This window comes from Mesorhizobium sp. USDA 4775 (assembly GCF_054062655.1).
Genome location: NZ_JBSSFM010000001.1, coordinates 5,807,981 through 6,030,677, shown reverse-complemented (window position 1 = coordinate 6,030,677; position 222,697 = coordinate 5,807,981). Strand labels below are relative to the sequence as shown.

At 63.0% G+C, this 222,697-nt stretch carries 221 protein-coding genes, 1 tRNA gene and 9 pseudogenes (2 of these 231 cut by a window edge); 102 read left to right on the top strand and 129 right to left on the bottom strand.

Features of this window, described 5'->3' with window-relative positions; all coding sequences use genetic code 11:
- From ACVILI_RS29675 to ACVILI_RS29655, 5 genes and pseudogenes are all read left to right on the top strand, one after another.
- Positions 1-3,897: the 3' portion of a beta strand repeat-containing protein gene (locus ACVILI_RS29675; protein WP_457102710.1), read on the top strand. Its footprint begins 969 nt before the window's first position; the window shows 3,897 of its 4,866 coding nt (coding positions 970-4,866); its start codon lies beyond the left edge, outside the window; it ends in the stop codon at positions 3,895-3,897.
- A gap of 12 nt (positions 3,898-3,909) precedes the next feature.
- Entirely contained in the window at positions 3,910-4,470 is a 561-nt protein-coding gene (locus tag ACVILI_RS29670; protein WP_019860888.1) for an invasion associated locus B family protein, read from the top strand.
- Positions 4,471-4,483: 13 nt separating this feature from the next.
- Complete coding sequence (locus ACVILI_RS29665; protein WP_240564794.1) at positions 4,484-5,152, top strand: hypothetical protein; 669 nt, start codon at positions 4,484-4,486, stop codon at positions 5,150-5,152.
- 36 nt (positions 5,153-5,188) lie between these two features.
- Positions 5,189-5,650, top strand: a complete 462-nt coding sequence (locus ACVILI_RS29660) for a DUF4189 domain-containing protein (RefSeq protein ID WP_027047348.1) — start codon at positions 5,189-5,191, stop codon at positions 5,648-5,650.
- A pseudogene (locus tag ACVILI_RS29655) lies at positions 5,635-6,181 on the top strand (invasion associated locus B family protein). The gene ACVILI_RS29660 and the pseudogene ACVILI_RS29655 overlap by 16 nt, the downstream one beginning before the upstream one ends.
- A gap of 341 nt (positions 6,182-6,522) precedes the next feature.
- Here the strand turns inward: ACVILI_RS29655 and ACVILI_RS29650 are convergent.
- The 3 genes from ACVILI_RS29650 to ACVILI_RS29640 all read right to left on the bottom strand — a co-directional run bounded on the left by ACVILI_RS29650 (position 6,523) and on the right by ACVILI_RS29640 (position 9,966).
- Entirely contained in the window at positions 6,523-7,791 is a 1,269-nt protein-coding gene (locus tag ACVILI_RS29650; RefSeq protein WP_457102496.1) for an IS256 family transposase, read from the bottom strand.
- 400 nt (positions 7,792-8,191) lie between these two features.
- Positions 8,192-8,383: a hypothetical protein gene (locus tag ACVILI_RS29645; protein WP_038653297.1), complete on the bottom strand. Its 192-nt coding sequence runs from the start codon at positions 8,381-8,383 to the stop codon at positions 8,192-8,194.
- A 1,061-nt stretch (positions 8,384-9,444) separates the two neighbouring features.
- Entirely contained in the window at positions 9,445-9,966 is a 522-nt protein-coding gene (locus ACVILI_RS29640) for a hypothetical protein (RefSeq protein WP_457102709.1), read from the bottom strand.
- 846 nt (positions 9,967-10,812) lie between these two features.
- Between ACVILI_RS29640 and istA the strand changes: the two are divergent.
- From istA to ACVILI_RS29620, 4 genes and pseudogenes are all read left to right on the top strand, one after another.
- Positions 10,813-12,325, top strand: a pseudogene (gene istA, locus ACVILI_RS29635) (IS21 family transposase).
- A 12-nt stretch (positions 12,326-12,337) separates the two neighbouring features.
- Entirely contained in the window at positions 12,338-13,093 is a 756-nt protein-coding gene (gene istB, locus ACVILI_RS29630; RefSeq protein WP_038646815.1) for an IS21-like element helper ATPase IstB, read from the top strand.
- A 96-nt stretch (positions 13,094-13,189) separates the two neighbouring features.
- Positions 13,190-14,161 carry a hypothetical protein gene (locus tag ACVILI_RS29625; protein WP_457102708.1) on the top strand — a complete coding sequence of 324 codons (972 nt, stop codon included), beginning with the start codon at positions 13,190-13,192 and terminating at the stop codon, positions 14,159-14,161.
- On the top strand, positions 14,148-15,116 hold the full coding sequence (locus ACVILI_RS29620; RefSeq protein WP_457102707.1) for a site-specific integrase: 969 nt from the start codon (positions 14,148-14,150) through the stop codon (positions 15,114-15,116). Before ACVILI_RS29625 ends, ACVILI_RS29620 begins: the two co-directional genes overlap by 14 nt.
- Before the next feature lie 5 nt (positions 15,117-15,121).
- Here ACVILI_RS29620 and ACVILI_RS29615 read toward each other — a convergent pair whose 3' ends face one another.
- The 3 genes from ACVILI_RS29615 to ACVILI_RS29605 form a co-directional block, all read right to left on the bottom strand.
- Positions 15,122-16,468, bottom strand: coding sequence for an SIR2 family protein (locus ACVILI_RS29615; protein ID WP_457102706.1), 1,347 nt, complete (start codon positions 16,466-16,468; stop codon positions 15,122-15,124).
- 95 nt (positions 16,469-16,563) lie between these two features.
- Positions 16,564-17,010 carry a TIR domain-containing protein gene (locus ACVILI_RS29610; RefSeq protein WP_457102705.1) on the bottom strand — a complete coding sequence of 149 codons (447 nt, stop codon included), beginning with the start codon at positions 17,008-17,010 and terminating at the stop codon, positions 16,564-16,566.
- 314 nt (positions 17,011-17,324) lie between these two features.
- Complete coding sequence (locus ACVILI_RS29605) at positions 17,325-17,999, bottom strand: DUF2726 domain-containing protein (protein ID WP_457102704.1); 675 nt, start codon at positions 17,997-17,999, stop codon at positions 17,325-17,327.
- Positions 18,000-18,108: 109 nt separating this feature from the next.
- Here ACVILI_RS29605 and ACVILI_RS29600 point away from each other — a divergent pair, with 109 nt between their 5' ends.
- The 4 genes from ACVILI_RS29600 (at position 18,109) to ACVILI_RS29585 (ending at position 22,709) form a co-directional block, all read left to right on the top strand.
- Positions 18,109-19,062: a hypothetical protein gene (locus ACVILI_RS29600; RefSeq protein ID WP_457102703.1), complete on the top strand. Its 954-nt coding sequence runs from the start codon at positions 18,109-18,111 to the stop codon at positions 19,060-19,062.
- Positions 19,063-19,288: 226 nt separating this feature from the next.
- Positions 19,289-20,116, top strand: coding sequence for a hypothetical protein (locus tag ACVILI_RS29595; RefSeq protein WP_457102702.1), 828 nt, complete (start codon positions 19,289-19,291; stop codon positions 20,114-20,116).
- Positions 20,117-20,157: 41 nt separating this feature from the next.
- The gene (locus tag ACVILI_RS29590) at positions 20,158-21,768 is read left to right on the top strand and encodes a hypothetical protein (RefSeq protein ID WP_457102701.1); all 1,611 of its coding nucleotides are present in this window, start codon (positions 20,158-20,160) and stop codon (positions 21,766-21,768) included.
- A gap of 17 nt (positions 21,769-21,785) precedes the next feature.
- Entirely contained in the window at positions 21,786-22,709 is a 924-nt protein-coding gene (locus ACVILI_RS29585; protein ID WP_457102700.1) for an HNH endonuclease, read from the top strand.
- Positions 22,710-23,275: 566 nt separating this feature from the next.
- On the opposite strand, the gene ACVILI_RS29580 is transcribed toward ACVILI_RS29585, so the two are convergent.
- On the bottom strand, positions 23,276-23,512 hold the full coding sequence (locus tag ACVILI_RS29580; RefSeq protein WP_457102699.1) for a helix-turn-helix domain-containing protein: 237 nt from the start codon (positions 23,510-23,512) through the stop codon (positions 23,276-23,278).
- A 103-nt stretch (positions 23,513-23,615) separates the two neighbouring features.
- Between ACVILI_RS29580 and ACVILI_RS29575 the strand changes: the two genes are divergently transcribed.
- The 4 genes from ACVILI_RS29575 to ACVILI_RS29560 all read left to right on the top strand — a co-directional run bounded on the left by ACVILI_RS29575 (position 23,616) and on the right by ACVILI_RS29560 (position 27,783).
- Positions 23,616-24,113, top strand: a complete 498-nt coding sequence (locus ACVILI_RS29575) for a hypothetical protein (protein WP_457102698.1) — start codon at positions 23,616-23,618, stop codon at positions 24,111-24,113.
- Between the two features lie 493 nt (positions 24,114-24,606).
- Positions 24,607-24,888, top strand: coding sequence for a hypothetical protein (locus ACVILI_RS29570; RefSeq protein WP_457102697.1), 282 nt, complete (start codon positions 24,607-24,609; stop codon positions 24,886-24,888).
- 180 nt (positions 24,889-25,068) lie between these two features.
- On the top strand, positions 25,069-25,497 hold the full coding sequence (locus ACVILI_RS29565; protein WP_457102696.1) for a hypothetical protein: 429 nt from the start codon (positions 25,069-25,071) through the stop codon (positions 25,495-25,497).
- A 630-nt stretch (positions 25,498-26,127) separates the two neighbouring features.
- Complete coding sequence (locus ACVILI_RS29560; RefSeq protein ID WP_457102695.1) at positions 26,128-27,783, top strand: recombinase family protein; 1,656 nt, start codon at positions 26,128-26,130, stop codon at positions 27,781-27,783.
- Here the strand turns inward: ACVILI_RS29560 and ACVILI_RS29555 are convergent.
- Positions 27,762-27,838: transfer RNA gene (locus ACVILI_RS29555), tRNA-Met, on the bottom strand. The two genes, ACVILI_RS29560 and ACVILI_RS29555, sit on opposite strands and share 22 nt — an antisense overlap.
- Before the next feature lie 241 nt (positions 27,839-28,079).
- Here ACVILI_RS29555 and ACVILI_RS29550 point away from each other — a divergent pair.
- Entirely contained in the window at positions 28,080-29,039 is a 960-nt protein-coding gene (locus tag ACVILI_RS29550; protein WP_019860760.1) for a Gfo/Idh/MocA family protein, read from the top strand.
- A 184-nt stretch (positions 29,040-29,223) separates the two neighbouring features.
- On the opposite strand, the gene ACVILI_RS29545 is transcribed toward ACVILI_RS29550, so the two are convergent.
- A complete protein-coding gene (locus ACVILI_RS29545; RefSeq protein ID WP_091586684.1) occupies positions 29,224-30,600 on the bottom strand; it encodes an IS701 family transposase in 1,377 nt (458 codons plus the stop codon).
- Positions 30,601-30,698: 98 nt separating this feature from the next.
- On the opposite strand from ACVILI_RS29545, the gene ACVILI_RS29540 reads away from it, so the two are divergent.
- Positions 30,699-30,983 (top strand): hypothetical protein, encoded by a 285-nt coding sequence (locus ACVILI_RS29540; protein ID WP_038645292.1) that lies wholly within the window; start codon positions 30,699-30,701, stop codon positions 30,981-30,983.
- Between the two features lie 36 nt (positions 30,984-31,019).
- Here ACVILI_RS29540 and mnmA read toward each other — a convergent pair whose 3' ends face one another.
- Entirely contained in the window at positions 31,020-32,210 is a 1,191-nt protein-coding gene (gene mnmA / locus ACVILI_RS29535; RefSeq protein ID WP_038649213.1) for a tRNA 2-thiouridine(34) synthase MnmA, read from the bottom strand.
- A 287-nt stretch (positions 32,211-32,497) separates the two neighbouring features.
- On the opposite strand from mnmA, the gene sciP reads away from it, so the two are divergent.
- Positions 32,498-32,773 carry a CtrA inhibitor SciP gene (gene sciP / locus ACVILI_RS29530; RefSeq protein ID WP_006203587.1) on the top strand — a complete coding sequence of 92 codons (276 nt, stop codon included), beginning with the start codon at positions 32,498-32,500 and terminating at the stop codon, positions 32,771-32,773.
- A gap of 70 nt (positions 32,774-32,843) precedes the next feature.
- Here the strand turns inward: sciP and ACVILI_RS29525 are convergent, their stop codons facing one another.
- Positions 32,844-33,770 carry an NADP-dependent oxidoreductase gene (locus tag ACVILI_RS29525; RefSeq protein ID WP_457102694.1) on the bottom strand — a complete coding sequence of 309 codons (927 nt, stop codon included), beginning with the start codon at positions 33,768-33,770 and terminating at the stop codon, positions 32,844-32,846.
- 89 nt (positions 33,771-33,859) lie between these two features.
- Here ACVILI_RS29525 and ACVILI_RS29520 point away from each other — a divergent pair, with 89 nt between their 5' ends.
- Entirely contained in the window at positions 33,860-34,258 is a 399-nt protein-coding gene (locus ACVILI_RS29520) for a winged helix-turn-helix transcriptional regulator (protein ID WP_038649207.1), read from the top strand.
- Positions 34,259-34,340: 82 nt separating this feature from the next.
- Here the strand turns inward: ACVILI_RS29520 and ACVILI_RS29515 are convergent, their stop codons facing one another.
- Entirely contained in the window at positions 34,341-34,718 is a 378-nt protein-coding gene (locus tag ACVILI_RS29515) for a flagellar export protein FliJ (protein ID WP_027047321.1), read from the bottom strand.
- 451 nt (positions 34,719-35,169) lie between these two features.
- On the opposite strand from ACVILI_RS29515, the gene ctrA reads away from it, so the two are divergent.
- Positions 35,170-35,865, top strand: a complete 696-nt coding sequence (gene ctrA / locus ACVILI_RS29510) for a response regulator transcription factor CtrA (protein WP_006203583.1) — start codon at positions 35,170-35,172, stop codon at positions 35,863-35,865.
- A 100-nt stretch (positions 35,866-35,965) separates the two neighbouring features.
- On the opposite strand, the gene ACVILI_RS29505 is transcribed toward ctrA, so the two are convergent.
- Complete coding sequence (locus ACVILI_RS29505; RefSeq protein WP_019860755.1) at positions 35,966-36,334, bottom strand: response regulator; 369 nt, start codon at positions 36,332-36,334, stop codon at positions 35,966-35,968.
- A gap of 225 nt (positions 36,335-36,559) precedes the next feature.
- Positions 36,560-37,189, bottom strand: a complete 630-nt coding sequence (gene chpT / locus ACVILI_RS29500) for a histidine phosphotransferase ChpT (RefSeq protein WP_019860754.1) — start codon at positions 37,187-37,189, stop codon at positions 36,560-36,562.
- 414 nt (positions 37,190-37,603) lie between these two features.
- Here chpT and ACVILI_RS29495 point away from each other — a divergent pair.
- Together ACVILI_RS29495 and ACVILI_RS29490 are read left to right on the top strand one after the other, a co-directional pair.
- Positions 37,604-38,141 (top strand): annotated as a pseudogene (locus ACVILI_RS29495) (DUF1134 domain-containing protein).
- 159 nt (positions 38,142-38,300) lie between these two features.
- Positions 38,301-39,453 (top strand): annotated as a pseudogene (locus tag ACVILI_RS29490) (hypothetical protein).
- Between the two features lie 28 nt (positions 39,454-39,481).
- On the opposite strand, the pseudogene ACVILI_RS29485 reads toward ACVILI_RS29490, so the two are convergent.
- The 5 genes and pseudogenes from ACVILI_RS29485 to ACVILI_RS29465 all read right to left on the bottom strand — a co-directional run bounded on the left by ACVILI_RS29485 (position 39,482) and on the right by ACVILI_RS29465 (position 43,190).
- Positions 39,482-40,278: pseudogene (locus ACVILI_RS29485) on the bottom strand (TrmH family RNA methyltransferase).
- Positions 40,279-40,381: 103 nt separating this feature from the next.
- Entirely contained in the window at positions 40,382-40,726 is a 345-nt protein-coding gene (locus ACVILI_RS29480) for an ArsR/SmtB family transcription factor (protein ID WP_027047319.1), read from the bottom strand.
- Between the two features lie 155 nt (positions 40,727-40,881).
- Positions 40,882-41,661 (bottom strand): HugZ family pyridoxamine 5'-phosphate oxidase, encoded by a 780-nt coding sequence (locus ACVILI_RS29475; RefSeq protein WP_038649203.1) that lies wholly within the window; start codon positions 41,659-41,661, stop codon positions 40,882-40,884.
- A 113-nt stretch (positions 41,662-41,774) separates the two neighbouring features.
- A complete protein-coding gene (locus ACVILI_RS29470) occupies positions 41,775-42,536 on the bottom strand; it encodes a 3-hydroxyacyl-CoA dehydrogenase (protein WP_019860749.1) in 762 nt (253 codons plus the stop codon).
- Positions 42,537-42,665: 129 nt separating this feature from the next.
- Positions 42,666-43,190 carry a GNAT family N-acetyltransferase gene (locus ACVILI_RS29465; RefSeq protein ID WP_038653290.1) on the bottom strand — a complete coding sequence of 175 codons (525 nt, stop codon included), beginning with the start codon at positions 43,188-43,190 and terminating at the stop codon, positions 42,666-42,668.
- Positions 43,191-43,463: 273 nt separating this feature from the next.
- On the opposite strand from ACVILI_RS29465, the gene ACVILI_RS29460 reads away from it, so the two are divergent.
- The gene (locus ACVILI_RS29460; RefSeq protein ID WP_038649200.1) at positions 43,464-44,447 is read left to right on the top strand and encodes a glutathione S-transferase family protein; all 984 of its coding nucleotides are present in this window, start codon (positions 43,464-43,466) and stop codon (positions 44,445-44,447) included.
- Between the two features lie 95 nt (positions 44,448-44,542).
- Here the strand turns inward: ACVILI_RS29460 and ACVILI_RS29455 are convergent, their stop codons facing one another.
- Positions 44,543-45,037, bottom strand: coding sequence for an NUDIX domain-containing protein (locus ACVILI_RS29455; RefSeq protein ID WP_019860745.1), 495 nt, complete (start codon positions 45,035-45,037; stop codon positions 44,543-44,545).
- Between the two features lie 71 nt (positions 45,038-45,108).
- On the opposite strand from ACVILI_RS29455, the gene ACVILI_RS29450 reads away from it, so the two are divergent.
- Positions 45,109-46,038, top strand: coding sequence for a metallophosphoesterase family protein (locus ACVILI_RS29450; RefSeq protein ID WP_027047316.1), 930 nt, complete (start codon positions 45,109-45,111; stop codon positions 46,036-46,038).
- Here ACVILI_RS29450 and ACVILI_RS29445 read toward each other — a convergent pair.
- From ACVILI_RS29445 to leuA, 4 genes are all read right to left on the bottom strand, one after another.
- On the bottom strand, positions 46,022-46,636 hold the full coding sequence (locus ACVILI_RS29445) for a hypothetical protein (protein ID WP_027047315.1): 615 nt from the start codon (positions 46,634-46,636) through the stop codon (positions 46,022-46,024). The two genes, ACVILI_RS29450 and ACVILI_RS29445, sit on opposite strands and share 17 nt — an antisense overlap.
- 200 nt (positions 46,637-46,836) lie before the next feature.
- Positions 46,837-47,640: an alpha/beta fold hydrolase gene (locus ACVILI_RS29440; protein WP_038649197.1), complete on the bottom strand. Its 804-nt coding sequence runs from the start codon at positions 47,638-47,640 to the stop codon at positions 46,837-46,839.
- A gap of 239 nt (positions 47,641-47,879) precedes the next feature.
- Entirely contained in the window at positions 47,880-49,655 is a 1,776-nt protein-coding gene (locus ACVILI_RS29435; RefSeq protein WP_019860741.1) for a tetratricopeptide repeat protein, read from the bottom strand.
- Between the two features lie 253 nt (positions 49,656-49,908).
- On the bottom strand, positions 49,909-51,654 hold the full coding sequence (leuA, locus tag ACVILI_RS29430; protein WP_081295866.1) for a 2-isopropylmalate synthase: 1,746 nt from the start codon (positions 51,652-51,654) through the stop codon (positions 49,909-49,911).
- 430 nt (positions 51,655-52,084) lie between these two features.
- On the opposite strand from leuA, the gene ACVILI_RS29425 reads away from it, so the two are divergent.
- Genes ACVILI_RS29425 through ACVILI_RS29415 form a run of 3 tightly spaced genes read left to right on the top strand, consistent with a single transcriptional unit; the run spans position 52,085 to position 54,346 of the window.
- The gene (locus ACVILI_RS29425) at positions 52,085-53,251 is read left to right on the top strand and encodes an ATP-grasp domain-containing protein (protein ID WP_038649188.1); all 1,167 of its coding nucleotides are present in this window, start codon (positions 52,085-52,087) and stop codon (positions 53,249-53,251) included.
- Between the two features lie 4 nt (positions 53,252-53,255).
- The gene (locus tag ACVILI_RS29420; RefSeq protein WP_027047313.1) at positions 53,256-54,032 is read left to right on the top strand and encodes an esterase family protein; all 777 of its coding nucleotides are present in this window, start codon (positions 53,256-53,258) and stop codon (positions 54,030-54,032) included.
- Positions 54,032-54,346 carry a nuclear transport factor 2 family protein gene (locus tag ACVILI_RS29415; RefSeq protein WP_038649185.1) on the top strand — a complete coding sequence of 105 codons (315 nt, stop codon included), beginning with the start codon at positions 54,032-54,034 and terminating at the stop codon, positions 54,344-54,346. Before ACVILI_RS29420 ends, ACVILI_RS29415 begins: the two co-directional genes overlap by 1 nt.
- 16 nt (positions 54,347-54,362) lie before the next feature.
- On the opposite strand, the gene ACVILI_RS29410 is transcribed toward ACVILI_RS29415, so the two are convergent.
- On the bottom strand, positions 54,363-55,895 hold the full coding sequence (locus tag ACVILI_RS29410; protein ID WP_038653284.1) for an MFS transporter: 1,533 nt from the start codon (positions 55,893-55,895) through the stop codon (positions 54,363-54,365).
- Positions 55,896-56,042: 147 nt separating this feature from the next.
- Between ACVILI_RS29410 and ACVILI_RS29405 the strand changes: the two genes are divergently transcribed.
- Positions 56,043-56,942 carry a LysR family transcriptional regulator gene (locus ACVILI_RS29405; protein ID WP_027047312.1) on the top strand — a complete coding sequence of 300 codons (900 nt, stop codon included), beginning with the start codon at positions 56,043-56,045 and terminating at the stop codon, positions 56,940-56,942.
- 29 nt (positions 56,943-56,971) lie between these two features.
- Here ACVILI_RS29405 and ACVILI_RS29400 read toward each other — a convergent pair whose 3' ends face one another.
- The 4 genes from ACVILI_RS29400 to ACVILI_RS29385 all read right to left on the bottom strand — a co-directional run bounded on the left by ACVILI_RS29400 (position 56,972) and on the right by ACVILI_RS29385 (position 59,791).
- Positions 56,972-58,069, bottom strand: a complete 1,098-nt coding sequence (locus ACVILI_RS29400; RefSeq protein ID WP_038649181.1) for an AbrB family transcriptional regulator — start codon at positions 58,067-58,069, stop codon at positions 56,972-56,974.
- 67 nt (positions 58,070-58,136) lie between these two features.
- Positions 58,137-58,445, bottom strand: coding sequence for a putative quinol monooxygenase (locus tag ACVILI_RS29395; RefSeq protein ID WP_038649178.1), 309 nt, complete (start codon positions 58,443-58,445; stop codon positions 58,137-58,139).
- Positions 58,446-58,509: 64 nt separating this feature from the next.
- Complete coding sequence (locus ACVILI_RS29390) at positions 58,510-59,292, bottom strand: SDR family NAD(P)-dependent oxidoreductase (RefSeq protein ID WP_038649175.1); 783 nt, start codon at positions 59,290-59,292, stop codon at positions 58,510-58,512.
- Between the two features lie 61 nt (positions 59,293-59,353).
- Positions 59,354-59,791 carry a DsrE family protein gene (locus ACVILI_RS29385; protein WP_240564792.1) on the bottom strand — a complete coding sequence of 146 codons (438 nt, stop codon included), beginning with the start codon at positions 59,789-59,791 and terminating at the stop codon, positions 59,354-59,356.
- 95 nt (positions 59,792-59,886) lie between these two features.
- Between ACVILI_RS29385 and ACVILI_RS29380 the strand changes: the two genes are divergently transcribed.
- Positions 59,887-60,990, top strand: coding sequence for a hypothetical protein (locus ACVILI_RS29380; protein ID WP_038649172.1), 1,104 nt, complete (start codon positions 59,887-59,889; stop codon positions 60,988-60,990).
- 245 nt (positions 60,991-61,235) lie between these two features.
- Here ACVILI_RS29380 and ACVILI_RS29375 read toward each other — a convergent pair whose 3' ends face one another.
- Both ACVILI_RS29375 and ACVILI_RS29370 read right to left on the bottom strand, forming a co-directional pair.
- On the bottom strand, positions 61,236-62,183 hold the full coding sequence (locus ACVILI_RS29375) for a cation diffusion facilitator family transporter (RefSeq protein WP_051726864.1): 948 nt from the start codon (positions 62,181-62,183) through the stop codon (positions 61,236-61,238).
- A 5-nt stretch (positions 62,184-62,188) separates the two neighbouring features.
- Positions 62,189-64,378 (bottom strand): anthranilate synthase, encoded by a 2,190-nt coding sequence (locus tag ACVILI_RS29370; RefSeq protein WP_038653278.1) that lies wholly within the window; start codon positions 64,376-64,378, stop codon positions 62,189-62,191.
- 318 nt (positions 64,379-64,696) lie between these two features.
- Here ACVILI_RS29370 and ACVILI_RS29365 point away from each other — a divergent pair, with 318 nt between their 5' ends.
- On the top strand, positions 64,697-65,467 hold the full coding sequence (locus ACVILI_RS29365; RefSeq protein ID WP_038649170.1) for an isocitrate lyase/PEP mutase family protein: 771 nt from the start codon (positions 64,697-64,699) through the stop codon (positions 65,465-65,467).
- Between the two features lies 1 nt (position 65,468).
- Here ACVILI_RS29365 and ACVILI_RS29360 read toward each other — a convergent pair whose 3' ends face one another.
- From ACVILI_RS29360 to ACVILI_RS29345, 4 genes are all read right to left on the bottom strand, one after another.
- On the bottom strand, positions 65,469-66,524 hold the full coding sequence (locus ACVILI_RS29360; RefSeq protein ID WP_240564791.1) for a succinylglutamate desuccinylase/aspartoacylase family protein: 1,056 nt from the start codon (positions 66,522-66,524) through the stop codon (positions 65,469-65,471).
- A 111-nt stretch (positions 66,525-66,635) separates the two neighbouring features.
- Complete coding sequence (locus ACVILI_RS29355) at positions 66,636-67,811, bottom strand: MFS transporter (protein WP_038649164.1); 1,176 nt, start codon at positions 67,809-67,811, stop codon at positions 66,636-66,638.
- A 111-nt stretch (positions 67,812-67,922) separates the two neighbouring features.
- The gene (locus ACVILI_RS29350; protein WP_038649161.1) at positions 67,923-69,299 is read right to left on the bottom strand and encodes an FAD-containing oxidoreductase; all 1,377 of its coding nucleotides are present in this window, start codon (positions 69,297-69,299) and stop codon (positions 67,923-67,925) included.
- Positions 69,296-69,757, bottom strand: coding sequence for a membrane protein (locus ACVILI_RS29345; protein ID WP_038653275.1), 462 nt, complete (start codon positions 69,755-69,757; stop codon positions 69,296-69,298). Before ACVILI_RS29345 ends, ACVILI_RS29350 begins: the two co-directional genes overlap by 4 nt.
- Positions 69,758-69,896: 139 nt before the next feature.
- On the opposite strand from ACVILI_RS29345, the pseudogene ACVILI_RS29340 reads away from it, so the two are divergent.
- Positions 69,897-70,455, top strand: a pseudogene (locus ACVILI_RS29340) (sugar O-acetyltransferase).
- 18 nt (positions 70,456-70,473) lie between these two features.
- On the opposite strand, the gene ACVILI_RS29335 reads toward ACVILI_RS29340, so the two are convergent.
- Positions 70,474-71,460, bottom strand: a complete 987-nt coding sequence (locus ACVILI_RS29335) for a helix-turn-helix domain-containing protein (protein ID WP_038649158.1) — start codon at positions 71,458-71,460, stop codon at positions 70,474-70,476.
- A gap of 125 nt (positions 71,461-71,585) precedes the next feature.
- Here ACVILI_RS29335 and ACVILI_RS29330 point away from each other — a divergent pair, with 125 nt between their 5' ends.
- Positions 71,586-72,230: a cysteine hydrolase family protein gene (locus ACVILI_RS29330; protein ID WP_019860717.1), complete on the top strand. Its 645-nt coding sequence runs from the start codon at positions 71,586-71,588 to the stop codon at positions 72,228-72,230.
- Between the two features lie 69 nt (positions 72,231-72,299).
- Here ACVILI_RS29330 and ACVILI_RS29325 read toward each other — a convergent pair.
- The 8 genes and pseudogenes from ACVILI_RS29325 to ACVILI_RS29290 all read right to left on the bottom strand — a co-directional run bounded on the left by ACVILI_RS29325 (position 72,300) and on the right by ACVILI_RS29290 (position 82,757).
- A pseudogene (locus ACVILI_RS29325) lies at positions 72,300-73,980 on the bottom strand (formate--tetrahydrofolate ligase).
- Positions 73,981-74,295: 315 nt separating this feature from the next.
- Positions 74,296-75,420 carry a DUF2333 family protein gene (locus ACVILI_RS29320; RefSeq protein WP_019860715.1) on the bottom strand — a complete coding sequence of 375 codons (1,125 nt, stop codon included), beginning with the start codon at positions 75,418-75,420 and terminating at the stop codon, positions 74,296-74,298.
- A gap of 105 nt (positions 75,421-75,525) precedes the next feature.
- Positions 75,526-76,833 (bottom strand): DUF6638 family protein, encoded by a 1,308-nt coding sequence (locus ACVILI_RS29315; RefSeq protein WP_457102693.1) that lies wholly within the window; start codon positions 76,831-76,833, stop codon positions 75,526-75,528.
- A gap of 45 nt (positions 76,834-76,878) precedes the next feature.
- Positions 76,879-78,789, bottom strand: a complete 1,911-nt coding sequence (locus ACVILI_RS29310; protein WP_038649152.1) for an AAA family ATPase — start codon at positions 78,787-78,789, stop codon at positions 76,879-76,881.
- A gap of 24 nt (positions 78,790-78,813) precedes the next feature.
- Positions 78,814-79,884, bottom strand: coding sequence for a hypothetical protein (locus ACVILI_RS29305; protein WP_457102692.1), 1,071 nt, complete (start codon positions 79,882-79,884; stop codon positions 78,814-78,816).
- 116 nt (positions 79,885-80,000) lie between these two features.
- Entirely contained in the window at positions 80,001-81,089 is a 1,089-nt protein-coding gene (locus ACVILI_RS29300; protein WP_027047308.1) for a hypothetical protein, read from the bottom strand.
- A gap of 309 nt (positions 81,090-81,398) precedes the next feature.
- Positions 81,399-81,788, bottom strand: a complete 390-nt coding sequence (locus ACVILI_RS29295) for a c-type cytochrome (protein WP_038649146.1) — start codon at positions 81,786-81,788, stop codon at positions 81,399-81,401.
- Between the two features lie 111 nt (positions 81,789-81,899).
- On the bottom strand, positions 81,900-82,757 hold the full coding sequence (locus tag ACVILI_RS29290; protein ID WP_457102691.1) for a LysR substrate-binding domain-containing protein: 858 nt from the start codon (positions 82,755-82,757) through the stop codon (positions 81,900-81,902).
- A 108-nt stretch (positions 82,758-82,865) separates the two neighbouring features.
- Here ACVILI_RS29290 and ACVILI_RS29285 point away from each other — a divergent pair, with 108 nt between their 5' ends.
- Positions 82,866-83,753 (top strand): DMT family transporter, encoded by an 888-nt coding sequence (locus ACVILI_RS29285; RefSeq protein WP_240564789.1) that lies wholly within the window; start codon positions 82,866-82,868, stop codon positions 83,751-83,753.
- Positions 83,754-83,775: 22 nt separating this feature from the next.
- On the opposite strand, the gene ACVILI_RS29280 is transcribed toward ACVILI_RS29285, so the two are convergent.
- Complete coding sequence (locus tag ACVILI_RS29280; protein WP_038649140.1) at positions 83,776-84,387, bottom strand: thymidine kinase; 612 nt, start codon at positions 84,385-84,387, stop codon at positions 83,776-83,778.
- A 257-nt stretch (positions 84,388-84,644) separates the two neighbouring features.
- Here ACVILI_RS29280 and ACVILI_RS29275 point away from each other — a divergent pair, with 257 nt between their 5' ends.
- The 3 genes from ACVILI_RS29275 (at position 84,645) to choV (ending at position 87,750) form a co-directional block, all read left to right on the top strand.
- Positions 84,645-85,580 (top strand): choline ABC transporter substrate-binding protein, encoded by a 936-nt coding sequence (locus tag ACVILI_RS29275; RefSeq protein ID WP_020629012.1) that lies wholly within the window; start codon positions 84,645-84,647, stop codon positions 85,578-85,580.
- Between the two features lie 137 nt (positions 85,581-85,717).
- Entirely contained in the window at positions 85,718-86,572 is an 855-nt protein-coding gene (gene choW, locus ACVILI_RS29270) for a choline ABC transporter permease subunit (RefSeq protein ID WP_019860705.1), read from the top strand.
- Entirely contained in the window at positions 86,569-87,750 is a 1,182-nt protein-coding gene (gene choV, locus ACVILI_RS29265) for a choline ABC transporter ATP-binding protein (RefSeq protein WP_019860704.1), read from the top strand. Before choW ends, choV begins: the two co-directional genes overlap by 4 nt.
- A 6-nt stretch (positions 87,751-87,756) precedes the next feature.
- On the opposite strand, the gene ACVILI_RS29260 is transcribed toward choV, so the two are convergent.
- Together ACVILI_RS29260 and ACVILI_RS29255 are read right to left on the bottom strand one after the other, a co-directional pair.
- Positions 87,757-89,166 carry an ATP-binding protein gene (locus ACVILI_RS29260; protein WP_019860702.1) on the bottom strand — a complete coding sequence of 470 codons (1,410 nt, stop codon included), beginning with the start codon at positions 89,164-89,166 and terminating at the stop codon, positions 87,757-87,759.
- Positions 89,163-89,879 carry a response regulator gene (locus ACVILI_RS29255; protein WP_027047307.1) on the bottom strand — a complete coding sequence of 239 codons (717 nt, stop codon included), beginning with the start codon at positions 89,877-89,879 and terminating at the stop codon, positions 89,163-89,165. The genes ACVILI_RS29260 and ACVILI_RS29255 overlap by 4 nt, the downstream gene beginning before the upstream one ends.
- A gap of 344 nt (positions 89,880-90,223) precedes the next feature.
- Here ACVILI_RS29255 and ACVILI_RS29250 point away from each other — a divergent pair, with 344 nt between their 5' ends.
- From ACVILI_RS29250 to clpS, 4 genes are all read left to right on the top strand, one after another.
- On the top strand, positions 90,224-90,523 hold the full coding sequence (locus ACVILI_RS29250; RefSeq protein WP_019860700.1) for a hypothetical protein: 300 nt from the start codon (positions 90,224-90,226) through the stop codon (positions 90,521-90,523).
- Between the two features lie 35 nt (positions 90,524-90,558).
- Positions 90,559-90,813: a hypothetical protein gene (locus ACVILI_RS29245; protein ID WP_019860699.1), complete on the top strand. Its 255-nt coding sequence runs from the start codon at positions 90,559-90,561 to the stop codon at positions 90,811-90,813.
- 162 nt (positions 90,814-90,975) lie between these two features.
- Positions 90,976-91,290: a hypothetical protein gene (locus ACVILI_RS29240; protein ID WP_032920723.1), complete on the top strand. Its 315-nt coding sequence runs from the start codon at positions 90,976-90,978 to the stop codon at positions 91,288-91,290.
- Between the two features lie 138 nt (positions 91,291-91,428).
- Positions 91,429-91,734: an ATP-dependent Clp protease adapter ClpS gene (gene clpS, locus ACVILI_RS29235; protein ID WP_010911143.1), complete on the top strand. Its 306-nt coding sequence runs from the start codon at positions 91,429-91,431 to the stop codon at positions 91,732-91,734.
- Positions 91,735-91,911: 177 nt separating this feature from the next.
- Here the strand turns inward: clpS and ACVILI_RS29230 are convergent, their stop codons facing one another.
- Genes ACVILI_RS29230 through ACVILI_RS29215 form a run of 4 tightly spaced genes read right to left on the bottom strand, consistent with a single transcriptional unit; the run spans position 91,912 to position 98,791 of the window.
- Positions 91,912-93,990, bottom strand: coding sequence for a membrane protein (locus tag ACVILI_RS29230; RefSeq protein WP_038649135.1), 2,079 nt, complete (start codon positions 93,988-93,990; stop codon positions 91,912-91,914).
- 3 nt (positions 93,991-93,993) lie between these two features.
- Positions 93,994-96,813 carry a DUF4159 domain-containing protein gene (locus ACVILI_RS29225; protein ID WP_240564788.1) on the bottom strand — a complete coding sequence of 940 codons (2,820 nt, stop codon included), beginning with the start codon at positions 96,811-96,813 and terminating at the stop codon, positions 93,994-93,996.
- Positions 96,810-97,787, bottom strand: coding sequence for a DUF58 domain-containing protein (locus ACVILI_RS29220; RefSeq protein ID WP_457102690.1), 978 nt, complete (start codon positions 97,785-97,787; stop codon positions 96,810-96,812). The genes ACVILI_RS29225 and ACVILI_RS29220 overlap by 4 nt, the downstream gene beginning before the upstream one ends.
- Complete coding sequence (locus ACVILI_RS29215) at positions 97,787-98,791, bottom strand: AAA family ATPase (RefSeq protein ID WP_038649127.1); 1,005 nt, start codon at positions 98,789-98,791, stop codon at positions 97,787-97,789. The genes ACVILI_RS29220 and ACVILI_RS29215 overlap by 1 nt, the downstream gene beginning before the upstream one ends.
- A gap of 141 nt (positions 98,792-98,932) precedes the next feature.
- Between ACVILI_RS29215 and ACVILI_RS29210 the strand changes: the two genes are divergently transcribed.
- Genes ACVILI_RS29210 through ACVILI_RS29200 form a run of 3 tightly spaced genes read left to right on the top strand, consistent with a single transcriptional unit; the run spans position 98,933 to position 101,453 of the window.
- Complete coding sequence (locus ACVILI_RS29210; protein WP_019860693.1) at positions 98,933-99,562, top strand: DUF1285 domain-containing protein; 630 nt, start codon at positions 98,933-98,935, stop codon at positions 99,560-99,562.
- Entirely contained in the window at positions 99,562-100,194 is a 633-nt protein-coding gene (locus ACVILI_RS29205; protein ID WP_038653270.1) for a CoA pyrophosphatase, read from the top strand. The genes ACVILI_RS29210 and ACVILI_RS29205 overlap by 1 nt, the downstream gene beginning before the upstream one ends.
- Complete coding sequence (locus ACVILI_RS29200; RefSeq protein WP_240564787.1) at positions 100,191-101,453, top strand: CCA tRNA nucleotidyltransferase; 1,263 nt, start codon at positions 100,191-100,193, stop codon at positions 101,451-101,453. Before ACVILI_RS29205 ends, ACVILI_RS29200 begins: the two co-directional genes overlap by 4 nt.
- A gap of 80 nt (positions 101,454-101,533) precedes the next feature.
- On the opposite strand, the gene ACVILI_RS29195 is transcribed toward ACVILI_RS29200, so the two are convergent.
- The 4 genes from ACVILI_RS29195 to hemF form a co-directional block, all read right to left on the bottom strand.
- The gene (locus ACVILI_RS29195) at positions 101,534-102,514 is read right to left on the bottom strand and encodes a S8 family serine peptidase (RefSeq protein ID WP_084791668.1); all 981 of its coding nucleotides are present in this window, start codon (positions 102,512-102,514) and stop codon (positions 101,534-101,536) included.
- Between the two features lie 86 nt (positions 102,515-102,600).
- Positions 102,601-103,179, bottom strand: coding sequence for a hypothetical protein (locus ACVILI_RS29190; protein WP_038649121.1), 579 nt, complete (start codon positions 103,177-103,179; stop codon positions 102,601-102,603).
- Between the two features lie 260 nt (positions 103,180-103,439).
- Positions 103,440-103,625: a DUF1059 domain-containing protein gene (locus ACVILI_RS29185; RefSeq protein WP_027047304.1), complete on the bottom strand. Its 186-nt coding sequence runs from the start codon at positions 103,623-103,625 to the stop codon at positions 103,440-103,442.
- Positions 103,626-103,817: 192 nt separating this feature from the next.
- Positions 103,818-104,732 (bottom strand): oxygen-dependent coproporphyrinogen oxidase, encoded by a 915-nt coding sequence (gene hemF, locus ACVILI_RS29180; protein WP_019860687.1) that lies wholly within the window; start codon positions 104,730-104,732, stop codon positions 103,818-103,820.
- 171 nt (positions 104,733-104,903) lie between these two features.
- Here hemF and ACVILI_RS29175 point away from each other — a divergent pair, with 171 nt between their 5' ends.
- Complete coding sequence (locus tag ACVILI_RS29175) at positions 104,904-105,161, top strand: hypothetical protein (RefSeq protein ID WP_023770299.1); 258 nt, start codon at positions 104,904-104,906, stop codon at positions 105,159-105,161.
- A 6-nt stretch (positions 105,162-105,167) separates the two neighbouring features.
- Here ACVILI_RS29175 and ACVILI_RS29170 read toward each other — a convergent pair whose 3' ends face one another.
- The 3 genes from ACVILI_RS29170 to ACVILI_RS29160 all read right to left on the bottom strand — a co-directional run bounded on the left by ACVILI_RS29170 (position 105,168) and on the right by ACVILI_RS29160 (position 106,468).
- Positions 105,168-105,368 (bottom strand): hypothetical protein, encoded by a 201-nt coding sequence (locus ACVILI_RS29170; RefSeq protein ID WP_038649117.1) that lies wholly within the window; start codon positions 105,366-105,368, stop codon positions 105,168-105,170.
- A 43-nt stretch (positions 105,369-105,411) separates the two neighbouring features.
- A complete protein-coding gene (soxR, locus tag ACVILI_RS29165) occupies positions 105,412-105,855 on the bottom strand; it encodes a redox-sensitive transcriptional activator SoxR (protein WP_019860684.1) in 444 nt (147 codons plus the stop codon).
- A 154-nt stretch (positions 105,856-106,009) separates the two neighbouring features.
- Positions 106,010-106,468 (bottom strand): tRNA (cytidine(34)-2'-O)-methyltransferase, encoded by a 459-nt coding sequence (locus tag ACVILI_RS29160; protein ID WP_038649114.1) that lies wholly within the window; start codon positions 106,466-106,468, stop codon positions 106,010-106,012.
- Between the two features lie 491 nt (positions 106,469-106,959).
- Between ACVILI_RS29160 and ACVILI_RS29155 the strand changes: the two genes are divergently transcribed.
- The 5 genes from ACVILI_RS29155 to ACVILI_RS29135 are packed head-to-tail and all read left to right on the top strand — an operon-like array spanning position 106,960 to position 111,951.
- Positions 106,960-107,355 carry a hypothetical protein gene (locus ACVILI_RS29155; protein WP_084791787.1) on the top strand — a complete coding sequence of 132 codons (396 nt, stop codon included), beginning with the start codon at positions 106,960-106,962 and terminating at the stop codon, positions 107,353-107,355.
- A 30-nt stretch (positions 107,356-107,385) separates the two neighbouring features.
- Entirely contained in the window at positions 107,386-109,272 is a 1,887-nt protein-coding gene (locus ACVILI_RS29150) for an ABC transporter ATP-binding protein (protein ID WP_069092989.1), read from the top strand.
- A 10-nt stretch (positions 109,273-109,282) separates the two neighbouring features.
- Positions 109,283-111,166, top strand: coding sequence for an ABC transporter ATP-binding protein (locus ACVILI_RS29145; protein ID WP_457102689.1), 1,884 nt, complete (start codon positions 109,283-109,285; stop codon positions 111,164-111,166).
- Positions 111,167-111,170: 4 nt separating this feature from the next.
- Positions 111,171-111,638, top strand: coding sequence for a GNAT family N-acetyltransferase (locus ACVILI_RS29140; protein WP_051726863.1), 468 nt, complete (start codon positions 111,171-111,173; stop codon positions 111,636-111,638).
- Position 111,639: 1 nt separating this feature from the next.
- Positions 111,640-111,951, top strand: coding sequence for a DUF6665 family protein (locus ACVILI_RS29135; protein ID WP_019860676.1), 312 nt, complete (start codon positions 111,640-111,642; stop codon positions 111,949-111,951).
- On the opposite strand, the gene ACVILI_RS29130 is transcribed toward ACVILI_RS29135, so the two are convergent.
- From ACVILI_RS29130 to ACVILI_RS29120, 3 genes are all read right to left on the bottom strand, one after another.
- Complete coding sequence (locus ACVILI_RS29130) at positions 111,932-112,354, bottom strand: alpha/beta fold hydrolase (protein ID WP_457102688.1); 423 nt, start codon at positions 112,352-112,354, stop codon at positions 111,932-111,934. The two genes, ACVILI_RS29135 and ACVILI_RS29130, sit on opposite strands and share 20 nt — an antisense overlap.
- A complete protein-coding gene (locus tag ACVILI_RS29125; protein WP_457102687.1) occupies positions 112,281-112,817 on the bottom strand; it encodes an alpha/beta fold hydrolase in 537 nt (178 codons plus the stop codon). The genes ACVILI_RS29130 and ACVILI_RS29125 overlap by 74 nt, the downstream gene beginning before the upstream one ends.
- A gap of 71 nt (positions 112,818-112,888) precedes the next feature.
- Positions 112,889-113,233 carry a cupin domain-containing protein gene (locus ACVILI_RS29120; protein ID WP_019860674.1) on the bottom strand — a complete coding sequence of 115 codons (345 nt, stop codon included), beginning with the start codon at positions 113,231-113,233 and terminating at the stop codon, positions 112,889-112,891.
- Positions 113,234-113,548: 315 nt separating this feature from the next.
- On the opposite strand from ACVILI_RS29120, the gene petA reads away from it, so the two are divergent.
- From petA to ACVILI_RS29090, 6 genes are all read left to right on the top strand, one after another.
- A complete protein-coding gene (petA, locus tag ACVILI_RS29115; RefSeq protein ID WP_010911121.1) occupies positions 113,549-114,109 on the top strand; it encodes a ubiquinol-cytochrome c reductase iron-sulfur subunit in 561 nt (186 codons plus the stop codon).
- 16 nt (positions 114,110-114,125) lie between these two features.
- Entirely contained in the window at positions 114,126-115,427 is a 1,302-nt protein-coding gene (locus ACVILI_RS29110) for a cytochrome b (RefSeq protein WP_019860673.1), read from the top strand.
- Positions 115,428-115,454: 27 nt separating this feature from the next.
- A complete protein-coding gene (locus ACVILI_RS29105) occupies positions 115,455-116,312 on the top strand; it encodes a cytochrome c1 (protein WP_038649099.1) in 858 nt (285 codons plus the stop codon).
- A 126-nt stretch (positions 116,313-116,438) separates the two neighbouring features.
- Positions 116,439-117,134: an acid phosphatase gene (locus ACVILI_RS29100; RefSeq protein WP_240564785.1), complete on the top strand. Its 696-nt coding sequence runs from the start codon at positions 116,439-116,441 to the stop codon at positions 117,132-117,134.
- Positions 117,135-117,307: 173 nt separating this feature from the next.
- A complete protein-coding gene (locus ACVILI_RS29095; RefSeq protein WP_027047300.1) occupies positions 117,308-118,453 on the top strand; it encodes an alpha-hydroxy acid oxidase in 1,146 nt (381 codons plus the stop codon).
- Between the two features lie 167 nt (positions 118,454-118,620).
- Positions 118,621-119,166, top strand: coding sequence for an adenine phosphoribosyltransferase (locus ACVILI_RS29090; RefSeq protein WP_038653259.1), 546 nt, complete (start codon positions 118,621-118,623; stop codon positions 119,164-119,166).
- A gap of 143 nt (positions 119,167-119,309) precedes the next feature.
- On the opposite strand, the gene ACVILI_RS29085 is transcribed toward ACVILI_RS29090, so the two are convergent.
- From ACVILI_RS29085 to ACVILI_RS29050, 8 genes are all read right to left on the bottom strand, one after another.
- Positions 119,310-119,783, bottom strand: a complete 474-nt coding sequence (locus ACVILI_RS29085; RefSeq protein WP_019860667.1) for a MaoC family dehydratase — start codon at positions 119,781-119,783, stop codon at positions 119,310-119,312.
- The gene (locus ACVILI_RS29080; RefSeq protein WP_038649094.1) at positions 119,780-120,250 is read right to left on the bottom strand and encodes a MaoC family dehydratase; all 471 of its coding nucleotides are present in this window, start codon (positions 120,248-120,250) and stop codon (positions 119,780-119,782) included. The genes ACVILI_RS29085 and ACVILI_RS29080 overlap by 4 nt, the downstream gene beginning before the upstream one ends.
- 114 nt (positions 120,251-120,364) lie before the next feature.
- Positions 120,365-121,339, bottom strand: coding sequence for a magnesium/cobalt transporter CorA (corA, locus tag ACVILI_RS29075; RefSeq protein WP_038649092.1), 975 nt, complete (start codon positions 121,337-121,339; stop codon positions 120,365-120,367).
- 305 nt (positions 121,340-121,644) lie between these two features.
- Positions 121,645-122,748, bottom strand: a complete 1,104-nt coding sequence (gene ychF, locus ACVILI_RS29070; protein WP_019860664.1) for a redox-regulated ATPase YchF — start codon at positions 122,746-122,748, stop codon at positions 121,645-121,647.
- Between the two features lie 95 nt (positions 122,749-122,843).
- A complete protein-coding gene (pth, locus tag ACVILI_RS29065) occupies positions 122,844-123,566 on the bottom strand; it encodes an aminoacyl-tRNA hydrolase (protein WP_038649090.1) in 723 nt (240 codons plus the stop codon).
- Between the two features lie 22 nt (positions 123,567-123,588).
- Positions 123,589-124,230 (bottom strand): 50S ribosomal protein L25/general stress protein Ctc, encoded by a 642-nt coding sequence (locus tag ACVILI_RS29060; RefSeq protein WP_019860662.1) that lies wholly within the window; start codon positions 124,228-124,230, stop codon positions 123,589-123,591.
- Positions 124,231-124,551: 321 nt separating this feature from the next.
- Complete coding sequence (locus ACVILI_RS29055; protein ID WP_038649087.1) at positions 124,552-125,463, bottom strand: hypothetical protein; 912 nt, start codon at positions 125,461-125,463, stop codon at positions 124,552-124,554.
- Positions 125,464-125,751: 288 nt separating this feature from the next.
- Positions 125,752-126,180: a MarR family winged helix-turn-helix transcriptional regulator gene (locus ACVILI_RS29050; protein ID WP_038649084.1), complete on the bottom strand. Its 429-nt coding sequence runs from the start codon at positions 126,178-126,180 to the stop codon at positions 125,752-125,754.
- A gap of 149 nt (positions 126,181-126,329) precedes the next feature.
- On the opposite strand from ACVILI_RS29050, the gene ACVILI_RS29045 reads away from it, so the two are divergent.
- Positions 126,330-127,187, top strand: a complete 858-nt coding sequence (locus ACVILI_RS29045) for an alpha/beta fold hydrolase (protein WP_069092984.1) — start codon at positions 126,330-126,332, stop codon at positions 127,185-127,187.
- A gap of 239 nt (positions 127,188-127,426) precedes the next feature.
- The gene (locus tag ACVILI_RS29040) at positions 127,427-127,804 is read left to right on the top strand and encodes a nuclear transport factor 2 family protein (protein WP_019860654.1); all 378 of its coding nucleotides are present in this window, start codon (positions 127,427-127,429) and stop codon (positions 127,802-127,804) included.
- A gap of 133 nt (positions 127,805-127,937) precedes the next feature.
- Here the strand turns inward: ACVILI_RS29040 and ACVILI_RS29035 are convergent, their stop codons facing one another.
- Positions 127,938-129,167 carry an MFS transporter gene (locus ACVILI_RS29035; RefSeq protein ID WP_027047298.1) on the bottom strand — a complete coding sequence of 410 codons (1,230 nt, stop codon included), beginning with the start codon at positions 129,165-129,167 and terminating at the stop codon, positions 127,938-127,940.
- A 151-nt stretch (positions 129,168-129,318) separates the two neighbouring features.
- Here ACVILI_RS29035 and ACVILI_RS29030 point away from each other — a divergent pair, with 151 nt between their 5' ends.
- Entirely contained in the window at positions 129,319-130,197 is an 879-nt protein-coding gene (locus ACVILI_RS29030) for an AraC family transcriptional regulator (protein ID WP_019860652.1), read from the top strand.
- A gap of 25 nt (positions 130,198-130,222) precedes the next feature.
- Here the strand turns inward: ACVILI_RS29030 and ACVILI_RS29025 are convergent, their stop codons facing one another.
- The 10 genes from ACVILI_RS29025 to ACVILI_RS28980 all read right to left on the bottom strand — a co-directional run bounded on the left by ACVILI_RS29025 (position 130,223) and on the right by ACVILI_RS28980 (position 138,138).
- Positions 130,223-131,200, bottom strand: coding sequence for a Bug family tripartite tricarboxylate transporter substrate binding protein (locus tag ACVILI_RS29025; RefSeq protein ID WP_038649081.1), 978 nt, complete (start codon positions 131,198-131,200; stop codon positions 130,223-130,225).
- A gap of 143 nt (positions 131,201-131,343) precedes the next feature.
- Complete coding sequence (locus ACVILI_RS29020) at positions 131,344-132,279, bottom strand: ribose-phosphate pyrophosphokinase (RefSeq protein WP_019860650.1); 936 nt, start codon at positions 132,277-132,279, stop codon at positions 131,344-131,346.
- Between the two features lie 168 nt (positions 132,280-132,447).
- A complete protein-coding gene (locus tag ACVILI_RS29015) occupies positions 132,448-133,062 on the bottom strand; it encodes a hypothetical protein (RefSeq protein WP_019860649.1) in 615 nt (204 codons plus the stop codon).
- Positions 133,063-133,105: 43 nt separating this feature from the next.
- Complete coding sequence (locus ACVILI_RS29010) at positions 133,106-134,257, bottom strand: M24 family metallopeptidase (protein ID WP_019860648.1); 1,152 nt, start codon at positions 134,255-134,257, stop codon at positions 133,106-133,108.
- The gene (gene pgeF, locus ACVILI_RS29005) at positions 134,257-135,051 is read right to left on the bottom strand and encodes a peptidoglycan editing factor PgeF (RefSeq protein WP_038649079.1); all 795 of its coding nucleotides are present in this window, start codon (positions 135,049-135,051) and stop codon (positions 134,257-134,259) included. Before pgeF ends, ACVILI_RS29010 begins: the two co-directional genes overlap by 1 nt.
- A 116-nt stretch (positions 135,052-135,167) precedes the next feature.
- Positions 135,168-136,256 carry a class I SAM-dependent methyltransferase gene (locus ACVILI_RS29000; protein WP_027047296.1) on the bottom strand — a complete coding sequence of 363 codons (1,089 nt, stop codon included), beginning with the start codon at positions 136,254-136,256 and terminating at the stop codon, positions 135,168-135,170.
- Positions 136,253-137,113, bottom strand: coding sequence for a prolipoprotein diacylglyceryl transferase (gene lgt / locus ACVILI_RS28995; RefSeq protein WP_019860644.1), 861 nt, complete (start codon positions 137,111-137,113; stop codon positions 136,253-136,255). The genes ACVILI_RS29000 and lgt overlap by 4 nt, the downstream gene beginning before the upstream one ends.
- Before the next feature lie 136 nt (positions 137,114-137,249).
- Positions 137,250-137,483 carry a BrnA antitoxin family protein gene (locus ACVILI_RS28990; protein ID WP_019860643.1) on the bottom strand — a complete coding sequence of 78 codons (234 nt, stop codon included), beginning with the start codon at positions 137,481-137,483 and terminating at the stop codon, positions 137,250-137,252.
- Positions 137,484-137,716: 233 nt separating this feature from the next.
- Entirely contained in the window at positions 137,717-137,881 is a 165-nt protein-coding gene (locus ACVILI_RS28985) for a type II toxin-antitoxin system RelE/ParE family toxin (protein ID WP_457102686.1), read from the bottom strand.
- The gene (locus tag ACVILI_RS28980; protein WP_019860642.1) at positions 137,878-138,138 is read right to left on the bottom strand and encodes a type II toxin-antitoxin system ParD family antitoxin; all 261 of its coding nucleotides are present in this window, start codon (positions 138,136-138,138) and stop codon (positions 137,878-137,880) included. The genes ACVILI_RS28985 and ACVILI_RS28980 overlap by 4 nt, the downstream gene beginning before the upstream one ends.
- Before the next feature lie 170 nt (positions 138,139-138,308).
- On the opposite strand from ACVILI_RS28980, the gene ACVILI_RS28975 reads away from it, so the two are divergent.
- The 3 genes from ACVILI_RS28975 (at position 138,309) to ACVILI_RS28965 (ending at position 139,841) form a co-directional block, all read left to right on the top strand.
- Complete coding sequence (locus ACVILI_RS28975) at positions 138,309-138,611, top strand: accessory factor UbiK family protein (protein WP_019860641.1); 303 nt, start codon at positions 138,309-138,311, stop codon at positions 138,609-138,611.
- 344 nt (positions 138,612-138,955) lie between these two features.
- Positions 138,956-139,456 carry a type III secretion system chaperone family protein gene (locus ACVILI_RS28970; protein ID WP_013893499.1) on the top strand — a complete coding sequence of 167 codons (501 nt, stop codon included), beginning with the start codon at positions 138,956-138,958 and terminating at the stop codon, positions 139,454-139,456.
- A 25-nt stretch (positions 139,457-139,481) separates the two neighbouring features.
- Entirely contained in the window at positions 139,482-139,841 is a 360-nt protein-coding gene (locus ACVILI_RS28965) for a tRNA-binding protein (protein WP_038649074.1), read from the top strand.
- 181 nt (positions 139,842-140,022) lie between these two features.
- Here ACVILI_RS28965 and ACVILI_RS28960 read toward each other — a convergent pair whose 3' ends face one another.
- The 4 genes from ACVILI_RS28960 to ACVILI_RS28945 form a co-directional block, all read right to left on the bottom strand.
- A complete protein-coding gene (locus ACVILI_RS28960) occupies positions 140,023-141,045 on the bottom strand; it encodes a glycosyltransferase family 4 protein (protein WP_038649071.1) in 1,023 nt (340 codons plus the stop codon).
- A gap of 255 nt (positions 141,046-141,300) precedes the next feature.
- Complete coding sequence (locus ACVILI_RS28955) at positions 141,301-142,716, bottom strand: ATP-binding protein (RefSeq protein WP_019860635.1); 1,416 nt, start codon at positions 142,714-142,716, stop codon at positions 141,301-141,303.
- A gap of 148 nt (positions 142,717-142,864) precedes the next feature.
- On the bottom strand, positions 142,865-143,584 hold the full coding sequence (locus tag ACVILI_RS28950; protein ID WP_019860633.1) for a response regulator: 720 nt from the start codon (positions 143,582-143,584) through the stop codon (positions 142,865-142,867).
- Positions 143,571-144,104: a MarR family winged helix-turn-helix transcriptional regulator gene (locus ACVILI_RS28945; protein ID WP_027047295.1), complete on the bottom strand. Its 534-nt coding sequence runs from the start codon at positions 144,102-144,104 to the stop codon at positions 143,571-143,573. Before ACVILI_RS28945 ends, ACVILI_RS28950 begins: the two co-directional genes overlap by 14 nt.
- 261 nt (positions 144,105-144,365) lie before the next feature.
- Between ACVILI_RS28945 and ACVILI_RS28940 the strand changes: the two genes are divergently transcribed.
- From ACVILI_RS28940 to ACVILI_RS28930, 3 genes are all read left to right on the top strand, one after another.
- Positions 144,366-145,259 (top strand): branched-chain amino acid aminotransferase, encoded by an 894-nt coding sequence (locus ACVILI_RS28940; protein WP_038649069.1) that lies wholly within the window; start codon positions 144,366-144,368, stop codon positions 145,257-145,259.
- A gap of 145 nt (positions 145,260-145,404) precedes the next feature.
- Complete coding sequence (locus ACVILI_RS28935) at positions 145,405-145,716, top strand: hypothetical protein (RefSeq protein WP_019860630.1); 312 nt, start codon at positions 145,405-145,407, stop codon at positions 145,714-145,716.
- 141 nt (positions 145,717-145,857) lie between these two features.
- Positions 145,858-146,496 (top strand): MBL fold metallo-hydrolase, encoded by a 639-nt coding sequence (locus ACVILI_RS28930; RefSeq protein ID WP_027047294.1) that lies wholly within the window; start codon positions 145,858-145,860, stop codon positions 146,494-146,496.
- Between the two features lie 88 nt (positions 146,497-146,584).
- Here the strand turns inward: ACVILI_RS28930 and ACVILI_RS28925 are convergent, their stop codons facing one another.
- From ACVILI_RS28925 to ACVILI_RS28915, 3 genes are all read right to left on the bottom strand, one after another.
- On the bottom strand, positions 146,585-147,028 hold the full coding sequence (locus tag ACVILI_RS28925) for a BA14K family protein (RefSeq protein ID WP_019860628.1): 444 nt from the start codon (positions 147,026-147,028) through the stop codon (positions 146,585-146,587).
- Positions 147,029-147,205: 177 nt separating this feature from the next.
- Positions 147,206-147,418: a cold-shock protein gene (locus ACVILI_RS28920; protein ID WP_008877668.1), complete on the bottom strand. Its 213-nt coding sequence runs from the start codon at positions 147,416-147,418 to the stop codon at positions 147,206-147,208.
- A gap of 325 nt (positions 147,419-147,743) precedes the next feature.
- Positions 147,744-147,956: a cold-shock protein gene (locus ACVILI_RS28915; RefSeq protein ID WP_006202520.1), complete on the bottom strand. Its 213-nt coding sequence runs from the start codon at positions 147,954-147,956 to the stop codon at positions 147,744-147,746.
- A gap of 504 nt (positions 147,957-148,460) precedes the next feature.
- Between ACVILI_RS28915 and ACVILI_RS28910 the strand changes: the two genes are divergently transcribed.
- A complete protein-coding gene (locus ACVILI_RS28910) occupies positions 148,461-148,871 on the top strand; it encodes a Kazal-type serine protease inhibitor family protein (protein ID WP_038653253.1) in 411 nt (136 codons plus the stop codon).
- A 52-nt stretch (positions 148,872-148,923) separates the two neighbouring features.
- Here the strand turns inward: ACVILI_RS28910 and ACVILI_RS28905 are convergent, their stop codons facing one another.
- From ACVILI_RS28905 to ACVILI_RS28880, 6 genes are all read right to left on the bottom strand, one after another.
- Positions 148,924-150,486, bottom strand: coding sequence for an EAL domain-containing protein (locus ACVILI_RS28905; protein WP_038649066.1), 1,563 nt, complete (start codon positions 150,484-150,486; stop codon positions 148,924-148,926).
- A 146-nt stretch (positions 150,487-150,632) separates the two neighbouring features.
- Positions 150,633-150,851: a hypothetical protein gene (locus ACVILI_RS28900; RefSeq protein ID WP_019860622.1), complete on the bottom strand. Its 219-nt coding sequence runs from the start codon at positions 150,849-150,851 to the stop codon at positions 150,633-150,635.
- A gap of 94 nt (positions 150,852-150,945) precedes the next feature.
- Positions 150,946-151,083, bottom strand: coding sequence for a hypothetical protein (locus ACVILI_RS28895; protein WP_019860621.1), 138 nt, complete (start codon positions 151,081-151,083; stop codon positions 150,946-150,948).
- Between the two features lie 39 nt (positions 151,084-151,122).
- The gene (locus ACVILI_RS28890) at positions 151,123-151,389 is read right to left on the bottom strand and encodes a hypothetical protein (RefSeq protein ID WP_019860620.1); all 267 of its coding nucleotides are present in this window, start codon (positions 151,387-151,389) and stop codon (positions 151,123-151,125) included.
- Positions 151,386-151,655: a hypothetical protein gene (locus ACVILI_RS28885; protein ID WP_038649063.1), complete on the bottom strand. Its 270-nt coding sequence runs from the start codon at positions 151,653-151,655 to the stop codon at positions 151,386-151,388. The genes ACVILI_RS28890 and ACVILI_RS28885 overlap by 4 nt, the downstream gene beginning before the upstream one ends.
- 169 nt (positions 151,656-151,824) lie before the next feature.
- Positions 151,825-152,031, bottom strand: a complete 207-nt coding sequence (locus ACVILI_RS28880) for a cold-shock protein (RefSeq protein WP_010911078.1) — start codon at positions 152,029-152,031, stop codon at positions 151,825-151,827.
- Between the two features lie 323 nt (positions 152,032-152,354).
- Between ACVILI_RS28880 and ACVILI_RS28875 the strand changes: the two genes are divergently transcribed.
- Positions 152,355-152,576: a hypothetical protein gene (locus ACVILI_RS28875; protein WP_038649060.1), complete on the top strand. Its 222-nt coding sequence runs from the start codon at positions 152,355-152,357 to the stop codon at positions 152,574-152,576.
- A gap of 186 nt (positions 152,577-152,762) precedes the next feature.
- Positions 152,763-154,397, top strand: a complete 1,635-nt coding sequence (locus tag ACVILI_RS28870; protein ID WP_038649057.1) for a tetratricopeptide repeat-containing sulfotransferase family protein — start codon at positions 152,763-152,765, stop codon at positions 154,395-154,397.
- Positions 154,398-154,541: 144 nt separating this feature from the next.
- Here the strand turns inward: ACVILI_RS28870 and ACVILI_RS28865 are convergent, their stop codons facing one another.
- The 10 genes from ACVILI_RS28865 to ACVILI_RS28820 form a co-directional block, all read right to left on the bottom strand.
- The gene (locus ACVILI_RS28865) at positions 154,542-154,895 is read right to left on the bottom strand and encodes a DUF1428 domain-containing protein (RefSeq protein ID WP_038649055.1); all 354 of its coding nucleotides are present in this window, start codon (positions 154,893-154,895) and stop codon (positions 154,542-154,544) included.
- Between the two features lie 92 nt (positions 154,896-154,987).
- Positions 154,988-155,410, bottom strand: coding sequence for a VOC family protein (locus ACVILI_RS28860; protein WP_019860613.1), 423 nt, complete (start codon positions 155,408-155,410; stop codon positions 154,988-154,990).
- A gap of 159 nt (positions 155,411-155,569) precedes the next feature.
- Positions 155,570-155,752, bottom strand: a complete 183-nt coding sequence (locus ACVILI_RS28855) for a hypothetical protein (protein ID WP_032920719.1) — start codon at positions 155,750-155,752, stop codon at positions 155,570-155,572.
- A gap of 133 nt (positions 155,753-155,885) precedes the next feature.
- Complete coding sequence (locus tag ACVILI_RS28850) at positions 155,886-156,185, bottom strand: HigA family addiction module antitoxin (protein WP_019860611.1); 300 nt, start codon at positions 156,183-156,185, stop codon at positions 155,886-155,888.
- 12 nt (positions 156,186-156,197) lie between these two features.
- Positions 156,198-156,479 (bottom strand): type II toxin-antitoxin system RelE/ParE family toxin, encoded by a 282-nt coding sequence (locus ACVILI_RS28845; protein WP_038649052.1) that lies wholly within the window; start codon positions 156,477-156,479, stop codon positions 156,198-156,200.
- Between the two features lie 117 nt (positions 156,480-156,596).
- Positions 156,597-158,123 carry an ABC-F family ATP-binding cassette domain-containing protein gene (locus ACVILI_RS28840; protein WP_038649050.1) on the bottom strand — a complete coding sequence of 509 codons (1,527 nt, stop codon included), beginning with the start codon at positions 158,121-158,123 and terminating at the stop codon, positions 156,597-156,599.
- A gap of 248 nt (positions 158,124-158,371) precedes the next feature.
- The gene (locus ACVILI_RS28835) at positions 158,372-159,277 is read right to left on the bottom strand and encodes a DMT family transporter (protein ID WP_038649047.1); all 906 of its coding nucleotides are present in this window, start codon (positions 159,275-159,277) and stop codon (positions 158,372-158,374) included.
- 293 nt (positions 159,278-159,570) lie between these two features.
- Positions 159,571-162,729 (bottom strand): excinuclease ABC subunit UvrB, encoded by a 3,159-nt coding sequence (gene uvrB / locus ACVILI_RS28830; RefSeq protein WP_038649045.1) that lies wholly within the window; start codon positions 162,727-162,729, stop codon positions 159,571-159,573.
- A gap of 126 nt (positions 162,730-162,855) precedes the next feature.
- The gene (locus ACVILI_RS28825) at positions 162,856-164,484 is read right to left on the bottom strand and encodes a DUF2778 domain-containing protein (RefSeq protein WP_019860606.1); all 1,629 of its coding nucleotides are present in this window, start codon (positions 164,482-164,484) and stop codon (positions 162,856-162,858) included.
- Positions 164,485-164,697: 213 nt separating this feature from the next.
- Positions 164,698-165,003, bottom strand: a complete 306-nt coding sequence (locus ACVILI_RS28820; protein ID WP_148307422.1) for a hypothetical protein — start codon at positions 165,001-165,003, stop codon at positions 164,698-164,700.
- Here ACVILI_RS28820 and ACVILI_RS28815 point away from each other — a divergent pair.
- Genes ACVILI_RS28815 through ACVILI_RS28800 form a run of 4 tightly spaced genes read left to right on the top strand, consistent with a single transcriptional unit; the run spans position 165,002 to position 169,893 of the window.
- Positions 165,002-165,871 (top strand): protein-L-isoaspartate O-methyltransferase family protein, encoded by an 870-nt coding sequence (locus tag ACVILI_RS28815; RefSeq protein WP_038649039.1) that lies wholly within the window; start codon positions 165,002-165,004, stop codon positions 165,869-165,871. The genes ACVILI_RS28820 and ACVILI_RS28815 overlap by 2 nt on opposite strands.
- A gap of 54 nt (positions 165,872-165,925) precedes the next feature.
- Positions 165,926-168,634: a polyamine aminopropyltransferase gene (locus tag ACVILI_RS28810; RefSeq protein ID WP_038649036.1), complete on the top strand. Its 2,709-nt coding sequence runs from the start codon at positions 165,926-165,928 to the stop codon at positions 168,632-168,634.
- Positions 168,634-169,569: a hypothetical protein gene (locus ACVILI_RS28805; RefSeq protein WP_038649033.1), complete on the top strand. Its 936-nt coding sequence runs from the start codon at positions 168,634-168,636 to the stop codon at positions 169,567-169,569. Before ACVILI_RS28810 ends, ACVILI_RS28805 begins: the two co-directional genes overlap by 1 nt.
- 33 nt (positions 169,570-169,602) lie before the next feature.
- Positions 169,603-169,893 carry a hypothetical protein gene (locus ACVILI_RS28800; RefSeq protein ID WP_038649030.1) on the top strand — a complete coding sequence of 97 codons (291 nt, stop codon included), beginning with the start codon at positions 169,603-169,605 and terminating at the stop codon, positions 169,891-169,893.
- A gap of 107 nt (positions 169,894-170,000) precedes the next feature.
- Here the strand turns inward: ACVILI_RS28800 and ACVILI_RS28795 are convergent, their stop codons facing one another.
- A complete protein-coding gene (locus tag ACVILI_RS28795) occupies positions 170,001-171,257 on the bottom strand; it encodes a hypothetical protein (protein WP_038649028.1) in 1,257 nt (418 codons plus the stop codon).
- 170 nt (positions 171,258-171,427) lie between these two features.
- Here ACVILI_RS28795 and ACVILI_RS28790 point away from each other — a divergent pair, with 170 nt between their 5' ends.
- A complete protein-coding gene (locus ACVILI_RS28790; RefSeq protein ID WP_038649026.1) occupies positions 171,428-172,453 on the top strand; it encodes a CapA family protein in 1,026 nt (341 codons plus the stop codon).
- Between the two features lie 292 nt (positions 172,454-172,745).
- On the top strand, positions 172,746-173,714 hold the full coding sequence (locus tag ACVILI_RS28785) for a DUF3137 domain-containing protein (RefSeq protein ID WP_038653247.1): 969 nt from the start codon (positions 172,746-172,748) through the stop codon (positions 173,712-173,714).
- A 17-nt stretch (positions 173,715-173,731) separates the two neighbouring features.
- Here ACVILI_RS28785 and ACVILI_RS28780 read toward each other — a convergent pair whose 3' ends face one another.
- Positions 173,732-174,226, bottom strand: coding sequence for a YegJ family protein (locus ACVILI_RS28780; RefSeq protein ID WP_038649023.1), 495 nt, complete (start codon positions 174,224-174,226; stop codon positions 173,732-173,734).
- Positions 174,227-174,670: 444 nt separating this feature from the next.
- On the opposite strand from ACVILI_RS28780, the gene ACVILI_RS28775 reads away from it, so the two are divergent.
- The 4 genes from ACVILI_RS28775 to ACVILI_RS28760 all read left to right on the top strand — a co-directional run bounded on the left by ACVILI_RS28775 (position 174,671) and on the right by ACVILI_RS28760 (position 178,702).
- Positions 174,671-174,913 carry a DUF1344 domain-containing protein gene (locus ACVILI_RS28775; RefSeq protein ID WP_027047290.1) on the top strand — a complete coding sequence of 81 codons (243 nt, stop codon included), beginning with the start codon at positions 174,671-174,673 and terminating at the stop codon, positions 174,911-174,913.
- Positions 174,914-175,117: 204 nt separating this feature from the next.
- On the top strand, positions 175,118-176,740 hold the full coding sequence (locus tag ACVILI_RS28770) for an FAD-binding oxidoreductase (RefSeq protein WP_038649021.1): 1,623 nt from the start codon (positions 175,118-175,120) through the stop codon (positions 176,738-176,740).
- 127 nt (positions 176,741-176,867) lie between these two features.
- Positions 176,868-178,088 (top strand): ISAzo13 family transposase, encoded by a 1,221-nt coding sequence (locus ACVILI_RS28765; protein ID WP_038650363.1) that lies wholly within the window; start codon positions 176,868-176,870, stop codon positions 178,086-178,088.
- A complete protein-coding gene (locus ACVILI_RS28760; protein ID WP_457102685.1) occupies positions 178,043-178,702 on the top strand; it encodes a hypothetical protein in 660 nt (219 codons plus the stop codon). The genes ACVILI_RS28765 and ACVILI_RS28760 overlap by 46 nt, the downstream gene beginning before the upstream one ends.
- Before the next feature lie 5 nt (positions 178,703-178,707).
- Here the strand turns inward: ACVILI_RS28760 and ACVILI_RS28755 are convergent, their stop codons facing one another.
- From ACVILI_RS28755 to ACVILI_RS28745, 3 genes are all read right to left on the bottom strand, one after another.
- Entirely contained in the window at positions 178,708-179,229 is a 522-nt protein-coding gene (locus ACVILI_RS28755) for a hypothetical protein (RefSeq protein ID WP_027047289.1), read from the bottom strand.
- 163 nt (positions 179,230-179,392) lie between these two features.
- Entirely contained in the window at positions 179,393-180,523 is a 1,131-nt protein-coding gene (locus tag ACVILI_RS28750; protein WP_038649019.1) for a hypothetical protein, read from the bottom strand.
- Positions 180,524-180,529: 6 nt separating this feature from the next.
- Positions 180,530-180,964 (bottom strand): membrane protein, encoded by a 435-nt coding sequence (locus ACVILI_RS28745; RefSeq protein WP_032931388.1) that lies wholly within the window; start codon positions 180,962-180,964, stop codon positions 180,530-180,532.
- A gap of 738 nt (positions 180,965-181,702) precedes the next feature.
- Between ACVILI_RS28745 and ACVILI_RS28740 the strand changes: the two genes are divergently transcribed.
- Positions 181,703-182,641: a diacylglycerol/lipid kinase family protein gene (locus tag ACVILI_RS28740; RefSeq protein ID WP_457102684.1), complete on the top strand. Its 939-nt coding sequence runs from the start codon at positions 181,703-181,705 to the stop codon at positions 182,639-182,641.
- 93 nt (positions 182,642-182,734) lie between these two features.
- Here the strand turns inward: ACVILI_RS28740 and ACVILI_RS28735 are convergent, their stop codons facing one another.
- From ACVILI_RS28735 to ACVILI_RS28725, 3 genes are read right to left on the bottom strand one after another with little or no spacing between them, the layout of a single operon-like run.
- Positions 182,735-183,652, bottom strand: a complete 918-nt coding sequence (locus ACVILI_RS28735; RefSeq protein ID WP_038649014.1) for an NAD(P)-dependent oxidoreductase — start codon at positions 183,650-183,652, stop codon at positions 182,735-182,737.
- The gene (locus ACVILI_RS28730) at positions 183,649-184,863 is read right to left on the bottom strand and encodes a mandelate racemase/muconate lactonizing enzyme family protein (protein WP_019860584.1); all 1,215 of its coding nucleotides are present in this window, start codon (positions 184,861-184,863) and stop codon (positions 183,649-183,651) included. The genes ACVILI_RS28735 and ACVILI_RS28730 overlap by 4 nt, the downstream gene beginning before the upstream one ends.
- On the bottom strand, positions 184,860-186,476 hold the full coding sequence (locus ACVILI_RS28725) for a GMC family oxidoreductase (RefSeq protein ID WP_038649012.1): 1,617 nt from the start codon (positions 186,474-186,476) through the stop codon (positions 184,860-184,862). The genes ACVILI_RS28730 and ACVILI_RS28725 overlap by 4 nt, the downstream gene beginning before the upstream one ends.
- A gap of 215 nt (positions 186,477-186,691) precedes the next feature.
- Between ACVILI_RS28725 and ACVILI_RS28720 the strand changes: the two genes are divergently transcribed.
- The 3 genes from ACVILI_RS28720 (at position 186,692) to ACVILI_RS28710 (ending at position 188,426) form a co-directional block, all read left to right on the top strand.
- Positions 186,692-187,633 carry a phosphoribosylaminoimidazolesuccinocarboxamide synthase gene (locus tag ACVILI_RS28720; protein WP_038649009.1) on the top strand — a complete coding sequence of 314 codons (942 nt, stop codon included), beginning with the start codon at positions 186,692-186,694 and terminating at the stop codon, positions 187,631-187,633.
- 105 nt (positions 187,634-187,738) lie between these two features.
- On the top strand, positions 187,739-188,134 hold the full coding sequence (locus ACVILI_RS28715; protein WP_010911043.1) for an acyl-CoA thioesterase: 396 nt from the start codon (positions 187,739-187,741) through the stop codon (positions 188,132-188,134).
- Positions 188,135-188,261: 127 nt separating this feature from the next.
- Positions 188,262-188,426 carry a hypothetical protein gene (locus ACVILI_RS28710; RefSeq protein WP_019860580.1) on the top strand — a complete coding sequence of 55 codons (165 nt, stop codon included), beginning with the start codon at positions 188,262-188,264 and terminating at the stop codon, positions 188,424-188,426.
- Between the two features lie 208 nt (positions 188,427-188,634).
- On the opposite strand, the gene ACVILI_RS28705 is transcribed toward ACVILI_RS28710, so the two are convergent.
- Positions 188,635-189,003 carry a winged helix-turn-helix transcriptional regulator gene (locus ACVILI_RS28705; protein WP_038653238.1) on the bottom strand — a complete coding sequence of 123 codons (369 nt, stop codon included), beginning with the start codon at positions 189,001-189,003 and terminating at the stop codon, positions 188,635-188,637.
- A 92-nt stretch (positions 189,004-189,095) separates the two neighbouring features.
- On the opposite strand from ACVILI_RS28705, the gene ACVILI_RS28700 reads away from it, so the two are divergent.
- Both ACVILI_RS28700 and ACVILI_RS28695 read left to right on the top strand, forming a co-directional pair.
- Positions 189,096-189,701, top strand: coding sequence for an NADPH-dependent FMN reductase (locus tag ACVILI_RS28700; protein ID WP_019860578.1), 606 nt, complete (start codon positions 189,096-189,098; stop codon positions 189,699-189,701).
- A gap of 491 nt (positions 189,702-190,192) precedes the next feature.
- Positions 190,193-191,347 (top strand): sulfite oxidase, encoded by a 1,155-nt coding sequence (locus tag ACVILI_RS28695; protein ID WP_019860577.1) that lies wholly within the window; start codon positions 190,193-190,195, stop codon positions 191,345-191,347.
- Positions 191,348-191,549: 202 nt separating this feature from the next.
- On the opposite strand, the gene ACVILI_RS28690 is transcribed toward ACVILI_RS28695, so the two are convergent.
- Positions 191,550-192,359 carry an MBL fold metallo-hydrolase gene (locus ACVILI_RS28690; RefSeq protein ID WP_038649006.1) on the bottom strand — a complete coding sequence of 270 codons (810 nt, stop codon included), beginning with the start codon at positions 192,357-192,359 and terminating at the stop codon, positions 191,550-191,552.
- A 70-nt stretch (positions 192,360-192,429) separates the two neighbouring features.
- Positions 192,430-192,837, bottom strand: coding sequence for a winged helix-turn-helix transcriptional regulator (locus ACVILI_RS28685; protein ID WP_019860574.1), 408 nt, complete (start codon positions 192,835-192,837; stop codon positions 192,430-192,432).
- Positions 192,838-192,934: 97 nt separating this feature from the next.
- Between ACVILI_RS28685 and ACVILI_RS28680 the strand changes: the two genes are divergently transcribed.
- The 4 genes from ACVILI_RS28680 to ACVILI_RS28665 all read left to right on the top strand — a co-directional run bounded on the left by ACVILI_RS28680 (position 192,935) and on the right by ACVILI_RS28665 (position 197,372).
- On the top strand, positions 192,935-193,915 hold the full coding sequence (locus tag ACVILI_RS28680) for a quinone oxidoreductase family protein (RefSeq protein ID WP_240564811.1): 981 nt from the start codon (positions 192,935-192,937) through the stop codon (positions 193,913-193,915).
- 244 nt (positions 193,916-194,159) lie between these two features.
- On the top strand, positions 194,160-194,708 hold the full coding sequence (locus tag ACVILI_RS28675; RefSeq protein ID WP_027047284.1) for a winged helix-turn-helix transcriptional regulator: 549 nt from the start codon (positions 194,160-194,162) through the stop codon (positions 194,706-194,708).
- Positions 194,705-195,808 (top strand): HlyD family secretion protein, encoded by a 1,104-nt coding sequence (locus ACVILI_RS28670; RefSeq protein ID WP_038649003.1) that lies wholly within the window; start codon positions 194,705-194,707, stop codon positions 195,806-195,808. Before ACVILI_RS28675 ends, ACVILI_RS28670 begins: the two co-directional genes overlap by 4 nt.
- A 7-nt stretch (positions 195,809-195,815) precedes the next feature.
- Positions 195,816-197,372, top strand: coding sequence for a DHA2 family efflux MFS transporter permease subunit (locus ACVILI_RS28665; RefSeq protein ID WP_019860569.1), 1,557 nt, complete (start codon positions 195,816-195,818; stop codon positions 197,370-197,372).
- 43 nt (positions 197,373-197,415) lie between these two features.
- Here ACVILI_RS28665 and ACVILI_RS28660 read toward each other — a convergent pair whose 3' ends face one another.
- The 4 genes from ACVILI_RS28660 to ACVILI_RS28645 form a co-directional block, all read right to left on the bottom strand.
- Complete coding sequence (locus tag ACVILI_RS28660) at positions 197,416-198,657, bottom strand: RNA polymerase sigma factor (RefSeq protein WP_038649002.1); 1,242 nt, start codon at positions 198,655-198,657, stop codon at positions 197,416-197,418.
- Positions 198,654-199,058 carry a YciI family protein gene (locus ACVILI_RS28655; RefSeq protein WP_038649000.1) on the bottom strand — a complete coding sequence of 135 codons (405 nt, stop codon included), beginning with the start codon at positions 199,056-199,058 and terminating at the stop codon, positions 198,654-198,656. The genes ACVILI_RS28660 and ACVILI_RS28655 overlap by 4 nt, the downstream gene beginning before the upstream one ends.
- A 150-nt stretch (positions 199,059-199,208) precedes the next feature.
- Complete coding sequence (locus ACVILI_RS28650; RefSeq protein WP_457102683.1) at positions 199,209-199,574, bottom strand: DUF1048 domain-containing protein; 366 nt, start codon at positions 199,572-199,574, stop codon at positions 199,209-199,211.
- A gap of 2 nt (positions 199,575-199,576) precedes the next feature.
- Positions 199,577-199,906 carry a PadR family transcriptional regulator gene (locus tag ACVILI_RS28645; protein ID WP_019860564.1) on the bottom strand — a complete coding sequence of 110 codons (330 nt, stop codon included), beginning with the start codon at positions 199,904-199,906 and terminating at the stop codon, positions 199,577-199,579.
- A gap of 234 nt (positions 199,907-200,140) precedes the next feature.
- On the opposite strand from ACVILI_RS28645, the gene ACVILI_RS28640 reads away from it, so the two are divergent.
- The 3 genes from ACVILI_RS28640 to ACVILI_RS28630 all read left to right on the top strand — a co-directional run bounded on the left by ACVILI_RS28640 (position 200,141) and on the right by ACVILI_RS28630 (position 204,689).
- Entirely contained in the window at positions 200,141-201,088 is a 948-nt protein-coding gene (locus ACVILI_RS28640; protein ID WP_019860563.1) for a DMT family transporter, read from the top strand.
- A 332-nt stretch (positions 201,089-201,420) separates the two neighbouring features.
- Positions 201,421-202,908, top strand: coding sequence for an endo-1,3-1,4-beta-glycanase EglC (gene eglC / locus ACVILI_RS28635; protein ID WP_038648997.1), 1,488 nt, complete (start codon positions 201,421-201,423; stop codon positions 202,906-202,908).
- A 35-nt stretch (positions 202,909-202,943) separates the two neighbouring features.
- Positions 202,944-204,689, top strand: a complete 1,746-nt coding sequence (locus ACVILI_RS28630) for a type I secretion system permease/ATPase (protein ID WP_038648993.1) — start codon at positions 202,944-202,946, stop codon at positions 204,687-204,689.
- On the opposite strand, the gene ACVILI_RS28625 is transcribed toward ACVILI_RS28630, so the two are convergent.
- A complete protein-coding gene (locus ACVILI_RS28625) occupies positions 204,642-205,457 on the bottom strand; it encodes a hypothetical protein (protein ID WP_457102682.1) in 816 nt (271 codons plus the stop codon). The two genes, ACVILI_RS28630 and ACVILI_RS28625, sit on opposite strands and share 48 nt — an antisense overlap.
- Before the next feature lie 7 nt (positions 205,458-205,464).
- On the opposite strand from ACVILI_RS28625, the gene ACVILI_RS28620 reads away from it, so the two are divergent.
- Positions 205,465-206,013 (top strand): HlyD family efflux transporter periplasmic adaptor subunit, encoded by a 549-nt coding sequence (locus ACVILI_RS28620; protein WP_457102681.1) that lies wholly within the window; start codon positions 205,465-205,467, stop codon positions 206,011-206,013.
- 71 nt (positions 206,014-206,084) lie between these two features.
- Here ACVILI_RS28620 and ACVILI_RS28615 read toward each other — a convergent pair whose 3' ends face one another.
- Both ACVILI_RS28615 and ACVILI_RS28610 read right to left on the bottom strand, forming a co-directional pair.
- Positions 206,085-207,395 (bottom strand): hemolysin family protein, encoded by a 1,311-nt coding sequence (locus tag ACVILI_RS28615; protein WP_019860558.1) that lies wholly within the window; start codon positions 207,393-207,395, stop codon positions 206,085-206,087.
- 158 nt (positions 207,396-207,553) lie between these two features.
- Positions 207,554-208,261, bottom strand: a complete 708-nt coding sequence (locus ACVILI_RS28610; RefSeq protein WP_038648990.1) for an LssY C-terminal domain-containing protein — start codon at positions 208,259-208,261, stop codon at positions 207,554-207,556.
- Positions 208,262-208,371: 110 nt separating this feature from the next.
- On the opposite strand from ACVILI_RS28610, the gene ACVILI_RS28605 reads away from it, so the two are divergent.
- Positions 208,372-209,091: a gamma-glutamylcyclotransferase gene (locus tag ACVILI_RS28605; protein WP_020629006.1), complete on the top strand. Its 720-nt coding sequence runs from the start codon at positions 208,372-208,374 to the stop codon at positions 209,089-209,091.
- Positions 209,092-209,098: 7 nt separating this feature from the next.
- Here the strand turns inward: ACVILI_RS28605 and ACVILI_RS28600 are convergent, their stop codons facing one another.
- The 3 genes from ACVILI_RS28600 to ACVILI_RS28590 form a co-directional block, all read right to left on the bottom strand.
- Positions 209,099-209,905, bottom strand: a complete 807-nt coding sequence (locus ACVILI_RS28600; protein WP_064980543.1) for an extensin-like domain-containing protein — start codon at positions 209,903-209,905, stop codon at positions 209,099-209,101.
- A gap of 193 nt (positions 209,906-210,098) precedes the next feature.
- Complete coding sequence (locus tag ACVILI_RS28595; RefSeq protein ID WP_038648987.1) at positions 210,099-211,154, bottom strand: extensin-like domain-containing protein; 1,056 nt, start codon at positions 211,152-211,154, stop codon at positions 210,099-210,101.
- Between the two features lie 199 nt (positions 211,155-211,353).
- Positions 211,354-211,779 carry a DUF3775 domain-containing protein gene (locus tag ACVILI_RS28590; RefSeq protein WP_019860553.1) on the bottom strand — a complete coding sequence of 142 codons (426 nt, stop codon included), beginning with the start codon at positions 211,777-211,779 and terminating at the stop codon, positions 211,354-211,356.
- 142 nt (positions 211,780-211,921) lie between these two features.
- On the opposite strand from ACVILI_RS28590, the gene ACVILI_RS28585 reads away from it, so the two are divergent.
- Positions 211,922-212,461, top strand: coding sequence for a tetratricopeptide repeat protein (locus ACVILI_RS28585; protein ID WP_038648984.1), 540 nt, complete (start codon positions 211,922-211,924; stop codon positions 212,459-212,461).
- A gap of 270 nt (positions 212,462-212,731) precedes the next feature.
- Positions 212,732-213,206: pseudogene (gene greA, locus ACVILI_RS28580) on the top strand (transcription elongation factor GreA).
- 140 nt (positions 213,207-213,346) lie between these two features.
- On the opposite strand, the gene waaC reads toward greA, so the two are convergent.
- From waaC to rfaD, 3 genes are read right to left on the bottom strand one after another with little or no spacing between them, the layout of a single operon-like run.
- Complete coding sequence (waaC, locus tag ACVILI_RS28575) at positions 213,347-214,321, bottom strand: lipopolysaccharide heptosyltransferase I (RefSeq protein WP_038648980.1); 975 nt, start codon at positions 214,319-214,321, stop codon at positions 213,347-213,349.
- Complete coding sequence (waaF, locus tag ACVILI_RS28570; protein WP_038653233.1) at positions 214,318-215,325, bottom strand: lipopolysaccharide heptosyltransferase II; 1,008 nt, start codon at positions 215,323-215,325, stop codon at positions 214,318-214,320. The genes waaC and waaF overlap by 4 nt, the downstream gene beginning before the upstream one ends.
- On the bottom strand, positions 215,298-216,248 hold the full coding sequence (rfaD, locus tag ACVILI_RS28565) for an ADP-glyceromanno-heptose 6-epimerase (RefSeq protein ID WP_038648977.1): 951 nt from the start codon (positions 216,246-216,248) through the stop codon (positions 215,298-215,300). Before rfaD ends, waaF begins: the two co-directional genes overlap by 28 nt.
- Positions 216,249-216,379: 131 nt before the next feature.
- On the opposite strand from rfaD, the gene ACVILI_RS28560 reads away from it, so the two are divergent.
- The 4 genes from ACVILI_RS28560 to gmhB all read left to right on the top strand — a co-directional run bounded on the left by ACVILI_RS28560 (position 216,380) and on the right by gmhB (position 219,843).
- Positions 216,380-217,012: a LysE family translocator gene (locus ACVILI_RS28560; protein WP_038648973.1), complete on the top strand. Its 633-nt coding sequence runs from the start codon at positions 216,380-216,382 to the stop codon at positions 217,010-217,012.
- Positions 217,013-217,126: 114 nt separating this feature from the next.
- Positions 217,127-218,617, top strand: a complete 1,491-nt coding sequence (gene rfaE1 / locus ACVILI_RS28555; protein WP_019860548.1) for a D-glycero-beta-D-manno-heptose-7-phosphate kinase — start codon at positions 217,127-217,129, stop codon at positions 218,615-218,617.
- Between the two features lie 7 nt (positions 218,618-218,624).
- Positions 218,625-219,197, top strand: coding sequence for a D-sedoheptulose-7-phosphate isomerase (locus ACVILI_RS28550; protein ID WP_019860547.1), 573 nt, complete (start codon positions 218,625-218,627; stop codon positions 219,195-219,197).
- Positions 219,190-219,843 carry a D-glycero-beta-D-manno-heptose 1,7-bisphosphate 7-phosphatase gene (gmhB, locus tag ACVILI_RS28545; protein ID WP_038648970.1) on the top strand — a complete coding sequence of 218 codons (654 nt, stop codon included), beginning with the start codon at positions 219,190-219,192 and terminating at the stop codon, positions 219,841-219,843. The genes ACVILI_RS28550 and gmhB overlap by 8 nt, the downstream gene beginning before the upstream one ends.
- A 15-nt stretch (positions 219,844-219,858) precedes the next feature.
- Here the strand turns inward: gmhB and ACVILI_RS28540 are convergent, their stop codons facing one another.
- Both ACVILI_RS28540 and ACVILI_RS28535 read right to left on the bottom strand, forming a co-directional pair.
- Positions 219,859-220,653: a glycosyltransferase family 2 protein gene (locus tag ACVILI_RS28540; protein ID WP_019860545.1), complete on the bottom strand. Its 795-nt coding sequence runs from the start codon at positions 220,651-220,653 to the stop codon at positions 219,859-219,861.
- 247 nt (positions 220,654-220,900) lie between these two features.
- Positions 220,901-221,381: pseudogene (locus ACVILI_RS28535) on the bottom strand (Lrp/AsnC family transcriptional regulator).
- A 247-nt stretch (positions 221,382-221,628) separates the two neighbouring features.
- Between ACVILI_RS28535 and trxB the strand changes: the two are divergent.
- Positions 221,629-222,603 (top strand): thioredoxin-disulfide reductase, encoded by a 975-nt coding sequence (gene trxB / locus ACVILI_RS28530; RefSeq protein WP_019860543.1) that lies wholly within the window; start codon positions 221,629-221,631, stop codon positions 222,601-222,603.
- A gap of 89 nt (positions 222,604-222,692) precedes the next feature.
- Positions 222,693-222,697 carry the 5' end (the start) of a LysR family transcriptional regulator gene (locus tag ACVILI_RS28525; RefSeq protein WP_010911008.1) on the top strand. It continues 892 nt past the right edge of the window, so only the first 5 of its 897 coding nucleotides appear in the window; the start codon lies at positions 222,693-222,695; its stop codon lies beyond the right edge, outside the window.

The following is a 222,697-nucleotide window of genomic DNA, read 5'->3' as shown; positions in this document are numbered from 1 at the left end:
TCCGGTGTCGGGACCACGGCGATGGGTTACCTGGCCAAAGCCGCCGGGACGAATGCCGTTTCGGTTGGCAACCAGGCCAGCGCCGGAGGGTTGAACTCGCAAGCTCTCGGCAACGTCGCCAATGCTTCGGGCAACTTCGCGCTGGCGCTCGGCAATTCGGCCGTGTCGAGCGGAGTAGGCTCCGTCGCGGCGGGCTCAGGAGCCCAGGCCACGGGCGTGTCCGCCACCGCACTCGGCAACAACGCCGCGGCGACCGCTGCGAACGCAAGTGCGCTGGGATTGGGCGCCACTGCGGGCGGTGTAGACGGCACGGCGATCGGCAAGCAGGCCAATGCGAGCGCGCAAGACGCCATCGCCATGGGCACCACCTCAATTGCGAGTGGCACCGCCAGCACAGCGGTTGGCAACGTCGCCGTCGCCAGCGGCGCGAACGCCTCCTCGTTCGGGTCCGGCGCGAATGCCACAGGAGACAATTCCCTCGCTGCCGGCGTCAGCGCCAACGCCGGCGGACTCGACAGCACCGCTCTCGGCATCGGAACCGTAGCCAGCGCCGACAATTCCACTGCCGTCGGACGTGAAGCCCGCGCCACCGGACTCAACAGTACCGCACTCGGCCGCGGCGCCCAAAGCAGCGCCGTGAACTCCATCTCTCTCGGCGCTGGGACGAGGGCGACCGGGATAGGCGCCGTCTATGTCGGCTCAAGCACTTTTGCAACGAGCGCCAGTGGAGACAACGCCATCGGCATCGGCACGGACGTGACGGCGTCTGAGGACGACGCCATTGCAATGGGGCGCGACAGCCAGGCGACGGCAACCAACGCCATCGCTGTCGGTCTACAGTCCGCCGCGCTCTCCGCCGACTCCGTCGCCATCGGCACGGGCGCGACTACCGATGGCGGCAAGGCCGTGGCCATCGGCGCCGGCAACACAGCCTTTGGCGACGGCGCAGTCGCAATCGGCGATCCGAGTTATGCCAGCGGTACCGGCGCCTTTACCGGCGGCGCCAACAACATCGCCAACAGCGATGGCACGGCGAGCGCCACCGCGGCCAATATGGCGGCGGGCGCTGTCGCCATCGGCAACAACAACAAGGCGATCGGGCAGGGCTCCGTTGCCCTGGGCAATGGCTCGACTGCTGGTGCTGCCGGCCTTGCGGGCAGTGTCGCGCTGGGCAATGGCGCGACGGCGGCTGCGAGCTCCGGCGATGTGGCGCTTGGCTCTGGCTCGGTGACCGTCGCAGCGGTGGGCACGCCCAATGCCGTGATCAACGGCACGACCTATGCCTTCCAGGGCATCAATCCGACCTCGACGGTCAGCATCGGCGCGCCGGGTGCGGAGCGCACGCTCACCAATCTGGCGGCGGGGCGGATCAGCGGGTCCTCGACCGATGCGGTCAACGGCTCGCAGCTCTTCGCCACCAACCAGGCGGTCGATGCCATCGGCACCACGCTCAACAACATCGATGTCGGCGGCGGCATCAAGTATTTCCACGCCAATTCGGCCCTGCCGGATTCCCAGGCCCTTGGAACGAATTCCGTCGCTGTCGGACCCAACGCCGTGGCCAACAATGCTGGTGACGTCGCGATCGGCCTGAATTCGACGTCAGGAGCAACGACCAATGTCGGCGGAGCCACGATCGGCGGCGTGAACTACACCTTCGCCGGCGGCACGCCGGCGGGCGCCTTCTCGGTCGGGTCGGCCGGCGCCGAGCGTCAGATCCAGAACGTCGCGGCCGGACAGTTGAATGGCGGCTCGACCGACGCGGTCAACGGCTCGCAGCTCTTCGCCACCAACCAGCAGGTGACCGCCAACACCACAGCCATCGCCAATATCGGCAGTGGTGTCACCAATCTTGGCAACACGATCAACAACATCGCCGGCGACACCTCGACCGCCTATACCGACGCCAATGGCATAGGCATCCGCTACGCCCGCACCAACGAGGCCGGGCTGGCGCAAACCGATTCCTTCGCGCAAGGGGTAGGCTCCACCGCCGTCGGCTACCAGGCGACCGCGACCGGCGTCAGCGGGCTGGCGCTCGGCCGCGACACACTGGCCAGCATTGACGGCAGCGTGGCGCTTGGTTCGGGTTCCGTGTCCGACCGGGCGGTGGCGCCCGCAACCGGCCAGATCGCGGCCGGTCCTTCCAACTTCATCCAGTACAACACCACCGACAAGACGCTGCTCGGCGCCGTGTCGGTCGGCACCGCCACGTCCTACCGCCAGATCACCAATGTGGCTGACGGCACGCAGGCGCAGGATGCCGTCACCGTGCGCCAGCTGCAGGGTGTGATCGCCTCTGTCTCGGCGACGTCGACCAAGTATTTCCACGCCAATTCGGCGGCCGGCGACTCGCTCGCGGTGGGTGCCGAGTCGGTCGCTGTCGGCCCGACGACGGTCGTCAACGGCGACAATGGCGTCGGCATCGGCAACGGCGCCATTGTCGACCAGACCGCTCCGGGCGGCACGGCCATCGGCCAGAACGCCCATGTCATGCTGGCCGACGGACTGGCCCTCGGCACCAATTCGCTGGCGTCCGGCATCCAGTCGGTGGCGCTTGGCGCCGGCGCCCAAAGCACCTTCATCAACAGCGTCGCGCTGGGCTCGCAGTCCATCACCACGGTCGGCGCCCAGGCCGGCTACACGGCCTTTGCACTCACCGCCCCACAGACCTCGTTCGGCGAAGTGTCGATCGGCGCCGCGGGAGCCGAACGCAAGCTCACCAATGTCGCGGCGGGCTCGGCCAATACCGATGCGGTCAACGTCTCCCAGCTTAAGGGCGTGTCGCAAAACGTCGCCAATCTGTTCGGCGGCAGCACCACGGTCAATCCCGACGGGTCTATCACCGGACCGACCTATACCATCCAGGGCAACACTTACTCGACCGTCTATGACGGGTTCACGGCCGTCAACAACGCGCTGACCAACATCAGCAATGGCGGCGGCATCAAGTATTTCCACGCCAATTCGACGCTGGCCGACTCCACCGCCAGCGGCACAGACAGCGTGGCGATAGGGCCGGCCAGCGTGGCCAGCGGCACCAACAGCCTTGCCGCCGGCAATGGCTCGACGGCCACGGGCCAAGGCGCGGTGGCGCTCGGCCAGGGCGCCAAAGCCAACAACGCCAATGACGTGGCGTTGGGTTCGGGCTCGGTGACGCAGACCGCGGTCGGCACCTCCAGCACCGTCATCAACGGCAAGACCTACGCCTTCGCTGGCACCACCCCGATCGGGACCGTCAGCGTCGGCCACGCAGGCGCCGAGCGCACGATCACCAATGTCGCCGCCGGACGGGTCAACGCCGGCAGCACCGACGCGATAAACGGCTCGCAGCTCTACGCCACCAACACGGCGGTCGAGGATTTGAAATCGGGCCTTGGATCGCTCACCCAGAATGCCGTCACCTATGACACCAATCCGGACGGCAGCAAGAAGAACAGCATCACGCTGCAGGGTGGCGACGTCAACGCGCCGGTGGTCATCTCCAATGTCGGCCCGGGTGTTGCCGGCACCGATGCGGTCAACGTCACCCAGATGAACAACCGTGTCGATTACGCCATCAACACGTCCAACAGCTACACAGACAAGGTGGCCGCCACGACCTTGCAGCAGGCCAACAACTATACCGACCAGAAGCTCAGCCAGCTCAACAGCGACTTGGGCGGCATACGCGACGAAGCCCGCCAGGCGGCGGCGATCGGCCTTGCGGCTGCCTCGCTGCGCTACGACGACCGTCCCGGCAAGCTGAGCGTCGCGGCCGGCGGCGGCTTCTGGCGGGATTCGAGCGCCTTGGCCTTCGGTGCGGGCTACACGAGCGAGGACGGCCGCATCCGCGGCAACGTGTCGGGCACGGCCGCTGGCGGTCATGTCGGCGTCGGCGCCGGCATCACACCTTGAACTGAGGCAGGAATGAAAGGACTTGTCGTACTGACTTGCCTGGCGCTCTGCGGCGGCCTCGCGCCGGCCGCGGGGCAGGTTGCGTCGCCCTACAGGATCAAGCCTTCGGATGTGGTGCTGCCGCCCGACGTGAAACTGGGAACCTATCAGCGCACGATCCGTCCCTTCGAAAACTGGACGCTGATCTGCGACGAGAACCTCAAGGCGCGCAAGAAGGTCTGCAATGTCTCGCAGGTGATCGAGGACTCCTCGGGCAACATGGCCTTCAGCTGGTCGCTGGCCGCTACGCAGGACGGCAAGCCCTACATGATCGTCCGCACCGCGCCGAACGCCAGGAGCGACGGCCTGGTGTCGCTGAAGTTCGACGGGCGGGACCAGGCGATCGACGTCCACCTGAACGGCTGCAATGAAGTGGTCTGCGTCGGCATGCTGCCGGTCGGCCCCGTCATGCGCCAGCAGATCTCGCAGAACGCCACGCCGGCGATTTCCTATCCGACCGTCGACGGCAAGACGATCACCGTGACCGCAGCAACACTCAAGGGGCTGACGGCAGCCCTTTCGCCACTCAAATGACCGGGGCAGCACAATGAGCCAGCAGGACCAGTTCATGTCCGCAAAACGCAGCAGCCCGGCCGTCGAGGCGGATCGGCAGCGGATCGTCGAACCCAGGCGGCGGCGATGGCCGCGCGTCGTCGGATTTTCATTGTTGGGGCTCGTCGTGGCGGGCCTTGGTTTCGCCGCCGGGAACTATGCCGCGATCGCCAATCTGGTCGGCAGCGCGACCGCCGCACAGGCCGAGAGAGCCAACCCCGCACTTCCGGACACGCCTTTCCTCGAGCACGTCAAGCAGGCCGGGGTGCAGGCCTGTTCGACCATCTATCCGGTGCTCGGGCAGATCTTGACGACAGGCACGAAATACAGCGTCAAATCCTTGTGGAACGACCAGGCCGCCGACAAGCATGCGGTCCAGGCCTTCGTCGGCATGGACTATGCGACGGAACGCTATAGCGGGCCTGCCGCCGGCGTCGTTTTCGCATCGCCCACCGCTTCGGGCTGCGAGGGGACGATGGTGCGGGTGGCGCCGTTCGCCAGCCCGTGCGCCGACCTCCCGTCCATTCTTCCACAAGGCAGCAAGATCACCGACCATCTCGGGCAGGTGGAGGTGTACGAGCTCGGCGGCAATGCCGGTGAGGCCCTTCTCTTGCCGACAGGCAAAAGCTGCGTGGTGATCTCCGTCGCTTCAGCGGCGAAGTAGGCGAAGCGACCAGGATCAAGGAAAGGGGTGCCGACCATGAGATTGCGGGCTTTGGCAGTTTTGGGCTTGACCTTGTTGTGGAGCGGACACGTCGTCTCGGCCGACCTGGTGGCGCCTTCGGAGCCGCAGCAGGAGGAAAAAGGCATCTGGGCGGCCATCGCCTATTCGCAGTCCGACAGCAAATACGGCTTCTTCTGGGGGGCGGACAAGCGGCAGGAGGCGAAGGACATCGCGCAGAAACATTGCGAGAACGCCGGCGGCAAGGCGTGCAACGTCGTCTCCGTCTTCCGCAACCATCGCCATTGGACTGACGACGACGAAACCGGCTTTCCCTACAAGCACTGCGGCGCGCTGGCCATGGCCGACAAGGTCGAGAACCGTTTCACGCCCTGGGGCGTGAACTCGGCAGAGACCCGCCGGGAGGCCGAAGACCTCGCCTTGCAGGCCTGCGAGGCGTCAGGGGCCAAATGCAAGATCCGTGAATGGGTCTGCACATGAAGCGTGGCCTCAAGGCCGCCTGCGCATACGGGGCAATCGCATTCTCGTTGATGCCGCCAGCGTCGGCTGAACAGCAGACTGCGACTGCTCCAAATGGGCCGTCATCGCTGCGCGAAGTCTATCAGGACTGGAGCGTGGCTTGCTCTGTCCAGGAGAATGCGAGGGTCTGTACGCTTTCGCAGGACCAGGTCCAGCAGAACGGCCAAAGGCTGCTTGCCATGGATACAAAGGCGCGCGGACGGGTCGACGATGGCCACCCTGCTTCTGCCCTTCGGCATCTTGCTCGATCCGGGGGTGACGCCCCAGATCGACGATCAGCCGCCATTGTCCCCGCAGCGCTTCAGGACCTGCTTGCCGACAGGCTGCATCGCGGTGTTTTCCATTGACCGATCCGTGCTCGGAAAGCTGAGGGTAGGCGAGGTGCTGAAGCTCAATGTCACGACAGATGCACAGACGCCGCTGACATTCCCAGTGTCGCTGCACGGCCTGACCGCGGCGCTCGACCGCATGGTCGCATTGAGCGCACGGTAGGGACAAGGGCGGCGGCCTGTGATGCCAACTGGCCTTCGCCGGGTTCCGTGGAACGTTGGCGTGCCGAGGCCGTCCCCGGTGCCACACGGGCGCCCGCATGGCAGCAGGTCGGAATCGTCGTCGCGGCGAGAGCCTTTGAGCACACTCCGATGCATCAGGATCTTTGAGGATCCTCGGGTGCTCGGACTCAAAGGCCGCAGGCCGTGATCGTCGGCAACGGCCCAGCGCCTGGGGTTGCTAGGGGGACTGGCAGCGGAAGGCCGCTGGGCCTGACCGACAGGGGCCTTGAGGACGGGCGGCGCCGGCTGGGAGCTATGCTGGAATTTGGGTGACGAGGCTGATCAAGCGGCGCTCTGCGGCTTCAATTCGATGACCTCGATTCCATCTTGGAATCTGGCACCTGCGATGAGTTTCGGCAACTGATTTTGTCCTTTCAATCGTCGCCATGTCCTGGCGGCGGCCATGACCAGTTTGAAGACCATCAGCCTTGCGGTCTTCGATGATAGGGAGCCTTTCGTGCGCACCGTGCGATGGCGAACGGTGGCAAAAACGCTCTCGATGGGATTCGATGTCCGCAGATGATCCCAATGTTCGGCGGGGAAATCGTAGAACGCCAGCAAGGCATTCTGATCTTTGGTCAGGCAGTCGACCGCCTTGCCGTATTTCGCATCATATTTCTCGACAAAGACGGCAATCGCCGTCTCGGCTGAGGCTCGGTTCGGGGCGGAAAAGATTTCGCGCAGATCTGTCTTCATGCCGGCCTGCATTGAGTTCGGCACCTTGTTGAGCACGTTGGCTGTCTTGTGCACCCAGCACCGCTGGTGCTTGGTGCCGGGAAGGACCTCATCGAGCGCGCTCCAGAAGCCAAGCGCGCCGTCGCCGACGGCAAGATCGGGCGCGATTTGCAGGCCACGACGCTTCACGTCGACCAGCAGCTCGCGCCAGCTCTGCGCACTCTCACGAATCCCTGTCTGGAAGCCGACGAGTTCTTTTTTGCCCTCAGGCGTGGCGCCGATCAGCACCAGCATGCATTCGGCATGGTCTTCCATGCGCGCCTGGAGATAGACCCCGTCCGCCCACACATAGACATAATGGCGCGCCGAAAGATCGCGCTTTTGCCAACGCTCGTATTCGGTGGTCCACTCTGCCGTCAGCCGCGTGATCACCGAGGGTGAGAGGTTCGCTGCCTCCTTGCCGAGCAGGGCTGCCAGAGCTTCCTGAAAGTCGCCCGTCGAAACGCCGCGCAGGTAAAGAACGGGAAGCAGCGCGTCCAGACTTCGCGTCCGACGCGCCCATTTGGGTAGGATCGATGAGGAAAACCGGACCCGGTCCGCTTCGCCGGTCGCGCCGCGGTCCCGGACCTTCACCCGGCTGACGGGCACCGGCCCGATCCCCGTCTGGATGCTCCGCTCCGGGCCGCGACCGTGCCGGACCAGCCGCTCACGTCCGTCCGGCAGCTTCAGATCCCGCATCTCGGCAAGAAACGCTTCGGCCTCCATCTCGATCGCCTGCGCCAGCAATTTGCGCGCGCCGGTGCGGAGCACATCCGTCAGGGGATCATCGATCTCGTCGGGCTGACGAAGGCGAACAATGTTGATAGTCTCGTTCATGGCGTATCGCTCTCCTTGAGAGGTTCTGGCAGGCTTCAATCACCCGCCTCGATACGCCGCCCTTCTCAAACCGTCATCACCCATTTTCCGCCATAGCTCGCCGGCTGGCGGGAATATGCACTCCTATTGATATCCGCGAAACATGCGAATGAAGGAAGTCAAAGCCGGCTGAAGGCCGTGCGACATGTCACCGGCAAGGAAGTCGAGTTTATCGGATGAAGCGCCCCGCGGCCGGTACAGCCTCCTACTGCTGGGTAGCCCAACAGGCTTAGTTGCAAATTTGCTAATATACGGACAAACTCATTGGAGCGGGGAGGAACCCGAAAACTCACCGCAATGGCCGGTGCGGCGTCCGTCGCGCCCCAAAGCCCACCCGCACCGGCCATTCCCCACGGTTAGCCTACAGCCGATCGAAATCAGCGAGCCCGAGACGTCTTCGCTGACCCTCTGCATATGCCAGGGCAAACGACTCCTGTTCGAATGCTCGGGTTAGTTCTTCGTCGCCATCGACCACACGGACGAACCACTCCCCGCAGGCTTCGATCACTTCAACGCAAGGATTGACCTCGCTGTCACGCGCCACGCTATCCATCGCAAGCTCCTTAGAAAGCAATGGTGAACGTCGATTTTATAACGGTCGTCCGAATCCGTTTTCAATATCAAATGTGTATCGGGACATTCGTTGTCTCTAGGAATTTATCCGCGCGGCAGGACGGTGCCCTCCATCCTCAGCCGAAGATCAGGCCCCCCGATCGGCACGCACGCCTCTGTCTGAGAGCGCGGGCTTTAAACCGCCTCTTCAGCGACATCAGGAGGCGTTGGCTCCGGACGCGACTTGAAATCATCCACCCGGATGCAGTTGAGGGGATCCAGGTAGCTGATTCTTATTTGAAGAATTTGGTAGCGGGAGACCGTTCTCTCCGCTAACAACACTTCCTTCAATCCGTTTCGACCTGTGGGCGGTTGCATAGCCTTGCTACGTGAGCGCTCACGATTTCGAGGTGCTCGTCGGACCATTTCGCCCATCCTGTAAATCTCGGAGGCGCTAGGCTCGGTATGACAATCACCGTCATGGTGCCGACCGCGAGTGTGACCAGCTCGCTTGGGTGTTGTGGTGGCTTCGGTAAGCTACATTTCAAAACTCGCGCTAGTTGCTTCGCGGTTCCGCTCCCGTGCGCGATTAGAATTTGTGGCCGGATCAGGCGGAGCAGCGTTTCGAAAATCTCTTGTCCTAGTTTGGCCCCCCGAGCATGGATGGGGTTTTTCAGTGCAGCACTGGTTGGAGTGGAGTAGCAGGTCACATTTGTTTCGAGCACGTCCGTAACACCATTCTTGGCGAGCAACTGCACGAGACGATCTGTGTTGCGTCGCGTGGGCGTAGGGCTTCCGGTCAGGCGATCATAAAGCCCCCTGCATGTTTCAGAACCGCGATTGAAAAGTGTGTCTATGTAGTGGTCGAGTGACCCAACATGCTCCGCCCTGTAGCCTGTGTGTTGGTTTCTGCCGACGGTGAAAACAGTTGCCGAGCTGGGAGAAGAGAGAGATGTCATCCAAGGGCGTAGATACCAACCGTCGAGAGGACCTGTTAGCCTCCTTATAGCGTCCTCCAACTGATCTGGGGTTGCGACCACCGCTCACCTACTGGCTTCGTTGCTAAGCTGGCCACCGATCCAGCGGTTTCCATCCAAGTTCAGCTTCAATCTGTCTTCGGTAAGCCGTATCGATCTGCCTTGGAGCAAGTCGAATGTATCTCTCGGCGTTGTCGCGCGTGGCCCCTTTTAGTTCGCGCAGGTGGGCCAGTACATCGTCGATTGTGGGCACCTTCCCCTCTCTGCCTTCGAACTTGGGTGGCAGGGCGGTCCAGATGGCGCTTTGCACCCCATGGGCTTGCGCCCACTCTGCGATCTGAGGGATAGCAGGAGGCGACAGTTCTCCTACGGTCCAATGAGCTATGTGTTCACTCCGGCTGCCCTCTCGTCTGCGCAGGGCTGTTTTGGCCGCTTCTAGATCAGGAGTATCCATCACTGCCCAAAGAGTACGAACCGGGGTAGCGTTGTCGTCGATCACCAACGTGATCCGGTCGTCGTTGGACTGCCGCGTGAACTCGATCTTGATGAATGGGCCATCCCCAAACCACTGCCGTTGGATGGGCAGCTCTCTTGGGTCCCAGATCAATGACCCCCATCCTAGACAAGCGATTGCCATAGAGTTCCTCCCCGAGTTTCTCTAGCCATCCCGAGAGCTAACGTGCTGGACTTCATACAACAAGAAACCTGTCGAAGGGATAGGTGGCGATCTCTTTAGCGGGACATGAAAGGACGTTCCAAAGAGACCGACCATCAAGGTCGCCGTCAGCGTCCGAGTGATCGTCAAAAGCATATGCAAGACAAGCGTTTGTACGCAGTCGGAACCAAGAAAAGTTGATGTCTCGCCAAGTGGCAATGCCGGGTCGAACCCTTCTTGGGACAGGGTGCAGGTCCCCGAGCTGTCCCTCGTCAAAGTTGTGATGTCCCTGATTGACAGCAGCACATCGCAAAACGAAAAAGAAGCCGCAAATTTACGGTCGATTTAGTTCGCATGCTTGGCATTGGTCTGACATGCCTTGATAGCGGGGCATTGGTTTTGGCCTCCCTCGAAATGGGAGATCAGAACATGCAATTCCAGCCTTTACCTCATAGCTCTAACCCGACCTTGCAAGCGCTCGCGACGACAGGGACAGCCCCTCCCTGTGAGCCTTTACCCATTTCGCCGTGGGTTGCCATGTCTACGATGCAAAAGGGCATCCGCCGGGGCGATATCGATCTTGCAACCCGCGCCGCCGCTACCTGCGGATTCCGACGTGAAGCCGGCCGCCATTCCGATCAAACACCGGCCACCATTCCGGTATGAAGCCGGCCACCATTCCAACCAAAGACCGGCCGGTTTTCGGCACTGAAGATTACCTCCTGGGTCAGCAACTTTGGCATCAATTACCTCGCGATGAACGAGGACATTTTGATGCCGGCAAAGAGAAGGCTGACCATGAGACAGTTGAGACAAATGCTTCGGCTTGCCGGAAGCGGGACCAGCTCCCGCGAGATTGCGGTCGTGCTGGGAATAGCACGCAGTACGGTGCAGGATAATCTGCGGCGCGCAGCGGGCAATCGGGTTGAGCTGGCCCCTGCCAGGCGAGCTGACCGATGACGCGCTTGAGAACAAACTCTTCGCTCGCAATGGCGTCAAGCAGGGCACGCGGCGGCGCACAGAGCCGAACTGGGCCCATCTTGCCGTCGAGCTCAAGAAGCCGGGCGTCACGCTCCTCATCTTGTGGGAGGAGTATCGAGGAAGTCATCCCGACGGATATGGCTACAGCCGGTTCTGCGAGCTCTTTCGCAGCTTCGAACAGCGGCTTTCGCCGACGATGCGCCAGGAACACGCCGCCGGCGACAAGGTCTTCGTCGACTATTCCGGCAAGAAGATCCCGATCGTTGATCGAGACACCGGCGAGATCCGTGAGGCGGAGATCTTCGTGGCAGTGCTGGGTGCGTCCAGCTTGACCTATGCCGAAGCGACCTGGACCCAGACACTGCCGGATTGGATTGGTTCACACGTCAGGATGTTTCGTTTCTTTGATGGCGTTCCCCGCCTGATCGTCCCCGACAATCTGAAGTCGGGCGTCAGCCGCGCCAGCTTCTACGATCCCGAGATCAATCGCAGCTACGGCATGATGGCATCCCATTATGGCGTCGGCGTTCTTCCGGCACGGCCGCGACGGCCGAAGGACAAATCGAAAGTCGAGAACGGCGTGCGTTTCGCCCAGTCATGCATTCTGGGGCGGCTGCGCAACCAGACCTTCTTCTCGCTGGCCGAGGCCAATGCCGCAATTCGCCAGGCACTCAATCGCATCAATGATCACGTCATGCGTCGGCTGGGCGTCAGTCGCCGGCAACTGTTTGAGAGCGTCGAGCGTGCTGCGCTGGCAAGCCTTCCGAGCGAAGACTACGAATTCGCCGAGTGGCGTTTGGCCCGCGTCTCGACGGATTACCACGTCGAGTTCAAGACCTTCTTCTATTCCGTACCGCACAACCTCATTCGTCAGCAAGTCGATCTGAGGGCAACGGCACGCACCATCGAGATCTTCCACCGCGGCAAGCGCATTGCCGTCCATCAGCGCCGCTATGGCGGCCCTCGTCATGGGACGGATCCGGATCATATGCCCAGCTCCCACCGGCGATATGCCGAGTGGACGCCGGATCGTTTCCGTCGCTGGGCCGCATCCGTCGGGCCCGAGACGGAAGGCTTGGTTGTCGCAATCCTCGCCAGCCGCCCACATCCTGAACAAGGCTTTCGAACATGCCTGGGTGTCCTTCGCCTGTTTCGCGATGTCACACGCGATCGCGCCGAAGCCGTCTCAGCCCGCGCTGTCGAGATCGGTGGGCTGAACTGCAAGAGCATCGCCTCGCTCATCGCCAATCACAAGGCCGCAAGGCATTCCACCGAACCGACCGCCATCGTCGATCACGCCAATCTGCGTGGCCCTGATTACTTCCATTGAGGAGACATACCAATGCTCATCCATCCGACCATCAACATGCTGCGCGAACTCGGCCTTCATGGCATGGCCACTGCCTTCCAGGAACTCGACGCACAATCCGAAGCACGCGGCCTCGAGCATGGCGAATGGCTTGCCATGCTGCTCGAGCGCGAGGCTACCATGCGCCGCCAGAAGCGTTTCGAAGCCCGCGCCAGAGCTGCAAAACTTCGCCATGACGCACAGATCGAGAATGCCGACTTTCGTGCCGCACGCGGTCTTGATCGCAATCTGTTCATGGCGCTCGCCGGCTGCGACTGGATCAGAAAGCATCACAGTCTTCTCATCACCGGGCCGGCCGGCGTCGGCAAGAGCTGGCTGGCCTGTGCGCTTGGCCACAAAGCTTGCCGAGAGGATTTCTCCGTCGCCTATCACCGCGTTCCCCGGCTGTTTGCAACGCTTGCCCTCGCGAGAGGCGACGGACGTTATGGCCGGATCCTCAAGCAACTCGCCAAAACCGACCTTCTCATTCTCGATGACTGGGGACCGGAAAAACTCAATGATGACCAGCGGCGTGATGTGCTTGAGATCATTGAAGACCGCTACGAACGCCGATCGACAATCGTCACCAGTCAGCTGCCCCTGGATCGCTGGTACGAGATCATTGCAAACCCAACCCTGGCCGATGCCATCCTGGACCGCCTCGTTCACAACGCCTATCGCATCGATCTCACCGGTGAAAGCATGCGAAAACAGCGCTCGCCGAGAGCGTCCGAAACAGCGCACGCTTGACCTGAAACGAAACCCAATCCAAACATCAACGAGACCCAGGATCAGTCCGAAAAATGGCCGGCTTCAAATCGGAACACCGGCCGGAATGAAATCGGAATGACTGGCCGGCTTCAAATCGGAATCGATGGCCGGCTTCGTCGGAATACGCACGCTACCCTCTTGAAGGCCGATCCGACGAAGCTCTGGCGTCGTCTCTTGGGGATTGTGTTCGAGGATGTGGGTCTGGCGTCTGTCGAGACGATCCACCTCGTCATAACGGCAACCTCTGGAAAGACAGTTCGCCAGCAGTTTGGCGGCGGGGAATGGGCTGTAGCGTCGCTGTTGGTAAAACAAATGTGCGAGGCAAGGAAATGCAGAGCCGCCGATGATCTCCTGATAGCCATCTCCCATCACCATGAGCTGGAAGCTCTCCGGGACGATCTGACGCGTGAAACTGTCACGGAGCATCTTTCCCGCGTCGAAGGCCGTGGAGCGCTTCTTGGGGCTTCCTTGGCGGCATTACACGGCAGTGGCGTCCGGTGGAATGGACAAGTCGCCGGAAAGGCAACCGACGCTAAGGCGGTGTTCGCCGCGCTGCGGTCCGCTGGGATAGACCATGACGACATTGCACTGCTGGCCGAGCAGGGGTTTCGCAGGACCAGAGAAGCGTTGCCGGTGCTCCTGCCGCTCCTGACCCGCGCCCTTCCGTCTGGCGATCTTCCTGCCGCAGATGACGACCTCCCTCCAGTTGTGATCGGGCGCAACGGGATACCTACCTATTGCCTCGATAGCTTTTCTTGGGAAGGCAAGTCGGCGCTTGCCCGGTTCCTCCGCCGTGACACAGCGAGCAGCCGCTGGCTTCGCAGGCACGTCCCCGCTGAGCGCCGCGTGGCGGTTTTGCATGGCGCGATCTTTCGTGTTGACGGCGGACTGGTTCGACAGCGCATCCAGTGGCCATGCGCCGCCACGCTAAGGCGGCTGGCTGACCATGGCTACCACGGCATGACGCTACCCGACCCGGCTGCGTTTCTCGACATGGTTCGCGCCGACCTTTCCACTCTTGACGAGGTCCGTCATGATGTTCGTTGAGCGCCACACTGACGCCGGAAACCTCACGCGTGTCCCGATGAGCCAAAACGCGTTGCCGGACGTGCTGCCTGCCGATGTGCAGCGCCTGGTCACCGCATCGCTGGCCGATGCGACGAAGAGGGCCTATCGGCTGGACATCGCTCATTTCGAGGCAACTGGCAGGCGGTTCCCCGCGACCCCGGAAACGGTAGCGGCATATCTGGCCGAGGGTGCACAGACGTATGCTGTGGCGACCTTGCAGCGGCGGCTGGCCTCGATCAGCAAAGCCCATCGTGCGATCAGTGCAGAGGACCCGACCAAGAGCGAGTTGGTGCGCGCGACATTGCGCGGCGTCCGCCGAACCCTCGGTGTCAAGCAACGGCAGGCGCAGGCCCTTCTCACGGACGATTTGTTCGCCATCCTCGACCGCCTCGGAGACCGCACAAAGGATGTCAGGGACCGCGCCATGCTGTTGTTGGGTTGGGCCTGCGCCCTGCGCCGCTCCGAATTGGTTGCGCTGGATGTGGAGGACATCGCCTTCACGAGCCAAGGCGCGTTGGTGATGATCCGCAAGAGCAAGACCGACCAAGAAGGTATCGGGCGTGAAATTGCTATGCCGTTCGGGCGCACGCGCCATTGTCCTATCACTGCCCTGAAACGCTGGCTGGAGGTCGCGGGCATCGAGACCGGCCCGATCTTCCTCAGCATGGACAAGCACGGCCGTATTCTCTGCGAGCGCATATCCGGGGAGGCTTTCAGCGATGTCGTCAAGGCCCGGGTTGGAGCCGCCGGGTTTGATCCCGCTGCCTTCTCCGCTCACTCCCTGCGCAGCGGCTTCGCGACCTCTGCAGCGATGGCAGGCGCGACAAGCTATAAGATCAGGCAAGTGACGGGGCACCGCAGCGAGGCCGGTCTTGCGCCCTACCTGCGTACCGTCGATTTGTTTGAGGACAGCGCAGCGGCTCGACTGATATAAAGGAACTACCCCTTAATTGGCCCGACGCGTTTAAGGATTTCACTGACGATGCGCGCCAGCTCTTTCGGACTGGCTGTCGGCTCCGAAAGTGCGGCAAGCTCTTGATCAGTGGGCCGAATAGCATGTGCACCCTTGGCGACAAGTGTTGAGCCAAGAAGTCCTGCTGAAATTTGAGCAGCCGCGCCTCCGGTGGCTCCGACCGGGAGCAAGAAGCATCCCGCGTTTTCGGCGAGCTTAGCTTCTTCCAGAACACCATCTGCTACGCCGTCCGGCTTTTGACCTCCTACAAAGACCACGGCACCGGACAGGCGAGAAAGTTCCTGTCTCAAACTGGTCCACTGGTCGTTGTCGGCCTTTGCCTTGCCGAACGGTTGGGGAAACGGCCTGGCGATCAGCCGTCTCTCAACATCCCAAGTTCCCGCTTCTCTCATCTGATCTAGAAAACCTGCGATTGATGCCGGTCCCACAAGAAAACCTGACCCGCTGACCAGCGTCCGCCCTAGCTTTGCGATTTCACGCCCGATCCTGCTCGCAGTCTCGTATGAGCGCGCTGCCTCTGTGCCAGCGTCATTTAGCGGCCAGCTTCCGCTGACCCATACTCGGTGGGCGGCCACCTCACGTTCAATGTCTTGGAGCAAATCTGGCACTTCGTCATAGCTGTCGATTTCGACCGCCACTAATCCGTATCGCCTCAGGTCCTTGGCCCAAAGCCTGTGTTGCGCGAGCCGTGCGGCGTGTTCCGCTTCGGTATCGAAGTCTTCTCTTTGTGGCGGCCTCACAATCGCGAAATGCTCGGGTGGGGCTTCTGTGAAGCTCTCCCGCATTAACGACAGCACGTGACGGATGTTAGGGTCTGTTAGGCTCAAACCAACGAAAAGCATCGACATGCTCGTCAGGTGAGCCTGTAGAAGCGGCAGGAACGCGCCACGACGCTTTCGGAAGAGTTCGTAGTCGTCTGTCGAAATAACTACGTCGTCCAGACGATCAATCGAGCCGTGCATCTTGTAGAGGCGTGTTGCCCCCGGCGTAATCCTGAGAGCTAAGTCACTGGCAGCAGAAACGACGTCCAGGGGACGCCGAATTGATGCGAATGCTCGCTCAATAAGCCTATCGTAATTTGTTGTCCAAATATGCCGCGTGGGTAGACGCGCAATAGTTTCCAAAACTGATGGGACCGGATGGTCAACGCCAATTTGCTCCTTAATCACGGAACGAACCCGTGTTGCGCCGCCGCTCTCTTGGATACTCCATTGAGCAAGCGCCGAAAGATCATGCACGTCTGTGGAACGCACCCCTAGCTCATCCCCAATTTCACGCAACAGTGTTGCCCAAGAGGGGTAGCCTGCACCCATAGAGACGCCTGCGCCGATGAAGACACAGCCCGCATCGTCTATGAGTGCTGAGGGAAACTCTCTTAGGAGCCGCCTCTTGGCGCTGACGGCCATCTCTATCGGCCAGCAGCGCGAGCTGCCTGCTCGATCCAAGCGCCAAGACTTGCGTGATCTCGATAGTCGTAAACAAGCGCCCCCGCACTCGCCAGAAGTGGCGGTACCGTGCCGCGCACATCGGTCAGTCCCTGGCGGTCCTTCAAGCCGTGTATGTGAACGCCCAGTATGCCGTTGCGTCGTGCAAGGGACTGCCTGATTTCATAGTTGATGAACTTGCGGCCTGCGGTTGCGCCGCCGATGCAGATGACGGTGACGCTGGTGTTCTCCAGTGCATTGTCGATCATCCGCTGGATAGCGGCGTCCCCCTTCTTTTTTGCTTCCTCCCAGAGCGACGCGTCGTGGAAGCCAGCAGCGGCGCTGCCAACTACTTCGCCGATGTTTCGTATTTGATTCACACGCCAAACGTCGCGTTGGTAGTGAAAACTAAAAAAGACCCGTCTCGCCATTTTCTACCCCTGTCTTGCGAACGTATAATTTTGCTTGCAATCATTGTCTCGTACAACCCTGCCGGTTCGTCTTCCCCAAGGTTTTCAACCGGGATAATCTCAATTATCGAGAGCCATTTTTGAGCATCGGCAGGTGTATAGCGTGGCGGATTTTGGAAGCCTCAGGCGATGCCCTTATTGATCCCGTGGTCAGTAGCCGGGGAAATTTTTAGGAATTGGTCGCTGGCCCAAAGATGGGCAGCTACAGCCCCGATTTGCTAATAGTGGCAGAGGCCGCCTACTGCTGGCTTGTGAAATCAATTTCACAGATCGCCTCAGGCGGTTGGTTCGCTCGTAGGCGGCACGGGGCCTCGCACGAGTTTCTCGACCAAGCGCCTAAGTTCGGAAGGTGTTGTGTGACCGCCTACGATCTCATGATAACTTATGCCAGCCCGCCGCAGCGCCTCCTTTTTAACGGCGTCCCGCGCTGCTGCGGTACCCTGATGATGCGCATGACCTTGGTATTCGAGGGCATGTCTAGGCAGACAGTTCTCGTCCACAAGCAGAAGGTCCACCCGTTTCGAGTTGATGCAGCTGTAGGCGTCGGCGTTGGCGCTGCGCAAAATTTCGCCCAGTGATACTTGGGCCATCACCTGCCACCCCGGATTGCAGCTGATCACCATGCGATCAAGTTCCTTGAAGACGCGCACCTCGCTCCTGTTGAGGAGCGGTTGAATAGTGAAGTTCGCACCCATGACGATCCGCAACTGATCAGCAGGGTCAGTTAATTTCGGTGGCGGGGAAACTGGCTTCGGGGCGGTCCACAAGCCGCTAAGGATATCGCCCTCACTGCGCTCTTTCGCCCAGCGCCAGCGGTTCTTTTGCCTCCATGCCTGCCTCCGCTTTCTCGAAAGGAAGCGCTCCAAGGCCATACCAGCGAAGACGCCAGCCAGCAGAATGCTAAATGGCGGAAAGATTTGCTGCGCTTGCTCGCTAAATTCGGGTGACATGCAAGTAAGATACCTCGTTGGCATCGAACCTGACTATAACAGTAAAGAGACCCACCGTCAGCAATGCCAGTTTTGCTATCAGTGTGCCGAACAGCAGGAGCACCTCGCCGTGGAAAACAGAACTCCTTTGCACATAGGCTTTCGGGAGCAATATCGAGCAAATCGTTACGCCCGTCACTTGTCGCGAGACGAACTAGGCACCCGTTTTCGTGACATTATGCGCAATCTCCTGATGGTTACGCCAAATGCCAAGATCGGCGTACACCCGGTGGACGAGCAACACGGCCCGATGTGGGAAAAATTCACGCACGTGGCCGAAGAAATTCAGCTTAGATATGGGCCTTGGCCCGCAGGCATGGGACGGGATATTCTGCGGCGCGACCAATTACCTAGCTATGCGTCCAATCTGGCCAAACAAGCTGTCGAACGCATCTCGGTACTGGGCCTCCGGCGGGGCGACGTATTCATCAAACTGGGTAAGCGCGTCCACATGGAGCAGCTGTACCGTCGCGGCCAACTACGCATCCAGCCTGCCAGCTTCTTTTCCGAACCGAGCCACAATCAGGCAATCCGCGACGACGAGCTTTCCCTGTCCTTTTCCGTAGCGATTGTGCACGATGACAATGGAAAGCTCGTTCCGTACTCGCCGCGAGCCGATGGCGCTATCGAGCACCGCCTTGATGTCAGGTTCGATGCGCAATCAGACTACTACCTCTACTGCATCACCTCCTCAATTGAACCGCGATTGGTGGTAGACTTCAATGCGGAAGCATGTGTCGTCATCCGCAACAGGGATGCTTTTCGCGACCGCCTGAGGCGGGCAATGGTTGCTTATGATCCAAAGCTGGAAATGCAGGAAGGGCCTGCGATCTACGTCGATCCCCTTGCTCCTACCTCAGCGCGCCCGTTTGTTCCGCTCAGCAAATACTTTGGCTATGCCTATCACGATGAATATCGCTTTTGCTGGCTCCCTCAGTTCCGTGTGTCCCGGCTGAGCCACATCGACCTGGAGATTGGCAGCCTTGAGGACATTTCGGAATTGATCTTTATGGAGACGGAATAGCTCTTTCGGGCATGACAGGTCCTAAGACGAAGCGCTGGCGGATTTTGAAGGCTCGTGGCGATGCCGTGTCGATCCTTGGGCAGGTAGCTGACCCGGCAGTAACAAATTGTCCTTGGACCAGAGCCAAGCCGTCTACGGCACTCCCTCCAAACGGCCCCGCAGACGTGGTTATGGCGAAATCGCCATTTCGACTATACGATAGGTGATGTGTGCAGGGTGGGTGGCGATGGCTGCAAATGGCTTCTGGAAGTTCAGCTCTGAGAATTGGGAACGCATCGTCTTCTCTGTAGTAGGCCTTATCCTAATCGCCTACTCGCTGCGCCTGGTGTACGCCGATCAAATAGCAAACGGCGGCATCGTCTTTGGCCTAGGATTTTTGAGCTTCATTTACGCGAATGTTTCCCGCTTCAAGCGGTTCAAGGGGTTGGGCTTCGAGGCTGAGCTTTGGGAGGACAAGCAGAAAGAGGCGGCTGACCTAATCGAACGGCTTAAGAACGTCGTTGCCATTTACACACGAGAAGTGATCCTCGGCAGAGTAAAGGCAGGTCGCATGGCTAATGGCGTCGATTGGAGATCACATTGGCAGCTGTATGATGATCTTGTTACTCAGCATAGTGTCCTCGGCCAGAAGATCGACTTCTCCGGCGTGAAAAAGGTAATGGACGACTATTTCCTGTTCGACATGTCCATGCCTCTCGTCAACCACATTCGCAAGCAGGTGGACGGTGGGAGAGCGAAGGCCATGCGCAAGATTGACGAGGAGTTTGGTAGCCCTGTGAAGGATGTGGAAGGCTATAATAAGAGGATAGCTGCCTATCATGAAATTGTGGGAAAGATAGACGACCCGTTCAAAATCTCTGCAAGCAGCAATCTCGGAGGTCATCTGCTCACGATCTGGCACGATGCAAAGGCTCGATTAGGGCGCGAATTCGATGTGGAGATCGAGCTTGAACCCGATAAGCTGGGGCGCTTGCAAAGGATTTCGGCCCTCTATGAGAGCCGACCAGTGGAGATCACCGACGAACTGATTGGTTGGACCGCCCTGCGAGATTAGCGGGGCGTAGCACCACAGCGTATGAATACGGCCAGAATGAAATGACCCAGAGACTGACTTCTGAAGAGCTAGGGCGTCATGGTGAAAATCTCTTCCCGCCTCTGTGCCCAGGGCTGGCAGTTAATAAGGCCCATCAAGACCTTACCGGCTGGGACTATCGTGTAGAACTCACAAACAAGTATCTCGACACCTCAACCTACGCCGATAAGAGGCCTCCCCTCCCTGCGTTCAATTTTCAAATCAAATCGATGTGGGCACCCGCCAAAAAGTTCTCAGCCCCGCTTGTGTCAATGGAGCGGCTGGCAAAGGCGACCGACCCGTCGTTCGTATTCGTGATGCGATTTAATCCCGATCTCTCCATTCGCGACACATTTGTGGTGCATCTCGCAGGTGCCCCGCTAGATCATGTCCTGAAAAGGTTGACGAAGGAAGGTAGCAGCGGACGGCCCGTTACCAACAAGCAGACGATCACGTTTACGAAGAACGCCGATTGGCAGTCCGTCCCGTATGAACCCAACACCGATAAACTGCTACAATGCATTCAAAGAATGTGCCGCGAATATGCTGTAAGTCATGACTACTACGAGACTAAGCGTCTACAACGTGAAACGTCGGGTTATGATGGAAGGCGCATTTCTCTAAAGATATCTATCCAGGCCAAGACGGAAGAGGAGATGGTCGAGGGTTTCCTTGGCCTCAGGCCGCTTCGGGTAACCAAATTTGCGAGTTTTGAAAAGCGGTTCGGTATCGAGAGGCCGCACCATTTTCAGTTCTCTGGGATCGGTGAGATGTCAATCATGCCGACGGGCAAGCCGGATTGCAAAATCATCTTTCGTCGCGGCAGAAATGGCTTTCCAGTCGTGAGGTTCGGAACCGCAGTTGCTCCTCCATTCTTACCCTCTGCGCCTCAAAAGATGCGGTTTGTCATCTCGTCACCGCCGGTCTCGCTTGACGTTAATTTTGCTGGCACCTTTACACTAACGGTCGCAGATTTGCAGGCCGAGAAGAGGCCGGTAGGTTGGTGGATAGAGGTCTATCAAATTCTCAATATGATGGCATCCGAGGAGTTCTTCCTCGAATTGTATTCGCCGGATGGCAAGAAGGTATTCAACTCCAATCTGGGTACCGGTGCCCAAATTGATCGGGACGATGCCAAGCACTTTGCAGCAGTTTTGCGGGCGCTGGAGGGAATAGAGCGTATCACTGAGAGGATCGGCGTTACCAACTCCCAGCTTAGCCTTGGGGACATAGAGGCGGCTGATATAGGCGTGCAGGCGGTACTGTCGCTGGTCGATGAGATCGGAAAGCCCTTCCACGCCCGGCTCGACGCCAAGAAGGCGTCCGTCGAGGAACTGATTGGGGTGCCTCAACCGGGCATCATGGTTCAGGCCATCCAGGTCGGTGACACAAGCATCATGTACTGTGCAGTCGCTGAGATGACTTTGACCCATGAGGAGCCGGACGAAACCGTACTGCGCGCCGTCACCACCCAAAATGGCTATCTCGAAGCGGGCAACAGCATGACTTTGAGTGAGTTCGCCCAGCAATGCAGCAAGGAAGTTACCCCGGTCTATCGGATCATCGGTGGAGATCAAGCAACTCAAGGGCCTGTGGCCGAACCCTCGACCCTAAGTGCGCGACAGGCATCGTGACCTGAATTGGGATTTTTATGGGCATCAAGCTTGTGGTCGCAGTGACAGATGGTGACTGGTTCAACCAGTTGCGCCGTCAGCCACAACTGATGGAAGTGAATTTCTGGTCGCCGTCGCCGAAGTCCTTCCGCGCTTTGGAACCCGGCGAGCTATTCTTGTTCAAGCTCCACGCCCCAATCAACATGATTGTCGGCGGCGGCGTCTTTGCCTCATCGACGATCATGCCTTTGTCCCTTGCATGGGAAGCATTCGGGATCGCGAACGGCGTCACTAGCCTCACAGAGATGCGGTCTCGCATCTTGCGATACCGCAAGGTCGATCCCGCGACAGCAGGACCGATAGAGATCGGATGCCGCATCCTTACGCAGCCCTTCTTCCTACCTGAAAGTCAGTGGTTTTCACCACCAGCATCGTGGTCACCGAACATCGTTAGCCTTCGTGGCTACGATACCGCGGACCCAGAAGGGAAAGCGCTGTGGGAGGCCGTACAAGCCGCTATGGCCCCTTCGGTTGGTCCACATTCGCTCGCGGAGGAGCAGGCACGTTACGGGGAACCGACGTTGATCCGTCCGCGTCTCGGTCAGGGGGCCTTTCGGTTAGTCGTCACCGATCTCTATGGTAGGCGCTGCGCGATCACTAAGGAGCGCACCTTACCGGCCTTGGAAGCCGCCCATATACGGCCATACGCAGACGGCGGAGAGCACTCCCCAACCAACGGCATCCTGATGCGGCGGGACATCCACAGTCTCTTTGACCAAGGCTACGTGACCGTGACGCCCGATCATCGTTTTAAGGTCAGCAGCCGCATCCGGGAAGAGTTCGAGAACGGGCGGCACTACTACGAACTGGATGGTTCAGCTATCACGCTGCCAGCGATCCAGAATGCGAAACCGGATGTGGAAGCGCTGAGGTGGCACAATGAGGTCCGGTATCTTGGCTAGACGTCGCCGGATTCTTCGACGGGTTTTCTGTTGCCTTGCTAAGCAACGGACGAATAGCTCGGGGCCTGCGAACCGTTTGTCTCCGGTTGCCCGAGGGGCGTTTTCGAAGAAACGCCTTGCCGCCATGTGCGCAAGCGCGGCGGTTGTCATTGTCCTGCTTGCAAGTCCGAAAGCTATTGCGAAAGAATGCCCTCCCGGACACGCTGCAAACGAGCAAGAGGACTGGAAGTGGCTTGCGAATAACGCGCGTCGGAACGCCGACTGGTATGTTGTGGACCGGGGTTCGCCCGAGCTTGTGCCAGCACTAGGCGTCGTTTCTGTTGTTTATCAGAATGGTGGAGAATACGAGGGTCAATACCTAGTAATTATTAGGGAGGCACCCAAAGCCAAAACCCTGTTTATCGTTCTTAGGCCACGCTTTGATTTTTGCGGCGACATATCGTCACTTGACGATGGGAGGCCCGATCTATTCGAGGTGATGTTCGCCAATATCGATGGTCGAAAGTTCTGATTGGCATTGGCTCGACGCGGGCGTGGGCCGCGCGGCTCAGACGCAGATTTTGAGACTACAAGGCTTCAAGGTCTCGCAAAATCTCGTGCGGGTCGAAGCCGATGATTTTTGCCAAAGTAAGAAATTCAACAACGTCAAGTCGCCGTTCACCGTTCTCGATATTCGCGATGAATGGCTGGTGACGGCCTAGCTTCTCGGCCACATCTGCCTGCGTCAACCCAGCCGCCTTCCGCTTCTCGGCGAGCAATTCCGCCAGCCTCCGATGACGTACTGAATGCAGAGTTTTGGCCATCCGCCCGTCGAGCAATTGCGCTTCGACACGCGGTTAATTCGGATTTCAGATTATCCAAAAATCAGATATCTTAGGAGTTGGGGATCAAGTTAGGGGTGGAAAGATGCAATCGTTCCCTCGCGCTTTTGGAAAGGTTCTTCTGATAGGGGCAATTGGCTCTGCCGGACCGATATCCTTTGCAGCGGTCAATTTCATCGCGAAGCTATTGCCCACTAGCCAACCCGTTTCGGACACTGGCATCGCGTCTGCTTCAACCGATGCTTCAGTTCCCGCTTCAGGAACGACCGATCCGGTTTCGGTAGACGAACCCGCCCCTCCAAAACCCGCTCCTCCACGCCCATCCAATCCGTTCGCGAAGGTTGCTAAGGAAGACGCTCCGGGATGCGTATTGCCGGGCGACGTTGATAAGTTCGATAGCCTAAGATGGGCCAATCGCGACGATCTGGCGGTCAAGCTCGATTGCGTCATCATCCCGCAAGGCACAGAAGTCATACCCCTCGCCAGTTTTGCGAACCTACAGCAAGTTATCTGGGAAAAGGATGGAAAGACCATCGAGCTTTGGTCTCGCAAGTACAACTTCAAATACAACTTCAAAAAATGAGTGGGCTTAAACGTGCAACGATCACGCAAGCGCGCGCGCCTTGAATGCGCACCCGCATATTGGAGCCTGTGAAATCAATTTCACTTCAGACTGAAGCAGGCGGTTCGATACCAAGCGTGGCGGTGACGCGGGTGGCGAACCTTTCAAACATCATGGCGCGTTCGTTCAACATCCCGCCATGCTCGTACGGGTCCGCATACGGCTATAGGTAAGTTCCATCCGGGGTTGGTGGTCTTCCATTCTCTCACGTGTCCCATGGTCTCAGGCCGATTTGACTTAGCGGGTGATCTGAATATCGTCTTTGGACGCAAGATCATGGACGTAGCTCAACAGCAACACGATCTTCCGAACGCCGCCCGATTTGAAGCAATGGGTGGTTGGTCCGGCAGAACGAACGGACGATCCATTACGGCCCGCACTTATCCAAACACTGAAAGGCGCGAGGCTGGTCGAAAAGTGCAGCCAACAATGTTCAAGCAAGGGAGGCGTGGGAATGAAAATTTTAACAGAGCGGCCAGCGTGGGACTACCCCGAGCTATGGGCGTCAGTTGTCAACGGTGCACCGATCAGCGAAAACACCATCCGTCGCCGAGCCGCAAAGCTGGGATTTCGCGTAAAAAAGTCCCGTCGCGCGAACCTCACGCCCCTAGATCAGGGCGGATACATGCTGAAGAACCATAAGACCAATGCCATCGTGATTGGGCCTCGGTTTGATGCCGATCTGGCGGACATTTTGATCTACCTGCGGGATGCGAATGACGATGGGGAACCTTAATATCGTCGTACGTGGCCGAGGTTCAGAATGAGGGCACTAAATGATGTCGGGGTCGATTTGACTTCCCGGCCATTCTGAGTAGCGTTTAGTCATGCCCACATCACGGAGGATAAGTGGCAGCTTGTGCTGTTGAGCCTCCGCAACCTCCTCAGCACCTGTTTGGTAGCGAGGACAACCATGATGAAAAAGAACAAGTCAACGTTTGGAGTGCCTGGGATGCTTGCGCAACTCCGAAATTCTGTCGATGGCCAATTGCCTGCTGCGCTTTTGCTTTACCGGGTGGTTTACCGTTGGGCCAATGTCGCCAACAAGCTTGAGCGATTGGGGCGTGAATGGATCGCAATGTCCCGCGAGAACTGGGCGCGAGAGGCCGGGTTATCCGTTAGCGAGATGAAGAACAGGGCGCTACCACATCTGCGCAAATATCAATTCATCAAAATCCGAGCGATGAAGCTTGGCGACGTAAAGCTGCTCTGGATCAGTCTCGATGTTGATGAGCTGGAGAAATGCCAAACACCGTGGGATATGTATGAGCCTCAGCTCAATGGAGCTAAAATTATTGGCGCGAAGAAGGTGCCTGCCTATCCATACAAGAAGAAACCGAAGTGAGGTGTGAACGTCGATTTCGGGGGAGAGTAGACGAATTGCATTCGTCTCGCCACAAGCCGATGTCGGGACCGTCTCGATGGGTTGACAATCTTCTTCTGAGAAGAGTGCAACATATCAGAGTGGAACGAGATGATCTCCCACTGTGGAGGTCTGTCAAACGACCTCTACAGTCTCTCCCGAAAACTTCGTATTTCGGGAAAGTTGGGTGCTCCGCTTCGCTCCGTAAAAGGAAATCGGGAGAAGGAAGAAAGTCATGAAACACATTCCCGGATAAAGAAAAAGCGCCGCGAGTTTGACTTCCAGGCTCGTGAGTGCTGGCATTGAACCGCTTGTGGAGTAAGTGCTCGACCGTCAATTGCGGTGAGCCGTCGGACCGGGAGGACACCCGGCAAGCACCTAGCAACTGCATGCTCGCATGCATCTTTAGGTGAGCCGACAAGTGCCCCTTATTCTCAACAAGCGACGGAAGGCGATCGGCCAACCGGATTTCCAATTTGCGGGCCGTGGCCCCGACAAGGTGGTGCATCTTCCGAATACTAGGCCAATGCTGGACCCGCTGGACCACCTGATAGTTTTCCTGGCCAAGCGATTGGCAGCAGAGGATCACAGGATTGCACAAGGGAAGGACCAATGATGCGAGCGGTGATCTATAGTCGCTATAGCACTGATTTGCAGAATGACCGCTCGATTGAGGATCAGGTCGCACTTTGCACGGACTATGCGGATCGCCATGGCTACCAGATCGTTGGCCGCTATGAGGATCGTGCTGTGTCCGGCGCTTCTTTGCACGGTCGAAAGGTCTTTGACCTGCTCGCGGGTGCGGAACAACGACAGTTCGATGTCGTCCTGACCGAGGCTTTTGATAGACTGGCACGCGATACAGCTGACAGTCTTTTCATACTCAAGCGCCTCGAATTTCTCGGGGTAAAGCTTGTGTCGGTGAACCAAGGTCAGGCGGAGACCGTCAATCTGGTGATCCACGGGTTGATGGGTCAACTCCAGCGGGAGGAAGGAGCGAGAAAGGTTCGCCGAGGCATGGCTGGGGTCGTGCGGGAAGGGCGAAACCCCGGTGGCCGACCCTATGCCTACCGCCCGGTTGTCGGGCAGGTGGGACGTTTGGAAATCGTGGAGGAGGAAGCCGCTGTCGTTCGTCGCATCTACGCCGAGTTCCTTGCCGGGAAATCCTCCCGGACCATTGCGCACGGCCTCAACCGCGACAGCGTGCCGCCGCCGCGCCGCAGCCTGTGGAATGCGTCCACTATTCACGGCAACGCCAAGCGCGGCATCGGTATCTTGAACAACACCATCTATGACGGTCGCCTGACATGGAACAAGCTCAGGATGGAAAAGAACCCTGACACGGGCAAGCGTGTATCACGTGAGAACCCATCTGATCAGCGCCAAGAGGTTGAGGTCGCTGAACTCCGCATTCTGGATGCGGGCGTATTTGAAGCGGCCAGAGCGCGCCGCGAGGCTACAAGGAAGCCGCGACCCGAGATGCACCGCCGACCCAAGCGACTGTTGTCGGGCCTGCTTCGCTGCGGCGTCTGCGGGTCAGGTATGTCCACCGCAGGAAAGGACAAGTCCTCTCGTGTTCGTATTCGTTGCTCCGCGCACAGGGAGAGCGGCAACTGCCCCGATGCCAAGACCTGCTATCTCGACAGCGTAGAAGAGTTGGTAGTGAGTGCCCTGATTGACGAGCTTCGGGAGCCTCGGAAGGTCACTCTCTTCATTGAGACCTATGTGGCCGAACGCAAGCGTCTGGTCGCCTCATCACAGCGCAACCGTTCCGTGCTGGGAGCCAAGCTCGCACGGGTTCAGCGGGAAACCGACCGCTTGGTAGACTTCGTAGCGAAGGGCCTCTTTTCAGAGGAGGAGGTTCAGAAACAGCTTCCCGCGCTACGGGCAGAGAAACAGCTTTTGCAGCAGGAACTGGAGAGCGTTCCACACGAGGTCGAGACAGTCGTTCTACATCAACGGGCGTTGTCCCAGTTTGATGTGAAGCTCGCTCGCCTGCGGAACGAACTCCAGCGAGGGATCGACGACGGCAACAGCGAGGGAGCAGCCGCTATCCGGGAACTTGTGGATAGCGTCACAGTGTACCCAAACCGAAAGGGCGGCGTGAGCGTCAGTATTCGGGGGAAACTGGATGCTTTGGTGGGAGCAAGAGGCTTCGGAAACCTCGGTGTTGTTAATGGTGGTAGCGGAGGACCGTTCTCTCCGCTTTCATCATTTAGCACCGTCCCATCTGTCGGGGGGAACGGTGGTAGCGGGAGAGGGACTTGAACCCCCGACCCCAGGATTATGATTCCCGTGCTCTAACCAACTGAGCTACCCCGCCAGGGCGGCGAAAGGCCCGAAATCCGCCTTAAATCGAAAGGCATTTCGAGGCGTTCGCCAAGGTCGCGCGGATATAAGGTTGGGAGGGCGAGCCTGTCAAGCTTCGAAGCATTCCATATCGCCGCATATTCTCATTGCCGAAAAAAGCTTTGCCGCATGGACATTTGGTTGCAACCGCCGGGGTTGAGTTCGAAGGGGCACGTCGCTATGTCTCGGCCACGAGTTTTTAGAGTTTGAAACAGATGAAGCCGCGCATTGCAGTCCTCGGTTGCGGATACTGGGGCAGCAACCATATCCGCACCCTCAAGGCGCTTGGCGCGCTGCACGCGGTTTCCGACGCCAACCGGGCGCGTGCCGAAGGCTTTGCCAGCGAACAGGATTGCCTGGCGATCGAGCCGGACCAGCTGTTCGGCCGGGACGACATCGACGCCATCGTCATGGCCTTGCCGCCACAATATCATGCCGACCTCTCCGTGCGCGCCGTCGAGAGCGGCAAGGACGTGCTGGTGGAAAAGCCGATCGCACTGACCGTGCCGGATGCCGAGCGCTCGGTGCAGGCGGCCAAGGACAATGGCCGCGTCTTCATGGTCGGCCATGTCCTGCGTTTTCATCCCGCCTTCGAGACGCTGAAGGGGCTGATCGACAATGGCGAGCTTGGCGAGGTCCGCTACATCCACTCGCACCGGCTTGGCCTTGGCAAGTTCCATACCGAGAATGATGCGCTGTGGGACCTGGCGCCGCACGATCTGTCGATGATCCTGGCCATCACCGGTACCGAGCCGATCGAGGTGCGCGGCGAGGGTGCGGCACTCCTCGACAATCTCAGCGACTTCGCGCATCTGCACATGCGCTTTCCCAACGGCCTGCGCAGCCATCTTTTCACGTCGCGGCTCAACCCCTATCGCGAAAGGCGGCTGACCGTGGTCGGCACCAAGGCGATGGCGGTGTTCGACGATGTCGAGCCGTGGGAGCGCAAGCTTGCCGTCTACCGACATGCGGTCTGGCAGGACAGCGGCCAATGGGCCTTCACCACGAACGAGCCGTCCTATGTCGCGGTTGCGCAAGGCATGCCGCTGACGCGCGAGCTTGAGCATTTCATCCACTGCATCGAGACACGGGCCGAGCCGCGCACCAGCGGCGAGGAAGCAATCAGGGTGCTGCGCATCCTGACGGCGGGGACGGTCACCCACACCAAGTCCTGAGACCGTTTGGAGATTCTACTCTGGCGGCCATCTGATGGCGTTTTCTGCGCTTCCCCGTTCTACTGCGTGCAGTAGACCTGAGCTCACGGACGCGAATGTCCGCTGCGCTCCGGTTCTCGAAACCACCACCATATGACTCGCCAGAGCGAATTTCGAAACGGTCTCTGAGCTCGACTTTGTACGTTTAGGTGGCGAAGCATAGTGCTTGCGCCATTCGCAGGATGCGTTGTGGCGGGATATTTTGTCGTTCCCGGTTTGGCGGGGAGTGTTGATTAATATCGCCGATCCAGATTTCGAGGCGGACTGCGCCGATGGCATCGCTGAACGTCAGGCTGGTTTTTCGGTACCACGCTGCGGCGTATGGGGTGGTGGTGCTGGTGAGCAGATCGCAGGCCCATAGCGATACGAGGGTGTAGAGACCGAGCAATGTTGGGGTGGTTCGTGCAATGGCCTTGTCGGACCATTGCCGTTGGGTCTCAACGCCAAGGTGGGCGCGGGTCTCGGCGAACGTGACCTCGATCTGCCAGCGGCGGACGAACAGGGCGATGATGTCGGCGGGCTCGAGGGCGATGTCTGTGCTGAAGAAGGCTTGGGGCGCGCGTTTACCATCGGGATCCCGGACCAGCACCCAGCGGATCGGCATTACCGGGGTACCGGGCCTGTACCACAAGGCGGTATCAGACGTGATCTCGAGCGTCTTGCCGTCGACATGGCCATACCAGGCGGACACGATGATCCTGGCCCAAGTCGTGGCGGGGTTGGACAGGAGGGTCTTGAGCTTTGGTAGTGCTGGACCTTTTTGCGCTGGCCGGCCGAGGGTGCGCGTGGTCCGCTTTGGCGGTGGCGCAAACAGGCTGGCATCCAGTCGCAGCCGGCTGATGAGCGTTGCCCTGGCAGTGATGGCATGGGCCAGTTCATGGACGGCAAAGCTGCTGTCGCCTACGAAGATGACGCGGCGCCCTGGCAGCCAGCGACAGAGTTGCAGTGCGCCCTGCCGCGCCCAGTCGGTCAGCAGCTTATGGCGCCGCCCACGTTGATGGTCGGATCGCTCGGATGGGGCAAGCAAGGTCAGGACCGGCAAGGCCTTTACCAGGCTCGTCCATGGCACCGGGGTCAGCACCATGAAGCTCAACCAGCGCAGGCCACTGGCTTTGACGAAATGGCCATGGCTGGAGCGCACTGGATCCCGGTAGATGCCCCGTGCGCTGATCCGGCGTCCCCATCGGCGTTCGATGGTGTCGTCCATGCCAATGACGATGGGGCCATCGGGCACGAGCCGTTCGACCACGAGGCCCAGCAATCGCCTGGCAACGGCACGGGGGCTCCAGCAGGCTCGGTTGAAGATTTGGTGGTAGCTTGCAAAGTTGGCGGCCTCGGCCCTGCCGGTCATGCGCAAGCAGGAGCTGACGGTCCGCTTGCCCGGCGCCAGCAAAGCTCCCATGACCAGAACAAGGACATGTTCCCAACTGGGCGCTGTGAAACAGGTGCGCAACTCTTGGAGCCACTGGCGCAGGATCTGAGGAACGGCATCGCTGACGGCGGCGTTGGGATGGTGCAGCATCCCATGCTTCGAATCCCGGCCAGCACATGTTGCAAGGCAATGACCGTGCGGCGAAGTGAATCAGACCTGACTAGGGCTGCGGCAGCTATGACTGCACAATGGAAAAGGACGACATAGCCCTGCGCATCGAAGCGTTCGACCAGGCCAATGGCGGCGGCGTTGGCTGGTACAAGGACAAAGGTGCCTACCACCTGTACCTGCTGGCAACCGAGGTGCCGATCGCCCGTCTCAAGCCGATCGGCAGAGGCGATGAGGTCAAAATCGCCTACTGGTCACACCGGCGAAAATGGGAAGACATCGACGATATGGGAGGCTGCAGCCTGCCCCTCGATCAGGCGCTCAGCCACATCGCAACCAACAGCCTCTTCTGGACATGGACCTGACCAAAAACGTACAAAGTCGAGCTGAGCGGGTAGTGTTTATTCGGCGGGAATTTGCGCCGGCCTTGCTGCAAGCTTCGTCAGCATGGCTTCGGCCTCGGCGCCGCGCTCGGAGCGCTCGATGAAGCCGCCGCCGAAGACGCGCGCTTCGTTACCGTCGTCGGAATAGAGCACGCAGGCCTGGCCGGGCGCGATGCCGGACTCACCGTCGGCCAGTTCGACGGACGTCACGCCCGCGACGTGGCGCAGCACCGCCGGACGCGGCGGCCTGGTCGAGCGCACCTTGGCGAACAGTTCGAGGCCGCCTTCGGGAATATCGTCGAGCGGTCCGTCGCCAAGCCAGTTCATGTTGCGCAGATAGATCTTGTGCGTCTCCAGCGCCTCGCGCGGGCCGACGATGACGCGGGCCCGTTCGGCATCGAGATGGACGACATAGAGCGGCTCGCCCGACGCGATGCCGATGCCGCGGCGCTGGCCGATCGTGTAGCGCAATATGCCCTCGTGGCGGCCGAGCACGCGGCCGTCGATATGGACGATGTCGCCCGGATTGGCGGCGGCCGGCTTCAGCTTGGCGATGATGTCGGAATATTTGCCCTGCGGCACGAAGCAGATGTCCTGGCTGTCCTGCTTGGCCGCCACGGTCAGCCCCATCTCCTCGGCCATGGCGCGAACTTGCGGCTTCGACAGGCCGCCCAGGGGAAAGCGCAGATAGTCGATCTGCGCCTGCGTGGTGGCGAACAGGAAATAGCTCTGGTCGCGATCGGCATCGACCGGCCGGTAGAGCGCGCGGTGGGCGCCATTGGCACCGGAGCGAATGTAGTGGCCGGTGGCGAGCGCATCGGCGCCCAGTTCCTTGGCGGTGGCCAGCAGATCGGCGAACTTCACAGTCTGGTTGCAGGAGACGCAAGGAATGGGGGTCTCGCCGGCGACATAGCTCTCGGCGAAGGGGTCGATAACCGCCTTGCGGAAGCGCTCCTCATAATCGAGCACGTAGTGGGGAATGCCAAGCGTCTCGGAAACGCGGCGGGCATCGTCAATGTCCTGTCCGGCGCAGCATGAACCGGCCCGGTGCGTGGCCGCGCCGTGATCGTAAAGCTGCAGGGTGACGCCGACGACATCATAACCTTCGCGCTTCAACAGGCCGGCGACCACGGACGAATCCACGCCGCCCGACATGGCGACGACGATGCGGGTGTTTTCGGGACGTCCGGGAAGGTCGAGACTGTTCATGATGCTTTCATTCTGAGCGGCGTCTGAATGCCAATGTCGAGAATATAGGTCAAGCTTTCCGCCGGCGCCAGCTTGCAAGGCGATCGACGGTTTGCGGGCGATCCGCGATCGGCCGGATTTTTTCCAACCAATTCAAGGCTTCCAGCCGGATGTTTCAAATGCCTGCGAAAAGACTAACGCGGCGTTCACGATCCTTACCTAGTCATTAGGGTCTGCTTAGGCAATTTTTAAAGCTGTGGCGGTAACGTGGCGGGGATTGGGTCTTTGAGTTTTTTGTAGAGAGTACGATGACCGATCTGGTTAGACCTAGAGTTAAGTATGTTATCGGGCCTGACGGCAGCCCTCTCACGATTGCCGATCTGCCGCCGACCAACACGCGTCGCTGGGTTATCCGGCGCAAGGCGGAAGTGGTCGCGGCGGTGCGCGGCGGGCTTTTGAGCCTCGAAGAGGCATGCCAGCGCTACAAGCTGACCACCGAGGAATTCCTGTCCTGGCAGGCGTCGATCGACGAATATGGCCTTGCCGGGCTGCGCACCACGCGCATCCAGCAATACCGGCACTAGGGCCGGGCTGAAGAGACAAAAGGGCGCGGCATTCCGCGCCCTTTTGCTTTTAGGTCGTGTCTTTCGTTGTTCAAACCGTCAGCGCCACCTTGCCGATCGGCTTGGTGGCGAGAAAGGCGTGGGCGGCCCCGGCCTCTTCGAGCGGGAAGCTCTTGGCCACATGGACGGTGAGCTTGTTCGCGTCGATCAACCGGCCAAGTTCCACCAGGCCATCGCGGTCAGGCACGACGGACATGCGCTCGACGCGGATGTCGCGCGTGCTGGCCTGCGCCCTGGTGGTGTCGTTCAGGTTCAGCAAGGACACCAGCACGCCGCCGTTCCTGATGACCTTCAGCGAGCGTTCGGCATGATCGCCGCCGATTGGGTCCAGCACCAGATCGATGTCGCTGACCCGGCCGGCAAAATCGCCTTGGGTATAGTCGATGACCTCGTCGGCGCCGAGCTCGCGGACGAAATCGAGCTTGTTGGGGCTGGCGGTGGCGATGACGTAAGCGCCGCGCGCTTTGGCGATCTGCACCGCCAGGTGGCCGACGCCGCCGGCCGCCGCATGCACCAGCACGCGCTGGCCCGATTTCAAGGCGCCATGGCGGACAAGGCCCTGCCAGGCGGTCAGGCCGGCCAGCGGCAGCGCGCCTGCCTGGACATAGTCCGCCGCCTTCGGCTTCGGCGCGATCTCGTCGGCCGGCACTGCTGTAAGCTCGGCGTAAGCCGCCGCCTGCTTGGGGAAGCGTGGCATGCCGAACACCTCGTCGCAGACCTTGAGGCCGATGACGCCGGCGCCGAGCGCCTCGACGGTTCCCGAAATATCCCAGCCGAGGATGAAGCGCGGCTCTCCGAGAAGCTTATAGTGACCAGAGCGGACGGCGCCGTCGACCGGGTTGATGCCGGCTGCCTTGACGCGGACCAGCACTTCGCCGGCCTTGGGAGAGGGATCGATCTGGTTGGCGATGACAAGGACTTCGGGTCCGCCGAAGGAATTCTGGATAACGGCACGCATGGTATCTCTCCTGCTTGGTTGGTGTCGCTATCATTTGGATAGTAATATTCCCTTGTCCAGTATGTACCTTTTTGATATATACGCACCTCATGGATAGTAATGACGACTCCCCCTTCGGCTATGATGCGTTCCGGCGGACGTGTCCTTCCCACACCGTGCTCGAGATGCTGGCCAGCAAATGGGTCTATCTGGTGGTTTGCGCGCTGCGCAAAGGCCGGCTGCGCAATGGAGAGCTTGCCCGCAAGCTCGAAGGCATCACGCCCAAGATGCTGGCGCAGACATTGCGCGTGCTCGAGCGCGATGGCCTGGTGCGGCGTGAGATCTTTCCGGTCATTCCGCCGCGCGTCGAATATGAATTGACCGAGCTCGGCCATAATCTAGGGGAGCTGCTTACCCAGATCAGGGGATGGGCGGAGCAGCACGCGCCTGACATCAAGGATGCCCGTGCCAGGGCGATCGCCGTCAATGAAGGGGATTGGGCCGCCTAGAGCGGGGATCTCGCGGCAAGTGGGTGGCTCGGGCCGATGGCCCGATGAGCTCCCCGCCCGCGCCGGTGCCGATCTCGCCGGGTCAGCCGATCATGGCGCTGCGGCCGCCGGTTTCGGCTTCGCGGACCTTGGTGTCGCGCGATTCCAGCATTTCAGCTTTGGAAAGCTCCGCTTCAGCTTCGCCGAGTAATGATTCGGCAGTGCTTCGCTGTTGGGCGAGGTCGCTTTGCGAATTTCTGAGGTTGTCGCGGCGCAAGCGCGCCGCCTTGGCGAAGGTCGGATAGGCGAAATGATTGATGTCGGTGATGCCGGCTTTCTTTTCCTCGGCGGTGATCTGAAGCTCCAGTTCGACGGCCATGCGTTCGAACTCGGCGATCATCATGTCGAGCTGCAGCAGCTGCCGCCGCTTCTCATTCACCTGAAACTGTTTCAGCCGAACGAGGTTTTCACGTGACTTCATGATTCGGTACTCCCGGAAACGCACACCCGCACATATCGTCCAAACCACCTGGAAAGGCCCAGGCATTGCCCGTGTCCACCGGCATCTCCCGAACTATGGGAAACAAAACCCTAAAGTTTTTTGCCGGCGGTAACCATTCGTTTACGGGCATTGTTAATCATACGGGTCAGGACTTAAGGCCGGGTAAAAATTCCGGTCGCCGAAGCGAAGGCGCGTCGATGAGTCCCTGGAGTCGCTTAGTCCAGGTTGTTAATGTGTTGCATTAGGAATTTGGGTATGAGATTCGTTATTAGATTCAAGAGGGTGTAGATAGGGGTTAAAAAATCTGATACCGTCATGGACGGGAAATTAGGTTTTGTTAACCATTCAATGGCAGCCTCTGCACAAGGCAACCACTGCTCCGGGGCAGGACGGGTCGTGAAATGGTCCGGCAGCAGAAAAGGGGAATGAAATGCGTGTTCTGCTGATAGAAGATGACAGTGCAACCGCACAAAGCATCGAACTGATGCTGAAATCGGAAAGTTTCAATGTCTATACGACGGACCTCGGCGAAGAGGGTGTCGATCTGGGCAAACTCTACGACTACGATATCATCCTTCTCGATCTCAACCTGCCCGACATGTCCGGCTACGAGGTCTTGAGAACGCTTCGCCTGTCCAAGGTAAAGACGCCGATCCTGATCCTGTCCGGCATGGCCGGTATCGAGGACAAGGTGCGCGGCCTCGGTTTCGGCGCTGACGACTACATGACCAAGCCGTTCCACAAGGACGAGCTGGTGGCGCGCATCCATGCCATCGTGCGGCGCTCCAAGGGCCACGCCCAGTCGGTCATCACCACCGGTGACCTGGTGGTCAACCTCGACGCCAAGACCGTCGAGGTCGGCGGCCAGCGCGTGCACCTCACCGGCAAGGAATACCAGATGCTGGAGCTGCTCTCGCTGCGCAAGGGCACCACGCTGACCAAGGAAATGTTCCTCAACCACCTCTATGGCGGCATGGATGAGCCGGAATTGAAGATCATCGACGTCTTCATCTGCAAGCTGCGCAAGAAGCTCGACGCGGCATCCGGTGGCCAGAACTACATCGAGACGGTCTGGGGCCGCGGCTACGTGCTGCGCGAACCCGAAGACATCCGCGTCAGCGCCTGAGCGGTAAGCGCCGCCCGAATCATTTTTCATCTTCAACAAAAAACCCGGCTTCGGCCGGGCTTTTTGCGTCATGGATCAGCGATGAGCGGCCTGTGCCGCCTCAAGCGGCGATTTTCAGGTTGCGAAAGCGCTCGAGCAATTGCGGGCGATTGAACGGCTTCAGGAGATAGCCCTGGGCGCCGGCGCGCTTGGCCCGCATGATCGAGGCGATGTCGAGCTCGACCAGCGAGATCAGGATCTGCGGCCTTATCGGGCTTTCCATGGCGCGCACGCGGCGGATGAGGTCAACCGCCTGCACGTCCGGCAGGGCACCGTCGACGACGATGATGTCGGGCATGTCGGCGGCGCACATCTCCAGTGCGTCAAGCCCGCTGGCTGCTTCGATGACCACCATGTCGGAGCCACCCAGGATGCGTTTTGCAACCTTCCTGATGACGCTTGAATCGTCGACGAACATGCAGCGTTTCATTTCCGGGTCCTCTTTGCCTTGGGGCAATCCGGTCGTGCGGGGCATCTGGCGACCACCCTAGGCCGATCTGGTAAAGAACCCGAAAAGTCTTTAGGTAAAATTTTTGGAAAGATGCCGCCCGAGAGGCTTTTCTTCACGAATGCTTCGCTGCCGCTGCGGATTGAGCCGTCACGGCAATATTACGCCGTTGAAATACTTTGTTCTCCCGGCAAGCCGGCCGGACGCTCAGGCTGCCGAAAGCACGATTTCTTCCGCCGTCGCATGGATCGATATCGTCATCCCGGCCTCGCGGGCCAGCAGCAGCGTGTAGTAGGGCTGCACCGAATGCGCATCGATCGGCTCTTCCGGCTTGTGACCGGAATGCAGTTCGAGGAATTTCGGTGGCACGCGCAGCATCGGACCGCTTGCCGAAAGGGAAATGCGCGGCTCGGTTTCGAGATTCTCGAGGGTGACGACCAGCTTGCCGCCACGTGGAATGGCGGCGTTGGCGACGAGGATCAGGTTGAGCAGCAACTTGACCTTGTTCTTGGGCAGCAGCGCGCGCGCCCCGTTCCAGGTCAGTTCCGGCTTTTCGTTCTTGAGGAAGGCGATCGCCACCGCTTCGGCGTCGCCGGTGTCTATAAGCATGCCAGCGGAGCCTGCCGCGCCGAAGGCGATGCGGGCGAACTGCAACCGGGCCGAGGCGTTCTTGGCGCTCTGGCGGATGAGCCGCATGGCGTCTTCGTCGGCGCCGCCCTCGTCAAGCAGTTCAAGCCCATTGTTGATCGCGCCGACCGGCGAGATAATGTCGTGACAGACGCGGCTGCACAGAAGCGCCGCGAGGTCAGGCGCGGAAAGGGTGAACAGATCGGCCATCGGTGAAAATCCCTGCAAAATTCCACAATTCCTGGCCGAGCGATTGATCGTCGCGCCTGCCCACACGAATCACGCCTCAACCCGAGGCTTTCTGAATACACAGCACCCGTACGTACAGCAACAAATCCAAAATTGTCGTCGGCAAATGGCGCGTTTGCGCAGACTTTCAGCGCCGCGCGACCCCAAAAGCTAGCCTTCGAACCGCCATCTTCCTGTGGGAGTTAATGGTTGAAAAAGGATTACGGCATAGTTTGCCCCTAACAGTCATCCTTAACGGCCGCCTAAAGAGCCGGACCGGATGCGAGGCGTCGGCGAAAGTGCTCCATGACGGAGATTGGAAGCATGTTTTCCCGATTCTACGACCGGAGTTTCCTCCGTGTCATCTCAGGCCGGAAGTTTCTCCGTGTCTGCTCAATGGCGATCACGCTCATGGGCGTCCTCGTCTTCTCGACTTCAGCCCTGAGGGCCCAGGAGTACACCGCTCAGGAGATTGTCGATTCCGGTCACAAGTTCTTCGGCGCGACATCGGGTGGGCTCGCCACCGTCGTCGAGAAGATCTTCGCCTCCTACGGCCTGCCCAATGGCTATCTGCTCGGTGAAGAGGGGTCGGGCGCGCTGATCGGCGGCCTGACCTACGGCGAAGGCACACTCTACACCAAGAATGCCGGCGACCACAAAGTGTTCTGGCAAGGCCCGTCGCTGGGTTGGGATTTCGGCGGCGAGGGGTCCCGGGTGATGATAGCTGGTCTACAATCTCGACGATGTCAGCAACCTCTACAACCGCTATGGCGGCGTCGCCGGTTCGGCCTATGTGGTGGCGGGCGTCGGCTTCAATGTGCTGAAGAACAACAATGTGCTCCTGGTGCCGATCCGCACCGGCGTCGGCGCCCGGCTCGGCGTCAATCTCGGCTATCTAAAACTGACCGAGCGGGCAACCTGGAATCCGTTCTAAAGTCCACCCGTCATGACCGCAATGCCAAGTTTTCGATGGGAATTGTAGCCCTTTGACCCTCCACACGCTGTGGCAAGCTCTTGCCGCAGCGCCGGATTTCCGCCATGCCAGTGTGATGCGGTCCAGTTCCGGCGGTTGCCGCCGATAGCGGGTAGTCCTTTGGTTCAGTCGGTCCTGTTCTTTGCCCTCGGCTTTCTCTGCGCCGGCTTCCTGGCGCTGATGGTGGCTCCGGCTGTCTGGCGCCGTGCCGTCGCGTTGACCCGCAGGCGCATCGAGGCCTCTATCCCGCCTCACGCAGACCGAAATCCAGGCAGACAAGGACCGCATCCGGGCGGAATACGCCATGGCAAACCGCCGCCTCGAAATGAACGTCAAGGCGCTGCGCGAGAAAGCGGCCGAACAGCTCGTCGAGATCAGTCGTGGCCACGAGGCGTTGAAGGGGTTGGCGATCGAGCGCACGGACAAGAACCACGCACTTGCCGAACTCGGCGCCAAGAACGAGGCGCTGCGGCAGCGCGAAGAGGAACTGCACCGGCTTTCGGAGCTGCTCAAGGAAACCGAACGCAAGCTGGAGAAGCGGGCGCTTGAGCTCGAAAAGCTGGAGCACATGTATGACGATGCCAGTTTTTCCTCCTCCAGCCGCCAGATCGAGCTCGTGGCGCGGGAGTCCGAATTGCAGAAGCTGGCCAGCGATATCGCGCTGCTGCGCGGCCAGCGCAAGGAAGCGGACCGGCGCCAGCAGGAGATCGCGGCCGAAAGCAAGGCCGCGCGCGACGCGCTGAAGGCGGAGAAGAAAAGGGTGGCCGAACTCGACAAGAAGGTCGAACGGCTGCTGGCGACGCTCGCCGATCGCGAGGACAAGCTCGACCGCCGCGAAAAGGAGCTGGCGCGGCTGCGCGAAAAGGCGAAGGCCGAGGATGGCGCACCGGCCTTGCGGCTGGTCGGCAAGCCGGATGAAGCGGGCAGGCATGACGATGCCAAACAGCGCGATGATCTGGACCAGGCGATCGCCAAGCTCGATAGCGACCGCGAGCGGCTGGAGGCCAGGCTGACGGCACTGGCGCGCGAGAACAAGCGGCTCAAGGCGGATCTCGGCGCCGCGGCATCGTCCGGCACGGCGAATGCCAGTGCCGCGCTGCGCGAGCAGATGAACGAGCTGGCGGCTGAAGTCGTCCACCTGACGGCCAAGCTCGAGGGGCCCGATTCCCCGATCGCCAAGGCGCTGGCGGCGCCGCAGGACAGCCGATCCAGCGGCGGCGACCGCAGCCTCGCCGATCGCGTGCGGGCCTTGCAGAAGGCGGACGCGAACTGAAACGGCGGTGCCCCGCCGCCGCCCTTGCTCAACGATTCGAGAAGTGATGCAGGGCAATGGCTGACGCGGCGGCGACATTCAGGCTGTCGAAGCCTTTCGACATGGTGATCCGCACGGTTTGCAGGCGCGCCAGCAGGCTTTCTGGCAGGCCTTCGCCCTCGGTGCCGAGATAGAGCGCCAGGCGCTGGGCCGGCCTTGCGTCGCGTATGTCGGTATTTCCGCGCGGCGATAGGGCGAATTGTTCAAAACCCCGTTCGGCGAGCGTCGCCGTAAAGCCTGACGTGTCGGTGAAGGACGCAAACGGGATCTTGAGCGCGGCGCCGACGGATCACGGATCGCCTTGCGGTAAAGCGGATCGCAGCATGTCGCATCCATCAGCACCGCATCGGCGCCGAAGGCGGCGGCGTTGCGGAAGATCGACCCCATATTGTCGTGGTTGGCGATGCCGACGAGCACCACCACCAGGGCCTGGCCGGACAGGGCATCCAGCAACGGTCCGGCCGCTTGCGGCGTCTCCTTGCGGCCGATGGCCAGGATGCCGCGATGCATGTGGAAGCCGGCGATCGCATCCATCACCGCGCTGGTGACGATGTAGACCGGCAGGTCCGCCGGCGCCTTGTGCAGGATGTCCTCCAGGCCGTCGAGCCGGTTTTCCAGGACAAGAATGGATTCGGCGCCGAAGCGGCCGGACGACAGAAGCAGGTCGAGGACCACTTTGCCTTCGGCGACGAAACGGCCTTGCCGGCCGGCAAGATCGCGCTCGCGGATATCGAGATAGGCGGCGACGCGCGAATCCCGTGGGTCGTCGATGCGAATTGGGTCCATGTCCTGCGCTCAAATATCGAGAGCGTGGTCCGCGCGTCGGGAGAGACGCACAAGCCACGCTCCGGAAATCGTCAGCGAGGTAAGCGGGCGCAGGAGCGTCCGGTCAAGTCCCGGCGCGGCGCAATCTCTGCGCCATCTGGGACAGGTCCTCCTTGCCGGTGCCGAAAATACCATCCAGCACGACAAGCAGTTCGCGCACCGCGTCGGATTTGCAGGAGTAGTAGATCATCTGACGGTCGCGGCGGGTTTCCACGAGGTCAAGCGCCCGCAGCTTGGCCAGATGCTGCGAGAGCGCGGATTGGCTGAGCATCACCTTGTCGGCGATGGCGCCGACCGACATTTCACCGTCGATCAGATAGCTCATAATCAACAGCCGCTTTTCGTTGCCCATGAGCATCAAAAATTCGGCAGCAGATTCGGCGTTTGCGATTAGCTTTGTCGAGACCATGAATGCCCCATGCTGTTTGCTCATCGAGGCGCCATGGGGGCAATGGTGCCTGAATCCATAAATTCACTTGCGAAAGGCCACCGACGAGTCAGCGCCCTCTCTGGAGGGTAGAACATTTCTTTCAAATCTCAAGTGTTGCTTTTGATCAAATGCAATTAAGTTTCATTATTTGCCTGCCCGGCCGCCCGGCCGCCCCTGGCCATTTCGACCAGAACGGGTCGCAATTCCCGCGCTGATACCAGCGGTTGTGGGAAGAATACGCGGCAAACATTGTCTCCCGACACCAGATCCATGCCATCAACGTCCAAACCGGCAATGCTCCAGCCGTCGCCAGATGCCCCGGCGTAATGATGCGCGTAAACGGCGACCGCGTCCAGATGGTCCGCGTTCATGTGCTCGACGGCGGATTGTTCGCCCGCCGCAAGCTCTTGGACGATGGGTCCGACGGTGACGAGATCGGAGCGATCGAGCAGATAGGCCTTGCCGAAACCGCCATTGAGGCTGGCGCGCTGGGGCTCGAGGCGAAAGATCGAGAAGTCGCCGAGCCCGGCATAGAGGCTCGCCTTGGGATTGCGGTTGAGATAGCGGCGCTCGGCGCGGGCGTGCGTGTCAGAGCCACGCTCGAGCCGCGACGCCTGGCAGATCAGCGTCAGCCGCGGATATGCCAGCGGGTCGCCCTTGCCGGGCTCGCCGAGCAGCAGGGAACAGCGTGGATCGGCAAGCATGGCGGGCGTGTGCGCCGAGAGCATCGAGACCAGGATCAGCGGCGCGCCGTCGATATCGGTGGCAACACCAACCCGGCTCGCCAGCGGCGACCCGGTCTGCGGCTCCAGCACCGCCAGGGCGCCGAAGCGGGCGCTGCGCAGAAGCGTCTTCGCCAAGCGGATCGCCTCGGCGTCGGTCTCGCGGATCACGTCCTTCTTTTGATCGTCCAAGGGTCTCGTCCTGCTAAGTTGATTTTCATATTCCACTTATCAGACGATGATGCCGGTTTTGGCAAGCGTTCTATGCAAGCCGCCCAAAACCGCATCGCACTTCTGGACTTATACTACTTCGGCGCCATGCGGATGGCGCCGTCGAGGCGGATGGTTTCGCCGTTCAGCATCTGGTTTTCGATGACGTGCAGGGCAAGTGCGGCATATTCGGACGGTTCGCCGAGGCGGGACGGGAAGGGCACGGCGGCGCCGAGCGAATCCTGCACCTCCTGCGGCATGCCGGCCATCATTGGTGTCTTGAAGATGCCGGGTGCGATGGTGCAGACGCGGATGCCGGAACGGGCGAGGTCGCGCGCCACCGGCAGGGTCATGCCGACCACGCCGCCCTTCGAAGCGGAATAGGCGGCCTGGCCGATCTGGCCGTCATAGGCGGCGACCGAAGCGGTGTTGACGATGACGCCACGTTCGCCGCCCTGCAGCGGCTCGAGCCTGGCGGCGCGGTCGGCGACCAGGCGGATCATGTTGAATGTGCCGATCAGATTGACCTCGATCACCTTGCGGTATTGATCGAGCGGGTGCGGCCCGTCCTTGCCGATGGTCTTCATACCAATGGCGATGCCGGCGCAATTGACCAGGAGGCGCGGCTCGCCAAGCTTGCTCGCCGTCTCGGCGACGGCGGCGGCGCCACTGTCGGCGCTGCTGACGTCGCATTGCACGGCAATGCCGCCGATTTCGGCCGCGACCTTGGCGGCGCGGTCGATGCCGACATCGAAGATGGCGACGCGGGCACCCTTGGCGGCAAGGGCACGCGCCGTTGCCTCGCCAAGCCCGGAGCCGCCGCCGGTGACGATTGCGATCTGGCCGTTCGGGTTCATGGCGTCATCCTCTCCCGGAGCATTTCATTATTTCACGAAAGCGCCGAACCGTTTCACATCTTCCTAGAATTGCTCCAAGAAAACAGGGATGGATCAGGCCCGGATCGACGGTCAAGGTCAAGCCATCGCCTAGACGTGCTCGGCGACCCTGGCCTGGGTGGCATGGCCGACCTCGCCCGTGAGCCTGGCCACCGCGCCCGGCGTGATCTCGTGCGACAAAAGGCGGTCGAGATCGACAGGGCGCGGCATCGAGATCTGGCCGCGCGGGATGCGCTTGAAGCCGAGCGGCCCATAATAGGGCTCGTCGCCGACCAGTATGACGGCGGGCGCGCCGGCCTTTGCAGCCGCTTCGAGTGCGATCGCCACCAGCCGACGGCCGATGCCGAGATTCTTGAAGGCCGGCCGCACCGCGAGCGGCCCGAGCATCAGCGCGCGGCCGGCGCCGGCGGCGATGCGGGTCATGCGCACCGAGGCGACGACGAGATCGCCATCGACCGCCACAAAGGACAGCGCACGCTCGTGGCCGCCGGCTTCGCGGATCTTGTAGGCGGCCAGCACGAAGCGGCCGGGCCCGAAGGCCTCGTCATTGATGGCTTCGATTTCGGGGTCGTGCGCCGGAGTTTCCGGCAGGTATTTCACGTCGGCAAGGCTCATGGTCTTTGCGTTCCGGTAGAGGAGGAAAGGTTGCTGCAAACGGCAGCGTTCGCCAGTCAGCGCTTCATCAAGCGCGGGCGCCCTTTCGTCGTCGGTCAAACCGGATCAAAGCAAAGTCGAACATGCGGAGTGTCCGCTAGCATCAATTTTCGGCCGCCGCAATTGGCCTGATGTGTTCGCCGGCTCCGTCAAGTGACGGTCTGTTCAGCGCCTGATGTCTTCGGCGGGGCAAGCTTGCGCCTAGATAATGTGAAAGGACGCAAGGAGATTCGCATGGGATTGCTGGTCGAGGGCAGGTGGCAGGATCGTTGGTACGATACGGCGGACAATGGCGGCAGGTTCGTGCGGACGCAGTCGCAATGGCGTGACTGGATCACCGTCGACGGGGTGCCGGCCGAAGGCCGGAGGCGCGGCTTCAAGGCCGAGCCGGGCCGCTACCATCTCTATGTCTCGCTCGCTTGCCCGTGGGCGCATCGGACGCTGATTTTTCGCGCGCTGAAGAGGCTCGAAGGCATCATCTCCGTCTCGGTCGTGCATCATTTCATGGGCGCCAACGGCTGGACATTCCTGGCCGAGGACGGCGCCACGGGCGACACGCTTTACGGCTTGGATTTCCTGCACCAGATCTATGCCAAGGCCGATCCCGCCTATTCCGGCCGGGTGACCGTGCCGGTGCTTTGGGACAAGAAGGAGCAGACCATCGTCTCCAACGAGTCTTCAGAGATCATCCGCATGCTCAATTCGGCGTTCGACGCATGGGGCGATGCAAGCCTTGATTTCTATCCCGAGGATCTGCGCAATGAGATCGACCGCGTCAACGCGCTGGTCTATCCCGCGGTCAACAACGGCGTCTACCGCGCCGGCTTCGCCACCACGCAGCGTGCCTATGAGGAGGCGTTCGGCGAATTGTTCGCGGCGCTGGATACGTTGGAGGAACGGCTGTCAAAACAGCGCTATCTCGTCGGCGACCGCATCACCGAGGCCGACTGGCGGCTGTTCACCACGCTGGTGCGCTTCGATCCGGTCTATGTCGGCCATTTCAAATGCAATTTGCGGCGCATCGCCGACTATCCGAACCTGTCGAACTATTTGCGCGATCTCTACCAGGTGCCAGGTGTCGCCGCGACCGTGAACCTCCATCATATCAAGGCGCATTATTACGGCAGCCACGAAACAATCAATCCGACACGGATCGTGCCGGTGGGGCCGGAACTGGACTATGGCGCGCCGCATGACCGGGCAAGGTTCGCGACCTGAGATCTGCAGTCCCCGCGGCGGGGATGGTCGCTATCGGAAGGTTTCCGTGTTGATGCGAGCCTGTCTGTCAAGCTCGGCCTTCAGGAAAGGCATGCTTACCAATAGGGCGACGCGGGTTCCTCCTCAAAAACCTCGGCGATACGTCGCAGCGTTGCCGGCGTCGTTCCCTCCGGCAAACCATCGAGCGGGAAGAAGCCGGCCTCGGCGATCTCGTGGTCCGGCAGCTTCGGTATCGTCTGACTGAATTGCTCGATGACGTAAAAGCCGACATGGTCGCGGCGGCTGGAGCGGCGGTTGAAGTGCATCGACTTCAGCACCGCCGGCGCGTTCAGCGCGATGTTGCCTTCCTCGGCGAGTTCGCGCACCAGCGCCTCGGCCAGCGTTTCTCCGACCTCGACGCCCCCACCGGGAAGCTGCCAGCCGGGCACATAGGTATGGCGGATCAGGAAAACGGAATTCGTCGCGGTATCATGGACGAGGCCGCGCACGCCGAGTGTCATTGGCCGCCGCAGTACGAAATAGAGATGGAACAACCTGGCCCGCAAACCCGACCAGCCGGTCTGGCGGAAGATGTCGTCCGGATTTGCCATCAGGTGCGAAACCGTGGGTGATAAGGAAACCTTGAGTGGAAAGCGGGGCGCTGGTCGCCTATGAGGGATGGATGTTCAGGCTCGCGCATATTTCAGATGTCCATCTGGGGCCGCTCCCCGATGTATCCTATCGCGATCTCGCCTCCAAGCGCGTGCTCGGCTACGTCAACTGGCAACGCAATCGCCGGCGCCATATGCATGACGCCGTCATCGACGCCATCACCGCCGACATCAAGGCGCAGAACCCCGACCACCTCGCCGTCACCGGCGACCTCGTCAATTTGGCGCTCGACGGCGAGATCGAGATGGCCAAGCACTGGCTGGAGACGCTGGGATCGCCGAACGACGTTTCCGTGGTTCCGGGAAACCACGACGCCTATGTGCCCGGCGCCTTCGACAAGGTCTGCCGCTCATGGGCGGCCTGGATGAGCGGCGACGGCGTCAACACGCCGGTCGACCGCAACGCGTTCCCCTATCTGCGCGTGCGCGGCAATGTCGCGCTGATCGGCGTCTCGACGGCGCGCGCCACGGCCCCCTTCATGGCCAATGGCTTCTTCATGGAAGGGCAGGCGGACCGGCTCGGCAAGATCCTGCGCGATACGGCCGGGCAAGGCCTGTTTCGCGCGATCATGATCCACCATCCGCCGGTGCGCGGCGCCGTTTCGCAGCACAAGCGGCTGTTCGGCATCGCCCGCTTCCACAAGGTCATTCGCAAGAACGGTGCCGAGCTCGTCCTGCACGGTCATTCGCATCTGCCGTCGTTGTTCCAGATCGGGCTGCGCAGCACCAAGGTTCCAGTGGTCGGTGTCGCCGCCGCTGGCCAGGCGCCGGGTGGCAAGCATCCGGCCGCACAGTACAATCTGTTCGATATCGATGGCGAAAAGGGCAATTGGCGCATCCGCCTGACGCGGCGCGGCCTGACCGGGCCGGCGATACCGCCCGCCGATCTGCAGACCTTGGAACTGGGTGTGGAGGCCAGCGCTTCTATGGCCGCAGGCTGAAAACCATCGCCACGAGGCGGTCCCAGAACAAGGCGACCGACACCGCCAGGCCGACCAGCGCGCCGGCGGCGACCAGGCCAAGGCCTGACAGGAAGGCCGACCAGCCCTTGCCGCGTTGCGGCGACCGCAGCGGCGGCTCGGCCTCAGCCACCTCGGCGCGCCTCATGGCGGCGACGGCCGGCTCGACCCCGCCCTCCATCATCCTCTGGCGCTCGACGATGCGCTCGGCGACATAGCGGGTCACGGAATCGGCAACTGGCTTCATCTCGGTCGATTCGGCAAGCACCACACGGCCGATGCGGGTGTCCTTGAGGAAGCGATAAGTGCGGCGGTCGCGCCCCATGGCGACATGGCTAACGGCATCGATCCACAGGCGCGGCTGCAGCCCTGACGAAACGACGAAGTCGAAATTGTCCATGTCGGCGGGCACATCGGCAAAGACGGGTGCGAGTTCGGCGGCCAGGAGATCGAGGCGCATGCGATGCGCCTCGCGCATGTCGACGACGACATCGTCGCGGTCGGCGAAGGCGTTCTTCACATCACGGATGGCATCGGACAGTTTTCTCGACGGATCGATCTTTTCGCCTGCGTCCTTCATCGGCGTCTGCCTCGCGGGTTTGGTTAACACGGGGTTAACACAGACGCCGGCAAAATGCACTGGCGAGATGAAGCGGACAGAGGCGGTCTGGGATGTTGCGCTGAAGCGCGTCGCGTTGCGCGACGCGCTTCAGATCTTTGTTTCATGCACGTCGTTCTCCCAAAACCGAGGTCACTTTTGGGCGACATGCATTAAGCAACTCAACTGGCCGCCGCGGCGAGTTTGGGGCGAACGGGCCTGGCGCGACGGTTCATATTGCGCCGGATGATGCTGGCGATCAGATCGGGCGCTTCCTCGATCAGCATATGGCCGGCCTCCAGCACGTGATGCACATGAAAGCGCGCCGGCAGGTCGTCGGCCTGGGTGAAGGGCAGCACCGCGTCATCACTGCCCCATACCACCATCACCGGTATGGCCAGCCTGTCCAACAGTTCACGCGGGATGACGCCTTGGCGGTCGTCCCTGGTCATGGCGGCGGCGATCTCGACGAGTTTTTCCGATTGTCGGGGCCGCTTGCGCATCTCGCAGAGCATATCGGCGATGTGATCAAAAGGTCGCGCCAGTGGACCCGACATAGCGGCAAGACAGGCGAGGATCTCGGATGGGCTCCGTGCGGCGGCATAGCGGCGCAACAGCGGCCCGTTGATCTCCGGGCCGAAGCCGCCAGGCGCCAGAAGCGTCAGCGAGGCCACCTTCTCTGGCTCGGCCAGAGCCATCAAGGTCGCCACCGCTCCGCCCATCGAATGACCAACGAGATGGATGCGTTTGACCTTGCGTGCCGCAAGGTCGGCAAGAACCGCCCTTGCTGCCACCTTTGCGGGCCCGGCACCGGCAAAGTCGAACGACAGGCCATGTCCCGGCAGGTCATAGGCAAGCGTGCACGCGGAAGGGGCGAGCGAGGCGATCACGTCGCGCCAGACGTTGTGGCTACCGCCAAAACCGTGCAGCAGGACGATGGTCTTCGAACCAGATCCTTGTTCGGCGGCATAGAGCGATGAAATCATGAAGGTGGGAGCTTGTTGCAGATTGTGAAAAGCGCGGACCTGACACCAAATGCGGCTGGATTGCGCTTCACCCAGCGTCATAGCCAGTAAAATTTTCGCGATTGTTCGCGAAGGCGAGCCTGTAATTCAATGGGGTTTGTCCAGCGGAAGCCGGCAAATCAGCCCGATTGGGGGCCCTTGTTCTCCGTGCGCGACCGCCCGGCAATTCCATTGGTCCAACGGCCGGTGTTTGTTCAACTTCAGCTGGCGTCGCCGAGCCCGGCGGCGCGCAAGGCGCCGACCAGCCGCTCGGTCAGGTCGGCCGGATATTTTCGGTCGATGAAGGTCGCGCGCGGATTGGCGGCGAATTTGGGGAATTTGGCGGTGAGTTCATCGAGCAGCTTGCGTGCCAGGCTGTCCTGACCGGAGATCCTGGCGCCGATCAGCCGGGCGGCAAGATAGTGCGATTTCGTTGCCGTGGTTCTCAGTGCGGAGCTGGCGATCGCGGCCTTGCTCGTGTCGCCGAGCATCAACTCGCCGGCGAAAAGCCCGAAATCCCACCATGTCGGATGGCCGCTGGAGGCATCCACCGCATGAGCCAGAAGGGGTGTTCCCTCGGCGTAGCGGCCGGCGAAGACCAACCCATAACCATAGGCGGCCGCCATGGAGACGTCATAGGGGTTGAGATCATGGGCCTTGCGCATCCAACGCAGCGCCTCGTCGGCATTGCCAAGACGCGAATTGATGTAGCCGTAGGAACGATGCGCATAGGGACTGGTCGGGCCCATCTGCACGGCGCGATGGGCGAATGTCATCGCCTTCTCGATCGTCGCATCCGGCGGATAGGCGTAATGGTCGTTCACGGCCTCGAGGTGCAGCGAGGCGAGCTCGGAGTAAACAAGCGACGATTTTGCGCCGTTCTCGGCAAGGGTTTCGAGGCAGCGATAGGCGGCCTCGTGGGTTCTGGCGTTCTGATCGAGATAGTATTTGCCGTTGAGCAGCAGGCACTGCGTCAGGCCGTTCTGAATGCCGCTCTGCTCGATATAGTTGTAGATCGTGCCGGACGCGGGCAGTGCCGAACTCAGGATGCCGGCGATACGGTCCTCGACGGCCGATGGCGCGCTGTCGGCGGCTGTCAGGTTGCGCGACAAAAGCACACGTCCGGTCGCCACGCTCTGCAGCTCGATGGTGATCTCGCCCGCGCCCGGTCCAGGCAGGACATCGAACATGAAGCTCGTTGCACTGGCGACCGGGTCGGTCTTGTCGACCGTGTCGCGGCCGATAAAGTCGATGGTATCGAAGCCGCTCAGGCCGGCACGCAACGACGCGGCGACGCGGCTGGCGTCCGCGCCGCTGGCCTTGACGGCGATGTAGACGAGCGGCAGGGCCTCGCTGGCCGGGGACGGTGCGATGCTGCTGGTCAGGCCGGCGCTCTCGAACGTCGCCGGCAGATCGCCGCCGGCGAGCAGCGCGCCGCCGCCCTGGCGCAGGATCAGGACGCCGAGCATGGCGATGACCACAACGATCGCCATCCAGAAGAACGTGAGATGGCGCGCCACAGAGGGCGCGGGTGCCGCCGCCGGCGCCAGCAACGCGGCGGGCGCAACGGCCTCGTCGGCAGTATTGGGGTGCTCGGCTGGAGCTGCTGCCGCTGGCGCCTGCTCGGCGGGTTTGGCCACTTCCGGCAGACGGATCGCGTTGAGCTCATAGGCCGGAACGTAGCCGCCGCGTGGGATGGCGATGCGGACGGGCTCGGCGATGCCTTCATTGGCGAAATACTGCTGCAGCAATTCGCGCAGCCGGCCTGCCTGCACCCGCACCACGGCATCGGTCGACGGATCGAAATCGCCGTCCTTGCCGAAGACGTCCATGGCGATGGAAAAGCCCTTGAGCCTGTCGGCTTCGCCGGCCTGCTCGCGTTCGACGAGATAACGGATCAGCTTGCGCGCGCGCTCGGACCGTCCGAACGTTTCGCTGGCAAGCAGTCGCTCCAGTGTCTCGCGCACTGCGGGGGCGGCAGGCGTGGCATGCTGCAAGTGTCGATCCTCTCGAAGTCGGCACAGGTTGAGGCGCGATCATATAGGGCTCGCACCACCACACAAGTATACACCCGTTATGCGATCGCGTACCTCACCGGATAATTTTCCGGTGGTTAATGACGCTGCCGATGCCGGCTACAGGATTGGTGTGCCGCCGGTGTCAGCCGTTTGAGGCCAAGGCCTTGTTCGGCTTGAAAAAATGGCTGGCGCGAGAGTGGCTGTGATCTCTCGCGCCAATCGTCGGTAGATGCTACCGCGGCTTGCGGCCGACGATGCGGTTGGCTGCCGACGTCACCGCTTCCAGCGAGGCGGCGACGATGTTGGTGTTGATGCCGGCGCCGAACAGCTTGCCGCCGGGATATTCCATTTCGACATAGGAAATGGCGGATGCATTGGAGCCACGCTGCATCGAGTGTTCGGAATAATCGAGCACCGACATCTCGACGCCGACATGGCGTGACAGTGCATCGACGAAGCCGTCGATCGGGCCTGTGCCGGTGCCTGATATGGTCACTTCCTTGCCCTTGTCGAGGATCACTGCCTCGACCACGCGCCGGCCCTTGACCACTGTATCGGGATAGGTGTGGTGGTCGAGGAATTTCAGGCGCGCGCCCGGCTGGTCGACATAGGTTTCGAGAAAGCGCTCATAGATGCGCTTGGCCGGCACTTCCTTGCCCTCGGCATCGGTGATCGCCTGGATCGCCTGGCTGAATTCGATCTGCAGGTTGCGCGGCAGATTGAGGCCGTAATCGGCCTGCAGCACATAGGCGATGCCGCCCTTGCCGGACTGCGAGTTGATGCGGATGATCGCCTCGTAGCTGCGGCCGACATCGGCCGGGTCGATCGGCAGATACGGCACTTCCCAGAGGCTGGTGTTGGCCTTTTTCAGCGCCTTCATGCCCTTGTTGATGGCGTCCTGGTGCGAGCCGGAAAAGGCGGTGTAGACGAGTTCGCCGACATAGGGGTGACGCTCGGGGATCTTCAACTGGTTCGAATATTCATAGACGTCCTTCATCCGGTTGATGTCGGAGCAGTCGATGCCCGGATCGACGCCTTGTGTGTACATGTTGAGCGCCAGCGTGACGATGTCGACATTGCCGGTGCGCTCGCCATTGCCGAACAGCGTGCCTTCGACGCGGTCCGCGCCCGCCATCAAGCCGAGTTCGGTGGTGGCGATGCCGGTGCCGCGGTCATTGTGCGGATGCAGCGAGATGATCAGGTTCTCTCTGGCGTCCAGATTGCGGCACATCCATTCGATGCGGTCGGCATAGATGTTGGGCGTCGACATCTCGACCGTCGACGGCAGGTTGATGATCAGCTTGTTGTCCGGCGTCGGCCTGACGATCTCGGTGACGGCGTTGCAGATCTCCAGCGCGACTTCGAGCTCGGTGCCGGTAAAGCTTTCCGGCGAGTATTCGAAGCGATAGCCGCCGCCGGCCTTGGCCGCCATGTCGGTGATCATCTTGGCCGCGTCGGTGGCGATGCGCTTGATGCCGCCGACATCCTTTTCGAAGACGACGCGGCGCTGCAATTCGCTGGTCGAATTGTAGAAATGCACGATCGGGTTGGTGGCGCCCTTCAGCGCCTCGAAGGTGCGCGTGATCAGCTCGGGCCGGCACTGCACCAGCACCTGCAGCGACACATCGGCGGGCACGTTGCCTTCCTCGATGCACCAGCGGGCGAAGTCGAAATCGGTCTGCGAGGCCGAGGGGAAGCCGATCTCGATCTCCTTGAATCCCATGTCGAGCAGCAGGCCGAACATGCGCGCCTTGCGCTCATGGCCCATCGGGTCGATCAGTGCCTGGTTGCCGTCGCGCAGGTCGACCGAACACCAGATCGGCGCCTTGTCGATGACCTTCGAGGGCCAGGTCCGGTCGGTGAGGCCAACGGTCGGATAGGGTTGATATTTGCGGGCCGCGTCGGGCATGCCGCGGGCTGGTTCGACATGCTTGCCTGCTACAGCGGCATCAGGGCGGATCTGTTCTCGTGCGTTCATCGTCTTGTTCTCCCGGCGGCCCTCGGATCCGTCTCGGACGGATGGCTGGCGAGTGGCGCCTTTACCAGATTTTTTCGTTCGCTTGATGTGACTGCCAATTTTGAGACTGGCTAAGGAGCATGCGCTTGCGCGGCGGTTCGACCGCCGGGCGCTCCTTCAGCGAACCCGGCGATCGCCGATAAGGCCGAGAAGAAGCAGGGTCGAGGCAAGCGCGCGCACGGTCTCGCCGGCAAAGCCGGTCTGACGGGAAGCGATGGTGGCGCGCGTGTTCATGCCGGTTCTCATACAGGAGCGCCCCGGCAGAGGCAAGCGGGGGCTGAATCCGTTGAACATTATCCCAAATGCCGGTGCTCTTCCCCAGGCGCCGCAAATGCGCCAGACTTGGATGCCGACGGGGCTGCGGTGCCCTGTCACCGGGAGGTGGTTGTCGATGAATTTCGTGTTCTTCTCGCCGCATTTTCCGACCAACGGCGCCGATTTCTGCGACCGGCTGAAGAAGGCCGGAGCCACCGTGCTCGGCATTGGCGATGCGCCCTATGACGCGCTTGACGGGAGGCTGAAGGCAGCGCTTTCGGAATATTACCGCGTCGCCGACATGGAGGACTACGATCCGGTGTTCCGGGCGATGGGGCATTTCATCCACAAATGGGGCCGCGTCGACCGGTTCGAATCGCTCAACGAACACTGGCTGGAGCTGGAAGCCAACATCCGCACCGACTTCAACATCTACGGCACCAAGCTCGATTTCGTGAAGAACCTGAAGCGCAAGAGCCGCATGCGCGCCTTTTTCCGCAAGAGCGGCGTCGAGACCATCGCGCAGCGCAAATGCTCCGACCGTGCCGGCGCCATGACTTTCATCCGCCGCGTCGGCTATCCCGTGGTGGTGAAGCCCGACAGCGGCTCTGGCGCTTCCAACACTTTTAAGATCTCCAACACAGGGGAGCTCGACCAGTTCTTCCGGGACAAGCCCGAGGACGTGACCTTCGTCATGGAGCAATTCATCGAGGGGCTGGTGGTGACCTATGACGGGCTGGTCAACCGCGACGGCGAGGTGGTGCTGGCGGCCAGCCACCGCTACGACCAGAGCGTCATGGAGGTGGTCAACAAGGACCGCCATATGAGCTACACCTGCTTTCCCCATATCAGGCCAGCGGTCGAGGAGGCCGGCCGCAAGATCCTGAAGGCGTTCGACGTGCGCGAGCGCTTCTTCCACATCGAGCTGTTCGAGACCAGGGACGACCGGATCATCGCGCTGGAGGTCAACATGCGGCCGCCCGGCGCCTGGATGACCGACGCCATCAACTACACGTTCGACATCGACGTCTACGCGGCATGGGCCGACATGGTGGTCAAGGACGCCGCCGGCGGGCCATATGAGGGCAAGTATTTCACCGCCTATGCCAGTCGCAAGCTGCACCTCCACTATTTGCACAGCCATGAGGACGTGCTAGCGGCGCACCGCGACAAGATCGTCCACCATCAGGCCATCGAAGAGGTTTTCAGCCGCGCCATGGGAAATTACGCCTATCAGATGCGCTCGAAGGATCAGGCGGCGCTGCGCGAGGCGGTCGCCTATATCCATGCGGAAAAGGCCTGAGGCGATGGACATCTCCTATCACAAGCATTTCTCCGGCAAGCTCGGCCGCGACATGGAATACAAGCGCTACGGTCATGCCGGCCGGCCCGTGGTGGTGTTCCCGACCTCGCAGGGGCGGTTCTACCAGTTCGAGGATTCCGGCGGGGTGGGCGCATTGGCCGAGTTCATCGATACCGGCCGCATCCAGCTGTTCACGGTCGACGGCATCGATTCGGAATCCTTCTTCGACAAGCATGCCGACGCCGCGCATCGCATCGGCCGCCACGAGGCCTATTTCCGCTATATGCGCGAGGAGGCGCTGCCGGAAATCCTGTCCGCCGCATCGGCTGCCAATGGCGGGCGCAGACTGAAGCCGTTGTTTTCAGGCTGTTCGATGGGCGGCTACCATTCCTCGAATTTCGTCTTCCGCTTTCCCGAACTCGCCAGTGGCGTCATCTCGCTGTCGGGGGTCTATTCGGCTCGCGACTTCTTCGGCAAGGCGCTGGAGGGCGACATCTTCTACAACTCGCCGCTCGATTACCTGCCCGGCATCGTCGATCCGAAGCTTTTGGCGCGGCTGAAGGCGCTGCGGCTGATCTTCTGCTGCGGGCAGGGCGCCTGGGAAGAGCGCATGCTGGTCGAGACGCGCCAGCTGGAACAGATCCTGCGCGACAAATCCATTCCCGCCTGGGTCGACTATTGGGGCGGCGACGTCAGCCATGACTGGCCATGGTGGCACAAGCAGCTGGTTTATTTCTTCGGCCGCTGGCTGGATGATGATCTGATGCACAGGCTCGATTGATGACGACCCCCGACCCCATCCGTCGCTTTGTCGAGGCCACCAATGAAGGTGATACCGAAGCCTTTCTCAACACCTTTGCCGACGACGCATTCTTGAGCGACTGGGGACGATCGTTCCAGGGGCGCGAGCAGATCGCCCGCTGGAACCAGGCCGACAATATCGGCGTGAAGTCGAACCTGAGCGTCGTCGGCATCACGCCGGCGGAAGGCGTCTATCGCGTTCGCATCGCCGTCGAGGGCAAGGGCTTCAACGGCGAGGGCGATATGACCTTCACGCTGGATGGCGACCGCATAGCGAGCCTTGTCATCACCTGACAGAAGGCTGAGCCAGCTATCCTTCCTGGCAAACCGGCACAGAAACAGGCTCGTGCTGCGCCGCCGATCCGCGACGCAGGCCGAGGAAGACGACGAGGGCGGTGACGATGGTGATTGCCGCCAGCACGATCAGCAGCCTGTCGAAAGCTGTCTCATAGGCCTGGACCAGGGTTGCGGCGTTGGCCGTTGGCAGATGCTGCGCCGTTTCACCGACATTGCCGGTCACCAGCAGCTGCGCCGCGGCGGCCGCATCCCTGGAAGATGCTCCTTGAGTAGCGAGTTGCGCCGCGGTGAAGCCTGACAGGGTCGCCATGACAATGGCCACCGCCACGCCCTCGCAAGCGACACGCGTGGTGTTGAAGATGCCGACCGCCATGCCGGCGCGCTCGCGCGGCACGACGCTGACGGCGAGCCCGTCCATCAGTCCCCAGGGCAAAGCGATGCCGATACCGATCAGCACCAGCGGCGCCACAAGCGCGACGGCGACCGGCGGCGTGAGGCTCAGCCAGAGGAGGCCGGCGGCGGCGATGAGCAGGCCAGCGCCGCAGATCGTGGCCGGAGCGATCCAGCGCGCCAGCTGGCCGGCAAGCAAGGGCAGGATCAGCAACGGCCCCGAAAGGCAGATCATCAATTGCCCGGCCTCGATCTCGCTCATCCCTTCAATGCCGATGAAGCGGATCGGCAGAAGCACCAGCAGGACGACGAAGCCATAGGCGGGCGCCGCCGCCAGGAACTGGACGCCGACGAAGCGGGGGAAGCGAAACAGCGTGAGGTCGAGCATTGGCCGGCGCACGCGTCGCTCGAAGATAATGAAAGCGGCGAAGAAGAGGGCTGCCGCGGCGAGCAGCGTGAGGACCAGGGGATCGGTCCAGCCGCTCTGCGGCGCCTGCAGTACACCATAGGTCAGCAAGGCCAGTGCTGTCGTGAAAGTGCCGGCTCCCGCCCAGTCGAGGCCGGTCGCATCCGGGTCGCGCGATTCCCGGATAGTGCGCATGCCAAGCACCGCCGAGGCAATCGCCAGCACTGCCACCAGAACAAAGATCGACCGCCAGCCGAATGCGGATATGAGCAAGCCCGAGGCGATCGGACCGAAGGCGAGGCCGATGCCGAAACTTGTGCCGAGGAAGGAGAAGGCGCGCAGCCGCAGCGGCCCTTCGAATTCCTGGGCAAGTGCGGAGGCGCCGCCGGCGAAGGCCAAGGCACCGCCGATGCCTTGCGCGGCCCTGAACATGTCGAACCAGACGATGCCGGGCGCCAGCATCGCGCCGAGCGACGCCAGGACATAGAGGCAGAGGCCGACGAGGAAGATGCGCTTGCGGCCGTGGTTGTCGGCCAGCGCTCCAGCCGCCATCAGGCTGGCGCCGAAGGTCAGCATGAAGGCGTTCGTCACCCAGTTGAGCGCTATCGGGCTGCCGCCGAGATCGGCCGCGATGCGTGAGAGTGCGACGGCCGGGCCGGTGAAGGTCAAGGGCATGGTCATCGCGGCAAGGCATACCGACAAGAGCACGAGCCATCGCTCGGCTGGGCCGGTTGTGGTCTTCGAGGTCATGAATTTTCCTATCTGAAGCAGCATCTATCGGCATGCGCGTGGGTCGCGGCGCCGGTCGCAACGACAAGATAGGTCAGCAGCCTTTCCGGAAAAATGGTATTATATCTCCTGATATACCGGACTGAAACGCTCGAATGGAAGATTACGATGGATCGTCTCAGTGGCCTGTTGGCCTTCGCCCGCACCGCCGAGTTTGGCAGTTTCATCGCTGCTGGCCGGGCGCTCGGCATTTCGGCCTCCGCCGTCGGCAAGAGCGTCGCAAGGCTCGAACAGGAGCTCGGCGTGCGGCTCCTGCAGCGCAGCACGCGGCGCGTCGGCCTGACGGAAGAGGGCAGGCTGTTCAATGAGCGGGTGCGCCGCATCCTCGACGACATCGACGATGCCGAGGCGATGCTGTCGCGGACGCGGGAAACGCCGCACGGACGGCTGCGCGTCTCGACCCCGATTGTCACCTATCATCTGCTTTTGCCGGTGCTGTCGGAGTTCATGGCCCGCTATCCCGAGATCGAACTCGACATCGATTTCAACGACCGCGTGGTCGACGTCATCGAGGAAGGCATCGACGTCGCGATCCGCAGCGGCGAGCTGCCCGATTCACGATTGGTGTCGAGACCCGTTGGACCCTTTCGTATGCTTTTGTGCGCGGCGCCCTCCTATCTCGAGCGCCATGGCACGCCCGACAAACCGGCGGATCTCACCAGGCATTTCGGCATAAACTTCCGCTTTCTCAACAGCGGCAGGCTGCTGGAGTGGCCATTCACGACCGGAAGCGCCGAACCGCAGACCCGCTCGAAGCTGACCTGCAACAATATGGAGGCCTTGAAGGGTGCCACGGTCGCCGGGCTCGGCATCGCCTGCATGCCCGATTTCCTGGTCCGCGAGGCGTTGCTGGACGGAAGGCTGCGCACCGTGCTGGACGATCATATCGACGGCCGTGGCCAGTTCCGGATGCTGTGGCCCTCCAATCGCCATCTGTCGCCAAAGGTGCGGGTCTTTGTCGATTTCCTTCCCGAGCGGCTTGCGGCGGCTGCCGGCCGGTGGGGGTGAAGAGTGGGCACCGAAGGCGCTGCAGCCTGTCAGTCCCGGATGCTTCTGGCCACCAGCCGCGCGACGCTCGGGCCGACGAGCAGCACGACCAGGAACCGCGCCGATTGCAGCGCCATGACGAAGGAGATGTCGACGTTCTGCGCTGCGGCGGCGATGATGGCGACGCTGTCCATGCCGCCGGGACTGGTCGCCAGATAGGCAGTCAGCGGATCGACGCCCAGGAGATGGCTGATCAGGAAGGCGAGCCCGCCGCAAAAGGCGATCAGCGCCACGATCGAGGCGATGATCTGCGGCAGAGCACGCGTCGCATGGCGCAGGATCGGCCTGGTGAAGTTCAGCCCGATCGACCAGCCGACCATGGCGTAGCTGATTGCCAGCAGCCAGGGCGGCAGCTGCATCTCGACGCCAAGGCCGAGATGGACGACGGTGCCGAAGATGAAGGTGCCGAGGAAGAAGGGCGAGGGCAGCCGGCACAGCTTCCCCGCAAGGCCGCCGACCAGCGCGATACCTGACGTGGCGGCGAAGGCTTGGGCATCGATCGGCGGAAACCAGATGATGGGCGGGACTTCGATGCCCGATGTGTCGACCCACATCTTGGCGACGATCGCCGCCGTCATCGAAACGAAGATGACACGCAGATACTGCATGAAGGCGACGAGGCGTTGGTCGGCGCCGAAAGCGCCGGCCATCAGCACCATGGCGGTGGCGGCGCCAGGCGAGGAGCCCCAGACGGCGGTGGTGCCGGGCAGGATGCGCCAGCGGCTGATCAGCCAGCCAAGCAGGCTGGAGGCCGCGACTGTCGCAATCACCACGCCCAGAAACAGCGGCCACTCGGCATAGAAGACGGGAAAGATGTCGGCCGAGATCGACGCGGCGACGAGACAGCCGACAATGGCCTGGGCGGAGCCGAACAGCAGGCGCGGCACCCGCACCGTGGCGCCATTGGTGCCGGCGATGATCGCCGCCAGCATCGGTCCGATCAGCAGCGCCGCCGGCAGAGCGGCCAGTTCGAGCGCGCTGGCGAACAGGGCCGAGATGGTGAGCAGGACCAGCCATTGCCAGGGCTTGCCCATACGCGCCATGCGCTCGGTGGCAAGCTGGTCGGGAGGCTGCGCCGAGGAATCCATGCTTCGGTCTTAGACGCCAAGCACGGCGATGCGAACCCCGCCGTGCTGAAAAAGCTGCCCGAAGGCCTCAGCCCGTCTTGCCGTCAGGCAACCCGAAGCCGCCGACCGGATGGGTCTCCACCTGGAACTCGAAGCCGGCGATGAAGGGGCGCGCCTTGGCGATGGCGGTCTGAACTTCCGGAAGCTGCAGCGAGGCCTTGTGGCTTGCCTGGTCCGTCCACACTTCGGTCACCCAGATCGCATCGGCGTCGGCCGGGTCGGTGGCGACGATATAGCTCAGGCAGCCCGGCAGGGCGCCGGTGCTGGCGCGCAGCACGTCCATGACCGAGTCGCGCTGGCCGCGCGCCGCCCGCATCTTGCCGATCAGTCCGTACATTCAGCTGTCTCCCCTTCAAAGTCTTCGACAAGAGTATGCGGACCGTCAGTATGCAGATAGCCGGTCACGGCATCAACTGGCCGCCATTCACCTCGATCACCTGGCCGGTGATGTAGCCGCTCAGCAGGTCCGACGAGAGGAACAGGTAAGCGCCGACGCAGTCTTCCGCCGTGCCGGCGCGGCCCTGCGGAATGGTGGCGACCATGCCCTTGATCTGCTCCTCGGTCGAATAGCGCTCATGGAAAGGGGTGAGAATCGTGCCGGGCGCCACGGCGTTGACGCGGATGCCGAAGCCGATCAGTTCCTTGGCCATGCCGCGTGTGACATTGGAGACGAAGGCCTTGGCCGAGCCGTAGAGGCCGGCGCCGCCGCCGGCACCGTTGCGCGCGGCAATTGACGAGGTGTTGACGATGAAGCCGCCCTGCTTCTTCAGCCATGGCATCGCCTTGCGCGAGGCTGTCAGCACCGAACGCGCATTGAGGTCCATAACCGCGTCGTAATGCGCTTCGGTCTGTTCGGCGTAGGGTATGCGGCCGAGCATGCCGCCGGCATTGTTCACCAGCCCGTCGAGGCGTCCGAAATGCTGCGCGCTGTCCTCGACGACGCGCTCGACGTCGGCGGGAACGGAAAAGTCGCCCTGGACGAGGAACACCTCGCCGCCGCTGTCACGAATGGTCTTGGCGAGTTTCTCGGCGGCCTCCTGGCTCGAATTGTAATGCAGCGCCACCCTGGATTTCTGCGCGGCATAGGCCAGCGCGAGGGCCGCGCCGATACCGGTCGAGGCACCGGTGACCAGCACCGCCTTGCCGGCGAGATCGGGAATGCTGAGTGTATTGGTGGCTGGCACTGTTGTTCCTCCGGGATGTCTGCCGCCCTTCGTAGGCCTTTGCCACCCCGGTGTTCAAGCCTCAGGGGCGCAGATAGGCATAGCCCTGGCTTTGCAGTTCCGCGAGCTTCACGACGCCACCCTTGTCGGCGGCATGGAAGCCGTCGAGCAGGTCGGCAAGCGAAATATCCATGCCCCGCATGGTGTTGCCGCAGGCTTGCGGCTCGAGCCCTTGCTGCACCAGGCCGGCGAAGCGGCCGGAGACCGCGGCCGAAATGCCCTTCGACTTGAAGCTCGCCAGGGCCGGGCCATGCACGACCAGCACGATGTCGGCATTGCCGCCGGTGCCCTCATAGTGGTTCTTGATGTTGCCGAGCACGAAGTTGACCTTGTCCACATCGCTCAGATGATAGGCAACCTTCAGCCGTGGGGTTTCCGTCGCCGCGGCCTGCGCGGCCCGCAGGCCAAGAAACGTCCCGGTTCCGGCAAGAACCGCGCGGAACATGTCGCGTCGGCGCATGGCATCCTCCTCAGATTTCACCGCTATTTGCGTGGCTGCGGCCGCAATACTAGCATAAGTTGACGCTACGTCCTGTCGATGCGAGGAGAGGTCACATGACGTTCAGGGCAGGGGAATGGAAGACAATCGCGGGCGCCGGATTTGGTGCCGCGCTGCTTGGTTTGCTGACAGGCACAGCCGTCGCTGACGACGCGCTCAAGCTCAGGGAACTCAGCCCGAGCGGGGCGGACGTCTGTTTCGGCCGGGTCTATGACGCGCCCCATCTCAAGGCGCATCCGAAGCAGAAGGTGGCGCGGATCTTCTTCTACTATGGCCATGATCCGGTCAGCCGGCCAAACGAAGAGCCCACGGCAAACGCCGACACGTCCTATAATGGCTTTCTCACCACGACGGTGCGTGGCGCCAAGGCGCCGCAATGGGCCGGCGGCTGGTGCAACCATGAATCCGAGGATGGCACATCAGGGCCGATCCGTTGCGGCATGGACTGCGACCGCACCATGGCCTCGCTGAAGGTCGATGACAAAGGCCGTCTGGTTGTCACCGATGTCTCGGCCGACCTTTATCTCGATGCCGGATCGGAAGAGGAACTCAGCAAGGCCGAATATGACAGGCAGGCGCTGGGCACAGAGGACGACAATTTCCGCCTCGACCCGATGCCGGCCGCGACCTGCAAGGCCGAGTTCGCGCGCATCGATCCGATCGATCCGGCGCTCGGCCCGCCGCTGCGCGAGCGGCTGAAGCCCGACCAGGCCTTCTGCTACGGCCGCGAATACGACGCGGCGCATCTGGCCTCGCATCCCGACCAGTGGACGCAGTCGATCCGAGTTTTCCGCGGGCCGGTGGAACTGGCGTCCTTCGCGTCGGGCGGTGACGTCGCCAACTGGCCTGACGGCGCCGACATCGCCGTTTCGGTGACCACCAGGCTGAAGTCGGGAAAGGTCACGCAGACCTATTCCTGCCAGGGCGAAGCCGACCAGTGGCGCTGCGCCGCAAGCTCGAAGATGAGCGATTTCTCCTGCGACATCGCGCAGAAGGAAATCTTCCTCAAGCGCGGCGCTAACGGCACGATGATGCTGGCCAATCCCAACAGCAGCCTGGCGATCGTCGATCTCTGCTCGAAGGCAGCGGACGGCAAGACGAAGTCGGACGACAAGGTCTATCGGCTGGTGCCAATGCCGCAATCGGCCTGTGCGCCTTGAATACCAGCGCGTGGTCATCCTATGGCGTAGCAAGGAGCGAAGCGACGCGGCGTAGGTCCATAGGATCCATGCCGGGACTCCTGAGCGCTGCTGCGGTGCAGAATTGTCTTCCGCCGTGTGCTTCATCCTAGGTCGCGGCATGGATCCTCGGGTCTCCGCGACGGAGCTTCGCTCCTGCTCCGCCCGTGGATGACGAAGTCGAGAGGCTTCGACTAATTTTTCCAAGGTCGCGCCGGCGAACCGCCTCACGCAAACGGTACGGCCGTCGTGCCTTTCGGCAGCTTGGCCTCGTCGTCGGGCTCGACATGGATGGTGACGCGCACCGAGGGGATTTCGGCTTTCAGCGCGTCTTCGATGCGGTCGCAGATGACGTGGCTGGCGCCGACCGACATGTCGGCGTCGACGACCAGATGGAACTCGATGAAGGTGGCGCGGCCGGCGATGCGGGTTTTCAGGTCGTGCACCTCCAGCGCGCCCTTGCAATTGGCCGAGATGACGTCGCGGATGCGCATGTGTTCCTGCGTGTCGACGGCACGGTCCATCAGGCCGTTCATCGACGAGCCGATGACGTGCCAGCCCTGCCACAGGATGTTGAGCGCGACGATGACGGCAAGCGCCGGATCGAGGACATGCCAGCCGGTCAGGATTGCCCCGACCAGACCGCCGAAGACGCCCACCGAGGTGACGACGTCGGTCATGATGTGGTTGCCGTCGGCGACGAGCGCCGGCGATTTCTCCGCCCGGCCGACGCGGATCAGCATCCAGGCCCAGAAGGCATTGATCACCGTGGCGACGCCGTTGACGGCAAGACCTTTCCAGGGCTGTTCGAGTGGTGCTGGCGTCTGCCAACTCCGCCAGACCTCGTTGAGGATCAACAGCGCGGCAACGACGATCAGCACGCCTTCGAGCACCGCGGAGAAATATTCCGCCTTGTGATGGCCGAATGGATGATCCTGGTCGGCCGGCTTGTAACTGACCTGGATCGCCCACAAGGCGGCGACCGAGGCAATGACGTTGACGATCGATTCCAGAGCGTCCGAATAAAGTGCGACGGAGCCGGTAATGTACCAGGCGGCCAACTTCAACGCGAGCACGACAAAGGCGACCACGATCGACCAGAAGGCAAGGTTGGCGACCCTGCGCTTCGCGGCCGCCTTGGCTGCGATCGCCATCGTGTTCTCGGCTTCGGCCATCTAGGTCAGGCTGCCTTTTCCTTCGCCTTGCGCGGCAAATGGGCGACGATGTTCTCGATGATGCGCATGCCGGCATTGTGGCCGAGCGTCATGATCGATTCCGGATGGAACTGCACCGCCGCGATCGGCTCCTTGCGGTGCTCGAAAGCCATGATAATGCCGTCCTCCGTCTCTGCCGTGACGATGAAATCATCGGGCAAGCGCACCGGATCGGCGAAGATCGAGTGATAGCGGCCGACAGTGACTTCCTTGGGCAGGCCGGAGAAGATGATGCCCGGCTTGGAGACGCGGATGCGCGAGGGCTTGCCGTGCATGGGAATATGCAGTTGCCTGAGTTCGCCGCCATAGGCCTCGGCCAGCGCCTGCAGGCCCAGGCAGACGCCGAAGATCGGCAGGTCGCGGGCGCGCGCTCGCCTGATGGTCGCGGCGCAATCGAAATCCTTCGGCGTGCCCGGTCCGGGCGAGAGCACGACCAGGTCCGGCTTCAGCCGCTCGAACACTTCCTCCGGCACCGGCGTGCGCATGGTCGAGACATTGGCACCGGTCTGGCGGAAGTAGTTGGCCAGCGTGTGGACGAAAGAGTCCTCGTGGTCGACGAGCAGGATGTTGACACCGTCGCCGACCCGCGCGGTGGTGCGCTCGGTGCTGGCGGAGTTGCCGGTCTTGGCGTCGCGGATGGCGGAGAGCATGGCGGATGCCTTCAGTTCGGTTTCGGCTTCTTCTTCCTCGGGGATGCTGTCGAACAGCAATGTGGCGCCGGCGCGCACCTCGGCGATGCCGTCCTTGATGCGGATGGTGCGCAGCGTCAGGCCGGTGTTCATGTCGCCGTTGAAATTGACCATGCCGATCGCCCCGCCATACCAGGCGCGCGGGCTCTTTTCGTTCTGCTCGATGAAGCGCATGGCCCACAGTTTCGGCGCGCCGGTGACGGTGACCGCCCAGGCATGGGACAGGAAGGCGTCGAAGGCGTCCATGCCTTCGCGCAGCCGGCCTTCGATGTGGTCGACGGTGTGGATCAGGCGCGAATACATCTCGATCTGGCGGCGACCGATGACGCGCACCGAACCGGGCTCACAGACCCGCGACTTGTCGTTGCGGTCGACATCCGAGCACATAGTGAGCTCGGACTCGTCCTTCTTCGAATTGAGCAGTTTCAGGATCTGCTCGCTATCCGAGATCGCGTCGTCGCCGCGCTTGATGGTGCCCGAAATCGGGCAGGTTTCGACGCGGCGGCCGTTGACGCGCACGAACATTTCGGGCGAAGCGCCGATCAGATATTCGTTTTCGCCGAGATTGATGAAGAAGGAATAGGGCGAGGGGTTGATCGATTTCAGCTTGCGCGAAATGTCGGAGGGCTGCGTCTCGCAGCGCTCGTAGAACATCTGGCCGGGCACGACCTCGAACAGGTCGCCGCGCTTGAACGAGTCCATGGCGCGCCGCACCAGATTGGCATATTCGCCCGGCTCATGGTCGCCGCGCGGCGGGATGCGGTCTGCGGTCTTGAACGGCTCGGCGATTGCGTCGCGGGCTAAGCCTTCCGTCGAAAATCCTTCGCCCGAATAGTCGTAGCGGTCGGTCCAGGCCTTGGCGGAATAATGGTCGACGACCAGGATCTCGTCGGGCAGGAACAGCACGAGGTCGCGCTGGCTGGGCTTGCGCTCGAGCTTGTAGTCGACCGGGTCGAACTGGAAGGAGAGGTCGTAGCCGAAGGCGCCATAGAGGCCGAGATTGGCGTCTTCGTCGGTTTTGAACAAAGCGGTGATGGCGCGCAGCACGGTGAAGACCGAGGGCACGCGGCTGCGCTCTTCCTCGGTGAAGACGCGGCCGGGTTTGGCGACGTCGAGGCGGATCAGCGTCTTCGTCGTCTCGGCGATGGTGATGTCGGCAAGGCCGCCAAGCGTCTTGCCGATGACCGGCAACAGAGCCTCGCCGCGGCGGTTCAGCGCCTCGATGCGCATGGCGCGGCCCCGGGCGGAAATGACCAGCGGCGGATCGATGATGGCGGTGTCCCAGCGCGTGTAACGGCCGGGATATTCGTAATTCGAGGAAAACACCGCGCCCCGGCGCGAGTTCAGGCCATCGACATAGGCGTCGATCGCTCCCGCATACGGCCGGTCGTGGCGCTCACGCGTGATGGTGATGCCACCCGCGGTCACGAAGCTTTCAGCGCCGTTTTCCAGAACCTTCATCGTCATTGCCGTCTCCATCAGCTTGTTGGGGCAACGGACCCGGGACTGGCTTGGAAAAACAAATGGCCGCCCGGACTTTCCGTTGCGGCCACCCTCTCTTTTCACGCACGCGCGTTCGAACAGGCCGCTGTCAGCAGGCCCACCACCAAATGGTCTTGGTCGAACGCATGTTCATGGCGAAATCCATAGCGGCGAAAAACCGGATGCGCAACAGGTTTGAAAGGCTGTCCGGTGGCCGCCGCTTCCCGGGCTCATGGCACATCGCCACAGCCGGTGGCGTTGCCTAGACTATACATCCGACATCCAGAGAACGGGAAAATACCCATGATCGACCAGGCCGAGCGCGCGCGGACGTTCCATTCCCTTCACGTCAAGGGCAACCCGATCGTTCTCTACAATGCCTGGGATCCGGGAACGGCTAAGATCGTCGAGAAGGCGGGCGCCAAGGCGATCGCCACCGGAAGCTGGCCGGTCGCGGCCGCCTTCGGCTATGCCGATGGCGAGAAAATCCCGCTGGAACTGGCGCTCGACAACATCAGGCGCATCGTGCAGGCGGTCGACCTGCCGGTGACCATGGATCTCGAAGGCGGCTACGGCGTCGAGCCGGAAGTCGTCGCCCAGACGGTGACGCGCGCCTTGCAGGCCGGCGCTATCGGCGTCAATTTCGAGGACCAGATCGTCGGTGGCACCGGCCTGCACGACATCACCGTCCAGGTGAAGCGGGTCGAAGCGGCCGCGGCCGCCGTCAAGGCCTCGGGTATCCCGGCCTTCCTCAACGCCCGCACCGACATCTTCCTCAAGGCCAAGCCCGATGCGCATGACAAGACGCTGCTCGACCAGGCGATCGAGCGGGCGCATGCCTATGAAAAGGCCGGAGCGAGCGGCTTCTTTGCGCCGGGCCTCGGCGACGAGGGTCTCATCGAAGCGCTGTGCAGGGCAACAGCACTGCCGGTCAACATCATCGCATTGGCGCATGTGCCGCCGCGCCAGCGGCTGGCCGAACTCGGCGTTGCCCGCATCAGCCACGGTCCGGTGCCGTATCGGCAAATGGCGGAATGGCTGGAGGCCAAGGCGCGGTTGGCGATTTCGGGCTAGGTCAGTCCTCGAGCGTACCCGACCTGGCATCGGCGCTTTTCCTGTCGCCGACCAGCTTCAGCAGATCCTCGCCGGCGCGGATGATGCGACGCGAGCGGCGGGTCAGGATGATGCCGTCCTGCGGCGCGAACACTTCCGCGCGGCCATCGGTTTCGCCCGGCGCGTGGACGATGGTGGCGAGCCGATCGCCCCTGACGACACGGTCGCCGGGCTTCACGTCATAGAGCACAGCGCCAGCTCGGGGGGCGGGCATCATGTCGATGTTTTCCAACGGCGCGACGACGCCCTTGAATGGGCCGGGCGCAGGCAGCGCGCCGTCGACGACCACGCCGCGTGCCACCAGCAGCCGGTAGAGCCCTTCGGCGTCGGCTTTGGCCAGGGCGCCATCGACATCGAGGATGCCGCGATATTCGACGGTGGTGGCGACACGGCGGTCGAACTTCGCCACGTCGGCGGGAACGTTCTGGTAGGGCATGATCGAGGCGCCCTCGAAGGTGCCGTCGGTGTCCTCGCTCCACAGCACCACCGCATCGACGCCCATGGCGGCGGCGCAATCGGCCATGGCCGGCCACAGGCTGGTGTGGATGTAGAGATAGGCAAGGCCCTCATCGTCGCAATGCAGGTCGAGCACGATGTCGTGGCCGAGCGACAGCTGCACCAGGCGGGACTTCAGCCGCTGGTCGGCGCCGCCAAAGCTGGTGTCGGGCAAGAGCTTGGCGTCGGGCGCGGCGAGCAGCGGAAAAGCACGGTTGAAATTGGTGCGGGTGCCCAAATGAAAGCGGCCCTGATGCTCGCCGAAATGATATTGCGCGCGGCCGATCGGGTTGGCCCAGGGCACGATGGTGATGTCGCCCTTGATGCGGCCTTCGGCAGCGGCCTTGTTCAGCGCCGGCATCAGCGCGTCGATGGCGACGACCCCCGGCAACTCGCCGGCATGGAGGGCGGCCTGCAGATAGGCCGATGGCGCCGCCTTGTCGCTACCTGTGAAGCGGAACACCGGGAATTCGTAGGAAACGCCCTCGCTGTCACCGGCGATGCGTTCGATCGATTTCTGCATGACTTTCTCCAGTTAGAGCGAGAAGACATGCCCATTTGAGGGATCGCTGTCGATTGGTCCAGTCGGCCGCGCTATGGGCGCAAGATTTCCGTCGCTTTGGCGAATCGACGTCTATTCGGCGGCAGCCTGGAGCGGGACAGGCGCGCGCCGGTCCAGCGCTTGCGACAGCACCGCGACGGTGACCGCCAGCAAGGCGAGCATCGCGCCGACCAGCGGCAGTTGGGCGTAGGAGACGCCCGCCGAAAGCGCCACGCCGCCGATCCAGGCGCCTCCGGCATTGCCGACATTGAAGGCGCCCTGGTTCAGCGTGGCGGCAAGGTTCGGTCCTTCGGAAGCGGCCTCGACGACGCGGATCTGCAGCGGCGGCACGACGACGAAGATGAGCAGTCCCCAGAGGAAGACAATGCCGATGGCGACGCTGGCAATCGCGCCGAACTGCATGAAGCCGACGAACAGCACTGCCATCAACAACAGCGTGCCGATGACGGTCGGCATCAGCTTCCAGTCCGCCAGCCGCCCGCCGATGATGTTGCCGATGGTCATGCCGGCGCCGAACAACAGGAGCACCCAGGTGACTGCAGACGTCGACAGGCCGGACACTTCAGTGAGGTAGGGTTTTATATAGGTGAAAACGGCAAACAGGCTGGCCGAGGCCAGCGAGGCGATGAGCATCGCCAGCCAGACCTGTAGCCTGCCCAGCACCCGCAACTCGCCGCGCAGGCCGCCGCCGCTCGGTTCGGCGACATCCGACGGCACCAGCCAGGCGATGGCAGCGACCGAGATCAGGCCGATGCCGACCACGGCGATGAATGTGGAGCGCCAGCCGAAAGCTTCGCCAAGTGCAGTACCGGCTGGAACGCCCAGAATGTTGGAAAGCGTCAGGCCGGCAAACATCAGGGCCATGGCGCTGGCGCGTTTGTTGCGCGGCACCAGGCTTGCGGCAACGACCGAGCCGATGCCGAAGAAAGCGCCGTGGCCAAAAGCGGTGAAGACACGCGCCGCCATCAGTGTCCAATAGTCAGGCGCGATGGCGCAGAACAGATTGCCGACGACGAACGACGCGGCCAGCCCCACCAGCACCGGCTTGCGCGGCAGATGCGCGGTGGCCATCGCGACGATCGGGGCGCCGAAGACGACGCCCAGCGCATAGCCGGTGACCAGCAGGCCGGCCGAAGGGATCGACACGCGAAGGTCGGCGGCGACCTCCGGCAGCAGGCCCATGATGACGAATTCGGTGGTGCCGATGCAGAAGGACGCAATGGCAAGCGCAAGGATCGGCAGAGGCATGGGGCGTCCAGACTGAATCGGTTCAATCCGGAGATTGAACGAGGACACGAGCTATGCGCAATGCACATTGCTGCAATGCACCGATGCAGAAAGTCCCCAGCTCGAAGCGTTTCACGCCAGCGGCTTCAGTTCCTGGGCAATCGTCGGCAGCAGTTCCGAGACCGTGGGGTGGATGTGCGTCGCGCGCGCCAGCGTGTCTACCGGTGCCTTGGCGTACATCAGATCGAGCACACAATGCACCGCTTCGTCGCCGCCGGGACCGAGCACCGAACAGCCAAGGATTTCCCTGGTGTCGGCATCGACCAGGATCTTCATGAAGCCTTGCGTCTCGCCCTTTTCGACGGCGCGGCCGACACGTGTCATCGGCCGCTGGCCGACCAGCGCGCGGCGTCCGGATTTCTTCACCGCCGCCTCGGTCATGCCGCAGCGGCCGAGTGGCGGGTCGATGTAGAGCGCATAGGCCTCGATGCGGTCGCTGACCTTGCGTGGGTCGTTGTCGAGCAGATTGGCGGCGACGATCTCGTAGTCATTGTAGGAGGTGTGGGTGAAAGCGCCCTTGCCGTTGCAGTCGCCCATCGCCCAGATGCCGGGCACGCTGGTGCGCAGCTGGTCGTCCACGATAACGGCGCCACGCTTGTCGAGGGCGACGCCGGCTCTGTCGAGGCCGAGATCGTCGGTGTTGAGCGTTCGGCCGAGCGCCAGCAACACATGAGAACCGACGGCGGGCGGCTTGCCGGCCGAGAAGGTCACGGCGATATCGTCGCCCTGTTTGGCGAAGCCGATGTCGTCGGCGCCGACATGGACTGTGATGCCTTCATTTTCGAGGATGGACAGGATGGCGGCAGAGACGTCCTCGTCCTCGCGGCCGGTCAGGCGCGGGCTCTTCTCGATGACGGTGACTTCGCTGCCGAAACGGCGGAACATCTGCGCGAATTCGAGCGAGATGTAGCTGCCGCCGACGACGATCAGATGGCGCGGCAGGACCTCGAGATCCATCATCGAGGAATTGGTCAGATAGTCGATGTCGTGGATGCCGGGCAAATCGGGCACGGAAGCGCGGCCGCCGGTGTTGAGGAAGATCTTGTCGGCGGTCAGAAGGTCGTCGCCGACGCGCACCGTATTGGCGGATTCCAAGCGCGCATGGCCGCGATAGAGCGTGCATTTGTCCATGCCGGCGATCCAGCTTTCCAGCCCGGTGCGGGAGGCGCCCGAAACCTTGTCCTTGCGCGCCTTGATCTTGGCATAGTCGACGCCGACAGGGCCACTGAGCGTCACGCCATAGTCGGCGGCGCGCCGCGCCAGATGCGCGGCATAGGCGCTCGCCACCATCGTCTTGGTCGGGATGCAGCCGGTGTTGACGCAGGTACCGCCGACCAGCTTGCGCTCGATCAGCGCCACGCTCATGCCGGCTGCGTTCAGCCTTCCGGCGAGCGGTGTGCCGGCCTGGCCGGCGCCGATGATGATGGCGTCGAAAGTTCTTGCCGTCATGCCACCGCCGCCACGATCAGCAGGCCGCCGATGATCGCCACCGCGTCCTCGATGAAGGCGGCGGGCGGATCCTTGCCGAAGGCGGCCGCCAGCCGGCCGCGCCCTTCGGCGCCGCCCAACGTGCCGATGACCGCGCCGATTGCGCCGGCGATCAGGCAGACGATGGTGGCGCCACCGGTCGCGCCGATCACGGCGCCGGTGAAGGCGCCCATGATGATGCGGGCGCCGAACTGCTGCGGCACTTTACGGCTCGGCGTCGAAGGCAACTGGTCGGTGACGAGCTCGACGATGGCCAGGATCGTGAAGATGCCGACGGCGGCCCAATGGCTCATGAAGCTTGCCCAGGTGCCGGCAACCGGCAGCCAGCCGAGATAGGCGCCCCAGGCGACCGCGGCAGGCGCGGTCATGGCGCGCAGGCCGGCGATGACGCCGATCAGAAGTGCAAGAAGATAGAGCATGTTGATCCCCTCGATCACCAGGCCAGGACGGCCTCGAGACGGCAGGCTACCATAGGTCCAATATTTGACCAGTACTTGGCTTGGCGCTTTTCTGCTGGCCGCAACTATGCTTTGCAAGAACGTCAATCGGAGACCCGCCATGGCTGGAAGCGAGCGCGCGAAGATGGCGGCGCGGCGAATGGTACACTTGCCTGGATGACGAGCTGGAGGCGCTGCGTGCCCTCGCGCGCGACGCGGTGTTCGAGCACAATTGCCTGCCGCCAAGGCAGCGCGGAAATCTCGGGCCGGGCCTCAAGGCATTGCTCGGCGGCGTGGGCGAGGGCGCCCGCATCGAGGCGCCGTTCCACTGCGCCTACGGCTTCAACATTCTTCTCGGCGATGGCGTCTTCCTCAACGCCGGCTGCACCATCCTCGACACGGCAGCCGTGCGCATCGGCAAGGGAACGCTGCTTGGCCCCAATGTGCAGATCTATTGCGCCGAGCATCACAAGGAGGCCGCGGGCCGGCAGGCGGGGCTGGAGATCGCCAGGCCGGTCGAGATCGGCGCCCGTGCCTGGATCGGCGGCAGCGCCATCATCCTTGGCGGCGTCAGCATCGGCGAGGGCGCCATAGTCGGCGCCGGCGCTGTGGTGACGCGCGATGTGCCTGCAAACGAGACGGTGGTCGGCAATCCGGCGCGACCGGTCAAGCGCGGTTGACGATCTGGCGCAAAGCGGTCAGGCCTGCGCCACCCGTTCGTCCCAATCTACCCGCCGGGAGAATTCGCGCCGATATTGCGCCGGCGATGTCCGGAGCCGCGCGGCGAAATGCTGGCGCAGCGAGGTGGCGCTGCCGAAGCCGGCCTCGAAGGCGACGATGTCCATCGATTTTTCCGTCGCTTCCAGCAGGCGTTGCGCCAGTTCGATGCGCTGGCTGGTCAGCCAGTCGCCAAAACTGGTGCCGATCGATTTCTGGAAGCGGCGGGTAAAGGTGCGCCGTGTCAGACCGGCGGCCTCGGCGACGCTGTCCAGGCTGTGCGCCTCGCTGAGTGTCGTCCGGACCGCGTCCAGCGCCTGGGTGAAGCGGTCGGCATCCGCGCTCTTTGCCACGGGGCGTTCGATGAACTGCGCCTGCCCGCCCTGCCTGTGCGGTGAGAGCACGACGTGTCGCGCGAGCCGCAGTGCCGCTTCGGCGCCATAACGGGCGCGCACGATATGCAGGCAGCAGTCCAGCCCGGCGGCGACGCCGGCGGAGGTGACGATGTCGCCATCATCGACATAAAGCACGTCGGCATCGACCGAAATGTCGGGATGCAGGACACGCAGCTGGTCCGTATAGGCCCAATGCGTGGTCGCCTTCCGTCCCGAAAGCAGGCCGGCGGCGGCAATGGCAAAGGTGCCGAGGCACAGGCCGACAATCAGCGCCCCGCGCCGGTGCGCGCGGCCGAGCGCTTCGTTGAGCGGCCTGGCAAGGGGGGCTTCGAGATCCTTCCAGCTCGGGATGATGACGATGTCGGCATCGTCGAGCGCGGACAGCCCATGCGGGACAAGGATGCTCAGCCCGGCGTCGGTCCGGATCATGCCTTGCTCGACCCCGCAGACACGGAAGTCGAAGCGCGGCAGGCCGAGCCTCGTGCGATCGGCGCCGAACACCAGGCAAGGCACGGAGAGATGAAACGGGCTGATGCCATCGAAGGCGAGGGCGGCAATGATCGGGGCGGTCATGGGCGTTTCCGGTTCGGAAGCTGTATTGTCCCAATTCTTTCGAATGATGTCAATCGGGCCACTTTTGGCTGCTCATCGAATGGCTTATTTTCGGCCCATCGCATTCAAGCCGGAAGGAAAACACCATGTCTGCCCCCGCCAACACCACACCGCGCCGCGCGCTCATCGTCATCGACGTCCAGAACGACTATGACGGCGGCAATCTGGCCATCCAGCATCCGCCGTTCCGCGACAGCGTCGTCAATGTGGCACGTGCCATGGACGCTGCGACGGCCGCCGGCATCAAGGTCGTGGTCGTCAAGCAGATGGCGCCCGAGACCTCCCCGATCTTCGCCAAGGGCAGTCACGGCGGTGAATTGCATCCCGAAATCGCCAGGCGCGGCCGCGACCACTATGTAGAGAAGATGCTGCCCTCGGCCTTCACCGGCACCGACCTCGAGGCGTGGCTGCGCGCCAACGCCATCGATACGCTCACGGTGGTCGGCTACATGACGCATAATTGCGACCTGTCGACCATTATCCATGCCGTGCATATGGGCTTTGCCGTCGAGTTCCTGTCCGACGCGACCGGCTCGGTGCCCTATGCCAACAGCGCCGGCTATGCCTCGGCCGAGGAGATCCACCGCGTGGTCACGATCATCCTGCAGTCGCGCTTCGCCGCGGTGCTGAAGACCGCCGAATGGACGGAATGCCTGAAGACCGGCGCCTTGCCGGAGCGCGACACGATCTACGCCTCCAACCAGCGGGCGCTGGCGCGCAACGCGGCTTAGGCCGTTCTGCAAACAGAAAGGGCGCCGCATCGCTGCGGCGCCCTTTGGCATTTGCGATTTTGAAGGGGTCTAGAACAGGCCTTCGATCTGGCCCATCTCGTTGAGGAAGATCTTTTCCGAGGACGGCGCCTTGGGCAGGCCGGGCATGGTCATGACCTCGCCGCAGATGATGACGACGAAGCCGGCGCCCGCCGAAAGCCTGACCTCGCGCACCGGCACGGTGTGGCCGGTCGGCGCGCCGCGCAGGTTCGGGTCGGTCGAGAAGGAGTACTGGGTCTTGGCCATGCAGACCGGGAGGTTGCCGTAGCCGGCCTGCTCCCAGGCGTGCAACTGGTCGCGCACCGACTTGTCGGCAATCGCTTCCGAGCCGCGATAGATGCGCTGGACGATGGTGTTGATCTTCTCGAACAGCGGCATGGCGTCGGGATAGAGCGGCGCGAATTGCGAGGCGCCGGATTCGGCCAGCGCCACCACCTTGTTGGCGAGCTCCTCGATGCCGGCCGAGCCCTTGGCCCAGTGCTTGCACAGGACAGCCTCTTCGCCCATCGAGGCGACATAGTCCTTCATCGCCTGGATTTCGGCGTCGGTGTCGGAATAGAAGTGGTTGATGGCAACCACCGCCGGCACGCCGAACTGCCTGATGTTTTCGATGTGGCGGCCGAGATTGGCGCAGCCCTTCTTCACCGCCTCGACGTTTTCCTTGCCGAGGTCTTCCTTCTTGACGCCGCCATTCATCTTCATGGCGCGCACGGTGGCGACGATGACGGCGGCCGCCGGCTTGAGGCCCGCCTTGCGGCACTTGATGTCGAAGAATTTCTCGGCACCGAGGTCGGCGCCGAAACCGGCTTCGGTGACGACATAGTCGGCGAGCTTCAGCGCCGTGGTGGTGGCAACGACCGAGTTGCAGCCATGCGCGATGTTGGCGAACGGGCCGCCATGGACGAAGGCCGGGTTGTTCTCCAGCGTCTGCACCAGGTTGGGCTGCATGGCGTCCTTCAGCAGCACGGCCATGGCGCCGTCGGCCTTGAGGTCACGGGCATAGACTGGCGACTTGTCGCGGCGGTAGGCGACGATGATGTCGCCGAGGCGCTTTTCCAGATCCTTCAGGTCGGTGGCAAGGCACAGGATGGCCATGACTTCCGAGGCGACGGTGATGTCGAAGCCGGCCTCGCGCGGGAAGCCGTTGGCGACGCCGCCGAGCGAGCAGATGATTTCGCGCAGCGCCCGATCGTTCATGTCCATGACGCGGCGCCACACCACGCGGCGTGTGTCGATGCCGAGCTCATTGCCCCAGTAGATGTGGTTGTCGATCAGGGCCGAAAGCAGATTGTGGGCGGTGGTGATGGCGTGGAAGTCGCCGGTGAAGTGGAGGTTCATGTCCTCCATCGGCACGACCTGTGCGTAGCCGCCGCCGGCAGCACCGCCCTTGACGCCGAAATTCGGGCCGAGCGAGGCCTCGCGGATGCAGACGATCGCCTTCTTGCCGATGCGGTTGAGGCCATCGCCGAGGCCGACGGTGGTGGTGGTCTTGCCTTCACCGGCAGGCGTCGGGTTGATGGCGGTGACCAGGATCAGCTTGCCGTCCTTGTTGCCCTTCACCGATCTGATGAACTCGGCCGAGATCTTGGCCTTGTCGTGGCCATAGGGCAGCAGATGTTCGGTCGGGATGCCGATCTTCTGGCCGATCTCCTGGATCTGCATTTTTCTTGGCGGCGCGCGCGATCTCGATGTCGGACTTCACTTCGGCCATGACGGCTTTCCTCTGGATTGAACGGTGGAGGGGACGGGGTTGATCTCTATCGCATGCAGGTTAAAACCGGGCGCGCGGGCATGTTCTAACCCTGTCGCTGCCGTGGCGTCAACTTCCATGCAACTATGTTTCCTATAGAGAAAATTCTTGTGCGGCCGGCCGACCTGTCCTCGGTTCTTTCTGGCTCCGCTTGCCGCGCCGTATAGAAGCCAGAGCGGCGGCGTTTCCGCCGTCTCAAAACAGCCGCACAATGCACGGAATGCGACAGAGGCGACGGCGCAAATTCGCCATCGCTGGAACCGCGACAACCGAACGCTACTGCGTCAGGACGTTGCTGATTTCGACCATGTTGGAGCGCACGCGCAGGATGTAGAAGCCCATCGTCGTCAGATGCGTCGGCAGCAGCCAGCCATCCTCGCGGCCATTGGCGATGATGAACGGCTGTATGCGCAGGGCCGAGACAAATTGCGCGTCCATCGTGTCCCACAGGCTCTGCAGGTGCTTTTCCTTGATGACGTCCTCGAAGTCGGCCTGCGCGCCCTTCATCAGGCCATAATAGGCATAGAGCTGGCCATAGGCGAACCAGTAGCGGTCGTCGGCGCGCGTATCGAACCAGCCATTGTTGTGGTTCTCGGCACGCTCCTTGAGGATGGCGGAGGTCGAGCCAATGTCCGATGCGATGCGGTCGATATATTGCTTCAGATTGTCGGCGCGGGCATCGAAAGTGGCCTGGCAGGTGGCGAGGCGGGCATTGAACGAGCGCAGCTTGCGCACGGCGTCGCGATAGTAGCTCGGGGTCGGCGTCTTCGGGCCGAACGGGCTTACGCCGAAATACCAGGTGTATTCGTCGAACTGCAGATTGCCGCGCGCATCCTGCAGATCGGCATCGATCTGCGAGGTCGTGCGCACGCGGCCGAGATTGTCGGCGAGTTCGGTCGCCGTGCGCCGCACCGCCTGGTTGATGCCGCGCTGGAACGACGCCTTGTTGTCCATCCACGGCGTGTTGTCCCAGTCGATGCCGAACAGGCCGAGCTTGTAGAGGATCATCGACGAGATCCAGGCATTCTGGTTGACGTTGAAGTCGGTCAGATCGGCCGCGATCTGGGCAATGCCGGAGTTGCCGCAGGTCTTGGCCGTGTCGGTGCCGGTGCCGGCGGCCACCTGCTCGCCGGCGGAAACATTGCGCTTCTCGAACGTGTAGGTGTCCGGATAGTTCGGGTTGAAATTGTTCCACCACTGGGTGGCATAGAAGAAGTTGGCGTAGAGGCCGATCAGCACCAACAGGGCCAGGCCGAGCACGGCCTTGAGGATCCAGCCACGCTGCGTGTACCAGCGGCCGGCCCATAGGAACGGCCACAGGATGGCGCCAATCAGAAGGCCAATGCCGCGGCCGATCCACTGGAAAATCCGGGTGAAGAAATTGACGATCGGATCGAGCATGGCTGTGTCACCCCCTCAAAGCATGATGCCAAAAAGTTGCAGACTTTTTGGATAACATCATGCGCCAAAACAACAAGTTAGAACGAAATGACAGCTCATTTCGTTCTAGTCAGTCAGGCCGTAGAGGCGTGTGCGAAACGCCACCTTGTCCTTCAAATATGTGGTTTTCAGAACGTCCACAACATGCGATCTCCAGGCGTCGCTGAAGCCGTCATAGTCCTTGTAGAAGCCCTGCTTGTTGAAGATGTAGCGCGAGACAAAGTCGCTCGGCACGAAATCCGAGATCAGCCGGTTGGTCAGCCAGGCGTCGGGATGGTCCGGCTTGGCGCGGACCACAAGGAAGCGCTGCTGCGGGAACACATCCTCGATCTTGAGATGGCCAAGCTGGGCGATTTCGCGCTTGGCGGCGTTGAGGAAAGGGAAATTGCCGTCCTTGGTGATCAGGTCGGCATGGCTCTGGATCCAAGTCTGTAGCCAGACCTTGTCGACATCGGTCAGGTTGCGGTTTGGCTCGGCGTCGCGGATCAGCGCGCGCACCACCATCTCAGCGCGGTGCTCGAGATAGCCGGACGCTTCGATCCAGGAGGCGCGCGGCAGTTCGATGCGGCCGGTGCTGGCCAGGAACTTGAAGACCTTGTCGGCGTCGTTGATCGAGAGATAGCTCACCTGCCACGGCCGCGAGCGGCGAAAGCCCGGGGCCGCCGGATCGCTGATCACCGTCGTCATGTCGGGATCGACGAACACGTAGAGCCCGCCGAAATGGCTGGTCCAGTAGGCATTGTGGCGGAAGATCACCTGGTCGGGCACCAGCGCGTTCTCGCGGATGTCGCCGCAGATTTTCGCCAGCTCCACCATGCGGGTCAGCATGGCGTTGTCGCGCCAGGCGTCGGGCTCCTGCCTCAGCCGGTCGACAAGCTTGCCGAGTTCAGCGGCCTTACCCAGCACGTCCTCGGCTGACAGCACCTTGAACTCAACCTGGTTGATCGACAGCAGGTCTTCGATGTCGTTGACCTTGGGAACGGAATCCTCGATCTCGCCGTAGATGACATCCTTGATCGTCAGCGCGTCGATGGCGCGCTGGTTCTTGGACATGAACTCGAACATCAGCTGCGAGGTGTTGGAGAAGGCCGTGTGCACCACCGGCAGGTCGATCTGCGACGGCGTCAGGATGATGAAACGGCGATTGACCTCGTTGGGGTCGAGATAGTCGGGGTCGCCGCATTCGTCGGCGATCTCGGGCGAGAAGCCGGTGCGGTCGATCTGGAAGCTCTTCAGCTTGGTGGGAGGCAGGCCGAAGGCGGCCAGCGCCTTGTTGTAACGCTGGATGAGATGCGGCTCGTCGACGGTGAGCAGCCGGCCGTAGATGAGCTCGTTGTCGCGCAAGAGGTCGGGTTTTTTGGCGGTGTGGCTCATCTTTCCTTCTCCCCGTTCGCGGGGAGAAGGAAAGGCCGGTGTGGCTCACGCATTCCAAAGCCCCTTCTTCTTCATCTCCTCCATCTCGCGCGCCGCCCGCTCGCGTAGCCGCGCGTCGCGCAGCAGCTTTTCCACGGCGGCGTCGTCGGACTTGTCGGAATAGCGGAACTCGGAATCGGCGTAGCGGTTGATCTCCTGCATGACCATGTCCATCGAGAACGGACCGCGCAGTTCCTCGATCATGGCTTTCTTCTCGTCATAGCTCTTGTGCATGAAGGCTTCCGGCTTCTCGAACCAGTCGTCGGGAAGCTCAATGTCCATGGCGCGCATCTTGATGGCGTCGGTAACGTTCTTGATGGCGCGGCCGGTGAAGCGCGGCTCGGCGTCCTTGATCAGGTGCAGGTAGGTGCCGATGTCGGCCAAGGTCTTGGGCGCGCCATTGTCCTTCATGTAGCGCTCGTAGACCTTCATCAGGCCGTCTTCCTGCGGCTTCTCATGCTCCTCATAGGCTTCGGTCACGGCGCGCTGGATTTCCTGCGCGGCGTAGAGCTCGTGCTTGCCCAGAGGGATTTCGTGGTTCTTGCCGGCGAGCAGCACGAAGATGTCGATATAGTCGTCGCGGGTCTGCGGGCCGTCGACCAGCCAGCGGGCGCCGGCGCGCTGGCGCAGCGCGTCGTCGACATTTTCGGGATAGTTGGAGAACATGCCGAACGAGCAGTTGCCGCGCACCACGGTTGAAGCGCCGGCGAAGGCATCCATCAGGACGCCGGTGATTTCCTGCTGGCCGGCAGAGGCGCGGTCGTCGGAGCGGCGCGCCGCCACCTGGTCGATATCGTCGATGGTGCCGAAGCCGATGACGCGCGGGTTGAGCACATTGTTGATGAACTGGCGGCAGTTCTGACCCGATTTGCCCTGATAGGACGAGATCTGGTCGACGCCGAAATTCTCGTAGGCGAAGGGATAGCCGGCGACCTGGCAGTAGCCGTTGACCAGGCCGGCGATCATCTGGATCAGCGTCGTCTTGCCGGTGCCGGGCGCACCGTCGCCGATGAAGGTGAACAGGAAGCCGCCGAGTTCGACGAACGGGTTCAGCTCGCGCTCGAAATCATAGGCCATCAGCATCTTGGCGAGCTTGACCGACTGGTATTTGGCGATGTGGTTGCCGACGACTTCTTCCGGCTTCTTGAAGGTCATTACCAGCGGCTTCGACCGCTTGCCGGGCGCGACGTCGAAGCCGTCGAGGGTGAAGTCGTCGGCATCGATGCGGATATGGGCGTTCTCGAACGGGCCGATGCCGTCGAAACGGCCTTTTCTGGCCAGCAGTCCGTCAATGGCGACGCGGGCGAAGGCGCGTGCCCTGGTCGCCAGGTCGGCATCGTCCTTCGAGCCCGCGATCGCCTTGTCGAGGCCCGCGAGGATCGACTTCACCGCATCCTGCGGCGTGTCGAAAAGGAAGTCGGGTTCGGGGATGTCGTTGGGCGCCTCGCCGTCGCTGTCGATCAGCTGGAACAGGTAGGATGCCAGGCTGAAGGCCGAGATGTAGGCCGACGCTGAGAGCAGCTTCTTGAAGGTCGACGCCTCGTCGCCCTCCAGCGGGGCGCGGGCGTTCTTCGCCTGCAGGCTTTCGAGGTCGGAGCCTTCGGCGAAGACATCCGATATGGCGAGCGCAATCGCCGTACCGCGCCGGGCACGAAACAGAAGCGTGTGCTGCGGGATGGTCAGCAGCTGGTCGTCGGGATGGACGGCGCCGACGGTCCTCGACAGCTCTACCTCGCGCGTGCGGCGCACCGAGCCGACCGAGACGGTGGAGACGAAGCGGCGGTTGGTGCCGGCCAGCGCCGTGCCGGATTCGCGCGACGGGTCCTCCAGCACGACGATGCGGGTGATGAAGCTCTGCGCGGTGGCGCGGTGCTTCTCGATCGCCGCTTCCGGGATGGTGGTCAGGCCGGTGTCCATGAAGGATGCTCCGTGGTGTTACGGTCAGACGTCTGAAATGACCTGTCCGTTCGACAGGATGTGGACCTTGTAGCCGCCAAAGATCTTCTGTGCTTCGCCGGCGGCGTAGAGCGCCTGGTAGGCCTCGTGCGGGATCAGTGCGTGGTTTTCGTAGCTCGACACGCCCTGGCGCGCGGCTTCCAGGTCGTCGGTGTTGATGAAGAATTCCTGCGTCGTCTTCTCGCTGGAAAACAGCCCCTTCCGGCCGGGCTTCTCGCCCTTGGAATAGACCTCCTGGATGGTCCAGGTCAGCAGCCAGGCGTTTTCCGGCTTGCGCACCTTGGCCAGCACTTCGGTCACCGTCGAATTGTTGTCGGTAATGCCCGCGGAATAGAACGGGCCAAGCACGACGCGGCGCAACTGCTTGGGGTGCAGCGGCTCGAAATCCTTGTCTAGGTTTACGGCAATCGTCGCCGGCGAAAGCGTGTAGGCGGAGTTCTTCTCGGTGAAATCGTCGAAACGGTGGGCGAGCTCGGGATTGAGCAGGCCGTCGACCGGCAGCGGGATGTCGACCTTGTCGTTGAGCTTGCCGTTCCGGTCGACGAGCTGGCGGACCATGTTCTCGGAGGAATCCTCCACCGTCACCATGTAGACCAGCGGCAAGTTGGCGCTGCCGTCGAAGGTCGCCCAATGGACGAGATAGTAGGGCAACGCCGTCTTCGGATTGACCGACACCTTGGCCGTCTGCGCCAGCGTGAACGGCCCGAAAGTCTGCTCGCTCTTGACGTCCTCGAGATAGAGACGCTCGGCCATCGACTTCTGCAGCGCCTCGGGGAACTCCTTGTGGCGCAGGATGAAGTCGGCCATCTCCTCGCGCAGCTCTCCGGCCAGCGGGATGTTGGCGAGCCGGCTGTCGGCCTGGCGGCGGTCGTTTTCCAGTTCGAGCAGGTTCTGGAACACCGGAAAACCGCTTTCGGCGCGCGAAATGCGGAACGTGTCCATGAAGCCCAGCCGGTTGCGCCAGCAGCCAAAGGACTTGTCGAGCCGGGCGATGTATTCGGCAACGATCTTTGCGACGATGCCGTGCCGGTAAAGCGGCGAGCGGTCGTCGCGCATGAACACTTCAAGGCCGCTGAGCGCGGCCGTGATTGCCGAGAAATACCCGCGCCGCCGCGTCGTTTTCGGGGGTCATTCTGTCAGCCCTGGGATTGTCGCACCGGTGCGCGCGGCAATTATGACTGCACGTAGTTGGCCGAATTGTGCTTCTTCAGCACCTCGTCGAAGCGCCGGGCAAAGGCATCGTCGGCGAGCTTCTTGCGGCGCTGGATATCGGCGCTGGCGACCATGTTCTTCTCGTGCATTTCGAGCAGGTCGCCAATGTGCTTCTGCGAAGCGGCGCCGATGCCGGCCATGGTTTCTTCCGCCGTGTTGTCGACCTGGCTGCCCAGCGTGTTGATCTTGTGGGCGACGTCCTGCTGCGCGGCGGTCTTCAGCGAATCTTCCAGCGCCTTGTAGAGCACGATGCGCTGCTCGGTATCGATGGTCAGCTTGTTGATCAGCGTCGACTGCGCGGCGATCTGGTTGTTGAGCGAATCGACGAAGGTCTGGAACATCGAGGTGTAGCGCTCGAGCGTCTGGCTTTCGGCCAGCAGTTCCTGCTCCTTGGCCTGCTTCTCGTTGTATTCGGTGGCGAGCTTGGAGCGTTCGCCCTCAAGTTGGGTGCGGTCCTTCTGGCTGGTCGAGGCGGCGATCTTGTTTTCGATGTCGAGCAGCATCGGGTTGAGTTCCTCGATGCGTTTCTGCACGGCTTCGAGGTTCGACATGGTGGTCTTGCGGCGCTCGATCACCTGCGACAGGCTGGTCTCGGAGGTCTTGTAGCGCTGGTCGAGGACCTCCTTCTGCGCCTTCAGGATGCCGACGATGGTGTCGGACTTGGCCAGAAGTTCCTGCAGATTGCCGGCCAGCGACATGTTGCGGACGCGGTCGGTGCGCATACGCTGCTTGCGCTGGCTGGAGAAGACACCGACGAAGTTTTCCCAGCCGGTGTAGTTCTTCATGCTCTCGAACTCGGCGCCGAAGACGTTGGTGGCGTCCTCGAGGCCGATGATCAGGTCGGCAATGTTGCCTTCCATCACCTTCTGCTGCTTCAGCACGTCCTCGATGCGGGCGTTCTCGATGTCGAAATTGGCGTCGCCGATCTTCTTGTCAGCGGTGGCAAGCGTGTCGAGCACGGTGCCGGACTGCTCGATCTTGGTGCGCATGTCCTGGACGACCTGCTTGGTCTTGGCAATTTCGGCGTCGAAATTCTGCAATGTCGCCATAGGGGCCTCCCGCTTCGGCTTCCGGTCGCTGATTGCGAACAGCGGCGAATATATGTGGGGCATCCGGGGATTGAAAGACGTGAAGACAAGGGTCGTGTGAAAACAAAAGAATCCGCCAAGGCCTTGAAAGACAATGCAGGTGTGGTCATGGCGTGATTAGCCGGTCAGTCGGGACTAGTTCAGCTGTCATTGAACTTTCATGCCGGCAAGACAGTCAGCCCCGGCCGACGCGGAAATGCTGAATTCGGCAGGGGATTGAACCGGTTGCAGGCAAACATATCAGTGCGGCCGCACCGCACCGACGCGCACTCAGGGCTTCGGATCGGCCTTCAGATAGGCGATGACATTGGCGACGTCGTCATCATTCGTCAGACCACCAAAAGCCATTTTGTTGCCGGGAACTTTGAGCTTAGGGGCCTTGAGATACTCGGTGAGATTTGCCTCGTCCCAGACGAGACCGGCAGCGCCCGCACTCTTCATGGCTTCGGAATAATGGCCAAGGAAGCTTTCCGCGGTGCCCGCGGTGCGGCCGACGACACCCTTGAGATGCGGGCCAACCTTGTCGCGGTCGGTGGCCGCCTCATGGCAGGCCATGCAGCGGTTGAAGACGTGCTTGCCCTGCACCGGGTCGCCCCCGGCATGGGCGGCAATGGAGGTGGCAATGAGAAGAAGGCTGGCTGAGGAAACGGCTCGAAGCATGGCTGACCCCGGAGAGCTCTGGCTGACGGCCTTATAGGACCGAGGCCTTAACAAACGCTGCACCGCGGCGAGTGGGCCGGTCGCACCCAATCCCGTGCGGAGACGATGATCTCAGGCTTGCTGTGCGAGGTCGCGGGGCAGGAAATCATGCAGCCGATCGACCGCCGGCGTGCTCGACAGCGGGTTGCGCAGGATGCCGATTTCGAGATCCGGCAGCACGGGAAGCCCTTCATTGCCGCCGATGATGCGCAGCGATGGGGGTACGCTGCGCTGCGCCAGGCCGGCGACGGCGAGCCCGGCCTGCACTACCGCGATCAGGCCAAGCAGGGAGGCGCTGGAATAGGTGCAACGGTAAGACCGGTCAGCTTCGCCAAGCGCCTGCAGGACATTCATCCTGGCGGCACAGCCAGGCTCGAACAGGGCGACAGGCAAGGGATCGGTCTGCCAGGCGACATGGTTCGGCGAGGCGACCCAGACGAAACGCTCAAGCCGGATGACGTCGAGCGGCTGGTCCGGCAAGCGAGTGACGATCGCCAGGTCGAGCCGTCCTTCCGCCAGGGTTTTCACCAGCGCGGTCGACTGTTCGCAGATCAGTTCCACCGTCACCAGCGGGTGATCCTCGGCAAAACGCGATAGGACAGGTGGCAGAAGGAAGGCAGCGTAATCGTCCGGCACGCCAAGACGCACGCTGCCCGTCTCCTTCGGCCGCGTGACGCTCGCCCAGGCCTCATCCGACAGCTTCAGCAGCCGGCGCGCATAGATGAGAAAATCCTCGCCGATGGCGTTGGGGGTAACCGTTCTCGGTCCGCGCACCAGAAGCTGGTTGCCCACCATCTCCTCCAGCCGCTGCATCTGCATGCTGACCGCCGACTGGCTGCGGCCGACCCGGGGCGCCGCATTGGACAGGCTGCCGCTCTCGACGACGGCGACGAAGGTTTTCAGGAGGTTGAGGTCAAGCGGAGCGGCCATGGTGCTATCAGCATATCGAATAGCTTGATCCAAATCTATTCGCTTGTTTGAAAGCTATACTGGTGGCCAGATGGGTTTCGCCCGTCTGAGGGATTTTCGATGAGGGACATGCCAACTTCCCGTTTTCCGGCCGCGAGCCTGGCCTTGGCGATGACGATAGCCGGCACGGTTGGCGCCTTTGTCACGGAAGCGGGGCTTCATCCCGTGACAATCGTGTTCTGGCGCTGCGTGTTCGGCGCCATGTTCCTCGGCGCATGGTGCCTGCTGCGGGGCTATCTGCCGGACAGGACGCTGTCGCCGTCCCGCCTCGCGCTGGCTGCACTTGCCGGCGCCTGCATGGTGCTGAGCTGGACGGCCTTCTTCGCCGGCTTCGCCATGACGTCGATCGCCACGACGACGATCGTCTATCACGTGCAGCCGTTCTTCGTGGTCATCATCGGGGTGGTCTTCCTCAAGGAGCGTATCTCGCTCGACCAGATGCTGTGGATGCTTGGCGCGTTCCTTGGCGTCGTGCTGGCCAGCGGGCTGGTGGTTTCGCATGCGCAGGCCAGCACGGCATGGGCGCTGGGCATTGCGCTGACGCTGGTCGCCGCGCTGCTCTATGCGGTGGCGACGATCCTCGCCAAGGGCCTGGGCCGGCAGCGCGCGGAGGTCACCGTGCTTTGCCAGACCATCGTCGGGATCGTCATGCTCGCGCCCTTCGCCGATATCGGCCAGCATGTTCCCGTGCATGCATGGGGCTGGCTGGCCAGCATCGGCGTGCTGCACACCGGCATTGCCTATGTGCTGATGAACTCGGCCTTTCCGCGCCTGACGACGCCGGTGATCGGCATCATCACCTTCATCTATCCGGTCGTTGCCATCATCATCGACTGGGCGATCTACGGGCATCCGCTTGGGCCGGCGCAGGCCGCCGGCATGGCGCTGATCGCCGTGGCGACACTCGGTGTCCGGCTGGGCTGGCGGTTTCCGCTGAGGCGCGTCTCTGCGGCCTGACGCGTGTCGCAGGGATGCAGGGTCAGGATTTCATGAAGCCGATGAAATCGTCGGGCGCGGCGCGGCCCATTTCTTCTTCCCAGTGACGGCGGCAGAGCGAGACATAGACATCCTTGCCGATCGCCACCTGTTCGCCCCGGTGGGCCACCTTGCCGTCCGGGCCGAGGCGCACGACCATCGTGGCCTTGCGGCCGCAGCGGCAAATGGTGCGCACCTCGCGCAGATCATCGGCGATCGCCAGCAGTGCGCGCGAGCCGGAAAACAGCTTGCCCTGGAAATCGGTGCGCAGGCCGTAGCACATGACCGGGATGTTCAGCCGGTCGGCGATGCGGGCCAATTGCCAGACCTGCTCTTCCTCGAGGAACTGCGCCTCGTCGACGAAGACGCAGTGCACGGTCGTATGGTCGTGATGTTCGGCGACGCGGGCGAACAGGTCGTCGCCGTCGCGGAACATCTCGGCCTCCGTCTCCAGCCCGATGCGCGACGAGATCAGGCCGCTGTCGCCCTTGCGGTAATGGCCTGCGACGAACAGCATCGTCGTCATGCCGCGTTCGCGATAATTATACGAGGCCTGCAAGAGCATCGTCGTCTTGCCGGCATTCATCGTCGCGTAGTTGAAGTAGAGCTTGGCCATGCCGCTCTTTTAAGCCGACTTGGCCCAAAGCGGGGAGGGGCCGCTGGCGCATTCCCCTGAAAAAGCCGGCTCGCCGCTGAAAAAGATAAGCGGCGTGACAAAAGCGTCAGCCGTGTCGCTGATTGGCCAGTCCGCGCCGTTGATCGTGATTGCCTTAACGCTTGAAACTACACCAGAATGGTGTTTGGCTGACGAAACAAGGCGGGCAGAGAAACCGTTTCCACGCTTCGCCAAAGAATCACAATGGGAGACTGTCTATGTCGCGTATGAATTCCTTCGTCGCCGGCCTCGGCCTGGCGGCTTTGTTGTCCACGAGCGCCGCCTTCGCCGGTGACGCCGAAAGCTGCAAGACCGTGCGTCTTTCCGATGTCGGCTGGACCGACATTCAGGCGACCACCGGTCTCGCTTCGGTGCTGCTCACCGCGCTCGGCTACGAGCCGAAGGTGATCCAGCTGTCGGTGCCGGTGACCATGGCTTCCCTGAAGAACAAGGACCTTGACGTCTTCCTCGGCAACTGGATGCCGTCGATGACCAACGACATCAAGGATTACACCGCCGATGGCTCGGTCGAGACCATCAGCACGAACCTGACCGGCGCCGGCTACGGCATCGTCGTGCCGACCTATGTCGCGGACGCCGGCGTCAAGTCGCTGACCGACCTTGGCAAGTTCAAGGACAAGTTCAACGGCAAGATCTACGGTATCGAAGCCGGCAATGACGGCAACCGCATCATCCTCGACATGATCAAGAACCCGAAGGACAATCTCGAGGGCTTCGAGCTGGTCGAATCCTCGGAGGCCGGCATGCTGACGCAGGCCGAGCAGTCGATGAAGAACAATGAGTGGATCGCCTTCCTCGGCTGGACGCCGCATCCGGTGATGGGCGCCATGAAGATCACCTATCTCGACGGCATGGGCGATAGCGGTTTCGGCGCGGCCACCGTGTTCACCAATGTGCGCAAGGGCTACACCACCGAGTGCCCGAATGCGGGCAAGTTCATCGCCAACCTGAAGTTCAATCTGGACATGGAAGGCCAGATGATGGACGCGATCCTCAAGGGCGGTGACGCCCAGACGGTCGCCACCGACTGGCTGAAGAAGAACCCGGACGCGGTCAAGCCATGGATCGCCGGCGTGACCACCTTCGACGGCGGTGACGCCGCGGCGGCGGTCAAGACAGCGCTCGGAAGCTGAGCCGACTTCGCATCCGGCATGACCGGATGAAGATGGGCAGCCGTTTGACAAAGGGCTGCCCTTTTTCACATCCTGTGACAAGATGACGTTGCGACAGCGCGGGGCCGAAGGCAGAGCCCTGGTGGAAGAGGGGTGAGATGGATCCGATTTCCAAATTCATGGTCGATCACAAGATCCCGATCGGCGCCTGGGGAAAGTCCTTTTTCGGGTTCCTGACCGATAATTTCGACACCATCTTCAGAGCCTTCTCCAACGGTCTGAATTTCATTCTCGACGGGCTGGTCGACCTCCTGCTGATGGTGCCGCCGGTGCTGCTGGCGCTGGTTATCGCTGTCATCGCCTGGTTGCTGCAGCGCTCGCGGCCACTCGCCATCGGCGTCTTCCTCGGCCTGATCTTCATCATCAACCAGAACCTGTGGAAGCAGACCGTGCAGACGCTGGTGCTGGTCGTCGCTGCCGCAGCCATGGCCATGGCCATCGGCGTGCCGCTCGGCATCTGGGCGGCGCACAAGCCGAAGGTCTACCGCATCATGCTGCCGGTGCTCGATCTGATGCAGACGCTGCCGACCTTCGTCTACCTGATCCCGGTCTTGACCCTGTTCGGCCTTGGTAACGCGCCCGGCCTCATCGTCACCATCATCTTCGTCATCCCGACCGCGGTCAGGCTCACGCATCTGGGCGTCGTCTCGGTGCCGAAGTCGATCATCGAGGCCGGCGAGGCGTTCGGCGCCACCAAGAGCCAGCTGTTGTGGAAGGTGGAACTGCCATCGGCGTTGCCCACCATCATGGCGGGTCTGACGCAGTCGATCATGCTGTCGCTGTCGATGGTGGTGTTCGCGGCCCTCATCGGCGCCGGTGGGCTGGGCACGGAGATCAACCGCGCGCTCGGCTCGCGCCGCATCGATCTCGGGCTTGAGGCGGGCCTCGCCATCGTCGTGCTGGCCATCGTGCTCGACCGAATGACCCGCATTGGCGTTGGAGGCAAGAAATGACCGTCGCCGTCGATTTCAAGAACGTCGATATCGTCTTCGGCGCCGACCAGGCCGGTTCGCTTGCGATGATCGACAAGGGCGCTACACGCGCCGAAATCCTGGAGAAAACCGGCAATGTGCTGGGCTGCGCCGACGCCAGCCTTACCGTGCATGAAGGCGAGATCTCGGTGCTGATGGGCCTGTCGGGTTCCGGCAAGTCGACCCTGCTTCGGGCCGTCAACAGGCTCAATGTGGTGTCGCGCGGCCAGGTGCTGGTCAAGGACGGCGACAAGATTGTCGACGTCGTCACCTGCGACGAGCCGACCTTGCGGCGCTTGCGCCAGAAGCAGGTGGCGATGGTGTTCCAGCAGTTCGGCCTGCTGCCGTGGCGCACGGTGGAGGAAAATGTCGGGCTCGGCCTCGAACTTGCCGGCGTGCCGGACGCCGAGCGCAAGGAGCGCGTTCACAAGCAGCTCAAGCTGGTCAATCTCGACCAGTGGTCGAAGAAATACGCGCACGAGCTGTCGGGCGGCATGCAGCAGCGCGTCGGCCTGGCGCGGGCCTTCGCCACCGAGGCGCCGATCCTGTTGATGGACGAGCCGTTCTCGGCGCTCGACCCGCTGATCCGCACCAAGCTGCAGGACGAATTGCTGCAGCTGCAGGCCGAGCTGAAGAAAACCATCATCTTCGTCAGCCACGACCTGGAAGAGGCGCTGAAGATCGGCAGCCACATCACCATCATGGAGGGCGGGCGCATCGTCCAGACCGGCGCGCCGGAAGACATCGTGCTGCGACCCGCCAACGACTATGTCCGCGACTTCATCGCCAATGTGAATCCGCTCTCGGTGCTGACCGCCTGGAATGTGATGCGCGACCGCCGCGACCTCGAGCACGGCGACAATGGCTGGGTGTGGCTCGACCGGCGCAAGACGACGCGCTTCAAGATCGACGATCACGGCCTGGTGGCGGCGGCCGAACGCGACGGCAAGCCGGCGGTCTGGGTGTCCTGCGCCGATGTCGAGGCCCAGTCGGAGGAAGCTGCGCAAGTGTTCTGGGCCAATCCCGGCACGTCGCTGAAAACCGTGATGCTGGCCATGCACCGCTCGCAGACGGCCCCCGTGGCGCTGTTCGACGACCAGTCGCGCTTCGTCGGCGCCATCGGCATCAGGGATGTGCTGAGCGCGGTGTTGAGAAGATAGAGCGGTTCAGGTCGCCTGCGGCAGGCGCAGCTCCGTTACCAGCCCACCGTCCGGATGATTGGACAGGCGGATCTCGCCGCCGGCGGCGCGCGCGATGTTGCGGGCGATGGTGAGTCCCAGGCCGAGGCCCCCGGTCTGGCGGTTGCGGGACTGTTCGAGGCGCACGAAGGAGCCGAAGACGGCATCGATCTGCGCCTGCGGTATGCCAGGCCCTTCGTCGCGGATGGTGAGCGTGATCGTGCCGTCCGAGCGGTGCAGGCTGAGATGCGCCTTCTTGCCGTAGGTGACGGCGTTCTGCACCAGATTGGTTACGCAGCGTTTGAGCGCCACCGGCCGCGCAATGCAGATCAGGCCGCGCGAACGGGTGTCGTCATTGTCGAACGAGACCTCCGGATAGGGGTCGGCGATCGATTCCACGAGCGACCAGAAGTCGATGCGCTCGGCCTTCTCCTCGTTCACCTCGAAAGTGGCGAAGTCGATCACGGAACTGGCGATGCTTTCGACATCGGCGAGATCATGGGCCAGCGCCTCGCGAACCGCCGATTTGCGCAACAGTTCGAGCCGCAGCCGCATGCGCGTCATCGGCGTGCGCAAATCATGCGCAAGCGCCGCGGCGAGATGTTCGCGGTCCTCGACATATTCGCGCAGCCTCTTCTGCATGGCGTTGATCGCCCTGGCGGCGGCCCGCACCTCGCGGCTGCCCGACTCGGCGATCGGCGGGCTTTTCAGGTCCTTGCCGATCCGGTTCACGGCGGTTTCCATCATCCGGTAGGGCGCGGTCAGCCGGCGCAGCGACCAGATCGACATGATCACCACCAGACCGGCGATCAGCGAATAGAGCGGCAGGCTGTCGAAGCTCAGGATCGGGCCGACCGGCGTGATCGGCTCGGTGAAGTTCAGCCACTGGCCGTCGGCGAAGCGCAAGGAGGCCGTCAGCTTGTCGCTCTGGGCGAAATCGGCGGCGAGCACCAGAAGGTCGCGCTCGACCTGGCCGATATCGGGGCCGGATGCTGTGCCGCTGGCGTCGTCGGCCTCACGCGTTGCCGGATCGCGCCGCACGCGCGCATCGGTGATGCCGAACTTCGACAGCCGGCCGACGAGAATATCCTCGAGTTCGGCCAGTTCGTCATCACCGGCGATCGAGGAGGTGACGGCGGGCGTGTCCGAGACGGTAAGGGCATAAGTCGAGTTGAACAGGCCCGCCGCGGTTGCCTTGCGCTCCTCGGGCGTGGCGCCGCTCATCAGCTGCACCAAGGAGAAGGCGCGGTCGTTGAGCCGGTAGAGGTCGACCACGTCGTTGGCGGCGGCGCGGTCGCGCGACACGATATAGAGGGTCGCGACCTGGCTGATCAGAAGGCCGGCAATGACGATCAGCAGCACCCAGACAGGCAAGGTCTGCGGCAGGAAACGTCTCATTCGGAGGTCGTCTCAGGCAGGAACTGGTAGCCGCCGCTGCGCACCGTCAGGATCAGTTTCGGCGTTTTCGGGTCATCTTCCATCTTGCGCCGCAGCCGGCTGACCAGGATGTCGATGCTGCGGTCGAAGGAATAGTCGCTGTCGCCGCCGGAAAGCTCGATGAGCTGGTCGCGGGTCAGCACGCGCTGGGCGCTCTTGACGAAGGTCTGCAGCAGGTTGAACTCGGCCATGGTCAGCTCGACCCTGACATCGTCGGGCGCCGTCAGCCGGCGCCGCGAACAATCCATCGTCCAGCCGGCGAAATGGTAGATCTGCTTTGTGGTGGCGCGTTTCGGTTCGGAAGTACCATTGCGCCGCAGCACGGCACGGATGCGCGCCAGGAGTTCGCGCGGATCGAAGGGTTTGGGCACATAATCGTCGGCGCCCATCTCCAGGCCGACGACGCGGTCGGTGGTCTCGGTGACGGCGGTCAGCATGATGATCGGCGTCGAGTACTGGGCGCGCAGGTCACGGCACAGTTCCAGCCCGCTCTTGCCGGGCAACATCACGTCGAGCACGATGAGGTCCACCTGCGCGCGGCGCAGGACAGCCTCCATCTCGGTACCGTCGGCGGCAACCGAAGTGTGCAGGCCCCGCTTCTGGAAGAACTCCTGAAGCAGGTCGCGGATGCCCTTGTCGTCGTCGACGATCAGTATGTGTGCGTCGGATTTCACGAGGTGCCCTGTCTCGATTGCCGGCCAAGTCATTCCTGGCAGGTGAGCCACACGATAGAATTCGGGCCATATGTTGGCCAGTGCCTTGCTTTTCAAGGGAGAACGAATTCGGCCTTCTCCACATGGAAAGCGATTGCCGTGCTGAAGCTCTTTGTTTCCATGCGTGCGGTTCCCAAAACCGGGACCGATTTGGACGATACGCATGGGGCGGGCGGGCCAGACACAATCCAGAAACAAAATTCTACAATTGGGAAAAACTCCTGAAAAGGTAGGGCGGCATAACGGAGCCGTGGCGGTCAGATTACCGGCTGCGACGCAAAATCTCCGGGTTCACGGAAAAACCGATGCCAAGCTTGTCGATCAGTTTGTTGGGTGCGTTGCTGGGCCTTGGCCTGGTCACTGCCGCTGTTGGACAATCGGACGCAAAGGCGCCGCTCACCCGGAGCGAACGGTGCGCCAATCTCAGCCACCAATTTGATGAAGCCCTCGAAACCCATGCCACGGCAACGCAGGTCACCGCGGCAAAGGCACTTCAGAGAAAGGGCAACCGGTACTGCGCCGCCAAGAAACAGGCACAGGGCATCCGGATGCTCGCCAACGCTTTGAAGCTGCTTGGAGTGACACCGAACGACCCGGTCCAGTGACACTCAACTGACCCGCATAAAAAGGAAATGAAGCCATGAAGAAGTCCATCCTCTCCGCCACCGGTCTCGCCGTCGCTCTGGCTTTCGCGATGCCCGCTCTTGGCAACGCCGCTGCCACCACGACCGCTGCTCCGGCTGCTGCTGCCACCACGACCACCCCGGCCCCGGCTGCTGACGCCACCGCCAAGCCCCCGGTGAAGAAGGTCGTCAAGAAGGTCAAGCACAAGAAGGCTCCGGCCAAGAAGGTTGTGAAGAAGGCGACGGACAAGGCTGCTCCGAAGAAGCCCTGATCGGCTCCGAAGCCCGTTTCTATCAAGGCCGTTCCAGCCGTAGCCGGCTGGGGCGGCCTTCTGCCAGGCACCTGATCGAGCGGCTGAATACCGGTGGCTTGCAGCCGGCCACCTCGATCTGACTTAACCCGTTTTCAACGCCGGCCATGTAGGACAATCCGCATGAAGAAGCGGCTTTCGTCCATTTTGCGTTCGATGGTGATTGGCGGCCTGGTTGCCACCGGTGTCGCCAGGGTGCTGATTCTGCTCACCGCCAGCCCCGTGCCCGATCCTGCCAGTGGCCGCACCGAGCCCTCGCTGTTCGCGCCGATAATTTCCAGCAACTGGGACTACATCACACCTGTCCAGGCGTGGCTGCTGATCGTGTTGCTTGCCGTGACGCTGGTCTGCGTCGTCGGATGGCCGATCGCGGCCTGGATGGAACGCCGGGCGGATGCCGGTGCCAACCGCCGTATCTTCGGCCGCCAGGGCCGTTGAACCGCGCCCGACAATTTCCCACATGATTGTGAATACCGGGCCGGCCCACCGGCCGCCCGCATGCCAATCAAAATGGACGATCGCTGCCGCCCGTGGCAAAATACCGGGTAAAGCCCGATCGCGAAACTGTCGGTTCCGATGCCAGAAATCACCACAAAACCGCGAACCAAGGTCAAGCCGCAGACCGAGCGGCCGAAGCTCTACAAGGTCATCCTCATCAATGACGATTTCACGCCGCGGGAATTCGTCGTCACGGTGCTCAAGGGCGAGTTCAAGCTCAGCGAGGACCAAGCGCACCGCATCATGATCACCGCGCATCGGCGTGGCGTCTGCGTGGTCGCGGTCTTCACCAAGGATGTCGCCGAGACCAAGGCGACGCGTGCCACCGACGCCGGCAAGGCCAAGGGCTACCCGCTGCTGTTCACGACCGAGCCGGAGGAGTAGAGGAGTGGCGCCTCTTCCTTCTCCCCTTGTGGGAGAAGGTGGCCTCGCGAAGCGAGGTCGGATGAGGGGTGTTCCAGCGAACACCAACGCCTCACTCCGCTGTAACAGCCCTCAACCGTCTCGGCGCTGCGCGCCGATCCACCTTCTCCCACAAGGGGAGAAGGAAGAGGCCCTGCGCTACCGCCCCTCGCGGTACCACATCGAGCCCATGGCCAGGAGCAGCAGGCCGAGGCCGAGGAAGCCGCCGAACAGCGGCACGCGCGAGACGGCCTTCAAGACGCTATCGTCGGTGGTGCGCAGGCCGATCCAGTCGCTGCCGGAGGCATCGCCGGCCGAGCGCACCGGCACGATGGACGGCAGGGTCACGTCGCTGCCCAGCGCCGTCGATGACGCCAGCCGGCGCACGCTGCCGCCGGTGGCTTCCGCCGGTGGCTTCAGCCGGTTTTCGGTGGAGACGACGTCGGCGAATTCCGGCGCGTTGACCGGTCCGACATGGGCGAGCGCGGTGAGATCGCCATTAGCGACCTGGAAGAGGCCGATCTCATTGGTCTGGACGCTGCCGAGGAAAACGCCGGGCTCGGATTTGTCGAGCTTGACGGTCACTGTCTTGCCTGAGGGCGTGATGATCTGCGCGGAGCCTGGATCGTCGGCCATGGTCTGGCGGCGGATCTCCAGCACCATGCCGCGTCCCTCGGCGGTCAGCCGCTCTTCCTCGAGTTCGGGCTCCTTCATCAGCCAGTGGGCGATGCGCCTGTAGAGCTGGACATGCGGACCACCGCCCTCGAAGCCGCGCGCCCACAGCCAGCCCTGGTCGGACAGAAGCATGCCGACGCGGCCTTCGCCCTTGCGGTCGAGCAGCAGCAGGGGCCGGTTGTCGGCGCCCTTCATCACCACCTCGCCTTGCGGATTCTGCACGCCGATGGTGCGGAACCAGCGGCTCCAGTGCGGCGGCTCGGTGGCCGAACCATCGAGACCGCGCGTCACCGGGTGACGCTGGCCGAGGTCGGTCAGGCGCGGATAGAAGGCCTTTTCCACCACTTCGCCGGTGGGCATGGCCGGCAGCGCTGACATCAGCGGCGTGCGCGCGATCGAAGCCTCGCCGGCATATTCGGGGCCGGCGGCGATCAGCAGCGCGCCGCCCTTTTCGACATATTCGGAGATGTAGTCGTAGTAGAGGATCGGCAGCACGTCGCGGTGCTGGTAGCGGTCGAAGATGATGAGGTCGAAATCCTTGATCTTCTCGACGAACAGTTCGCGCGTCGGGAAGGCGATCAGCGATAATTCGTTGATCGGCGTGCCGTCCTGCTTTTCCGGCGGCCGCAGAATGGTGAAGTGGACGAGATCGACCGAGGCGTCGGATTTCAACAGATTGCGCCAGGTGCGCTCGCCCGCATGCGGTTCGCCCGAAACGAGCAGCACGCGCAAATTCTCGCGGATGCCGTCGACCAGCGCGATGGCGCGGTTGTTGGTGTCGGTCAGTTCTCCGGGTTCGCGGTCGATGGCGAGTTCGATGATGTTGCGACCGGCGCCGGGGATGGTCACCTGCAGCGGCATGGCCTGGCCGACGGTGGCATGCTCGACCGAGACCTGCTCGCCATTGACCGAGACGCGCACATCGACCGGGGCGGCTTCGTTTTCAGTCGAGATGACGCGGTAGGTCATGTCGAGCGGCTTGCCGACGATGCCGAAACGCGGCGCGTTCTCGAAGCGGATGCGGCGGTCCTTTTCGTGGTCGTTGCCGGTGATCAAGGCGTGCAGCGGCGCGTTGAAGTCGGGCGCACCCGGGGGCGCGTCATGCACCTCACCATCGGTGATCATGATGGCGCCGCCGATGCGCGACGGCGGCACGTCGCGGAAGGCGCCTTCCAGCGCGCCGAACAGCCGTGTTTCGGTACGCTCCTCGGCGGCATCGGACTTGCCGGCCTCGACGACGCGGACGTCGAACTGCTTGAAGCGGCCTAGACGCTGCTGCAGTCCGGCGAGCGCTTCATCGGTCTGCTTGGTACGGTCGCCGATGTCCTGGCTCTGGCTGCGGTCGACGATCAGCGCGACGACGCTCTTCAGCGGCTCGCGCTCCTCATTGAGGAACACCGGGTTGAACAGGGCGGCGGCCAGCGCCAGCAGGGCGACGAAGCGCAGGACACCGCCGCGCTGGCGGAACCACAAGCCGACAAGCGCCAGCAGCGCCAGCGGCACCAGCACGAGGGCCAGCAATGGCCATGAGATCAGCGGTTCGAAGGAGATCGACCAGTTCATTGGTTACTGCCCCAGCCGTTCGAGCAGAATGGGGACATGCACCTGGTCGGATTTGTAGTTGCCGGTCAGCATATACATCATGATGTTGACGCCGGCGCGCAGCGCGTAGACGCGCTGCATCGGGTCGGCTGGCACGGTCGGCAGCAGCGGGTCGCCATTCTCGTCGACCGCCCAGGCGCCGGCGAAATCATTGGCGGTGATCATGATCGGCGAGACGCCGTCGCCGGTGCGTACCGGCCGGTTGTCGGCGTTGCTGGCGTCGAGCGAGGCCTCGACCCAGAGCGGGCTGCCGGCGAAGCGGCCGGGGAACTCCGGCAGGATGAAGAAGGACTTGGTCAGCACGTGGTCCGACGGCACGGGCTCCAGCGGCGGCACGTTGAGGTTGGCGAGGATGTCGCGCAGCCGCTCTGTCGCCGGGCTGGTCGAATCTGCGCCGATGCCGTTGGCGAACTGGTCGCGCGTGTCGAACAGCACCGTGCCGCCCTGTTGCATATAGGCGTCGATGCGGGCGATCGCGGCCTGGCTCGGCATCGGGGCGGCCGGATCGATCGGCCAGTAGATCAGCGGATAGAAGGACAGTTCGTCCTTCGCAATGTCGACACCCGCAGGCGCGCCGGGTTCCAGCGCGGTCTTTTCGATCAGGAAGCGGGTCAGGCCCTCGAGCCCGGCGCGGCTTATCGAATCGTCGCCCGGCACGCCGGTCAGCACATAGGCGATGCGGGTCTTCGAAATCGCCGTGATGGCCGCCTCGTCGCCCGGCTTGGCATCGTCGGCGCGGGCGAAATCGGCATGGCCGAACAGCGCGCCAAGCGCGATCACGACCGCCGCGGTGGTGGCCACAGCGCCGGCACGGCGCCGCCGGCGCGAGAACAGCCCGCCCATCCAGAACACGGCCAGCGTGTCGAGCAGCATCAGCACCAGGGCTGATGTGACCAGCGGACCTTTCAGATTGCGGGATTCATCGAAGGCGTACTGGATTGATGTGACCGGAACAGTGAGTTGCGGGCGCGCCAGCGGCACGAACGTGCTTGCGGCGTCGAGCAGGTTGTGGGCGAAGACGCCGGTATCCGAGCCGTAAAGGCCGGGCGGGTTCTCGAAGGTCACCCGCGCGCCGGCGCTCGGCACCAGCGGCCGTGCGTCCGGCGTCGGCGGGACCAGCGAGCCGTCGGCCGCGATCATGCGGTAGGGTGCCAGCGATGTGGCGGCGGCTTCGGCATTGGCGATCGCCGCGCCCTGGTTGCGCGACAGCTGCACGATGCGGCGCAGCATCTCGACGAAGCTGCCCGAGATCGGCAGGTTCGACCATGTTGCCTCGGGCGTGACGTGGAACAGCACCAGCGTGCCCTTGCCCTTCTTCAGCCCGGTGACCAGCGGCGTGCCGTCGGCAAGAGCGGCCCAGGTGCGCTCGACGATATCGGGCGTCGGTTCGGCCAGCACCTGCCTGCTCACGGTGACTTCAGTGGGCGGCGCCAGATCGGCGAAGGGACCGGCCTTGGGGAATTCGGTGACCGGCTGCGGCGAGGTCCAGGACAGCGCGCCACCGAGCGAACGCTCGCCGGTGCGCAGGCGAACCGGCAGCAGATCGTCGTCATTGCCGGCGGCGGCCAGCCGCGAGCCGGCGAAACGCACCAGCGTACCGCCATTGTCGACCCAGTCGACCAATCGCTGCCGGACCTGCGCCGGAATGGTGCCGATGTCGGCCATGATGATCATCGCCGGCTTCTGGTCGAGGATCTGCGGGATGGCGTCGGCGAGATCGGCGCTGGAGGGTTCGACCAGATCGGCGAAGGGCTGCAGCGCGCGCCTGATATAGTAGAGCGGTGACAGAAGCGGCTGCGCCTGGTCGGCCTCGGCCTGCGATAAGAGCCCGACGCGGCGGCGCTTGGAGCTTTCGTCGAGCACGCGCACCGCACCCGCCTGGCGTTCGCCGTCGAGGGCGATCGAAGCGAAGTCGTTGCGCAGCTCGAACGGCACCGCCATGGTGCCGGTGGCGGTGGCTTCGCCGGGCGTGAAGGTCAACGTCGCATCGGCGATACGGCGGCCCTTGTCGTCGAAGGCGCCGGCGGTGACCTGCGCCGGTGCCGGGTCACCCGGCGCGCGGATGGCGGTGAGCGCGAAACCGTCGACCTGGTTGTCCGCGGCGGTGAGGCCGGTCAGCGAAAGCCGGTCGGCCGTTGCCCAAACCACGCGTGCCGCATTCTTCGACAACAGCGTGTTGAAGGCGGCCTCGTCGCCCTTGGCCGCGAGGCCGTCGGCCAGCACGGCGACACTGGCGCCGGGCAAGGTCTGCAGCACGCCGGCGACGCGGGCATAGACGGCGGGCCGGTCGGTCGGGATCGGCCGCGGCTTGGCGGCGCGCAGCCGGTCGAGTGCGGCGGCGGCATCGAAGGGGCCGATCTCCGCATTGGCCTTTTCGGCGGTGAAGGCGATGATGACCGGCACGCCGTTCGAGCCGGCATCCTTGATGAGCCGCTCGGCGGTGGCGACGCGCTTGTTCCAGTCGGCGGCACTCGCCCAGTCATTGTCGATGACCAGTGCAAGGGCCGCACCCTCGGCCGGCAGTTTTTCGCGCGGGTTGAAGACCGGTTCGGCCAGGGCCGCGACGATGAGGCCCGCCATCAGCAGCCTGAGCAGCGTCAGCCACCAGGGGCTTTGATGCGGCGTCTCCTCGCGCTTCAAGACGCGCGCCAGGATCTTCAGCGGCGGGAAGATCTCGGCCTGCGGCTTGGGCGGCGTCAGCCTGAGCAGCCACCAGATCACCGGCAGCGCCAGCAGGCCCCACAGCACCATGGGAGCGCCAAAGGAGAGCGGCAGCCAGCTCATGCGCCAACCACCTTTCCAGGTTGACCGCCAGCGGCGGTCGGCCCGAATTGACCAGCGCGGCCGCCGGCGCTAGGCCCGGCATAACCCCCATCGGCGGTCATGGCCATGTGCAGGCGCACCAGCGCGTCGGACGCGAGCCGATCGGTGTGGTTGACGGTAAAACTCCAGCCGAGCCGCTTGCACCAGCCGGCCAGCTCCTGGCGGCGGGCGGTGTAGAGCAGGCGGTATTCGTCACCGAGCATTTCGGCGCGTCCGGCGGTCAGCTTTTCGCCGGTCTCGGGGTCGGTGAACTCGGTGCGGCCGGCATAGGGGAAGGTTTCCTCGGCCGGGTCGGCAACCTCGATCAGATGGGCTCGCACGCCATGGCGGGCGAGCACGTCGAGCCATTCCATCGTCTCCTCGACCGGGTCGAGGAAATCGCTGGCGATGACGATGTCGCAGAAGCGCCTGATGTCGGAGAGGTCAGGCTTCGCCGGCAAGTCGCCGGCATGCATCAGCTGGGCGGCGATGCGCTCGGCGCCGTTGCGGGCGGTGAACGGATCGGTCAGGCCCGGCCAGGCGATGCGCTCGCCGCTGCGCGACAACAATTCGGCCATGGCCAGCGCCAGCACCAGCGCGCGCGACTGCTTGGAGACGCTGGCGCCGGTCGATTTGTAGAGCATGGACGGCGAGGGGTCGGCCCACAGCCATACCGTATGGGCGGCTTCCCATTCGCGGTCGCGCACATAGGTGTGGTCGTCGCGCGCCGAGCGGCGCCAGTCGATGCGTGAGGAGTCGCCCTCGACATAGGGCCGGAACTGCCAGAAATTCTCGCCGATGCCGCGTTTGCGGCGGCCATGCCAGCCGGCGATCACGGTGTTGACGATGCGCCGCGCCTCGACCAGCAGGTCGGGCACCAGCGAAGCCCGCAACCGGCCGCGGGCGAGCGCATCGCGCGTCGCTGCCGGAGCCTGGACCTCGCCGATACGCGCCATCAAATCCCTTTCACGAGTTTCGCCACCACGTCACGTACGCTGGTGCCCTCGGCGCGGGCGGCGAAGGTCAGCGCCATGCGGTGCTGCAGCACCGGCTCGGCCAGCGCCCGCACGTCGTCGACCGAGGGCGCCAGCCGCCCATCGTAGAGCGCGCGCGCCCTCGTGCACAGCATCAGCGCCTGGCTGGCGCGCGGGCCGGGACCCCAGGCGACATGCTTGTCGGTCTCGGCATTGCCTTGGCCCGGACGCGCCGAACGCACCAGAGTGAGGATCGCCTCGACGACGCTTTCGGGCACCGGCATGCGGCGGATGAGCGTCTGGATCTCCTTCAATCGCGCCGGCTGCAGCACGTTCTGCGCCTTGGCGTCCTCGATGCCTGTGGTTTCCAGGAGGATGCGGCGCTCGGCCTCGATTTCGGGGTAGAGGATATCGACCTGCATCAGGAAGCGGTCGAGCTGGGCTTCCGGCAACGGATAGGTGCCTTCCTGCTCCAGCGGGTTCTGCGTGGCCAGCACATGGAAGGGGGCGGGCAGGTCATAGCGGGCGCCGGCAATGGTGACGTGGTATTCCTGCATGGCCTGCAGCAGCGCCGACTGGGTGCGCGGCGAGGCGCGGTTGATCTCGTCGGCCATCAGCAGCTGGGCGAAGATCGGCCCGGGGATAAAGCGGAAGGAACGTTTGCCGGTCTCGTCCTGCTCCATCACCTCGGAACCGAGGATGTCGGACGGCATCAGGTCGGGCGTAAACTGGATGCGGCGCGAATCGAGGCCGAGCACGATTCCCAGCGTTTCGACCAGCTTGGTCTTGGCGAGGCCGGGAACACCGACCAGCAGCGCATGGCCACCGGCCAGCAGCGCCACGAGCGTCCGCTCGATAACACTCTCCTGGCCGAATATCACCCGGCCGACCCCGTCGCGGATTCTGGAAATGTCGGCCAGCGCCTTTTCGGCCTCGGCGATCATATCCGTTTCGCTGATCGGGCTTTCCTTGACCATCACGCTCATTCGGCTCGATCCCTTTGGTTGGAAATACCGGCCCGCACCATATCATAGGTTGCCGCGATTCGGCCTCGCGTAGCGCCTATGGTCGAACTTAAATCACAGACTTAGGCTGACAAGCGGAACAACAGTGACTATTTCGTGACGATGACGGAACACGACGAACATCGCCAACAAAGCCTTACGCAGGCAACCGAGGCGCGCGGCCTGGAAGCGCTGATCTCGCGCGCGGCGCGTGCCGGCAAGGGTGCGGCGCCCGTCGAGCGCTGGAATCCCGACTTTTGCGGCGATCTCGACATGGAGATCAAGGCCGACGGCACCTGGTTCTATCTCGGCACGCCGATCGGCCGCATGCCGCTGGTGCAGCTTTTTTCCTCGGTGCTGCGCAAGGACGCGGACGGAAGGACTTATCTGGTCACGCCTGTGGAAAAGGTCGGCATCCGCGTCGCCGATGCGCCGTTCATCGCCGTCGAAATGGATGTTTCGGGCAGTGGCGACGAACAGATCATCACCTTCCGCACCAATGTCGGCGACGTGGTCGAGGCGGGGCCGGAACGGCCGCTGCGTTTCATCGACGAGAACGAGACCGGGGGCCTGAAGCCCTATGTGTTGGTGCGCGGCAGGCTGGAAGCGCTGGTCGGGCGGCCTGTCATGTACGAGCTGGTCGGGCATGGCGAGGAGATCGAGATCGGCGGCAAGGCGATGTTTGCCGTGCGCTCAAAGGGCGCGGTGTTCCCGATCATGCCGGCGGACCAGTTGAAACGGCTCAGCGCATGATGGACCGCGTGTCACTGATGCCGTTTTCATCGGCGGATTTTCGCGCGCGCTTCGCCGCCCAGCCGGATGCCCATGCCGGCGACGATTATGGCGACCATCGCTTCAATCCGGGCCATCCGCGGCTGAACCCGGGCAAGCCGCTGCGCAATGCGGCGGTGCTGATCCCCGTGGTCGATCACGAAGACGAAGCGACGGTTTTGCTGACCAAGCGGGCCGAAAAGCTGCGCAACCATTCGGGGCAGGTGGCCTTTCCCGGAGGCACCATCGATGCGACCGATGCCAGCCCGGAGGCGGCGGCGCTGCGCGAAACCTTCGAGGAGATCGGCCTCGATCAGGACCGCATCGAGATCATCGGCCGCATGCCCGACTATGTCGCCGGCAGCGGCTATCGCATCGCGCCGGTGCTGGGCATCGTGCGGCCCGGCTTCCAGCTCGACTTGAATGCCGACGAGGTCGATGCCGCCTTCGAAGTGCCGCTGCGCTTTCTGATGGATCCGGTGAATCACAAGCGCGACAGCCGCATGTGGAACGATCTCGAATGGTTCTTCTACGACATGCCCTATGGCGACCGCCGCATCTGGGGCGTCACCGCCGGCATCATCCGCACGCTCTATGAAAGGCTCTATGCGTGAGTGTTTCGATCGCGGGCAGGGCCGACTGGCTTGCCGACAAGCATTTGCAGCGCCTGCTTGCCGCCCTGGCAGAAGGCGGCGAGGAGGCCCGTGTCGCCGGCGGCGCCGTGCGCAACACGCTGATGGGCCAGCCGGTCGCCGATGTCGACATCGCCACCACCTGTTTGCCGGAGGAAATCATCCGCCGCGCCGAGACGGAGGGTTTCAAGCCGGTGCCGACCGGTATCGAGCATGGTACCGTCACGGTGGTCGCCGGCGGTAAGCCCTATGAAATCACCACTTTGCGCGCCGATGTCGAGACCGACGGCCGCCGCGCCAAGGTGTCGTTCGGGCGCGACTGGAAACTCGATGCCGAGCGGCGCGACTTCACCATCAACGCCCTCTACGCGGACGCGGATGGCTCCGTCGTCGACCTGGTCGGCGGCATCGCCGATATCGAGGCGCGGCGGCTGCGCTTCATCGGTGATGCGGAGGCACGCATCCGCGAGGATTATCTGCGCATCCTGCGCTTTTTCCGCTTTTTCGCCTGGTATGGCGAAGGCCGGCCTGACGCCGAGGGGCTGAAGGCCTGCGCCCGGCTGAAGGATGGCCTGGCGCAACTTTCGGCGGAGCGCGTCTGGTCCGAGCTGAAGAAACTGCTTTCGGCGCCTGATCCGTCGCGGGCGCTGCTGTGGATGCGACAGGCTGGCGTTTTGACCGCCGCGCTGCCGGAAAGCGAGAAATGGGGCATCGACGCGATCCACGGGCTGACCAAGGCCGAGAAGGATCTGGGCTGGGCGGCCGATCCGATGCTGCGGCTGGAGGCGATCGTGCCGCCGGATGCCGCGCGCATGAAGACGCTGGCCGAGCGGCTGAGGTTTTCGACCGCGGAATCAGACCGTTTGCGCTACTGGGCGATCTCCACGACCGTTGAGCCGAAGACGACCGAGGGCGAACTGGCGAAAAGGCTCTATCGCGGCGACGGGCAAGGGGTTGTCGACCGCCTGCGGCTGTCGCTTGCCGGAGCCCGGGTGCGCGCTGTCGAGGACAATAATGCGCTGCTCGAGGCCGGTGGCTTTTCGCGCCTGCTGGCCTTCGCGCTCAAATGGGAAAAACCGGTGTTTCCGCTGAAAGGCGCCGACCTGACGGCGCTCGGCGCCACGCCGGGGCCGAAACTGGGCGAAATCCTCAAGAACCTCGAGACGGAATGGATCGAGGCGGGATTTGCCCCCGATCGCGGCGCGCTACTCGAACGCGCCGCGAAGGCGCTTGAAGCTTAGACTTGAGCCTGGCCGGACGACCGTGCCGAAAGAAAAGCCATAACCGAGACGACGATTTGACCGGGCGAAGCGTCGCTTTCCTACCTGATCGCCGTGGGAGCCAGCGCGCGCGAAAGGCTTGCCTCGCCCTTGCCGTAGACGGAGGCGTTGTAGTTGACCAGCGTGTCGGTACGAGCCGTGTTGAGCAGATCGTTGGTGATCTGGGTTGGCGTGGCGCTGGTGAATTTGCTGCCGATGATCGCCGCATATCCTGAAATGATCGGTGCGGCGAAGGAGGTGCCATAAAGGCCTGTCTTGCTTCCATCGACACCAACCACGAGGAAGTGGCTTTGCACCAGCGGATTGGAGCCGGCGGTGTTGGAATACCAGGCAAGCTGGGCCTTGCTGGACGTCGTGCCGTTGGTGGACAGCGCACCGACGAAGATCGCGGATGGTTTTCCAATCAGGGCAAGGTCGAGATAGTCCTGCTGGCCGTTCGTGATCCCACCCACGGCAACCGAATCGTTGCCTGCGGCCTTCGAAACAACAGCCGTTCCCCTGGTGGCATAGGAGATGATGGAGGCCTCTTCCGGGGCCCAGCCGATCTGGTTCGAACTGTAGCCCGCCCTGGCGTACATGCCGTAGCTCAGATTGAGCACGTTCAGGCCGGGCGCCAGGCCGACGGCCGAACCGGTTGAGAAGTCCTTCGACCTGATGGTCGCCAAGGGCGCGATCATGCCGGCTTCCTCACGCGTCCATTCACCGTGGCGCTGGGTTTGAACCCCGACACCGAAATTGCCGGAGAAGCGCGATGTGCTGGAGAAATCGTCGACTATCGTGATCGTGACGCCCTTGCCCTTGTATCCCGCCGCCCAAGCGGCGCCTACGTCGGGGCTCATCCACCGCTGCACTGTTGGCGTGCCCGCGGCCGGGATCGTAGCGCTCACGCATGTGGACAGGCCGCCGCCGTGGCACAGCGCGGCCATCTCGTCCGCACTGACCGCCTCCTGTGCCGACGCCATCGGCGCCGACAGGATGGCGAGAGCCGTGGCGATACCGAATTTCAAGCAACTCCGTGACATGCTCTTACTCCGTTCAGACAAGAACCAAGACGGGTGATCGCGAATTTCGGGGCGAGATGATTTTCTCATTTACATCCTCCCGGCGATCAGAAAGTAACACGGTAATTCAGCCAGATGTGCTGGCTCTCCGGTTTAGCGTTAACCAGATATTTCAAGGTTTCCTCAGGCGCCATCTGGCTGGCCGCGAGCCGGCAATTGACGCTGTAGGTGCCAAAATCACCGTAGTCGGCTTCGCAGGACTTTTCGGTGAGCTTGCCGCCGATGGTCGTGGTGAGTGAAAGGGAAAGGGTGCTGTTCGGGTTCGGATGCATCTGAGTGAGGAAGCCAAGCTTGAGGCTGGGCTCGATCCGATACTTCTCGCCCTGTTCGCCGGTCCCAAATCCCCAAAGGATGCCGGTATCCTCCGTGATCTGGGTGAGCAGGTCTACATGCATGTCGACCCAGCTTGCCCGGTACCATTGGTTGAAGGAGACAAAGGTCCCGTTCTGCAGTTCGTAGCCGCCATTGCCCAGGCTTCTCGCGCGATCACTGAGCGGCGAGCCCTGATGTATGTCGACCAACGATGTCGTCATGTCCTGGGCAGCAGCCGGGGACGCCCCGATGAGCGCGCCCAGCAGGAACGCCATCGTGCCGAACCTCACTCGACTGCCGGACTTTTCGCGCATGCGCGAAACACCTCGCCCCACTGATTCCGGACCAGTGCCTGGTGGCGAAGGGCTTCTCTGGCAGCCCACTGTAGCCGGATTATCCGTCCGACAGTGGCACGGGTTCGGTTACCGCGTGGTTTATTTTAGCTGAGGCAAATATGATTTTTTGACCCTGCGGGGTCTGGCTCGCTCGGCGTCCGCGATGGCGCTTCCATTCAATCTCGAAGCGCCAACGCGGCTGTTTTTCTGTTGCCGACGGCTCCTGGCCAGGGCAAAGCCTAGGCGGCGTCGCGCACCTTCTCTATGCGCGAGCGGATCGCTTCGATCATAGTTTCGCGGATTGTCGTCTCGCCATGCGTCTCGCGCATATGCTCGACGGCACGGCGCATCACTTCGGCTTCCTCGTCGGCACGGGTGTGCCACTCACAGCCGGGAACAAGCGAGCCGCAGTGGAATTGCTTCATCGGATTTCTCCTTTTCCTCCAGTGAGCCGGTCGAGGCTCCGCCACTTTTTTGGCCCACGGTCCATTCCCGGACGTGGGCGGGGCGAGAACTATAACACGGGAGGGGCGGTCTGGTTGCATCAAAGCATCGTGCGCCACCCGCCCTGTCTCCTCGACTTGACGCGATTCCGGACGGGATTGCTCCGGCTGATCCTATGGCCAGCGCACCTCCGGCGGCAGGCTGGACAGGATCGAGGCGACATTGCCGCCAGTCTTCAGGCCGAAGATGGTGCCGCGATCGTGAAGCAGGTTGAATTCGACATAGCGACCACGGCGGATGAGCTGTTCGTCGCGGTCGCCATCCGTCCAGTTTTCGTTGAAATTGGCGCGCACGAGGTGGCCGTAGACGACGAGGAAGGAGCGTCCGACGTCCTGGACGAAGTTGAAGTCGGCGTTCCAGCCGCCCTTGTCCTCGCCAGAATGCAGCCAGTCGAAGAAAATCCCGCCAACGCCGCGCGGCTCGTTGCGGTGCGGCAGGAAGAAATACTCGTCGCACCAGGCCTTGAATTTCGGGTGGTCGGCAATGGCGGCGTTCTTCTCGCATGCGAACTGCATGGCGCGGTGGAAGGCGACAGTGTCGGGGTCGTCCTGGGTGCGGCGGCGGTCGAGCACCGGCGTCAGATCGGCGCCGCCACCGAACCATTGCCTCGAGGTGACCACCATGCGTGTGTTCATGTGCACGGCCGGAACGTTGGGGTTCCAGGGGTGCGCGATCAGCGAGATGCCGGAGGCCCAAAAACGCGGGTCTTCCTCGGCGCCGGGCATCTGCTTCCTGAATTCGGGCGAGAACTCGCCGTAAACGGTCGAAGTGTGGACGCCGACCTTCTCGAAGACACGGCCATGCATCATCGACATGGTGCCGCCGCCACCCTTGCCGGCATCACGTTCCCAGGGTGTCTTTTCAAAGCGGCCCGGCGACCATGAGGCGAGAGGGCCCTGGAGATCCTGCTCGATCTGCTCGAAAGCGCCGCAGATGCGTTCGCGCAGCGCCTCGAACCACAGGCGCGCCTTCATCTTCTTTTCCTCGATGTCGGCGGGCAGGCCTACCAGTATTTCAGGTCGTTCCAAAATGCCGTCTCCGGTTGCGGGGCGGCCGCCCCTACAAATGACTCGTCTTTTGCCGGCGCGATCCCTAATCTCTTAGGGAACAGGGTCAAGTCACTTTGCTTTTGCGCATGATCCTTTCCGAAACTCGGATTCCGATTTTCGGGTCATGCGCCAGGCGCAGGGAGTTGTTTGGTGCGCACCCCGGCAAGACCGCCGCTGGATGGCCTGAAGAAAAGGCTCGATCAAAGCCGGGCTGAGCGCGCACGCATGCCGCGCGACGGTTTTCTGCGCGAGACCTTCGTCCTGCCGCGCTCCGATGCGCGGCTCAAGGCCAAGGAGTGGTTCGAGCGCTTTCCCAAGCAAGCCTACTGGACCGAGATCGAAAGCTGGTTCGAACGCCCGGGCGACCTGATCGAGTTCACGATCAGGCGGTTGCCGGCGGCGGACTAAAGAACGTCACGAGAAAAATAGGTCGCGCAATTTTGGAGAATCCAGGATCAGGTTCTCGCCAAGTAGCTTGCCGAATTTTTCAAAGCCCATTTTCCGCGCCTCGTCGAAGCTCAAGGACGTAAAGAGTGTTGGCATGCCGCCGGAGTCCACCCGGTAGATCGTAATGAGTTGTGTCTCTTCTTCAGGTTGGATTAGATGTCCCAGCACTGACGGTTCCTTCCGTATCGCCTCATAGTCGCATTGCTTTCATTCAGGTTGCAACCAACCTTCTCGCCCCAGTGCCTTCCTTCGCCAGCCGGTCGCCCTTGTTCCTGAGCGGGCATTTGTCGATCGACATGCAGCCGCAGCCGATGCAGTCGGTCAGCCCGTCGCGCAGTTTCTTCAGCTGGGCGATCTTGTGGTCGAGCGCGTCGCGCCAGGCGGTCGAAAGCAATCCCCAGTCGTCGCGTGTCGGCGTGCGGCCTTCCGGCAGGGAGGCCAGTGCCTCGCCGATTTCGGCCAGCGAGATGCCGACCTCCTGCGCGACCTTGATGATTGCCACCCGCCGCAGCACGTCGCGGCCATAACGCCTCTGGTTGCCTGACGTGCGGTGGCTGCGGATCAGCCCGCGCGTCTCATAAAAATGCAGCGCCGACACCGCGACGCCGCTGCGCATGGCCACCTGGCCGACCGTCAATTCCGTTACCGGTGCCATTTCTCACTTTCCGCTTGACCTCAAGTTAAGTTGAGCTTGTAGCGAAGAAATGTTGATTGGGCAATGACAGGAGAAGGCGATGTGCGCCTGGGTGAGAATGACCGGAGAAACCGCTGTCGTCGGCGACGGCGAGGCCATCGATGGGCCGCCGATCCTATCCGAGCTGCCGGACGGCTTCGCCCGCCACCATGGCGACGGACAGCGCGACATTGATGCTGCGCGCGCTGCCCTGCATGGGGATGGTCAGCCGCGCATCCGCCGCCTGATGGACAGGATCCGGCACGCCCGCGGATTCGCGGCCGAACAGAAGCATGTCGCCGTCGGCAAAGCTGAAGTTGGTGTAGGGGGTCGCCGCCTTGGTCGACAGAAGCACCAGCCGGCGCCCGTCCTTCTTGCGCCGGTCCTCGAAGGCGTTCCAGTCGACATGCCGGGTCAGGGCAGCCATTTCGAGGTAGTCCATGCCGGCGCGCTTGAGCGCCTTGTCGGAAAGCGGAAAGCCGGCCGGCTCGATGATGTCGACGCCAAGGCCGAGACAAGCGGCGAAGCGCAGGATTGTCCCGGTATTGCCGGCAATGTCCGGCTGGTAGAGCGCGATGCGGAGACGACAGTTCATTTCCGCATCCTTCTAATAAGTGGCAGATCGGCCACAGGAGTTTCCCGGTTTTGGAAATTCCTGGACCTGCGGGTGGCCATTTTCTGCGAAGTCGGGTATGTCAGTCGCATTGTCAACCCGAACCGATGGAGGGGACACTCATGATGACCATGCACATCCAGCGCCCCTCTCGTGGGCTTGTACGCCTGCCGGCGGCTTCGGTTCGACGATTCTCCTGACTCTCTAAGACTTGATCGCGCCGATTCCCGCCGAAACGATTTTTCGGCTCTCGAAGGAATCCTGCGATGTTTTTCAAAAAGTCAAAAGGGCTGAACGCCCCACCTGAACATGTCCGGACCGACTCGTTCAGTCGCGTCCGGACCGACACTTGTCGTGTCCAGGCCGATGCCGAGCGTCGGTTGCGGACCGAGGCAATCCGTGCCTCCGGCCGAATGCCGGCGGACGATGTTGCTTGGCCTTTTCATCTCTATTTTCATACGGAGGACGGACCGATGTTCGATCCCTACAGAATACCGGGCTCGAGGAGCCTGCATATCCACCGACTGCCGACCTGGGCACTGCTGATCGGCGAGACCCATTCGTCGGCGATCCATGCCGAAGTCCGGCGCCGGCCGCATCGCGGCATGCTGCCGGATGTCGATTTCTCGCACGCTGTTCCGGACCCCAGCCGGCCTTCGCTGGTGCGCCGGATCATCCGGCTGATCCGGCCGGGCGCGAAAATCCGGCTTGTCGACACCGCGCCGTCAGGATCAGCAAACGAGCCTGTCGGCGAAAAGCCCGCGAACCCCTATATAGCGCGAAGCAGGGCCGACGGTCCGGATGATTCCGGACCGTCGGCCCTCGGCGCCACACGGTCCGAGGACTTCGTACGTTCACGCGCCGCGTAAGCGGAAAACAGATTTTCACAGGCATGACCTATGTTGTTGTTCAGCTGGTTTGAAAGAAGGCTCGATGCGTTCCCCGCGGCGGAACCGGTCGAGCCGCCCAAGACTCTGGTGGCCTTCTGCCTGCATTATACGCGCGGCGCCTGGCCCTATATCCTTGTCGACGCGGTGCTGGTCGCGGCCATCGCCATCGCGGAAGTGTGGATGTTCGGCTTCCTTGGCCGCATCGTCGACTGGCTGTCGGGGCAGAATCGCGAAACCTTCCTTCAAACGGAAGGCTGGAAGCTTGCCGCCATGGCCTTCATCGTGCTGTTCGCACTGCCGAGCACGGTATGGGTGCATTCGCTGCTCAACCAGCAGACGCTGATGGGCAACTATCCCATGCGCATCCGCTGGCAGGTGCACCGCTACTTGCTCAACCAGTCGATGAGCTTCTACCAGGACGAGTTCGCCGGCCGCATCGCCACCAAGCTGATGCAGACCGCGCTCGCCGTGCGCGAATGCGTCATCAAGGTGATCGACGTGCTCAACTACGTCATCGTCTATTTCCTGGGCATGCTGTTGATCGTCGGCTCCGCCGACTGGCGGCTGGCCGCGCCGCTGGGCGTCTGGCTGGTCGGCTACATCCTGTTGCTGCGTTACTTCATCCCCCGCCTGGGCAAGGTCGGCGAGGAGCAGGCCAATGCGCGCTCGGTCATGACCGGTCGCGTCGTCGACAGCTACTCCAACATCCAGACGGTCAAGCTGTTCAGTCATGCCAAGCGCGAGGCGACTTTCGCCAGGGAAGGCATGATGGGCTTCCTCGACACGGTCTACCGGTCGATGCGGCTGGTGACGGTGCTTTTCGGCACGCTCTACATCCTGAACGCCCTGCTGCTGTTCTCGGTCACCGCCATTTCGCTGTGGCTGTGGATGGGGCAAGTGGTGACGATCGGCGCGGTCGCCGTGGTCATCGGCCTGGTGCTGCGGATGTGGGGCATGTCGCAGTGGATCATGTGGGAGATGTCGGGCCTGTTCGAGAACATCGGCACCGTGCAGGACGGCATCGCCTCGATCTCGCTGCCGCGCCTTGTCGAGGACAGGCCGGACGCGAAGGAGATCGCCGTTTCCAGGGGCGAGATCCGCTTCGAGGATATCCGCTTCCACTATGGCAAGCAGAAGGGCGTGATCGAAAACCTGTCGCTGACGGTGAAGCCGGGCGAGAAGGTCGGCATTGTCGGCCGCTCGGGCGCCGGCAAGTCGACGCTGGTCAATCTGCTGTTGCGCTTCTACGATCTGGAAAGTGGCAAGATCCTGATCGACGGCCAGGAGATCGCCGGCGTGAAGCAGGATTCGCTGCGCGCCCAGATCGGCATGGTCACGCAGGACACCTCGCTGCTGCATCGGTCGGTGCGCGAGAACATCCTCTACGGCCGGCCTGATGCTTCGGACGAGATGCTTGTCGAGGCGGCTCGGCGGGCCGAGGCGCTGGACTTCATTGGCGGGCTCGCCGATCACAAGGGCCGCAAGGGGTTCGACGCCTATGTCGGCGACCGCGGCGTCAAATTGTCCGGCGGCCAGCGGCAACGCATCGCCATTGCTCGCGTTATGTTGAAGGATGCGCCTATACTTATCCTTGACGAGGCGACGTCGGCGCTGGATTCCGAGGCGGAAGCGGCCATCCAGGAGAACCTCTACAAGCTCATGCAGGGCAAGACCGTCATCGCCATCGCCCACCGGCTGTCGACAATCGCGGCGATGGACAGGCTTGTGGTGATGGATCAGGGCCGAGTCATCGAGGAAGGTTCGCATGACGAACTGGTCGCCAAGGGCGGGCTCTACGCGCAGCTCTGGCAACGCCAGTCGGGCGGGTTCCTGCTCGAGGACATACCGGCCGAAATCGCCAATGACGTGATCGCGAAGGGGCAAGCCGCAGAATGATGGCCGCCGCATGATGACAGCCATCTATCGCTGGTTCGAGAACTGGGTCTATCCGTTCAGGGAGCCGGCGAATCTTCGGCCGCCGTCGAGCGTCGGCGGCTTTCTCTGGCACTATGTCGGCCAGGCGAAGTTCGCCTTCTTTGCCATGCTGGTCATTGGCGGCATCGCGCCGCTGGTCGAGGCCGGCCTGTTCTACTTCGTCGGGCGGCTGGTCGATATACTCGACCAGCTTCCCGGCGAGCGCAGCTGGCACGCGCTGTGGACCGCCGCCGGCCCCGAGCTGGTGTTCATGATCGCGGTCGTGCTGGTCATCCGCACCATCGTCGTCGGCCTGTCGGCACTGGTCGACGAGCAGACGATCACGCCCGGCTTCTACAATCTGGTGCGCTGGCAGGCGCACCGGCATGTGTCGCGCCAGTCCTATGCCTTCTTCCAGAACGATTTCGCCGGCCGTATCGCGACGAAAGTCTGGCAGGCGGGGCAAGCGACCGGCGACCTGATGGAGAGTTTCATCGAAGTCGTCTGGTTCATGGTCGTCTACACGGTGACGACGCTGGCGCTGGTCGCCGGACTGGATCTCAGACTGGCGGTGCTGGTGGTGATCTGGATCTCCGCCTTCGGCTGGCTGGCAAAGCTCTATCTGCCTGCGATCCGCAAACATGCCGAGGCGACCGCCGAGGCCGGCTCGATGATCAATGGCCGCATCGTCGATTCCTATTCCAACGTGCAGACGCTGAAACTGTTCACGGCCGACGGCGACGACCGCTACATCCGGAACGGCTTCGACATTTATCTCGACGCGCTGCGCCCCTTCACCCGCCGGCTGACCGGCGTGCGCATGGCGCTGACGACGCTGTCGGGCATCATGATCACGGCGATCGGTTGTTTTGCCGTCTATCTCTGGGTCGAGGGCTCGATCACCGTCGGTGCGGTCGCCTTCACGCTGTCGCTGGTGCTGCGGCTCAACATGCTGCTTGGCCGGCTGATGATGCAGCTCAACAGTATTCTGCGCAATCTCGGTGTGCTGGAGAATTCCAAGGCGCTGATCTCGCAGCCGCTCGGGCTTGTCGATGCGCCCGACGCCAGGGAGCTTGTCGTGGCCGGCGGTCGCATCGACGTAAAAGGGGTCGAGTTCCACTACGGCAAGGGGTTCGGCGTGCTGAACGGCATCGACCTCGTCGTCAAGCCGGGCGAAAAGGTCGGACTGGTCGGGCCATCGGGTGCCGGCAAGACCACGCTCGCCAATCTGATCCTGCGGCTCTACGACCTGGAGGGCGGGTCGATCACCATCGATGGCCAGAATGTTTCCGACGTGACGCAGAATTCACTGCGCGCCAATATCGGCGTCGTCAGCCAGGACACCGCGCTCTTCCACCGTTCGCTGCGCGACAACATCAAGCTCGGCATGCCTGACGCAACCGACGCCGACGTGATCGCCGCGGCAAAAAAAGCCGAGGCGCACGACTTCATCCTGGGCCTGCGCGACAACCGGGACCGAGCCGGCTACGAGGCCTTTGTCGGCGAGCGCGGCGTGAAACTGTCGGGCGGCCAGCGCCAGCGCGTGGCGATCGCCCGTGTCTTTCTGAAGGACGCGCCGATCCTGATCCTCGACGAGGCGACCTCGGCGCTCGATTCCGACATCGAGGCGGCGATCCAGGAGAATCTCGCTCGGCTGATGGAGGACAAGACGGTTATCGCCATCGCCCACCGGCTGTCGACCATCGCCGCGCTCGACCGTCTTGTGGTGCTGGACGGCGGCCGCATCGGCGAGCAAGGCACGCATGACGAACTGGTGGCGCTCGACGGGCTTTATGCGCGGCTGTGGAAGCGGCAGTCCGGCGGCTTCCTCTATCACGAGGAAAGCGTGCTCGAAGAGACGCGGCCGGCGGAGTAGGCGCATGGGCGGAACGCCGGAAGTCGGTTATGTGCTCAAGCGGCTGCGGCCGACCACGCCGGCCTTCGACAGGCTGAAGGATGAGAGCCGGCTGGAAGGCTACTGGATGCTGGTGCGCCTGGCGGATGGTTGGGCAAGCGGCCGCAACAAGTTCCTGAAGCGGGGCGAGGCGTTGTTCGGGGCGTGGCATGGCGCCGAACTTGCCGGTGTATGCGGGCTGAACATCGATCCCTATGTCGAGGGCAGGGACCAGGGGCGGGTCCGGCACCTGTTCGTCAGCGCGCCTCACCGCCGCGCCGGCCTCGGCCGCATGCTGGTCGAGACCGTCATCGATCGGGCACGCCGCTATTTCACTGCGTTGAACACCCGCGCGCCGCAGGACGCCTTCGGCTTTTATGAAAGGCTTGGCTTCCGGCGCGTGGAAGGCGAAGAATTCGTCACCCACCGCATGCGTTTCGGGAAGGGGAACTGAAATGTCCTTGCGTCCACCATCCCATCTTGCCGGCTCTTCAGCCGCTGAAGCGGCCTTTGACGCGCTTGGCCACGAAATCTTGGCCGAAAAGGCGGCCGCACTTGGCCGTGCCGGCCAAAAGGTCGAGGAAACGCTGGCCAGGTTGCGCGACAATGCAGATGAAGAGTTGCGCCCCAGGCTTCTCAAGGAGGCCGCCGAGGCGGTGCACGGCTATTTCATCCAGCGCGAGCTGTGCGGCTTGCGCAAGCACGATGGCGTCATCCGCGAATACGACATCCCCAGGGCTGTGCTGGTCAGGCTCGGCGCCCGGTAGGCTCGGAGCTTGCGGCGCTGATTTCCGTATGGAATCGCGCCAGGCGGATGGCGAGCGCTTCGGGATTCTCGTCGGCGACGAAGTGCCCGCTGTCGGCGATGATGTCGCCCACGACTTTTGAGAGCCCGGCCGCCCGCAGGCCATCGACATAGTCGCCGATCTCGCCGGGCTCGGCCGCACCCCTCAGATACAGCACCGGAACCGCGATCGGCTTGCCGGCCCACTTGGCATTGGCCTCGGCATCCTCGGGGAAGGCGCGATACCAGCCGAAACCGGCCTGGAGGCTTTCGGACCGGGAATAGGCCCTTGCGTAGATTTCCCTGGCATCGTCAGCGATCGAGGCCCCGTCCTTCGAAAGCACATTGAAGAAGAAGTCGAAATAGGCGCTCTGATGGCCGCTCACCAGCGTTTCCGGCAAGGCTGGAACGGCATGGAATGCAAAGTGCCAGATCCGCGGATTGCGAATGACCTTCTCCCAATGGCGCTACGCCTGGAATGACGACATCCATGATCACCGCGCCGGACAGAATCTCCGGATGGTCGCGCAACAGGGCGAATACGATCTGGCCGCCGACATCATGGCCGGCAACCACCAGGTGCCGCAGCCCGCAAGCTTCGGCGACGCCTCTCATCAGCCTTGCCAGGGTCCGCTTGTCGCCGGCCCGGGGCATGCCTTGCGAGCCACCGATGCAGGGCAGGTCGGGGGCGACGACCCGGTAGTCGGCTGCCAGCCGGCTGATCACCCGTTCGAACGCGTAGGAGCTTTGCGGCCATCCATGCAGCAGGAGGAATGCCGGCGCTTCGGGCGGACCCGCCTCGCGGATGGCAATGCTCAGCCCTTCGATTTCGACGGTCGAGATTTGCATGTCCTGATCCTGCCGACTGCCTATGCCATAGATCTAGTCGGCAATCGGGAAATCGACAGGGCTATCAACCGTCACTCGAGCCACTTCGTGATGAACGTGCCGTTCTCGTGAATGTCGGTCGTTTCCAGCGGACCCGGACCGAGATTGGTGAATTTGTGCGGCGTGTGGGGTGGCACGATGACAATCTGGCCGGCGGAAGCCTCGATTTCCTTGTCGCCCACGGTAAACAGGCCAGTGCCCTGGCGGATGATGAAGATCTCGCTGTAAGGGTGGGAATGCAGCCGCGGGCCGCCGCCTTCATCAGGCAGGTAGTTGAAGATCAGGCAGGAGTTGGAGCCGTAGGCGCCGCCTTGCAGCTCGCCCTTCCAGTGGTCGGAGCGAACCGCCCATTCCTCACGGTCTATGACGTGTGCCATGCCCGGGAGGATAGATCACACCGGCGCCCTGTGTCGAGGCAAGCTGGAGCCCTTGGATTTACGGTTGTTTCCCGGTTGTTTAGCCGCCTTTTGCGGCCATTCCCCGTCCCGCCGGACAATAGGGGATTTTGTCCCCGCGACAATCTGCCCTTGTGCCTTGACCCGTCTGGACAAAAACGGGCTTCACGCATAAACCGAAGTCCAAATGCCGGAGGAATTCGCTAGCCTGTTCGCCATGCGCTGTCGGGTTGGCGTGATTGAGCGGGGAACAAGGCTCGGCCACCGGCGCGGAAGAGGCGAAAGGATCAGGCACCCGTGAGCGCAACCGATATCCACGATCCCAATCGTCGAGATTTTCTTTATGTCGCCACGGGCATGGCTGCCGTGGTCGGGGCCGGCGCCGTCGCCTGGCCTTTCATCGACCAGATGCGCCCCGATGCCTCCACGCTGGCGCTCGCCTCGGTGGAAGTCGATGTCGCCTCGCTGACGCCTGGCATGTCGCTGATCGTCAAGTGGCGCGGCAAGCCGGTCGTGGTGCGCAACCGCACCGAAAAGGAAATGAAGGACGGCGAGGCCGTCAACCTCTCCGATCTCAAGGATCCGATCGCCCGCAACGCCAATCTGCCGGCCGATGCGCCGGCGACCGACGCCAACCGCACCACGCCCGGCAAGGAAGCCTGGATGGTGATGGTTCAGGTCTGCACGCATCTGGGCTGCATCCCGCTCGGCCAGGAAGGCGATTTCGGCGGCTGGTTCTGCCCGTGCCACGGTTCGCAGTACGACACGGCCGGCCGCATCCGCAAAGGCCCGGCGCCCGAGAACATGGCTGTGCCGGTATTCAAATTCATTTCCGATACCAAGATCCTTATCGGTTGAGGCAGGGGATATTTCGATGAGCGAGGGACACTCGACCTATACGCCCAAGACCGGTATCGAACGCTGGTTCGACGCCCGCATGCCGCTGCCGCGGATGGTCTACGACAGCTTCATCGCCTATCCGGTGCCGCGCAACCTCAACTATGCGTGGACCTTTGGCGGCATCCTGGCGATCATGCTGGTGGCGCAGATCCTGACCGGCATCGTGCTGGCCATGCACTACACGGCCGACACCAATCTCGCCTTCGGCTCCGTCGAAAAGATCATGCGTGACGTCAACTCCGGCTGGCTGTTGCGCTATATGCATGCCAACGGCGCCTCGTTCTTCTTCATCGCTGTCTACATCCACATCTTCCGTGGCCTCTATTACGGCTCCTACAAGGCGCCGCGCGAGTTGCTGTGGATCCTGGGCTGCATCATCTATCTCCTGATGATGGCGACCGGCTTCATGGGCTATGTGCTGCCATGGGGGCAGATGAGCTTCTGGGGCGCCACCGTCATCACCGGCTTCTTCAGCGCCATTCCGCTGGTCGGCGACTGGATCCAGCAGCTGCTGCTCGGCGGCTTTGCCGTCGACAACCCGACGCTGAACCGCTTCTTCGCGCTGCACTACCTCTTGCCGTTCATGATTGCCGGCGTCGTCGTGCTGCACGTCTGGGCACTGCATGTGGTGGGCCAGTCGAACCCGACCGGCATCGAGGTCAAGTCGAAGACCGACACCGTCGCTTTCACGCCCTACGCGACCATCAAGGACGCGTTCGGCATGATCGTGTTCCTGTTCTTCTTCGCCTATTTCGTCTTCTACCTGCCGAACTATCTCGGCCATCCGGACAATTACACGGTCGCCAACCCGCTGAAGACCCCGGCCCATATCGTTCCGGAATGGTACTTCCTGCCGTTCTACGCGATCCTGCGCGCCATCACCTTCAACATCGGGCCGATCAATTCCAAGCTCGGCGGCGTGCTGTGCATGTTTGGCGCCATCGTCATGCTGTTTCTGGTACCTTGGCTCGACACCTCCAAGGTGCGTTCGGCGGTCTACCGGCCCTGGTACAAGCTGTTCTTCTGGCTGTTCGTGGCCGATGCCATCCTGCTGGGCTGGCTGGGCTCGCAGCCGGCGGAAGGCAGCTATGTGTTCATGGCGCAGATGGCGACGCTGTTCTACTTCGCCTTCTTCCTGGTCGCGCTGCCGGTGCTTGGCCTGATCGAGACGCCGCGCAGGCTGCCGAACTCGATCACCGAGGCGGTGCTCGAAAAGAACAAGGGCGGCAGTGGGCATCCGGCGGGCGCCACGGCCGCGCCAGAGACCAAGGGCTGAGCGGTAGAGAATCTAAGGGGATTTGGCATGAAAAAGATTCTCACCTCGCTGGCGCTGGTCGGCCTTGTGGCTGCCGGCACCGCAGCGTTCGCGGCCGAAGAGGCGCACAATGCGGCGGCACCCACGCATTTCCCGATCAACGAGCCGAAGGAAATGAGCTGGAGCTTCACCGGCCCGTTCGGCACCTATGACAAGGCGCAGCTGCAGCGCGGTCTGAAGGTCTACAAGGAAGTCTGCTCGGCCTGCCATTCGATGAACCTGGTGGCGTTCCGCACGCTGTCGGACCTCGGCTACAACGATGCCCAGATCAAGACGCTGGCCGCCGAATACACCATCCATGACGGCCCCAACGACGCCGGCGACATGTTCGACCGTCCCGGCAAGCCGTCCGACCATTTCCCGGCGCCGTTCGCCAATGAGGAAGCCGCGGCTGCCTCCAATGGTGGCGCCGCCCCGCCCGACATGTCGCTGCTGGCCAAGGCGCGCGGCGTCGAGCGTGGCTTTCCGCAGTTCGTCTTCGATATCTTCACCCAGTATGACGCGGGCGGGCCAGACTACATCCATTCGCTGCTGACCGGCTACGACCAGACGCCGCCTGCCGGAATGGTCATTCCCGAGGGCACGCACTACAACCCGTACTTCATGTCGGGTGTGTCGTTGAAGATGCCCAAGCCGCTCTCCGACGGTCAGGTGACCTATGACGACGGCTCGCCGCAGACCGTCGACCAGTATTCGCGCGACGTATCGGCCTTCCTGACCTGGGCCGCCGAGCCGCACATGGAAGACCGCAAGAAGACGGGCTTCCGCGTGCTGGTGTTCCTGCTGCTCTTCGGCGCGCTGGTCTACCTGACCAAGCGCAAGGTGTGGGAAGGCGTGGCCCACTAAGCCGCGCAACCAACGACCAAGAAAGGCGCCGAAAGGCGCCTTTTTGCATTTCCGGCGACAGGTTGTGTCACATGGCCGTCACCGCCAACGGCGATCCTGCGCCATTCCCAACAAAGGATCGCACCCATGAAGAAATTCACATCGCTGACCGCCGGTCTGCTGTTGCTGGTCATCGGCTCGGCCGCCCGGGCCGAAGACGCAAAACCCTTCGTCACGAACAAAGACATCGACCTAACGATGATCCTGCCGCCGCCACCGGCAAACGATTCGGCGCAGACCAAGGCCGAACTCGGCGAGGTGCTGACGCTGCAGGTGACGCGCACGCCCGAGATGGCAGCCAGCGCCGTTGCCGACTCCGAGGAGAATGTCTGGCGCTTCGCCAATGTGATGGGGCCGAATTTCAACAAGGAGAAGCTGCCGAAATTCAGCGCCTTCTTCGATCGCGTGGTCGAGACCGAAGGCGCTGTCGTCGATCCGGCCAAGGATGTCTGGAAGCGGCCGCGTCCGCATCAGCTCAGCGATCTCGTCAAGCCGGCGGTCAAGCTGTCGAGCTCCGGCTCGTGGCCGTCCGGCCACGCCACCGTCGGCACCATGATGGGCATCATCCTGGCCGACATGGTTCCGGAGAAGCGCGCCGAGATCATGGCGCGCGCGGCCGAATACGCCCACAACCGTGAGGTTGGCGGTATCCACTATGCGTCCGACGTAGAAATGGGCAAGATTTCCGGCAGCGTCATTGCCGCGGTCCTGCTCAACCGCGACGACTTCAAGGCCGAATATGAAGTGGCCAGGGCAGAGCTTCGTTCCGATCTCGGCATGTAATCTTCGTCAGCAGTCGGCTTCGATGCGAGGGGCGCTTCAGGCGCCCCTTTTCTTCTCACGGCCATGCTCGGCGGCAGTTCAGCAATTAGTCCGTTGGCAGGGCTGCATCGGATTGATATTCGAGGCATCGAAGGGCGGCGAATGTTGGCCCGCCACGGCCTTGGAAATCGATGATGCGACTCAACGACTGTCATAACTTTTCCGATTTCCGCCGCATGGCGCAGCGAAGGCTGCCGGGCCCGATCTTCGACTACATCGATGGCGCGGCCGACGATGAGGTCACCTATCGCCGCAACACCGAAAGCTTCGAGACCTGCGACCTCGTTCCCAACGTGCTGCGCGGGGTGGGCGAGATCGACATGTCGGTGACGGTGATGGGGCAGAAGCTGGCGATGCCGTTCTATTGCTCGCCGACCGCCCTGCAGCGACTGTTCCACCATCAGGGCGAGCGCGCGGTGGCCAAGGCCGCCGCCAAATACGGCACCATGTTCGGTGTCTCTTCGCTTGGCACCGTCAGCCTCGAGGAGGCGCGCGGGATCAGCGCCAGTCCGCAGGTCTACCAGTTCTATTTCCACCGGGATCGCGGCCTCAACCGGGCGATGATGCAGCGGGCGAAGCAAGTTGGCGTCGAGGTGATGATGCTGACCGTCGACAGCATCACCGGGGGCAATCGCGAGCGCGACAAGCGCACCGGCTTTGCCATTCCCTTCAAGCTCAACCTCGCGGGGATGGCGCAGTTCGCGCTCAAGCCGGCCTGGGCGATCAATTATTTCACCCATGAGGGGTTCAAGCTGCCGCAGCTCGACGAGCATGTCGACATGGGCGGCGGCACGATGTCGATCAGCCGCTATTTCACCGAAATGCTCGACCCGTCGATGACCTGGGACGATGTCGCCGAGATGGTCAGGCAGTGGTCGGGGCCGTTCTGCCTCAAGGGCGTCATGTCGGTCGAGGACGCCAAACGCGCCGTCGAGATCGGCTGCAGCGGCATTGTGCTTTCCAATCATGGCGGCCGGCAGCTGGATGGCTCGCGGGCGGCATTCGACCAGTTGGCCGAGATCGTCGATGCCGTCGGCGACCGGATCGACGTCATCATGGATGGCGGCGTGCAGCGCGGCACGCATGTGCTGAAGGCGCTGTCGCTCGGCGCCAAGGCGGTTGGCATCGGCCGTTACTATCTGTTTCCGCTGGCGGCGGCCGGCCAGCCGGGTGTCGAACGGGCGCTTGAACAGATGCGGGTCGAGATCGAACGCGGCATGAAGCTGATGGGCTGCAGTTCGATCGGACAATTGTCGCGCGAGAACCTGCGCTTCCGGTGACCAGGAGAGCATCGGCGCGGACGGTCACTGCGCCGGTCCAGGCCAATCCTTTGCCGGACGCGCTTGTCTCGGCCGCCACATCGCGCTAGCCGTTGTCGGTCGCGGCGGGCTACGATCTGCCTCCCGCACGTTTCAAACCTGTCAGCTGGATCATCCGGAGCCGCCTCATGAAACCTTCGCTCGAAGACACGCTGCTGGCCGCGATCCGCACCATCCCGGATTATCCCAAGCCCGGCATCCTGTTTCGCGACATCACCACGCTGCTCGGCAATGCGCGCGCCTTCCGGCGCGCTATCGACGAACTGGTGCATCCCTATGCCGGCCAGAAGGTCGACAAGATCGCCGGTATCGAGGCGCGCGGCTTTATCCTGGGTGGCGCCGTCGCTCACCAGCTTTCAGCCGGCTTCGTGCCGATCCGCAAGAAGGGCAAGCTGCCTTTCGAGACGGTGCGCGTCGCCTACAGCCTGGAATACGGGCTGGACGAAATGGAGATGCACAAGGACGGCATTTCCCCTAGCGAAAAGGTGATCCTGGTCGACGACCTGATCGCCACTGGCGGCACCGCGGAAGCGGCGGTGAAGCTGCTGCGCCAGATCGGCGCCGATATCCTGGCTGCCTGCTTCGTCATTGACCTGCCGGACCTCGGCGGTCGCGCCAAGCTCGAGGCGCTTGGCGTGCCGGTCAGGACACTGATCGGGTTCGAGGGGCATTGAGGCAGCAAAATACTGCACGGAGACAAGTACGGGGTCGAGCTTGATGTCCGCGGCCTGCCGGGTCCCCGCTGCTTCGCAGCGTCCCCGCGTTCGTCAGCCTTTCATCGTGCCACTGGCACGATGAATTCGCTTACGCGAACCGGCTACTCACCCACCTTCACCAGCACGGCGCTTTCAAACTCCAGCACCTTGTCGCCGGTCGAATCGAACGCTTCCGCGCGCAGCGACAGCATTCGCCAGCCGGGGCGCGAGGCGATGGCGCGATGGGACAGCGCGGTGCGGCTGAAGGTGATGGTCTCGCCGGCATGGACCGGCTTCAGCCACTTAAGGTTCTTGAAACCGGGCGAGGGGCCGAATTCCGGGACCGGGCCGGGGCCGTTCCAGCTGGCCCCCTCGGCATCCATGCTCGCTTCGAGGTTGAGCTTCATCCAGGTGGCGGCGGTGTGCCAGCCGGAGGCGCAGAGCCCGCCGAGCACGCTCTTCCTGGCAGCCTCCTCGTCGATATGGAAGATCTGCGGGTCGTATTTGCGGGCGAACGCCTTGATCGCCTCGGGTTCGAATGTGTGCGAGCCCAGCGTCACCGTGGTGCCGATGCGGAAGAATTCATCCAAGGTCATGCCTGATACCCCTCGGCATCGCGCGTCAGGAACATGACGGAATTCTCAAGCTCGAAGACGCTTTCGCCGCGCTGGTTGACCAGCTCGCTGCGCATGGTGATGAAGCCCAGTTGCGGTTTCGATCGCGACAGGCGTTTGGCCAGGACAACCAAATTGCCTCTGAGCGTATCGCCGGCCAGGACCGGTTTCTTCCACTTGACCTGGTCGACGCCGGGCGCGCCCTGGCAGGTGGAGTCCAGGAGGAAGGCATCGCACAGCATGCGCATGAACATGGCGCAGGTGTGCCAGCCCGAGGCCGAGAGGCCGCCGAGGATGCTGGCCTTGCCGGCTTCCTCGTCGAGATGCATCGGCTGGGCATCGAATTCACTGGCGAACTCGATGATCTCGGCCGCACTCACCTGTTTCGTGCCGAGGTCGAACGAGGCGCCCTCGACGAAATCCTCATAGGCCCATGTCTTTGCGGTCATGTCGGCAATCCGGCTAAATCCCAGGGATCCGGCAACCCGGATGCAGGCCGGCAGCGATTTGGTCAAGTCCTTTCTGGTGAGCCAGGCTGAGGGCGCGGCTGCCCGTCGCGGCGCTCAGAGCCAGCCGCGGCGGCGGAAATACCAGAAGGGCAGGATCGCCGACAGGATCATCAGGCCGATGGCGAAGGGATAGCCAAGCTCCCATTTCAGCTCGGGAATGACGTCGAAGTTCATGCCGTAGATCGAGGCGACCAGTGTCGGCGGCAGGAAGATGACGGCGGCGACCGAGAAGATCTTGATGATGGCGTTCTGCTCGATCGAGATCATGCCGAGCGTGGCGTCGAGCAGGAAGGAGATCTTCTGCGACAGGAAGGTGGCGTGGTCGGCGAGCGACAGCACGTCGCGCGACAGGGTCTTGATGCGGGCGCGGACATCCTTGCTCATCTTGGTCTGGGTCGCGACATGGGCGAGGAAGCCGGCAAGGCGCTGCAGCGAGATCAGGCTGTCGCGCACGGACGAGGCGATGTCTTCCTTGCGGCCGATGGCCTTCAAAAGCTCCTGGAAGTCGCGGTTGCGCTTCGACACCTTGGTCGAGCGTGCCTCGAAAATGTCGCGCGAAATCGCCTCGATGTCGCGGCCGGCGCGTTCGAGGATGTCGGCGAGACGGTCGACGATCGCCTCCAGCAGGCCGATCAGGATGGTGTCGCCACTGGTGCAGCCGGTCGCCACTTTCTCGGCGCGCAGCGGGAAGGTCTTGAAGGCCTTCGGCTCATGGTAGCGAATGGTGATCAGCCTTTTGCCGGCAAGCGCGAAGGTGACCGGCGACATCAGGGGATCGTCGACCTCGGTCTGGGCAGGCAAAGTGGCGGTCATGAAGTAGGCGCCATCCTCGATATAGAGACGGCTGGAAATCTCGATCTCCTCCATCTCCTCGCGGGTCGGGATGGCGACGCCGAGCCAGCTCTCGATGGTGGCTTCTTCTTCCTTGGTCGGACTGATCAGGTCGGCCCAGACGACCCTGTCGCTATCGGCCAGCAGGTTGTCGACGACGCGCAAGCGATCATTGTCCACGACAAATGCCTTGATCATCGCCAGATCTCCCCTGCGAAGGTTCGGATTGCGCGTCGTGTCGGATTGCACGGCTCTTCGTCGTGTGCGCGACCGTGTGGCAGCCGCTTAGACCCGTGCCATGACAAAATCAAGACAAGCCCTGGAGCCGGGCCGGGATCGGGTGCTCAGAAGAACTCGTCGAGCAGCCGATACCGGGAAAGCTTCGCCGGCTCGGTTTCCGGCGGCCCGTACCGTTGGAGAAGAGGCACTATCCAGGCCTCTGCGAGATTGTAGCGGATGCTCCGGCAGGCGAGCGCCAGATCCTGGTGGCGATCCGCCAGGCGTCAGGTATTGAACTTGAACAGCATGATGTCGCCGTCCTGGACGACATATTCCTTGCCTTCGTCGCGCGCCTTGCCGGCTTCCTTGGCCGCCACTTCGCCGCCCAGCGTGACGAAGTCGTTATAGGCGATGGTCTGGGCGCGGATGAAGCCGCGTTCGAAATCGGTGTGGATGACGCCGGCCGCCTGCGGGGCCTTGTCGCCCTTGTGGATGGTCCAGGCGCGCGTCTCCTTCGGCCCGACGGTGAAATAGGTGATGAGATGCAAAAGCTCATAACCGGCGCGGATGACCTTGTTGAGCCCCGGCTCGTCGAGGCCGAGCGAGGACAGGAATTCCATCTCTTCCTCGTCGGAGAGCTGGGCGACTTCGGCCTCGATCGCGGCCGAGATCACCACGGTGCCGGCGCCTTGCGCGGCGGCCATCTTTTCCACGGCCCTGGTGTGCTCGTTGCCGGTCGCGGCATCGGCCTCGGCGACATTGCAGACATAGAGCACGGGGTGCGAGGTCAGCAGGTTCAAGCCCTGCAGGATGCGCAAATCCTCGGCCGAGATGCCCTTGAGCAGGATGCGGGTCGGCTTGCCGGCCTGCAGCAGTTCGAGTGCCGCCTCCATCATCGGCAGCACGGTCGTTGCTTCCTTGTCCTTGCTGCCGGCGCGCTTACGGATCTGGACGATGCGGCGCTCGAGGCTGTCGAGGTCGGCGAGCATCAGCTCGGTCTCGACCGTCTCGGCGTCGGCGACGGGGTCGATGCGGCCCTCGACATGGGTGATGTCGTCATCCTCGAAGCAGCGCAACACATGCACGATGGCGTCGACCTCGCGGATGTTGGCGAGGAACTGGTTGCCCAGCCCTTCGCCCTTCGAGGCGCCGCGCACCAGGCCGGCAATGTCGACGAAGGAGATGCGGGTCGGGATGATCTCCTTGGACTTGCCGATGGCCGCGATCTTCTGCAGGCGCGGGTCGGGCACCGCCACCTCGCCGGTGTTCGGTTCGATGGTGCAGAACGGATAGTTGGCGGCCTGAGCCGCCGCCGTCCTGGTCAGCGCGTTGAAGAGCGTCGACTTGCCGACGTTGGGCAAGCCAACGATGCCGCATTTGAAACCCATTTTGTCCAGTCCTATCGGAAAAGCGAAATTTGATGAGGGCTATGGGCGATAGGGGTGATCAACGTCAAGCCCCGTAAGGCCGCATGCGTGCCCGCTCAGTCCTTGTTGCCGAAGAGTTTCTTCAGCATGGCAGCCATCGGGCCGGTCTCCGGCAGTTTGGCGGGTGCTTGTTGCGACCGCGCCTGGCGGATGTGGCTTTGTTGTTTAGGCTGCTGCTTCTGCGCCGGCTTTTCCAGCTCGGCTATCGCCTTGCCCTGGACGGCAAGGGCGGCCTTGTTCATGAAGCCGGATTCGTCGCCCTTGACGATCATGGCGGCGTTGTCGGCGATCGCGTCGAGCAGGGGATCGAGCCATTCGCGGTCGGCCTTGGCGAAATCGCCGAGCACATGGTGCTGGACCATTTCCTTGACGCCGGGATGGCCGACACCGATGCGCACGCGACGGTAGGCGTTGCCGACATGGCCGTCGATCGAGCGGATGCCGTTGTGGCCGCCGGCGCCGCCGCCGGTCTTGATGCGCAGCTTGCCTTCGGCAAGGTCGATCTCGTCATAGAAGACGGTGAGCGCGGAAAGCTCGAGCTTGTAGAAGCGCAGCGCCTCGCCGACCGACTGGCCGGACAGGTTCATGAAGGTCTGCGGCTTGATCAGGATGATCTTTTCGCCGGCAATCGTGCCCTCGGCGATCAGGCCCTGGAATTTCTTCGACCAGGGCGAAAAGGAATGGCGGCGGGCAATTGCGTCCGCCGCCATGAAGCCGACATTGTGCCGGTTATCTGCGTATTTCGCGCCCGGATTGCCGAGACCTGCAAATAGCAGCATCGTCTGCTCCGGGCGGAAAGAGTTACTTCTCTTCGGCGGCAGGAGCTGCTTCAGGTGCAGCCACTTCAGCCGTCTCTTCCGTCTCCGGCTTCATCGCCGACGAACCGGCAATGGTCGCGATGGTGAAGTCGCGGTCGGAGATGACCGGCTTGACACCGGCCGGCAGCTTGACCGCCGAGATGTGGATCGAGTCGCCGATGTTGGTGCCGGTGAGATCGATGGTGATGAATTCCGGGATCGCGTTGGCCGGGCAGTGGAACTCGACTTCGTGACGCACGATGTTGAGCACGCCGCCGCGCTTGATGCCGGGCGACTTGTCCTCATTGATGAAGTGGACAGGCACGTCGACATTGACCTCGGTGTCCTTGCCGATGCGCAGGAAGTCGACATGGACAGGGAAATCCTTGACCGGGTCGAGCTGGAAGTCCTTGGGCAGGACCTGGATCTTCTTGCCGTCGACATCGATCGTGGCGATCGTGGTCAGGAACCCGCCGCCATGGATCTTGTAGTAGATGTCCTTGTAGGTGAGAGCGATCGCCAGGGGAGGCTGCTTGTCACCGTAGATTACTGCAGGCACTTTACCGTTGCGGCGAACTGCACGGGCGGACCCCTTACCGACCTGTTCGCGCGCTTCGGCCTTGAGCTCGTAAGTATCGTGGCTCATGGCTTTTCCTTTCGCGTGTTATGGAGCGTTTGCGGGAAGGCAATTTGCCCAAGCCGTAAACGTCGAAAGCCGCCAGACCTCGATGTCCGAATGCGGGCACCCGTTTTGAGACGGAGCTTTGTTCGGGATCACAAGGGAAGGCAGCCTTCCGCCGCGTTGCCTCCAAGGGTGTCTACGCGGGTGGCGGCTCTATAGCGGAAGGTGGCGAGAGGCGCAAGCGGTTGGGCTGGAAGGCATGAAGAGCCGTTCGAGGGTCGATCTTCGTCTGACAGTCCGCCAGCGCTTGCCATGCCTGCGGCGGACAACCAGCGATGGCAGTCATCATTGCCGCGGCATATGTTTAGACAACCAGCGGCGAAGCTTTTGGATCAAAGTGCGTCTGACTCGCGCTCGGGAGCTGATCTGCACGCGCCAGTCCGGAATAACATTCTCGGATTCCGTGCTCCCCGCCCGGACCTTCTGCGCCAGCCATGTCATGTCGACGAGCGCGTATCCATTGGCTAGCAACCGGTTGGTGAGCATCAGCTCATTGAGAATAGCCCGAGCCTTGCTTTCGAAAAACGGTAGCGTTTCAAGTGTAAGATCGAACCTTGAATGCCAGATTACTCCCTCGCCAGCTCCGTCGCCGGTGAGCCAATGCAGCAAAGACTGCTGATATGCTCGCGAGATCGGTGCGTCATCACGGAAGGGCTGTCGAGGGTTGCCGGTGAAGATCGGCGCGTCCCTGCCGACGCTTACCAGGGATCCCAGGCTGCTGAGTTGCCGCGGGTTCATCAAGATGAACGAACTGCGGAGCCATGCCTGCGAGCGGATTCCGAAAATCGAGAAGGCCTCGCGGCGAGAATCAATGCAACCCAGCGCTCCCTGCAAACCAAGCAACGACCGCAACGAGCCACCATCAATCAATTTGAGATGGTCAGGTGCGGATGCCGCGAAAGCCGAAGTGGCCAAGTGGACCAGATCATACTGATGAAGTTTGGCGCCGGTATGATTGATGCCGCAGTCCCATGCGGAGAATTCCCAATCTTCATTCGACCCGCCGATCAGTTCGACCCCGCGGTCCAAATCAGAGCCATGACCGACTGGCAGCGAATTGTCGATCACGAGCATGCGATGCTCAACGTCCGGCATCTGGCGGGCGAACATAGCTCGCAAGTCCTGCCATGCGGTCGGATATTTTTCGGTGCCGTGACGCACCAGAAGGGTCAAAACACGAAGCGGCTGGGCGTGCATGGCGAATCCAGAAAAAGCGCAGAGAACGCAAGCAAGTCTTGGGAATTTCTCCGCTGCCGCAGGTCATGACGAAGCCACTTATCCTGGGGCTGATGACACCCATTCATCTCATCTTCGCCGCGGCATTCCCTATAGCAGAATCGAGAGCCTATGGGTCAATTCCCCGCGACTCGGCATGCTCGAATTTCGTTTCATGCCAGCCTGGGCACGAGAAGCGAACTAGGGAGCATTTCGATGCCGTGCGAGCGCGGTCAAGCCGCGCCGAGGCAGTCAAGAGTCAGCCGGTGGCTACCGATCGCCGCTCAACGTATCGCGCAGCGCCTGGATTTGCCGGTTCAGCGTATCGAGCTCAGCCAGCGTCATGCCCGAGCGCTCGATCAAGGTCTCGTTGAGGCAGTTGCACTGGACGAGCAGCGCGCGCCCGGCCGATGTCAGGTCGACCTGGACCTGGCGCTCGTCCGCCTGGCTGCGCTGGCGGGTGACCAACCCGGCCTGTTCCATGCGCTTCACCAGCGGGGTGACGGTGCTCGATTCCAAAGCGAGCCGATGGGCGATCCCGCCGACCGACATGCCATCGGCCTCGCCCAGCGCGTTGAGCACGAGATATTGCGGATAGGTGATCCCCATCTCGTCCAGCATCGGCTTGTAAGTGCGGTTGATCGCCATCGAGGTGGCGTAGAGCGTGAAGCAGAGCTGATTGTCCAACGGGAGGGGCACGACGCATTCCTTTGCCGATTAATCACGAAATATGTACCACGAAAAATAATATCGCGATACATATTTTTGTGGACATGGCTTCCGCGCTGCGCTAGCCATATAGATATCGCGATATTGTTTATCGCGAAAAACAATAAAAGGAGATTGAGATGGCTTCGCAGGCAAAATCCGGTTCCGGCAGCGGCACGATCACCACCAAGGACGGCACGCAGATTTTCTACAAGGACTGGGGAACCGGTCAGCCCATCGTCTTCCATCATGGCTGGCCGTTGAGCAGCGACGACTGGGACGCACAGATGCTGTTCTTCCTGGCACAAGGCTACCGCGTCATCGCCCATGACCGGCGCGGCCACGGCCGCTCGACGCAGACGGATATCGGCAACGAGATGGATACCTACGCCGCCGATGTCGCTGAACTTGCCGCGCATCTCGACCTCAAGAACGCTATCCATGTCGGCCATTCGACCGGCGGCGGCGAGGTGGCGCGCTATGTCGCGAAGTACGGCTCGGGCGGCCGCGTCGCCAAGGCGGTGCTGATCGGCGCGGTGCCGCCAATCATGCTCAAGACGGCTGCCAATCCCGGCGGCCTGCCGATCGAGGTCTTCGACGGTTTCCGCGCTGCCCAGGCTGCCAACCGCGCCCAGTTCTTCCGCGACGTTCCTGCCGGTCCGTTCTATGGCTTCAACCGTCCGGGCGCCGAGGTTTCGCAAGGCGTCGTCGACAATTGGTGGCGCCAGGGCATGATGGGCGGCACCAAGGCGCATTACGATTGCATCAAGGCTTTCTCGGAAACCGACTTCACCGAGGATCTGAAGGCGATCGACGTGCCGGTGCTGGTCATGCATGGCGACGACGACCAGATCGTCCCGATCGCCGACTCGGCGCTGCTGTCGATCAAGCTGCTCAAGAAGGGCGAGCTCAAGGTCTACAAGGGTTTCCCGCACGGCATGGCGACAACCCATGCCGACGTCATCAACGCCGACCTTTTGGCCTTCTTCAAGGCATAGGTCGCACCCGGCACAAAAGCGGCACCCGCCATTGCGGCGGGTGCTTCGGTCGGCTTCAGACGATGCTCATCGGACGCGCCTGGCAGCGCTGTCGGCCTGTCGCGGTCGCACTTCAGCCGGGCGTTGCATTGCGCGCGGCCGTGAACGATAGTTTCTTGACCGGACAGGCGTGAGACATCGGATCGAGCGTTTTTGCGCCCCTCCGCCTCCTCCGGCATTCGTGATCCGGAGGGTGGAAAATGAACGCGGAATCGATCGACTACAACGGCCTGATGCAGGCTAACCTTGCGCGAGTATTCGGCGAACGCGATGCCGACCGGCGCCTTGTGGCGATCCGCGAACTTTACGCCGGCGATGCCGTGCTTTACGAGCCGGATGCTTCGGCAACGGGCCATGCCGCCATCAATCATGCGGTGAGTAAGCTGCTGTCGAGCCTACCGCCGACGTTCGCCTTCACGGCGACGGGCCCTGCCGTCGGCCATCACGGCGTCGGGCGGCTGCAATGGCAGTCCGGGCCGCTCAACGGCCCTGTCGCCGTCACCGGGATCGATGTCGCGCATTTGCACGGCAACCTCATCCACTCTCTTTTTGTTTTTCTCGATCCCGCCGGCACCTGATACGCCCGTTCGCTGAACGAGTTGCCATGCCCGAAACCGGCCTTGAAGCCTTGCTTCGCCGCGTGAGAAGGAGGGCAACGCGGCGTATGATCTTATCGACGCCCACGCTGCCTCCGTCTTTAGCAACGACTGTCTAGGCTTTTCTTGCTTCCTTCATATTGGGCAGGAACACCGTCAGCAGGCCCAGGAACGGCAGATACGAGCAGATCTGGAAGACGAAATCGATGCCCTTCATGTCGGCGACGACGCCGAGCACGGCGGCGGCAATGCCGCCCATGCCGAAGGCGAAGCCGAAGAAGATGCCGGCGATCATGCCGACGCGGCCCGGCACCAGTTCCTGGGCAAAGACGACGATGTTGGAGAAGGCCGACGAGAGGATGAGGCCGATCAGAACGGTCAGCACCATCGTCCATTCCAGATTGGCGTAGGGGAGCGCCAGCGTGAAGGGCAGCACGCCGACGATCGAGAACCAGATCATCGCCTTCTGTCCGTAGCGATCGCCGAACGGGCCGCCGAGCAGGATGCCCAGCGCCGAGGCGCCGAGGAACAGGAACAGCATCACCTGGCTCATCTGCACCGACACTCCGAACTTATGGATGGAGTAGAAGGTGTAGTAGCTGGCAAGGCTGGCGATGTAGGCGTTCTTGCTCAGCACCAGCAGCGTCAGCACGACCAGTGCGCTCATAACCTTGCGGCGCGGGAAGGGCGAGACGAAGCTTGCCGCCTTGCGGGTGCCTTGCGCGGCGCGCAAGCGGCTGTACCAGCCGCCGACCTGCCACAAAACGACGATGCCGATCAGCGAGCCGACGGCGAACCAGGAGATGCTGGTCTGGCCGAACGGCACGACGATGAAGGCCGCCAGCAGCGGCCCCATCGACTGGCCGAAATTGCCGCCGACCTGGAATAGCGACTGCGCCAGGCCAAACCGGCCGCCCGAGGCGAAACGCGCGATGCGCGAGGATTCGGGATGGAAGATCGCCGAGCCGATGCCGATCAGCGAGGCGCCGATCAAGAGCAGATAATAGTGCCCGGCATAGGCCAGCACGACCAGGCCGATCAGCGACGAGGCCATGCCGTAGGGCAGGGAATAGGGCATCGGCCGCTTGTCGGTGATCATGCCGATCACCGGCTGCAGCAAGGACGCCGTCACCTGGAAGGTGAAGGTCAGCAGGCCGATCTGCCAGAAATCGAGGCCGTAATTCTGTTTCAGAAGCGGATAAATGGCCGATAGCAGCGACTGCATGATGTCGTTGATGCAATGGCAGAAGCTCACCGCCAGGATGACGGTGAAGGCCGTCGCCTGGGCTGAGGCGTGACTGGCGGTCGCTGGTGACGCGACGCTGGCGGCTGTCGTATCGGTCAAGGCAGGCTCCGTGGTCTTTTTGGCGGGCACGCCCGCAGGCAATCTGGCGGACGCTCCCGCGGCCGCCTTAGGGACGGTTGCCTTATAGGCCGCTTGCCGCGCGACTTCTTTCGTGGTTTGGTCCAATAGTTTCGCAAGTGGGCCATACAAGATGCCGCATGGCAGGGAAATCTTCCGCGCCGGCAATGCCGATCTCGGCCAATTGCACCAGAGCCGCTGGCAATGGCTGGAGGAAGTCGCCGGGCCGGCGGTGGCGTTGCCGACCGAATATCCCGACGGCTATCACGTGCCGCAACACCGCCACAGGCGCAGCCAGTTGCTGCACGCGCTGGTCGGCGTCGTGCTGGTGACGACGCGGCATGGGCGCTGGATGGTACCGCCAGACCATGCGATGTGGATTCCGGCCGGCATCGAGCATTCCGTCGAGATGCTGGGCGATGTCTCGATGCGCTCGGTCTATGTCATGCCGGGCGCGATCCCGGGGCTGCCGGAAGGCTTGCGCGTCGTCGGCGTCACCGCGTTGATGCACAGCCTGATCGTGGAATCAGAGAAGCTGCCGCAAGGCGGCGAACTGGAAGGACGCGGCGGGTTGATCATGAAGCTGTTGCTGCATGAGATCCCGACCTTGCCGGAACGGCCGCTCGGTCTGCCATTCCCGTCCGATGCAAGGCTGGCGGCGCTGTGCCGCCGCTTCGTCGCCGCACCTTCACCGCATGCGACGATCGACGAATGGGCCGATGCCGCCGGCATGAGCCGGCGCTCCTTCACGCGCGCCTTCCAGCGCCAGACCGGCCTGTCGCTGTCGACATGGCGCCAGCAGGCCTGCCTGTTCGCGGCGCTGCCGCGGCTCGCCGATGGCGAGCCGATCACCCGGGTGGCGCTCGATCTGGGCTATGACAGCGTGCCGGCCTTCATCACCATGTTCAAGCGCATGCTGGGCTCGTCGCCGCGCGGCTATATGCGCGGCGCGCGAGACAATGGCGAAGGCATAAGGCGAGCCCCGCCTCGCCTTGAGGCTCCTGCGCCATAATAAGCGGCGCCGAGCGCACTGACGCCTAGTCCATCTGAACGCCGCTCGCCTTGACGATCGGCTCCCACTTGGCGAGTTCAGCCTTCACATGCGTTGCCAGCTCTTCCGGGGTGGAGGCCACGATCGTGGCGCTGAATTGGCCCATGCGCGCAATCACATCGGGATCCTGCAGCGCCTTGGCTGCTGCCTTGTGAAGAGCCTCGATCACGTTCGCCGGGGTGCCGGCGGGCGCGAACAGGGCGTTCCAGCTGTAGGTTTCATAGCCAGGAATGGTTTCGGCGATTGCCGGCACGTCAGGGAAGGAGGGAACGCGCTCCTTGGTGGTAACGCCCAGGGCCCTCAGCGTCCCGCCCTTGATATGCCCCGATGAAGACGGCAGGTTGTCGAACATCATCGGCACCTGATTGGCGATGACGTCGTTCAGGGCCGGCCCGGCGCCCTTATAGGGTATGTGCTGCATGCTCACGCCGGCCATCGTCTTGAAAAGCTCGCCCGAGAGATGCAGCGGGGTGCCGTTGCCCGATGAAGCGTAGGCGTATTTGTCCGGGTCCTTCTTCAATAGGTCGATCAGTTCCTTGACGTCCTTGGCTGGAAATTGAGGGTTCACGACCAGGATGTTCGGTACCAGCACAAGCAGCGATATCGGAGCAAAATCCTTCTCCGCATCGTAGGGCTTGGTCTTGAGGATGAGCGGGTTGAGTGCGTGTGTCGCAACCGTGCCCATCAGAATCGTGTAGCCGTCCGGATCCGCCCGGGCGACTTGGGCCGCGCCGATGCTGCCGCCGGCGCCGCCGACATTTTCAACGACAATCTGCTGGCCGAGGTTTTCGGACATCTTGTTGGCGACGAGGCGCGCGACCAGATCCGTGGAGCCGCCCGCGGAAAAGGGAACAACCATCGTGATGGTCCGGTCCGGGAAATCGGCGGCCCAAGCCGTCGGCGCCGAAAAGAGAGCCGCGACGGAAACGGCAAGCCCGAGCAAAGTCCTTCGCCGGATTGGCATAATGCTACTCCTCCATTGTCTACGGGGGCAGTATGCCACGGCGGGCGCGCCAGGAGAAATGTCTGCTCGCGAGGGGCGCAGACAAGGAGACGACGGTAGGGGCGTACGCTCCGCCCGGCCGACGTTTCGTCGATCGCGGGGGGTTAGTCGAACAGGCTCGACACCGATTCCTCGGTCGCTGTGCGCGAAATCGCTTCGCCCATCAGGTCGGCGATCGAGATGACGCGGATGTTGGGGGCGTCGAGCACGCCTTGCGTCGGCTGGATGGAATCGGTGATCACCAGTTCCTGCAGCTTCGAGCCGCTGATGCGCGCGACTGCGCCGCCCGACAGCACGCCATGGGTGATATAGGCGGTGACGCTGGTGGCGCCGTTGGCCAAGAGTGCATCGGCGGCATTGCACAGCGTGCCGCCGGAATCGACGATGTCGTCGATCAGCAGGCAATCCTTGCCGGCGACCGCGCCGATGATGTTCATGACTTCCGATTCGCCCGGGCGCTCACGGCGCTTGTCGACGATGGCGAGCTGCGCGTCGAAGCGCTTGGCCAGCGCACGTGCCCGCACCACGCCGCCAATGTCGGGCGACACCACCACGACATTGCCGAGCTGCTTGTATTTCGCCTTCACGTCGCGCGCCATCACCGGCACCGAGAACAGATTGTCGGTCGGGATGTCGAAGAAGCCCTGGATCTGGCCGGCATGCAGGTCGAGCGTCAAAACGCGGTCGACGCCGGCGCGGGTGATCATGTTGGCAACCAGCTTGGCCGAGATCGGTGTGCGGCCCGACGCCCGGCGGTCCTGCCTGGCATAGCCGAAATAGGGAATCACCGCCGTGATGCGCTTGGCCGAGGAGCGCATGAAGGCGTCGATCATGATGAGCAGTTCCATCAAATGATCGTTGGTCGGGAAGGAGGTCGACTGCAGGATGAAAACATCCTCGCCGCGCACGTTTTCCTGGATTTCGACGAAGATTTCCTGGTCGGCGAAGCGCCTGACACTGGCCTTCCCCAGCGGGATGTTGAGATAGCGGGCGACCGCTTCGGCCAGCACCCTGTTGGAATTGCCCGCGAAGAGTTTCATGCACCGTTCCTGGTGGAGGATGGGAAGGCCTGACAGACTCTCCCGGACCTTTTAATCGGGCTTTTAGCGGCCCGCGCTGGTATTGCAAGCGCCGAGATCGGGAATCCGCCGGCTAAGCTGAAGAAAGGTTCGGGCCATCGCCGAGAGGCAACACTCAAGCATGCCTTGCTAGCCAGCCTTGCCACCCAGGAATGCCGCGAACTGGTCGATGGTCTGGTCGGCGATCGCCTGCATGGTGGCCGGAGAGACGCCCTTCCAACTGTCGGCGCCCGTGCCGGAGCTGACCGAAGGCGCCTTCATCTGGCCGTTGATGCGGTGCAAGCGGTTGCCCGAGGGGTCGTAGACGTCCCAGACATAGATGACGGTGGTGTCCTTGCCCTCCGAAATCGCCGAGAAATAGCCTTTCAGCACATGGGTCGCGGTCTGGTCGGCGCTGCCGGCGAGCGTAATTCCACGCTGCCTGGCGCGCGTCTGCAGTTCCGCCGTCAGCGGGGTCGCGGCCTCGACCGAAGCACCGACGATCGGCGCGATCTGCAGCCGTGTCTTCGACAGGATGGCAGCACTTTGCGCCGAGGTGAGCGGCGTGGTGGTGGTTGCAGCAGGCGCGGTGGGTGACGCAACTGCAACGGTGGCCGTCGTGCTGCCCTGGGCTCCCGGCGCAACCGGCCCCGAAGTCGCCGGCGGGGTGATGGCGGAAGGTTCGAGAACGTCCTTTGCGTTGGTGCAGGCAGCCAGAGCCAATGCCACAAGCAATGACACGGTCGTCACATGCGATCGTCTCATTTGCCTTCTAACTCCTTGGCGAAGAACGCCTCCCATTATGGATTCACTGTACGATCAAGTCGAGATCATGGCGGGAAAGCGGCTTCGGCTGGGATTCGGTGGTCAGGTAGGTGCGGCCAAGCGTCATCGCCGTCTCGGTCTCGGAATCCATGATGATCATGTGGGCGAACAGCGTCATGTGCGGCGCGATCGGCTCGGGATTGCCCTGGTAGAACATCGGCATGTCCATCCAGGACGGCGTGAAGCGGGCGCCGACGGAGTAGCCGCAGGCGTTCAGCCGGTGCTTGGTCAGGCCGTGCGCCTCCATGGTGCGGGCGTGGGCGTCGAAGACGTCGCCGAACGTATTGCCCGGCGTCATCGCCTTTTCCACCGCGAGAAGGGCGGCACGCGCGGCGTCGAACAGCTCCTGATGGCGCTTCGACACCTTGCCGGTCAGCACCGTGCGCATCATCGGCGCATGGTAGTGATGGAAGACACCGGCCCATTCTAGCGTCAGCTGGTCGTTCTTGGTGAGCTTGCGGCGGCCGGCCTTGTAGCGGCACAGCAGCGCATCGACGCCCGAACCGATGATGAACTCATTGGCGGGATAGTCGCCGCCGCCGGCAAAGATCGCGCCCTGCATGGCGGCCAGGATCAGCGCCTCGTCGCCGCCCTGCTTGATCAGCGGCAGTGCCGCGTCCAGCGCGTCGTCGGAGAGATTGGCGGCCTTCTCGGCCTTGGCGATCTCGGCCGGGCTCTTGAACAGTCGCAGCCGGCCGACAATGCCGGATGCGTCGGCGATCTGGCCGAAGGTCTGCAACTGCTCGTCCAGCCGGCGGCCATTGTAGGCGGTCAGGCCATGGGTGTCGTATTCGACCCCAATACGGGCGCCAAGCAGGTCGAGGTCGTTGAGCAGGTTGCGCAGGTCGACCGCCGGGTTGGCGCCGTTGCGGTCGGTCCACAGCACGATGTTGTCGATGATCGAGGTGTGGCGCGCCTGGCGCAGGTCGGCCGAGCGGGTCAAGAGCACCATCGAGCCGTCGGCCTTCACCACCAGGCACTGGAAGAAGCAGAAGCCGAACGTGTCGTAGCCGGTCAGCCAGTACATGCTTTCCTGCGCGAACAGCAGGATGGCGTCGAGCTTCTTCTCGGCCATCTCGATCATCAGCCGGTCGCGCCGCGCGTCAAATTCCGATCGTTCAAAATGCAGCGCCATTATTCACTCTCCAAAACGATGGCCGAAACCTGCCGGCCGTAATCGGGTTCCTTGCGGTGCGTGGTGCGCCGGTAGGAGTAAAACAGATCTTCCTCGGCATAGGTGCAGCGGCCGAGGCCTTCAGCGGTCACGCCGGCCCTGATGAGCCGGTCGACCGTGTAGCTGACGAGGTCGAACATGGCATGGCCTGATGTGGCGGAGGGCGCGAAATAGCCAATGTTTTCCGCGTCGGCCTCGACGAAGCGGGCGACGAATTCCGGCCCGACTTCGTAATTGGCGGGGCCGATCGAGGGGCCGAGCACGGCGACGATGTTTTCGCGCCGGGCGCCCAGGCTTTCCATGGCGGCAATGGTGTTTTCCAGCACGCCCGTAAAAGCGCCTTTCCAGCCGGCATGCGCCGCGCCGATGATGCGTGCGCCGGAATCGGCAAACAGCACCGGGCCACAGTCGGCGGTCGAGGCGCCGATGGCGATGCCCGGGCGGTCGGTGACGATGGCATCGGCCTTGGGCCGTTCGCCGGCAAAGGGTTCCCTGGCGATAATGACGTCGGGCGAATGGACCTGCCAGGCGGTCAGCAGATGGCTTGCCGGCACGCCCATCCAGGCGGCGACACGGGCGCGATTCTCGGCCACCAGCGCCTTGTCGTCATCCGACCCGGTGCCGATGTTGAGCCCCTGGTAGATGCCGGTCGAGACCCCACCCGTGCGGGTGAAATAGCCATGGCGGATGCCTTGTGCCTGCGCCTTGTCCAGCAGCGGTGACCGAACGGGATCCGGTTTGGTCTGATTCAGCATGCGGGCGTTGTTGTCCGTGTGGGCGGTTTCGTCAAGAAAAAGTCGGGAAGCGAGACGGCCGGCGGTTCGGCCGCTCTTTTACCGGACGCGAGATTGGGAGGGGTAGCGGTGAAAAGTCAATCCGCCGTCGAAAAGGGCCGGATCGGCACTCCGCGCGGCAGGACGGCAAGCACCTTGAACAGTTCGCCCATGGCCTGTGGCCCGGCGAGACGCTCGACATCGCCTGATATCTTGTCGCGGGCCGCCTGGTCGCCATCGGCGCCAAGCCGGCCGGCGCGCTCGAGAATGCCCATGCCGAGCAGGAAATCGCCTTGCGTCGACAGATGGGCGTCGAGACCATATGCGCGCACGGTGGCGGCAAGGGCGGCGAAATCGACATGCGAGGTGAGATCGGCCTCGCCGGGGTTGGCCAGCACATCTTCGTGATTGTGCTGGCGCAGAGCCTGCAGCGTGTCGCCGACCCCCGGCTGCAGATGGCCATAGTCGAGAAACAGGCCGGCGCCGCCGTTTGGGGCCATGCGGCCGGCAATGGCGGCCATCAGCGCGGTGCGAGCCGGTGCCACTTCGACGATCGCGCCCTGCGGCGCTTCAGCGGCGTCGGGGGGCAGCAGCGTCGGGTCGACCGAGCCGGCGCCGGCGAAGAAACAGAGCGTGTCCTCGTCGTCGAGGCCGACCATGCGCTCGCGCCAGCCCGTGCCGGCGCGGACGAACTGGCGGACCGGCACGGCGTCGAACAATTCATTGCCGACGATGAGCAGCGGCTGATCGGGCAGCGTGTCGATGGTCTCGTGCCAACGAACCGCGAAAGGTGTCACGTCGAGCGTCTGCTTCTGGATTTCAGTCAGGCGCGGGCTGGTCTCGATCATGGCGAAGGCGGCGCCATTGGCCAGATCAGGATCGAGCCGCGACAGGGTGCGCAGCATGTCCTTCATCAGCGTGCCGCGACCGGGGCCGATCTCGGCGATGGTCACTGGCATCGGCCGGCCAATCGCTGTCCAAGCTTGATAAAGCCAGACCGCGACGAGTTCGCCGAACATCTGGCTGATCTCCGGCGCGGTGACGAAGTCGCCAGCGGCGCCGAAGGGCTCGCGTGTCGTGTAGTAGCCGTCCGCGGGGTCGAACAGGCACATGGCCATGTATTCGTTGACGGGAAGGGGGCCGAGCGCCTCGATCAGGTCAACGATGCGGGTCTTCAGCCGCGTCATGTCGCCTGCGGCTGTGCTTGCTTCACCGGCTTGGCTGTGGCCATCGCCCAGATGCCGGCCAACACCATCGGCGTCGACAAGATCATGCCCATTGTCAGCCAGTTGGTGCCGAGGAGGTAGCCGAGCTGCTGGTCGGGTTCGCGGAAGAACTCGACGAAGATGCGCGACAGGCCATAGCCGCAGATGAAGGCGCCGCCGACGAAGCGCGGCGTCTTCAGCTTGAGGCGCGAATGGGTGAGGATGCGCAGGACCAGGAACAGAACCAGGCCCTCGAGCAGGGCCTCGTAGAGCTGGCTCGGATGGCGGGTGAACGGCCCGCCATTGGGGAATTCTATTGCCCAGGGCACATCCGTCGGCCGGCCCCAGAGCTCGGAATTGATGAAGTTGGCGACGCGCACCAGACCGAGCCCAACCGGCACGCCGGCGGCCACGACATCGAACAGCGACCAAGTGCGGATGCCGCGCTTGATGGAAAACAGCGTCATGGCGAGGATGACGCCAAGCAGGCCGCCATGGAACGACATGCCGCCTTGCCAGACGGCGAAGATGTCGAGCGGGTGCGCGATATAGCGCGCCAGGTCGTAAAACAGCACATAGCCGGTGCGACCGCCGAGGACGACTCCGATGGCCGCCCAGACGATGAAATCGTCGAGATCCTCCGGCTTCATAGGCAGGATACCGTCGGGCCAAAGCTTCGGATTGGCGGCGAGCCGCTTGGCATACCACCAGGCAAAGAGGATGCCGACGATGTAGCCGACGCCGTACCAGTGCACCGCCAGCGGCCCGATCTGGATGAGGATCGGGTTGATGTTTGGGAAGGGCAACGAGGCCAGCGGCAGCAGGAAATATTCGTTCAACGGGGAGCTCTCGGTTGCGGTCGCATTCGGGCGCGGACCATGCGGCAGGGTTTTGGCAGGGTCAAGGCAAGCTGGTCGCCGTCAAGTGTCGCGACGGGTCACCATTGCCAGCCATCGCGCCGTGGGGGTGGTGCGCTCAACCCTTTGCGGCCACCCATTGCCGCAATGCGTCGTTGATCCTGTCCTGCCAGCCTGGACCGTCTTCCTGGAAATGGTCGAGCACGGCCCGGTCGATGCGGATCGAAACAAGCTCGCGCACATTCGGGGCGGTCGAGGGTTCGCGAACGGGCGCTGCCGGCTTCTTGACCGGCTTGAAGGCCGCTTCGGCGGCCGCGAACGGATTTGTCGGTCGGCGTGGGGGCGTTGCCATTGGGTGACCCTGACTGGAGGTGACTCGTGCTTGGCGGAAGTCGCGATGAAAACGCCACAATAGGCGACTTAGCGCCAGCCCGTATAGGGCGCCTTCATGTTGTCGATTTTCCGGAAACAAGATCGTCTCGATGTCCATCGCACCATGTATTATGTGCAGTACCTCCACGGTGTCGGTGCCAACGCGATAGAAATCAGATAGTTGCCGTGGACGCGTCGCCGGATGCCTGGCGATCAATGCCGCTCAAGGAGCGGATAGCGCTCCGGCATGGTGCACAGCTCCATACAATCGCGGCGCAATTCCTGCGTTATGGCCCGGAATGGACTGTTGAGCGCGATGCAATCACCAATGGCTTCAAGATCTGCCTCGGCTTGATCTGTGAAGACCAATTGCCTCACTTGGTCTTCTCTGCCATTGCCCTGTATTTGGCTTCAAGCCTGTTCAGTACCTCGTCACCAGGCTTAACTCTGCCTGCATTGGCATCTGCGATGCCTTTGGTGAGGGCTGCATCGAGGGCGGCGAGGCGCTTCTCCCGCTCTTCGACGAGGCGAACGCCCTCACGCAGCACTTCGCTCTTCGAATTGTAGCGGCCCGTGCTGACGAGCTGGTTCACGACATCTTCGAGACGGCTGCCCAAGTCTGCGCTGATGGCCATGACGGCGCTCCTAAAAACATCCTAGAACAATAATAGTTATTGATCGAGTTTGCCAGTGATTTTGCCAGTGATTTGGTGAGGGATCCGACTTGATGCCGCACCGGCCCTCAACGTTCTTGCATTCGGCGCTCCGCGCCACTACGTCATTTCGAGCAAAGCGAGGATTTGCCATGTCGACCGGACCGAACCGCATTCTCGATGAATTCGCCAAGCTGATGACTGATGCAGCGGGTGCCGCGCAGGGCGTGCGCCGCGAGGTCGAGACCGCCTTCAAGGGCCAGGCGGAGCGCATCCTCAATTCGATGGACGTGGTGCAGCGCGAGGAATTCGAGGCCGCGCGCGAGATGGCCGCCAAGGCCAGGGACGAAAATGCAAGGCTTGCCGCCCGCATCGAAGCGCTCGAGGCCAAGCTCGCCGAATTCGCCGGCGATGCCGCACCAGCGGCGGCGGCGAAGCCCCGCGCAAAAAAATAATCGTTAAACTTTTCCACATAGTCCGATCCTGAAAATCGCTTTGCCGTGAATCGCTTAACGGCATTGCATGAATCTTTGTGACAGCGCCTTTCCACATGCGAATGACGCAGTGCGAAAAATTGGGCTGTTCACGCGACTCCCGATCAATAGACTGAATTTGTTGCATGATTCGGAGCAGGGTCATGCGGCCGGGCGGTGGGGTCCGGTCTGGGGTCTTTGCGTCGAGAAGTAGTCTTTAGCGCGAAGAAAGTCCTGGCCGTCCGAGTTCTAAATCAGATTGTTCGTTGTGTGTGCCCTCCCGCGGAGCGTGTGGCGGCGCTCCTCAGAACGACAGGAAGCATTCCATGGAACTTCTCGAACTCGAATTCTCCCGCGAAATCCATCCGGTGGATGTTATCGAGCAGGTGGCCCACAACAATGACTGGTCCTTCGAACGGGCCGGCGACGATGAAATTTCGATCTCGGTCGCAGGCAGCTGGACCGACTATCACGTCTCCTTCTCCTGGATGGAGGATTTCGAGGCGCTGCATCTGGCCTGCGCCTTCGATATCAAGGTGCCGGAGACCCGGGCGCTGGAAGTGATGCGGCTGTTGTCGCTGATCAACGAGCAGATGCTGTTCGGGCATTTCGACCTCTGGGAGCAGGAAGGCGCGATCATGTTCCGTCAGTCGCTGCTTTTGGCCGGCGGGGTCGAGCCGTCGAGCCAGCAGGTGGAGGTGCTTCTGTCCTCGGCGCTGGAAGCCTGCGAATGCTATTTCCAGGCTTTCCAGTTCGTCGTCTGGTCGGGAACCTCGGCCAAGGATGCGCTGGCTGGCGTGCTGTTCGAGACCTACGGCAACGCTTGAGCGGCGGCGAGGCAGACAAGACGAGATGAGTTCGAGCAGCGAGCGTAAGCCTGAGATCAGTTTTGCCGATTTCGATCGTGTCGACATCCGCGCCGGCACGATCGTCGAGGCCGAACCGTTTCCGGAAGCGCGCAAGCCTGCCTTCAAGCTTAAGATCGATTTCGGACCCCACATCGGCATCAAGAAATCGTCGGCGCAGATCACCAAATACTATGCGCCGGAGACGCTGGTCGGCCGGCAGGTGTTCGCCGTGGTCAATTTTCCGCCGCGCCAGATCGGGCCGTTCATGTCGGAAGTGCTGACACTGGGCTTTCCCGATGAGGAGGGCGCCGTGGTGCTTGGCGCCATCGAGCGCAAGGTGCCGGACGGCGGGCGGCTGTTTTAGGATGCGTTGATATTCAGGTGATGCCGACCTGCGAACGGCGGTCTCCTGCGCTTCCCCGTTCTACTGCGTCGCAGTAGAACTGAGCTCACGTACCAAAAGTACGCTCGTCCCCGGTTCCCGGAGAGCACCAATCTCGGCTCGGCCTGACCTGAATCTCAACACATCCCAGGCCGCGATGTCCTTAGGCCGCCAGCTTGCGCGTCCTGCCGAGCGCTTCCTCGACCGTGTCGAGAAACATTTCCGCACAGGCTTTCCAGCTGTAGCGCATGGCGCGTTCTCGTGCCTGCGCACGGTCGACCCCGAGCGCGGCGAGCGCGGCTTCGCGCAAATCGTTGGAGACCGCGCCGCCAAAGCCGTCGCCGACAATGTCGATTGGCCCGGTCACCGGATAGGCGGCGACCGGCGTGCCGCTGGCCAGCGCCTCGATGATGACATTGCCGAAGGTGTCGGTGCGGCTGGGGAAGACGAAGACATCGGCCGAGGCATAGATCTCCGCCAACTCGTCATTGGGACGATGGCCGAGGAAATGCGCGTTGGGGTAGCGGGACTTGAGCTTGGCAAGCTCCGGACCTTCGCCGACGATCACCTTGCTGCCGGGCAGGTCGAGGTCGAGGAAGGCGGAGAGGTTCTTCTCGATGGCGACGCGGCCGACGCAGAGGAACACCGGGCCGGGGAGGCCGAGGTCCTTGCGCTTGTCCGGGCGGAAATGGTCGGTGTCGACGCCGCGCGTCCATGGCCTCAGCTTGTTGAAGCCGCGCGCCGAAAGGTCATCGGCGAGCGACTGGGTGGCGACCAGCGTGCCCTGGCCGGAATTGTGGAAGTCGCGCAGCCAGCGATAGGCCCAGCTTTCCGGCACCGGCAGGCGGGCGCTGAGATATTCGGGAAAGCGCGTGTGATAGCTGGTGGTGAACGGCCGGCCGGCATTGCGGCAATAGCGCCGCGCCATGATGCCGAGCGGCCCTTCGGTGACGATGTGGATATGGTCGGCCTTGTAGGCGTCGATCAGGCGCGCGACATGGCCTGGCGTGGTCAGCGCCAGCCTGATGTCGGGGTAGGTCGGCAGGGGGAGCGTGCGAAAGATGTTGGGTGTCAGGAAATCCACCGCGACGTCGAAGGACTTCAGCGTTTCGGTGAGCCGCTCCAGCGTGTGGACGACGCCGTTGACCTGCGGGCGCCAGGCGTCGGTGACCATCAATATGCGCATGGCGGCCCTTTGCTGGAAAGGTCGACGGTTGCCTTGAGACGATGCCGGAACGGCGACCAGCCGCCAGCCCTCGCTTCGCTCCAGCGCACCCGGGCGGGGACGGGATCGAAGCGAGGCGGCAAGGCCGAATCAAGTGAAGTCGCGCGTTTCATGCGCGCTCTTCACCATGATTTCATGACGGGCGGATGAAGCAGTCCTTCTGGGAGCATGATCTTATCCGAAAACCGGTTTCCACTTTTCGGGATCATGCTCCGCCTAGGCTGGAACCTTGATCACCGCGCGCAGGCCGCCGAGCGGGCTGTCGTCGAGGGTGATGTCGCCGCCATGGCTGCGGGCGATGTCGCGGGCGATCGACAGGCCGAGCCCTGTGCCGCTGGCATCGAGGTTGCGGGCTTCGTCGAGCCGCACGAAGGGTTTGAACACGTCCTCGCGCCTGTCGGCCGGAATGCCGGGACCATTGTCGTCGACGGTGACCACGAGCGAGCCACGGCCGTGATCGGCGCTGACCTCCACCGTCTTGGCATAGCGGAAGGCATTGCCGATGACGTTGGACAACAGCCGCGCGAAGGCGTTCGGCCGCACATGCACGGTCGGATCACCGGAAAGCGTCGTCGACAGCTTGCATTTGCGCAAGGCGGCCTCGTCGCTGAGCTTCTGGAAATAGGCTTCGAGATCGAAACGTCCCGGGTCCTCCGAGGCTTCGCCGCGGGCAAAGGCGAGATAGCCTTCCAGCATCGACTGCATGTCGTCGATGTCCTGGTTGAGCGCCGCCTTGGTCTCGGCCTTGCCGCCGGCCAGCGCCAGCTGCAGCTTGAAGCGGGTGAGGATGGTCCTGAGATCATGGCTGACGCCGGTCAGCATGGCGGTGCGCTGGTCGATCTGGCGCTCGATGCGCTCGCGCATCTGGATGAAGGCAAAGCCGGCGCGGCGCACCTCCTCGGCGCCGCGCGGGCGAAAATCGCGCGGCATCGGCCGGCCCTTGCCGAAGCTTTCGGCGGCCTCGGCAAGCGTCAGGATCGGTCGGATCTGGTTGCGCAGGAAGGGGATGGCGATCATCAGCAGCACCAGCGAGGTGCCGACCATCCAGATCAGGAAGATGTGGGTGTTGGAGGCATAGGCCTGGCTGCGGCGCACGAAGACGCGCAGCACCTTGTTCTCGAGCTGGACGCGCACCTCGACGATGTTGGAATTGCCGACCGTGTCGATCCAGAACGGCCGGTTGATCTGGCGGGTGATCTCGGACGAGAGAACGTCGTCGAGGATCGAGAAGAACGGTTTGGGACCGGGCGGCGGCAAGGGATCCGGCGGCAACAGGTCAACCTTCAGCTGCATGCGGTCCTGGGCGATGCGGATGACGTTGGCGTAGTCGGCGTCGTGCGGATAGGTCTCGATCAGGTCGATGATGGCGGCGATGTCGCGCACGGTGGCCTGCGACAGGCGCTGCGTCACCGTTGCCCAATGGCGCTCCATGAAGACGAAGGCGACCACCGATTGCAGCAGGATCATCGGCGCGATGACGATGATCAGCGAGCGCGCGTAAAGGCGCTTGGGCATGTAAAGCGAAACGAGCCGCCAGAAGCGGTTCCAGATGCGCGGCACCGCCTTGAGCGTTCGCGTAGCGCGTGCGCTCAAGCCGTCAGGTCCCGGCCCTTCCAGTTCCGTCGTTGCCATTGGCTCTTTTCATTTCGCCCGCGGCCCTCGACCAGGAAGACGATTCCGTTAAATCGTCTTCCCGATCTAACTCTTTGTTGGAGCACGATCTTTTCCGAAAACCGGTTCCCACTTTTCGGGATCATGCTCCAGAGCCGCGGCCGGTATTCTATTCCACGCTGAGCCGATACCCAATACCGCGCACGGTCTGCAGCCAGACAGGATTGGACGGATCGCGCTCGATCTTGCGGCGCAGCCGGTTGATCTGCACGTCGATGGTGCGCTCGCCGACCTCCGAATCGTCGCCGACCAGTTCGTGGCGCGGGATGGTCTCGCCGGCCCGCGCGGCAAAGATGGCCAGGATCTCCTGCTCGCGGTCGGTCAGTTTCAGCGCCTCGCCGCCGCGCTTCAGTTCACGCCTGGCGATCTGGAACGTGTAGGGGCCGAAGACCAGCTGTTCGACCTTGGGCGTGGTCGCCGGGCCGCCGCGGCGCAGGATGTTGTTGATGCGCAGGATCAGCTCGCGCGGGTCGAAGGGTTTTGGCAGATAGTCGTCGGCGCCGGCCTCGAGCCCCAAGATGCGGCTGTCGGTTTCCGAAAGCGCGGTCAGCATCAGGATCGGCACGTTCTTTTCGGCGCGCAGCGATTTGGTGAGATCGACGCCGCTTTCGCCGGGCATCATGACGTCGAGCACAAGCAGGTCGAAGTCGAGGCCGGCGAGCTTGCGCCTGGCCTCGCCGGCATTGCCGGCGACGGTGACGCGAAAGCCGTTTTCAGTCAGATACTGTTTGAGAAGATTGCGGATGCGGGTGTCGTCGTCGACCACAAGCAGATGCGGCGCGTCGTCGTCCGGTGCGGCCGCCTGATCGACCCTCTCAGTGCTCTCCATGGCTTTTTCCTGACATTTTTGCGGACCCAACGTCGATCTGAGCTCTCAGTTCCGGATTGACCATCGCTTCGAGGAAGCGTTCCACCAAGGCCCGTTCGGTGGCGCCGGAATCTTCCAATGCAGCACGGATGCGGCGTGACTGTGGCCGCGCCAGGGCCAGCGCCAGCGCGCGGCCCTTGGCGGTGGGATAGAGTTCGCGCTGGCGGCGGTCGCGCGGACCTTGCAATTGCACGACATGGTCGGTGTCGATGAGCTGCTTGAGCACGCGCGCCAGGCTCTGCTTGGTGATCTTCAGCACGTCGAGCAGTTCGGCGACCGTCAGGCCCGGCCGGCGGTTGACGAAATGCAGCACCCTATGGTGGGCGCGACCGAAGCCATAGTCAGCCAGGATCTGATCGGGATCGGAGGTGAAGTCGCGATAGGCAAAGAAGAACAGTTCGATGATGGCGAAGTCTATGCCGTCCTCGATTGACATCGCGGTCCTGATCGGCTTTCCGGCGGCTGGGCTTCGATCCGTCATCATTTCTCCATGGGAACGGGAGATTATGTCAGTACTATTGACGTAATTTCCCTGCAATGGTAATTTTTGACAAGCTTTTGGGCGGATTGCGAACGAAAAGGCAAGGCAGGCCGGTTTTTCCGGAACTTCCTGAGTTTGCCAGAGCGCGATTATCCGCCTACGCTTCGCAACACCGGCCGGCGTCTCCAATCACACGGCGCGGCCAAAAAGAACACGCTACGACACTAAGGATATGCGGGCCGCGACCCGCGGGAGGTTACCATGGCATCCGTTCCCTTCGATCAACTGGACGGCTTCATCTGGATGAATGGCGAATTCGTTGCGTGGGGCGACGCCAAGATCCATGTTCTGACCCACGGTCTGCACTACGCCAGCGCAGTCTTCGAGGGCGAGCGCGCCTATGGCGGCGAGATCTTCAAGCTCAACGAGCACACCGAGCGCCTGCATGAATCGGCGCGCCTGCTCGGCTTCAAGATTCCCTACTCGGTCGCCGAGCTCAACGACGCCTCGACCACGCTGTTGAAGAAGCAAGGGTTCCAGGACGCCTATGTCCGGCCGATCGCCTGGCGCGGCAGCGAGCAGATGGGCGTTTCGGCGCAGAACAACCGCATCAACGTCGCCATCGCCATCTGGCAGTGGCCGAGCTATTTCGATCCGGCGCAGAAGCTGAAGGGCATCCGCCTCGATGTCGCGGAATGGCGCCGGCCCGACCCGCGCACGGCGCCGTCGAAGTCGAAGGCCGCCGGCCTTTACATGATCTGCACCATGTCCAAGCACGCCGCCGAAGCAAAAGGCTATGCCGACGCCATGATGCTCGACTGGCGCGGCCAGGTCGCCGAGGCAACCGGCGCCAACATCTTCTTCGTCAAGGGCGGCAAGATCCATACACCCAAGCCCGATTGCTTCCTCGACGGCATCACCCGCCGCACGGTCATTGGGCTCGCCAGGGACCGTGGCCTGGAAGTGATCGAACGCGCCATCCTGCCGGAAGAACTCGAAGGCTTCGAACAATGCTTCCTGACCGGAACGGCGGCGGAAGTAACGCCGGTTTCGGAGATCGGACCTTACCGATTCGAGGTTGGCGAAATCGCCAAGAATCTCATGAATGACTATTCTGCCGCGGTTCAGCCGAAGCACGCGATCGCCGCAGAATAACGATAGTCACAGCTTTTCGCGCAAGCAGGGGTGGTTTTCGGGCCGCCCCTTTTATTTCAGCGTTTCTGCATTTGACTTTCAGTCAATTCGGCGTCTCATGATGGTGTCGGCCCGGGAGGCTGGCAGCTATGGAGGGACTAATCATATGGAAACGCTTCTTCCGATCATTGTACAGGTGATTACGGGTATCATCGGTGGTCAGGCGGTCGGTGTTGCACTCAAGAACGCGGCGATGGGCCAGCTTCCCAAGATTCTGGGTGGCGCCATTGGCGGCGTCGGCGGCGCGGCAATCCTCGGCAGCCTGCTTGGCCACGGCGCGGTCGATCCGGCGGCGGCTGCTGCAGCGACGAGCGGTCTCGGCAGTGCGCTCAACCTCGACAACATCATCGGTGGCGCCGGCGGCGGCGCGATCCTGACCGGCATCATCGGCGCCGTCATGGGCGCCATGAAGAAGTAAGTCTGACGGTCTCGGGTTTGTTCAAATGGGCGGCTTCGGCCGCCCATTTCTGTTTGTGCAACGACTGACTGTTCGTCTTTCGAGGGTGGACGCCCTTCATTCGCGCCTCTACATCACCGCGTGAACATCGAAAGGACGATCATGGGTCAGCTCAATGCCGGCATCGTGCCGGTCACACCGTTTCAGCAGAACTGCACCATCCTGTTCGACATGGACGACAAGCACGGCGTCGTCGTCGATCCGGGCGGCGACATCGACAAGGTGCTGGCGGTGCTGAAGGACAATGCGATCACAGCCGAGGCGATCTGGATCACGCACGGCCATATCGACCATGCCGGCGGCGCCATGGAGCTGAAGGAAGCGCTCGGCCTCGACATCATCGGCCCGCATGCAGCCGACAAGCCTTTGCTCGACAATCTGGAGAAACAGGGCAGGCTCTACGGTATTGCCGGCGCGCGCAACTGCGTGCCCGACCGGTTCCTCACCGAAGGTGAGACCGTGTCGTTCGGCGGCCACGTATTCGAGGTGCTGCATTGCCCCGGCCATGCGCCCGGCCACGTCGTCTATTACAACCGCGCGGCCAAGTTCGCCCATGTCGGCGATGTTCTGTTTCGTGGCTCGGTCGGCCGCACCGACCTGCCCGGCGGTGACCACGCAACGCTGATCGCCTCGATCAAGGACAAGCTCTTGCCGCTCGGCGACGATATCGGCTTCATCTGCGGCCACGGCCCTGGCGGCCGTTTTGGCGAGGAGCGGCGGACCAATCCGTTCCTGGTCTAAGATCAGCGCCTCCACTCGAGGTCGTAGAGTCAAAACAAAGGAGCGCTGGCCTTGCGGTCAGCGCTCTTTTGTTTGGGGCAGGGAAGCCTCAGTTTGCAGTGCAAAAATGCTGCTCGCCGTCATTGCCGGTGAAGGTGCCGGTGCGGGAGTTGAAGCTGCGATAGCGGTCCGAGCAGTATTCGTACCAGTCACGCGTCCACGGCTCGGCATAGCGATTCGCATAGACCACCCGCGGTTCGACATAGTAGCGGCGAACCGGTGCCGGGCGGATCCGCACGTCACGATCGTAGTAACCGTCATTGTAGTAGCCGTCATCGTAGTAGCGGTTAGCATCAGGCGGTGGCTGGTCATTGGCCAGCGCGCCACCGATCAGGGCGCCGGCGGCGAGGCCAAGCACACCGGCGGCAATGGCGTCGCCATTGCCGTGGTGGCGGTGATGGCGCCATTCATCGGCGTTGGCCGCGGGCAAGGCCACAAGCATGGTGGCCGCCATGGCGGCGGACAGCACGGCTGTCTTGAAAATTCTGTTCATCTTGGTCTCCTTCGTACCGGGCCGTGCAGTTTTGCAGGGGATGCGGTCCGGCTTTACCCAAGACTAATATGCGACCGTGGCTGAACGGAGGCTGAACGGATTTCGACCTGCCGATCCAAGAGAGGCGTCAAAAACCAGGCTCTGATCGAGCTGGCTGCGCTGCTGGAGCCGACAGTCTCAGCCGACCGACAGGTTGACGGCCTTGGGTCCCTTGCCGCGCTTGTCCGGCTCGGTGTCGAATGTTACTTTCTGCCCATCTTCGAGACCGGGAAGACCCGACGCCTGCACGGCCGAAATATGGACGAAGACATCCTTCGCGCCATCGTCCGGCGTGATGAAGCCGAAGCCTTTGGCATGGTTGAAGAATTTGACGGTGCCGGTCTGCGGCATGGGAAGCTCCTTTGATCCCATAAACTCCAGTCTCGGGCCGGCAAATGCCCGAGAGGAAATTTGTCCTTTATTTTAGCGTCATCGGCAAGAGAAAGTTTTGCGGGCACTTAAAGCGCGTCAGCTTTAAGCCCTTGTTATGATGCATGTCGTTGACACGGAGTAGGATCCACTTCAGGGCGACATGCATTCATGCTGCGCCACCGACATGAAAAAAGGCGCGACGAAAATCGCCGCGCCTTTTTAAAAAATCTGTCTGCATGCCCACAGGCTGGGCAAGCTTGAAACCCTCGTTCGCCCGCCGTCAGGGACGCGCGGCGCCGATGGTTCAGGCAGCGCGGAGGTTGACCGCCTTCGGGCCTTTGCCCATGCGGTCCGGCTCGACGTCGAAGGTGACCTTCTGGCCGTCGACGAGCGTGCGCAGGCCCGATGCCTCGATCGCGGAAATATGGACGAACACGTCCTTGGCGCCGCCGTCGGGCGTGATGAAACCGAAGCCTTTGGTCGCGTTGAAGAATTTAACGGTGCCGGTCTGGGCCATTGGGGAAACTCCTTCACCCGTTCAGTCTTTGGTGGTCCTGCCCGCCACCTGGCGTCGAGGGCAGTTCCCGGTGGTTGCTTTCGGCAGTCATGCATTGGCGCATGGTCAAACCCCCCGCCGAAAAACGGGGCCGTCAGAGATTCACAGTATCGGGGAAAGGTCGTCCAAAACGTTCCGCTCTCCGGGTCGCAAATGCCCGAACACGGAATTTATCGCACGGAAACGTGAAGGTTGCAAGATAGCGCCGCGGGCCGCCACACAGAGCGCATCCCGACGCAAGAATCGACCGATCTGAGCGTCGACGGGCCGCAGATAGGCCTCGTTGCCGGGCCGGTCATTGACCCACAGAGAGGATCGCGCATGGGCCAGTGTTGCCGGCGGATGCCGGCCATGGCCGTAATCGCCGTTTCCGCCCCCGCGAACGCGGTTCCATCCGACAGGGTTGCATTTGACAGGGGAATGGCGAGGATCGTGATCGGGGATGGGATCGAGGGAGAAATCAGCATGAAATTCCTGGCGTCGGTTTTTTCGCGGCAAGGGTTTGCCGTCCTGTTCCTGTCGGCGCTTCTGGCCGCCTGCACCGTGGTCGTCGATGATGGGCCAGGACCACGCCCGCGGCCGCCGCGTCCCAAACCGGAATTCTGCACCAGGCAATACGAGCCCGTTTGTGCCCGGCGCGGCGGCGACCGCCAGACCTTCGCCAATGCCTGCCTTGCCGACCGCGCCGGCTACCGCATCGTGCGCGACGGCCCCTGCCGCGGCGACGGCGGCGATGGTGGTGGCGAAGAGCAGACGTTCTGCACCCGCGAATACGCGCCCGTCTGCGCCCGCCGCCATGGCGAGATGCGCAGCTTTCCCAATGCCTGCGAAGCCCGCGCCGCGGACTACCGCATCGTCGGCGATGGCCCGTGCTGAGAGGGCAGGTCCGCCTTCTCCCGGAGAAGGTGGATGCTGCTTAGAACAAGAGTTAGACCTTGCCAGACGGCACTTTCGCCCGGCGGCAATAGGCAATGAAGTCGGCTGCGGGCATGGGCCTGGCGAATAGCCAGCCCTGGCCATAGTCGACATCGCGTTCCAAGAGGTAGTCGGCCTGGGCCTGCGTTTCGACGCCTTCGGCGACAATCTTCAGCTTCAGCGTCTTGGCCATCTCGATAATGTGCGGCGTGACCGAACTGGTGGCGGAATTCGTGCTGATCGTGTCGATGAACGACTTGTCGATCTTGAGCGCATCCAGCGGCAGCCCTTCGAGATAGGACAGGCTAGAATAGCCGGTGCCGAAATCGTCGATCGCCACCGCATGGCCAAGTTCGCGGGCACGCGTGAGCGTCGATCGCGCCGCCTCGATATCCACGAAGCCGCGCTCCGTTGCCTCGAGCCAGATCTGTCGTGGCTGGATTCCCGTATGCTGCAATGCCCTTGCGATAACCGGCAGAACCCGCTCCGTGCCGACGTCGGTGGCGCTGAGGTTGATGGCGATATGAAGGGAGCGATCGGCAACCAGAAGGCTGTTGAGGTCGGACACGACGAGCGCAATGACCTGATCGGTGATCGCCGTGATCAGTCCGCTCTCTTCGGCAAGTGGAATGAAATGATCGGGCTGGACCAGGGATCCGTCCGGCCGCTTCCAGCGCACCAGCGCTTCCGCGCCGATGCAAGTGCCGGTCCTGAGTTCGACGATCGGCTGATAGTGGACGATGAATTCGCGCTTGCGCACGGCGATCTGCAATTCGCCCAGGGGCGAAAGACGCCTCCGCGACAGCCAGACGACCATGCCGATGATGAAGGCGGCAATGAAGGCGCCGAGCGGGAGCAGCAGACGCTGCTGCCGGCGCACACCGTCCAGGATCTGGCTTTGCGGTTCGGTGGCGACGGCGATCCAGCCGGTCCCGCGCGCCGTGGCAAACAGGAGATCGTCGTCCAGGCCTTCTTCAGGACCGGCGACGATCTTGCCAATACGCGCGGGATCGGGGGCGTTCAGTGCGCCGACCAGGATGCCGTTTTCCGTCGTCAGGGCAAGTTGGACACCGGGGTCGACGATAATGTCGGCAAAACGCACCGGATCGACAAGGGCGTTGTGGTCCTTGTAGCGCAGCGCCATCAGCGTGTGGCCCGCGCTCATCACCGGCTGCATGCGAGCGGTGACGGCAATGCCGTCGCTGGTGACAAAGTCCGGCTTCGATTGCGCGACGCGACCGTCGGTCGGCCCCCATGACGAGCATTTGAGCAGGCCATTTTCGAAATAGCCCATTTCTTCGATGGTGCGTGTGTTGATGGTGAGCTGTCGCATGCGGGCGATGTGATCCGCCGAACAAGGGATGCCGGTGAAGCGGTCGATCTGCCGCAAGGCATCCCGCGCTTCGTTGAGCGACATGTCGGCCCTGGCGATGGCACGGCCGGCGAACAGATGCAGCCGTTCGTGTTCGTTCTGGACGGCCTGGGTCCATGAAAGGTGAAACATCGCCGCGATGGGCGCGATGGCGCCAGCCAAGCCCAGCACCACCGCCGTCACGATGATGCGTAGCCTGTCCATACGCCTCCTGCCCCGGCCGTGGCTGGCGATCTTGCCAGCCGAAATAGTCTCGGGCCCCCGTTTTCGGCGGCAGGCGGATCTTATTGTCTCGTTCTTACACGAACTTTAATGGGACCCGCGGCAAGCACGGCTTCTTCGACAGCCGGCTAGGATGGATAAGCCCCGTCGGCCGGCCCGGCATAGAGCTCGCTGCCGTGCTCATCGGAAATGCGCAGGCGGTCGGGGATTTGCGGCATTGCGAGCGTGTGGAAGAGTGCGGCCGCGGCCTGCAAGGCGGCGCGCAAGGTCGGCGCTTCCAGCGACACCTTGTCGAGCGTTGCCTCCTCGGCGTCGCGTGACCGGTAAAACTCGATGACGAAGTTCAAGCAAGCCTCCGTGGCAGGACTTGGCATGGGCCTGTTGTCAGTTCATCGCCTGCCCAGGCAGGGGATGGGGCGCATGCGAAGCATCCCAAGGCTGTCAGCCCTTGGACTTCGGCTTCAGGCCGCTCTCCGCCTGCTTGACCGCCGAACCGAACGGGGAGGCGGGCTTGGCCAGGACCTTGTCCTTCTTCGGCTTGCGCGCTTCGCGATTGCTTCGCTGTTGACCTTTGGACATGGACTGCTCCTTGTGCGTTTTGGTTGGCGGTTCGGGATCTCAGACCGCTGGATTGTTGGCGACAGCCGGATTGTCGGCCGGTTCGAGATTGTCTTCCGTGGTGACCCGCTCGTGGGTCTCCTGCTCACTGCGGATACGGTATTGCGGCGAGCCGTCCTTGACCGGCAGCCTGCTCTTGATCTCGAACAGTTCCGCCGTCTTCTGGACGAGGCCGGTGCGGCTCTTCATGCGCACCGTCTGGCCGATGGCGAAAAGGTGCGAGGGCGTGTCGTTGCGCGGACGCGCATTCTGCTGGAAACGGATCATGCTGCATTCTCCCGGTCGCGCTTCAGCGCGGATTCGAGTTCGAGGTGGTCGATGGCGACAAGCTGGCTGATCGTGGGGTTCTTTACCGCCCTTGCCGGCAGGTGGATGAAGGTGGCGACGCGGCGCCAGGCGATGCGTGACATGCCCTCGATCAGCTCTTCATCATGATCGATGTCGTAGTCGCCGGCCGGCAACGGTCCTTCCAGGCCTCCGAGCATGAAGGATGCCGTGAAATGGGCTATGGAATGGGTGGTACGGTCCGGCATTGTCCTGGCCTTGGTTGGTTCACACCTTGGGCGTCACGTAATAACAGCGGCCTGAACGCAAAAAAGCGGGGACGAGCCCCGCTTTTCTATTTCCGGCCATCGCTGGAAATAAGCCGCTTTCGAGAGCTGCCAGTACATCCGTGGTCAGCGTTCATCGAATTCGGCCGGATCAGATCAGTTGCAGATTGGCGGCCGACTCGCGGCCCTTGCCGTCACGCTCCAGGTCGAACTGCAGCTTCTGGCCTTCGGCGAGGCCGGGAAAGCCGGCGCGCTCCAGCGCACTGACATGGACGAAAACGTCCTTGCCGCCGTCAGCTGGTTGAATGAAGCCAAAACCCTTCTGGCCATTGTAGAATTTCACGATACCCGTGGTCATATCTGTCTTTCGCGTATTGAAAGATCGTCGCAGGGCGAATGTGCCGTGCGTCATCGACGATTTGGAATGAGATTGGCGGGTCGAGAACCTCTGACGCCGCGAGATGCCAATTCTGGCCAAAACGATCCATCTTATGTAGATCGATTGGCGCGGATATTCAAGACGATTTGGAAATTAAACCCGTTCAAATTGAAAAATAGATGGCTATAGGCGCTCCGATATTTCTGCTATGGTTCAGCATATTTCTAAAAAATTCTTGAGAGCGTGTCGGAATTTTTCTCCGGCTCGGTATTTTTTATTTACTCCGGAACGAGGATAAAACCATGGTTTCCACAAGAGGCTCAAGGGGGAAGACCGTCGCGGTCAATCCGATCATCAAGCCAATCGCCATCCACGCCATTGCCGTTGGCCCGACCGGCCAGCCGATGATCGTCAAGTCGGCACTGACGATCAGAAGCGATGAGGCGGCAAGGCGGACGATCTCCGATACCGATGGCACGGTGAGGCGGGCGAGGCAGGTTGCCGAGACCAACCGCCTGATCTGATCGCTCAAGGCATCCCAAAAGAGCTCGGAAGCCCGCGAAGACTTGAACCTGCAGCGCCAATGGCCTAGATCGCGGCAGGCGGACAAACACGGCAGGTTTCCCATTAACAGAGATCAAAGACGAGCGGCGGGTGCGGGAACCAGGCCAGGCGCGGGCGGACAGCCGCCGCTGGGTCTCGACCAGTATGTGCAGCAGGCCCTGCAACTGCACCAGGCCGGGCGCCGGCAAGAGGCAGAATCGATCTACCGGCAAGTCTTGGCGCGCCAGCCCAAACACGCGGCGGCGGCGCATTTCCTGGGGCTGCTGCTGCACCAGACCGGGCGCAGCGAAGAAGGGTTGGATCTCATCGAGCGGTCGGTGAGCCTGCAGCCGACGAATGCCGATTTCCTCAACAATTTCGGTACGGTGATGCGCGATCTCGGCCGCGTGGCCGCGGCAATCGACTTTTTCCGCGGCGCGGTGGATCTGCGGCCGGAGCAGCTCGCCGCGCGCGACAATCTCGGCTCGTCGCTGAAGCAGCTCGGCCGGTTCGAGGAGGCCGAAGAGATCTATCGCGGCACGGTCGCTCGCAATCCCTTCCATGTGCGCGCCCGCATCGGGCTTGCCGAAACCCTGCAGGAAGCCGGACGGCTGGACGAGGCGCTGGCTGTCTTCCGCGAGTTACTGACCATCCGCCCCAAGGATGCCGACCTGCTGCATGGGCTGGGCGTCGGAATGATGGAAAAGGGCAAGCTCGACGAGGCGGCCGAGCTGTTTCGGCAGGCGCTGGCGGTCAATCCGGGCATGGCAACGGCGTGGCTGATGCTGACGCAGGTCAAGCGCCAGAAGGAGCGCGACGCCGAATTGTCCGGCATGGAAGCCCAGCACGCCAAGGCGCCGCAAGACAGCCTGGCGCGCATGCAACTGTCGTTCGGCCTCGGCAAGGCCAATGACGATCTGAAGGACTATGAGAAGGCCTTCGACTATTTTGCCGAAGGCAACGCCATTCGCCGCAAGGGGATCAACTATGATCCCGTCAGGACGCGCGAGGAATTCGCGGCGATGAAGACGGTGTTCGATGCCGGCTTCTTCGAAAGGCACAGACCGAGCCCGATCACCGATGACGCGCCGATCTTCGTCGTCGGCATGCCGCGTTCGGGCACGACGCTGGTCGAGCAGATCATCGCCAGCCATCCGCAGGTCTATGGCGCGGGCGAGCTCAGCATCCTGAAGAACGCGGTCGGCAAGCAGTTCCCAGCGACCATGCCGGGTGGCTTTCCGTGGGGCGTATCGGATACGGACGATGCGGATTTCGCCGAGGCGGGCCAGGCCTATCTCGACATGCTGCATGCCCGCTATCCGCATATCAGCCACGTCACCGACAAGATGCCGGGCAACTTCCTGCTTGTCGGCTTCATCCACATGATGATGCCGAAGGCCAAGATCATCCACTGCGCCCGCGATGCGGCGGCAACCTGCCTGTCGATCTACAAGGTGCATTTCCGCGGCGACAGCCACCGCTACGGCTACGATCTCGGCGAGCTCGCCGACTTCCACAATCTCTACACCGACATCATGGCGCATTGGCACAAGGTGCTGCCCGGCGTCGTGCATGATGTGCGCTACGAGGATTTCGTCGCCGACCAGGAAGGCCAGAGCCGGGCGCTGATCGAGTATCTCGGCCTGCCGTGGAACGATGCCGTGCTGTCGTTCCACGAGACCGACCGGCCGGTGCGCACGGCTTCCGCCGCGCAGGTGCGCCAGCCGATGTATCAAGGCTCGGTCGACCTGTGGAAGCGCTATGGGGACCGGCTGAAGCCGCTGCTCGACAAGCTGGACTGAGATTGAGGTGAGGCCGGCCTGCGAACGGCGGTTCCCTGCGCTTCCGGTACTCACGTACTTAAGTACGTTCCGTTCCGGTTCTCGGAAACCACCATTCTCGGCTCGGCCTGACCTCAATCTCAACCAATCTTGGGGCAGAGCAATTCAAAGCTCGATGAAGGGCTGGAAGCCGCCGAAGATCATGCGCTTCATATCGAAGGGCATGGGTCCCAAATCGGGTGTCAAACGCGGATCGGCCATCACCTTGGCCATAACCGCGTCGCGGCTCTGCCTGGATTCATAGAGCGCCCAGGCGAAGACGACGATCTCGTCGTCCTTTGCCTGAACGGCACGCGGAAACGAGGTCAGTTCGCCATGGGGCACGTCGTCGCCGATGCATTCGACATAGGCGAGCGCGCCGTGTTCCATCCAAATGGGGCCTGCGAGGTTGGCCAGCTTCTTGTAGTCGTCGAGTTTGGCCTTTGGCACGGCAAGCACGAAACCGTCGACATAGGACATGTGACCTCCTTTGCTGAAAAACGAGCGCCGGGTCGGCGGGGATGCGACCCGGCGCGGTGAGCGCGTCAACCCTGGCGGGCGACGCCTGCTCGCTACTTCACCGGCGCGTTCATCGCCCAGGCGACGCCGAACGGATCATTCAGCTGGCCCCAGCGGTCGCCCCAGAACATCACCTGCAGCGGCGTGACCACTTCGCAGCCGGCGTCGACGGCGCGCTGCCACCAGGTCTCGATGTCGCCATCGTCGAGATGGAGCTGCAGCGTGTAGCCTTGCGCCGCCTTATGCGGATGGCCGTGCTCGGGATAGGCATCGCAAAGCATCAGCGTCGAGCCGTTGACGTGGAGATGAATGTGCATGGTACGGCCCTGCTCGTCGGCCGGGTAGGCAAAGACCTGCTTGGCGCCAAAGGCCTTCTTGTAGAAATCGGCGGCCTTGAAGGCGCCGTCCACCTGCAGATAAGGCGTCAATCCGCCGAGCACTTCTGCCCTGGGCTGAATGGGGGTCTGGTCAGTCATGTCTCGCTCCTCTTTGCGTTCGGCTTGCCCTAGCGAACCACAGGACGCACGAGGTGACGGCAATCCTACATGGCCGCGAAATTTTTTTGCGGGCCGGGCCCGGACGGACCGGGCAGCCGGCGGGTTTGAGGGGCAATCGCATGGACAGGCTGGTCGCGGTCATATGACCTTGGCCGAGAAGGTTGTTGCACGGCGGCTGTTCTGCGCGTCAAAGAGTTCCGGGAAGCCGATGTCCTTGCGCAATTCGGCTGGCAGCGAGAGCAGGATGCGCTCACTGCGATGGCGGGCACGTGCTGCCGCATATTGGGTTGCGATGCGACCGATGGATGAAAGGACCGACATGATGTTCTCTCCCTGGGTTGAAGCCGGCATCATCGTGTCGGCATCCCAAGGACGCGGCAGGTTCAGGCGATCCGACAGAGCGCTGGATCTTTTTTCGGGCAGCTTGAGACCGGCTGTTCCAGCGCGGTTTAATTCAGGCAGCTGTGTCCAAGCGCTCGATCGTTTCAAGGTCGGCTTTCTTGGCCTCTCCCTCTACGGCAAGGTCGTAGCTCGCCTGCATGTTCATCCAGAATTGCGGCGTGGTTCCGAAAAACTTGGCAAGGCGTAGCGCGGTGTCGGGCGTTACCGGTGTCGCCTCGCTTGCCAGGCGCTCGATGCGCGTGCGCGGCACATGCAGCTTTTTGGCTAGCGTGTAAGGCTTCAGGCCAAGCGGGACGAGGTATTCCTCTCGAAGGATTTCTCCGGGATGAATGGGAGGGTTGATGTTCAGCATTTGAGACCTCCTTCAATGGTAGTCAGTTATTTCGACATCCTCAGCCTGCCCGTCCACCCAGCGAAAGCAGATGCGAAACTGGTCGTTGATGCGGATCGAATGCTGACCGGCACGGTTGCCCTTCAAGGGCTCGAGCCTGTTGCCTGGGGGAGTCTTCAGGTCCGACAACTCTGTCGCGTTGTCGATCATGAACAGTTTCCGCTGGGCCGATCGAACAAGGTCCGACGGGAAGCCCTTTGGAGACTCGCCATTCGAAACGGCCTCGCTGGTCTTGTCCTTGAACGAGCGTATCATCAGTCGAATCCAAGAAACGTACCATAGCATGATACGTTTCGGGAGTCAACGGTACGTCTCATGAAATGATACGAAATTCTGGCCTGCCGACGGCAAGCCGGAATTCTGTCTCGCCGCTCAACCGCCGCCTTCGGCCACCTCGCGGAAAAAGCCCTCGGGGTCCTCGACCTCCGTCAGCTTCCGCTTCTCGATCAGCCAGAAGCGGTTGCCTATGGCGCGGATGAAGGAGCGGTCGTGCGAGGCGAGCACGCAGCTTGCCTGGTGCTTCAGCAATTCCTCCTCCAGCGCTTCCTGGCCATCGATGTCGAGATGGTTGGTCGGCTCGTCGAGCAGATAGAAGTTGGGGTTGGCGAGCCTGAGCGCCAGCATCATCAGCCGCGCCTTCTGGCCGCCGGACAGCACGCCGATCCTTTTCTCCTGCATCTCGATGACCACGCCGGCGCCGGCAAGCAGCGAGCGGGCGCGCTGTTCGCCGACCTCGTAGCGGCACGAGACCATCGCCAGCGGCGTGTCGTCGCCGCTGATGCCGGACAGCGCCTGATCGCTGTAGCCGAGCACCGTGGACGGTGTCACCTTCACGTTCACGATCGTATCGGGTTCGGCGATGGCGTTGCGGATCAGGCTGACGAAGCGCGACTTGCCCACACCATTGCGGCCGAGCAGCACGATGCGGTCGCCCTGGCAGATATGGCGCTTGCCGGTCCTGAACAGCAGCGTGCCGTCGGGCGTTTCCACCGCCAGGTCGTCGAGCGTGATCAGCACCTTGGCGTGGGTGCCGCGATTGGCAAGCCGGATCGCTCCGGCCGATTTCTCGCGATGTGCCGATACCGCTGCCTCTTCGAGCTTCTCCGCCCGTTCCCTGAGCTGCTTGGTTTTCACCACCAAAAGGTCGCTGCCGGAATTGATGCCGATATTGTTGAGCTTGGCGGCCTGCTTTCGCAGCTGCTGGGCGATCTTCATGTCGCGCTCGAATTTTCGCGCTGTCGAGGCGTCGACCTCGTCGAGCGCCTGCCTGGCGCGGGAGTAGGGCAGCGCAAACACCGGCGATTGTTCCGGGCGCAGGAACAGCGTCCTGTTGGTGGTGGCGTCGAGGAAGGCGCGGTCATGGCTGGCGATGACGACGGGCACGTCGCGCGGCAGCGCATTCAGCCAACTTTCCAGCTGGCTGATGCGGGCAAGGTCGAGATGGTTGGTCGGCTCGTCGAGCAGCAGCACGTCGGGATCGGTCACCCAGACACGGGCGATCAGCGCCAGCCGCTGCCAGCCGCCGCTCAGCGCCTGCATTTCCCGCTCGCGCATCGTCTCGGGCACGTCGAGAGAATCCAGCACTACGTCGACGCGCCACATCTCGCTTTCGGCCTGCTCCGGCGGCAAGGCGTCGGCCACCACCTGATGAAAGGTGCGGCCGAGAAGGGCAGGGGGAACCGATTGCTCGACATGGCCGACGCGCAAGCCGCGCGTGCGGGTGATGTCGCCTGATGTCGGCTCCATCTCGCCGGTCAGGCATTTGAGCAGGGTCGACTTGCCGCGGCCATTGGCGGCAACGATACCGAGACGGTCGCCGGCGCCGATGGTGAGGTCGAGGTTTGCGAAGAGCGGCGCACTCATGGTGACGCCGAGGGATTTGAGGCTGATCAGGGCCATTTGGATTTCTCTGGTCTTGCCGGAAACAACTCCGGATGCACTTTGACGGTGCGCGTGCTGGCCATCAGGCTCGGCGTTGCGGCACCACGAAGGGCAGACCAAAAAATCGAAGCGGGAAAAACCCGGACCGTCCCTGGTCAGCCCTGCAAGCTGGCTTGCAGGGCAGAAATCGGGCCACGCTGACGATGGTGACGATGAAACGTGAACACGTGAGCCCTCCTTTCAAGACGTTCGAGTGTGCGAAGCGATTACACCAAAGGCGGGGCGGATGGCAAGGCCGCCGCTTTCGCCCGGCGCGGGAACGGATCCAGCACCAATATGCAGCCGCCGATGATCGCCACCGCGCCGAAGGCCTGGATGATTGTCAGCGACTCGCCAAGCATGATGGTGCCAACCAGTACGGCGATCGTGGTCACTGCGAATTCGACGCTGATCGTCCTGGTCGCGCCGATGCTGGCCACCAGCCGGAAATAGACGACATAGGTCACCGCGCTCATCACGCAGGCGAGAAGGACGAGATAGAGGAAATCGACAGGACGCGGCATGGCCGGCACCGGCACGGCCAGCAGCAACGGCAGCGTCATCAGCCCGCCGAACAGGAAGGCGGCGCCGGTGAGTTCGAACGAGCCGGCCGAGCGCAGATGGCGATTGGCGTAGTTGCTGCCGAAGGCGGCGGAGAAGGAGCTGAACAGCGAGGCGGCGCAGCCGAATACGAAGGACGGCGTGATCGGCACCGAAGGGAAGCCGACCAAGACCACGATACCCGCGGCGCCGAGCAGCAAGCCGGCAAGCCCGCGAACGGTGATGCGCTCGAGCCCCCATAACTGGCCAAGGATCATCGAGAACAGCGGGATCGCGGCAACGAGGATGGCCGCCATCGCCGTGCCGATACGCGGCGTGGCGTAGGACAAGCCGATCAGCTGCGCCGCGACGGTCGTCGCGCCGACGATGGCGAAGTGCCCCCAGCCGGCGCTGAAATCGAGCCGTCGCCGCGTTGCCGCCGCCAGCAGGAAGAGCGTGATGCCGGCGATCAGCGAGCGCAAGGTGACCGCGCCGACCCAGCCGAAGGCGTGTACGACCTTGAGCAGCACAAGGAACGACAGGCCCCAGGTGACGGCCAGGAAGGCGTAGGCGGCGATGTCCCTTGGTTTCATGAGGTGGGGGCGGGTGGGAGCTTTGCTGGCAGAGGCAGGATTGCAGCCGTGCTATCGCTTCCACCGCCTGGCGGCAAGCGCGAGCGCATAGTCCAGAGGCTGTTCCGACTCAAGGTGCGCCGATGGAGCGCTTTCCTTCTCCCCTTGTGGGAGAAGGTGGCCTCGCGAAGCGAGGTCGGACGAGGGGTGATCCAGGGAACACCAACGCTTCATTCTGCTGGAACACCTCTCAACCGTCTCGGCGCTGGCGCGCCGATCCACCTTCTCCCACAGGGGGGAGAAGGAAGAGGCCGCTACTTCCCCGGCCTGCCCGTTTTCCCGGGCCGGCGCTTCTCCCGACGCGCGTCGCCTGGGTCCTCGTAGGAGCCGATGCCGGTGCGCTGGCGGATGATCGGTTTTTCGTCGCGATCCTTCGCGTCTATCCTGCCGGCGCCCACAGGGGGGGAGATCGGCTGGGGCTTCGCCGGCACTTTTCCCTCGACCGGTTTTTCCGTACGCCGCACGGTCATCTCGTCGAGCGAGTTCTTCTTGAACAGCGGCTTGACCGGCTCGCCGGGAATGCCGAAGTCGGAGCCGTGCGCTTCGGACGCCGACTGCTTCTTGAACAGCGAGCGCGACACCGCACCTGCCGGTGTCGGCATGTCAGTGCCAGGCCCCATGTCGTCGATCGAGGGTTTGGCGAACAGCGGTTTCTTCACCGGCACGGCGCTGTCGGCACCCATCTCGTCGAGATCAGGCTTGCGGAAGAGGTTGGGCCGGGCAGCTCTGGCGGCCTCTTCGGCGGCACGTGCCTCGTCGAGCTTGCGGAAACGCTCCTGTTCCTCCGCCGTGCGATGCCTGGCCACACCCTTGTTGTGCTTGCCCTTTTCGCGGCCCGAGACCGGGCTTTCCATGTCGGCGTATTTGGCCAGCGGGTCTTCGGAGATGGACAGTTCCATCTCGCGCAGCCGCTTGATCTCGTCGCGGATGCGGGCAGCCTTCTCGAAGTCGAGATTGGCGGCGGCGTCGCGCATCTGTTTCTCCATCGCGTCGAGATGCGCCTTGAGGTTATTGCCCATCATGGCGCCGGCGCTGTCGGTGAACTGCGAGATGTCGGCGCGGACATGGTCCTTCTCGTAGACCGAGTCGAGAATGTCGGAGATGCGCGACTTCACCGATTCCGGCGTGATGCCATTGGCGGCGTTCCATTCCATCTGCTTTTCGCGGCGGCGGTTGGTCTCGGCCATCGCCCGCTCCATCGAACCGGTGACCTGGTCGGCATAGAGGATGACCTTGCCGTCAACGTTACGGGCAGCGCGGCCGATGGTCTGGATCAGCGAGGTTTCCGAGCGCAGGAACCCTTCCTTGTCGGCATCGAGAATGGCGACGAAGCCGCATTCGGGAATGTCCAGGCCTTCGCGCAAAAGGTTGATGCCGACCAGCACGTCGAAAGCGCCGAGGCGCAGATCGCGCAGGATCTCGATGCGCTCCAGCGTGTCGATGTCGGAGTGCATGTAGCGTACGCGCACGCCTTGTTCGTGCAGGTATTCGGTCAGGTCCTCGGCCATGCGCTTGGTCAGCACCGTGACCAGCGTGCGGTAGCCGGCCTTGGTCGTTTCGCGGATCTCGCCGACGACATCGTCGACCTGGCTTTTGGCCGGGCGCACCTCGACCGGCGGGTCGATCAGGCCGGTCGGGCGGATAACCTGTTCGGCGAAGACGCCGCCGGACTGTTCCATTTCCCAGCCGCCGGGCGTCGCCGAAACGGCGACGGAGAGCGGACGCATGGCGTCCCATTCCTCAAAGCGCAGCGGCCGGTTGTCCATGCAGGAGGGCAGGCGGAAGCCATATTCGGCCAATGTCGCCTTGCGCCGGAAGTCGCCGCGATACATGCCGCCGATCTGCGGGACGGTGACGTGGCTTTCGTCGATGAACACCAGCGCATTGTCGGGAATATATTCGAACAAGGTCGGCGGCGGATCGCCCGGCTGGCGGCCGGTGAGATAGCGCGAATAGTTCTCGATGCCGGCGCAGGAGCCGGTGGCTTCCAGCATTTCGAGGTCGAAGCGGGTGCGCTGTTCCAGCCGCTGCGCTTCCAGCAGGCGGCCGGCACGCTCCAGTTCCACCAGACGCTGCTTGAGCTCTTCCTTGATCGACTTGATCGCTTGGTTCAGCGTCGGGCGCGGCGTCACATAGTGGGAGTTGGCGTAGATCTTGACGCTCTTCAGCTCGCCGGTCTTCTGGCCGGTCAGCGGGTCGAATTCGGTGATCTGCTCGATCTCGTCGCCGAACATCGAGATCCGCCAGGCGCGGTCTTCAAGGTGGGCCGGGAAGATCTCGATCGTGTCGCCGCGCACGCGGAACGAGCCGCGCACGAAATTGATGTCCTGCCGCTTGTATTGCTGGGCGACGAGGTCGGCGAGCAGAGCGCGCTGGTCGAGCCGGTCGCCGATCTGCATCTGGAAGGTCATCGCCGTATAGGTCTCGACCGAACCGATACCGTAGATGCAGGACACCGAGGCGACGATGATGACGTCGTCGCGTTCGAGCAGCGAGCGCGTCGCCGAATGGCGCATGCGGTCGATCTGTTCGTTGATCGAGGATTCCTTCTCGATGAAAGTGTCGGTGCGCGGAACATAGGCTTCCGGCTGGTAGTAGTCGTAGTAGGAGACGAAATACTCCACCGCATTGTCGGGGAAGAATTTCTTGAACTCGGAATAGAGCTGCGCGGCCAGCGTCTTGTTCGGCGCCAGGATCAGGGCAGGACGCTGCGTCTCCTCGATCACCTTGGCCATGGTGAAGGTTTTTCCCGAGCCGGTGACGCCGAGAAGCACCTGGGTGCGGTCATTGTTGTCGACGCCTTCGACAAGGTCTTTGATGGCGGTCGGCTGGTCGCCCGCCGGCTCGAAGTCCGACACCATCTTGATGGCGATGCCGCCTTCCGACTTTTCCGGCCGGGCAGGGCGGTGCGGCGTCCACAACACGCCGTCCTTGTGCAGCGGATTGCCGGATTCGATCAGCGCCGACAGGGCGGCCACCGTGGCGGTGACGCCACTGGAGGTCATCGTCTCGGCTTCTTCCAGCGAGATGTCGAGGCCGGCGACCGGATTGAGGCCGGCTGCGGTGCGCTCCCTGGCTGTCGCCGCGCCACCCATCGAGGTACCGCGCGCGGTGCGGCCGGGGGAGGTCGAGCGCTCGGGAATCTTTTTCGCCGCCTTCGGCGCTTTGCCGCCGTCGCCCTTGCCGGCCTGGCGCCCTTCGCGCTCCGCCTCCTGCTCGATCTGCTCGGCCCAGTCGGCGATCGAACCGGTCAGCGGCGTGCCCGACAGTTCGGCCTGCGGCATCTCGGCGAAGCCGCCTCTGTGCAGCGGTTCCGAGGCGTCGAGGAAATCGGTCAGCGGGCTGCGCCGCTTCGGCGCGGCGCGGTCGTCATTCGCCGTCGGCGGCGTTCTTTTCTCGGGGGATTTGGCCATGCCCCGAATATGGGAGGTCTTGGCGAAAATGGAAAGAGCGCGATGCGGTGGGGCGCATGCCTCGATGCGGCTCCTGACAGAAGGCTGTCAGGAGAAGGCAATTGCCGAGGGGGTACCTGCCCGCGGTCAGGCGCCGCGGGCGTTGTCCGTCGCCACCTGGGTCGGCGATCCGTTGAGGCGCGGGACCACGACGAGACGTGTGACCTTGCCCTTCTTGAAGGCGGCGAGGAAGCGGGCATAGTCCCTGAAGACGACGCAGCCATTGGACTCGGCGCGGCCGCCGCGCAGCATGTAGGTATGGGCGAGCAGGCCGTCGCGGTTGTATTTGTTGCCACCGCCGACCGGAGTCAGGCGCAGGGCCTCGACGCCATGGAAGCGCGATTCACGCAGCGACAGATTATAGGTGTTAGGCGGCGTCGGGCCACGATCCTTCACGTGGACATAGCGCGGCTGGTCGACCATGGCGCCGAGGCCGGAATGCGCCTCGAGCCGCTGGCCGTCCGGCATGTAGACGGTCTTGGCGCTGATGTCATAGACGGCGACGCCGTGGCCGGCTCCGCTTCCGCCGCTTGGTCCGTTGAAAAGATTCCTGAACGCCTGGCCAAGGCCGCCCGACGGCGTATCCGGCTTGGCATAGGCCAGCACATCGCCGCCCTCGCCAGACCGGCCGGCCCGGGCAGGCCTTGTGGGCTGGGCTTGCTGGACCGGCTTTGCCTGCGGCGCCGGCTTCTGCTGCGCGATCTTGGGCTGAGCAAACTTGGGCTGCGGCGCCGGCTCATCCTGTTCCACCACGGCCTTTGGCTGCCGCGGCGCGTCGTATTGCGGGCGGCGGGTCGGCAGCGGCACGTCGTCGGTCAGCGCATCCGGCAGCGAAGCGGCGTCGCCGGGCTGTTGCGGCTGGGTCTCGGCAGGTGCAATCGCGACATCGGCGGAGGATTCGGTCATCGGCAGCGGCGAGGCGAATGCTTCGTCCTCGACCGGCAGGGACTGGACGAGGGCCAGCGCCAGCTGCGTGTTGTCAGGCGTCTGCGACTGGGCGAGGCCCATCGGCGCCGGCGCGGTCTGGACGACGCCGGTATCGGCACGGGCAAAGCGTTCCGCCACGGGAGCCGGCATGTCGCTCGACAGGCTGGCCATCACTTGGACCGACGGAACTAGCGACGCCTCGGTAATCTGCGGTGCGGCCTGGGAAATCACCGGGCGGGCGTCGGCCGTGGCGACGGGCTTGCCGGCGCCGGCAAAGGCGGCGGCGAGCTTGGTCGGCGACAGCGACGCCTCCATGCGGTCGAAGCGCTCCTGCGCCTTCGACTTCAAGATTGGCTGTTCGGGTCTTGCATGGATCGTGAGGCGCGCGGATTTCTCACCCAGCGGGCTCACTCGGGCCAGCTTGAAGCAGCTAGCGCCGCATTGCACGGCATGGTCATGCAGGGCCTGGGCGCCGCCATGGGCATTGGCCAGCGCGAACGGCGCCGAAGACCTCAGAAAATGCTGTTTCAGCGGATCGGCCATCGCCAGCGAGCCCGGCATGGCCAGGGTCTGGGGCAGGCCGCTCGATGTCGCCGACAGCGAGGCGCCGACGGAACTGAGGCCGGCCATGGTGCCGATCAGCCAGAGGCCGACGGCGGCGCTGGCACCGGGCACCGCGATCCAGCGGACGATCCGTTTCGGGTTGAAGGAAGGGGTGCGCTGCGCATCGACGAACTCGCCGCCCTCGCGCTGGTCCCGGATTATTTTGTGTTTACTCGACAACGCCATGCAACCAATCTCGCTCCAATCGGTTTTCCCCGTACGTGGCCTTGTCAGCCGCGACGACCATTCTGCGAGTGATCCCAGGGTGGTCCCCGACGCGTTTGCCGCGCCTGTCGTTGATTGCCGATTGCTTCAAAATATGGACAAAGTTGGTTAACCAATCCCTCTCAAAACCAACCGAGAGATGTGGACTTTGTGCCAAAAAAGGCTCGTCCACGATCATGCATGCGGTATTTCAGCCCTTCCGATACTGGTTTGCTGCCTGTTTTTGCCGACCGAGTCAAGCAAAACAGCCATTGCTAATATAAGGCAACGCTGCTCCCGCGAGCCCTGCGGCAATGCGGCGAGCCATTGTGCGGGGCTGCAAAAGCCGATGGCATCGGCAAACTGTTGCCCGCTTGCCACATTTTTTCGGCCCGCACGGTCGCCCCTCGACGCCCATTGACTCGTTTTGGGAGGCAGTGCAATCGGGTTGAAGTGCTTGGTTTTGGGGTGGCAAAGGCCACTTTTGGAGGCTTTTTCCATGAAGCGTCGGGATTTCTTGACGCTGTCGGCGGGTGCGGCGGCGTTCTCCATTCTTCCAGCCACGGTCAGGGCCAACGTGCCCGTGCCCTACGACCGCAACGCCGAAGTGCCGTTCAACGACAAAAAATCGTTCATCGACTGGATGGTGGCCAATCGCGGCGAGGATCCGAAGTTCTTGGCGCAGCGATTCGATCGCTTCCAGATCATGGTCTACAACAAGGACGTGCTGGACGATCGCAACAAGCGCGCCTTTCTTTTGACACCGCGCGAGGAATTCGTGCTGCCGCAGAATCTGGGCCGCGCCTACGACCATGCCTTCCTCGACATCGGCTATGGCGTGACGATTTCGGGTCCTCACCTGGTCGGGCGGATGACGACGTCGATCGACGTTCAGTTCGGCGAGGCGGTGCTCGAGATCGGCACTGGCTCGGGCTACCAGTCGGCCTATCTCGCCAACCTTACCGACAAGGTGCACACGATCGAGATCATCAATCCGCTGGCGCAGCGCACGCGGCGCACCTATGACGGGCTGGTCGAGCGCGGCTACAGTGAGTTCGGTTCGGTCACCAGCCGCAATGCCGACGGCTATTATGGCTGGGACAGCGTCGGCCCGTTCGACAAGATCATCGTCACCTGCGGCATCGACCACATCCCGCCGTCGCTGCTCCAGCAGCTGAAGCCCAATGGCGTGATGGTCATTCCGGTCGGCCCGCCGGGCGCGCAGCACGTGCTCAAGGTGACCAAGCAGCAGCTCGCCGACGGCACGTTCAACATCGTCCGCTCAGACATCTACAATGGCAAGGTGGTGCCGTTCGTGCCGTTCACCAAGCTGGAAGGCGACCAGATCGTCGGCACGCATAACGGCTGAGTTGCCGTGCCGGTCCAAGCCTGTCGGGCTAAACTGCCGCATCAAGGGGCCTGAATGACGGCTGTTGTATCGACCTCTCGACCTAGCATCGCCTCGCTGGAGGCGCCACGGCTCGCGCATTACCTCGCTGTCGGGCTGATCGCCGGCGCCATCATCGCGCTGCAGATCGCTGTCATGCGCGTGTTCGCCGTCGGCAGCTGGTCGCATTTCGGTTCGCTGGTGGTCAGCCTTGCCATGCTCGGCTTTTCGCTGTCCAGCGTCGTCATCTTCGCCGGCAAGGGCTGGTTCGACCGCCACTGGCAAGGTGCCGCCACCGCGGCCCTGCTGCTGATCGGCCCGCTCGCCGTGGGCTCCAACCTGGTCGCCCAGACGGTGCCGTTCAACGCCATCTTCCTGGTGTCCGACCCGGCGCAGAAATGGCGGCTGCTCGCCAATTTTCTGCTCTATCTCCTGCCGTTCCTGGCCGGTGCGTTCTTCCTCGGCATCGTCTTCCTGAAAAGCCGCACCGCCTTCGGCCGCGTCTATTTCGCCGACCTCACCGGTTCGGGGCTCGCCGGCCTCGCCGTGCTGGTGTCGCTCTATCTGTTCGCGCCGGAAACCATCATCGTCGTGCCGCTGCTGTTGTGGGCAGCCGGCTCGCTGCTGTGGTTCTTCGCATTCGGCGCCTGGAAGAGCGTCGTCGCCGGCGTGGCCGTGGCGGCGCTGTCGATATCAGGCTATCTCATGCTGCCCAACCTGCTCGGCATCCCCGACATTGCCGTGTCGCAATACAAGGGCGTCGCCTATGCCCGCAACTTTCCGGACGGCAAGCGCATCTACCGCAGCGTCTCACCCTTCGGCGACCTGCAGGTCTATGCCAGTTCCTACATGCATTTCGCGCCGGGCCTGAGCGACAATGCCGCTTTCGGCATGCCTGAAGTGCCGGCCAACACCTATGTCGGCATGTATCGCGACGGCGACGGGCCGGAAGGCATCATGCGCAACCTGGCGCCGGCCGAGCAGGTCTATTTCCGCTATCTGCCGATGCATTATCCCTATGTCGTCAAGGACAAGCCCAAGACATTCGTCGTGCAGTTCGGCGGCGGCATCTCCACGCAGGCCGCGCTCAATGCCGGTTCGACCTCGGTGACCGTCGCCGAGAGCAATCCGATGACATTGCGGGCGTTCCGCGACCCGGTGCTGAAGGACGTCACCGGCGATATCCTGGCCGAGCCGCGGCTCAAGGTCATCGATTATGACGGACGGCTGTTCCTCGCCAACACGAGCGAGCGGTACGACGTCATCGACCTCAGCCTCGCCGACAGTGTCGGCCTGTCCAATCCCGGCGGCTTCGCCATCTCGGAGAAATACGCCTACACGCGCGAAGCGATGCTGAGCTACATGCACGCACTGGCCGATGGCGGCGTGCTGTCGATCACCTTGTGGAACAAGGAAGAGCCGCCGAAATCGGTTCTGAAGCTCTATTCGACCGTCGCCGAGGCGGCGAAAACCTTCGACCCGCAGGGTGCCGCCAACGACATCTTCGCCGTGTCGAGCTATCTCTCGACCACGACCGTGCTGTTCAAGCGCGGCGGCTTCTCCGAGGCCGAAATCAAGACGCTGCGCGACTACACCAAGTCGATGTCGTGGGAGGAAGTCTATTATCCAGGAATGATCTATGACGGTTCGGGCGCGCGAAAGGTACTCGACGATTACCGCGCCTCGATCTTCGGCAGCGGACAGGACGCGACGCTGACGCAGCAGCCGGCCGCTGGCGCGACCGCACCGGCCGACCCGACCGCACCGGCAAATCCCGATTGCGACCCGACGGCGCCGGCCGATCCGACGCTCGACGCCTGCGCGGGGGCCGGCGGCGATGCCGGCCCGCAAATGCTGCCGGCGACGGAACTGCAGCGCATGAGCTGGCACGCGCTTTTGACAGGCGGCTGGGAAAAACTTGCCGGCGACTACGTCTTCGACGCGCGGGCGCTGAGCAACGACCAGCCCTATTTCGCCGCCTATGTGAAGGTCGCCGATTTGCCGCGCACGCTTGACCGGCTCGACCTGTTCCAGGACGATTGGGGCTATCTGTTGATCTGGGCGACGCTCGGCATTGCCTGCATTACGGCGGCGTCGTTGGTGCTGCTGCCGGTCATCTTCGGCTGGCGCATCGTGTTCTCGCGCTCGCGCGGCAAGCTCGGCACCATCCTCTATTTCGCCTGTCTCGGCCTCGGCTACATCATGGTCGAGGTCGGGCTGATCAGCCGCTTCACCGTCGCGCTGGCCAACCCGACGGTGTCGGCCTCGGTGCTGATCTCCTCTATGCTGGTGTTTTCCGGCCTCGGCAGCCTGTTTGCCGAGCGCATCTTCGACCGCGCCAGGACAATGTTGCCGCTCGTGCTGCTGGCGGTGTGCGGGCTGCTGCTCGCCTGTGGCTTCTATCTGTCGCCGGTGCTCGACCGGATCGGCGCCTATCCCTATACGGTGCGCCTGCTGCTCTGCTTTCTCCTGGTGTCGCCGCCGGCCTTCCTGATGGGCATGCCGATGGCCACCGCCATGACCTGGCTGGCGCGGCTCGGCAAGGAGCATCTTTTCGTCTGGGCCTGGGGCATCAATGGCTGTTTCTCTGTCATCGGCTCGGCCGCCGTGCCGATCGTCGCCACCAGCTTCGGCTTAAGCGCCGTGCTGCAATGGGCGGCGATTGCCTATCTCATCGCCATTCCGGCCTTCTTCGCCGTGCTGTTGCCGTCGAAGGCGCCGTCCATCCGGCTGGTGGCGGCCTGATGCCGGACCGGCGCGCCATCGTCGCCGGATTGCTGGCCACGGCGATGTTTCCGGTGGCCAGCCAGGGGGCGCGCTTGCGCAAGGCCATCTCCACCATCGTGCCGTTCAAGGCATCGCCCTTTCCCTACTGGGGCAAGCTGCCCGACGGCTCCGCGCCGTTTCTCGACGTCATGGCGGCGGACGGAAGGCGCGGCCACACCTCGCCGCGCGGCGGCATTTATTGGGAAGACGAGACCTATTCCGACCGCTCGACGCTGCTGGCCGTGCCGAAAGGGTTCGATCCGGCCAAGCCGGCGGTCATCGTGGTGTTCTTCCACGGCAATGGCGCCACCTTGCAGCGCGACGTGGTCGGCCGCCAGCGAGTGGTCGCGCAGGTCGAGGCGTCGGGCCTCAACGCCGTTCTGGTGGCGCCGCAATTCGCCAGCAACGCGCAGGATTCCAGCGCCGGTAATTTCTGGACGCCGGGCTATTTTGCCAAATTCATGGCCGAGGCTGCGCAAAGTATGGCCAGGCTGACCGGCGCCAAGGCGGCAAAGTTCGACGCCATGGCGGTGGTGCTGGTGGCCTATAGCGGCGGCTACAATCCGGCCGCTTCCATTCTCAGGAACGGCGACATCGGTGGACGCCTGCTCGGCGTCGTCCTGCTCGACGCCGTCTTCGACGAGGCCGACATTTTCGCCAGCTGGATCGCGCAGCACCGGCAGAGCTTCTTCGTCAGCGCCTATGGCAAATCCTCGGCCTCCGGCAATGCCGGAATCCGGCAGTTGCTGGCGGGCCAGGGCATCGCCGCCAGTCCCGATCCGCCGCGCCGCCTCGAAGCCGGCACCATCGCCTTGCTTGCATCCGATGCCGCCCATGACACGTTCGTCACCCGTGCCTTCGTCGGCAATCCGCTGCAGTGGCTGCTCGCCCGGTTGCACGGGTTCGCGCGCTAAGACCTTTTGGCACTCCAGTCCCAGTTCTTATCCATGCTTCTGATTGCTATTGTCATCGCCCAGATGTTGGATCCGCTGCGGATCCTGCTGGTCGGGATCGCCTATTTCCTCAGCCGGTCGGTTACGCGGCCGGGCGTGGCCTGGCTGGGATTGTGCGCGGCGATTGTCGTCATCGCCGCTGCATTTCCGTTCGTTGTCCTTGGCCAATCCGGCGACATTGCCTGGACGACCACCGCGATCGGCGTGATATCGAACGCACTGATAGTAGCCGCCATGGCCGGGTTGCTGCGGCTCCAGCGATGGCTTTTCCAGCTTTTTGTTTGACGTAATTTCTGCGGGAAAACCGTTTCACGATTTTCCCCGCAATTGCTGGCGGACCCGGCGGATACTGGGTTCCTTTCACCACTTGGCGAGGGCAGGGACCCAGGTTCTCAGTTAAACCACAGCGCGAACGTCAAAAACCCGCCGCCGCCGAATTCGCGCTGGATCTGGTCGAAATCCTCGCTGGTCAGGATCCTGCCGTTTTCCAGATAGGGCGCGATGCCAGGGCCGGTGATCGACAGCACCAGGTCGAAAGGCTTCGGCTCGTCGAAGAAGCGCTTCATGTTGATGCCTTTGCCGGTGATGCGGAAATGCGGCAGCAGCGCGCGGCCTTCGAGCAGGTCCTCCGCCATGCTCAAGGTGGCCAGCCAGGCCTGCACCTGCTCCTCGCCGACTTCGAGGCCGGTTAGCGGGTTCTCGCCCTTCTGCTGCGGCCCGGGCAGCCATTCGCGGTCATTGTCGGTCTCGGCGCGGATTGCCTTCCAGTCTTCGCGCGACAGCCGGATCATTTCGAGCAATTCCTGGCGTGCGGCCTTGCGGCGCTCCGGCTCGACCACCGGCCAGTTGATCATGTGCACCATCGAGATGAAATCGGCGATGCGCCACTCCGAGGAGAAGATGCTCGAGCCCATCTCGCTGGGCGGCGGCACCAGGATGTCCTGCAATGGCAGTTTGGCGCGCGGGAACAGCATGTGAAAGGAGCCGTCGAAAGTGGTTCTGAAATCATGCGCCAGCCAGAAATCGGCCTGCGCCATCAGGAACTCGGCATAGCCTTGCAGCCAATAGCCGTCGGCGCGGTCGAAACGGAAGGTCAGCACCGGTGCGCTATCGCCCTGCGAAATGCTGCCGTGCGACAGCGCGGCCATGATGGCCGCCATGCTTTCGTCCGGTGCGATCATGCCGTCCTCGTTGAGGTCGATGCCGACATGGGTGAGATCGATGACCATGCCGATATCGGCATCGGCCGGCACCGAGCCCAGCGTCGCGGCGGATTTTGCCAGCCTGTCGCGGAACGCGACCAGTATGGCGCGGAACTCTTCGTAGGTCAGCGGCTCGGGATTGGGATTGGAGGGCACCGGCAGCTGCATCAGCGGCAGCATGAAGGATTGCGGGCTTTCGAAACCGTGGCGGTGCAGGCCGCTGGCGAGCAGTTCCAGTGCGGTGAAGAACTCACCGGCGCCGGCGGCATAGGCCGATGCCGGATCTTTCGGTGCGGCCGCCTCCAGCGTCGACAGGGCGCTGTCGCGTGCGGCGACGGTCTTCGCCTCGAAAAGCGCGGTTGCCGCTTCGGGCATGGCGGCTTGCGCCGAAGACAGCGGCACAAGCAGAATGAATGCGGATGCCATCAGGCTTGCTATTCGTGTCATCTTTCCCTCCCAAGCAATTTGTCGCCGACGACCATACACAGATTTGCGGCTATTTACGGCGTCGCGCCCGTCAGCGCCGATGCGCTGTCCACATCGTTGCATGATTGTCGAGGGATGCGCTTCAACCCGCCCGGCGGACGGTTTACAGAAGGCAAACGATTGGGCGTCGCGTGTCGAATTATCCGCTCTCCTACAAACTGTCCTGGCTGCCGCGTTTTCTGAAGCCGTCGCTTGGCGGTGACGGCAACGGGTTTGCGCCGATGGCGGGGAGGTTGATGGAGCCGCCGCCAAAGCGGACGGTGCGGCTGGCCTTCATCGGGGATATCTCGGCCGTGGCCAACCGCCGGGCGCCGCACTGCGATCCGGCGATCAAGGCCCTGCTTGGCGCTGCCGATCTGGTGATCGGCAATTGCGAAAGCCCTGTCGTGGACAGCCCGAGCGCGGTGCTCGGCACGAAGCTCGGCACGCATCATGCGATGAGTGAGCGGTTTCTGGCCGAGGCGCTCGCTGCGGCCGGCATCGCGCACGAAAGACTGGTGCTGTCGCTGGCCAACAATCACGTGCTCGACCAGGGCGTCGCCGGTTTCGATGAGACGGTGGCGGCGCTGAAGCGGCTCGGCATCCGCAGCATAGGCCTTGCCGCCGGTGGCTCGGTGCAGCCGGTCAAGGTCGGGCTGTTGAATGTCGGCTTCGCGGCCTTCACGCTATGGCGCAATGCAGATGAGAGCCTGTTTGCCGGGCGTGTGTCGATGGGCAGCGATGCAGAGCGCTGGCCGCGCGCGTTCGACCTTATTTGCGCCGTGCCGCATTGGGACTGGGAGTTCCGGCATTTTCCGCAGGCCGTGACGAAGGCGCTGGCGAGGCGCCTGGCCGGGCAGGGCGTCGGGCTGATCGCCGGCCATCACGCCCATGTGGTGCAGCCGGTGGAACGGATCGGCGAGACTGTCGTCGCCTATGGGCTCGGCGATTTCCTCGGCACTGCGCTCGCCCGCCAGCCATGGCCGGGGCGCATTGGCGGGGTTTTTGTCGCGGATGTCAGCGCGGAGGAGGGGACGCGCGGTGCTGTTGCGGCTTACCAGGTGCATCCGTTCGCGCGGCTGCGGGACGGGGATCATGAGCGGCTTGTGCCGGTGGAGGCGTTGGACGGTGCGATGAGGGGAAAGATTGAAAGACGGTTGAGAGCAATCTTTCCTTAGAGCTGCAAGCGGCGAGACTATTCTACAAGCGTCGTGCTTCCCCTCGTCCGCCTGCCGGCACCTTCTCCCCGTATAGTGACGGGGAGAAGGGAGATTAGCCGTGCCGGCGGCGCTCCACTTGCAACGCTGGCAATTGGCGAGACCATCGATGACGGCGTCCTTCGCCCCGTTTGCGGGGACAAGTGCCCGGCAGGGCGATGAGGGGCAGCGCGAGCATCTGTTGAGGAGGCACCGCAGTCGATACATCCGACAAAACCAGCTATCATGAACTTGTCGAGGCGAGGGGGTGGCGGTGGAAGCAGCGGATTTCATGCCTGGTGAGGCTGTCATCGCCGGCATCCGGAAGAACATCGAGATCTATGAGGCGGCGCGGGCCTCGGCGGTGCGGCAGGTGCGCTGGCGGGTGCCGCTGTTCGTCGGGCTGGTGCTGGTGGCCGTGGCGGTGATCGCCTGGCTGTTCAACAAGGTCGCCGACCCCAACGAGCAATGGTTCTCGACGCCGCATGTATTCCTCTATTTCATCGGCTTTGCCGCTTCGATCCTGCTGTATTTCCAGGCCATGAAGCCGGCGACGCGGCTGCAGCAATCGTTCCGCGACACGCTGCTGCCGATCATCTTCGGTTTCATCCGTGACATCGGCTACCAGCATGGCGGCAGACCGAACTCGTTCGACCGGCTGCCGCGCGAGGCGGTCGGGCCCTTCAACCGGCAAGCCTTCGACGATGTCGTTTCCGGCCACTACGAAGGGTTTCCATTCGAGCTCTACGAGGCCGAACTGCGGGAAGGCACCGGCAAGGGCTCATCGACGGCCTTCAAGGGTGTCATCGTCGCCTTCGAAGCGGTCGAGCCGTTCCCGGGAATCCTGGTGGCGACGCGGCGGACCAATGCGGTCGTCGGCTTTTTCCGCGGCCTGTTCGGGTCCAAGCTGCAGGAACTGTCGTCGGGCGAGCCATTTCTCGACGCGGCCTACGAATTCCGCACCGACAATGTCGAGGCGGCGCGGCCGCTGGTGACCGGGCGTCTGGCGCAGGCGCTGAAATGGCTCGGCGAAACCTGGCCCGACGATCCGGCCCGCGTCGCGCTCAATGGTGGCGACGGTTTCCTGCTGTTGCCGCAGGCGAAGAACTTCTTCGAGCTGCCGGAGATTTCAGTGCCTCTCGACTACACCAGGCATGTCGCGCCGATGATTTCCGACATGGGCGCCATGCTGGCGACGGCGGCGCTGGTGCGCAAGATCGGGGCGAAGGACGAGGCAAGCTAATCGGACCGGGCATAAGATCAACAATCGTAACCGGATTCCTCGTGCATGGTGTCTGCTTCTTCCTTAGACATTCTCTTGAACATCACACAGACGGTGAAGCTGCCGACTTGACGCCCGTCGCGTCTGTATCCCCAGTCGGAAATATCGTCCCTGGTGAATTCTATGTTCTGGCCGAGGACGACATTGCGCACTGCTACCGGTTCGTTTGCCAATATGCCGACGAAGCCGGTTTCGGTGCGTCGGAACGGGATGACCCAGAAGTGCTCGCTGATATCCCCATCGTGCACCTCGACCTTTAATTTGAACCTGTCCGTCCCCGAGGGCGGCGCTTCGGTCAGGGCCAGGAACTCATCCAAGCTGGCACGCGCCTTCGCAATCGCTACCGCCATCTCGGGATCGTCCCTAGCAAACATAACCGTTTTGTCGCCGCCTGGGTCAGCGCCTTGTGCGCCGGCCAATCCCGGCGCCAGCACCAGCATCAGGGATATCATGGTTCGGACTGCCAGTTTCATGGTGAGTTCCCCCTCGTCGTTGCGGTTGCAATGATCCTGTATCCATTTCGAATTTGCAACCACGGCGCGAGTTTTGTCCGCTTTTGCGGTGGCGGTTGAGCTGGTCCATGAAACAAAATTTGTATCAACCGAAGGTCAGCGGGCTGTTGCGTGATGCAATCCGGGGCGGATTATGGCGGCTGCGTGATGGCTTCGATGCACCCGCCGCAATCGCCTAAACGATTCTTTTCGTGGGCGAACGGCGCTCGTCGAGGCAAACGATACGGCTGGAAACCGCGTCAGCCGCAAGCAATGTGTCAGAATTAAGCCTATGATTTCCTTTGCGAAAAGTCACTCAATGTGATTTGCGGCCAGCAGACTTTCAGGCCCAGTGTCGGCTCGTTCGGTGCTGTCGTTGCCCAACGCGGCGGCCCCGGAAAAGTGAAACAGCACGGAGTGCTATCGATGAAGAAGACCCTCGCAACCACCGCCGCTCTGCTCGCCTTCCTTGGTACGGCCTATGCCGCGTCCGTTCAGGGCACCATCCAGGCGGTCGATCCGACGACCAAGTCGATTACGCTCGACGACGGCAAGATCTACCAGCTGTCGCCGGAAGCGAAGATCGGCAAACTGAAGGTCGGCGCCAAGGTGGCGGTAACCGTCGATGACAAGACCGGCATGGTGACCTCGATCAAGAAGGCTTCGTAGCCGCGAGCGTCATGCGTCGGCAGACCTGCTGACCGTACTTTTCAGCCCCTGCTCCAATCTTGGCCGGTTCCTTCGGGGATCGGCCATTTTCGTGCTCTTGGTCACTCACCGCCAGGCGGCCAGGGTGGCGGAACGCTGCCCCGACGGCGCCCCTATGGTTTTTGCCAAAGAGCCGCGCTATCCCTTGGCCAACGGGGGATCCGCATGGCTGACGAACAGAAGGGGTTTCGCCTGTCGCGCCGGCTGGTGCTCGGCGCGGCTGTCGTCGGCGGCGCGGTGCTGTGGGGCGGAACAACAATGGCGCGGCTGGCACGCGGACCGTCGGGGCCGAAGAATGCCGGGCGCATCGCCGACATCGATGGCATTGCCCTGCCGCTGAAACCGATCGCCAGCCCGCCGGCCTTTGATCCTTCGCTGCCCTGGTCGGCCAAGGGCGGCGACATCAACGATGCCAGCGGCCTGTCGCGGACGCCGGTCTATGGCGTGGTCGAGATCAGCGAGGAGGACCATATCGCCAAGGCGCTGGCCTTTGCCCGTGCCAACGGGCTGAAAGTGTCGCTGGCGGCTGTCCGTCATTCGATGGGCGGCCATGCCTTCGATGACAATGCGCTGGTGCTCGACCTCAAGAAATTCAACAAGGTCAGCGTCGATGCGGCGGCCAGGACCATGACGCTGCAGCCCGGCGCGCGCTGGCACGACATCCAGAACCTGCTGCATCCGCGCTTCGCGGTAAAGGCGATGCAGTCGACCGACATTTTTTCGGTCGGCGGCTCGCTGTCGGTCAACGCGCATGGCATGGACCACCAGGCGGGTTCGGTTGCCGGCTCGATCCGCTCGATGCGGATGATGCTGGCCGACGGGTCGGTGACGACCTGCTCGGCCACGCAGAACAGCGAGCTGTTCCGCCATGTCGTCGGCGGCTACGGCCTGTTCGGCGTGGTGGTGGAGGCAACGCTCGATATCGTCGACAATGCCGTCTACCGCACTTCGCGCGAAATCATCAAATCCGACGATTTCCCAAAGTTTTTTGCCGATGTGCTGGAGCCGAACAAGGATATCGGCCTGTTCTACGGCCATCTGTCGACGGCACCGGGCAATTTCCTCGAGGACATGATCGTCTATCGCTACGACAAGGTGGCCGAAGAGCCGCCGGCCGACCAGCCTGATATCGGCGAGCCGGGCTCGGTCGGGCTGAAGCGGGTGATCATCAATCTGGCGAAATGGGGCAGCGTGTTCCAGGAGCTGAAGTGGTTCACCGAAAAGACGCTTGAGCCGAAATTCGAGAACTGCACCGTGGCGCGCACGACAGCAATGGCGCAAGGCGAGGCCTGCCTCGTCACCCGCAACAACCCGATGCACGATTCGGTGCCGTATCTGTTCAACGATCTAAACGACGAGACCGACATACTGCACGAATATTTCATTCCGCGCGCCGCCTATGTCGAGTTCATCACCGAAGCGCGCGAGATCCTGCGCAACCAGTCCCTGCCGGTGCTCAATGCCTCGGTGCGCATCGTCCATAAGGAGGATGTGGCGCTGACCTATGCGCCGGAGCCGGCCTATTCGCTGGTGCTCTACATCAACCAGCCCGCCGATACCGACGGCAATGCGAAGATGCGGGCGCTGACGCGGGCGCTGATCGACGTGACGATCAAGCATGGCGGGCGCTTCTTCCTGCCTTACCAGCTACATTATACGGGCAAGGAGTTGCTGGCCTCCTATCCCGAACTGCCGGCCTTCCTTGCGGCGAAGCGGCACTATGACCCGACGGAACTGTTTTCCTCGACCTTCTACCGTGCCATCAAGGCGCTGAGCGGGGTGGCGTAGGAAGCAGGAGAACAATCGATGCGCATGCTATCGGCGGCAGCCCTTAGGACACGTCGATAAATTGCTGAATCGATAAAGCTCGTTTTGGGGGATTCCGAAATCCTGCGTTGCTTTGTAGACATGGGCGGTGATCGATGTCGCCGCTATAAAGCTCCGCTATGATGCGGTTAGCCCCGTGCTGGACGAGCGTGGTCGTCGCCGCTTTGCGGCGGCGGAAGCGCTCACCGCGGGCTGGGGCGGGATCGCGGCGGTGTCCGCGGCAACGGGGATCGCGCGTAGCACCATCGGATATGGATTGCGGGAACTGCGCGGCGCGGCGCCGGATTCAGCTCTTGGCGGCATCCGGCGCAAGGGTGCCGGACGCAAACCTTTGACGCAGACGGATCCGACACTTCTCAGCGACCTGGAAAGGCTTGTCGACCCCGCCACGCGTGGCGATCCGATGTCACCCTTGAAGTGGACATCGAAAAGCTTGCGGAACTTGGCGGCGGCGCTTTGCGCCATGGGCCATCGTGTCGGTCATGACGTCGTCGGTACTCTGTTGAAAACGCTTGGGTATTCTCTTCAGGGCAATCGAAAGACGCTGGAGGGATCGAGCCACGTCGATCGCGACGCACAGTTCCAGCACATCGCCAGGACGGTCAAGGACGCCATTACGGCCGGTCAACCTGCGATCTCCGTCGATACGAAGAAGAAAGAACTCGTCGGCGACTTCAAGAATGGCGGACGTGAATACCGACCGGCCGGAGCACCAGAGCCGGTCCGCGTCCATGATTTCGTCGACCCGAAGCTCGGTCGTGCCGCGCCCTACGGTATTTATGATATCGCCGATGACAAAGGGTGGGTCAGCGTCGGGATCGACCACGATACCGCTGCCTTCGCCGTCAACGCCATACGCTCCTGGTGGATCAGCATGGGGCGTGATCGCTACGCGCACGCTCATACCTTGACGATCACCGCCGACGGCGGCGGAAGCAACGGTTCGCGCGTGCGCCTGTGGAAAGTCGAACTCCAAAAGCTGGCCGACGAGTTGGGGTTGACCATCGCTGTCCTCCATCTCCCGCCCGGCACCAGCAAATGGAACAAGATCGAACACCGCCTCTTCTCGTTCATCTCGAGAAACTGGCGTGGACGACCGCTCACCGATTATCGCACCATCGTCGAACTCATCGGCGCCACAACCTCGACGGCGGGACTGACCGTTCGTTGCGAACTTGATGAAAACCGCTATCCCGCCGGGATCAAAGTCTCCGACGAGGACATGGCCAGCTTGAACATCATTCGCAACGAATTCCACGGTGAATGGAACTATACAATCAAGCCGCAATCCCAAAAATTAGCGCGATAAATTATCGACACGTCCTTACTCTCATCGCGCTGTGCGCTGGACCGGCCGGGGCCGAGGACCTCAAGGCCTTCAAGCTGACCATCGACGGCGTGGCGGTCGATATCGATCCCGGCGAGAGCACGACCATCACGCTGCCCGGCGGCAAGCAGAGCAAGGTGACGCTCGAGCGCAACGACTTCGCCACCTTTTCAGGCGGTAGCTTCTCCTTCGTCCATCCGACCGGCATTTCGGTGACCAAGACCGATCTCGGCGAGAACATCACGCAATATCTGATGGCTTCGGCGCTGGGCACGATCGTCGTCGTGCAGGAATACGGCAAGATGAATCCGGTGTCGCTCAACCAGTTGATGCTGCAGGAGATGACCAGGGAATCGGTGCAGGCCGGTGCGACGCTGACGCAGCAGCCGACGACGCGCAAGCTCGCCGACGGCAAGGAACTCACCGGCATCCGCGCCGAGGTGAAGACGCGCACCGACACCGCGTATTTCGAGATCGTCGGCTACGGCCTGGCCGATCGGGGGCTGTTGTTCGTCACGCGCGTCGGCAGCGGGGATCTGGCCACCGAACAGCCGCTGATCGACAAATTCTGGGAGAGCCTGAAGCTCAAGATGTAAAGGGACTAAAGCCCCGTTGGCACCAGGCCGGCCAGCCAGTTCACTGAGCGTTTGGCCGCATCGGCGGTCGCGGAAGCTGCACGGCCAAGATCGGTCTTGACCACGGCATAGCCGTTCTTGGTGCGGTAGAGCACGCCGGTTCCGCCATCGACCACCTGTTCATAGGCGACGGGCCGGGCGGCATCCGCGTCGACGGTCGTCGTCGGCGAGCCGACGGGCACGCTCGGCCGATGGCTCAGTTCCGGAGGCAGCGGGCTTTCCGTTCGCACGATCCTGCTGGCGGGCTTGAGTTCCGGGCGGGATGCGGTGGCGGCCAGTTGCGAGGAGGATGACGAACCCTTGGGGCGGCAGATGCCGGACACCAGCGGATAGTCGAAATTGCGCTGGTGCAGGATCTGGCTCTTCATCGCGGCTTCGCATTCGGCGATGGTCGACCACTTGGCAGGCGTCTCGCCGATATATTCGCACAATTTGGCGTCGCAGTCGCAGCCGACAATGGTCATGGCGACAAGGGCGGTCTTGATCACGGTCTTGTCCCTTCGAGATGCCCCCCGGCAGCCCATTCAGGTGCATGTCGCCCGTCAGGCAACGTGCACCATTCCATCGCGCGCGAACAAGGCGGGATTTGGCCGCGATTGTGGAATGAGCATGGCCGCGCGTCTGATCTTGGCCGGGCGTGGCCGAAAGGCCTCAATAATCGTAGACGTGTTCGAGCTTGGCGCCGGCCTTCATCAGCGACGATAGCACCAGATGCAGCTTGCGCACGGCCACGACCATGCCGGTGCGGCGCGTCGAAGGATCGGCCGGCAGCGGATAGCTGAACAGGATGCGCATGCCTTCGGGGACGGCGATCGAGTCGGTCGACAGCATGGTGACCATGATCTCGTCATTGCCGCCGATCTCGACGAAGGAGACGCCCTTGTCGATCAGCCGCGGGATCATGTCGGTGAAGACCTGATAGCGCTTGGTGACGAAGATGGTGCCGTCAGGACCCAGGTCGCGCTCCAGCAAGGTGTCGGGCTCGTTGCGGGTGGCTTCGCCGACCGGGCCCTTGGCCCAGACATGGATGTCGAGGAAGGCCGGGTCGGAGGTCGCGGCGAGCGCCTTTTTGATCAGGTCGGCATAGCCCTGCTTGATGGTGTCGGCGAGGCCGAAGGCGAGCTTGCGTTCGCTGGTGCGGACGGAGCTGTCGCCCGGCGCCGGCTGCACGGCAAACAGGCTGGCGCGCTTTTCGGCATAGGCGAACTGGTACCACGGCACCTGGTCGAGAAAGCCTGCGTATTCGGCCGCCACCTTGGCCTGGTAGATGTCGGCGGCGGTGCGCTTGGCCGATGTCGCCTCGGTGACGCGGCCGACCGTGTTCTCATAGGCCCATTGCAATATGTGCTCGATCGAGTGGCTGGTGCCGATGATGACCAGCATCTGGTGGTTGGCATAGTTGAACTTGTATGGGGAACTGGCGCGGATCACGGTGGCGTAGTCCTGCCAGAAGCGGCCGACATAGGACCAATAGGGAAATCCGCTCGGCTGGTCCTTGGCGACGAAGCCGGCATATTCGCGCGCGGCGTAGACAATTGCCCATTCGGGATAGGTGAGGAAGGTCGATTCCTCAGGCCGTTGGTAGCCGGGGATTTCGGCGCGGACCTTGTCGGCCAGCGCCTTGGGCGGCGCGCCATCGGCAATGCCGGGCAGCGGCGTCTTGTCGAGCGACGGCGTCGTCAGGAAACCGTAGCTCAGCCCGACGATCGGGATGAGGATGATGATGACGATCAGCCAGACGATCGTCTTGATGACGCGCTTCAGCCAGCGGAACAGCAACATGGCCGGTCAGGCCGTGGCGAAGTGGTCGTGTATGCGCTTCGACAGCCAGAAGCCGACATAGACGGCGAAGCCGCCGATGACGAGATGCGGCAGGTTGGCGAAGAAGCGGGTGGGGAACTCGATGTCGTTGAGGGAGCGGAAACCGTTGATGAAGATGCCGGCATCGAGGCAGCCGGAGCCGGTGATCAGCCCGAGCACCCCGTCGAACAGATAGACCGATCCGAACAGCTTGAAATAGAACACTGCCTGGCGATGCGAGATGAAGGCGGCGGCCAGCGCCCAGACGCCGGAGAAGGCGTGCAGCAGGTCGTCATACCATTGCAGCGAGAACAGGCCGAACAGATTGCCGTTGGCATCGTTGAACGCCGGTATGTAGCCGATGGCGACGACCGCGAAGAACAGGAAAGCATAGGCAACGGCAAGCTTCTGGATCAGCGTCATGAAGTATCCCCCTCCTACGAGCCCGTTAAAACGGACTCTGACGACGTTGGGATACTAACCGATTTTAGCGCGCGGTGAAGCGGCGCCCGCAAGATCGCCAGCAAAGGAGATCAAGGGCCAAAACGACAGTCGGCGCCGGGATTTCTCCCAGCGCCTCCCTGTCAGATCAGGACACGGTCGCGGCAGCAACTTCCGTAAAGTCGTCGCGCCATGCCGGCCTTGATTTTGACGGTCCTGCCAGCCACCACCCCAAGGCAGTGTCCGTTCCAGACCACGCTGGTCTTGGCCCTTGCGGGCTTTGCCCTGCGTGCCATCGAAGGTTTTTGCCGTCCTTCATGGCAGCATCGGTCCGCCGTCGGCGTTGGCACGCTTTCCGCGGCCCCGTAGGTCTCGGCTACCGTCCCTCGAAACAGGCAAGCCTGCTCTCGCTCCGGGCCGTACGGGCCTCAGGAAATCCGCCTTGCACTTTCGCCTTTCGGCTTGGCGATCGGTGGCCGCCTGAGATGGGTTTAACGTACGCCGGGTAAGGGGCCTGGGGAATGGCCATGGGCCTGTGGATAGCGGGATTATCGGGGACCGTTTGGCGAGGGCCCGGGACCTTCGGTGCCTGCTGCCTTAAACAGCCGTCCCCTCTTTTCGGCGCTCGGATCGACAGCGCCCCTTGCTCCGCCGCCGGGCGCGGGCTTCAATGCCGGCAAACGATCGGACATGGATGTCCGGCGCCGGGGAGGGTGCGTATTGAAAGTCGGGGTGGTTCTCAATCCGATAGCCGGTGGCGGCCGGCTGAAGCGGCATTGGCCTGAGGTTGCCGCCTCGCTGAAAAAGCACTTCGGCGATTTCGAGCTGCGCGAGACACAGGCCGAGGGCGATGCCGAACGGTTGGCCATCGACCTCGCGGCAAACGGCTTCGACCTGGTGATCGCCGCCGGTGGCGACGGCACCGCCAGCGAAGTGGCCGACGGGCTGCTGCAGGCATTCGAGGAGAGCGGCAGGACGACCGAGCTTGGCCTGCTGCCATGCGGCACAGGCATCGATTTCGCACGCGGTCTTGGCCTGCCGAAAGCGGTGGACGCGACCTTGAAGCGGATCGCCGGGGCAGAGGGCCGCAAGGTCGATGCCGGGCGCATCTGCTACATCGACGACCATGGCGCACTGGCCAGCCGCCACTTCATCAACATCGCAAGCCTTGGCCTGTCGGGCACCACTGACCGCGCCGTCAATGCCGACAAGCGCAAGGGCAAGATGTCGGCCAAGGCGCTGTTCCTGTGGCGCACCGTGGTCGAGTTCATCCGCTACCGCTTCCAGCATGTGCGGATCACCGTCGACGACGGCGCGCCGGTCGAGGCGCGCATGGCGCTGGTGGCGGTGGCGAACGGCAAGTTCTTCGGCGGCGGCATGATGATCGCGCCGGATGCCGAGCTCACCGACGGGCAATTCGACATCGTCATCCTGCGCGCGGCAGGTAAGCTGAAGCTGATCTGGGATATCCGCCTGCTCTATGGCGGCCGGCACCGCAACCATCCGGCGATCACGATCCTGCGCGGCAAGAAAGTGGTTGTCGAACCGCTCGACGATGTGGAAAAGAACGGCGCGCTGGTCGACATAGACGGTGAGTCGCCCGGACGCATACCGGCGACCTTCGAGATCCTGCCTGGCGCGCTGACGCTCAGATATTGAATCAAGGCGTTGCGAGATTGATTCAAGCCTTTTCGAAACTGAATCCGGCTATCGATTCAAGCAGATGAAATTGCTTGTTTTTCCGCTCGCCGATCAGATTGCCAGTCTGGCTGGAAAACCGGGCGCACGCAGTTCGGTGCCGACGGTATCTTCCAGCAATTTGACGATCTGGGTCGACCAGGCGCTGCCGCCATAGGCCGCCTTGCCCTGTTCGAAAATCGCATTGACGCGGGATGCCAGCTCCAGCGGCACGCCGAAATCCTTGCCCATGCCCAACGCAAAACCGAGGTCCTTCAGCGCCAGGTCCATGGTGAAGCCGATGTCATAGGAGCCGTTGAGGACGAGCTGGCTTTCGGTCTCGTGGACGAAGCTGTTGCCGGAGGAGGCAACGATGGCGTGGTAGGATTGGGCGAGGTCGAGCCCGCCCTGCTTGGCCAGCATCAGCGCTTCGCCGGCGGCGACGAGGTGGATGAAAGCCAGCATGTTGGTGATCACCTTGATCACCGCGGCCGAGCCGATCGGCCCCATCAGGAAGGAACGTGCGCACATTGCTTCGATGGCCGCGCGATGGCGTTCGTAAAGGGCTGCATCGCCGCCGACCAGGGCGGTGATTTTGCCGGCCGCCGCCAGATGCACGCCGCCGGTGACCGGGCACTCCAGCGTCTCGACACCCTTGGCCGAGGCGAGGGCGGCAAGCCGCACGATCTCGTCGCGGCCATTGGTCGACATCTCGATCCAGGTGCCGCCCTTCGGCAAACCCTCGAGCAAGCCGCCGGGTCCGGCAAGCACCGCTTCGCTGACCTTGGGCGAGGGCAGGCAAGTGATGGCGTTGCCGGCCCGCGCCGCCGCGTCGGCAGCGCTGTCGGCTGCGGTGGCGCCGAGCGCCACGAGGCGCTCGACGGCAGCCGAGTCGCGGTCGAAGACAGTGACCGCAAAGCCGTTGCGGATCAGGCTGGCGGCAAGGTTGCCGCCGAGATGGCCGAGGCCGATGAAGGCGTAGCTCTCGCTCACGGCATCAACGGGGTCTGCATCATCTGCAGATGCAGATCTTTGCCGGTGTAGGGATGCGCATCGCAAACGGCTTCGTTGAGCTCGACGCCCAGCCCCGGTTCCTTCGAGGGGATGACGTTGCCGTCCTGCCACTCGATCTTCTTCTTCAGGAGCGTGGCGTGGAAGCCGTCCCATTGCTTCAGCGATTCCAGGATGAGGAAGTTGGGCAACGTCACCGCCAGCTGGATGTTGGCCGCACCGACGATCGGCCCGCAATAGCAGTGTGGCGCGACCTGAATGTGATAGGCCTCGGCCATCGCCGCGATCTTCTTGGTTTCGAGAATGCCGCCGGAGCGGCCGAGATCCGGCTGCAATATGGTCGCGGCGCGGTTTTCGATGACGCGGGCGAATTCGAACTTGGTCGTCAGCCGCTCGCCGGTGGCGATCGGGATCGAGGTCGCGCGGGCGACCTGCGCCATCACTTCGGGCATGTCGGGCGGCACCGGCTCCTCGAACCACAAGGGATCGTAGGGCTCGATGGCGCGGGCCATGCGCAGCGCGCCCGACGCGGTGAACTGGCCGTGCGTGCCGAAGAGGATGTCGGCGCGGTTGCCCACCGCCTCGCGGATCGCCTTGACCATGCGGGTGGAGACGTCGATGTCGATGAGGCGCGGCTGATGGCCGTCGAAGGCGGTGTAGGGACCGGCCGGGTCGAGCTTGACGGCATTGAAACCCTGCTCGACATATTCGAGCGCGCAGGCCGCCGCCATTTCGGGGTCGTTGTAGACATTCCTGCCGTCCGGCGCGTCCTCGGAATGGACACTGCCGGTGTGCGGGTAGAGGTAGGTGTAGGAGCGCAGCGTCTCATGCACCTGACCGCCGAGCAGTTTGTAGACCGGCTTGTTGGCCTCCTTGCCGATAATGTCCCAGCAGGCCATTTCGAGCGCCGAAAAACAGCCCATGCCGGAAACATCGGGGCGCTGGGTGAAGCCGGAGGAATAGGCGCGGCGGAAGAAGTTCTCGATGTCGTGCGGATCGCGGCCGACGAGATAGCGCTCGGCCATGTCCTCGACCATTTTCGCCGTGACATGGGCCGAGAAGGTGGCGTTGTAGGCTTCGCCATAACCGACCACGCCGCCATCGGTGGTGAGCTTGACGAAGATGAAATACTTGCCGCCGATGCCGGGCGGCGGGTTGCCGACAACCCAGGTCTTGACGTCGGTGATCTTCATTTTTGGTCCTCCAGAACCAGTTCGGCGCCCTTCCACCCGGTCATGACCGAGGCGGCGTTGGTGTTGCCGGTGATGTTGTCGGGAAAGATCGAGGCGTCGATGACGCGCAAGCCTTCAAGCCCGTGCACTTTCAGGCGCGGATCGACGACGGCGCGCGCGGGATCGGGCCCCATGCGGCAGGTCGAGACCGGGTGATAGACGGTGCCGGAGCGCTTCCTGAAATCCGTGATCAGGTCGGCGTCGGACTGGATCGACGGGCCGGGCAGGACTTCTTCCCTGATGATTTCGGCCATTGCAGGCATCGAGGCGATCTTGCGCACGAACTTCACCGCCGCCAGCATCTCCTCGACATCGGCATTGGTGGAATAGGCGTTGGCGGTGATCTTCGGATAGTCCAGCGGATTGCTGGAGCGGATCATGATCTCGCCCCGGCTCGACGGGCGGCAATTGGACAGGCCGATGGAGAAGCCCGGCCATGGATCCGGCGTCAGGATCGGCCGTTCGCCGCTCTTCGGGATGACGGTCGAGAAGGCCTGGAAATAGAGCTGCATGTTGGGGCGCGAGAACGCCGGGTCGGTGCGGAAGAAACCGCCGCCATGGTTCATCGACAGCGACAGCGGCCCCGAGCGCGTCAGTATGTACTGCATGCCGACCAGCAGCTTGCCCCACCAGGGACGCAGGATCTGGTTGAGCGTCGGCACCTTGCCCTTGAAGGTGTAGTTGATGCCGACATGGTCCTGCAGATTGGCGCCGACATTCTCGTTGGCGTGGACGACAGCGATGCCCAGCCCTTTCAGAAGCGCCGAGGGGCCGACGCCCGACAATTGCAGCAGCTGCGGCGAGTTGATCGAGCCGGCGGAGAGGATCACCTCGCGGCCGGCCCGCGCCGTCTTCGTCTGACCGTTCTGCAGATACTCGATGCCGACGGCGCGTTTGCCTTCGAACAGGATGCGGCTGGCCAGCGCGTTGGTCTCGACGCGGACATTGGAGCGCTTCATCGCCGGGCGCAGGAAGGCGCGCGCCGCCGACATGCGGCGGCCGTTCTTGGTCGAGATCTGGTAGGTGCCGACGCCTTCCTGGGCAACACCGTTGAAATCGGGGTTGAGCGGCAGGCCGGCCTGCTGGCCGGCGGCAAGATAGCGCTTGGTCAGCGGGTGGACGGCGTTGGCCGTGTCGCTGATGTGCAAGGGGCCACCGGTGCCGCGCCATTTGTTGGCGCCGGCCTCATTGTCCTCGAGCGCCTTGAAGATCGGCAACAGCTCGTCATAGCTCCAGCCGGGATTGCCGGCGGCGCGCCAATCGTCGAAATCCTCGCGCGCACCCCGGATCCAGACCATGGCGTTGATCGAGCTCGAGCCGCCGAGCAGCTTGCCGCGCGGCCAGTGGTCGACATTGCCGCCGAGGCCGGGGTCGGCTTCCGTCTTGTAGTTCCAGTTGACCGCCGGATCGAAGAACGTCTTGCCGTAGCCGAGCGGCATCTGCACGTAGAAGCGCTGGTCCGTGCCGCCGGCCTCCAGCACCAGAACTGAGAAGCGGCCCGAGGCCGACAGTCTGTCGGCGAGCACGGAGCCGGCCGAGCCGGAGCCGACGATGATGAAGTCAAAAGTCTGCATGATTGAAACGGGCGGCTCCGGAAATCTGGCCGCAGCCTAGACGCGAGGGGTTCGCCGCGTCGCCGGGCCTTCCGGCATGCGTTGTGAAAAATGCGACTGGAATGCGAGGTCGAGTTGCGGGGAATATCGACAATCGCGCTTGATAAGCATGGGGTCGACAGCCTATGCGAGGGCATTCGTTTGCTCTGGCCACTCTGCGGAAGGCAGGAAATCATATGCGGACCCTGTCGGATGCGTTCATTCCCGAACTGCCGGGTTACTACAAGGGCAAGGTCCGGGAAAATTACGATCTGGCCGACGGGCGGCGCATCATCATCGCCACCGACCGTCTCAGCGCCTTCGACATCATCCTGACCTCGATCCCGTTCAAGGGCGAGATCCTCACCCAGACGGCGCGCTACTGGTTCGAGGAAACCGCCGATATCTGTCCGAACCATGTGCTCGAATATCCCGACCCGAATGTCGTCGTCGGTACAAGGCTCGACATCCTGCCGGTCGAGATCGTCGTGCGCGGCTATCTGGCCGGAACCACGAGCACGTCGATCCTGACCCGCTACAAGCGTGGCGAGCGCGACATGTACGGCATGCGCCTGCCGGACGGTTTGCGCGACAATGAGAAGCTGGCCGCGCCGGTCATCACGCCGACAAGCAAGGCGGCGGATGGCGGCCATGACGAGCCGCTGTCCAGGGCGGAGATCCTCGAACAGGGACTGCTCACGCAGGCGCAATGGGACACCGTCTCGGATTACGCCTTGAAGCTGTTCGCGCGCGGCCAGGCGCGTGCCGCCGAGCGCGGCCTGATCCTTGCCGACACCAAATACGAATTCGGCACCGACAGAAGCGGCACCATCATCCTGGCCGATGAAATCCATACGCCCGACAGCAGCCGGTACTGGATCGCGGCGAGCTATGAACAGGCGCTGGCCAGCGGCACGCGGCCGGACAGTTTCGACAAGGATTTCATCCGCTCCTGGGTGGCGGCGCGCTGCGATCCTTACAAGGACCCGATCCCCAGGATTCCAGACGAGATCGTCGAACAGGCCTCGCGCATCTATGCCCAAGCCTACGAGGCGATCACGGGCAAAGCATTCGTTCCCGATCTTTCCGGGGACACGGTTCTCGATCGCATCCGTTCGAACCTGGTGCGCTACTTCTAGCAGCCAGGCGAAGCTTTGCCCGGCGCGCGTTGACGCGTCCGCGCCATGACGCTACGGGATCGAGGGCAGTCGATCTCAAGCCTTCGACCTCGGGGGATTTCTCGCATGGTGCACTACGCGGACGGACGGCCGATCGGAGACCTCACATTGCGCACGCTGGCCATGCCTTCGGACGCCAACGCCGCCGGCGACATCTTCGGCGGCTGGGTGATGGCGCAGATGGACCTTGCCTGCGGCATCCGCGCCGCCGAGCGCGCCAGGGGCCGCGTGGTGACGGCGGCGGTCAAGGAGATGTCCTTCGCCAAGCCGATGAAGATCGGCGACACGCTGTGCATCTATACCCATGTCGAACGCGTCGGCCGCACCTCGATGACGCTCAAGGTCGAAGCCTGGGCGCAGCGCTATCTCTCCGATTTGATGGAAAAGGTCACCCACGCCGATTTCGTCATGGTGGCTTTGGACGGCGAGGGCAAGCCGAAGGCCGTTCCGGCCGAGGGTTGACGAGCCCATTCTTGCGCCCCGTTTTTCCAGCGCAGGGCAATTGTAACATCGCCCGCTCCGGCGATGCGCTCCGCGACATCCAATGGTTGCTTTCACGCCCGATCGTGCTGGCGTTGGGGGAGAGACAATGCGTCAACACATACTGAACAGCTGGCTCGTGGCAGCCCTTGTCGCTTTGGTCTGCCTGCTCGGCGTAACCGCCTATGCCGAAGTCAAAAACGACCTTCGGCCCATCGCCTGCCCGCAAGGCGACAAGGGTGACCGGAAGCCGGCCGCGACATGCGTGCCCTGAGCACGGCGCCCTGCGATGGCTTGGCGCCGAGAAGCTGAAGGAGTTCCTTTTGGTCCGCGATTGTCGTCGTCAAAGTAGCGTGTGTGCTGGTCTGCCACCGGCGCCCTAGGACAAAGTTGCGAGCCCGCGTCAAGAGGACCACGACTTCCCCGCCGTCAGGCAATTTCACTTAACGCGAAGGCACCGGATCCCTTGCCGTGCAAGGGTTTCAGCCATGCATGTCGTCGAATTTTTCGCGTGCCTCCCGCACACGCTGCGTGTTCCTGCGTGCCCATTCGCCAAGCGCGCTGACCGGGATCAACAGTTCGTGACCGAGCTCGGTCAGTTCGTAGTCGACGCGCGGCGGAATGGTCGGAAACACGGTGCGGGTGACGAAGCCGTCGCGTTCCAGGCCGCGCAAGGTGGTGGTCAGCATCTTCTGCGAGATGCCGCCGACAGCGGCACGCAGCTCGTTGAAACGCAGTGGTCCGTGGCCAAGCTTGCCGACCACGAGCACGGTCCATTTGTCGCCGACGCGCTGCAGGATTTCCGAAATCGCGCGACAGTCTTCGGTGTTGTGCGGGTGCCTCAGTAACAAAACGGTGCCTCCTTGCGTCGGCAGTTGACAGTATCTCATATAGCGCCGGTATCTAAATGATACCAGCTTATTACCGGAATGGAGAGCCCCCCATGTCAAAGCCGAAAATCGCCATCATCGTCGGTTCGACGCGCGCCGCGCGCTTCGCCGATGTGCCCACGCAATGGATCGCCAAGATCGCCAAGTCGCATGCCGACATCGATGTCGAGGTCGTCGACCTCAGAGATTTCCCGCTGCCCTTCTTCGACGAAGTCGCCTCTTCCGCATGGGTACCGTCGACCAACGAAGTGGCGCAGCGCTGGCAGAAGAAGGTCGCCGAATATGACGGCTTCATCTTCACCGCCGCCGAATACAATCACGGCCCGACGGCCGTGCTGAAGAACGCCATCGACTACGCCGCCAACGAGTGGAACAAGAAGCCGGCCGGCTTCGTCGGCTATGGCAGCGTCGGCGGCGCCCGCGCCGTCGAGCAGCTCCGCCTCCATGCCGTCGAACTGCAGATGGCGCCGGTCAAGTCGGCCGTCCATATCGCCTGGGGCGACTTCCTCGCCGTGCGCCAGGGCGAGAAGAAGCTCGAAGACCTCGACCACCTGAACCAGGCCGCCACCGCGCTGGTCAACGACGTCGCCTGGTGGGCCAAGGCGCTGAAGAAGGCGCGCGATGCCGACGTGGTCGACGAGGAAATCAAGGCGGCCTGATCGCCGGTCGAATTATCCTCCCAAGGGATATGGGGCGGCGCTTGCGCCGCCCTTTTCAATTGTGAAACGCTTGTTGCCGGTAGCCGCTAGCAATCCGATTGCCACACGCCCGACACCAGCCCGAACGCCTATGGGCAAGGCCAAGGGCGGGCGGTGAGAGGCCTTAGTGCCCCCTAGCTAGACCGGCACCGTCAGAGCGAACACATCGCGCCAGAAGCGGGTCCCTAGCCGCAACGAGCGTAAATCGGCCGCAAGGTCATCATATCCCGTCCAAGTTGTGGACACATCCTTTTTCAGGGCGCACTCTTCAAGCACGAAACCCAAACAAGAGTTTCGCCCAATGCCTCACATGCTTGAGACGCGTCGCTGATTGCATGACCCATCCGGATATTTCCGGGTGGAAGTCGTTTCTTTGTGCGCCTGTCCGAGATCAGGCTACGGCCCAAATAGCACGCTGCAGCCCGTTCCGGATCAACTGGGAGGGAAACAGCATGCCTCATCTTCAACGCAGAGAACTTATCCAGGGAAGCGTGGCCGTTGCCGCAATCGCGGCTCTCCATGCCTCGCGGGCTTACGCTTTTCCGACACGGCCCGGCGAGGAAGTCGTCAAATGGCTCGATCAACTGCCGCCGAATCCGGTTCCGCAGGTCATCAAGAACCAGCTCGTCTGGGAGGATCTCGATGCCTGGGTAACGCCCAACGACAAATTCTTTTCGATCGCGCACTTCAACCGGCCGGTCATCGAGGAAAGCACGTGGAAGCTGGAAATCGGCGGGCTGGTCAAAAAGCCGATGGCTCTGACGCTTGCCGACATCAAGTCCCGGCCGCGCGAGGAAGTCACCTTCACGATCGAATGTTCGGGCAATACCGGCCTGCCGTTTTTCAACGGCGGAATCGGCAATGCCCGCTGGGCGGGTACGCCGCTCGCCCCGATCCTGAAGGAGGCCGGGGTTCACGACAGCGGCATCGAGGTTGTCTTCTGGGGCGCCGACGAAGGTGAGATCAAACGCGCCGACGAGGTCACGTTCAAGCAGAATTTCGCGCGCAGCATGTCGCTCGCCGAAGCAATGGATCCAAAAAACATCCTTTGCTACGAGATGAACGGCGCTCCTTTGCCGCCCGACAACGGCTTCCCGCTGCGGCTGATAGCGCCGGGCTGGTACGGGATCGCGAACGCGAAATGGCTCAAGCGCATCGACGTGCGCGACCAGCGCTTCGAGAGCCGGTTCATGGGACGCGACTACGTCACGGTCCGCGAGGAAGACCATAATGGCGAGACCGTGTGGGCGGAAACCTCCGTCGGACGGGCAAGGCTCAAATCGGCACCGGCCAGGGTTACCCATATCGGCAACGACTACCGAATCGTCGGAGCCGCCTGGGGCGCGCCAGTCGACCGGGTCGAGGTGAAGATCGACGATGGGCCGTGGATGCCGGCGACCATCGACGACGCCGACAAGGCGGAGTTCGCCTGGAAGATGTGGTCTCTCGATTGGCCCAAACCTTCCGCCGGGGAGCACACTGTCACCTCACGCGCGATCGATACGAGCGGCAACATCCAGCCGGCGATGAGTGATCCGTGGATCGCCAAGAAACACACCTACTGGGAGAGCAACGGACAGGTGACGCGCCGCATTCAGATCGGTTGACGGTTGCGCCGGGCAAGTCCGCCGTCCATATCCTGGCGCGACTTCCTGGCCGTCCATCAGGGCGAGAAGAAGCTCGAAGACCTTGAGCACCTAAACCAGGCGGCCACGGCGTTGGTCAATGATTTCGCCTGGTGGGGCAAGGCGCTGAAGAAGGCGCGCAATGCCAAGGGATACGGGGCGGCGCTTGCGCCGCCCTTTCTAGTTATAGCGGCTCAAATCGAAAGCTGCCGCCCGACCGGACGACGCGGCCAATGCCGGGCGAGTCCAAATGCGCGCCGGCAACGAGGTAATGATCGTCCGCCGCAAGCGCCAGCAGCCGCAACCGGCTCTCGCGCGCCTGGTCCTGATCCGTATCGAATTCCCACGTCACCTCGGGCCGATCGAACTGCAGCGATGGGATGTGAACGGTATCGCCCCAGATCAAAATGCTCTCGCCGCCGCTCGAAGCGCGAAAGCAGCTGTGACCCACTTCATGGCCGTGAGCGCCGATAATGTCGACATGGGTCCCGAGACGGTCTCCGGCCTCGAACGGTTCCGCCATGTCGTGAAACCGCTCGAGCCGCGCTTCGGTGCGGAAGAGGTCGAGTTCCTGCCTGGGAACGAGCAGGCGCACCAGGCGCGGAAAAGCGTCCCGGCCGTCGGCAAGCACAAGACCCTGGATGTGGTCGAGATGCGTATGGGTGAAGCAGACGGTGCGGACTTTTTCGACATCGATGCCGGCTTCGTCCAGCGCCTGGGGAAGCCGGCCCATGGTCGGGTGCCAGGCATTCGCAGCGCCGGTATCGATCAGTGTTATCTCATGTCCATCGTCAATCGCGAAGGCGTTGACGGAAAGCCTGAGTTGGCCGCCAACCAACGCGACTTGTTCGGGCAACTCATCGCCAAACGGCTTGTCGCCGCGTTGCCGAAGCCGCCCGACCGGCATGTCGACGTAGCCATCGCGCAAGGCGGTGATGCGCAGGTCACCAAGAGTGTAGGTCCGATAAAGTTCGCCCGAAGCTATGCGGTGCATTTGCCGATCCGTTTCTGCAGACAATCTGTGACGGGCAGCCGGCGTCGGCAACCCGGCAAGTCAATTCGATCTAGGCCATAAGCGCGTGCTGCGCCTGCCGCGGCCGGATGATGCAGTCGGCGAGACGATGCTTCTCGTCCAGCGCATCAGCATGGTGCTGGCCCCATTGGCAGAGCGCCAGCAGGATCGGCTCGAGGCTGAGGCCGAGGCTGGTCGCCGAATATTCGACGCGGGCGGGCACTTCGGCGAAGATCTCGCGGCTGACGAGGCCATGCTCCTCCATTTCGCGCAGCTGCTGGATCAGCACTTTCTGGGTGATGCCAGGCATCATCGCCTTCAGCGCCGACAGCCGCCTTGGACCATCGAAGAGATGGTAGAGGATGACCGCCTTCCAACGCCCGGCGATCACCTTCAGCGCGCGCTCCGCCGGCAGCATCGGCAGTCGCTTGATCGGCATCTTGCTGGCTGGGCCGGCCATGGTCACCTCCTGGTCAGCAGGGGAGAAATGAGTGTGTAGTCGCGGCCTCGCAGATAGTGGCAAACCACCGCCGATGCCAGTGCGATCGGAGTTTGCCATGAAAGCCGTTCAATTCAGCCGCTTCGGCGGCCCCGAGGTGCTGGAGGTCGTCGAGCTGCCGGCGCCGGTGCCGCAGGCCGGCGAGGTGCTGGTCCGCGTTCACGCCGCCGGCATCAACTTCTTCGAGGTGCTGATGCGCGCGGACCGCTACGCGGTGACGCCGCAACTGCCGATGTTTCCCGGCGTGGAAGTGGCTGGTATCGTCGAGGCCGTCGGCGAAGGCGTGGATGCTGCGCTTCTGGGGAGACGTGTCGCGGCGCCACTGTTTGCCTCGCAGCGCCCTTATGGCGGCTATGCCGAGCAGGTCACGATATCAGCCGATCTGACCGTGCCGCTGCCGGATGACGTCTCTTTCGAGGAAGCGACAGCGCTGATGGTGCAGGGGCTGACGGCACTGCATTTGCCGCGCCAGAGCCCGCCTGAGGGCAGGACGGTGCTGGTGCCTGCCGCTGCCGGTGGCGTCGGATCGCTGCTTGTCCAGCTTGCTAAGGCAAAGGGCGCGGCCAAGGTGATCGCGGCCGCCGGCGGCGCGGGCAAGATCGAGCTTGCTCTGTCGCTCGGCGCCGATGCCGCCGTCGATTACATCGGATCGGACTGGCCCGCGCGCGTCCGCGCGCTGACAGGCGGGGAGGGTGCAGACATCATCTACGACACGGTTGGCGGCGCGCTGACGGCTTTGTCACTGCAGGCTTTGGCGCCCGGCGGCGAACTGGTGTTCGCTGCACTCGGCCGCTATGGGCTCGAACCTTCCGATCTGGAAGCCATGATCGGCCGTAACCAGTCGCTGAGGGGTTTCGCGCTGCTGCCGCTGCTGTCGCCGCAGGTGTTGCGGGCGAGCCTGTCGGAACTGTTCCAGCTGGCGGCGAGCGACCGGTTGCGGGTCGCGATCGGTGGCCGGTTCCCGCTCGGCCATGCCGGCGAGGCGCACCGGCTGCTGGATGAGCGACGCTCGACCGGCAAGGTCGTGCTGGTGCCCTGACGGTATTATTCTCTGGAGAGGCCATCGAGCAGCCAAGCGGGAGAGGACTTTATCAACTCACCCCGACGGCACGTCGCGCTGCGTTCTCCAGCGCCGCAGCCATGATTTGGCGGCGGCGCCACTACTCCTTGGGCCTATCTCATTTCCCCGATCTGCACTCGTTCCCCCGATCACGCCCGAGTGACTTGCATAATGCAACTAACTTGGCTATGTGTCACTTTCATTTTGAAAGAGACTTCCGGCCATGGTTGCAAAAACAAGCTTCGAAACTCGCCCGTGCCCCATAGCGCGTAGTCTCGACGATGTGGGCGAATGGTGGAGCATCCTGTTGCTCAGAGACGCGTTCCAGGGGCTGACGCGCTTCGACCAATTTCAGAAGAGCCTGGAGATCGCGCCCAACATTCTCACGCGCCGGCTGAACAGCCTGGTCGAGCGCGGCCTGTTCGAAAAGCGCGCCTACTGCGAGCGGCCGCTGCGCCATGAATATGTGCTAACCGCCAAGGCGCGCGATTTCCGCCCGGTTCTGCTTTCGCTGCTCGCCTGGGGCAACAAGCATCTGGCGCCCGAAGGCCCGAGCCTTGTGGTGGTGGACAGGGCGGACGGGCGCTGGGCCGAGCCCGTGCTGGTCGACCGCCAGACCGGTCGAGAACTCGACGGCGAGGGCTTCACGATGGCGACAGCCCCCCGGGCCACCGACCGCATGCGGCAGCGCTATCGCTTCAGCACGGAGGGTTCGGGCCTGCCGCTCATCGACAATGTCGATCAAAGCCGTGAAGAGGCGCGGGGCAAATGAACAAGGTTCTCTCCGCCGCCGAGTTGCAGCCGGCGCAGCCATCCGCCGTCCAGATCCCCGCGCCCGCCAAAAGCCGCCGCAAGCCGTTCGTCATGCTGGGCGCCGCGATCGCCATCGGCGTCGCCGGCTGGTATGGCTTTCAGTGGTGGCAGGCCGGCCGGTTCCTGATGTCGACCGACGATGCCTATGTGGGCGGCAATGTCACGCCGCTGGCGCCACGCGTCGCCGGGCATATCGATCAGATCCTCGTCGAGGACAACCAGCATGTCGACGCCGGCCAGCTCATCATCCGCATCGATGACCGGCCGTTCAAGGCGGCGGTGGAGCGTGCGCGGGCTTCCGTCCAGCAGCAGCAATCGGCGCTCGACAATCTTCGCGCCCAGGTTTCGCTGCAGAATTCGCTGATCGAACAGGCGCAGGCCGATCTGGAGGCCAAGAGTGCTGCCGCGACGTTCACCGCACAGGACGCCAAGCGCTATGAGGTGCTGGCCAGCACCAGGGCCGGCTCGCAGCAGGACGCCCAGAGAAGCCTTGCCGCCGATGGTCAGGCCAAGGCTTCCGTTTCCGCCTCGCGTGCCGGGCTTGCCGCCGCCAGGCAACAGCTCGACGTGCTCAACACGCAGATATCGGAAGCGACCGCCGCGGTTCTGGCTGCCAAGGCCGATCTCGATACGGCTGAGCTCGATCTCGGCTTCACGCAGATCCGCGCTCCCATCGACGGCCTCGTTGGCAACCGGCTGGCGCAGGTCGGCACCTATGTCTCGCCGGGCAGCTATCTGCTGACGATCGTCCCGGAGAGCGGACTGTGGGTCGACGCCAATTTCAAGGAAGACCAGTTGCGGCGCATGGCGGATGGACAGGCGGCGACGGTCTATACCGACATCGCGCCCGACCAGCCGCTCAAGGGCCATGTCAGCAGCCTGGGGCCGGCGACGGGCGCGATCTTCAGCGTGATCCCGGCGCAGAACGCGACCGGCAATTTCACCAAGATCGTCCAGCGTGTTCCCGTCCGCATCACCATCGACCCGGACCAGGCGCACAAGGTCGCGCTGCGGCCGGGCCTGTCCACCGTCGTGACGGTCGATACCGGCGCGCACTGAGGGCATCATGTCGGAGCGCCCGCAATCCTTCTTCGCCAGCATCCTGCCGTTTATGGTGATGTGCGTGGGGATGTTCATCGCGCTGCTCGACATCCAGATCGTCGCGTCGTCGCTGCAGGACATTGGCGGCGGCCTGTCGGCGGCGCAGGACCAGATCGGCTGGGTGCAGACATCCTATCTGGTGGCGGAAATCATCGTCATCCCGCTGTCGGGCTGGTTGACACGGGTGTTCTCGACACGCTGGCTGTTCACCATCTCGGCGGCCGGCTTCACGCTGGCAAGCATGCTGTGCGGCTTCGCCTGGAGCATCGAAAGCATGATCGTGTTCCGCGCGCTGCAGGGGCTGCTCGGCGCGTCGATGATCCCAACCGTGTTCACCTCGTCGTTTCACTATTTCCAGGGGCCGAGGCGGGTCTATGCGGCCGCGGTGGTCGGCAGCATCGCCTCGATCGCGCCGACGCTCGGGCCCGTCATCGGCGGCTGGATCACCGATACGCTCAACTGGCACTGGCTGTTCTATGTCAACGTCATTCCGGGCACCATCATCACCATCCTGGTTGCGGCTCTGGTCAAGATCGACAAGGCCGATCCGTCGCTGCTGAAGGGCGCGGACTATATCGGCATCGTGCTGATGGCGGTCAGCCTGGGCACGGCGGAATACGTCCTGGAGGAGGGCTCGCGCTGGAACTGGTTCGACGACGCGACCATCCGCAATGGCGCTATCGTCGCCGGCATCACCATGGTTCTGTTCGTCATCCGCAGCCTGACCTATTCGCAGCCGGTGGTCGATTTCCGCGCCTTCGGCAACCGCAATTTCGCCATCGGCTGTTTCCTGTCCTTCGTCACCGGCATCGGCATCTTCGCCACGATCTATCTGACACCGCTGTTCCTTGGCTATGTCAGGGGCTACGACGCCTTGCAGACCGGGCTCGCCGTGTTCTCCACCGGCGTCGCCTCGATGATCGGCGTTCCCGTCTACATCTTTCTCGCCAAGCGCTTCGATACGCGCTGGCTGATGATGTTCGGTCTGGCCTCCTTCGGCGCGTCGATGTGGAGTTTCAGTGCCATCACCAGCCAGTGGGGCGCGGCCGAACTGCTGATCCCGCAGCTGTTCCGTGGCTTCCCGCAGGTCTTCGCGGTGGCGCCGAGCGTCAATCTCGGCCTCGGCAGCCTGCCGCCCGAGCGGCTGAAATACGCCAGCGGCCTGTTCAACACGATGCGCAATCTCGGCGGCGCGGTCGGCATCGCCATTTGCGGCGCGATCCTGAACGACCGCACCAACTTCCATTTCCTGACGATCGCCTCGCATCTGACGCCGCAGAACGAGGCCGCAATGCGGCTCGTCGACAACGTCGCGCTGCGCTATGGCCAACTGCCCGGCGCTGTCGCCGATGGCCATACCGCCTCGCTGAAGCAGCTGTGGGCGCTCGCCTATCGCGAGGCATCGACCATGGCCTATGCCGATGCATTCCTGGTGATCATGGCCGCCTTCGTCATCGCGACCGCGCTGGTGCCGTTCCTGCGTAACGTCACGCCGAAGGCACCGCCGCCGGACGCCCATTGAGGTGGACCACCGCACCGGCTTGCGGTGGATGCAGGCCTATGAGCTAGTCGCCCGCGCGGGCGCGCAGCAGCGCGCGCTCCCTGTCATTGCCGGTCAATTCTGCAGCCTGGCGGAACGCGGCACGGGCTTCCGCCTGATGTCCGAGTTTCTCCAGAAGATCGCCGCGCACCGTGGGCAGAAGATGCGAGTCCTTCAGGCGCGGCTCGTCCTTCAGCGCCTCGACGATGGCGAGGCCCTGCGCAGGCCCGAACGCCATGCCAACGGCCACCGCCCGGTTGATTTCGACGATGGGCGAGGGGGCCGCCAAGGCAAGGGCCTGATAATAGGCTGATATTGCAATCCAGTCGGTGTCGGCTGGTGTCGCGGCGCGGGCATGGCAGGCGGCGATCATCGCCTGCAAGAGATAAGGGCCTGGTGTCGATGTCAGGGTCATGGCGCGGTTCAGGCCGTCGAGGCCGCGCCGGATAAGCGACCAGTTCCAGCGCGTGCGGTCCTGGTCGAGCAGCAGGATCGGCTCACCCGCCCGGCCGGTGCGGGCAGGGAAACGCGAGGCGTTGAGTTCCATCAGCGACACCACCCCCTGCACCTCGGGCTCATCAGGCATCAGCGCCGCCAGGGAACGACCAAGGCGCAGCGCCTCGCCACAGAGATCGGCACGCAGCCAGTCCGGTCCAGCGGTCGCCACATAGCCTTCGTTGAAGATGAGATAGACCACCTCCAGGACCGCGGCGAGGCGTTCGCGCCGCTCTTGCCCGCGCGGCGTCTCGAACGCGATGGCGGCATCGCGAAGTGCCCGCTTGGCGCGCACGATGCGCTGGGCGGCGGTGGCTTCGGGCACCAGGAAGGCGCGGGCGATCTCAAGCGTCGACAGCCCGCCCAACAGGCGCAGGGCGAGGGCTGCGCGCTGCTCGGCCGGCAGTACGGGATGGCAAGCGGTGAAGATCAGCCGCAAAAGGTCATCGTCGATATCCTCGTCGAGCGCCGCCTCGATGTCGGGCATCTCGCGCTCCAGCTCGGCGAGGTCGATGGCGAGTTCGCGGTGCTTGCCGTCGATCATGGTGGTGCGGCGCAGCCGGTCGAGCGCCCGGTTCCTGGCGACCTCAGTCAGCCAGGCCGCCGGGTTGCGCGGGATGCCGTCCCGGGGCCAGCGCTCCAGCGCCAGCAGGAAGGCATCGCCGGCGACCTCCTCGGCCAGCCCGATATCCCTGAGATAGCGGGCAAGCCTGGCGGTGAGCTTCGGCTGCTCGATGCGCCAAACCGCTTCGATGGCACTATTGGCCGTCAACCCTTCAGCTCGCTGAAGCCTTCCACCACCTTCTGGACGTCCTCGGGGAAATCGCTCATCTCAAAGACGCGTCGAACCTCGATCACCTCATTTTCCCCTGCGGGGCAGCGGCGGGCCCATTCGATGGCTTCCTCACGTGAGCGCACGTCGATGACCCAATAGCCCCCCAGCACTTCCTTGACCTCAGCGAACGGCCCGTCGGTGACGACGGGCTTGCCGCCCTTGAAGCTGACCCGCGCGCCCGATGACGGCGGATGCAGCCCATCGAGCGCCAGCAACACGCCGGCCTTCTTGAGCTCCTCATTGTATTTCATCATCCCCTCCACCCCCTTGGCGTCGGGCCTGACGTCCGGCGCCGCCTCTGCGTAGCCGCCGGGGATCATCAGCATCATGAACCGCATGGTCTCTCTCCTTGGTTGGGTTGGTTCGATGATACGACGAACGAAGGGCGGCGGAATCGACAGGGGTGCGAAGAAAAGTTCGAATCCCTAATCGTCGGTCGAAGACGCTCCGGGGCTTCGGCTCCCCGGCCTCTCGTTGGCGGATGTCCGTCACGGCGCATTGTCGGCGATGCGGTCAATGGCGTCGATCAGCCGTTTCCGCTCCTTGTTGATCCACTGGCCCTCCGCGTAGTTCTGGAGAAACGTTTCGACAAACTCGACGGGGTTGTCGCCGACGATCGCGCGGATCGGGGTTCCGTGCGCCGCGCTCTGCTCGAAGAGGTCGGCGAGATCCTCCAGCATCGACACCATGGTGTCCCCGTCCGTGATCGCCCCGAAATACATGAGGTACCGGTCCAGCGCCTCGATCGCCGCGCGATAGTTCGCCGGAAGCTTTTCCGTGCGCGCCTTGTACTGCCGGTAGCGCTTCTCCTGCTCGATCGACCCTGTGATCTTCTCGATCCATCCTGTGACCATGTCTATTTCCTTTCCGTGTTGAGCTGTTCGAGCCGTTCCGCGAGGAAGGTCCACGTCCTCCAGAACTCTTCGAGGTAGTCCCGTCCCCGGGCGTTGATCGAGTACACCTTGCGGGGCGGGCCCTTCTCGGACGGGATCTTCTCCACGTCGACGAGGCCCTTTTGCTCGATCCTGACGAGCAGGGCGTAGACGGTGCCTTCGGCGATGTCCGAGAAGCCCTGATTTCGCAACAGCGCCGTGATCTCGTAGCCATAGGCGCGCCGCGCGGACAGGATCGCGAGAATGATCCCCTCCAGCGTGCCCTTGAGCATCTCCGTCATCTGCTTGCCCATGGAATACCTCTTCATGCTACTCAGTGTTGATGAGTACTGGTACTTAGCATCGCTTATTAGTGATCGTCAAGCCCTGCAACGACAATGACAAAGCAGGATGTCGGCATGTTCACTTGCGGCTCGACCGGTCCGAGCCGGCGGCAGGACCGGACAAGTTGAAAGGGCTGCCTTGGGTGACCGGTTGGACCGCCATATGGGCGGGGCTGCCATCTGGCCCCGTCCTTTTGCCCTGATATGTCAGCTGCATCCGTCATCGAGAAAGCCCGCGTGAAATCATCCAGCCTGGCCGGCGCCGTTTCCCCCACGATCCCGGTGCTCGTCTGCGCCTTCGGCATCTTCCTTCTGTCCGGCATGGATGCGGCGATGAAGGTGCTGGTCATCGCGGTCGGCGTTTACAACACGGTGCTGTGGCGCAGCATGCTGGCGACATTGGTCGCCGGCACTGGCTGGCTGGCGGGGCCGCGCTCGCTTCCCGCCGCCTCGGTGCTGAGGCTGCATGCGCTGCGCGCGGTGGTTGTCGGTATTGTCCTGCTGTCATTCTTCTGGGGGCTTGCAAGGCTGCCGCTGGCGGAGGCGGTCGGGCTCAGTTTCGTGGCGCCGCTGTTCGCGCTCCTGCTGGCCGCGCTGCTTCTGGGCGAAAGGATACAGCGCAAGGCGATCTGGGCGTCGCTCGCCGGCATTGCTGGCGTCGCAATCATCGTGGCGGGCCAGTTCGGGCAGAAGACCTATGCCGGCGATGCGCTGCTCGGCACCGCTGCGGTGCTGGTCTCGACGGTGTTCTATGCCTACAATCTGATCCTCGCGCGGCGACAGGCGATGCTGGCCAAGCCAATCGAGATCATGCTGTTCCAGAACCTTTGTGTCGCGGTCATGCTTGGTCTTGCCGCGCCCTGGCTCGCTATTGCGCTGCCCGGCAATCTTTGGCTTCCGCTTGCCGGGGTGACGGCTCTGTCGCTCGCCGGCCAATTCCTGATGAGCTGGGCCTATGCGCGGGCCGAAGCGCAATATCTGATCCCGACCGAATATTCGGCCTTCATCTGGGCGATCGCGCTCGGTTGGTTCTTCTTCGACGAGGCGGTGACCTGGACCACGCTGGCGGGAGCCGGCCTCATCGTGGCCAGCTGCCTGATCGCCGCGCGCTCCAATCCCAGACTTGCCGAGCCGATCGAAGTCGCGGTTTGAGAGGAAGTGCCATCCCGGCGTGTCGTCGCATTGTTGCCAAAGCGGAAATCGCACGACCCTGTCAAAAGCAGGGAGCGCTTTTGCAAGTAGATCCGCGCCTATTGTAAAATTTTATTAAATATTTCGCCGGTCGAATTACGGCCTGTAGACCATTCGTCGGGTTGTTGTGCTTCCAGTCCCAGAAAACGTCACTCAACGGTCGATGTCATGGTGAACTATGTGGCAAGTTCCTGGAACGGTATCGTGCATGGCAATTTTGGTCCGGATGCGGTCGCCTGGAACTCGTATCGAGCGATCCGAGCAGGCCAGGCATCACGAGGAGGATTTATCCGATGAGCTTCTTCGTCAATGCCCTAGGCGTTCCTCTTCCCTATAGCGGCGCTTCCAACCATTGGTACTCTGCGGCAGGGTCCGGGCCGGACCTGTATGGCAGCTCCGGAAACGACTCATTCTACGGAGCATCCGGTGTCAACGTCACCATGCACGGAGGCACAGGCGATGACATCTATTACCTCTATGCGGCGGGCAACAAGGTGGCCGAGGCCGCTGGGGCAGGCATCGACACGATCAGCACATGGATGAGCTATAAGCTCCCCGACAACGTCGAGAATCTCGTCGTCACAAACGCCAACAACTATGCTTTCGGAAATGGGTTGGACAACATCATCACCGCCAAGGCCGGGCACCAGACTCTGGACGGCGGCGCGGGAAACGATGTGCTGATCGATAGTGGCGGCGGTTACGACACTTTCATCGTCTCGAAAGGCAACGGAAGCGACCTGATAGCGAATTTTGCCGCCACCGATACGGTCCGCCTTAATGGCTATGGGTTCACGTCGTTCGACGCCATCCACTCAAGCATGATCCAGGCGGGATCGAACGTGCTGTTGAACCTCGGGTCCGGCGAGATCCTCGCGTTCAAGGACACGACCATCGACAAGCTGCAGCCCAGCCAGTTCGAATTGCCGATCGACAAATCCGGGATGCAGCTCTCCTTCAGCGACGATTTCAACACGCTGAACCTTCACAATAGCCAGGGCGGCACGTGGGATTCCAACTTCTGGTGGGGAGCGCCGAACGGCAGCACCTTGAGCAGCAACAACGAGCTGCAATGGTATATCGACGCCAACTACGCACCGACGAGTTCCGTCCATCCGTTCAGCGTGAACAACGGCGTGCTCACCATCACCGCGGCGCAGGCGCCGGCGGACATCAAGCCGCTGATCAACAATTACGAATACACCTCCGGCATCCTGACGACCCACGATTCCTTCTCGCAGACCTATGGCTATTTCGAAATACGGGCTGATCTGCCGGAGCACGCCGGCGCCTGGCCGGCCTTCTGGCTGCTTCCGGAAGACGGTTCATGGCCGCCGGAACTCGATGTCGTGGAGACGATCGGCCAGGCCCCGAACTCATTGATCATGACGGCGCACTCGAATGAAACGGGGACGCACACCAAGGTCACGTCGATAGTGAGTGTCTCGAACCCCGACGGCTTCCACACCTATGGCCTGCTCTGGACGCCGGACAAGCTCGTCTGGACCTATGACGGCGTGCAGGTCGCGGAAACGGCGACGCCGTCCGACATGAACAAGCCCATGTACATGCTGGTCGATCTTGCGGTCGGCGGCTTGGCCGGCACCCCTCCGGATCATCTGGCCACGCCGGCCGAGATGAAGATCGACTATGTCCGCGCCTATACGCTGGACAATGCGCCGGCAAACGCCCTGAACATCACCAGCACCGCCCAGCACAGCACTGCAACGCACAGCAACAGCTTGGCGCACGGCGGCTCCGAGTTCGGGGGCCACGCGTAAGGTCTCGGGAACATGCAGTGTCGGGGAATGTGGAAATGACTGGACCGGCTGGCCTGCGTCCGGTCTTCATGCGCGCCATCGCCGATGTCGGCGTCTTCTCGCTGTTGATCAACGTCCTGCTGTTGGTGATTCCGCTCTACCTGCTGCAGGTCTATGACCGCGTGCTACCGTCCTCCAGCGTCGAGACGCTTGTCTATCTTTCGGCCATTGCGGTTCTCACGCTCGCTTTCCTCGGGCTTCTGGACGCGATCCGCGCCGTTTACACGCAACGCGTTGCGGCGACCCTCGACCAGAAACTGGGCGCCAGCACATTCGCCGTTTCGCTTGGCGCGAAATATGCCGGCGGCCTGTCGCCGCTGCGCGATCTCGCCTCGGTCTGCGCCTTCATCAGGTCGCGCGGCGTGGCGGTGTTGTTCGACCTGCCTTTCGCCCCTGTCTTCCTCGCCTTGCTCTATCTCATCCATCCGGTGCTGTTCTGGGTGACGGTCGCCGGCGCGGCGCTTCTGCTTTTGCTGGTCGTGGCCAACCAGCTTGCCATCGGCAGGAACGACGCGTTGTCCGCGGAGCGTTCGGCCTTGGCCAGCCAGGCGGAACAGGCATTTGCCCGCAATGCGGAGACGCTGCGCGCCATGGGCATGGTGGAGAACGCCGCGCGGGTCTGGGGACGGCACGTGGCGGCAGCGCTCACCTTGCATGACCGTTCCTCGAGTGCCAATGCGATCTTCAGTGGCGCCTCGCGGGCGCTGCGCATGATGCTTCAACTGGCGATCCTGGGCGCCGGCGCATGGCTGGTGCTCAAGGGGCAGATGACGGCAGGCATGATCTTCGCCTCCTCGCTGGTGTCGTCGCGCGCGCTGCAGCCGCTCGACCAGTTGATCGGCGCCTGGCGGCAGATCGCCGACGCCCGGCGGGCGTGGAAACGGCTTGAGACGGCGTTTGCGGCGCGTCCGGCTGAAGCGCGCAAACTGCTCCTGCCCGATCCGGCAGGCGCGATTTCCGTGCAGGACGTCTTCTTCATGGCGCCGAATGCGCAGCCCGGCACCGAACCCATCCTCAAGCGGCTGAACTTCCAAATCGGCGCCGGCGAAGCGTTGGCCATCGTCGGCCCGAGCGGCGCCGGCAAATCGACGCTGGCGCGGTTGCTTGTCGGTGCTGCCCGGCCGACCGGCGGTGCCGTCAGGATCGACGGCGCCGACCTCAGGACCTGGGACGAAAACCAGCTCGGAAAGCATGTCGGCTACCTCGCGCAGGTAGTCGAGCTCTTTCCAGGATCGATCGCGCAAAACGTCGCCCGCTTCGACCCCGATGCGGATGACGCCGCGATCATCGAGGCAGCAAGGCGGGCTGAGGCGCATGAGCTGATCCTGGCGCAGCGGGACGGCTACCAGACATTGATAGGCCCGTCGGACAGAACGCTGTCGGGCGGTGAACGCCAGAGGATCGGGCTGGCGCGCGCCTTCTACGGCAATCCCAGAATTCTCGTCCTGGACGAGCCCAGCACTCATCTCGACGGCACCGGCGAGGCGGCGCTCGAGGCGGTACTCGCCGCCGCGAAGGCGGCCGGCGTCACGATGGTCGTGATCACGCATCGCCCTTCGATTGCCGCGTCCTGCGACCGCGTGATGCTTCTGCGCGGCGGCACGATCGAAGCCTTCGGCCCAAGCAGCGAGGTGCTGCGGCATTCGGTCGTTGGCAAGGGTCTTCCCACGCAGCCGAATACGGTGGTGACAGGGTCATTCGCCACGACGATCCGCACGCATAACATCCGTTTTGGGTCGTAGATGATGGTGGCGCAGAGCCTCGCCTGGGAGGGCAGCCCGCGTACCAACATAAGGCGCGTGGCATTCGCCGGATACGCGGCAACGGCGCTGTTGGTAGGTTGCTTCGGCTATTGGGCTGTCAGCGCGCCCTTGTCCGGAGCGGTGATGACGCAAGGCACGATCTCGGCGACCGGCGGCAACATCCTGATCCAGCATCCCGACGGTGGCATCATCGAGGCGTTGCTGGTCCATGACGGCGATCGCGTGCAACAGGCCCAGGATCTGATCGTGCTGGATCCGACAGCCGCGCAGGCCGAGCTCAACCGGCTGACGAGACAGTCGATCGCGCTCAGGGCGGCTGCGGCGCGGCTGGAGGCGGAACGCGACGGGTTGGACAGGCTCGCGCCGATCACCAAACCGGCGCCGGCATCGCTCCAGGCCGATTTCGAAGCCCTGATCCGAGAACAGCAAAAGGAATTCGACGCCAGACTCGCCCGCTTCCGATCGGAACAATCGATCCTCGCCCAACGACTGGCCATGCATCGGCAGTCCGTGGTGGGATTGCAGTCCCAGAAAGAGGCCGTTCGGCAACAAGCCGAAATCGTTAAGAAGGAACTCGGCATCAAGACAAGCCTGCTGGACAAGGGCCTCACCAATCGTACCGAATACTCGCAGCTTTTGCGCAGCGAGGCCGATCTCGTCGGGCAGGCCGGGGCGCTGGAAGCCAATCTGGCGGCGGTCAACACCCAGATCGTCGAAAGCCCAGGAGCAGATCGAGCGCCTGACCACGCAACGCGTGGAGGAGGCGCTGACGAAGCTGGACGAGGTTCGGTCCAACCTGGCCGACATCGAGGAACAGATCAGGGCGGCCGAGGCGGTGCTGCGGCGGACGACGATCAAGGCACCGGCCGCGGGCATCGTGGTGTCCTCGACCTACAATGCCAAGGGCAGCGTGATTGCCCGCGGTGAGAAGATCATGGAGATCCTGCCTACGGCACCGGGTCTGATTGTCGATGCAAGGCTGCGGCCGAAAGACGTCGATCAGGTCCGTGTCGGCCAGCCGGCGAAACTGCGATTGTCCGCCTTGAACATGCGGCTCACCCCCGAGGTTTCAGCCACCGTGGCACAAATTTCCGCGGACCGGCTCATCGACGAGGCCACGCACGAGCCCTATTTCCGCGTCAAACTCAGGATTGCCGCCGACCTGCCGCCCGGCGTGAAGCCCGAGCAGCTCTATCCCGGAACGCCGGTCGAGGCGTTCATCAGCACTGGCGACCGGACTTTCTTCGAGTATCTGGCGCGGCCGATGCTCGATTCCTTCGCTCGCGCGTTCACGGAGCGGTAGTTGCAGCCGGCCGCGCAATCCGCCGGCCAACCGTCAATGACCGCCAGGACGCAAAGCCGACATTCAAACAATCACCGCACCGCCTCACGGTGGGTGCCGGGCAGGCGGGTGGCGATCAGCTTGTCGATGCGGCGGCCGTCGAGGTCGACCACCTCGAAGCGCCAGCCTTGCGCGTCGACGCATTCGCCTGTCGCCGGCAGGTGGTGCATATGCGACAGCACATAGCCGGCAACGGTCTCGTAGTCGCGGTTTTCGGGCAGGTCGAAGCCCAGTATCTCGGCCATCTCGTCGGCCTGCATATAGCCGGCGAGCAGCCATGAGCCGTCCTCGCGCTTGACGGCGTTTTCCTCGTCACCGGCATCGAGGTCGGCGCGGAACACGCCGGTGATGGCTTCGAGAATATCGGCCGGCGTGACGATGCCTTCGAAATGGCCGTATTCGTCATGCACCAGCGCCATCGGCACGTCGGATTCCTTGAGTTTGTGCAGCACGTCGAGCGCGTCGGCCTGGTCGTAGACGATGGGCGCGGCGCGCACATGCTTGCGCGGGTCGAGCGTGCGGCCGGCAAGGATCGCGGCCAGCACGTCGCGCGTCTGGACGACGCCGACCATCACATCGACGCCGCCGTCACCCGCCGGCAGGCGCGAATGCTGGGTTTCCATGAGGAGCTTGCGGATCGTCGTGTCGTCGGACTGCAGGTTGATCCAGTCGACCTCGGTGCGCGGCGTCATCACCGCGCGCACGGCGCGGTCGCCAAGCCGCATGACCCCGGCGATCATGCGCCGCTCGTCGGATTCGATGGTGCCGTGATGCTCGGCCTCGGCGACCAGCATCTTGATCTCCTCGTCGGTGACCTTCTCCTCGCTTTCGCCGCGCTGGCCGAGCAGCCACAATATGGCGCGGCCGGAAATGTCGAGCAGGAACACCAGGGGCGCCGAGACGGTGGCGAGGATGGTCATGGCCGGGGCAGCGCGGGCGGCGACGCGCTCGGGATCGCGTAGCGCGATCTGCTTGGGCACCAGTTCGCCGACGATCAGCGAGAAATAGGTGATGATGGCAACGACGATGCCGACGCCGAGCGGATCGGCGACACTTTCGCGCATGCCGGTCGTGGCCAGGAACACGGACAGCCGGTCGCCCAGCGTGGCGCCGGAAAAGGCGCCGGAAAGCACGCCGACCAGCGTGATGCCGATCTGCACCGAGGACAGGAACTTGCCGGGATTGGAGCCAAGATCCAGCGCCCGGCCGGCGCCGTTGACACCACGGTCGATCATCGCCTTGAGCCGTGCCGGGCGCGATGAAACGATGGCGAGTTCGGACATTGCCAGAAGGCCGTTCACACAAATGAGGACGACCACGATAGCGATTTCGACGTATAGCATGAGGGCTCAATAGCATTGCGACGGGTCGCTCGAAAATAGTCCGGCAGCATTTTTAGAAAATGACAGTTCGGGCTGATGAAGCGGTACGGTTACGCGGCGTCGCACGGACCATGCATTGTTAGACCGCTTCCGACCACGGCCCTCTCTTAAGGTACATTTCACTGCGGCTGCTTCAGCACGCCGATGATTGCCTTGCCGTCGGTGAAATAGGGGTCGCCGCCGCCGTTGCGGCCGGTCCTGGTGGCGCCGATCCCGGCCATGTCGCTGGTCGATGCCAGCTGGCCGGCAGCCTTGAGGTCGCCGATCAGGAAGTCGCGTTCGGCGTCGATATCGGGACCGATATGATGGGTGATGGCGCCAGTGTCGTGGCTGAGGCCGACGCCGCGATCGAAGCTGGCGGCACCCAGCCAGAGCGGGCGGCCATCGTCGCCGACCGTATCGGTCTGCCAGAAACGGACGTGATGGCGCCGGTCGGCGCTGTCGCCCACCGGCTTTTCGAAAGCGAGATCCTGGGCGCGTCCCTCGAACAGCAGGCGGCTCATCGGCGCATCGGGATAGGGGCGGGAAAACAACACACTTTCGCCGATGTCGATCGCCGTTCTCAAGGTGACGGCGTCAGCAGTGTCCCAACCGGCAATGGCGAAGGCATGGACCACCTCCCTCTCGGTGCCGACAAGGCCGACATTGATCGGGTCGCCGGGAATGCCTTGCGGCGTGTGCGTCACCATTTCGAAGCGCTGGTCGCGAAAGCCGCGCTCCCGGAATGTCCAGAATTCCGGCGCCGCGACATAGGCAAGCGCCAGATAAGCGGCCAGCAAGGACGCCAGCCAGATTGTCGCGCGTCGCCGAAGGCTTCGTTGGCTCATGAAGAAGGCTCGATCCGTACGGTATCTGTTGCCTGACAGCCTTTGGAAATCAATGGCCAGGAATGCGCAGCCGGTCTATTGTCAGCCATCGTTTTTGCGCGGGGGCAGGAATGAAGGGGAAACCGACAAGCCGCGGACCGATGGCGTTGACCGCCGACCTTGTCGCGAGGGTCGAGCGCATCGAACCGGATCCCGGCCCCGAGCCTGGAACAGCCGAGCATACCGACGCGGAGTTCGACGGCCTTGTCGAGCAACTCCTGTCGCAATACCGGCCTGAAGCGCTGTGGGTGTTTGCCTACGGCTCGCTGATCTGGAATCCTGAATTCGTTCCTGTCGAGCAGCGCCCGGCCACGGCGCCAGGGTGGCACCGCTCATTCTGTCTGAAACTGACCCGCTGGCGTGGGACCCGCGAATTGCCTGCCTTGATGCTGGCTCTCGACCGTGGTGGCAGTTGCAACGGCATTGTTTACCGGCTGCCGGTGGAAGATCATTTCGGGCAACTCGGCCAGTTGATGCGCCGCGAGATCGATGCCAACCCGCCAACCAACGTGCCGCGCTGGATCAAGGTCCGGACGAGGGACGGTCCGCTGCGCGCCCTGGCCTTCGTCGCCGCGCCAGATGGCAGAGCCTATGCGGGACGGCTGCCGCCGGAGCAGGTTGCGGATACGCTGGCGCGGGCCGCCGGACATTGGGGCTCGTCGGCGCAATATCTGTTCAGGACCGTCGCCAAGCTGGAGGAAAGCGGTATCCACGACCGGAATCTCTGGCGCGTCCAGGATCTGGTGGCACGGCACATCATCGCTACCACCGCTGGCGCCGGGCCTGACTGATCATCTGCTAGCGACAGGCGCGGTAACCGTTCCTGCGGTTCTTGATGTCGAAGTGGAAATGGTTGCGGTGGTCGTAATTGTAGCCGGGGCCGAGCACGGTGGTGAAATACTGGCAGCCGTCGGCGCGCACATTGTTGAGGAAACCGCGCGTGCGGAAGGCGAACAGGCCGGGCTTGCGCACGTCGATGTCGTCGCCATTGTTGAGCTCGATGCTCATCACGTCGAGCGCGTTGCCCTTGCCGTGCTCGGACAAAACACCTTCGCCGGCGATGTTGCGGCAGGAATAGCTCGAGCCCTGGTGGATGGTCTTGACGCCGGAGAAGTAGCGCCAGCGGGCGGAGGGAACGAGTTCGTTCTTCGTCCAGGCGGCGAAGGTGGCGGCCATGTCGCAGGTCAGCGTCGCGGCGGGCTTCATCTCGACACTGCCGATGGCCGTGACTTTTACGGGATAGTCGATGCCGCACTGGCCTTCACGGATCGGCGCGAGGTCGGTATAGGCGACATCGAGGCGCTTCAACTGCTGGCGGCAGTCGACTTCGCTGGCCGGTATCTGCTCGACCGGCGACATCGGCTCATCCATGCGCGGATACGCGGCCTGCGTCATGTAGGGATTGGACGGAACAAGCCGCTGCATGCCGGTATATTGCGGCACGGCCGCGGTTTGCGCGCCGACATCGACCGCCGGCTGCAGCGACAGCACGCTGCCGGTGTTGCAGGCCGAAACCGCCGCGAGGGTAAGGCCGGCGGCCAGCAGCGCCGCGGGTTTCGATCGGCGCGCGGTGGCGAAAAACACGGCGCGAAATTTGCCGGCCATTGGCGGAATCCTGTCCCCGAACCTGATCCCGATCAGGTTCTACCTTTTGCCTGACCATGATCTTTTCCGAAAACCGGTTTCCACTTTTCAGGATCATGGTCGGATATCCGGCATTTTAACGATCAAGGGTAAAGGAAAACTCAGCGACCGCGTTCACGTCTGCGGCGGAAATGCGGCGGCGATCCTTGAGGACCTACTGGCAGAACGTGCCGCCATGCCTGCGCGGTTCGAGATCGAGGTGGAAGTGCAAGGCGTGGTCGGCGTCGGCGCCCGGTCCGAGCACGGTCTTGAATGGACCGCAGGCGGCCTTGCGCACCGCGTTGAGGAATTTGGCGTCCTTTTCAGGCGGCGTTGGGCCGACCTCGACCTTTCTGCCATCGGACAAGGTGAAGCTGGCGATGTCGAGCGCATTGCCGAAGGCGTGCTCGGACAGTTTCCTGGTGCCGTGGCGCGGACGGCAGACGAAGGCCGATGCCTGGCCGATCGATTTGAGGTCGGCGCCGAGTTCGGTTTTCGCCGCCGGCTGGATGACGTCGGCGGCAAATCGCGCCGCCGCTTCGGCCATCGGGCAGTTGAGCTCGGTGCCGGGGGCGATGGCTATCGACTTGCCAAGGCTCTTCAGCACCAGGGGGTAGGGGATGGAGCAGCCGATTTCGGGATTGCTTTCCGCACTATGCTCCTCGAATTCGACGCCGAGCGCCTTCAGCCGATCGCGGCAGGCGACTTCCTCGGCGGGCATCTTTTCTCCGGGCCGGTCGGCCGAGCGCGGATCTGGAAGCATTTTCTCATCGCCGGCATCCGCCGGTTTTGGCGGCGGCTGCGGGGCTACGGCAGGAGGCCCAACCTCTGGTTCCGTAGTTTCGGGCCTTTGTGTCGGGATCGGCACCTCGCCTGGCGGCTCCGGCTCGCTTTCCGTTTCAGTTGACGGCTCTCGGGACGAAGGTTCGGGGGCTGACGGCTCGGTATGTGCCTGCTTTGCCTGACGAGACTTTTCCTCATTGAGCTGGTTGGAGGCGTCCGGGGCCTTTGGACCTTCCGTCTTTTGCCCTTGCGCCGGTGCGGCGTCGGCCTTTGGCGCGTCCGTGGGACGCGGCTCGGGCACTGGCACCTGGGCGGGCGAGGCCTGCTGCTCCTGCGTTTCCTGCGGCGTCTGCTTTGGCGCGATCTGCTGCTTGCCGCGTGATCTGCCGCGGTGCTTGCTTTTCGGCCTCAATGGCTGGTCCAGGCGCTGCGTCGACGACTGATCCATCCGAGGGGACAGCGGCTGGTAATGCCTGTGACGATGTCTGGCGTCGGCCGGCGCTGCCAGCAGAACCGCGGCCGCCAGAGGCAGCGCCAAGATGCAAAGTCGGGAAAAGCTCAGCGTTGCCATCGCTCCGAAACGGCGCCGGCATGCTGAAGTTGCCTGGACGGACGCTTTCCGTCGATCACAATCGGTTACCGCGGCGTTACGCGCCGATCGCTTCGAGGCCTTCCTCCAGCCAGTCGGCGAGCAGCGGCATGCCAAGCAGGTACTTGGCCGTGCGCTTGTTGGCGCGTTCGCGCGCCGCCGTCACGGCATCGACCCATTCCGAGGCGTCGTAGTCGCCGCGGCCGACCCAGGCGAGCGCGACCAGTTCGGCGGCTTCATCGACATTGAGGTCGTTGATCAGCTCGCGCAGTTCCTCTTCGGTCAGGTTTTCCGAGCTTTCCTCGGCAAGGCCGTCATGGTGATGATTGTCGTGCGTATCGCCGTCGAACTCGATCTCGTGTTCGGCGCCGTCGGCATAGTCCTCGTTGACGGCGGCACTCAGCGCCTTGGCCTTGAGGATGAACAGGCGCACGGTGTCGGGGCCGATCGAGAGTTCCCAGTCCTTTTCAAGCCGCCGCTGCACGGGCCGTCTCCGTCAGTCGTTTGCCCGGATGATAGCGGATTTCAGGCATCCGTCACCTGATGTTCTCCACGTGAATTTTTCCGGGATGAAACGCGGGACGCTTAGCGTTAGTGTTGCATTCTCACCCCTCAAGGAGGCTTCGATGCACAAAAGAATGCTGATCCAGGCCGCGACTGCCCTTGTCGCGCTGCAGTTCTTCGCTGTCCCGGTATTCGCGGCGGGCAGTAGCGGTGGTGGCAGCGACCAGACTGTCACCCAGTGCAAGAAGGGAGAGGTCTGGGACAAGAAGAAGAAAAAGTGCGTCGCACCCCAGGAAGGCATGCTGGATGACGACAGCATCTATGATGCCGGCCATGCGCTGGCGATGGCCGGGCGCTATGACGAGGCGATCTCGGTGCTCACCCTTGCCGCCAACAAGCAGGATCCGCGCATTCTCAACTATCTCGGCTATTCGCACCGCCATTCCGGACGTGTCACCGTCGGCCTCGGCTACTACGAGGAAGCGCTGCGCATCGACCCGAACTACACGCTGGTGCGCGAATATCTCGGCGAGGCGCATCTGCAGATCGGCGACCTGGCCGGCGCCCAGCAGCAACTGATGGAAATCGAGAAGCGCACGGGCAAGGGCTCGCGCGAATACGGCATGCTGTCCGAGCAGATCGAGCATTTCATGCGGAGCTGATCAGCCCCCAAAGAGTTACCGAAGCGGCCGCGAGCGATCGCGGCCGTTTTTGTTGCCTCCCGCCTCGTTCGCCGCTTCTTCAGGTGAAAGCGGGGATGATTTTTGCAAAACCGATTTTTGGGCGTGAAAAACCCGCGAAGATTGCTATATTAGGGCAAATTGCGGTGAAACGGTTCCGTTAGCCCGAGGCTGCCGGACCGTTTTCTTTTTGTACCCAACGACAAGGCCTCCCCCGAAACGCGGGGGCGGCGGCAGGAAAGGTCAGGCATCATGAACAAGGTCCCGATGACAGGCGAGGGGTTCGCGTCATTGAAGGAAGAACTGCGCTGGCGCCAGCAGGAAGAGCGGCCGCGCATCATCGAGGCGATCTCCGAGGCGCGCTCGCATGGCGACCTGTCCGAAAATGCCGAATACCACGCCGCCAAGGAGGCGCAGAGCCTCAATGAGGGCCGTGTCAACGAACCTTGAGGACCTGATCGCGCGCGCCGAGGTGATCGACGTCACCAAGCTCAGCGGCGACAAGGTCAAGTTCGGCGCCACCGTCGTGCTGGTCGACGAGGACACCGAGGAAAAGAAGACCTACCAGATCGTCGGCGACCAGGAAGCCGACGTGAAGTCCGGCCGCATCTCGATCTCCTCGCCGATCGCGCGCGCATTGATCGGCAAGGAAGTCGGCGACGCCATTGAGGTCAATGCGCCCGGCGGTGCCAGGGGGTATGAGATCGTCCAGGTGCAGTTTATTTAGGACCTTTTGATAATTCTACTCTGGCGGCCGACTAGCGCGGTTTTCTGAGCTTCCGGTGCTCACGTACTTTAAAGTACGCTCCCGCTCCGGTTCTCGAAAACCCCGCTATTCGACTCACCAGAGCGAATTCTGAAAAGGTCCTAGGCTGGCGCTTGTAATTTAAGATTAAGCAGCCTGTCCGCCTCCGCCACTACCTCAGCCGGCGTCAGACGCTCACCAGGCGCGGCCAGCAGTGTCATGGCAAACTGCCCGCGCGGGCCTGTCAAACCCGGCTCCGTCGCCAAAAACACCGCGACCGTCGGCAGGCCGAAGGCGCTGGCCAGGTGGGTCAGGCCGGTGTCGGCGCCGATGACCAGCGTCGAGCGGCCAAGGATGGCGGCGATGTCGGCCAGCGGCGATTTCGGCACCACGACCGTCGACGGCACGGCCCTGGCGATGGCTTCGGCAACAGACTTCTCACGTTCGTTCGACCAGGTGGTGACCGGTGTCATGCCGCGCTTGATCAGCAGGCGGGCGGTTCCGATCCAGTCTTCTACAGGCCATTTCTTGTCCTCGCGGCTGGTGCCGTGCAGCAGGAAGGCGGTCTTTCCGGTGATGGCGGCGAGAGCACCGGGTGGCGGCACGATGCCTGAAGCGAGCGTCGACAGATCGGGCTGGTAGCTAAGCGCCAGCCCGAACAGCCGCCGCGTCCGTTCGATGGCGTGCAGGTCGCGCGGCACGCCGTAGGTGACGTCGTAGAACAGCGTGGCCGAGGGTTCGCGCGCGCTCGACCGGTCGAAGCCGGCGATCGGTGCGCGCGCCTGGCGCGCCACCAGGGCCGATTTCAACAGGCCCTGTGCGTCGATGACCAGATCATAGCGGCATTCGCGCAAGGTTCGGCGCAGCGCGGCAGCCTCGCGCCAGGTGCTGCTCTTCAACAGCGCCTTGCGCCAGCGCCGGATGGCCACCGTGTGGATCCTGCCGATCGCCGGGTGCAGGGCGACGATGCCGGTAAACGCCTCCTCGACGCACCAGTCGAAGGATACGTCGGGCCGGTGCAGGCTGGCATCCTCGACGGCCGGAAAGGTGTGGATGACATCGCCCATGGACGATGTCTTGACGATCAGGACCTTCATGCCGCGGCCGGGATTTCCAGCAGCCGCTCCGCCGCCGCCGCGACCTGCCCGACTTCCAATGTCTTCAGGCAGTTGAGATGGCCGAGCGGGCAGACCTTCTGGTGGCAGGGCGAGCAGGAGAGGTGCAGCCAGACCAACTCGCGCCGTTCCGCCAGCGGCGGCGTGTTTTCGGGCGAGGTCGAGCCGTAGACGGCGACTATCGGCGTGCCGACGCCCGCCGCGACATGCATCAGCCCGCTGTCGTTGGAGACCGCCAGCCTTGCCGCTGCGATCAGGTCGATGGCATCCTCCAGACGCGTCTGGCCGGCGAGGTCGACGACGCCGGGAGCAAGGGCCGCGATCTCCGCGGTGACGTCGCGGTCGTTCTTCGAACCGAACAGGGCGATCTTCAATCCCTTATCCATGAATTCGCGGGCAAGGCCGGCATAGCTTACGCTCGGCCAGCGCTTGGCCGGGCCGAATTCGGCGCCAGGCATCAGGGCCGCGAATTTCTGCGGCGCCAGCCCGAAACGATCGAGCAGGGCGGCCTGGTTGCCGGCATCCACGGTCAGATGGGGCGCGCGGAAACTGCCGCCCTTGGCGAGGCTGAAATAGGCCTGCGCGGTGCGCCGTTTCACGGCGTCCGGCAGCGGCACGATGTCGGTCAAAAGGCCATAGCGCATCTCGCGCAGATGGCCGACACGGCGCGGAATGCGGGCAAAGAAGGGGATCAGCGCCGATTTCCAGCTGCCGGGCAGGATATAAGCCATGTCGTAGCGGCCGCGCAGCAGGCGGCCGAAGCGGCGGCGATGGGTGAATTCGAGCGCGCCGGGCTTCAGCGGGAAATCGATCTGCTGGCGGATCTCGGGCATGCGCTTGACCAGCGGTGCCGCCCAGGCCGGCGCCAGCACGTCGATCGCGGCGTTGGGATGGAGCTCTTTCAGCGCCGAAAACAGGCACTGCGCCATCACCATGTCGCCCACCCAGCGTGGGCCGATCACGAGGATCGTTGGGCTTTCAGCCATTCGACATAGTCTCTGACACCGGTTTCCACTGTCCGGAACTGGCCGTTGTAACCGGCCGCGCGCAAACGGGACATATCAGCTTGCGTGAAGCTCTGGTAGCTGCCCTTGAGGTGGTCGGGGAAGGGGATGAACTCGATCTCGCCCTTGCCCAACGTGTCGATGACGGTTTCGGCGATAGCGCGGAACGGCTGGGCGTGGCCGGTGCCGCAGTTGAAGATGCCGTTCGCGCCTCGCTTCCACAGCCACAGATTGACGTCGGCGACATCGCCGACATGGATGAAGTCGCGGCTCTGTTCGCCGGGGCCGAAACCGTCATAGGCGCCGAACAGTTTCGGATTCTCGCCGCGCTCGACCTGGTTGAACAGATGGAAAGCGACCGAGGCCATGACGCCCTTATGCGCCTCGCGCGGGCCATAGACGTTGAAATAGCGCAGGCCGGCGACCTGCGAATGATCGGTGTCGAAGACGGTGCGCCTGACATAGTCGTCGAACAGTTTCTTCGAATAGGCATAGACATTGAGCGGCCGCTCCAGCGCCGGATCCTCGCGAAACTCGGAACCGCCGCCATAGACGGAAGCCGAGGAGGCGTAGAGGAAAGGCACGCGCAACGCCTGGCAGGCATGCAGCAGCCGCTTCGAATAAGCAAAATTCACCTCCATCATGAACTTGCCGTTCCACTCGGTGGTGGTCGAGCAAGCACCTTGGTGGAACACGGCCTCGACGCGGCCGAGCGACCCGGCCTCGATGCGCGGCAGGAAGTCATCCTTGTCGAGATAGTCGGCTATTTTCAAATCGGCGAGATTGGCGATCTTGTGGCCGTCGGTGAGATCGTCGACGACGAGGATGTCGTCATGGCCTTCGGCATTGAGCGCGGCGACGATGTTGGAGCCGATCATGCCGGCGCCGCCCGTGACGATGATCATGAAGGCCTCTGGTTGCTTGCGATTCCGGTCCTTATAAGGGAGGCCAGCCGGGCTGTCGACAAAGCAGGTGCAGGCGTCACAGTGGCGCCGCAAAGCTTCCGCTCAGTCAGCACCGATCATGAGGGACAAAAATGCCGTCGACCGAACTGCTCATCGCGTTCTTCGCCACCACGGCGATCTTCGCCTACATCCCCGGTCCGGCCATGCTTTATGCGGCGGCGCAGACGATGGCGCGCGGGCGCTGGTCGGGCCTGACGTCGGCACTTGGCATCCATCTCGGCGGTTATGTCCATGTCTTTGCCGCCGCCGCGGGCCTGTCGGTGCTGTTCCATGCCGTGCCGCCGCTCTACATGGCGGTCAAGCTGGTCGGCGCGCTTTATCTGATCTGGCTCGGTGTCTCGCTGTTTCGCAAGCGTGTTGAGGGCGACGTGGCGCTGCCCGCCATCGAGCGCAAATCGGCCCGCCGCGCCTTTTTCGAGAGCATCACCGTCGAGGTGCTCAATCCGAAAACCGCGATCTTCTTCATGGCGTTCCTGCCGCAGTTCATCGATGCCTCGGCGGCCTTGCCGGTGTGGCTGCAATTCGTGGTTCTGGGCACCATCGTCAACCTGATGTTCTCCTCGGCCGACATCGTCTGCGTGTTCCTGGCCGGCCTCGTCATCGGCCGGCTGCGGCGATCGAGCCGGGCGCAGCGGCTGATGCAGCGGGCTGGTGGGGCCGTGCTGGTCGGGCTCGGCGTCCACGTTGCCCTGCAGAAGACCTGACGCGGCGCCGCCGTTGCGCCGGTTCGAATTGCGGTATATCGGCAGGCATGAACGACCGCCAGCCGACACCCTATATGTTTCAGCGACTGTTTTTCCCCGCGCGTTGCCAGTGATATGATCAAGCACAATCCGCCTTCTCCCGAACCCTTGCATCGAGCCATTGCCCGCTTTGGCGGCGTCACCGTGCTGGTGGTCGGCGACCTTATCCTCGACCGCTTCGTCAACGGCGTCATCGAGCGGATTTCGCCGGAGGCGCCGATTCCCGTGCTGCATGGGCGCGGCGAGACCTCGGCCATGGGCGGCGCCGGCAATGTCGTGGCCAACATCGTCTCGCTTGGCGCGCGGGCCATCCCGGTTTCGGTGATCGGCACGGACACCGCCGGCGACAGCCTGGTGCGCATGCTCGGCGAGCTTGGCGCCGAGACAGCGGGACTTTCGCAGCAGCGCGGCCGCATGACCTCGTCGAAGAGCCGCTTCAGCGCGCTCAACCAGCAGGTGCTGCGCTTCGACGAGGAAGAGATCAAGCCGCTGCACGAGACAGAGCGGACAGGGCTGATCCGGCATTTCCGCGCGGCACTGACGGGGGCCGACATCGTCATCCTGTCCGATTACGGCAAGGGCATCCTGCTCGACGGCGTCGCCGCCGAACTCATCGCCATCTGCCGCCAGGCCGGCAAGCCGGTGCTGGTCGATCCCAAGGGCCGCGACTATGCGCGCTATGCCGGCGCGACCGCCATCACCCCCAACCGCAAGGAGCTTGGCGAGGCCGTCGGCCATGCGGTGTTCGCCGATGACGAGATCGTGGCTGCGGCGCGCGAACTGATTTCGGCGCATGGTTTCGACTTCGTCGTCGCCACGCGCAGCGAAAAGGGCATGAGCGTGGTGGGCCCGGACGAGGCGCGCCATATCGCTACCCAGGCGCGCGAAGTGTTCGATGTCTCGGGCGCCGGCGATACGGTGATCGCGACGTTCGCGCTGGCGCTTGCATCGGGGGCTGATCCGGTCGCGGCGGCCTCGATCGCCAATGCAGCCGGCGGCGTCGTGGTGGGAAAGCGCGGCACCGCGCGGCTGACGGTCGAGGAGCTTACGGGCGCGCTGTTTCGCTCGCACGGACCGACCGCCCACAAGGATGCCATCCTCGATGCCTCGTCGGCCGCGCGCATGGTGGCGGCCTGGAAGGAAGAGGGCCTGAGCGTCGGCTTCACCAATGGCTGCTTCGATATTCTGCATGCCGGCCATGTCAGCCTGCTGCACGCGGCGCGCAGCCAGTGCGACCGGCTGGTGCTCGGCCTCAACAGCGATGCTTCGGTGCGGCGGCTGAAAGGGCAGGGCCGCCCGGTCAACGACCAGCATGACCGCGCCTGCGTGCTTGCCGCCCTTGCCTCGGTCGATGCCGTCGTTGTCTTCGAGGAGGACACGCCGCTGGCGCTGATCGAGGCGCTGCTGCCCGACATCCTGGTCAAGGGCGCGGATTATACGATCGACACCGTGGTCGGCGCCGATGTGGTGCAAAAGGCCGGCGGGCGCGTCGTGCTGGTCGATCTCGTCGCCGGCAAGAGCACCACCGGCACCATCGGCAAATTGCGCGCCGGCTCTACAAGCTGAGGTTTTGATGTCTGAACTGAACGACTATCTGGCCCGCTCGGCGGCCGCGATCACGGCGATGGTCGAGCGTGACCTGACCGGCGAGATGGAGCGGGCGGCGAACGCCGTGGTGACGGCGCTCTCGTCGGGCAAGGCCTTGTTGATCGCCGGCAATGGCGGTTCGGCGAGCGACGCCATCCACATCGCCGGCGAACTGGTCGGCCGCTTCCTCAAGGAGCGCAAGGCCTACAATGTCATCGCGCTGCCGGCCAATGCAGCGGTGCTGACGGCCTGGGGCAATGATTACGGCTTCGACACGGTGTTCTCGCGCCAGGTCGAGGCGCATGGCGCGGCCGGAGGCGTGCTTCTGGCGATCTCGACCAGCGGCAATTCGCCGAGCATCCTGGCCGCCGCCGAACAGGCGCGGATGATGGACATGACGGTGATCGGCCTGACCGGCGACACCGGCGGCAAGCTCAAGCCGCTGTGCGACATCCTGCTCAACGTGCCCTCGACCTCGACGCCGGTCATCCAGCAAGGGCATCTGTGCCTCTACCATCATCTCTGCGAAGTGGTCGAAGCGCGTCTCAGCAATGGCTGACAGGACGGCCACGCCACATCCGCTGACCGAGCCGGGCGTGTGGATCGAGCGGATTGGAGACCGGGTTTTCCCGCCGCATCTGCCGGCGCTGTTCCTCGACCGCGACGGCACCATCAACGTCGATACCGACTATCCCAGCGACCCGGCCGAGATCGAGCTCAGGCCGCAGATGCTGCCGGCGATCGCGGCCGCCAACCGGGCGGGAATCCCGGTTGTCATGGTCACCAACCAATCCGGCATTGCGCGCGGCTATTTCGGCTGGAGCGTCTTTGCGGCGGTGAATGGCCGCGTGCTCGACCTGTTGCGCGATCAGGGCATGTTCGTCGACATGGTGCTTGCCTGCGCCTACCACGAGGCCGGTGTCGGACCACTTGCCATTCCCGATCATCCGATGCGCAAGCCCAATCCGGGCATGCTGGTCGAGGCGGGCAAACGCCTTGCTCTCGATCTCCAGCGCTCGCTGATCGTCGGCGACAAGCCAGCCGACATGCAGGCGGGAGAGCGCGCCGGTCTGGCACGGGGCTGGCTGGTCGACGGCGAGGCGGCGGTCCAGCCCGGCTTCGCCATCAGGCCCTTGCGGGACAGCAGCGACCTCGGTGACCTGCTCGCAGCCATTGAAACGCAAGGCCGGGACAACAGGTCCTGATCCAGGCCTGACTGCTCACACGGGATCGTTGCGTTCCGAGGCTTCGTAGAGCTTTGCCTCCGTGGCGAAGGAATAGATCATCACCGACATCGAGTAGACGAAGCCATGCCGGCCGCACAGGAAATAGCGCTTGGCCAGGTAGAATTTCAGGAAGTTGCCGAACGGCGACAGCACCAGCCGCACCAGGCCGGGCTTCTTGCCCTTCTCGACCAGCGTGACGGCCTTGAGGCTGGAATAGGCGTTGGCCCGGGCAAGATCCTCCTCGACCGATATTTCACGGCGATGCAGCAGGACACCCTCTTCGATCGTGCCGGTCTCGCCGGGCACCTGGAAGGCTTCGTGCACCCGCGCGGTGAGATCGATGGTGGCGCCTTCCCGGCGGAAAAGCCGCATCAGCCTGTTGTGCAGCACCCAGCGGTGCGCATAGCCGTAGCCCTTCAGCCAATCGCGGCGGCGGATGTACCAGCCGCGGATCTTGTCGTCGGCGGCCTGAGTGATGGCCACGATCGACTGCCGCAACTGGTCGTCGACGCGCTCGTCCGGGTCGATCGAAAGGCACCAGGGCTGGGTCGCGTGGTCGAGCGAGAATTGCCGCTGACGGGGAAAACCCGGCCAGTCATTGTGCAAGAGCCTTATCGGGTAGCCCTTGGCGATATAGCTTTTCACGCATTCAATCGTGCCATCCGTCGAACCGGAATCGACGATGATGATCTCGGCGCAGAAGTCGATGCTTTCCAGGCACGGGCCGATCATATCGGCCTCGTTCACACAGATGATAAGCGCCGAGACCGGGCTTGCAAATCGAGTCATGGTCCCCTTCCCATGGCGGGCCGCCCCCAGAGCAACGCTGCTTTCGCCATCTGTACCCAAGCAAATCCGCGCGGAAAACCGTTACACACTTTTCCTGGAATCGTTTGAGAAACCAATCAAGCGGTCAGTCAAGCGACGAAGTCCGGCAGAGCCGTCCAGCCTTGTACATCAGCGTCTGTCGAATACCAACGCGGTGTCGATGTGGCGAAGGCCAGGAATTCACCGGCGCGCAGGCGTTCGTCAGACCTCAGGGACGCTCGAAGGAAACCAGGGCCTTCATCCTTGACCCTGCGGATGGTGAGCGCGGTCCGCACCGTGTCGACATTAGGGGTCGAGGTCAGCTCCTCGATGACGAAGGTCTGGAAGGCGCCGAGGTCGCTTGCCACGCAGTGCAGCAGGAAATCGGATTCGCCCGAGACCATCCAGGCATCGCGCACGATCGGCCAGCCGCGCGTGCGCTCGGCGAAGGTGCGCAGTTCGGCATCGGCCTGGTGATGCAGGCCGACCAGGCAGAAGGCGACGACATCGAGGCCAAGCGCCGGGGCATTGAGCAGCGCGCGGTAGCCGCGGATGATGCCGGCCTCCTCCAGCCGCTTTACCCTGCGCAGACAGGGTGGGGCCGAAATGCCGACGCGGTTCGACAGCTCGACATTGGTCATGCGCCCATCCGCCTGCAACTCGCGCAGGATCTTCCAGTCGATGGCGTCGAGGTCGGCTTTCAGGGGCATGGCGGTCTCAGCTCGGCGCAAGAATCTTTCGCGATTTTGTAATTAAACGACTTTTGTGTTGGCGCCAGCCCTCATCAACGCGATTTTTGAACGGTAACGAAAGCGGCAATGACGCGAATAACCGCTTGGGCCGAAGCTTTCCGGGGACGACGGCCCGTTCGTCTTGCTGGCGTGGTTGGCAACCCTTACATTAAGCGCGAATTCCAAGTCTTTTCCCACGGCACTGTCTGCCCCGCAGAGGTTTTAGATGACCACCAAGCACGCGCCCGTTCTCATCATCGGTTCCGGCCCCGCCGGCTATACTGCGGCGGTCTACGCCGCTCGCGCCATGCTGAAGCCGATGCTGGTTGCCGGCCTGCAGCAGGGCGGCCAGCTGATGATCACCACCGATGTCGAAAACTATCCCGGCTTCGCCGATCCCATCCAGGGACCGTGGCTGATGGAACAGATGCTGAAGCAGGCCGAGCATGTCGGCACCGACATCATTAACGACATCATCACCGAGGTCGACCTCAACGTGCGGCCGTTCCGCGCCAAGGGCGATTCCGGCACAACCTACACCGCCGACGCGCTGATCATCGCCACCGGCGCGCAGGCCAAGTGGCTGGGCATTCCGACCGAGCAGGATTTCATGGGCTTCGGTGTCTCGGCCTGCGCCACCTGTGACGGCTTCTTCTATCGCGGCAAGGATGTCGCGGTGGTGGGCGGCGGCAATTCGGCGGTGGAGGAGGCGCTCTATCTGTCGAACCTCGCCAAGAGCGTCACGGTCATCCATCGGCGCAGCGACTTCCGCGCCGAGCGCATCCTGCGTGAGCGGCTGCTGCAGAAGGACAATGTCCGCGTCATCTGGGACACCGTGGTCGACGAGATCACGGGCCGCCCCGGCAAGGCGCCGCTGCCGCCGTCGGTTGAAGGGCTGAAGCTCAAGCATGCGGTGACCGGTGCCGAAAGCCACCTCAAGGTCGACGGCGTGTTCGTGGCGATCGGCCATGCGCCGGCGGTCGAGCTGTTCGTGGGCAAGCTGAAGCAGAAGCCGAACGGTTACTTGTGGACGGCGCCGAATTCGACCCGCACCGACGTGCCTGGCGTGTTCGCGGCCGGCGACGTGACCGACGATGTCTACCGCCAGGCGGTGACGGCGGCGGGGCTCGGCTGCATGGCGGCACTCGAAGCGGAAAAGTATCTGGCCGGCATCGAGGTGCATCGCGAAGCAGCCGAATAGCGGCCGCTCTGAACTGTTAAAAAAACGGCTTAGAAACGCCGTGTAAAAGCCTGATTTTTCATTCAGACGCCAACAGAACGAGGGGAATCATGGC

Coding starts and splice junctions, on each gene's coding strand:
- ACVILI_RS29670 (WP_019860888.1), top strand. CDS start 3,910: ATGAAAGGACTTGTCGTACTGACTTGCCTGGCGCTCTGCGGCGGCCTC.
- ACVILI_RS29665 (WP_240564794.1), top strand. CDS start 4,484: ATGAGCCAGCAGGACCAGTTCATGTCCGCAAAACGCAGCAGCCCGGCC.
- ACVILI_RS29660 (WP_027047348.1), top strand. CDS start 5,189: ATGAGATTGCGGGCTTTGGCAGTTTTGGGCTTGACCTTGTTGTGGAGC.
- ACVILI_RS29650 (WP_457102496.1), bottom strand. CDS start 7,791: ATGAACGAGACTATCAACATTGTTCGCCTTCGTCAGCCCGACGAGATC.
- ACVILI_RS29645 (WP_038653297.1), bottom strand. CDS start 8,383: ATGGATAGCGTGGCGCGTGACAGCGAGGTCAATCCTTGCGTTGAAGTG.
- istB (WP_038646815.1), top strand. CDS start 12,338: ATGCTCATCCATCCGACCATCAACATGCTGCGCGAACTCGGCCTTCAT.
- ACVILI_RS29625 (WP_457102708.1), top strand. CDS start 13,190: ATGACTGGCCGGCTTCAAATCGGAATCGATGGCCGGCTTCGTCGGAAT.
- ACVILI_RS29620 (WP_457102707.1), top strand. CDS start 14,148: ATGATGTTCGTTGAGCGCCACACTGACGCCGGAAACCTCACGCGTGTC.
- ACVILI_RS29615 (WP_457102706.1), bottom strand. CDS start 16,468: ATGGGTGCAGGCTACCCCTCTTGGGCAACACTGTTGCGTGAAATTGGG.
- ACVILI_RS29610 (WP_457102705.1), bottom strand. CDS start 17,010: ATGGCGAGACGGGTCTTTTTTAGTTTTCACTACCAACGCGACGTTTGG.
- ACVILI_RS29605 (WP_457102704.1), bottom strand. CDS start 17,999: ATGTCACCCGAATTTAGCGAGCAAGCGCAGCAAATCTTTCCGCCATTT.
- ACVILI_RS29595 (WP_457102702.1), top strand. CDS start 19,289: ATGGCTGCAAATGGCTTCTGGAAGTTCAGCTCTGAGAATTGGGAACGC.
- ACVILI_RS29590 (WP_457102701.1), top strand. CDS start 20,158: ATGACCCAGAGACTGACTTCTGAAGAGCTAGGGCGTCATGGTGAAAAT.
- ACVILI_RS29585 (WP_457102700.1), top strand. CDS start 21,786: ATGGGCATCAAGCTTGTGGTCGCAGTGACAGATGGTGACTGGTTCAAC.
- ACVILI_RS29580 (WP_457102699.1), bottom strand. CDS start 23,512: ATGGCCAAAACTCTGCATTCAGTACGTCATCGGAGGCTGGCGGAATTG.
- ACVILI_RS29575 (WP_457102698.1), top strand. CDS start 23,616: ATGCAATCGTTCCCTCGCGCTTTTGGAAAGGTTCTTCTGATAGGGGCA.
- ACVILI_RS29570 (WP_457102697.1), top strand. CDS start 24,607: ATGAAAATTTTAACAGAGCGGCCAGCGTGGGACTACCCCGAGCTATGG.
- ACVILI_RS29565 (WP_457102696.1), top strand. CDS start 25,069: ATGAAAAAGAACAAGTCAACGTTTGGAGTGCCTGGGATGCTTGCGCAA.
- ACVILI_RS29560 (WP_457102695.1), top strand. CDS start 26,128: ATGATGCGAGCGGTGATCTATAGTCGCTATAGCACTGATTTGCAGAAT.
- ACVILI_RS29550 (WP_019860760.1), top strand. CDS start 28,080: ATGAAGCCGCGCATTGCAGTCCTCGGTTGCGGATACTGGGGCAGCAAC.
- ACVILI_RS29545 (WP_091586684.1), bottom strand. CDS start 30,600: ATGCTGCACCATCCCAACGCCGCCGTCAGCGATGCCGTTCCTCAGATC.
- ACVILI_RS29540 (WP_038645292.1), top strand. CDS start 30,699: ATGGAAAAGGACGACATAGCCCTGCGCATCGAAGCGTTCGACCAGGCC.
- mnmA (WP_038649213.1), bottom strand. CDS start 32,210: ATGAACAGTCTCGACCTTCCCGGACGTCCCGAAAACACCCGCATCGTC.
- sciP (WP_006203587.1), top strand. CDS start 32,498: ATGACCGATCTGGTTAGACCTAGAGTTAAGTATGTTATCGGGCCTGAC.
- ACVILI_RS29525 (WP_457102694.1), bottom strand. CDS start 33,770: ATGCGTGCCGTTATCCAGAATTCCTTCGGCGGACCCGAAGTCCTTGTC.
- ACVILI_RS29520 (WP_038649207.1), top strand. CDS start 33,860: ATGGATAGTAATGACGACTCCCCCTTCGGCTATGATGCGTTCCGGCGG.
- ACVILI_RS29515 (WP_027047321.1), bottom strand. CDS start 34,718: ATGAAGTCACGTGAAAACCTCGTTCGGCTGAAACAGTTTCAGGTGAAT.
- ctrA (WP_006203583.1), top strand. CDS start 35,170: ATGCGTGTTCTGCTGATAGAAGATGACAGTGCAACCGCACAAAGCATC.
- ACVILI_RS29505 (WP_019860755.1), bottom strand. CDS start 36,334: ATGAAACGCTGCATGTTCGTCGACGATTCAAGCGTCATCAGGAAGGTT.
- chpT (WP_019860754.1), bottom strand. CDS start 37,189: ATGGCCGATCTGTTCACCCTTTCCGCGCCTGACCTCGCGGCGCTTCTG.
- ACVILI_RS29480 (WP_027047319.1), bottom strand. CDS start 40,726: ATGGTCTCGACAAAGCTAATCGCAAACGCCGAATCTGCTGCCGAATTT.
- ACVILI_RS29470 (WP_019860749.1), bottom strand. CDS start 42,536: ATGAACCCGAACGGCCAGATCGCAATCGTCACCGGCGGCGGCTCCGGG.
- ACVILI_RS29465 (WP_038653290.1), bottom strand. CDS start 43,190: ATGAGCCTTGCCGACGTGAAATACCTGCCGGAAACTCCGGCGCACGAC.
- ACVILI_RS29460 (WP_038649200.1), top strand. CDS start 43,464: ATGGGATTGCTGGTCGAGGGCAGGTGGCAGGATCGTTGGTACGATACG.
- ACVILI_RS29455 (WP_019860745.1), bottom strand. CDS start 45,037: ATGGCAAATCCGGACGACATCTTCCGCCAGACCGGCTGGTCGGGTTTG.
- ACVILI_RS29450 (WP_027047316.1), top strand. CDS start 45,109: ATGTTCAGGCTCGCGCATATTTCAGATGTCCATCTGGGGCCGCTCCCC.
- ACVILI_RS29445 (WP_027047315.1), bottom strand. CDS start 46,636: ATGAAGGACGCAGGCGAAAAGATCGATCCGTCGAGAAAACTGTCCGAT.
- ACVILI_RS29440 (WP_038649197.1), bottom strand. CDS start 47,640: ATGATTTCATCGCTCTATGCCGCCGAACAAGGATCTGGTTCGAAGACC.
- leuA (WP_081295866.1), bottom strand. CDS start 51,654: ATGAACGCACGAGAACAGATCCGCCCTGATGCCGCTGTAGCAGGCAAG.
- ACVILI_RS29425 (WP_038649188.1), top strand. CDS start 52,085: ATGAATTTCGTGTTCTTCTCGCCGCATTTTCCGACCAACGGCGCCGAT.
- ACVILI_RS29420 (WP_027047313.1), top strand. CDS start 53,256: ATGGACATCTCCTATCACAAGCATTTCTCCGGCAAGCTCGGCCGCGAC.
- ACVILI_RS29415 (WP_038649185.1), top strand. CDS start 54,032: ATGACGACCCCCGACCCCATCCGTCGCTTTGTCGAGGCCACCAATGAA.
- ACVILI_RS29410 (WP_038653284.1), bottom strand. CDS start 55,895: ATGACCTCGAAGACCACAACCGGCCCAGCCGAGCGATGGCTCGTGCTC.
- ACVILI_RS29405 (WP_027047312.1), top strand. CDS start 56,043: ATGGATCGTCTCAGTGGCCTGTTGGCCTTCGCCCGCACCGCCGAGTTT.
- ACVILI_RS29400 (WP_038649181.1), bottom strand. CDS start 58,069: ATGGATTCCTCGGCGCAGCCTCCCGACCAGCTTGCCACCGAGCGCATG.
- ACVILI_RS29395 (WP_038649178.1), bottom strand. CDS start 58,445: ATGTACGGACTGATCGGCAAGATGCGGGCGGCGCGCGGCCAGCGCGAC.
- ACVILI_RS29385 (WP_240564792.1), bottom strand. CDS start 59,791: ATGCGCCGACGCGACATGTTCCGCGCGGTTCTTGCCGGAACCGGGACG.
- ACVILI_RS29380 (WP_038649172.1), top strand. CDS start 59,887: ATGACGTTCAGGGCAGGGGAATGGAAGACAATCGCGGGCGCCGGATTT.
- ACVILI_RS29375 (WP_051726864.1), bottom strand. CDS start 62,183: ATGGCCGAAGCCGAGAACACGATGGCGATCGCAGCCAAGGCGGCCGCG.
- ACVILI_RS29370 (WP_038653278.1), bottom strand. CDS start 64,378: ATGACGATGAAGGTTCTGGAAAACGGCGCTGAAAGCTTCGTGACCGCG.
- ACVILI_RS29365 (WP_038649170.1), top strand. CDS start 64,697: ATGATCGACCAGGCCGAGCGCGCGCGGACGTTCCATTCCCTTCACGTC.
- ACVILI_RS29360 (WP_240564791.1), bottom strand. CDS start 66,524: ATGCAGAAATCGATCGAACGCATCGCCGGTGACAGCGAGGGCGTTTCC.
- ACVILI_RS29355 (WP_038649164.1), bottom strand. CDS start 67,811: ATGCCTCTGCCGATCCTTGCGCTTGCCATTGCGTCCTTCTGCATCGGC.
- ACVILI_RS29350 (WP_038649161.1), bottom strand. CDS start 69,299: ATGACGGCAAGAACTTTCGACGCCATCATCATCGGCGCCGGCCAGGCC.
- ACVILI_RS29345 (WP_038653275.1), bottom strand. CDS start 69,757: ATGCTCTATCTTCTTGCACTTCTGATCGGCGTCATCGCCGGCCTGCGC.
- ACVILI_RS29335 (WP_038649158.1), bottom strand. CDS start 71,460: ATGACCGCCCCGATCATTGCCGCCCTCGCCTTCGATGGCATCAGCCCG.
- ACVILI_RS29330 (WP_019860717.1), top strand. CDS start 71,586: ATGTCTGCCCCCGCCAACACCACACCGCGCCGCGCGCTCATCGTCATC.
- ACVILI_RS29320 (WP_019860715.1), bottom strand. CDS start 75,420: ATGCTCGATCCGATCGTCAATTTCTTCACCCGGATTTTCCAGTGGATC.
- ACVILI_RS29315 (WP_457102693.1), bottom strand. CDS start 76,833: ATGAGCCACACCGCCAAAAAACCCGACCTCTTGCGCGACAACGAGCTC.
- ACVILI_RS29310 (WP_038649152.1), bottom strand. CDS start 78,789: ATGGACACCGGCCTGACCACCATCCCGGAAGCGGCGATCGAGAAGCAC.
- ACVILI_RS29305 (WP_457102692.1), bottom strand. CDS start 79,884: ATGCGCGACGACCGCTCGCCGCTTTACCGGCACGGCATCGTCGCAAAG.
- ACVILI_RS29300 (WP_027047308.1), bottom strand. CDS start 81,089: ATGGCGACATTGCAGAATTTCGACGCCGAAATTGCCAAGACCAAGCAG.
- ACVILI_RS29295 (WP_038649146.1), bottom strand. CDS start 81,788: ATGCTTCGAGCCGTTTCCTCAGCCAGCCTTCTTCTCATTGCCACCTCC.
- ACVILI_RS29290 (WP_457102691.1), bottom strand. CDS start 82,757: ATGGCCGCTCCGCTTGACCTCAACCTCCTGAAAACCTTCGTCGCCGTC.
- ACVILI_RS29285 (WP_240564789.1), top strand. CDS start 82,866: ATGCCAACTTCCCGTTTTCCGGCCGCGAGCCTGGCCTTGGCGATGACG.
- ACVILI_RS29280 (WP_038649140.1), bottom strand. CDS start 84,387: ATGGCCAAGCTCTACTTCAACTACGCGACGATGAATGCCGGCAAGACG.
- ACVILI_RS29275 (WP_020629012.1), top strand. CDS start 84,645: ATGTCGCGTATGAATTCCTTCGTCGCCGGCCTCGGCCTGGCGGCTTTG.
- choW (WP_019860705.1), top strand. CDS start 85,718: ATGGATCCGATTTCCAAATTCATGGTCGATCACAAGATCCCGATCGGC.
- choV (WP_019860704.1), top strand. CDS start 86,569: ATGACCGTCGCCGTCGATTTCAAGAACGTCGATATCGTCTTCGGCGCC.
- ACVILI_RS29260 (WP_019860702.1), bottom strand. CDS start 89,166: ATGAGACGTTTCCTGCCGCAGACCTTGCCTGTCTGGGTGCTGCTGATC.
- ACVILI_RS29250 (WP_019860700.1), top strand. CDS start 90,224: ATGCCAAGCTTGTCGATCAGTTTGTTGGGTGCGTTGCTGGGCCTTGGC.
- ACVILI_RS29245 (WP_019860699.1), top strand. CDS start 90,559: ATGAAGAAGTCCATCCTCTCCGCCACCGGTCTCGCCGTCGCTCTGGCT.
- ACVILI_RS29240 (WP_032920723.1), top strand. CDS start 90,976: ATGAAGAAGCGGCTTTCGTCCATTTTGCGTTCGATGGTGATTGGCGGC.
- clpS (WP_010911143.1), top strand. CDS start 91,429: ATGCCAGAAATCACCACAAAACCGCGAACCAAGGTCAAGCCGCAGACC.
- ACVILI_RS29230 (WP_038649135.1), bottom strand. CDS start 93,990: ATGAACTGGTCGATCTCCTTCGAACCGCTGATCTCATGGCCATTGCTG.
- ACVILI_RS29225 (WP_240564788.1), bottom strand. CDS start 96,813: ATGAGCTGGCTGCCGCTCTCCTTTGGCGCTCCCATGGTGCTGTGGGGC.
- ACVILI_RS29220 (WP_457102690.1), bottom strand. CDS start 97,787: ATGGCGCGTATCGGCGAGGTCCAGGCTCCGGCAGCGACGCGCGATGCG.
- ACVILI_RS29215 (WP_038649127.1), bottom strand. CDS start 98,791: ATGAGCGTGATGGTCAAGGAAAGCCCGATCAGCGAAACGGATATGATC.
- ACVILI_RS29210 (WP_019860693.1), top strand. CDS start 98,933: ATGACGGAACACGACGAACATCGCCAACAAAGCCTTACGCAGGCAACC.
- ACVILI_RS29205 (WP_038653270.1), top strand. CDS start 99,562: ATGGACCGCGTGTCACTGATGCCGTTTTCATCGGCGGATTTTCGCGCG.
- ACVILI_RS29195 (WP_084791668.1), bottom strand. CDS start 102,514: ATGTCACGGAGTTGCTTGAAATTCGGTATCGCCACGGCTCTCGCCATC.
- ACVILI_RS29190 (WP_038649121.1), bottom strand. CDS start 103,179: ATGCGCGAAAAGTCCGGCAGTCGAGTGAGGTTCGGCACGATGGCGTTC.
- ACVILI_RS29185 (WP_027047304.1), bottom strand. CDS start 103,625: ATGAAGCAATTCCACTGCGGCTCGCTTGTTCCCGGCTGTGAGTGGCAC.
- soxR (WP_019860684.1), bottom strand. CDS start 105,855: ATGGCACCGGTAACGGAATTGACGGTCGGCCAGGTGGCCATGCGCAGC.
- ACVILI_RS29160 (WP_038649114.1), bottom strand. CDS start 106,468: ATGAACTGTCGTCTCCGCATCGCGCTCTACCAGCCGGACATTGCCGGC.
- ACVILI_RS29155 (WP_084791787.1), top strand. CDS start 106,960: ATGTTCGATCCCTACAGAATACCGGGCTCGAGGAGCCTGCATATCCAC.
- ACVILI_RS29150 (WP_069092989.1), top strand. CDS start 107,386: ATGTTGTTGTTCAGCTGGTTTGAAAGAAGGCTCGATGCGTTCCCCGCG.
- ACVILI_RS29145 (WP_457102689.1), top strand. CDS start 109,283: ATGATGACAGCCATCTATCGCTGGTTCGAGAACTGGGTCTATCCGTTC.
- ACVILI_RS29140 (WP_051726863.1), top strand. CDS start 111,171: ATGGGCGGAACGCCGGAAGTCGGTTATGTGCTCAAGCGGCTGCGGCCG.
- ACVILI_RS29135 (WP_019860676.1), top strand. CDS start 111,640: ATGTCCTTGCGTCCACCATCCCATCTTGCCGGCTCTTCAGCCGCTGAA.
- ACVILI_RS29125 (WP_457102687.1), bottom strand. CDS start 112,817: ATGCAAATCTCGACCGTCGAAATCGAAGGGCTGAGCATTGCCATCCGC.
- ACVILI_RS29120 (WP_019860674.1), bottom strand. CDS start 113,233: ATGGCACACGTCATAGACCGTGAGGAATGGGCGGTTCGCTCCGACCAC.
- ACVILI_RS29110 (WP_019860673.1), top strand. CDS start 114,126: ATGAGCGAGGGACACTCGACCTATACGCCCAAGACCGGTATCGAACGC.
- ACVILI_RS29105 (WP_038649099.1), top strand. CDS start 115,455: ATGAAAAAGATTCTCACCTCGCTGGCGCTGGTCGGCCTTGTGGCTGCC.
- ACVILI_RS29100 (WP_240564785.1), top strand. CDS start 116,439: ATGAAGAAATTCACATCGCTGACCGCCGGTCTGCTGTTGCTGGTCATC.
- ACVILI_RS29095 (WP_027047300.1), top strand. CDS start 117,308: ATGCGACTCAACGACTGTCATAACTTTTCCGATTTCCGCCGCATGGCG.
- ACVILI_RS29090 (WP_038653259.1), top strand. CDS start 118,621: ATGAAACCTTCGCTCGAAGACACGCTGCTGGCCGCGATCCGCACCATC.
- ACVILI_RS29085 (WP_019860667.1), bottom strand. CDS start 119,783: ATGACCTTGGATGAATTCTTCCGCATCGGCACCACGGTGACGCTGGGC.
- ACVILI_RS29080 (WP_038649094.1), bottom strand. CDS start 120,250: ATGACCGCAAAGACATGGGCCTATGAGGATTTCGTCGAGGGCGCCTCG.
- corA (WP_038649092.1), bottom strand. CDS start 121,339: ATGATCAAGGCATTTGTCGTGGACAATGATCGCTTGCGCGTCGTCGAC.
- ychF (WP_019860664.1), bottom strand. CDS start 122,748: ATGGGTTTCAAATGCGGCATCGTTGGCTTGCCCAACGTCGGCAAGTCG.
- pth (WP_038649090.1), bottom strand. CDS start 123,566: ATGCTGCTATTTGCAGGTCTCGGCAATCCGGGCGCGAAATACGCAGAT.
- ACVILI_RS29060 (WP_019860662.1), bottom strand. CDS start 124,230: ATGAGCCACGATACTTACGAGCTCAAGGCCGAAGCGCGCGAACAGGTC.
- ACVILI_RS29055 (WP_038649087.1), bottom strand. CDS start 125,463: ATGCACGCCCAGCCGCTTCGTGTTTTGACCCTTCTGGTGCGTCACGGC.
- ACVILI_RS29045 (WP_069092984.1), top strand. CDS start 126,330: ATGGCTTCGCAGGCAAAATCCGGTTCCGGCAGCGGCACGATCACCACC.
- ACVILI_RS29040 (WP_019860654.1), top strand. CDS start 127,427: ATGAACGCGGAATCGATCGACTACAACGGCCTGATGCAGGCTAACCTT.
- ACVILI_RS29030 (WP_019860652.1), top strand. CDS start 129,319: ATGCCGCATGGCAGGGAAATCTTCCGCGCCGGCAATGCCGATCTCGGC.
- ACVILI_RS29025 (WP_038649081.1), bottom strand. CDS start 131,200: ATGCCAATCCGGCGAAGGACTTTGCTCGGGCTTGCCGTTTCCGTCGCG.
- ACVILI_RS29020 (WP_019860650.1), bottom strand. CDS start 132,279: ATGAAACTCTTCGCGGGCAATTCCAACAGGGTGCTGGCCGAAGCGGTC.
- ACVILI_RS29015 (WP_019860649.1), bottom strand. CDS start 133,062: ATGAGACGATCGCATGTGACGACCGTGTCATTGCTTGTGGCATTGGCT.
- ACVILI_RS29010 (WP_019860648.1), bottom strand. CDS start 134,257: ATGGCGCTGCATTTTGAACGATCGGAATTTGACGCGCGGCGCGACCGG.
- pgeF (WP_038649079.1), bottom strand. CDS start 135,051: ATGCTGAATCAGACCAAACCGGATCCCGTTCGGTCACCGCTGCTGGAC.
- ACVILI_RS29000 (WP_027047296.1), bottom strand. CDS start 136,256: ATGACGCGGCTGAAGACCCGCATCGTTGACCTGATCGAGGCGCTCGGC.
- ACVILI_RS28990 (WP_019860643.1), bottom strand. CDS start 137,483: ATGGCAACGCCCCCACGCCGACCGACAAATCCGTTCGCGGCCGCCGAA.
- ACVILI_RS28980 (WP_019860642.1), bottom strand. CDS start 138,138: ATGGCCATCAGCGCAGACTTGGGCAGCCGTCTCGAAGATGTCGTGAAC.
- ACVILI_RS28975 (WP_019860641.1), top strand. CDS start 138,309: ATGTCGACCGGACCGAACCGCATTCTCGATGAATTCGCCAAGCTGATG.
- ACVILI_RS28970 (WP_013893499.1), top strand. CDS start 138,956: ATGGAACTTCTCGAACTCGAATTCTCCCGCGAAATCCATCCGGTGGAT.
- ACVILI_RS28965 (WP_038649074.1), top strand. CDS start 139,482: ATGAGTTCGAGCAGCGAGCGTAAGCCTGAGATCAGTTTTGCCGATTTC.
- ACVILI_RS28960 (WP_038649071.1), bottom strand. CDS start 141,045: ATGCGCATATTGATGGTCACCGACGCCTGGCGCCCGCAGGTCAACGGC.
- ACVILI_RS28955 (WP_019860635.1), bottom strand. CDS start 142,716: ATGGCAACGACGGAACTGGAAGGGCCGGGACCTGACGGCTTGAGCGCA.
- ACVILI_RS28950 (WP_019860633.1), bottom strand. CDS start 143,584: ATGGAGAGCACTGAGAGGGTCGATCAGGCGGCCGCACCGGACGACGAC.
- ACVILI_RS28945 (WP_027047295.1), bottom strand. CDS start 144,104: ATGACGGATCGAAGCCCAGCCGCCGGAAAGCCGATCAGGACCGCGATG.
- ACVILI_RS28940 (WP_038649069.1), top strand. CDS start 144,366: ATGGCATCCGTTCCCTTCGATCAACTGGACGGCTTCATCTGGATGAAT.
- ACVILI_RS28935 (WP_019860630.1), top strand. CDS start 145,405: ATGGAAACGCTTCTTCCGATCATTGTACAGGTGATTACGGGTATCATC.
- ACVILI_RS28930 (WP_027047294.1), top strand. CDS start 145,858: ATGGGTCAGCTCAATGCCGGCATCGTGCCGGTCACACCGTTTCAGCAG.
- ACVILI_RS28925 (WP_019860628.1), bottom strand. CDS start 147,028: ATGAACAGAATTTTCAAGACAGCCGTGCTGTCCGCCGCCATGGCGGCC.
- ACVILI_RS28920 (WP_008877668.1), bottom strand. CDS start 147,418: ATGCCGCAGACCGGCACCGTCAAATTCTTCAACCATGCCAAAGGCTTC.
- ACVILI_RS28915 (WP_006202520.1), bottom strand. CDS start 147,956: ATGGCCCAGACCGGCACCGTTAAATTCTTCAACGCGACCAAAGGCTTC.
- ACVILI_RS28910 (WP_038653253.1), top strand. CDS start 148,461: ATGAAATTCCTGGCGTCGGTTTTTTCGCGGCAAGGGTTTGCCGTCCTG.
- ACVILI_RS28905 (WP_038649066.1), bottom strand. CDS start 150,486: ATGGACAGGCTACGCATCATCGTGACGGCGGTGGTGCTGGGCTTGGCT.
- ACVILI_RS28895 (WP_019860621.1), bottom strand. CDS start 151,083: ATGTCCAAAGGTCAACAGCGAAGCAATCGCGAAGCGCGCAAGCCGAAG.
- ACVILI_RS28890 (WP_019860620.1), bottom strand. CDS start 151,389: ATGATCCGTTTCCAGCAGAATGCGCGTCCGCGCAACGACACGCCCTCG.
- ACVILI_RS28885 (WP_038649063.1), bottom strand. CDS start 151,655: ATGCCGGACCGTACCACCCATTCCATAGCCCATTTCACGGCATCCTTC.
- ACVILI_RS28880 (WP_010911078.1), bottom strand. CDS start 152,031: ATGACCACGGGTATCGTGAAATTCTACAATGGCCAGAAGGGTTTTGGC.
- ACVILI_RS28875 (WP_038649060.1), top strand. CDS start 152,355: ATGGTTTCCACAAGAGGCTCAAGGGGGAAGACCGTCGCGGTCAATCCG.
- ACVILI_RS28865 (WP_038649055.1), bottom strand. CDS start 154,895: ATGTCCTATGTCGACGGTTTCGTGCTTGCCGTGCCAAAGGCCAAACTC.
- ACVILI_RS28860 (WP_019860613.1), bottom strand. CDS start 155,410: ATGACTGACCAGACCCCCATTCAGCCCAGGGCAGAAGTGCTCGGCGGA.
- ACVILI_RS28855 (WP_032920719.1), bottom strand. CDS start 155,752: ATGTCGGTCCTTTCATCCATCGGTCGCATCGCAACCCAATATGCGGCA.
- ACVILI_RS28850 (WP_019860611.1), bottom strand. CDS start 156,185: ATGCTGAACATCAACCCTCCCATTCATCCCGGAGAAATCCTTCGAGAG.
- ACVILI_RS28845 (WP_038649052.1), bottom strand. CDS start 156,479: ATGATACGCTCGTTCAAGGACAAGACCAGCGAGGCCGTTTCGAATGGC.
- ACVILI_RS28840 (WP_038649050.1), bottom strand. CDS start 158,123: ATGGCCCTGATCAGCCTCAAATCCCTCGGCGTCACCATGAGTGCGCCG.
- ACVILI_RS28835 (WP_038649047.1), bottom strand. CDS start 159,277: ATGAAACCAAGGGACATCGCCGCCTACGCCTTCCTGGCCGTCACCTGG.
- uvrB (WP_038649045.1), bottom strand. CDS start 162,729: ATGGCCAAATCCCCCGAGAAAAGAACGCCGCCGACGGCGAATGACGAC.
- ACVILI_RS28825 (WP_019860606.1), bottom strand. CDS start 164,484: ATGGCGTTGTCGAGTAAACACAAAATAATCCGGGACCAGCGCGAGGGC.
- ACVILI_RS28815 (WP_038649039.1), top strand. CDS start 165,002: ATGAAGCGTCGGGATTTCTTGACGCTGTCGGCGGGTGCGGCGGCGTTC.
- ACVILI_RS28820 (WP_148307422.1), bottom strand. CDS start 165,003: ATGGAAAAAGCCTCCAAAAGTGGCCTTTGCCACCCCAAAACCAAGCAC.
- ACVILI_RS28810 (WP_038649036.1), top strand. CDS start 165,926: ATGACGGCTGTTGTATCGACCTCTCGACCTAGCATCGCCTCGCTGGAG.
- ACVILI_RS28805 (WP_038649033.1), top strand. CDS start 168,634: ATGCCGGACCGGCGCGCCATCGTCGCCGGATTGCTGGCCACGGCGATG.
- ACVILI_RS28800 (WP_038649030.1), top strand. CDS start 169,603: ATGCTTCTGATTGCTATTGTCATCGCCCAGATGTTGGATCCGCTGCGG.
- ACVILI_RS28795 (WP_038649028.1), bottom strand. CDS start 171,257: ATGACACGAATAGCAAGCCTGATGGCATCCGCATTCATTCTGCTTGTG.
- ACVILI_RS28780 (WP_038649023.1), bottom strand. CDS start 174,226: ATGAAACTGGCAGTCCGAACCATGATATCCCTGATGCTGGTGCTGGCG.
- ACVILI_RS28775 (WP_027047290.1), top strand. CDS start 174,671: ATGAAGAAGACCCTCGCAACCACCGCCGCTCTGCTCGCCTTCCTTGGT.
- ACVILI_RS28770 (WP_038649021.1), top strand. CDS start 175,118: ATGGCTGACGAACAGAAGGGGTTTCGCCTGTCGCGCCGGCTGGTGCTC.
- ACVILI_RS28760 (WP_457102685.1), top strand. CDS start 178,043: ATGGAACTATACAATCAAGCCGCAATCCCAAAAATTAGCGCGATAAAT.
- ACVILI_RS28750 (WP_038649019.1), bottom strand. CDS start 180,523: ATGTTGCTGTTCCGCTGGCTGAAGCGCGTCATCAAGACGATCGTCTGG.
- ACVILI_RS28745 (WP_032931388.1), bottom strand. CDS start 180,964: ATGACGCTGATCCAGAAGCTTGCCGTTGCCTATGCTTTCCTGTTCTTC.
- ACVILI_RS28730 (WP_019860584.1), bottom strand. CDS start 184,863: ATGAAGATCACCGACGTCAAGACCTGGGTTGTCGGCAACCCGCCGCCC.
- ACVILI_RS28725 (WP_038649012.1), bottom strand. CDS start 186,476: ATGCAGACTTTTGACTTCATCATCGTCGGCTCCGGCTCGGCCGGCTCC.
- ACVILI_RS28720 (WP_038649009.1), top strand. CDS start 186,692: ATGCGGACCCTGTCGGATGCGTTCATTCCCGAACTGCCGGGTTACTAC.
- ACVILI_RS28715 (WP_010911043.1), top strand. CDS start 187,739: ATGGTGCACTACGCGGACGGACGGCCGATCGGAGACCTCACATTGCGC.
- ACVILI_RS28710 (WP_019860580.1), top strand. CDS start 188,262: ATGCGTCAACACATACTGAACAGCTGGCTCGTGGCAGCCCTTGTCGCT.
- ACVILI_RS28700 (WP_019860578.1), top strand. CDS start 189,096: ATGTCAAAGCCGAAAATCGCCATCATCGTCGGTTCGACGCGCGCCGCG.
- ACVILI_RS28695 (WP_019860577.1), top strand. CDS start 190,193: ATGCCTCATCTTCAACGCAGAGAACTTATCCAGGGAAGCGTGGCCGTT.
- ACVILI_RS28690 (WP_038649006.1), bottom strand. CDS start 192,359: ATGCACCGCATAGCTTCGGGCGAACTTTATCGGACCTACACTCTTGGT.
- ACVILI_RS28685 (WP_019860574.1), bottom strand. CDS start 192,837: ATGGCCGGCCCAGCCAGCAAGATGCCGATCAAGCGACTGCCGATGCTG.
- ACVILI_RS28680 (WP_240564811.1), top strand. CDS start 192,935: ATGAAAGCCGTTCAATTCAGCCGCTTCGGCGGCCCCGAGGTGCTGGAG.
- ACVILI_RS28675 (WP_027047284.1), top strand. CDS start 194,160: ATGGTTGCAAAAACAAGCTTCGAAACTCGCCCGTGCCCCATAGCGCGT.
- ACVILI_RS28670 (WP_038649003.1), top strand. CDS start 194,705: ATGAACAAGGTTCTCTCCGCCGCCGAGTTGCAGCCGGCGCAGCCATCC.
- ACVILI_RS28665 (WP_019860569.1), top strand. CDS start 195,816: ATGTCGGAGCGCCCGCAATCCTTCTTCGCCAGCATCCTGCCGTTTATG.
- ACVILI_RS28655 (WP_038649000.1), bottom strand. CDS start 199,058: ATGCGGTTCATGATGCTGATGATCCCCGGCGGCTACGCAGAGGCGGCG.
- ACVILI_RS28650 (WP_457102683.1), bottom strand. CDS start 199,574: ATGGTCACAGGATGGATCGAGAAGATCACAGGGTCGATCGAGCAGGAG.
- ACVILI_RS28645 (WP_019860564.1), bottom strand. CDS start 199,906: ATGGGCAAGCAGATGACGGAGATGCTCAAGGGCACGCTGGAGGGGATC.
- ACVILI_RS28640 (WP_019860563.1), top strand. CDS start 200,141: ATGTCAGCTGCATCCGTCATCGAGAAAGCCCGCGTGAAATCATCCAGC.
- eglC (WP_038648997.1), top strand. CDS start 201,421: ATGAGCTTCTTCGTCAATGCCCTAGGCGTTCCTCTTCCCTATAGCGGC.
- ACVILI_RS28630 (WP_038648993.1), top strand. CDS start 202,944: ATGACTGGACCGGCTGGCCTGCGTCCGGTCTTCATGCGCGCCATCGCC.
- ACVILI_RS28615 (WP_019860558.1), bottom strand. CDS start 207,395: ATGCTATACGTCGAAATCGCTATCGTGGTCGTCCTCATTTGTGTGAAC.
- ACVILI_RS28610 (WP_038648990.1), bottom strand. CDS start 208,261: ATGAGCCAACGAAGCCTTCGGCGACGCGCGACAATCTGGCTGGCGTCC.
- ACVILI_RS28605 (WP_020629006.1), top strand. CDS start 208,372: ATGAAGGGGAAACCGACAAGCCGCGGACCGATGGCGTTGACCGCCGAC.
- ACVILI_RS28600 (WP_064980543.1), bottom strand. CDS start 209,905: ATGGCCGGCAAATTTCGCGCCGTGTTTTTCGCCACCGCGCGCCGATCG.
- ACVILI_RS28595 (WP_038648987.1), bottom strand. CDS start 211,154: ATGGATCAGTCGTCGACGCAGCGCCTGGACCAGCCATTGAGGCCGAAA.
- ACVILI_RS28585 (WP_038648984.1), top strand. CDS start 211,922: ATGCACAAAAGAATGCTGATCCAGGCCGCGACTGCCCTTGTCGCGCTG.
- waaC (WP_038648980.1), bottom strand. CDS start 214,321: ATGAAGGTCCTGATCGTCAAGACATCGTCCATGGGCGATGTCATCCAC.
- waaF (WP_038653233.1), bottom strand. CDS start 215,325: ATGGCTGAAAGCCCAACGATCCTCGTGATCGGCCCACGCTGGGTGGGC.
- rfaD (WP_038648977.1), bottom strand. CDS start 216,248: ATGATCATCGTCACGGGCGGCGCCGGCATGATCGGCTCCAACATCGTC.
- ACVILI_RS28560 (WP_038648973.1), top strand. CDS start 216,380: ATGCCGTCGACCGAACTGCTCATCGCGTTCTTCGCCACCACGGCGATC.
- rfaE1 (WP_019860548.1), top strand. CDS start 217,127: ATGATCAAGCACAATCCGCCTTCTCCCGAACCCTTGCATCGAGCCATT.
- ACVILI_RS28550 (WP_019860547.1), top strand. CDS start 218,625: ATGTCTGAACTGAACGACTATCTGGCCCGCTCGGCGGCCGCGATCACG.
- gmhB (WP_038648970.1), top strand. CDS start 219,190: ATGGCTGACAGGACGGCCACGCCACATCCGCTGACCGAGCCGGGCGTG.
- ACVILI_RS28540 (WP_019860545.1), bottom strand. CDS start 220,653: ATGACTCGATTTGCAAGCCCGGTCTCGGCGCTTATCATCTGTGTGAAC.
- trxB (WP_019860543.1), top strand. CDS start 221,629: ATGACCACCAAGCACGCGCCCGTTCTCATCATCGGTTCCGGCCCCGCC.